Source organism: Metabacillus schmidteae (assembly GCF_903166545.1).
Classification (GTDB): domain Bacteria; phylum Bacillota; class Bacilli; order Bacillales; family Bacillaceae; genus Metabacillus; species Metabacillus schmidteae.
The window spans coordinates 1-230,686 of the sequence record NZ_CAESCH010000002.1; the positions used below are offsets into that span (position 1 = coordinate 1).

At 36.2% G+C, this 230,686-nt stretch carries 197 protein-coding genes, 3 pseudogenes and 4 riboswitches (1 of these 204 cut by a window edge); of the genes and pseudogenes, 151 read left to right on the forward strand and 49 right to left on the reverse strand.

The window, feature by feature from the left end:
* Positions 1 to 255 precede the first annotated feature (255 nt).
* The 9 genes from HWV59_RS20970 (at position 256) to mreB (ending at position 6,246) form a co-directional block, all read left to right on the forward strand.
* Positions 256 to 600: a YwqH-like family protein gene (locus tag HWV59_RS20970; RefSeq protein ID WP_102230369.1), complete on the forward strand. Its 345-nt coding sequence runs from the start codon at positions 256 to 258 to the stop codon at positions 598 to 600.
* A 98-nt stretch (positions 601 to 698) separates the two neighbouring features.
* Entirely contained in the window at positions 699 to 995 is a 297-nt protein-coding gene (locus HWV59_RS20975; protein ID WP_175640131.1) for a YwqI/YxiC family protein, read from the forward strand.
* Positions 992 to 2,413, forward strand: coding sequence for an LXG domain-containing protein (locus HWV59_RS20980; protein WP_175640132.1), 1,422 nt, complete (start codon positions 992 to 994; stop codon positions 2,411 to 2,413). Before HWV59_RS20975 ends, HWV59_RS20980 begins: the two co-directional genes overlap by 4 nt.
* Before the next feature lie 32 nt (positions 2,414 to 2,445).
* Complete coding sequence (locus tag HWV59_RS20985; protein WP_175640133.1) at positions 2,446 to 2,769, forward strand: DUF4176 domain-containing protein; 324 nt, start codon at positions 2,446 to 2,448, stop codon at positions 2,767 to 2,769.
* Complete coding sequence (locus HWV59_RS20990; protein WP_175640134.1) at positions 2,753 to 3,091, forward strand: hypothetical protein; 339 nt, start codon at positions 2,753 to 2,755, stop codon at positions 3,089 to 3,091. Before HWV59_RS20985 ends, HWV59_RS20990 begins: the two co-directional genes overlap by 17 nt.
* Positions 3,092 to 3,113: 22 nt before the next feature.
* Positions 3,114 to 3,662: a hypothetical protein gene (locus tag HWV59_RS20995; protein ID WP_175640135.1), complete on the forward strand. Its 549-nt coding sequence runs from the start codon at positions 3,114 to 3,116 to the stop codon at positions 3,660 to 3,662.
* Positions 3,663 to 3,750: 88 nt separating this feature from the next.
* Complete coding sequence (locus HWV59_RS21000) at positions 3,751 to 4,374, forward strand: LysE family translocator (protein ID WP_175640136.1); 624 nt, start codon at positions 3,751 to 3,753, stop codon at positions 4,372 to 4,374.
* A gap of 441 nt (positions 4,375 to 4,815) precedes the next feature.
* Complete coding sequence (gene spoIIID / locus HWV59_RS21005; protein WP_026563140.1) at positions 4,816 to 5,091, forward strand: sporulation transcriptional regulator SpoIIID; 276 nt, start codon at positions 4,816 to 4,818, stop codon at positions 5,089 to 5,091.
* Positions 5,092 to 5,244: 153 nt separating this feature from the next.
* Positions 5,245 to 6,246 (forward strand): rod shape-determining protein, encoded by a 1,002-nt coding sequence (mreB, locus tag HWV59_RS21010; protein ID WP_175640137.1) that lies wholly within the window; start codon positions 5,245 to 5,247, stop codon positions 6,244 to 6,246.
* 325 nt (positions 6,247 to 6,571) lie between these two features.
* Here the strand turns inward: mreB and HWV59_RS21015 are convergent, their stop codons facing one another.
* Positions 6,572 to 7,447 (reverse strand): amidase, encoded by an 876-nt coding sequence (locus HWV59_RS21015; protein WP_175640138.1) that lies wholly within the window; start codon positions 7,445 to 7,447, stop codon positions 6,572 to 6,574.
* Between the two features lie 40 nt (positions 7,448 to 7,487).
* Positions 7,488 to 7,577: riboswitch (cyclic di-GMP riboswitch) on the reverse strand.
* A gap of 166 nt (positions 7,578 to 7,743) precedes the next feature.
* Here HWV59_RS21015 and HWV59_RS21020 point away from each other — a divergent pair.
* The 5 genes from HWV59_RS21020 to HWV59_RS21040 all read left to right on the forward strand — a co-directional run bounded on the left by HWV59_RS21020 (position 7,744) and on the right by HWV59_RS21040 (position 11,363).
* The gene (locus HWV59_RS21020) at positions 7,744 to 8,586 is read left to right on the forward strand and encodes a flagellar hook-basal body protein (RefSeq protein ID WP_175640139.1); all 843 of its coding nucleotides are present in this window, start codon (positions 7,744 to 7,746) and stop codon (positions 8,584 to 8,586) included.
* Positions 8,587 to 8,602: 16 nt separating this feature from the next.
* Positions 8,603 to 9,442, forward strand: a complete 840-nt coding sequence (locus HWV59_RS21025; RefSeq protein ID WP_175640140.1) for a flagellar hook-basal body protein — start codon at positions 8,603 to 8,605, stop codon at positions 9,440 to 9,442.
* Between the two features lie 12 nt (positions 9,443 to 9,454).
* A complete protein-coding gene (locus tag HWV59_RS21030) occupies positions 9,455 to 9,739 on the forward strand; it encodes a DNA-directed RNA polymerase subunit beta (protein WP_235991854.1) in 285 nt (94 codons plus the stop codon).
* A 95-nt stretch (positions 9,740 to 9,834) separates the two neighbouring features.
* Positions 9,835 to 10,275, forward strand: coding sequence for a 3-hydroxyacyl-ACP dehydratase FabZ (gene fabZ / locus HWV59_RS21035; protein ID WP_175640141.1), 441 nt, complete (start codon positions 9,835 to 9,837; stop codon positions 10,273 to 10,275).
* Between the two features lie 761 nt (positions 10,276 to 11,036).
* Positions 11,037 to 11,363 carry a hypothetical protein gene (locus HWV59_RS21040; protein ID WP_175640142.1) on the forward strand — a complete coding sequence of 109 codons (327 nt, stop codon included), beginning with the start codon at positions 11,037 to 11,039 and terminating at the stop codon, positions 11,361 to 11,363.
* A gap of 83 nt (positions 11,364 to 11,446) precedes the next feature.
* Here HWV59_RS21040 and HWV59_RS21045 read toward each other — a convergent pair whose 3' ends face one another.
* The gene (locus HWV59_RS21045; RefSeq protein ID WP_235991855.1) at positions 11,447 to 11,878 is read right to left on the reverse strand and encodes a YwpF-like family protein; all 432 of its coding nucleotides are present in this window, start codon (positions 11,876 to 11,878) and stop codon (positions 11,447 to 11,449) included.
* Between the two features lie 76 nt (positions 11,879 to 11,954).
* Positions 11,955 to 12,365, reverse strand: coding sequence for a helix-turn-helix domain-containing protein (locus HWV59_RS21050; RefSeq protein WP_102230356.1), 411 nt, complete (start codon positions 12,363 to 12,365; stop codon positions 11,955 to 11,957).
* Positions 12,366 to 12,660: 295 nt separating this feature from the next.
* On the opposite strand from HWV59_RS21050, the gene HWV59_RS21055 reads away from it, so the two are divergent.
* From HWV59_RS21055 to HWV59_RS21075, 5 genes are all read left to right on the forward strand, one after another.
* Positions 12,661 to 13,077 carry a hypothetical protein gene (locus HWV59_RS21055; RefSeq protein WP_175640144.1) on the forward strand — a complete coding sequence of 139 codons (417 nt, stop codon included), beginning with the start codon at positions 12,661 to 12,663 and terminating at the stop codon, positions 13,075 to 13,077.
* Between the two features lie 412 nt (positions 13,078 to 13,489).
* On the forward strand, positions 13,490 to 14,959 hold the full coding sequence (locus HWV59_RS21060) for a response regulator transcription factor (RefSeq protein WP_175640145.1): 1,470 nt from the start codon (positions 13,490 to 13,492) through the stop codon (positions 14,957 to 14,959).
* A gap of 281 nt (positions 14,960 to 15,240) precedes the next feature.
* Positions 15,241 to 15,684 (forward strand): hut operon transcriptional regulator HutP, encoded by a 444-nt coding sequence (hutP, locus tag HWV59_RS21065; RefSeq protein ID WP_102230353.1) that lies wholly within the window; start codon positions 15,241 to 15,243, stop codon positions 15,682 to 15,684.
* Positions 15,685 to 15,812: 128 nt separating this feature from the next.
* Positions 15,813 to 17,336: a histidine ammonia-lyase gene (hutH, locus tag HWV59_RS21070; protein ID WP_175640146.1), complete on the forward strand. Its 1,524-nt coding sequence runs from the start codon at positions 15,813 to 15,815 to the stop codon at positions 17,334 to 17,336.
* 152 nt (positions 17,337 to 17,488) lie between these two features.
* Positions 17,489 to 18,808, forward strand: coding sequence for a Na+/H+ antiporter family protein (locus HWV59_RS21075; RefSeq protein ID WP_175640717.1), 1,320 nt, complete (start codon positions 17,489 to 17,491; stop codon positions 18,806 to 18,808).
* A 542-nt stretch (positions 18,809 to 19,350) separates the two neighbouring features.
* On the opposite strand, the gene HWV59_RS21080 is transcribed toward HWV59_RS21075, so the two are convergent.
* Positions 19,351 to 19,824 (reverse strand): DUF2975 domain-containing protein, encoded by a 474-nt coding sequence (locus HWV59_RS21080; RefSeq protein WP_175640147.1) that lies wholly within the window; start codon positions 19,822 to 19,824, stop codon positions 19,351 to 19,353.
* Between the two features lie 424 nt (positions 19,825 to 20,248).
* Here HWV59_RS21080 and hutU point away from each other — a divergent pair, with 424 nt between their 5' ends.
* From hutU to yidC, 7 genes and pseudogenes are all read left to right on the forward strand, one after another.
* Positions 20,249 to 21,925 (forward strand): urocanate hydratase, encoded by a 1,677-nt coding sequence (gene hutU / locus HWV59_RS21085; RefSeq protein WP_175640148.1) that lies wholly within the window; start codon positions 20,249 to 20,251, stop codon positions 21,923 to 21,925.
* Complete coding sequence (gene hutI / locus HWV59_RS21090; RefSeq protein ID WP_175640149.1) at positions 21,925 to 23,181, forward strand: imidazolonepropionase; 1,257 nt, start codon at positions 21,925 to 21,927, stop codon at positions 23,179 to 23,181. The genes hutU and hutI overlap by 1 nt, the downstream gene beginning before the upstream one ends.
* Before the next feature lie 4 nt (positions 23,182 to 23,185).
* On the forward strand, positions 23,186 to 24,163 hold the full coding sequence (locus HWV59_RS21095; protein WP_175640150.1) for an agmatinase family protein: 978 nt from the start codon (positions 23,186 to 23,188) through the stop codon (positions 24,161 to 24,163).
* A gap of 100 nt (positions 24,164 to 24,263) precedes the next feature.
* Positions 24,264 to 25,583, forward strand: coding sequence for a YjiH family protein (locus HWV59_RS21100; RefSeq protein ID WP_102230545.1), 1,320 nt, complete (start codon positions 24,264 to 24,266; stop codon positions 25,581 to 25,583).
* Between the two features lie 96 nt (positions 25,584 to 25,679).
* Positions 25,680 to 26,978, forward strand: coding sequence for a Glu/Leu/Phe/Val family dehydrogenase (locus HWV59_RS21105; protein WP_175640151.1), 1,299 nt, complete (start codon positions 25,680 to 25,682; stop codon positions 26,976 to 26,978).
* Positions 26,979 to 27,190: 212 nt separating this feature from the next.
* Complete coding sequence (locus tag HWV59_RS21110) at positions 27,191 to 27,478, forward strand: hypothetical protein (RefSeq protein ID WP_175640152.1); 288 nt, start codon at positions 27,191 to 27,193, stop codon at positions 27,476 to 27,478.
* Between the two features lie 34 nt (positions 27,479 to 27,512).
* A pseudogene (gene yidC / locus HWV59_RS21115) lies at positions 27,513 to 28,295 on the forward strand (membrane protein insertase YidC).
* Positions 28,296 to 28,606: 311 nt separating this feature from the next.
* Here yidC and HWV59_RS21120 read toward each other — a convergent pair.
* Both HWV59_RS21120 and HWV59_RS21125 read right to left on the reverse strand, forming a co-directional pair.
* Positions 28,607 to 29,077 (reverse strand): VOC family protein, encoded by a 471-nt coding sequence (locus HWV59_RS21120; RefSeq protein ID WP_102230343.1) that lies wholly within the window; start codon positions 29,075 to 29,077, stop codon positions 28,607 to 28,609.
* A gap of 319 nt (positions 29,078 to 29,396) precedes the next feature.
* On the reverse strand, positions 29,397 to 30,410 hold the full coding sequence (locus HWV59_RS21125) for a S66 family peptidase (protein WP_175640153.1): 1,014 nt from the start codon (positions 30,408 to 30,410) through the stop codon (positions 29,397 to 29,399).
* Positions 30,411 to 30,991: 581 nt separating this feature from the next.
* On the opposite strand from HWV59_RS21125, the gene HWV59_RS21130 reads away from it, so the two are divergent.
* On the forward strand, positions 30,992 to 31,909 hold the full coding sequence (locus tag HWV59_RS21130) for a patatin-like phospholipase family protein (RefSeq protein WP_175640154.1): 918 nt from the start codon (positions 30,992 to 30,994) through the stop codon (positions 31,907 to 31,909).
* A gap of 498 nt (positions 31,910 to 32,407) precedes the next feature.
* On the opposite strand, the gene sleB is transcribed toward HWV59_RS21130, so the two are convergent.
* Complete coding sequence (gene sleB / locus HWV59_RS21135) at positions 32,408 to 33,139, reverse strand: spore cortex-lytic enzyme (protein WP_175640155.1); 732 nt, start codon at positions 33,137 to 33,139, stop codon at positions 32,408 to 32,410.
* A 289-nt stretch (positions 33,140 to 33,428) separates the two neighbouring features.
* On the opposite strand from sleB, the gene HWV59_RS21140 reads away from it, so the two are divergent.
* Together HWV59_RS21140 and HWV59_RS21145 are read left to right on the forward strand one after the other, a co-directional pair.
* On the forward strand, positions 33,429 to 33,776 hold the full coding sequence (locus tag HWV59_RS21140) for a single-stranded DNA-binding protein (protein WP_102230340.1): 348 nt from the start codon (positions 33,429 to 33,431) through the stop codon (positions 33,774 to 33,776).
* Between the two features lie 137 nt (positions 33,777 to 33,913).
* On the forward strand, positions 33,914 to 34,351 hold the full coding sequence (locus tag HWV59_RS21145) for a hypothetical protein (protein WP_175640156.1): 438 nt from the start codon (positions 33,914 to 33,916) through the stop codon (positions 34,349 to 34,351).
* Between the two features lie 147 nt (positions 34,352 to 34,498).
* Here HWV59_RS21145 and HWV59_RS21150 read toward each other — a convergent pair whose 3' ends face one another.
* Both HWV59_RS21150 and HWV59_RS21155 read right to left on the reverse strand, forming a co-directional pair.
* Positions 34,499 to 37,264, reverse strand: a complete 2,766-nt coding sequence (locus tag HWV59_RS21150) for a DEAD/DEAH box helicase (protein WP_175640157.1) — start codon at positions 37,262 to 37,264, stop codon at positions 34,499 to 34,501.
* Positions 37,257 to 38,888 carry an SWIM zinc finger family protein gene (locus tag HWV59_RS21155; protein ID WP_175640158.1) on the reverse strand — a complete coding sequence of 544 codons (1,632 nt, stop codon included), beginning with the start codon at positions 38,886 to 38,888 and terminating at the stop codon, positions 37,257 to 37,259. Before HWV59_RS21155 ends, HWV59_RS21150 begins: the two co-directional genes overlap by 8 nt.
* Before the next feature lie 331 nt (positions 38,889 to 39,219).
* Here HWV59_RS21155 and HWV59_RS21160 point away from each other — a divergent pair, with 331 nt between their 5' ends.
* The 3 genes from HWV59_RS21160 (at position 39,220) to HWV59_RS21170 (ending at position 40,549) form a co-directional block, all read left to right on the forward strand.
* On the forward strand, positions 39,220 to 39,363 hold the full coding sequence (locus tag HWV59_RS21160) for a hypothetical protein (protein WP_175640159.1): 144 nt from the start codon (positions 39,220 to 39,222) through the stop codon (positions 39,361 to 39,363).
* Between the two features lie 92 nt (positions 39,364 to 39,455).
* Entirely contained in the window at positions 39,456 to 39,641 is a 186-nt protein-coding gene (locus HWV59_RS21165; RefSeq protein ID WP_102230336.1) for a LytR family transcriptional regulator, read from the forward strand.
* Between the two features lie 701 nt (positions 39,642 to 40,342).
* The gene (locus tag HWV59_RS21170; protein WP_175640160.1) at positions 40,343 to 40,549 is read left to right on the forward strand and encodes a hypothetical protein; all 207 of its coding nucleotides are present in this window, start codon (positions 40,343 to 40,345) and stop codon (positions 40,547 to 40,549) included.
* Positions 40,550 to 40,764: 215 nt separating this feature from the next.
* Positions 40,765 to 40,849, reverse strand: a riboswitch (cyclic di-GMP riboswitch).
* A gap of 159 nt (positions 40,850 to 41,008) precedes the next feature.
* Here HWV59_RS21170 and HWV59_RS21175 read toward each other — a convergent pair.
* Positions 41,009 to 41,473, reverse strand: a complete 465-nt coding sequence (locus HWV59_RS21175) for a VanZ family protein (RefSeq protein ID WP_175640161.1) — start codon at positions 41,471 to 41,473, stop codon at positions 41,009 to 41,011.
* 486 nt (positions 41,474 to 41,959) lie between these two features.
* Positions 41,960 to 42,088, reverse strand: a complete 129-nt coding sequence (locus tag HWV59_RS27340; protein ID WP_268921785.1) for a hypothetical protein — start codon at positions 42,086 to 42,088, stop codon at positions 41,960 to 41,962.
* A 21-nt stretch (positions 42,089 to 42,109) separates the two neighbouring features.
* Positions 42,110 to 42,193, reverse strand: a riboswitch (cyclic di-GMP riboswitch).
* 444 nt (positions 42,194 to 42,637) lie between these two features.
* Here HWV59_RS27340 and HWV59_RS21180 point away from each other — a divergent pair.
* The 31 genes from HWV59_RS21180 (at position 42,638) to galE (HWV59_RS21330) (ending at position 77,975) form a co-directional block, all read left to right on the forward strand.
* Positions 42,638 to 43,390, forward strand: a complete 753-nt coding sequence (locus HWV59_RS21180) for a YveK family protein (protein WP_102230333.1) — start codon at positions 42,638 to 42,640, stop codon at positions 43,388 to 43,390.
* Entirely contained in the window at positions 43,380 to 44,081 is a 702-nt protein-coding gene (locus HWV59_RS21185; protein WP_102230332.1) for a CpsD/CapB family tyrosine-protein kinase, read from the forward strand. Before HWV59_RS21180 ends, HWV59_RS21185 begins: the two co-directional genes overlap by 11 nt.
* A gap of 85 nt (positions 44,082 to 44,166) precedes the next feature.
* Positions 44,167 to 44,931: a tyrosine-protein phosphatase gene (locus HWV59_RS21190; protein WP_102230331.1), complete on the forward strand. Its 765-nt coding sequence runs from the start codon at positions 44,167 to 44,169 to the stop codon at positions 44,929 to 44,931.
* A 133-nt stretch (positions 44,932 to 45,064) separates the two neighbouring features.
* Complete coding sequence (gene galU / locus HWV59_RS21195; protein ID WP_102230330.1) at positions 45,065 to 45,946, forward strand: UTP--glucose-1-phosphate uridylyltransferase GalU; 882 nt, start codon at positions 45,065 to 45,067, stop codon at positions 45,944 to 45,946.
* The gene (locus HWV59_RS21200; RefSeq protein ID WP_407941660.1) at positions 45,946 to 46,641 is read left to right on the forward strand and encodes a sugar transferase; all 696 of its coding nucleotides are present in this window, start codon (positions 45,946 to 45,948) and stop codon (positions 46,639 to 46,641) included. The genes galU (HWV59_RS21195) and HWV59_RS21200 overlap by 1 nt, the downstream gene beginning before the upstream one ends.
* 211 nt (positions 46,642 to 46,852) lie before the next feature.
* A complete protein-coding gene (gene galE, locus HWV59_RS21205) occupies positions 46,853 to 47,827 on the forward strand; it encodes a UDP-glucose 4-epimerase GalE (protein ID WP_102230328.1) in 975 nt (324 codons plus the stop codon).
* A 176-nt stretch (positions 47,828 to 48,003) separates the two neighbouring features.
* Positions 48,004 to 49,440, forward strand: coding sequence for a hypothetical protein (locus HWV59_RS21210; protein WP_175640162.1), 1,437 nt, complete (start codon positions 48,004 to 48,006; stop codon positions 49,438 to 49,440).
* Positions 49,427 to 50,542 (forward strand): glycosyltransferase family 4 protein, encoded by a 1,116-nt coding sequence (locus HWV59_RS21215; RefSeq protein WP_175640163.1) that lies wholly within the window; start codon positions 49,427 to 49,429, stop codon positions 50,540 to 50,542. Before HWV59_RS21210 ends, HWV59_RS21215 begins: the two co-directional genes overlap by 14 nt.
* 21 nt (positions 50,543 to 50,563) lie before the next feature.
* Positions 50,564 to 51,751 carry a glycosyltransferase gene (locus tag HWV59_RS21220; RefSeq protein ID WP_175640164.1) on the forward strand — a complete coding sequence of 396 codons (1,188 nt, stop codon included), beginning with the start codon at positions 50,564 to 50,566 and terminating at the stop codon, positions 51,749 to 51,751.
* Positions 51,752 to 51,766: 15 nt separating this feature from the next.
* Complete coding sequence (locus HWV59_RS21225; RefSeq protein ID WP_175640165.1) at positions 51,767 to 52,861, forward strand: glycosyltransferase; 1,095 nt, start codon at positions 51,767 to 51,769, stop codon at positions 52,859 to 52,861.
* 21 nt (positions 52,862 to 52,882) lie between these two features.
* Positions 52,883 to 53,368 carry an acyltransferase gene (locus HWV59_RS27430; RefSeq protein WP_175640166.1) on the forward strand — a complete coding sequence of 162 codons (486 nt, stop codon included), beginning with the start codon at positions 52,883 to 52,885 and terminating at the stop codon, positions 53,366 to 53,368.
* A gap of 64 nt (positions 53,369 to 53,432) precedes the next feature.
* Positions 53,433 to 54,875 carry a flippase gene (locus HWV59_RS21235; RefSeq protein ID WP_175640167.1) on the forward strand — a complete coding sequence of 481 codons (1,443 nt, stop codon included), beginning with the start codon at positions 53,433 to 53,435 and terminating at the stop codon, positions 54,873 to 54,875.
* 23 nt (positions 54,876 to 54,898) lie between these two features.
* Positions 54,899 to 55,879, forward strand: coding sequence for a glycosyltransferase family 2 protein (locus HWV59_RS21240; RefSeq protein ID WP_175640168.1), 981 nt, complete (start codon positions 54,899 to 54,901; stop codon positions 55,877 to 55,879).
* A 60-nt stretch (positions 55,880 to 55,939) separates the two neighbouring features.
* Positions 55,940 to 57,208 carry a cellulase family glycosylhydrolase gene (locus tag HWV59_RS21245; RefSeq protein WP_175640169.1) on the forward strand — a complete coding sequence of 423 codons (1,269 nt, stop codon included), beginning with the start codon at positions 55,940 to 55,942 and terminating at the stop codon, positions 57,206 to 57,208.
* A gap of 432 nt (positions 57,209 to 57,640) precedes the next feature.
* On the forward strand, positions 57,641 to 58,369 hold the full coding sequence (locus HWV59_RS21250; protein WP_175640719.1) for a YveK family protein: 729 nt from the start codon (positions 57,641 to 57,643) through the stop codon (positions 58,367 to 58,369).
* The gene (locus HWV59_RS21255; RefSeq protein WP_328824353.1) at positions 58,359 to 59,057 is read left to right on the forward strand and encodes a CpsD/CapB family tyrosine-protein kinase; all 699 of its coding nucleotides are present in this window, start codon (positions 58,359 to 58,361) and stop codon (positions 59,055 to 59,057) included. Before HWV59_RS21250 ends, HWV59_RS21255 begins: the two co-directional genes overlap by 11 nt.
* A 332-nt stretch (positions 59,058 to 59,389) precedes the next feature.
* Positions 59,390 to 61,210 (forward strand): polysaccharide biosynthesis protein, encoded by a 1,821-nt coding sequence (locus tag HWV59_RS21260; RefSeq protein WP_175640170.1) that lies wholly within the window; start codon positions 59,390 to 59,392, stop codon positions 61,208 to 61,210.
* Positions 61,211 to 61,719: 509 nt separating this feature from the next.
* Entirely contained in the window at positions 61,720 to 62,091 is a 372-nt protein-coding gene (locus tag HWV59_RS27435; protein ID WP_102230319.1) for a type II secretion system protein, read from the forward strand.
* A gap of 714 nt (positions 62,092 to 62,805) precedes the next feature.
* Entirely contained in the window at positions 62,806 to 63,921 is a 1,116-nt protein-coding gene (locus HWV59_RS21270) for a DegT/DnrJ/EryC1/StrS family aminotransferase (RefSeq protein WP_175640720.1), read from the forward strand.
* Positions 63,921 to 64,565: a sugar transferase gene (locus HWV59_RS21275; RefSeq protein ID WP_328824354.1), complete on the forward strand. Its 645-nt coding sequence runs from the start codon at positions 63,921 to 63,923 to the stop codon at positions 64,563 to 64,565. Before HWV59_RS21270 ends, HWV59_RS21275 begins: the two co-directional genes overlap by 1 nt.
* Positions 64,562 to 65,182, forward strand: a complete 621-nt coding sequence (locus tag HWV59_RS21280; protein WP_175640171.1) for an acetyltransferase — start codon at positions 64,562 to 64,564, stop codon at positions 65,180 to 65,182. Before HWV59_RS21275 ends, HWV59_RS21280 begins: the two co-directional genes overlap by 4 nt.
* 43 nt (positions 65,183 to 65,225) lie before the next feature.
* The gene (locus HWV59_RS21285) at positions 65,226 to 66,533 is read left to right on the forward strand and encodes a glycosyltransferase family 4 protein (protein ID WP_235991857.1); all 1,308 of its coding nucleotides are present in this window, start codon (positions 65,226 to 65,228) and stop codon (positions 66,531 to 66,533) included.
* Positions 66,534 to 66,621: 88 nt separating this feature from the next.
* Positions 66,622 to 68,484 (forward strand): heparinase II/III domain-containing protein, encoded by a 1,863-nt coding sequence (locus HWV59_RS21290; RefSeq protein WP_175640172.1) that lies wholly within the window; start codon positions 66,622 to 66,624, stop codon positions 68,482 to 68,484.
* 25 nt (positions 68,485 to 68,509) lie between these two features.
* Positions 68,510 to 69,730: a nucleotide sugar dehydrogenase gene (locus HWV59_RS21295; protein ID WP_175640173.1), complete on the forward strand. Its 1,221-nt coding sequence runs from the start codon at positions 68,510 to 68,512 to the stop codon at positions 69,728 to 69,730.
* Positions 69,731 to 69,839: 109 nt separating this feature from the next.
* Complete coding sequence (locus tag HWV59_RS21300) at positions 69,840 to 70,874, forward strand: glycosyltransferase (protein ID WP_175640174.1); 1,035 nt, start codon at positions 69,840 to 69,842, stop codon at positions 70,872 to 70,874.
* 69 nt (positions 70,875 to 70,943) lie between these two features.
* Positions 70,944 to 71,948 carry a glycosyltransferase gene (locus tag HWV59_RS21305; RefSeq protein ID WP_175640175.1) on the forward strand — a complete coding sequence of 335 codons (1,005 nt, stop codon included), beginning with the start codon at positions 70,944 to 70,946 and terminating at the stop codon, positions 71,946 to 71,948.
* An 18-nt stretch (positions 71,949 to 71,966) separates the two neighbouring features.
* Positions 71,967 to 72,947: a glycosyltransferase family 2 protein gene (locus HWV59_RS21310; protein ID WP_175640176.1), complete on the forward strand. Its 981-nt coding sequence runs from the start codon at positions 71,967 to 71,969 to the stop codon at positions 72,945 to 72,947.
* A 167-nt stretch (positions 72,948 to 73,114) separates the two neighbouring features.
* The gene (locus HWV59_RS21315) at positions 73,115 to 74,425 is read left to right on the forward strand and encodes an O-antigen polymerase (protein ID WP_175640177.1); all 1,311 of its coding nucleotides are present in this window, start codon (positions 73,115 to 73,117) and stop codon (positions 74,423 to 74,425) included.
* Positions 74,426 to 74,455: 30 nt separating this feature from the next.
* Positions 74,456 to 75,715, forward strand: coding sequence for a lipopolysaccharide biosynthesis protein (locus HWV59_RS21320; protein ID WP_175640178.1), 1,260 nt, complete (start codon positions 74,456 to 74,458; stop codon positions 75,713 to 75,715).
* A 163-nt stretch (positions 75,716 to 75,878) separates the two neighbouring features.
* Complete coding sequence (gene wecB, locus HWV59_RS21325; protein WP_175640179.1) at positions 75,879 to 76,970, forward strand: non-hydrolyzing UDP-N-acetylglucosamine 2-epimerase; 1,092 nt, start codon at positions 75,879 to 75,881, stop codon at positions 76,968 to 76,970.
* Positions 76,971 to 76,985: 15 nt separating this feature from the next.
* Positions 76,986 to 77,975 (forward strand): UDP-glucose 4-epimerase GalE, encoded by a 990-nt coding sequence (gene galE / locus HWV59_RS21330; RefSeq protein WP_175640180.1) that lies wholly within the window; start codon positions 76,986 to 76,988, stop codon positions 77,973 to 77,975.
* A gap of 93 nt (positions 77,976 to 78,068) precedes the next feature.
* Here the strand turns inward: galE (HWV59_RS21330) and HWV59_RS21335 are convergent, their stop codons facing one another.
* Positions 78,069 to 78,788, reverse strand: coding sequence for a hypothetical protein (locus tag HWV59_RS21335; protein ID WP_175640181.1), 720 nt, complete (start codon positions 78,786 to 78,788; stop codon positions 78,069 to 78,071).
* A 276-nt stretch (positions 78,789 to 79,064) separates the two neighbouring features.
* Between HWV59_RS21335 and HWV59_RS21340 the strand changes: the two genes are divergently transcribed.
* The 7 genes from HWV59_RS21340 (at position 79,065) to HWV59_RS21370 (ending at position 82,699) form a co-directional block, all read left to right on the forward strand.
* A complete protein-coding gene (locus tag HWV59_RS21340; RefSeq protein WP_175640129.1) occupies positions 79,065 to 79,217 on the forward strand; it encodes a hypothetical protein in 153 nt (50 codons plus the stop codon).
* 142 nt (positions 79,218 to 79,359) lie between these two features.
* On the forward strand, positions 79,360 to 79,566 hold the full coding sequence (locus tag HWV59_RS21345) for a hypothetical protein (RefSeq protein WP_144925166.1): 207 nt from the start codon (positions 79,360 to 79,362) through the stop codon (positions 79,564 to 79,566).
* A gap of 352 nt (positions 79,567 to 79,918) precedes the next feature.
* A complete protein-coding gene (locus HWV59_RS21350) occupies positions 79,919 to 80,356 on the forward strand; it encodes a sigma-70 family RNA polymerase sigma factor (RefSeq protein WP_175640182.1) in 438 nt (145 codons plus the stop codon).
* 75 nt (positions 80,357 to 80,431) lie between these two features.
* Positions 80,432 to 80,608 (forward strand): hypothetical protein, encoded by a 177-nt coding sequence (locus HWV59_RS21355; RefSeq protein WP_175640183.1) that lies wholly within the window; start codon positions 80,432 to 80,434, stop codon positions 80,606 to 80,608.
* Complete coding sequence (locus HWV59_RS21360) at positions 80,583 to 80,735, forward strand: hypothetical protein (protein ID WP_175640184.1); 153 nt, start codon at positions 80,583 to 80,585, stop codon at positions 80,733 to 80,735. The genes HWV59_RS21355 and HWV59_RS21360 overlap by 26 nt, the downstream gene beginning before the upstream one ends.
* A gap of 407 nt (positions 80,736 to 81,142) precedes the next feature.
* Positions 81,143 to 82,030: a helix-turn-helix domain-containing protein gene (locus HWV59_RS21365; RefSeq protein ID WP_235991858.1), complete on the forward strand. Its 888-nt coding sequence runs from the start codon at positions 81,143 to 81,145 to the stop codon at positions 82,028 to 82,030.
* Positions 82,031 to 82,453: 423 nt separating this feature from the next.
* Positions 82,454 to 82,699, forward strand: coding sequence for a magnesium chelatase domain-containing protein (locus HWV59_RS21370; RefSeq protein ID WP_175640185.1), 246 nt, complete (start codon positions 82,454 to 82,456; stop codon positions 82,697 to 82,699).
* 403 nt (positions 82,700 to 83,102) lie between these two features.
* Here HWV59_RS21370 and HWV59_RS21375 read toward each other — a convergent pair whose 3' ends face one another.
* Positions 83,103 to 84,458: a transposase gene (locus HWV59_RS21375; protein WP_175640186.1), complete on the reverse strand. Its 1,356-nt coding sequence runs from the start codon at positions 84,456 to 84,458 to the stop codon at positions 83,103 to 83,105.
* A gap of 559 nt (positions 84,459 to 85,017) precedes the next feature.
* Between HWV59_RS21375 and HWV59_RS21380 the strand changes: the two genes are divergently transcribed.
* Both HWV59_RS21380 and HWV59_RS27150 read left to right on the forward strand, forming a co-directional pair.
* The gene (locus tag HWV59_RS21380; RefSeq protein ID WP_175640187.1) at positions 85,018 to 85,167 is read left to right on the forward strand and encodes a hypothetical protein; all 150 of its coding nucleotides are present in this window, start codon (positions 85,018 to 85,020) and stop codon (positions 85,165 to 85,167) included.
* A gap of 353 nt (positions 85,168 to 85,520) precedes the next feature.
* Complete coding sequence (locus HWV59_RS27150; RefSeq protein ID WP_235991859.1) at positions 85,521 to 85,799, forward strand: hypothetical protein; 279 nt, start codon at positions 85,521 to 85,523, stop codon at positions 85,797 to 85,799.
* Between the two features lie 518 nt (positions 85,800 to 86,317).
* Here the strand turns inward: HWV59_RS27150 and HWV59_RS21390 are convergent.
* The 4 genes and pseudogenes from HWV59_RS21390 to HWV59_RS21400 all read right to left on the reverse strand — a co-directional run bounded on the left by HWV59_RS21390 (position 86,318) and on the right by HWV59_RS21400 (position 89,978).
* Positions 86,318 to 87,457: an IS91 family transposase gene (locus HWV59_RS21390; protein ID WP_175640188.1), complete on the reverse strand. Its 1,140-nt coding sequence runs from the start codon at positions 87,455 to 87,457 to the stop codon at positions 86,318 to 86,320.
* A complete protein-coding gene (locus HWV59_RS21395) occupies positions 87,454 to 88,326 on the reverse strand; it encodes a tyrosine-type recombinase/integrase (protein WP_175640189.1) in 873 nt (290 codons plus the stop codon). Before HWV59_RS21395 ends, HWV59_RS21390 begins: the two co-directional genes overlap by 4 nt.
* 265 nt (positions 88,327 to 88,591) lie before the next feature.
* Positions 88,592 to 88,708, reverse strand: a pseudogene (locus HWV59_RS27575) (transposase); the annotation flags it as partial.
* A gap of 130 nt (positions 88,709 to 88,838) precedes the next feature.
* Entirely contained in the window at positions 88,839 to 89,978 is a 1,140-nt protein-coding gene (locus HWV59_RS21400) for a Fic family protein (RefSeq protein ID WP_175640190.1), read from the reverse strand.
* A gap of 623 nt (positions 89,979 to 90,601) precedes the next feature.
* On the opposite strand from HWV59_RS21400, the gene HWV59_RS21405 reads away from it, so the two are divergent.
* Together HWV59_RS21405 and HWV59_RS21410 are read left to right on the forward strand one after the other, a co-directional pair.
* Entirely contained in the window at positions 90,602 to 92,134 is a 1,533-nt protein-coding gene (locus tag HWV59_RS21405; protein ID WP_175640191.1) for a YifB family Mg chelatase-like AAA ATPase, read from the forward strand.
* A gap of 26 nt (positions 92,135 to 92,160) precedes the next feature.
* Positions 92,161 to 92,940: a transposase gene (locus HWV59_RS21410; protein WP_175640723.1), complete on the forward strand. Its 780-nt coding sequence runs from the start codon at positions 92,161 to 92,163 to the stop codon at positions 92,938 to 92,940.
* Between the two features lie 165 nt (positions 92,941 to 93,105).
* Here the strand turns inward: HWV59_RS21410 and HWV59_RS21415 are convergent, their stop codons facing one another.
* Together HWV59_RS21415 and HWV59_RS21420 are read right to left on the reverse strand one after the other, a co-directional pair.
* Positions 93,106 to 93,522 (reverse strand): hypothetical protein, encoded by a 417-nt coding sequence (locus tag HWV59_RS21415; RefSeq protein WP_175640192.1) that lies wholly within the window; start codon positions 93,520 to 93,522, stop codon positions 93,106 to 93,108.
* 219 nt (positions 93,523 to 93,741) lie between these two features.
* The gene (locus HWV59_RS21420) at positions 93,742 to 94,200 is read right to left on the reverse strand and encodes a hypothetical protein (protein ID WP_102230300.1); all 459 of its coding nucleotides are present in this window, start codon (positions 94,198 to 94,200) and stop codon (positions 93,742 to 93,744) included.
* Between the two features lie 534 nt (positions 94,201 to 94,734).
* On the opposite strand from HWV59_RS21420, the gene HWV59_RS21425 reads away from it, so the two are divergent.
* Entirely contained in the window at positions 94,735 to 95,592 is an 858-nt protein-coding gene (locus HWV59_RS21425; RefSeq protein ID WP_102230298.1) for a hypothetical protein, read from the forward strand.
* Between the two features lie 640 nt (positions 95,593 to 96,232).
* Here the strand turns inward: HWV59_RS21425 and HWV59_RS21430 are convergent.
* Positions 96,233 to 96,739 (reverse strand): sigma-70 family RNA polymerase sigma factor, encoded by a 507-nt coding sequence (locus HWV59_RS21430; protein WP_175640193.1) that lies wholly within the window; start codon positions 96,737 to 96,739, stop codon positions 96,233 to 96,235.
* A 381-nt stretch (positions 96,740 to 97,120) separates the two neighbouring features.
* On the opposite strand from HWV59_RS21430, the gene HWV59_RS21435 reads away from it, so the two are divergent.
* The 3 genes from HWV59_RS21435 (at position 97,121) to HWV59_RS21445 (ending at position 98,987) form a co-directional block, all read left to right on the forward strand.
* Positions 97,121 to 97,309, forward strand: a complete 189-nt coding sequence (locus HWV59_RS21435) for a hypothetical protein (RefSeq protein WP_142385609.1) — start codon at positions 97,121 to 97,123, stop codon at positions 97,307 to 97,309.
* A gap of 249 nt (positions 97,310 to 97,558) precedes the next feature.
* Positions 97,559 to 98,089, forward strand: a complete 531-nt coding sequence (locus HWV59_RS21440) for a competence protein ComK (protein ID WP_102230296.1) — start codon at positions 97,559 to 97,561, stop codon at positions 98,087 to 98,089.
* Between the two features lie 325 nt (positions 98,090 to 98,414).
* Positions 98,415 to 98,987: a hypothetical protein gene (locus tag HWV59_RS21445; protein ID WP_102230295.1), complete on the forward strand. Its 573-nt coding sequence runs from the start codon at positions 98,415 to 98,417 to the stop codon at positions 98,985 to 98,987.
* Between the two features lie 219 nt (positions 98,988 to 99,206).
* Here HWV59_RS21445 and HWV59_RS21450 read toward each other — a convergent pair whose 3' ends face one another.
* Positions 99,207 to 100,796 carry a PTS sugar transporter gene (locus HWV59_RS21450; protein ID WP_102230294.1) on the reverse strand — a complete coding sequence of 530 codons (1,590 nt, stop codon included), beginning with the start codon at positions 100,794 to 100,796 and terminating at the stop codon, positions 99,207 to 99,209.
* Positions 100,797 to 101,427: 631 nt separating this feature from the next.
* Here HWV59_RS21450 and HWV59_RS21455 point away from each other — a divergent pair.
* The 17 genes from HWV59_RS21455 to HWV59_RS21535 all read left to right on the forward strand — a co-directional run bounded on the left by HWV59_RS21455 (position 101,428) and on the right by HWV59_RS21535 (position 120,806).
* Positions 101,428 to 101,748 (forward strand): hypothetical protein, encoded by a 321-nt coding sequence (locus HWV59_RS21455; protein WP_102230293.1) that lies wholly within the window; start codon positions 101,428 to 101,430, stop codon positions 101,746 to 101,748.
* Between the two features lies 1 nt (position 101,749).
* Complete coding sequence (locus HWV59_RS21460) at positions 101,750 to 101,896, forward strand: restriction endonuclease (RefSeq protein WP_102230292.1); 147 nt, start codon at positions 101,750 to 101,752, stop codon at positions 101,894 to 101,896.
* A gap of 160 nt (positions 101,897 to 102,056) precedes the next feature.
* Positions 102,057 to 102,863, forward strand: a complete 807-nt coding sequence (locus tag HWV59_RS21465) for a hypothetical protein (protein ID WP_175640194.1) — start codon at positions 102,057 to 102,059, stop codon at positions 102,861 to 102,863.
* 56 nt (positions 102,864 to 102,919) lie between these two features.
* Positions 102,920 to 104,413 carry a zinc ribbon domain-containing protein gene (locus HWV59_RS21470; protein ID WP_175640195.1) on the forward strand — a complete coding sequence of 498 codons (1,494 nt, stop codon included), beginning with the start codon at positions 102,920 to 102,922 and terminating at the stop codon, positions 104,411 to 104,413.
* Positions 104,414 to 104,421: 8 nt separating this feature from the next.
* A complete protein-coding gene (nagZ, locus tag HWV59_RS21475) occupies positions 104,422 to 105,606 on the forward strand; it encodes a beta-N-acetylhexosaminidase (RefSeq protein WP_235991861.1) in 1,185 nt (394 codons plus the stop codon).
* A 132-nt stretch (positions 105,607 to 105,738) separates the two neighbouring features.
* Positions 105,739 to 107,553 (forward strand): zinc ribbon domain-containing protein, encoded by a 1,815-nt coding sequence (locus HWV59_RS21480; protein ID WP_175640196.1) that lies wholly within the window; start codon positions 105,739 to 105,741, stop codon positions 107,551 to 107,553.
* Positions 107,554 to 107,704: 151 nt separating this feature from the next.
* Complete coding sequence (locus tag HWV59_RS21485; protein WP_175640197.1) at positions 107,705 to 107,905, forward strand: hypothetical protein; 201 nt, start codon at positions 107,705 to 107,707, stop codon at positions 107,903 to 107,905.
* Between the two features lie 116 nt (positions 107,906 to 108,021).
* The gene (locus tag HWV59_RS21490) at positions 108,022 to 108,189 is read left to right on the forward strand and encodes a hypothetical protein (protein WP_175640198.1); all 168 of its coding nucleotides are present in this window, start codon (positions 108,022 to 108,024) and stop codon (positions 108,187 to 108,189) included.
* Between the two features lie 194 nt (positions 108,190 to 108,383).
* On the forward strand, positions 108,384 to 108,617 hold the full coding sequence (locus HWV59_RS21495; RefSeq protein ID WP_175640199.1) for a hypothetical protein: 234 nt from the start codon (positions 108,384 to 108,386) through the stop codon (positions 108,615 to 108,617).
* Between the two features lie 428 nt (positions 108,618 to 109,045).
* Positions 109,046 to 109,783, forward strand: coding sequence for a coiled-coil domain-containing protein (locus HWV59_RS21500; RefSeq protein ID WP_175640200.1), 738 nt, complete (start codon positions 109,046 to 109,048; stop codon positions 109,781 to 109,783).
* A gap of 13 nt (positions 109,784 to 109,796) precedes the next feature.
* Positions 109,797 to 110,759, forward strand: coding sequence for a hypothetical protein (locus HWV59_RS21505; protein ID WP_175640201.1), 963 nt, complete (start codon positions 109,797 to 109,799; stop codon positions 110,757 to 110,759).
* Between the two features lie 42 nt (positions 110,760 to 110,801).
* Positions 110,802 to 111,992: a GTPase family protein gene (locus HWV59_RS21510; RefSeq protein WP_175640202.1), complete on the forward strand. Its 1,191-nt coding sequence runs from the start codon at positions 110,802 to 110,804 to the stop codon at positions 111,990 to 111,992.
* Between the two features lie 16 nt (positions 111,993 to 112,008).
* Entirely contained in the window at positions 112,009 to 113,442 is a 1,434-nt protein-coding gene (locus HWV59_RS21515; RefSeq protein ID WP_175640203.1) for a GTPase, read from the forward strand.
* An 832-nt stretch (positions 113,443 to 114,274) separates the two neighbouring features.
* A complete protein-coding gene (locus HWV59_RS21520) occupies positions 114,275 to 117,724 on the forward strand; it encodes a family 43 glycosylhydrolase (protein WP_175640204.1) in 3,450 nt (1,149 codons plus the stop codon).
* Between the two features lie 291 nt (positions 117,725 to 118,015).
* The gene (locus tag HWV59_RS21525) at positions 118,016 to 119,566 is read left to right on the forward strand and encodes an IS1182 family transposase (protein WP_175640205.1); all 1,551 of its coding nucleotides are present in this window, start codon (positions 118,016 to 118,018) and stop codon (positions 119,564 to 119,566) included.
* 195 nt (positions 119,567 to 119,761) lie between these two features.
* Entirely contained in the window at positions 119,762 to 119,908 is a 147-nt protein-coding gene (locus HWV59_RS21530; RefSeq protein ID WP_175640206.1) for a hypothetical protein, read from the forward strand.
* Positions 119,909 to 120,101: 193 nt separating this feature from the next.
* On the forward strand, positions 120,102 to 120,806 hold the full coding sequence (locus tag HWV59_RS21535; RefSeq protein ID WP_175640207.1) for an HAD family hydrolase: 705 nt from the start codon (positions 120,102 to 120,104) through the stop codon (positions 120,804 to 120,806).
* Positions 120,807 to 121,456: 650 nt separating this feature from the next.
* Here the strand turns inward: HWV59_RS21535 and HWV59_RS21540 are convergent.
* Together HWV59_RS21540 and HWV59_RS21545 are read right to left on the reverse strand one after the other, a co-directional pair.
* The gene (locus HWV59_RS21540) at positions 121,457 to 121,699 is read right to left on the reverse strand and encodes a hypothetical protein (RefSeq protein ID WP_175640208.1); all 243 of its coding nucleotides are present in this window, start codon (positions 121,697 to 121,699) and stop codon (positions 121,457 to 121,459) included.
* Positions 121,689 to 121,829: a hypothetical protein gene (locus tag HWV59_RS21545; protein ID WP_175640209.1), complete on the reverse strand. Its 141-nt coding sequence runs from the start codon at positions 121,827 to 121,829 to the stop codon at positions 121,689 to 121,691. Before HWV59_RS21545 ends, HWV59_RS21540 begins: the two co-directional genes overlap by 11 nt.
* A 224-nt stretch (positions 121,830 to 122,053) precedes the next feature.
* On the opposite strand from HWV59_RS21545, the gene HWV59_RS21550 reads away from it, so the two are divergent.
* The 8 genes from HWV59_RS21550 to HWV59_RS21585 all read left to right on the forward strand — a co-directional run bounded on the left by HWV59_RS21550 (position 122,054) and on the right by HWV59_RS21585 (position 130,577).
* On the forward strand, positions 122,054 to 122,722 hold the full coding sequence (locus HWV59_RS21550) for a GntR family transcriptional regulator (RefSeq protein ID WP_235991862.1): 669 nt from the start codon (positions 122,054 to 122,056) through the stop codon (positions 122,720 to 122,722).
* Positions 122,723 to 122,957: 235 nt separating this feature from the next.
* Positions 122,958 to 124,133, forward strand: coding sequence for an ABC transporter substrate-binding protein (locus HWV59_RS21555; protein ID WP_175640211.1), 1,176 nt, complete (start codon positions 122,958 to 122,960; stop codon positions 124,131 to 124,133).
* Positions 124,134 to 124,199: 66 nt separating this feature from the next.
* On the forward strand, positions 124,200 to 125,306 hold the full coding sequence (locus tag HWV59_RS21560; protein WP_235991863.1) for an ABC transporter ATP-binding protein: 1,107 nt from the start codon (positions 124,200 to 124,202) through the stop codon (positions 125,304 to 125,306).
* A 4-nt stretch (positions 125,307 to 125,310) separates the two neighbouring features.
* Positions 125,311 to 126,177, forward strand: a complete 867-nt coding sequence (locus HWV59_RS21565) for an ABC transporter permease (RefSeq protein WP_175640212.1) — start codon at positions 125,311 to 125,313, stop codon at positions 126,175 to 126,177.
* Between the two features lie 12 nt (positions 126,178 to 126,189).
* Complete coding sequence (locus tag HWV59_RS21570; protein ID WP_175640213.1) at positions 126,190 to 127,059, forward strand: ABC transporter permease; 870 nt, start codon at positions 126,190 to 126,192, stop codon at positions 127,057 to 127,059.
* A gap of 49 nt (positions 127,060 to 127,108) precedes the next feature.
* Positions 127,109 to 128,209: a mannonate dehydratase gene (gene uxuA, locus HWV59_RS21575; RefSeq protein ID WP_175640726.1), complete on the forward strand. Its 1,101-nt coding sequence runs from the start codon at positions 127,109 to 127,111 to the stop codon at positions 128,207 to 128,209.
* 64 nt (positions 128,210 to 128,273) lie between these two features.
* The gene (locus HWV59_RS21580) at positions 128,274 to 129,428 is read left to right on the forward strand and encodes a Gfo/Idh/MocA family protein (RefSeq protein WP_175640214.1); all 1,155 of its coding nucleotides are present in this window, start codon (positions 128,274 to 128,276) and stop codon (positions 129,426 to 129,428) included.
* Positions 129,429 to 129,464: 36 nt separating this feature from the next.
* A complete protein-coding gene (locus HWV59_RS21585; protein ID WP_175640215.1) occupies positions 129,465 to 130,577 on the forward strand; it encodes a Gfo/Idh/MocA family protein in 1,113 nt (370 codons plus the stop codon).
* 239 nt (positions 130,578 to 130,816) lie between these two features.
* On the opposite strand, the gene HWV59_RS21590 is transcribed toward HWV59_RS21585, so the two are convergent.
* The gene (locus tag HWV59_RS21590; RefSeq protein ID WP_175640216.1) at positions 130,817 to 131,011 is read right to left on the reverse strand and encodes a hypothetical protein; all 195 of its coding nucleotides are present in this window, start codon (positions 131,009 to 131,011) and stop codon (positions 130,817 to 130,819) included.
* A gap of 82 nt (positions 131,012 to 131,093) precedes the next feature.
* Positions 131,094 to 131,176, reverse strand: a riboswitch (cyclic di-GMP riboswitch).
* Between the two features lie 263 nt (positions 131,177 to 131,439).
* Here HWV59_RS21590 and HWV59_RS21595 point away from each other — a divergent pair.
* The 8 genes from HWV59_RS21595 (at position 131,440) to pdxA (ending at position 140,418) form a co-directional block, all read left to right on the forward strand.
* Positions 131,440 to 132,273 (forward strand): helix-turn-helix domain-containing protein, encoded by an 834-nt coding sequence (locus HWV59_RS21595; RefSeq protein WP_175640217.1) that lies wholly within the window; start codon positions 131,440 to 131,442, stop codon positions 132,271 to 132,273.
* A 102-nt stretch (positions 132,274 to 132,375) separates the two neighbouring features.
* A complete protein-coding gene (locus HWV59_RS21600) occupies positions 132,376 to 132,528 on the forward strand; it encodes a hypothetical protein (protein ID WP_175640218.1) in 153 nt (50 codons plus the stop codon).
* A gap of 273 nt (positions 132,529 to 132,801) precedes the next feature.
* On the forward strand, positions 132,802 to 133,674 hold the full coding sequence (locus HWV59_RS21605; protein WP_175640219.1) for a DUF6843 domain-containing protein: 873 nt from the start codon (positions 132,802 to 132,804) through the stop codon (positions 133,672 to 133,674).
* A gap of 487 nt (positions 133,675 to 134,161) precedes the next feature.
* On the forward strand, positions 134,162 to 135,022 hold the full coding sequence (locus HWV59_RS21610; RefSeq protein WP_175640220.1) for an SGNH/GDSL hydrolase family protein: 861 nt from the start codon (positions 134,162 to 134,164) through the stop codon (positions 135,020 to 135,022).
* 171 nt (positions 135,023 to 135,193) lie between these two features.
* Positions 135,194 to 136,894, forward strand: a complete 1,701-nt coding sequence (locus HWV59_RS21615) for a sigma-54-dependent transcriptional regulator (RefSeq protein WP_175640221.1) — start codon at positions 135,194 to 135,196, stop codon at positions 136,892 to 136,894.
* 218 nt (positions 136,895 to 137,112) lie between these two features.
* Positions 137,113 to 138,108, forward strand: a complete 996-nt coding sequence (locus HWV59_RS21620; RefSeq protein WP_175640222.1) for a 2-keto-3-deoxygluconate permease — start codon at positions 137,113 to 137,115, stop codon at positions 138,106 to 138,108.
* Between the two features lie 13 nt (positions 138,109 to 138,121).
* Complete coding sequence (locus HWV59_RS21625; RefSeq protein ID WP_175640223.1) at positions 138,122 to 139,423, forward strand: four-carbon acid sugar kinase family protein; 1,302 nt, start codon at positions 138,122 to 138,124, stop codon at positions 139,421 to 139,423.
* A complete protein-coding gene (gene pdxA, locus HWV59_RS21630; protein WP_175640224.1) occupies positions 139,420 to 140,418 on the forward strand; it encodes a 4-hydroxythreonine-4-phosphate dehydrogenase PdxA in 999 nt (332 codons plus the stop codon). The genes HWV59_RS21625 and pdxA overlap by 4 nt, the downstream gene beginning before the upstream one ends.
* Before the next feature lie 82 nt (positions 140,419 to 140,500).
* On the opposite strand, the gene HWV59_RS21635 is transcribed toward pdxA, so the two are convergent.
* Positions 140,501 to 141,763 carry an efflux RND transporter periplasmic adaptor subunit gene (locus tag HWV59_RS21635; RefSeq protein WP_175640225.1) on the reverse strand — a complete coding sequence of 421 codons (1,263 nt, stop codon included), beginning with the start codon at positions 141,761 to 141,763 and terminating at the stop codon, positions 140,501 to 140,503.
* Positions 141,760 to 142,437 carry a hypothetical protein gene (locus HWV59_RS21640; RefSeq protein WP_102230260.1) on the reverse strand — a complete coding sequence of 226 codons (678 nt, stop codon included), beginning with the start codon at positions 142,435 to 142,437 and terminating at the stop codon, positions 141,760 to 141,762. The genes HWV59_RS21635 and HWV59_RS21640 overlap by 4 nt, the downstream gene beginning before the upstream one ends.
* Positions 142,438 to 142,872: 435 nt before the next feature.
* On the opposite strand from HWV59_RS21640, the gene HWV59_RS21645 reads away from it, so the two are divergent.
* On the forward strand, positions 142,873 to 144,108 hold the full coding sequence (locus tag HWV59_RS21645; RefSeq protein ID WP_175640226.1) for an O-antigen ligase family protein: 1,236 nt from the start codon (positions 142,873 to 142,875) through the stop codon (positions 144,106 to 144,108).
* 314 nt (positions 144,109 to 144,422) lie between these two features.
* Here the strand turns inward: HWV59_RS21645 and HWV59_RS21650 are convergent, their stop codons facing one another.
* A complete protein-coding gene (locus tag HWV59_RS21650) occupies positions 144,423 to 145,403 on the reverse strand; it encodes a LacI family DNA-binding transcriptional regulator (RefSeq protein ID WP_175640227.1) in 981 nt (326 codons plus the stop codon).
* Between the two features lie 241 nt (positions 145,404 to 145,644).
* On the opposite strand from HWV59_RS21650, the gene HWV59_RS21655 reads away from it, so the two are divergent.
* The 12 genes from HWV59_RS21655 to HWV59_RS21710 all read left to right on the forward strand — a co-directional run bounded on the left by HWV59_RS21655 (position 145,645) and on the right by HWV59_RS21710 (position 160,956).
* Positions 145,645 to 147,027: an ABC transporter substrate-binding protein gene (locus HWV59_RS21655; RefSeq protein WP_175640228.1), complete on the forward strand. Its 1,383-nt coding sequence runs from the start codon at positions 145,645 to 145,647 to the stop codon at positions 147,025 to 147,027.
* A 94-nt stretch (positions 147,028 to 147,121) separates the two neighbouring features.
* Entirely contained in the window at positions 147,122 to 148,060 is a 939-nt protein-coding gene (locus HWV59_RS21660) for a carbohydrate ABC transporter permease (protein WP_175640229.1), read from the forward strand.
* Positions 148,057 to 148,890, forward strand: a complete 834-nt coding sequence (locus HWV59_RS21665) for a carbohydrate ABC transporter permease (RefSeq protein WP_175640230.1) — start codon at positions 148,057 to 148,059, stop codon at positions 148,888 to 148,890. The genes HWV59_RS21660 and HWV59_RS21665 overlap by 4 nt, the downstream gene beginning before the upstream one ends.
* 12 nt (positions 148,891 to 148,902) lie before the next feature.
* A complete protein-coding gene (locus HWV59_RS21670; protein ID WP_175640231.1) occupies positions 148,903 to 150,399 on the forward strand; it encodes a glycoside hydrolase family 32 protein in 1,497 nt (498 codons plus the stop codon).
* 400 nt (positions 150,400 to 150,799) lie between these two features.
* A complete protein-coding gene (locus HWV59_RS21675) occupies positions 150,800 to 151,387 on the forward strand; it encodes a DUF5317 domain-containing protein (protein ID WP_175640232.1) in 588 nt (195 codons plus the stop codon).
* A gap of 330 nt (positions 151,388 to 151,717) precedes the next feature.
* Complete coding sequence (locus tag HWV59_RS21680; protein WP_175640233.1) at positions 151,718 to 153,514, forward strand: bifunctional diguanylate cyclase/phosphohydrolase; 1,797 nt, start codon at positions 151,718 to 151,720, stop codon at positions 153,512 to 153,514.
* A 156-nt stretch (positions 153,515 to 153,670) separates the two neighbouring features.
* Positions 153,671 to 154,444 carry a transposase gene (locus HWV59_RS21685; RefSeq protein ID WP_268921788.1) on the forward strand — a complete coding sequence of 258 codons (774 nt, stop codon included), beginning with the start codon at positions 153,671 to 153,673 and terminating at the stop codon, positions 154,442 to 154,444.
* 25 nt (positions 154,445 to 154,469) lie between these two features.
* Positions 154,470 to 155,969, forward strand: a complete 1,500-nt coding sequence (locus HWV59_RS21690; RefSeq protein WP_175640234.1) for a YifB family Mg chelatase-like AAA ATPase — start codon at positions 154,470 to 154,472, stop codon at positions 155,967 to 155,969.
* A 123-nt stretch (positions 155,970 to 156,092) separates the two neighbouring features.
* Positions 156,093 to 156,857, forward strand: coding sequence for a tyrosine-protein phosphatase (locus HWV59_RS21695; RefSeq protein ID WP_175640235.1), 765 nt, complete (start codon positions 156,093 to 156,095; stop codon positions 156,855 to 156,857).
* A 198-nt stretch (positions 156,858 to 157,055) separates the two neighbouring features.
* A complete protein-coding gene (locus HWV59_RS21700; protein WP_175640236.1) occupies positions 157,056 to 158,075 on the forward strand; it encodes an ABC transporter substrate-binding protein in 1,020 nt (339 codons plus the stop codon).
* 96 nt (positions 158,076 to 158,171) lie between these two features.
* Positions 158,172 to 159,890 (forward strand): ABC transporter permease, encoded by a 1,719-nt coding sequence (locus tag HWV59_RS21705; RefSeq protein WP_175640237.1) that lies wholly within the window; start codon positions 158,172 to 158,174, stop codon positions 159,888 to 159,890.
* On the forward strand, positions 159,874 to 160,956 hold the full coding sequence (locus HWV59_RS21710; protein WP_175640238.1) for an ABC transporter ATP-binding protein: 1,083 nt from the start codon (positions 159,874 to 159,876) through the stop codon (positions 160,954 to 160,956). The genes HWV59_RS21705 and HWV59_RS21710 overlap by 17 nt, the downstream gene beginning before the upstream one ends.
* A 54-nt stretch (positions 160,957 to 161,010) precedes the next feature.
* On the opposite strand, the gene HWV59_RS21715 is transcribed toward HWV59_RS21710, so the two are convergent.
* The 10 genes and pseudogenes from HWV59_RS21715 to HWV59_RS21760 form a co-directional block, all read right to left on the reverse strand.
* Positions 161,011 to 162,417 (reverse strand): alanine/glycine:cation symporter family protein, encoded by a 1,407-nt coding sequence (locus HWV59_RS21715; RefSeq protein ID WP_102233156.1) that lies wholly within the window; start codon positions 162,415 to 162,417, stop codon positions 161,011 to 161,013.
* Between the two features lie 165 nt (positions 162,418 to 162,582).
* Entirely contained in the window at positions 162,583 to 162,723 is a 141-nt protein-coding gene (locus tag HWV59_RS21720; RefSeq protein ID WP_102233155.1) for a YvrJ family protein, read from the reverse strand.
* An 84-nt stretch (positions 162,724 to 162,807) separates the two neighbouring features.
* Positions 162,808 to 163,026, reverse strand: a complete 219-nt coding sequence (locus HWV59_RS21725) for a DUF2922 domain-containing protein (protein ID WP_102233154.1) — start codon at positions 163,024 to 163,026, stop codon at positions 162,808 to 162,810.
* 42 nt (positions 163,027 to 163,068) lie between these two features.
* Positions 163,069 to 163,287 carry a DUF1659 domain-containing protein gene (locus HWV59_RS21730; protein ID WP_102233153.1) on the reverse strand — a complete coding sequence of 73 codons (219 nt, stop codon included), beginning with the start codon at positions 163,285 to 163,287 and terminating at the stop codon, positions 163,069 to 163,071.
* Between the two features lie 356 nt (positions 163,288 to 163,643).
* A pseudogene (locus HWV59_RS21735) lies at positions 163,644 to 165,140 on the reverse strand (IS1182 family transposase); the annotation flags it as partial.
* 171 nt (positions 165,141 to 165,311) lie between these two features.
* Entirely contained in the window at positions 165,312 to 166,100 is a 789-nt protein-coding gene (locus tag HWV59_RS21740) for an SH3 domain-containing protein (RefSeq protein ID WP_175640239.1), read from the reverse strand.
* 5 nt (positions 166,101 to 166,105) lie between these two features.
* Positions 166,106 to 167,044 carry a hypothetical protein gene (locus HWV59_RS21745; RefSeq protein WP_175640240.1) on the reverse strand — a complete coding sequence of 313 codons (939 nt, stop codon included), beginning with the start codon at positions 167,042 to 167,044 and terminating at the stop codon, positions 166,106 to 166,108.
* Positions 167,041 to 169,323, reverse strand: a complete 2,283-nt coding sequence (locus HWV59_RS21750; protein WP_175640241.1) for a toll/interleukin-1 receptor domain-containing protein — start codon at positions 169,321 to 169,323, stop codon at positions 167,041 to 167,043. Before HWV59_RS21750 ends, HWV59_RS21745 begins: the two co-directional genes overlap by 4 nt.
* Positions 169,324 to 169,338: 15 nt before the next feature.
* Positions 169,339 to 169,941, reverse strand: coding sequence for a hypothetical protein (locus HWV59_RS21755; RefSeq protein ID WP_175640242.1), 603 nt, complete (start codon positions 169,939 to 169,941; stop codon positions 169,339 to 169,341).
* Positions 169,942 to 170,097: 156 nt separating this feature from the next.
* The gene (locus HWV59_RS21760; protein ID WP_175640243.1) at positions 170,098 to 170,835 is read right to left on the reverse strand and encodes a CBS domain-containing protein; all 738 of its coding nucleotides are present in this window, start codon (positions 170,833 to 170,835) and stop codon (positions 170,098 to 170,100) included.
* A gap of 250 nt (positions 170,836 to 171,085) precedes the next feature.
* Between HWV59_RS21760 and HWV59_RS27155 the strand changes: the two genes are divergently transcribed.
* From HWV59_RS27155 to HWV59_RS21770, 3 genes are all read left to right on the forward strand, one after another.
* Positions 171,086 to 171,460, forward strand: coding sequence for a PAS domain-containing protein (locus tag HWV59_RS27155; protein ID WP_235991864.1), 375 nt, complete (start codon positions 171,086 to 171,088; stop codon positions 171,458 to 171,460).
* The gene (locus HWV59_RS21765; RefSeq protein ID WP_235991865.1) at positions 171,457 to 173,274 is read left to right on the forward strand and encodes a sensor domain-containing protein; all 1,818 of its coding nucleotides are present in this window, start codon (positions 171,457 to 171,459) and stop codon (positions 173,272 to 173,274) included. The genes HWV59_RS27155 and HWV59_RS21765 overlap by 4 nt, the downstream gene beginning before the upstream one ends.
* 214 nt (positions 173,275 to 173,488) lie before the next feature.
* Positions 173,489 to 175,435 carry a hypothetical protein gene (locus HWV59_RS21770; protein ID WP_175640244.1) on the forward strand — a complete coding sequence of 649 codons (1,947 nt, stop codon included), beginning with the start codon at positions 173,489 to 173,491 and terminating at the stop codon, positions 175,433 to 175,435.
* A 40-nt stretch (positions 175,436 to 175,475) separates the two neighbouring features.
* Here HWV59_RS21770 and HWV59_RS21775 read toward each other — a convergent pair whose 3' ends face one another.
* Positions 175,476 to 176,282 carry a TIM barrel protein gene (locus HWV59_RS21775; protein ID WP_175640245.1) on the reverse strand — a complete coding sequence of 269 codons (807 nt, stop codon included), beginning with the start codon at positions 176,280 to 176,282 and terminating at the stop codon, positions 175,476 to 175,478.
* 152 nt (positions 176,283 to 176,434) lie between these two features.
* Complete coding sequence (gene brnQ, locus HWV59_RS21780; protein ID WP_175640246.1) at positions 176,435 to 177,745, reverse strand: branched-chain amino acid transport system II carrier protein; 1,311 nt, start codon at positions 177,743 to 177,745, stop codon at positions 176,435 to 176,437.
* A 238-nt stretch (positions 177,746 to 177,983) separates the two neighbouring features.
* Here brnQ (HWV59_RS21780) and brnQ (HWV59_RS21785) point away from each other — a divergent pair, with 238 nt between their 5' ends.
* Complete coding sequence (brnQ, locus tag HWV59_RS21785; RefSeq protein WP_175640247.1) at positions 177,984 to 179,300, forward strand: branched-chain amino acid transport system II carrier protein; 1,317 nt, start codon at positions 177,984 to 177,986, stop codon at positions 179,298 to 179,300.
* A gap of 290 nt (positions 179,301 to 179,590) precedes the next feature.
* Here brnQ (HWV59_RS21785) and HWV59_RS21790 read toward each other — a convergent pair whose 3' ends face one another.
* Entirely contained in the window at positions 179,591 to 180,814 is a 1,224-nt protein-coding gene (locus tag HWV59_RS21790) for an IS110 family RNA-guided transposase (RefSeq protein WP_175640248.1), read from the reverse strand.
* 389 nt (positions 180,815 to 181,203) lie between these two features.
* On the opposite strand from HWV59_RS21790, the gene HWV59_RS21795 reads away from it, so the two are divergent.
* Positions 181,204 to 181,455 carry a hypothetical protein gene (locus HWV59_RS21795; protein WP_175640249.1) on the forward strand — a complete coding sequence of 84 codons (252 nt, stop codon included), beginning with the start codon at positions 181,204 to 181,206 and terminating at the stop codon, positions 181,453 to 181,455.
* A gap of 111 nt (positions 181,456 to 181,566) precedes the next feature.
* Here the strand turns inward: HWV59_RS21795 and HWV59_RS21800 are convergent, their stop codons facing one another.
* Positions 181,567 to 183,414, reverse strand: coding sequence for an SEC-C metal-binding domain-containing protein (locus tag HWV59_RS21800; protein WP_175640250.1), 1,848 nt, complete (start codon positions 183,412 to 183,414; stop codon positions 181,567 to 181,569).
* 187 nt (positions 183,415 to 183,601) lie between these two features.
* On the opposite strand from HWV59_RS21800, the gene HWV59_RS21805 reads away from it, so the two are divergent.
* Together HWV59_RS21805 and HWV59_RS21810 are read left to right on the forward strand one after the other, a co-directional pair.
* Complete coding sequence (locus HWV59_RS21805; RefSeq protein ID WP_175640251.1) at positions 183,602 to 184,228, forward strand: 5-bromo-4-chloroindolyl phosphate hydrolysis family protein; 627 nt, start codon at positions 183,602 to 183,604, stop codon at positions 184,226 to 184,228.
* 14 nt (positions 184,229 to 184,242) lie between these two features.
* A complete protein-coding gene (locus tag HWV59_RS21810; protein WP_102230848.1) occupies positions 184,243 to 185,373 on the forward strand; it encodes a toxic anion resistance protein in 1,131 nt (376 codons plus the stop codon).
* Between the two features lie 41 nt (positions 185,374 to 185,414).
* On the opposite strand, the gene HWV59_RS21815 is transcribed toward HWV59_RS21810, so the two are convergent.
* The 3 genes from HWV59_RS21815 to HWV59_RS21825 form a co-directional block, all read right to left on the reverse strand.
* On the reverse strand, positions 185,415 to 186,965 hold the full coding sequence (locus tag HWV59_RS21815) for an IS1182 family transposase (RefSeq protein ID WP_175640252.1): 1,551 nt from the start codon (positions 186,963 to 186,965) through the stop codon (positions 185,415 to 185,417).
* A 187-nt stretch (positions 186,966 to 187,152) separates the two neighbouring features.
* Positions 187,153 to 187,719 carry a hypothetical protein gene (locus HWV59_RS21820; protein ID WP_175640253.1) on the reverse strand — a complete coding sequence of 189 codons (567 nt, stop codon included), beginning with the start codon at positions 187,717 to 187,719 and terminating at the stop codon, positions 187,153 to 187,155.
* Positions 187,720 to 188,088: 369 nt separating this feature from the next.
* Positions 188,089 to 188,517 (reverse strand): hypothetical protein, encoded by a 429-nt coding sequence (locus HWV59_RS21825; RefSeq protein WP_102230850.1) that lies wholly within the window; start codon positions 188,515 to 188,517, stop codon positions 188,089 to 188,091.
* A gap of 127 nt (positions 188,518 to 188,644) precedes the next feature.
* Here HWV59_RS21825 and HWV59_RS21830 point away from each other — a divergent pair, with 127 nt between their 5' ends.
* On the forward strand, positions 188,645 to 189,106 hold the full coding sequence (locus HWV59_RS21830) for a hypothetical protein (protein ID WP_175640254.1): 462 nt from the start codon (positions 188,645 to 188,647) through the stop codon (positions 189,104 to 189,106).
* Between the two features lie 59 nt (positions 189,107 to 189,165).
* Here the strand turns inward: HWV59_RS21830 and HWV59_RS21835 are convergent, their stop codons facing one another.
* Together HWV59_RS21835 and tagU are read right to left on the reverse strand one after the other, a co-directional pair.
* On the reverse strand, positions 189,166 to 189,423 hold the full coding sequence (locus HWV59_RS21835) for a hypothetical protein (RefSeq protein ID WP_175640255.1): 258 nt from the start codon (positions 189,421 to 189,423) through the stop codon (positions 189,166 to 189,168).
* Positions 189,424 to 189,602: 179 nt separating this feature from the next.
* Complete coding sequence (gene tagU, locus HWV59_RS21840) at positions 189,603 to 190,547, reverse strand: polyisoprenyl-teichoic acid--peptidoglycan teichoic acid transferase TagU (RefSeq protein ID WP_175640256.1); 945 nt, start codon at positions 190,545 to 190,547, stop codon at positions 189,603 to 189,605.
* Between the two features lie 237 nt (positions 190,548 to 190,784).
* Here tagU and HWV59_RS21845 point away from each other — a divergent pair, with 237 nt between their 5' ends.
* The 15 genes from HWV59_RS21845 (at position 190,785) to HWV59_RS21915 (ending at position 221,088) form a co-directional block, all read left to right on the forward strand.
* Positions 190,785 to 194,975 (forward strand): leucine-rich repeat domain-containing protein, encoded by a 4,191-nt coding sequence (locus HWV59_RS21845; RefSeq protein ID WP_175640257.1) that lies wholly within the window; start codon positions 190,785 to 190,787, stop codon positions 194,973 to 194,975.
* 187 nt (positions 194,976 to 195,162) lie between these two features.
* A complete protein-coding gene (locus HWV59_RS21850; protein ID WP_175640258.1) occupies positions 195,163 to 195,741 on the forward strand; it encodes a hypothetical protein in 579 nt (192 codons plus the stop codon).
* A gap of 78 nt (positions 195,742 to 195,819) precedes the next feature.
* Complete coding sequence (locus tag HWV59_RS21855) at positions 195,820 to 196,590, forward strand: hypothetical protein (protein ID WP_102230856.1); 771 nt, start codon at positions 195,820 to 195,822, stop codon at positions 196,588 to 196,590.
* 356 nt (positions 196,591 to 196,946) lie between these two features.
* Complete coding sequence (locus HWV59_RS21860; RefSeq protein WP_102230857.1) at positions 196,947 to 198,278, forward strand: UDP-glucose dehydrogenase family protein; 1,332 nt, start codon at positions 196,947 to 196,949, stop codon at positions 198,276 to 198,278.
* Positions 198,279 to 198,449: 171 nt separating this feature from the next.
* The gene (gene galU, locus HWV59_RS21865) at positions 198,450 to 199,349 is read left to right on the forward strand and encodes a UTP--glucose-1-phosphate uridylyltransferase GalU (RefSeq protein ID WP_102230858.1); all 900 of its coding nucleotides are present in this window, start codon (positions 198,450 to 198,452) and stop codon (positions 199,347 to 199,349) included.
* A 270-nt stretch (positions 199,350 to 199,619) separates the two neighbouring features.
* The gene (locus tag HWV59_RS21870) at positions 199,620 to 200,399 is read left to right on the forward strand and encodes an ABC transporter permease (protein WP_102230859.1); all 780 of its coding nucleotides are present in this window, start codon (positions 199,620 to 199,622) and stop codon (positions 200,397 to 200,399) included.
* Positions 200,399 to 201,121, forward strand: coding sequence for an ABC transporter ATP-binding protein (locus HWV59_RS21875; protein ID WP_102230860.1), 723 nt, complete (start codon positions 200,399 to 200,401; stop codon positions 201,119 to 201,121). Before HWV59_RS21870 ends, HWV59_RS21875 begins: the two co-directional genes overlap by 1 nt.
* A 1-nt stretch (position 201,122) precedes the next feature.
* Positions 201,123 to 202,379, forward strand: a complete 1,257-nt coding sequence (locus tag HWV59_RS21880) for a glycosyltransferase (protein WP_102230861.1) — start codon at positions 201,123 to 201,125, stop codon at positions 202,377 to 202,379.
* Positions 202,379 to 203,653 carry a glycosyltransferase family 4 protein gene (locus HWV59_RS21885; protein ID WP_175640259.1) on the forward strand — a complete coding sequence of 425 codons (1,275 nt, stop codon included), beginning with the start codon at positions 202,379 to 202,381 and terminating at the stop codon, positions 203,651 to 203,653. Before HWV59_RS21880 ends, HWV59_RS21885 begins: the two co-directional genes overlap by 1 nt.
* Positions 203,654 to 203,670: 17 nt before the next feature.
* On the forward strand, positions 203,671 to 204,951 hold the full coding sequence (locus HWV59_RS21890) for a nucleotide sugar dehydrogenase (RefSeq protein WP_175640260.1): 1,281 nt from the start codon (positions 203,671 to 203,673) through the stop codon (positions 204,949 to 204,951).
* A complete protein-coding gene (locus tag HWV59_RS21895; RefSeq protein ID WP_175640261.1) occupies positions 204,941 to 207,790 on the forward strand; it encodes a glycosyltransferase family protein in 2,850 nt (949 codons plus the stop codon). The genes HWV59_RS21890 and HWV59_RS21895 overlap by 11 nt, the downstream gene beginning before the upstream one ends.
* A gap of 16 nt (positions 207,791 to 207,806) precedes the next feature.
* A complete protein-coding gene (locus tag HWV59_RS21900; protein ID WP_175640262.1) occupies positions 207,807 to 210,035 on the forward strand; it encodes a glycosyltransferase in 2,229 nt (742 codons plus the stop codon).
* Between the two features lie 169 nt (positions 210,036 to 210,204).
* Complete coding sequence (locus HWV59_RS21905; protein WP_175640263.1) at positions 210,205 to 214,674, forward strand: alginate lyase family protein; 4,470 nt, start codon at positions 210,205 to 210,207, stop codon at positions 214,672 to 214,674.
* Between the two features lie 205 nt (positions 214,675 to 214,879).
* Positions 214,880 to 217,816: a M14 family metallopeptidase gene (locus tag HWV59_RS21910; protein WP_102230867.1), complete on the forward strand. Its 2,937-nt coding sequence runs from the start codon at positions 214,880 to 214,882 to the stop codon at positions 217,814 to 217,816.
* Between the two features lie 278 nt (positions 217,817 to 218,094).
* Positions 218,095 to 221,088, forward strand: a complete 2,994-nt coding sequence (locus HWV59_RS21915) for an SH3 domain-containing protein (RefSeq protein ID WP_102230868.1) — start codon at positions 218,095 to 218,097, stop codon at positions 221,086 to 221,088.
* Between the two features lie 53 nt (positions 221,089 to 221,141).
* Here the strand turns inward: HWV59_RS21915 and HWV59_RS21920 are convergent, their stop codons facing one another.
* Complete coding sequence (locus HWV59_RS21920) at positions 221,142 to 221,876, reverse strand: hypothetical protein (protein WP_102230869.1); 735 nt, start codon at positions 221,874 to 221,876, stop codon at positions 221,142 to 221,144.
* 261 nt (positions 221,877 to 222,137) lie between these two features.
* On the reverse strand, positions 222,138 to 224,543 hold the full coding sequence (locus HWV59_RS21925) for a S8 family peptidase (RefSeq protein ID WP_175640264.1): 2,406 nt from the start codon (positions 224,541 to 224,543) through the stop codon (positions 222,138 to 222,140).
* A gap of 127 nt (positions 224,544 to 224,670) precedes the next feature.
* On the opposite strand from HWV59_RS21925, the gene HWV59_RS21930 reads away from it, so the two are divergent.
* Positions 224,671 to 226,191 (forward strand): L,D-transpeptidase family protein, encoded by a 1,521-nt coding sequence (locus HWV59_RS21930; RefSeq protein ID WP_142385622.1) that lies wholly within the window; start codon positions 224,671 to 224,673, stop codon positions 226,189 to 226,191.
* 72 nt (positions 226,192 to 226,263) lie between these two features.
* Entirely contained in the window at positions 226,264 to 227,409 is a 1,146-nt protein-coding gene (wecB, locus tag HWV59_RS21935; protein WP_102230871.1) for a non-hydrolyzing UDP-N-acetylglucosamine 2-epimerase, read from the forward strand.
* Between the two features lie 19 nt (positions 227,410 to 227,428).
* Here the strand turns inward: wecB (HWV59_RS21935) and HWV59_RS21940 are convergent, their stop codons facing one another.
* Positions 227,429 to 228,667, reverse strand: a complete 1,239-nt coding sequence (locus tag HWV59_RS21940) for a glycosyltransferase family 4 protein (RefSeq protein ID WP_102230872.1) — start codon at positions 228,665 to 228,667, stop codon at positions 227,429 to 227,431.
* Positions 228,668 to 228,723: 56 nt separating this feature from the next.
* On the opposite strand from HWV59_RS21940, the gene HWV59_RS21945 reads away from it, so the two are divergent.
* Together HWV59_RS21945 and HWV59_RS21950 are read left to right on the forward strand one after the other, a co-directional pair.
* Complete coding sequence (locus HWV59_RS21945; protein ID WP_175640265.1) at positions 228,724 to 229,890, forward strand: glycosyltransferase family 4 protein; 1,167 nt, start codon at positions 228,724 to 228,726, stop codon at positions 229,888 to 229,890.
* Positions 229,891 to 230,053: 163 nt separating this feature from the next.
* Positions 230,054 to 230,686: the 5' portion of a glycosyltransferase family 4 protein gene (locus HWV59_RS21950; RefSeq protein ID WP_102230874.1), read on the forward strand. Its footprint extends 447 nt past the window's final position; only the first 633 of its 1,080 coding nucleotides appear in the window; the start codon lies at positions 230,054 to 230,056; its stop codon lies off the right edge, out of view.

A 230,686-nucleotide genomic window follows, 5' to 3' on the forward strand; every position in this document is an offset into this window, starting at 1 on the left:
CCAACCAAGTCCCCGACCCGCCACCACTAGGAATAACAACCTACACCATCCCCACCAAAAATAAATCCTTCTCACCATTCTTGCATTTTTTAACTAATGTTATGATTGAAAAGATTGGAAAATTTTAAAGAATTAGGTTTGGGTCGTTTCAATAAAGGGTATATAAAAGTGGTTTAAAGATGATAAGGTTAAATGCCCCATTCTAATAACCGGCATTACATAGAAAGTCAGTGAAAAGTAAAGAGGGAGATTACGTTGTCTTTATTTTATTATTATGGACTTTTAAAGAAGAAGCAAGAACAGCTCCAGCGCCTGCAAAGCTGCCAAAGTCAATTGCAGGGCATTAAACAGGAGTATTTGAATTATAACCAATCGGTTATAACCCCTGAGTTAACATCTGCAAGTTGGCAAGGATCACTTGCCGACAAATTTGAGGTTATTCGAACAGAAGGAATCCTTGGTTCCTACCAGGATCTAGAATCTACTCAACTCTCCAATGTTTTTTCAACCCTTAGCAATAAAATGAGTAGTTTGAAAAGTGAAATTGCCTCTCTAAAGCAAACCATTCATTCTCTTGAGTTAGAGATGTTGGAAGAGTAAGGTCAGTGCAATCCTATATGGCCAATTCGTTTATGAAAAATCATTAGCCAACGTTTGTTATGAAAAGCCTAAAAATAAAAAGTAAGGTAGAGATCATAATGGGAGAAATCAAATTTCAATATCATGATATAGACCGTGTACTTAAGGAGATGACAAATGCTTCAACTACGCTTGCGCCATCATTGCCAAAAGATATTGTGAAAAATAATCAACTGGATGTTACGAAAAAAATAGAACAGATTAATAAATCGCTGGAAGAGATCATAACCAGCTACCAAGAGTTGTTAGCGCAAAATGAATCAATGGTTCAATCTTCTGTGGATGCGATGAAAGCAACAGACCAATCGTTAAAAACATCCATGTTGCTACAAGGTGTTGCGGAGGTAAAGAAATGAAAGTATTAGATGTATCTGATTTACATACCTCTCTTGATGAAACAATTCAGGCAGTAAATAAAAAAATGGAAGAGCTGGAAGCCATTGAAAAATCAATTATTGAGTTGATTAATTTGGATGGTTCATTTACAGGGAAAGGGGCAGCAGCGATTAAAAGCTACTACCAATCCTGTCATCAGCCCTTTTTATTCAAGCTTAAACAAATGCTTACTACATACAAAACAAAGCTAACAAGTTGTAAAAACCAACTGGATGGTTTTGAACATGATCATACAGGATATATCAACCAGGAATTTTTACAAGGTGAATTAACGAATAAGCTTACAGCTGTTCAAAACTATACAAATGATGTAACAGCAGATGCGAATCAATACATTTCAAATGTAACAGATATTGTTTCGATCGATCTACTTGATGATGAAGAAGTCAATCAGCAGGTTGAACAAGCGAAGAAATCAATAAACGACACCATCACCAATTTAGAAGATTTTGATGGAGAAAGCACATCTTCATTAGAGGAATTAAATGCGGATTTAAGTATACTAACAGCGTATTTGGAAGACATGAATACAACTGTAGCAGTAAACCCTAGAAGTCTCGAATACTTTCACCCATTACAGGCACTTATGAATCCGACACACGCTCTATTAATGGGCAGCATTCGCTCAACACCTATGCATCTCGTAACAAACGGATCACCGGTAGCCAATCGTTCTACACAATCGATCTATGCATTCCAATCTTACACAACACCTTATCAATGGTTGGGTCTGAACTTCTCTCCGACAACAAGTAGCACCTCTGAGAAAGAAGTGGAGAAGACATCTCCTTATCTAACAGGAGATTCGGTTCAAAGAGGAGATTTTACTTTTGAAGCTGGTGCAGGAAAAGTAGAAAATGATTGGTCAGGATATGGTGATGGAGACGGACAACTCGGTGGAAGCAGTAAATTAACTGGTATTCACTCTGGTGTAAAGCACGATACAGGAGTAATGGATTCCAGCTTTGACCTGCAAATTGGAGCAGCAGAAGCGCAAGCAAGCGTAGGGGGACAAAGTATTTTTCCTTTAGTGAAAGCTGGAGGGACAGTCTATGCAGCAGAAGTCAAAACACAGCTTGATGATGAGATAGACTATGTTGGTCGTACAGGTATACAAGCTAAGGGTGAGCTCCTAAAGGCAAATGCCTACGCTGGAGTTGACAATGCATCAGTCGGATTTGCGGCCAAGGCGTCACTAGCGGAAGGAGAGGTCTCAGGAATCCTGCCTATTCCTTTTACTGATTACAACTTTAAAGGTACAGTTGGTGGTTCGGCAGGTGGTATTGGAGGAGAAGCCAGCATCGGAAAAGAAACAACGCTTGACCTTAGATTTATACTCGGAATTAAACTGGGAATTAGTTTTGAAAAAGCAGAATAAACCTTCTTGATTTGAAAGGAGCCCGCGTGAATATGAGAAATGAAATTAATTCAATCGTCATTGACAAAGGAACAGACTTACTGCCGATTGGTACAGTTGTCTTGGTAGAGGGAATTGTACAAGCAGTTATGATATACGGAAGAATGCAGCAGAAGGCTGATCAAGAGGAAAAGGTGTGGGAATACGTAGCATGCCCTTACCCACAAGGTCATATTTCAGATGAAACAAATGTGTTTTTTAATCATGAGCAAATTAAACAAGTCATTTTCAAAGGGTTTGAATCTGAAGGTGAAACAATCATGAAGGAAAAACTACTTTCTTTAACACAAGGAATAAATCATGAAGGCGATCATTAATTGGTTTATTGCCCCATATAAAACGGTACGATCAGAATTTCAATTGTTTTTACACTTAAAGAATCAAGAAACAACATCTAAAGAAGAAAAGATGAGAATTACTCAGCTTCAACTAGTAAACATCATGTTACTAGTTATATACTCAGTATTTTTCGTTGCCTTTTTTGTGTACATCGGACTGCTATTTGTAGCAGGCTGGTATGCTCTTTCAGGTATCATTGTTGGTCTCATCATGATGAGTCTTATCAGAGTCATGCAAAAAAGGTATTTAAAGCGTCGTGATGCATTCATTAAAAATGACCCTACAATCATCGAATCTTAACGAATAGAAAGGATAGGTTCACTTGAAAAAATTAAGTTTCATCATCGCGATGATGCTAATGCTCGTCGCCTGTAGTAATGACACTTCTTCAGAAAAGCCATCTGATACAGAAGCAAGCACCTCCAAAGAAAATGAGCTATCCTATGAAGAAAAGCAAAAAGAAATCGTTGCTTTTATTAATGAAGATATGAACGAAATTGCAGGCTATGAAACAAAAGCGAATGAAGCCTTGGCAACCGTATCGGGGGAGAATTTCAAAAATGACCAAGAATTACTGAGTGTCTTAACAAGCGAGGTTATCCCTGAATACGAAAAAGCCATTGAAACAGCAGAGTCACTGGAAGTTACTGTTGAAGAACTGGAGCCAATCAAAGGCCAAATGGAAGAAGCATTAAGCATATATTATGACGCTCTTTTACTCGAAAAAGAAGCATTAGAAAAAACCGACCAGGAATTAATTGAGCAATCTAATGCAAAAGGAGAAGAGTACCTAACCGCCCTGAATGAATATCATGAAGAAATGGAAAAGTTAGCGAAAGAATATGATATTGATTACCAAAGAACACAATAAAACATGCAAAAAAGCTCAAAACTTTTGATTTTGAGCTTTTCTTTATGATGTTATGGTAAAATTCACATTAAAAAGTGGAGGTGTAACTGTGGACTTTCTATCAATCATTTCATTTTTAGGTGCCGCAATCGTTCTGACTCTTATGCCAGGACCAGATAACTTGTTCACCTTGGCACAGAGTATAGCAAAAGGTAAGAAAGCTGGAATTTTCACTACACTTGGGCTATGTACAGGATTATTAGTTCATATTGCTGCTGCGACCATTGGGATTTCTGCCGTGATTTATCAATCAGCTTTAGCTTTTACACTAGTTAAATATGCAGGAGCAGCCTATTTGTTATTCCTGGCTTATAAATCCTTTAGAGACAAAAGTTCAGGCTTTACTTTTACAAATGAGAACTCTTTAGACTACAAATCTTTATATAAAAAGGGAGTCATAATGAATCTCTTAAATCCAAAAGTTTCATTATTTTTCCTGGCTTTCTTCCCGCAATTTATTCAGTATGAGAATGGGAATGTGTCCCTTCAAATGCTCGGTTTTGGAATTCTATTTCTCATCCAAGCCTTAGTGATTTTTACATTAATAAGTATGTTTGCTGGAAAAGTCGGCAATTTCCTACGTAAAGATCCATCATTATCGAAAAAGATTAACATGATCCAAGGTTCTCTGTTTACACTGATAGGACTAAAAATTGCCTTTAGCCAGAAATAATCATAATCACGTGAAGAGTGGTTTTCTGACTACTCTTTTTTTATACAAAAAATGTTAAAAGTAAGTCATAATGTCCCTCACCAAAAATATAATAAAAAGGTATGTCTCCATCTTCACTCCACCCATCGACAAATTTCTCGGGAAATAAACTGTTTAAAATAGGTGAAAAACCACAATTTCTCTATTCAAATCTCATAAAAATGAAAAAAATTTAAAGAAAGCCTTGTCCCTTCTGACTTTATTAGCATATATCTTAATCCAAGCTAATAAAATGTTACAAACCTATCAAAGAGAGTGTTTGAGGTGAGGGATCGTGAGTGTAATTTTTAATCGCTGTAAAAGAGGCAACATACGATCATCTAAGAGAAATTCAGCCAAAGTGTCTTGGTATGCGAGTCTCATTTCACACTTCTCACATCCATATTAGGGAGGTCGAGTGGTGTGCACGATTACATCAAAGAACGCACAATCAAGATTGGGAAGTATATCGTGGAGACAAAGAAAACTGTTCGCGTCATTGCGAAGGAGTTTGGTGTTTCCAAAAGTACCGTCCACAAGGATTTAACGGAAAGGTTACCTGAAATTAACCCTGATCTTGCGAATGAGGTAAAGGAAATACTTGATTATCATAAATCAATCAGACATTTACGTGGTGGAGAAGCAACAAAGTTGAAGTACAAGAAGGACGAAATTTTAGAAGAAGAACCAGTGAAGTAAATGAATTCTATCTACTTTAAGTAAATCGACAATTCCCTACATACTCACCTGAAATTTTTTTACAAAATCATACTATTTTTGCGAAATTGTGATAAAATAGGTAATTAGGTCAGTATTTCGGATATGAAGATTTGCAAGGAGGATATAGATAGAATGTTTGCGAGGGATATTGGTATAGATCTTGGTACGGCTAACGTACTTATTCATGTGAAAGGGAAGGGAATTGTGTTAAACGAGCCTTCCGTTGTTGCCCTGGACAAAAATACTGGTAAGGTACTTGCCGTTGGTGAAGAAGCTAGACGTATGGTAGGACGTACTCCTGGGAATATTGTTGCTATTCGCCCATTAAAAGACGGTGTTATTGCAGACTTTGAAGTAACAGAGGCAATGCTAAAGCACTTTATTAATAAGCTGAATGTAAAAGGGTTACTTTCAAAGCCGCGCATGCTCATTTGCTGCCCAACGAATATTACATCTGTTGAACAAAAGGCAATTAAAGAAGCTGCTGAAAAAAGCGGCGGTAAAAATGTATTTCTTGAGGAAGAACCAAAGGTAGCAGCAATTGGTGCCGGTATGGACATCTTCCAACCTTATGGAAACATGGTTGTTGATATTGGCGGTGGAACTACTGATGTCGCTGTGTTGTCAATGGGCGATATTGTCACCGCCTCTTCCATTAAAATGGCTGGGGACAAGTTTGACGCGGAAATTTTAAATTACATTAAAAAAGAGTACAAGCTATTAATCGGTGAGCGTACTGCAGAAGATATTAAAGTCAATGTAGCAACTGTATTCCCAGGCGCACGTTATGAAGAAATCAGTATTCGTGGTCGTGACATGGTAACAGGATTACCTCGTACAATTACCGTGAACTCAACAGAAGTGGAAGCAGCACTTCGTGAACCAATTTCCGCCATTGTACAAGCTGCTAAGAGTGTCCTGGAACGTACTCCTCCAGAACTTTCAGCAGACATCATCGACCGCGGTGTTATTTTAACAGGTGGTGGAGCACTACTTAACGGCTTAGACCAACTTTTAGCTGAAGAACTAAAAGTACCAGTACTAGTAGCTGAAGCACCAATGGACTGCGTAGCAATCGGCACAGGAATCATGCTGGACAACATGGACAAACTTCCACGCAAAAAATTCGGATGATACTTTTAAGAACCTGACTTGTGCAGGTTCTTTTTTTGTGTGGGTCATGGTGTGGGTCATGGGGACAGGTTCCTTGTCCCGGCAGTGTGTGTAGAATCATGGCGGAATTTGTCTAATCGCAAATAAATTCGAAAAATAGTAAATAAATTTGTCTAATCGCAAATAAATTTTTGAAATCGCAAATATAAATGAAGAATCGCAAATAAGGTCCAAAGGAAGGTCCAATGGGACAGGTCCCTCGTCCCGCCAATAAGTTTGTACTCAAATAGGAATAAAAGCATAAAAAAGAATCGGCCACAAAAAGCCGATTCTCCATCCATTCTCCTTACCGTAACTCCATCCAGCTCCCCACGTGATGCACCGCAACACCTTTAAAGCTTGAATAATCCTTATAAGCATCTGAAACAAGCGCAAGCTCTTGGTCCATCGCACTTTGCCCTTCCTCATAAAACGTCAGGAATCCGTCACTGCTGCCCAGGTTCATCGTTTCAACAGCAATCGTGACATCTTTATTAAGTGACGCTGCAAGATTTATTTCGTATTTCGCTAGCTCAATAATCCCATTGGGACCAACAGCCTTATCACGGTATGCCATGATTGTAATCTCACTCGTATTCTTAATCACCCATTCAGCGAGATTTCCTTTTCCGTATTTATTTTTCACATTCATCTCGTCAAACCAAAAAGGAATATCAGCGGCGAATGGTATTCCAAGTGTCTTCGCAGTATTCGCTGCAGTTAAAATGACATTTTGATATTTCAGCACAGCTCCACTGTAATTTGTAGTCCATTGTGAAGTAAGATATGGCTCAACATCAAGATGAATGCCGGAAAATTTTTCACCCTCAGCTGCACTTGTTTGATAGGCGGAAACCCAGTTCAAAAAGTTAGTAAAAGCCTTAGATGATGGTCCCCATTCAGGAGCACCGTCAAGCGCATAAACCTTTATTTGACGTGCTGAAGCTTCTTTAATAAATTGTTTATATTGGTCAACATTAATCAATCGGTTAATTTGTAAATACACATGAGATACTTGTTTATTTTCAAGAAATTCTAATATAGCTTCACGATTCGTCACAATTTGATTCGTATCCCAAAGCCATGTAGAGTATTCCGTGTTCGCGCTGGCATTTGCTTTATTCACACCGGCAACCCCCAACACAAACATAGTTAAAATAAACATCAAGATTATTCTTTTCATCTTATTCTTCTCCCTATAAAGCCCATGGCTCAAAAAGGAGCCTGGCAGCTTGGCGACCGTGCAATGTAAAATATTGTATAGGCCCATAGCTTTGCGTCCCTGCCTTTCGACAAGTTTGCCCTTATCAGATTTTTCTTTATTATAAAGACAAGCTAGGAAAAAAGAAATAAAAATATTTTTTCCTAAAAACTAACAATGGAGAAAACAATCGTTCTCCTTTATAATCAATAATAGGGAATTCTGTCGAAAAAGAATTCAGTTGTTCGGACAAAAACACGGTTAAGGTGGGTTTACTCATGCTAAGAGGTTTATATACAGCAACTGCAGGGATGTTGGCACAGCAGCGCCGAACAGAAATGCTATCAAATAATATGGCAAATGCAAATACAGCGGGGTATAAAGCGGATCAATCGACAATCCGGGCTTTTCCGGAAATGCTCTTGCAGCGTATGGAAAATAAAACTGTTCCAACTGGTAATGGAATGAATGTAGCAGGCATGCAAACAATTGGTTCGATTAATTCTGGAGTTTATTTACAGGAAATTAAAAGTAGAGATATCCAAGGTGAGCTAAAGGAAACAGGCCTGGTAACTGATGTTGCCTTAGTTGAAGAAACTGTTCCTCTACATCCGGAAACAAATGTAAAAGGTTCATTATTCTTTGCTGTTCAAAACGGAGCTGGTGAGGAACGCTACACACGCAACGGACATTTTACATTAGACGAAAATGGTCTTTTACTTTCAGATGGAAATCCTGTGCTTTCAACAGCAGGACAACCAATCTCTATCCAAGCCAGTGAATTCAGCGTTACAACTGCCGGCGATGTTTTGGTAGATGGAGAACCAGAACCTATCGCACAAATTGATGTCCGTTTTGCTGAAGATGTACGTAATCTAGTCAAAGAAGGAAATGGAATATTCCGTACTTCAGACGGCCAAGCCCTTCCAACAGCAATCAACAATGGTGACATCCAATACAATTTAAAACAAAACTATCTGGAAACTTCCACTGTAGATGTAGGAAGAACATATACGGATATCATGACAGCCTACCGTTCATTTGAAGCAAATCAAAAGGTGCTGCAAGCATATGATAAAAGCATGGAAAAGGCCGCAAATGAAATTGGCCGCTTATCATAATAGGGGGAAATAATAAATGTTACGCTCAATGATTACAGCGACTAATACAATGGGCCAGATCCAAAAACAGCTTGATCAAATTGGCCACAACCTGGCAAATGTTGATACTCAAAGCTATAAAAGAACGGAAACAACATTCTCCGAATTAGTTCGTCAGCAATTTACTAATCAAGGCAATGCATTAGAAGAAAGAGAAGAAGAACGTTTTGGAACAGAACTTGGGATTCGACAAGGAACAGGCGCAAGACTAAATAAAAGCGTTGTGTTTACACAAGGCAGCATCAAGCAAACTGGCAGATCACTTGATATTGCTTTTACTTCACCAGATCAGTTTTTACAAATTGATGTAAATGGGCAAATTAATTATACTCGAGATGGTGCTCTATATTTATCGCCAGCAACGGACGGAAGTAACCAGCTCTTACTCTCAACAGCATCGGGTAACCTGGTCCTGGATGAAAATCAAAACCCAATTCGGTTCAATGATACATTTAAAGAGCTTATGATTTCAAAAGATGGAACAATTAGAGCCATACCGAGAAATGAAACAGAACAACCACAAGAGTTCCAACTAGGTGTTATTCAAGTAGATCGTCCGCAAATGCTGAGTCAGTTAGGGAATAATCTTTACGGATTAAAAGATCTGGGTGACATGCAAATCGAAGACGTATTAACCTACTTAGAAGGTGCAGACCGCGGGGCTGTCACAATGCAGCAGGGTGCACTTGAAATGTCCAATGTTGATTTAACAAAGGAAATGACCGATTTAATGATCTCACAGCGCTCATACCAAATGAACGCAAAGTCCATTACACTTGGCGACCAAATGCTGGGATTAATTAACGGCGTAAGATAGGAGTTTAGTCTATTGGTAGCAAAAGAAACGACAAAAGCGGTCAGTCGAGAAGAAGTTAAAAAGATAAACGCAAAGAAAAATCAAGAAGAAAAACAAGACCAACAAACCGAAAAAGTAAAATTACGCATTCGCCTCATTCCCATTTGGTTACGTGTCGTACTTGTTCTCTTAGCTATGGTCATCAGCTTAATCGTTGGACTTATGATCGGCTATGGAGTCATCGGCAATGGAAATCCAGAGGAGGCACTTGATAAATCAACATGGCAACATATCATCGACTTAGTTGAAAAAGAATAATGTTCCATATATACTTTGCTAAAGGAAGGTGAAAGCCTTCCTTTTGTCGTACATAATAAAGAAGCGAGAAAAAAGCATAAAGGAGATTCATACATATGTTAGATATTAACGAAATCAAAGATATTATCCCACACCGATACCCATTTTTACTCGTTGACCGCATTTTAGAAGTACAAGAAGGAGTCAAAGCGATTGGCATTAAAAATGTCTCAGCCAACGAAGAATTTTTTAATGGTCATTTCCCTGACTACCCGGTTATGCCAGGGGTATTAATCGTTGAAGCACTAGCACAAGTTGGAGCAGTTGCCATTCTGAAAAAAGAAGAAAACCGCGGAAGATTAGCATTCTTTGCCGGAATCGATAACTGCCGCTTCAAAAGACAAGTAAAACCAGGTGACCAATTACGCCTGGAAGTAGAAATCATCCGCCTAAGAGGCTCCCTTGGAAAAGGAAAAGCGATCGCAACAGTTGATGGAGAAGTAGCATGTGAAACAGAAATCATGTTTGCGTTAGGTGAGAAAAAAGAAGCTGAATAAGAAATTTTTAAGATTGCCCTTCATGTATCATGGAGGGTTTTTTTGGTTTTTGGGGGGATAATAAGTTAAGGAAATTAGTATCCTGTGAAAGGCAAACAAGTGCGATATGAAATGAAAGACAAAACTAATCGGGAGTCTTTCACCCCCGATATGAAGGACAAAACAAAGCAAGAACTCAGAAGAAAAGTCTTTCATCCCCGATATGAAGAACAAAACAAAGTGAGAACTCAGAAGAAAAGTCTTTCATCCCCGATATGAAGGACAAACCAAAGCGAGAAATCAGAAGAAAAGTCCTTCATCCCCGATATGAAGGACAAAACAAAGCAAGAAATGAGAAGAAAAGTCTTTCATCCCCGATATGAAGAACAAAACAAAATGGAAAATCAGAAGAAAAGTCCTTCATCCCCAATATGAAGAACAAAACAAAGTGAGAAATGAGAAGAAAAGTCTTTCATCCCCGATATGAAAGACAAACCAAAGCGGGAAACCAGAAGAAAAGTCTTTCATCCCCCAAAAATATTCTCCACAACACATATTTCCTATTAAAACACCTTCATTAACTTAAATAAACACAAATAACCCCCTAGGACATTCGTCTCGTTTTCCCTTAAAAAGGTTTCATCATTAATGATCTTGTCTATATAATGCATATCGGCCGAAACACTTTAAAATTAAGAATGAAATTATTTTGAGTCGGGAAACATAAAGAAAGACCGGGTTTTAAAATAAATAAAAGGTCAAGTTGAAAGGGGTAATAAATGATGAGAAAAAATTGGTTATTAACATTATCAGGTTCTCTTCTTGCAGCAATGCTTGTAACAGGATGTGCAGCAAACGATGATCAAGATCCGGCACCTCCAGAAGATACAAATGAAAATGATACAGTAGAAGAGAATGTGGAAGAAGGTCTTAATGAAGGTCAAGATGCAGTAGAAGAAGGCGTTAATGAGGGCGAAAACATGCTTGAGGAAGGCGCTGAAGAAGGCCAAAACATGTTAGAAGAGGGTACTGAAGAAGGCGAAAATATGCTTGAAGATGGTAACAATGAAGGCACGAATGAAGGCGAAAACAAAAACGAAAACAAATAATTTAACAAAAGTAGAGACTAACTCAAAGGGTTAGTCTTTTTATTATGAAAATACACTAAAAAAGGCTCCACAATCGTGCAGCCTTACAACTTTGTAGAATGTTCACGTTGTTGAATGGATTCCTTAAAAGCTTCCTTTAAGGCATTGCCGGACAATCCTTGATCTAATAATGACTCCAACAGTTCATCAGGACGATATTGTGATCTTGATGTTAGTAATCGACCATCAAAAAGAATGGAGATGGATTCGTCTAACACAGTGATCGTATTCACACTCGCAGAGATTCGTGCAGGTGCATTGCTCAATTTCGAAATGGTTACAAACATTTTTAATGTACGATTAGCTTCTTTTTGTTCCTCGAAGTAAGGCAAGAAGTCTTTTGAGATCAATGATTCTAGTAACCACGAATTTTCGCCATCTTCCTTGTTAATGACAAGACCGTCAAGTAAAGGAATGTTTTTGGCTTCAGCTGATTGTTCATCAATTTTTAAGCAGACAAGCTTGAACGTTTTCATCAATATCATCCCCGCTAGCTTATTTTGGACTATTTATAGTATACCACAAGGTCTCTTACAACCTAAAAACATGGAATTACTCGGAAATCTTTGATGAATTTTCAATGACGCGAATAATTGTATCTTCAATAAACTTACGGTGCTTTGTTTTTACATCTAAAAGCTGATGTAAGCCTTGTACCATTTTGGGATTTTTGATTAAATAATCAGCAACTTGAGAGACAGAGCCGTCAGCTTCATACTTTCCGTAAACCTCAAATAAATAGTCATTTGTTTGTTGATCACGTCCAATCAAGTGATCGATGCTTACGTGAAAAGCATTACTTAATGATAATAAATAGGACAGATCTGGAGTCTGCTCACCGGTTTCAAGTCTAGTGATAACAGGCCTGGAAACATTGATTTTTTCCGCTAATTGCTCCTGTGACCACCCATTTAGCTCTCGATAAAATTTCAGATTCATTTGGAATACATCTAACTCTCTCATTGAACAAACAATTCCCTTCTCCAAGCCTACTGTTATCGTAAAATAGAAAAGCAAGGTGTAATGTGCAAATCTATAACATTATACAAAATGTTCATATTGTGGACAAAAATGGATATTTAGACCTATTTTAAGCAAATTGGAAAAATATGAAGAAAGATGGAGACAAACAGCAGTTTTTCCGCGAATTTCGTCATTTTTTACAAAATATCGTAGTTACTAAAATTTATCAATAATCTAAGATGGAATATAATTACAGTGGACTTACAGATAAAAACAAGAGAAAAGAGGGTAAAAAATGAACAAGTATAAGCTGAAGTCAATCTATTTAAAGCAAAATGCAAATTATCCACTACAAGTAAAAGAAAGCTCAACACAAGATTTAGTCATCCTAAGGATAGGTGATCAACAACTAGGTATAAATAACTACCATCATTTTCGAGTACCAATTCATGCAACTGTCGATATACGGTATGAAGCCATTGACCAAAAAAGCATACTCAGATTAATCTTTCAGCTAGATCAGCGAAACCTTTCCATTCAGTATTTTACATGGAAGGAGGATGAACAGCTATACATAGACACACCTCTTGATGACAACATCACCCAATCCCAGGCCTTTCAACATATTCTTCAAAGTGTAAGCTTCACAGGAGAAAATCATATTTCATATCTTGTAAACTCCCTACAACGATTATCTGATCAGCTGTTTTAAAAAAAATCTGTAAAATCAACTGAAGTTTTAAAAGAACGGTCTTACTGCTTCAAAAAACCAATTCAACTCCCCTTTTAACTAAAAGAATTAATTATATCGTACGAAGAGGCTGCTTACTATTGCGAATAGAGTATTGAGGAAGAACTAGGTTCTGAACTTGTTTTAGAGTATTTTAAGGTACTAAACAAAAAGGTATTGTGATTAATATCCAATACCTTTTTGCATTTTTTTGCTTAATTTTATAAGGGGAATTATACGTATTTTGATAGGGTTTTTTCTTTATTGCGTCTCAAACGGAACACGTTCATAAGAGATACCCTATTTCAGTACTTGAAAATGTTGTAATATTAAGTTGTTAAAATGTTCATCAAAGGTAAGAGTTATTATAAATTTCTTAACAGGAGTTGCAGAAATGAAGATTCATATGGTGGCAAAAGATGCACTTGAAGCACAGGGGATTCGCTGGATCATTCAATCACATTTAACAGGTGTTCAATTAACGACATGGGATGATATAAGAGGACTAGCGAGTGCACTAAATCATAATAAGCCTGACTTAATCATATTGGATATGGATAAGTGGGAGTGGGACGATGAGATGCTAAAAGCTGCCTTACAGAATAATAAAATCCGTTGGCTTGGAATCTCATCGGAAAGAGTTTTTCAAGTTGCCTATCGTGGACTTCGTTTACATGCTGAGGAGATTTTGTTTAGGCCGTTTTCTCCTACAGACCTAATTAAACAAATTCAGCAGTTACGCTTTCAGATTAGGAATGAGCAGCAACAAGCTCCCAATAGCACTAAGGAATACAGAGAAATAGTGGATATAGATTACCCTGATTTTTTCTTGACCGAACAAATACATTCTCAACCCGTGATCATGTCGGCTTTTGTTACTCCACATCCGCATACGCTTCCCCTTGTCTATGAGATATTGCAAGGCTATCCTTTTACGGGAAAGTATCGATTTTTTGCATTATCTGAATTCATATTAGGTATACATGAAACACAGGAAACGACCCATTTAAAGGAGGAGTATCGAGCGTTTGTTGCGCATTGGAAAGAACAGATGGAGGAGCCGCTTGCACTTGTCATTAATACTTATTCGGAAGAAGGCCCTTTAAAAGATATTTATCAACAAACAAAGCAGTTAACTGAACAAGTGTTTTTTGAGGGATATGACATTATTTTGGCCGAAAATGAACGTTCAGGTTGGCGGGATATGGATCCCTTCCTAACACCAATTGAGCAACGCCACTGGATAGAAATGCTTGAGAAAAAGGATACCAAAGCAATTCGCGAGTGGGTAGAGCATGAATTTTTCACCTTTAAAAAACCATATCCAAGTCCGGACATGGTTCGAATTCGACTTACTAGTGTTCTCGCTCAAATTCGCCGCTATATGAAAGCTTACAAGACACAAGAAGCAGAATGGGAAAATGCCTACCACAATGTCTTTCAGCAAATTATCCAAAAGCCTGTGATCTACGAGATCGTATCAGAGTTACTTACGTTTATTTCCCAATTGCTAGTACCAGGTCAAGATAATTTACAGGAAGGCTCCGGGACGCTGGTGGAAAAGGTTAAGGCGATGATCGAATCAAACTACTGGGATGCCCAGTGGAATTTAGCTGCATGTGCTGATGTGCTCCGCATTAATAAAAGCACTCTAAGCCGCCGCTTTTCTGTAGAATCTGGACAATCCTTTCGAGATACACTGCATCAAGTACGAATCCGAGAAGCTAAACGTCTCCTGCAGGAAACGGATTTACCACTTGAAGAAATTTCACGATTAACTGGATATTCTCATCAAACGTATTTTAATGCGAAATTTAAACAGCTAGTAGGACGCACACCATTAGCTTATCGGTCAGGGATATGAAAAGATGGTAGAGTAAGAACTACCTTCTCTACAATTAAAAGATTATAAAAGTATTCTCATGTAAAAGATCCGCATCACTGTGTTTGTTTGCAAAAATGAGCAATATATTTGCCGAACTGTAACGGTTAAAAGCTGACACCAATGCTTATTCAATTTCATATCATAGAGTATGGTGAATGAGAGAATTCTAGAAATATAGTTGACACCAACAAATGAAGCGCTTACAATAAAGCTAGTTATTAGACATTAGAGTAATTAAGTTACAGAAAGAGTTGTTTTTAATGGCATTGAGTAAAGATCGTCGTATTGGTCGACACGCCATTCTTCTTTTGTTATCTGATGATTCAACTGAACAGCTGCAAAAACTCGAGCAGTTGAATTGGAAGGGATACATAGGAAAAGTTGGATCGATGGACGCGCATAAAGTAGTAGCTGCCATTGAAACAGCAGCGAAGAAAAATGAGATCATCCAGTCGGATGTTTATCGCGAATCACATGCATTATACCATGCGATTATTGAAGCATTGCATGGGGTAACAAGAGGTCAAGTGCAATTAGGATCTGTACTAAGAACTGTAGGCTTGTCTTTTGCTGTTTTACGTGGAAACCCATATGATCATGAGCAAGAAGGAGATTGGATTGCCGTTGCCTTATATGGCACAATCGGTGCGCCTGTTAAGGGATCTGAGCATGAAACGATCGGCTTAGGAATTAATCACATATAATTATGCCCATAGTATTTTAGTTAATAGGGGGCTATATCGTGAAATCATTTTTTGAGTGATTTCATTGATATAGTCCCCTTTTCTATTGAGTCTTTACTACACTAAAGGATTTGAGAGGAGAAGAAAAGATGGTTACATTAACTGGTCAAACACTTACTTTTGCTGAGGTGCAAAAAGTTCTATTTGATAAAGAGAAAGTTGTTTATTCCGAAGAGAGCATGAGAAAAGTTCAAGAAAGTCGAAAAGCGGTTGAAAAAATCGTTGCTGAAGGGCGAATCATATATGGGATCACAACAGGATTTGGAAAATTTAGTGATGTATTGATTGGCAAAGATGACGTGGAAGCACTGCAGCTGAATTTAATTCGTTCCCATGCTTGCGGGATTGGAGAACCTTTTCCGGAAGTTGTATCACGCGCGATGATCCTCCTCAGAGCAAATGCTTTATTGAAAGGTTTTTCAGGTGTACGTCCTGTTGTGATTGAAAGATTGCTAGACTTAATAAATTCAGAGATTCATCCGGTGATTCCACAACAAGGATCACTTGGTGCAAGCGGTGATTTAGCACCACTCTCACATTTGGCCCTCGTGTTAATTGGTGAAGGAGAAGTCTTTTATAAAGGGGAGAAAACATCGGCCATTCATGCGCTAACGAAAGAAGCAATTTTCCCTATTACATTAACGGCAAAGGAAGGGCTGGCCCTTATTAATGGAACACAGGCGATGACAGCAATGGGGGTTGTTGCCTATTTAGAGGCAGAGAAGTTAGCGTATCAAACAGAGCTAATTTCATCCGTTACGATTGAAGGGTTACGTGGAATTATTGATGCTTTTGACGAAGATATTCATCTTGCCCGCGGGTATAAAGAGCAAGTAGAAGTGGCTGAGCGAATTCGCTCCTACCTCTCTGATAGCCAATTAACAACGAAGCAAGGTGAAATACGTGTCCAAGATGCTTACTCGATCCGTTGTATTCCTCAAGTCCATGGAGCGACTTGGCAGACATTGAACTATGTGAAAGAAAAATTGGAAATTGAAATGAATGCAGCAACGGATAATCCATTAATTTTCGATAACGGTGAAAAAGTTTTATCAGGCGGCAATTTTCACGGACAGCCGATTGCATTTGCGATGGATTTCTTAGCGATCGCAGTGGCGGAACTAGCAAACATTTCAGAACGTCGAATTGAGCGTTTAGTAAACCCTCAACTAAATGACTTACCACCGTTTTTAAGTCCTGAACCAGGATTACAGTCAGGTGCAATGATCATGCAGTATGTTGCAGCATCACTAGTATCTGAAAACAAAACATTGGCACATCCGGCAAGTGTTGATTCCATCCCTTCATCAGCAAACCAGGAAGATCACGTCAGCATGGGGACGATTGGGGCAAGGCATGCCTATCAAGTGATAACAAATACACGTCGTGTAGTAGCGATTGAGGCGATTTGCGGGATGCAGGCAGCCGAAATTCGCGGGCAAGAGAAAATGGCTGCGGCAACAAAGGAATTTTTAGAGAATGGTAGAAAGATTGTGCCTTATATTAACGCAGATCGAGTATTCTCCAAAGATATTGAAGCAATGAATAATTGGTTAAAAGTAGGAACGTTTCACTTTGAAAAAAGAGGAGCAAAAAAACCATTCGTAAAATAAACGTTCTTTCACAATGATAATCATGGCAAAAAATTCAAGAACTAGTTATCGAGGATCAGTACCATTCGGTGGTTTTATTGGTTACGGAGGTACTGTTCCTTAGTCATTCACTGAAAATTGAGGAAGAAACTAAGTTTCGAAAGGATGATTCGATGTTAAATGCAGTGGTGGTTTCTGTGATCGTCATGTCGGTATTGAGCCTTCTCCGCGTTAATGTGATGTTTGCGATTTTAATGGCAGCCGGTGTTGCTGGATTAATGGAAGGATTGTCACTGTCCGATACGGCGAATATGCTTATCGGTGGAATGGGTGGTCAAGCAAATACGGCATTAAGTTATATATTGCTTGGAATATTTGCTGTTATGATTAGTTATTCTGAAATTACTGGATTTCTAGTAAAAAGACTTGTAAGCATATTAAAAGGAAAGCGCTCGATTTTATTATTGACGATTGCCGGAGTTGCATGTTTGTCTCAGAATGCTGTTCCGATACATATTGCGTTTATTCCTATCTTAATTCCGCCTTTGCTCCATTTGTTTGATAAAATGAAGATTGATCGCAGAGGCGTTGCTACGGCATTAACGTTTGGGTTGAAGGCGCCATATCTTATGATTCCAGCGGGTTTCGGGTTAATATTCCACGGGATCATTGCTGATGAAATGAAAGCAAGCGGAATGGACATCGCTGTTTCATCTGTTACATTTGCCATGTTAATACCTGGAATGGGTATGATTGTTGGGCTGTTGTTTGCGATTTTTATTACGTATCGGAAGGACCGTGAACTGCCTATTAGTGATGGAGGAGATCAAGGGGGTAACATCGAGGTAGCGGCAGCAAAAGAGGTGGAATTGTCCTTCACATTCCGTCATTTCCTAACGATCATGGCGATTATCTGTGCACTCATTGTACAACTTGTAGCCGATTCTCTAGTTTTAGGAGCGCTTACGGGAATTGTTCTTATGTTTTTGTTCACAGTCGTTCCGTTTAAAGAAGGGGAAAAGGTTGTCAATGAAGGTGTTGCTATGATGGGTATGATTGCTTTCGTGATGTTAATTGCCTCAGGGTATGCAACGATTTTGAAAGAGACTGGTGCTGTTGAGGAGCTTGTCCAATCTGCAACTGGAATCTTAGGTGATAATAAACTGATTATCGCACTTCTGATGCTACTTGTTGGTCTGTTAATTACAATGGGAATTGGCTCATCATTCGGCACGATCCCGATTATTGCTGCGTTGTTCGTTCCAATTTGTGCAGCAGTTGGTTTTTCTCCTTTGGCGACTGCTGCATTAATCGGTACGGCAGGTGCGCTTGGGGATGCGGGATCACCAGCATCAGACAGCACGCTCGGTCCGACAGCGGGGTTAAATGCAGATGGAAAACACCATCATATATGGGATACATGTGTGCCAACCTTTTTGCATTTTAATATTCCGTTGATTGTGTTCGGTGTACTTGCAGCGATTGTTTTATAAGGCTGTTTCCGCATACTTTGTTGTTGTTAATAAAGTGTTTAAAGTGAAAATTAGTTCGTTCCATTGCTCTGCAGATACTGGCATTCCTCATTTCCCGCAGGAGTCGAGTATCTTCCGCTCCATTCCACTATAGGGTTAGAATAATAGGCAAAAGCAACAATCATTGAGAAAGCAGCTTGTAAGGCCTGAACTCGGTATTGAACCGTGCTCAGGCCTTTTTTCTTCACTCGTTTATTTATATAGGCTCTTTTCTAAAGGCTGTTATCGTATAGATTGTTGCTCACTTGAAAATACAGATTATTGTTGAATATAATGCAGTAGTTTCAAGGAGGTATTCAAAATGTGGAGAGATGTTTATGAAGATTTCAGTAAATGAGATAAAAAAAATCAGTTGGCACTTTTTAAGGCGATGCAACAAGATTTATTTCCAAAGAGTTTATCTGGCATTTAACTAATGTGTATTTTGGCAGTATGATTATTAATATTATTGAATTATTTTTCAAAATCAAATCGGAAAGAGAAGAAATAAACACCTCACATTTTTATTTCTTTTTTCCTAGGATATTTTTTAATGGCTTTTGAAGTACATCCACAATGGCAGCGATGATAGCTGTTGCTAAAATCCCCAATAGACCTAGTGCTCTCGGACCTGCTGAGTCATCACCTGTGAAATAAGAATGCACCCTTAAGTAAACTATTCCTAACAAAATGAAGAAAATGATTGTAAAAGCACATTTTTTTATAACCTTCAAGGATTTAAGGGATAACTCGTAAAAAGCGTTATCTTTATCGATATAGCTCAATAGTTTAAATGCTTGATACAAAGCAACAGAAAACGTAATGCATATTCCATACGCACATACTAACAATGGATATATCGAGTAATCTCCTGGACGAACTTTCGCATCTCTTATAGCTGCTTGAGGTAACCAATATACACACACAGCAAGTACCGCAATTCCAATAAGAAAAACAACGACTCTTAAGAAAAAAGTTGAACCTAGTTTAACACGCATTTAAAGCACCTCACTGATTTATGATAATATGATTTTAGTATGTTTATTTCTGTTTATCAATAAATTAATTTTGTTTTTCGTTATATTGTTATTTAGATATTAATCTAATTATATGTGGGAATCATACTTTAGCAACAAACATTGAGAAAACAGCCTTTCTAAAAGACTGTTGTTTTTTAATAATAGTATTGGATGTAAACTGATTAGGTTGATTGGAGCTCCAACCAACTACTACCACACTTATTACAAAGCAACAAAGTTTGCGAAAAAAGCCTTTATATAGAATTGATAGTTGAAATAATTTATAAAAAATAAAGAAAAACAAAATAACACGAAATAAATTATAAAATAATCACTAAATTATAATAAATTTCTAATAATTTCCGTAATAGAATGAAAGTATCATAACTAGGAGGGGAATTAAATGAAAACGACAACAAACAACAAAATCACACGCTTACAAGGGACACAATTAAATACAAAAGGCTGGCAGCAAGAGGCAGTTCTTCGTATGTTGATGAATAATTTAGATCCAGATGTTGCAGAGAGACCTGAAGATCTTGTCGTATATGGAGGAATTGGAAAAGCGGCTCGTAACTGGGAATCGTTTGATGCTATTGTTACATCACTTAAAGAGTTAGAAAATGACGAGACTTTACTCGTACAATCAGGCAAACCAGTGGTTGTTTTTAAAACACATACGGATGCACCACGTGTTCTGATTGCAAATTCCAATCTTGTTCCAGCATTTGCAAATTGGGAAACATTCCATGAACTCGATAAAAAAGGGTTAATGATGTATGGTCAAATGACAGCAGGAAGTTGGATTTATATCGGTTCACAAGGAATTGTCCAGGGTACGTATGAAACATTTGCCGAGTTAGCGTGTCAGCATTTCAATAGTACACTAAAAGGCACAATCACTGTAACAGCAGGACTTGGTGGGATGGGTGGTGCACAGCCGCTTGCCGTAACAATGAATGGTGGTGTATGTATTGCGATTGAGGTTGATGAGACAAGAATCGACCGAAGAATTGAGACTCGTTACACAGATGTGAAAGCGCATACACTAGATGAAGCCATTCAATTGGCAGAAGAAGCGAAAAAGGCAGGGAAAGCATTATCAATCGGTTTATTAGGAAATGCAGCTGATCTTCTTCCTGAAATGATCAGAAGAAACTTTATCCCTGATGCATTAACAGATCAAACATCTGCTCACGATCCACTAAACGGATATGTGCCTTCAGGGATGTCACTTGAAGATGCAGCACTTTTAAGAAAATCTAATCCTGAAGAGTATGTAAAGCTCTCAAAAGCTTCAATGGCAAAGCATGTTTCAGCCATGCTTGAGATGATGGAAAAAGGAGCGATTACGTTTGATTACGGTAATAACATTCGCCAAGTTGCAAAAGACGAAGGTGTAGAAAACGCATTTGATTTCCCAGGATTCGTTCCAGCCTATATCCGTCCGCAATTTTGTGAAGGAAAAGGACCTTTCCGTTGGGTAGCATTGTCAGGAGATCCTGAAGATATTTATAAAACAGATCAAGCGATTTTACGTGAATTCAGTGATAATGAACATTTATGTAACTGGATTCGTATGGCACAAGACAAAATTCAGTTCCAAGGCCTGCCGTCACGAATTTGCTGGTTAGGATATGGAGAACGTGCTCGTTTCGGAAAAATCATTAATGACATGGTGGCCAGCGGTGAACTAAAAGCACCGGTTGTCATTGGACGTGACCACTTAGATTCAGGCTCTGTTGCTTCACCAAACCGTGAAACAGAAGCAATGAAAGACGGATCAGATGCTGTGGCAGACTGGCCGATATTAAATGCCATGGTAAACGCAGTTGGCGGGGCAACGTGGGTATCTGTGCATCATGGTGGTGGAGTAGGAATGGGCTATTCATTGCATGCTGGTGTGGTCATCGTTGCAGACGGTACGAAAGAAGCGGAAGCACGTATTGAGCGAGTATTAACGACTGATCCGGGTATGGGCGTTGTCCGTCATGCTGATGCAGGATATGAGCTTGCGAAGAAAACAGCACGTGAGAAAGGAATCAATATGCCGATGCTTGATAAGGGGGATGATCAGTAATGACAAAACCTATCTGGATTAAACATGCTGCCCAGCTGGCGACCTTAGCTTCAGATGTGAAAGGTCCGCGCTCTAAAGAAGCCATGTCTGAGCTCGGTTTAATCGAAGACGGCAGCTTGTGGATTGAGCAGGGTGTGATCGAAGCGGTTGGTACAACGAAAGAGCTTGAAAAACGCTATGCAGAAAGACTTCATGAAGCAGAAGTTGTTGATGCAACAAACCATCTCGTCACACCGGGACTAGTAGATCCACATACACATGTTGTGTACGGGGGAAGCCGTGAACGTGAATTTGAAATGCGTCTTGAAGGTGCAACATATATGGATATTATGAATGCGGGTGGCGGGATTCATGCGACTGCCCGCATGACAAGAGAAGCAACCGAAGCAGAGTTAATTGAACAAACAACGCGTCGTCTCGATGCATTTTTTACGCATGGTGTGACTACTGTGGAAGGAAAAAGCGGTTACGGGATGAACCTGGAAACAGAGCTAAAACAATTGCGTGTGATGAAAAAGCTTCAGGAACAACATATGATCGATCTTGTTCCCACATTTATGGGCGCCCATGCAGTACCGCCGGAATATAAGGGACGTGAAGATGAGTTTGTTGACCATTTGATTAACGATATGTTACCAGTCATAGCTGAAGAAAAACTGGCAGAATTTAATGATGTTTTTTGTGAAAAAGGCGTTTTCACACCTGAACAATCGGAACGAATATTGGAAGCAGGAAAACGCTTTGGGTTGATTCCGAAAATTCATGCGGATGAAATCGAATCGTATGGCGGAGCAGAATTAGCGGCAAAAATAGGTTCCATTTCAGCTGAGCACTTATTGAAAGCGTCAGAAGCAGGCATCAAGGAAATGGCGAAATCAGGAACAATCGCTTGTTTGCTTCCTGCAACAGCACTGTATTTACGTGAAGAAGCGGCTGCAGGCAGAAAAATGATTGATGAGGGTGTGGCTGTGGCGATTTCAACCGACTGCAATCCAGGGTCTTCGCCAACGACTTCCATGCCGCTTGTTATGAATTTAGCATGTATTTCCATGCGTCTTACACCAGCAGAAGCTTTAACAGCAGCAACATACAATGCAGCATGTGCGATTAACCGCCAGGAAAAAGTAGGGTCGCTTGAAGTCGGTAAGCAAGCGGATATTGTTTTATGGAATGTGAAAAATTATCAGGAATTGCAATATTTATTTGGGGTTAACCATGTGAAATCGGTTTGGAAAAAAGGTGTGAAGGTGGTGTGAAAAGATGAGTGAACAGTGGCTTCAAACACCAGATTGGTCTTGGAATACTCCGCCGAACAGTGAAGCAGATTATGTTCATCACTGGGTGAAGCAGCTTAACGAAATGAACCATACACCTGATTTGATTGTTTACGGTTCACCGATTTCGAGGTCTTCCATTAGTGTATCTGGCGCTTCATTATATCCGGAAGTATTTCGGAAGATGTGGAAGGGATTTGCGACTTACAACTTAGATGAAGATGTTGATTTGACGTCTTATCAAGTAGCAGATGCTGGAGATGTCGTCATGCATACGACAGATATTCTTTTATCACATCAGCGTATTCAAGCAGCAACGGCTCATTTAATCCAGCAATATCCACAGATAACAACTTGTATGATAGGCGGCGACCATTCGACAACGGCTTGTGCCGTTCGCGGGATTAAAGAAGCTCTTGCTGGTGAAACCATTGGAATTTTACAGCTCGATACACATCTTGATGTAAGGGATCCGAAAGAATTAGGACCAGCAAATGGAACGCCAATCCGCCAATTAATCGATGGCAAAACGGTCAAAGGGGAGAATGTCATCAATATTGGATTGCATGGCTATTATAATGCAAAGCCGCTTATTGACTATGCGAAAGAAAACAAGATTAATATGGTGACATTAAAGCAAGCTCGCAGGCAGGGTCTTATTTCTACGATTCAAGGAGCTCTTGAGCAATTGTCAGCAAAAGTGGACCGGATTTACGTCACAGTAGATATGGATGTGCTCGATATTTCCGTTGCACCAGGTGTACCGGCGTCCACCCCGGGCGGTATGACCGCGATTGAATTGTTTGATAGTTTATTTGAAATCGGCAAGCATCCGGCTGTACGGCATATTGATTTTGTTTGTTTGGATCCCAGCAAAGATTCGGCAGTTGCTGAAACGGTTAAGATCGGGGTGTATGCATGGCTGCAATTTATTACGGGGCGGGTCAGGGGGACAGGTTCCTAGTCCCAGTTTTCAGGTACAGGGCGTATTTTACAGCATAGATAGATTTTTAGCCTAATTCTGCAATGAAGGGGTTGAACTTGAGATGGAGATAAAACAAGACATGCAAGAGCAAACAACTTTACCAAAAAACTACGGACCTGCACCAATGTGGAAGTTCTTTGTCTATAGCTTTATCGGTGCGTTTATTTTCTTCGTCCCTATAACAATTGGTGAGAAAAATTCGATTATGCTTGATCATATTGTCTCGTTTATTCAGCTGCACACCGCACCAGTTTTACCGTATTATGCGTTGGTTGTTATTGCAGCAGGTGCTATCTATCCATTCGTATCAGGAACTTGGAAAAAATCAACAGTAAACCTTATTTTTTCTATTTTTAAGGTGCTTGGTTTATTTGTAGGAACGATGCTCGTGTTCAACTTTGGACCTGCTTGGTTATTTGCCCCTAGTATGGGACCATTTTTATTCGAGAAATTGGTTGTTCCTGTTGGATTACTTGTACCGATAGGAGCCGTTTTCCTATCGCTTTTAGTAGGTTATGGCTTACTCGAATTTATTGGTGTATTAACACAGGTCATCATGCGTCCGATTTGGAAGACCCCAGGTAGATCAGCGATTGATGCTGTCGCCTCATTTGTCGGAAGCTATTCGATCGGTCTTCTCATTACAAATCGAGTATACAAAGAAGGGAAATACAGTGCGAAGGAAGCGGCGATCATTGCCACAGGTTTCTCAACGGTTTCGGCTACGTTTATGGTCATTGTTGCCAAAACACTCGGTTTGATGGAAATGTGGAATATGTATTTTTGGCTGACACTTATTGTTACGTTTCTTGTAACCGCAATCACAGTTCGTATTTGGCCATTATCTAGCATGAAAGATGAGTACTATGAAGGGGCAGCTCCCCAGCCGGAAGCGAAAATCAGCGGTAATCTTTTTGCTAAGGCCTGGGATGAAGCGAAGGTAACGGTATCTAATTCACCGCGCTTACTTTACAACATTTGGATCAATATAAAAGACGGTTTTCTAATGGCTATGGCGATTCTTCCATCGATTTTATCGATAGGATTACTTGGCTTAGTATTAGCAGAATTTACACCGGTATTTGATTGGATCGGCTACATTTTTTATCCGTTTACAGCGTTACTTCAATTACCGGAACCAATGCTTGTTGCCAAAGCAAGTGCTCTTAGTATTGCAGAAATGTTTTTGCCTGCTCTATTAGTAACAGAATCTGTGATCGTCGTGAAATTTGTTATAGCAGTCGTTTCTGTATCAGCCATTATCTTTTTCTCAGCGCTTGTACCATGTATTGTTTCGACAGACATCCCAATTTCGATTTCAAAGCTGATCATTATTTGGATTGAACGCGTAATTCTTACACTCATTATCGTGACACCGCTAGCGTATTTATTACTTTAGTAAGAAAAAGGGGCTTTCTATCACGGAAACGCCCCTTTCCTATGGGACTTTATCTATTTTTTCATAAAACAACTTATAAAATAAGAGGTGTAGAGCATGAAAGTGTCAACCCCTGTAAAGCGTGATCAAGTTCAAAAGCCAGTACATAAACAAAGTGAATCAGTGGATCTATTAACCTCAACTCAATCGATTATAAAAGATGCGGTGCAAAAGTTAGGGTTTTCTAGGGAGATGTATGAGTTATTAAAAGAACCGCTCAGAATGATCACAGTACGAATCCCAGTGCGAATGGATGACGGTTCAATTAAGATTTTTACAGGTTACCGCTCTCAACATAATGATGCAGTAGGTCCAACGAAAGGCGGTGTTCGTTTCCATCCTGAAGTCAATGAGGAAGAGGTAAAAGCACTGTCGATTTGGATGAGTCTAAAGTGCGGGATTACAAATATACCTTATGGAGGCGGCAAGGGTGGGATTATTTGTGACCCAAGGAATATGTCGTTTGGCGAGCTTGAGCGGTTAAGTCGCGGATATGTCCGTGCTATTAGCCAAATCGTAGGCTCGACCAAGGATATCCCTGCACCTGATGTCTATACAAACTCGCAAATTATGGCATGGATGATGGACGAGTACAGCCGCCTGAGGGAATTCGATTCACCCGGCTTTATAACAGGGAAACCACTTGTTTTAGGTGGCTCACAAGGCCGTGAAACAGCAACCGCGCGCGGGGTAACCATTTGCATTGAAGAAGCTGTCAAGAAAAAAGGCATTGATTTAGAAGGTGCGCGTATCATCGTACAAGGCTTTGGGAATGCGGGGAGTTTTCTGGCCAAGTTCATGCACAATGCCGGCGCAAAAGTAATCGGAATCTCAGATGCACATGGGGCACTCTATGATCAAAAAGGGCTTGATATCGATTATTTGCTGGACCGACGTGATAGCTTTGGTACCGTCACAACCTTATTTAAAGATGTCATGACAAACAAAGAATTACTCGAAAAAGAGTGTGACATCCTTGTACCAGCTGCCATCTCAAACCAAATTACCGCACAAAATGCGCCACATATTAAAGCTTCGATTGTGGTAGAAGCAGCGAACGGACCAACAACGATTGAAGCTACGAAAATATTAAATGATAGAGGCGTGCTCCTTGTGCCTGATATTTTAGCTAGTGCAGGTGGGGTCACCGTTTCTTACTTTGAATGGGTGCAAAATAATCAAGGCTATTATTGGTCAGAGGAAGAAGTTGCCGATAAATTGCGGAAAGTCATGGTCGATTCTTTTGAAAATATCTATCAAATGTCACAAAGGCATCAAGTTGACATGCGTTTAGCTGCATATATGGTTGGTATAAGAAAACACGCCGAAGCGTCGCATTTCCGAGGCTGGGTGTAGGGAGTCCGATGTTATCAAGACCTAAATTGTAAAAATTCATAAAAACTAAAGGGTGATACATATTAGACATGTTTAATATGTATCACCCTTTAACTTCTTGTTTGACTAAAGTTTGTTTATATTCAGCAGCCCCTCTTTAGATATTCATTCCATTGTCTTGCACGTAATCTTTTATTATACTTCTCTTAGCAGCTCATTTTAGGGGTGAAAAATTGTACGAAATTATTTCGGATTTATTGAATATTTCCACTATATATACATTGTATGCTAGCTTTCTTTTAAGCTTAACGATTAAATATATTTGGACTTGGCATGTAGAATATGATTTTATCGAAACAGCATGTGCCTCGTCTTCAAAGGTAAATATCACTTTATCAACACCTTCTATTCTGCAAATTTATGAGTGGATGTCTAACTCATTATTAGGTTGGATTGCAAGATATATTCGCAGAAAAGAAAGTTCGGGTGACGATTCTGAAGGTTTTCATTCTTTCTCTTAAAACTCATTTTTAAAAAATGACTGGAGGAAGAAAGATGAAACGTACTAAAAACCTTTTTGTAATTATTGTAGTTATGATATCTGCCTTTGCACTTTCTGCATGTTCCGCACAGAATTCAAGTGGAGATAGTTTTTTTCAACATGTATTCGTTCATCCATTTGGATCAGCCATTCATAGTATCGCGAATTTATTTAATGGCAGCTTCGGATTGTCAATCATACTGATTACACTGATTATTCGACTAATTTTGTTGCCATTGATGTTAAAACAGTATAAAAATCAACAGCATATGAAGGAAAAGATGGACTTGTTAAAGCCTGAAATGGATGATATCCAGAAAAAGATTAAGGCTGCCAAGGACCAGAAACAACAACAAGAGCTACAGCAGGAAATGTTTGGATTATATAAAAAGCACGGAGTTAATCCACTTTCTATCGGCTGTCTTCCAATGCTTATTCAAATGCCGATCTTAATGGGGTTTTATTATGCAATCAGGGGCTCAGAAGAAATTGCAACACACTCGTTCCTATAGTTCAGCCTAGGACAGCCGGATATTTGGATTACGGCAATTGCCGGGATTGTTTACTATGTACAATTTAAAGTATCAATGTCAAATATGCCTACTCAAAATCAATCGCAAATGCGATTTATGGGGCTCATATCTCCGCTTATGATCTTGATATTCTCTCTAAATGCTCCGGCGGCACTCCCTCTTTATTGGGCAGTCGGTGGGACTTTCTTAATCTTTCAGTCCATGTTAGGGAAGAAGTTATACCAGCCAAAACCAAACAAAGCAGTTAAAGCAGAAAACATATAGCAAAAAATAGGCCTGTTAGTCATCAACGCTAACAGGCTTATTTTTTATTTATATGTTGATGAAATATAGAGACGTCTGGCTTACCAATCGGGCATGCATGCACTGATTTAGAGGGTAGTCTACTTGACCTTTATGTTTTGTCCAGTTAAGTGTAGCCCATTCAGACCTAAATCATTAATAAGAGAGCTTTTTTACTCAAGAAATGCGGCCGATTGCTGAAGATTAATAAAGCTTCTATTAGCTGGCTTTAGTTGTAGACTAAAAAAGGAGCCTATGATTGGGAAAGGTTCCTTTTTTTCCATTTAATGTTTTTAAGGCTGCCATATTTCTAACATATTCCCATCTGGATCGTAAAATTTAAAGTTAGATCCAAAAGGCTTATTTTCTGGAATTCCAGATACGATGTTTACTCCGTTTTCCTTGAAACGATTGTACATTTTTTGGATACAGGGAGTAATGAAACAAGCTATAGGGTGTCGATCAACGCAGTCAATTGTAAAACCTAAACTCCCATCCCGTCTCTTTGCTTTCACAAGGAATATAGCTGGTACCGTTTGCCTTAGATCTGGTCCAGGAAAATCCCCATTATGATCAGGAAATCTTAGGATCGATAGTTCCATCCCCGGCTTTACAGGATTATGGCTTGTAGGTTCACAACCAAAATTTTTTTGATACCATTTAATAGACTTGTAAACATCTTTAACTGGAATGTAAATACAAGTTACTCCTGTTATGTCTTCTTCCAGTATTCCCCCAAAATTGATATCTTCATTAATCTGCATTTTCTTATTTCTCCCTTCTTATTTCACTCTAGCACAAGAATCATCTATGACTATATTCTCTTCCAACCCAAAATTACCTGGTTTTGTATACGTTATTCAGGAACATCTTTATACATATAAAAAACTGTCTGCTTACAAACAAATAGCCAATTATGCCCGGTTCTCATGGTGGTTGAGAGTCTTACTCCATTAAATGGCCCTAAAACGGAAAATGAGCGCCAATTCCTCTGGAATCGCGCCCTATGTTGAAGATGTTTATAAAAGATTCTTACCTATAATCAGGATGTGCTAACAGTTTGTTTAATTTAAATTTTACTTCTTATCTAAAATGTTGTAAGACTGTGCCTTGTCCACTTTCTGTCTCAATTTCAGCATATACACCGTTTATTAAAGTAATTTGAGGTGGAAGGTGTCCACAATCAATATCGTATATTATTGGAATTTGAAGTTCTTCAGAGAGTTCCTTATATACATCTACATCTGTATATTCTTTGACAGGAGTATTAGCTGAACTTCTTCCGAACATTATACCTGTAGAATTATCAAACCACCCAGCCAATTTCATTTGAATAAGAGACCGACGCAAATCTGTAGTTGATAGATTGCAATTTTCAAAAAACCAAATAATTGGTTCATTTTGAATATACTTTTCCCTAAAGGTAGAAACATCTCCATATGGCGTTCCGATTATATGTCTGATAATATCAATACACCCTCCGAGTAAACGTCCCTGTATCTTGACATGATTGTTTGTAATGGTTTTCCATTTAGTTTGTTCTGTTAAATTGAAAATACATGGAGTAGGTTTATCGAACTGCCATTCTTTTTGGTATTTTTCTGATGAATGTTGTTGGATTGTCCCGCCTGTTTTAGTGGATAAAACAGACTGCCACATTGCTGTCGTTTTATCTGAATATTCTCCTCTTAAATCAACAAAATTTGTTCCGTGAGCAGTAGCGATACCAGTTTTTAGAGTAATAGCTAATAGTAATAGACTCGTATCAGAATAGCCTAATATCCATTTATTCTTTATGTTTTCGAAGTCGATGTATTCAAGCACCTCAATTAGTAATTCTCCACCCCATGGAGGAATGATAAGATGAATATCTTCATCCTGCATCATTTTATTAAACTCTTCAGCCCGAAATTTAGCTGGCGAAGACCTTACCTTATTTTGAGTCCAAACTGTATCGCCACAAATAACATCAAACCCTTTTGATTTTACACGGTTACTGGCAGTTTCTATAAGGCCATGTAATTCTTTTGGGACACCTGATGATGGTGCTGTAACCCCTATTGTTGCCTTTTCTAGTAAAAAAGGATATTTTATCATAAACGATCCCTCCTAAACTTTTTTATTATTTTACCATTTTATGGTTGGGTTTCGTGCCGGAATTACGGTTTATTTTAGTTCTATTTTTGAAAAAATATGTTCAACAATCTGGACCGTTTACTGAATAAAAGGACACACAGGAAGGGCATCTTTCTCCAATCAATACTACCTATTTTATATACATATATATCAAAAAAGAGGATATTAGCTCTTATATTGAACTAAATATCCTCTGTTAATTATAGTACAGTTAATTCCTTGTCCGGTTTTTGGGTCGGGATTGAGTGACTTCTTCAAAGAAAAAAGGAGTGGAAATGGTATGAGAAATTCCGTCTCCTTTTTACTCTTATCGTTGCATACTAATTGAAAACTGGGTCAAGGAACCTGTCCCCCTGGCCCAGCACAACTTTTTGTATGACGCTATATATTGAAAAAGGGAAGGAATTTAGATTAGGCATCTTGAAGTTTTAAGTATACTGTAGCATGTAGAATAGGAGATTGAAAATTTAACTTTATTCCAAATCATTGTCAATGAACGATCCTAACAGAATCATTTACTTTTATAGTGAGGTGGTGGAAATTTGAAGGCGGATGCTGTTTTTGAAGGTGGCGGGGCTAGGGGAATGGCTTTTGTTGGAGCGATTCAAGCAATGGAAGAGGAAAATGTGGAATGGGAAAGGTTGGCTGGAACATCAGCGGGAGCATTAATTGCTTCTCTTTTGGCAAGCGGTTACACAAGCTGTGAAATAAGAGATCGTCTGAGTGTACTTGATTTTTCAAGGCTGCGAGGTAAGACAACTTTGCATCGAATTCCCGTTTTCGGCATTCTTTTAGAATTTATGATTCATCTTGGACTTTATAAAAACGATTATTTGGAATCGTGGGTGGATTCACTTCTTCTAGAAAAAGGCATTAAGACATTTGCGGATCTGCCAGATGGGAAGTTGAAGATTATTGCTTCTGATATTTCGAATGGGCAAATGCTTATTTTGCCAGATGATTTGGGCCGCTACAGGATGACTCCTGCTGATTTAAATATTTCAACTGCGGTTATGATGAGTGCATCTTTGCCATTTTTCTACCGTCCGGTTATATGGAAAACAAAAGATCGTAAAAAATCCTACATTTTAGATGGCGGTTTACTAAGTAACTTTCCAATATGGTTATTTGATACTGAAAATCCTCGGTTTCCAACGTTCGGCTTCCGTTTTGTGAAAGATGAAATTAATATAGATCCAGTTATACCTACGCCAATCCACCTTATTAAAAATATTTATAAAACGATGCTTCAAGCCCATGATTTACGACATTTGAGCGAAGATACGATTGAACGCACAATTCAAATTCCAACTGGAGACATCAACACAACTGATTATGAACTGAATGAGGAGGAAATCGAGTTTCTCTATAAGTCAGGCTATACTTCTACAAAAGAATTTTTATCTAAGTGGGATTTTGAACAATATAAGGTTAAAAGAATGCATAGAAAAAATAGATAAAGAAAAACGCAATTCTATATAAGTAACGAGTTCTGTATTAAAGTACAAAATAAGAATTAACATTGCTTTTCGGATAGTAATTCGTACTAAGATGAAAAAGCAATTGGCAAGTAAATCAGCAAAGAACATATACTTCGAACATTTTTTATACCAAGATAAGCACCCGATTAAGCGATTTCTAAATCTTCACGAATCGCCTAGAAATAAGCTACTAAAATAAGCGGAGAAATTACTCCTATTGAGGAAATAGCACGAAAAATTGATTAAATAGACGGAAAGATTCCGCCTATTTAATCGAAAAAGATGAAAATGAACCATTTTACTTTGCTTAACCGGAACAACTCCGTTTATATCCCCAAAACCGAGTTCCATTCTTCAGTATAACCGGAACAACTCCGCTTATTTAAACGATCAGTTACTCAATTAAGGATAAGCAAGAGGGTCTGCTTTATTTATCCGCCTCTCAGACATCATCATCCACCCCTGGTATCCAGGATTCTATTTACAAAAAATATGTTTCCCAATTTTTTTTATTTGTGGTCTGCCCCATATCCAGCTACTTGTGGCTGTATCAGGATTAAAATAATAACTCGCATTTTCTGTCGGATCCCAGCCATTAATAGCATCAAGGACAGCTTTTTTTGATGTTTCATTAGGAGTAAGCCAAATTTGTCCGTCAGCTACCGCAGTAAAAGCCAATGGTTCAAAGATAACACCTGATACTGTGTTAGGAAATGTTGGGCTCTCCACTCGGTTTAAAATAACAGCTGCGACTGCAACTTGTCCAATATAAGGTTCACCACGCGATTCTCCATGAACAGCATTAGCCATGAGTTGAATATCATTTTGAGAAAAACCAGCTGGAACATTAATAGCTGTTTGTTTTTGAGCTTGATCAGCTCCCTTTTTGTAATCATATTTTGTTACACTAACAAGCTTTTGCCTCGTTTTTAAACCAGCTAACCCATCGACAGGGAGTCCGAATTCAGATTGAAAATTCCGAAGCGCCCAATATGTTCCCCAGCCAAAAACACCATCAATTTCCCCTTTGTAAAAGCCAATATACTTTAGACGAGATTGCAACTCAATTACATCATCCCCAGCTGATCCTCGTTGAATAACTTGGTTTGAAAAGGCTTCAGTGTTGTTTTCCTGGAGTGTTAAAATCGTTCCACTTAAAAGAATGACTAAAAGAATAAATATATATTTCTTCTTCTTCATAATTCTCATCATTTTCCTCCTGCTCATTAACATACTGTTATTTTTTGTTACGAGTAAATTTTTATTCAATTAAAGGATCAAGTAGCTACAATAAAATGAAATTCCCTGCAATGAACATCTACAATTGTTTTTAAAAAATGTGCAAACATCTGAAGTTTTAAAAGGAAACGCTATTTTTGCTTCTATGAAAAATGAGTTTCATGAGCTATCAGTTAAACAAAACAGTGTTTTACTCATTTTTCCAATTGTGATTCATCGTTTACAATACGGGTGTACATGAAAGGAAAGGAGGTTTGAAGTGATTAATCAAATCATTTTGGTCGGTCGTCTAACGAAGGATCCTGAAATTCGGTACACAGCGGATGGGTCCCCAGTCGCCAATATTACTCTTGCTGTTAGCCGAAATTTTAGAAATGCCGCCGGGGAAATTGAAACAGATTTCGTCAATTGCACAGTTTGGCGCCGTACAGCTGAGAACACGGCAAACTATTGCCGAAAAGGATCAGTTGTTGGTGTCACAGGCCGTATCCAAACACGCAGTTATGAAAATGCGGAACGAAATCGAGTGTATGTCACAGAAGTTGTGGCTGATTCAGTCCGCTTCATGAGCAGTAAGCCGCGTGAATTAGTTGAGCAGGAAAATTAAATTGTCTCCGACTTTTCTTCATTAGAGAAAATCAATGGTATCCCCTTTAGACCTCAAAGTGGAAGGCTGATCACGAGGTGATCAGCCGATTTTTTTAGACAGAGGTGGTATAATAGGTGAAAAGGGAGGTGAAAGGAATGGAAGAGATATTAAAGCAATTTATGACTAGTATTGATAGCAAAATAGACCAATATATGCTGAATACCGAAAAGAAGCTGGATCAAATCTCTAAGGATGTTCAAGATGTTAAGGGTGGTCTCGTTCGGTTAGAAGGAGGAATGGGACATCTAGAAACTAGAGTTGATAAATTGGAAACAAAAGTGAATAACGTAGAAACCAAGTTGGATAATTTAGAAACAAAAGTGAATAACGTAGAAACAAAAGTCGACAACATGGCTACAGAATTCAGAAGTCACTTTGTAAAAATCGAGACAGAACTAGAACAACATCGTGGCGCCATTAAAGTGCATGAAATGAACATCAATGATTTAAAAACAGGCATAACCCATTTAAGCTCAAAAATGGGAATTCATGATACAAGAATTAAGGTAATGGAAGAAAGACTCAAAATTTAACCCACAAAAAAACGACAGCCGAAACTGTCGCTTTACTTAGATGCTTTCTTCTCTATTAACTTTACAAGCTTCTCCCACTGCGGGGCTTTTTTTTCTGTTGTTTTCTTTTTACTCTTTTGTTTTGTTGCCACAACCTAAAACCCCTTCCTAACTCATCGATAAGGTAAAGAGCTCTTCAAGTTCATCTGATGAAAGCTCTGTGATCCAGTTTTCACTTTGAATAATTTCGTCGTTTAATGATTGTTTTTTCTCAAGCATATCATCGATTTTTTCTTCAATTGTTCCGGTTGTAACGAGCTTATGCACATGGACGAACCGTTCCTGTCCGATCCGGTAGGCTCTGTCTGTTGCTTGATTTTCAACAGCGGGATTCCACCAGCGATCATAATGGATAACATGATTTGCTGCGGTTAAGTTCAACCCTGTTCCACCGGCCTTTAACGATAGAATTAAGAAAGGAAACTCCTTGCGCTGAAAGTCATCAACCATCCGATCACGCTCTGCCTTCATCACGCTTCCGTTTAAGAACAGAACCTTTTCGCCAAATTCCTTTTCAAGCAGCTTCTTCATCATCTCACCCATCCCGATATATTGCGTGAAAATCAAACAGCTTTCCTGCTGCTCACGAATGGACGTTGTTAATTCTAATAGCTTCTCAATTTTATGAGACCTCTTTACAAGATCCTTCGGCTGCTGCTCCTTCAAATAAAGAGCAGGATGATTACAGATTTGCTTCAGCTTTCCGAGCATCTTCAAAATCAATGCCTTACGCTGCATTCCTGCCAAAGAATTAACTTGTTCAAATGTATCCTTCACAAGCTGCTCATATAATGATGCTTGCTCAATTGAAAGTGGAATATATTCTTTCTGCTCCTGTTTTTCGGGAAGATTAAGGGCTACCTGTTCATCCCGTTTTGTTCTTCTTAATAAAAACGGCTTAATATAGCGTTGGAGCTGTTCAATCTGTTCCACATTTCGATCTTTTTCAATCGGTAATACATAGCGCTTATGAAAGCTATGCAAACTTCCTAAATACCCGTGGTTGAGAAAATCGTAGATCGACCAAAGCTCTGTTAAGCGGTTTTCCATCGGTGTCCCTGTTAAGGCAATATGGTGCTGTCCGCGCAGCTTACGAATCGCTTTTGACTGCTTTGTATGGGCATTTTTAATATTTTGCGCTTCATCAAGGCAAATCGTGCTCCACGGAATCGCTGAGATTTCCTCAAAATCAGCATGTGACAAGCCGTAAGAGGTGATGACAACATCATAATCTTTAATGGATCCCGCAAATCTCTCTTCCTTCGGTCGATTCGGACCATAATGAAGCTTCACACGAAGATGTGGAGCGAACTTTTCAAATTCCTTCTGCCAGTTTCCAAGCACCGATGTCGGGGCAATAATGAGTGCCGGCTGCTCAGGTTTTTCCGTTTCTAATACATAAGAAAAATAAGCAATCATTTGAATCGTTTTTCCTAACCCCATATCATCGGCTAAGCAGGCACCAAACGATACACTTCGTAAAAACAACAGCCAATCCACACCGTTCTGCTGATAAGGACGTAGCGAGCCTTGAAAATCAGCTGGAACCTCGTGTGTTGGAAGCTCATTTGTATCCGTAAGCTTACGCAGCATTCCTTTCATTTGCTGACTCAATTCAATTTGAATATTTGCAAATGCACGGGTATCCATGATTTCATCCCCGTCTTCATCAATATCCTTTGCATTCAGCTCCTGATGAAGAATGTCTGAAAAATGCAAGCCCTCTTTATCCGCTCGTTTTAAAATGGCCTGCACTTGCTTAATAAACGCAGGATCAAGCTTAATCCATTGTCCTTTAAAATTCACTAAGCGACGCTGCTCAGAAACAAGCTTTAGAAATTCCTCTTCACTCATTTCTACTCCATTGGTCGCAAAGCGCCAGTTAAAATCAATCAAAGAATTCATGCCGACAAAAGATTGACCGCGTGGAGTAGAGGAAACCTTTGCTTTCAACATAAGCTGTGATTCCTTGACAACCTGCCACCATGATGGAAGGAGAATCTCCACACCCATATTAATCAATGTTTCACTTGCATCTGTTAAAAACAACCATGCTTCATCCTCAGTGACATACGTTGTTCCTGTTTCAAAGCTTAACCATGGAACAATCTCGGAAAAACGCTCCTGCTCACGTTCAATTTTCTCCATATAAGGATGCCACTTCTTAGGCAGATCACTCTTACCCTGATAATGAACCAGCTCATCAAGATTGCTCTTGCTTCGTAAAATAATTTCAAGCTGCCATTCATCTGTATCTGTTTCCGGCTCATTAAGACGCAGCCCAACCGTGAAGGGAGTCTCATCCTTATGCCAGCCAATCTTTTCAAGAAAATCAGCTTCATCGATAAAATGACCTTGAAACGTTGTGAGCACCGGGTATGACTGCAAAATCTCTTCCCATGCTGCATGAAGAATTTGATCGTGGGCAATCATATCTGTGATCGCGGCTGAAAACCAATCAAGAGCAAATCCCTCCAACTCATTGTGGGCATCCTTGAACTTCATCACACCATTTTTCCAGCCTTCAAAATCAGGCACATATTCTCCGTTTGAAATCAACTCATAAATATCATGGGCAATATCGGCTAACCTTTGCGCATCATCTGAAAGCTCAATGCTTGCAAGCGAATTATACGTTTCTTTTCCAAGAAGCTCGACCATCATCCAAGGTGACAGTTGAACAGCAGGAAGGCCGATGTAACTAATATCCTCCAACTTTGTGCCAAAGAAGGACGACTCATGCCAGGTAAAAAGATAACGGGCAAATTCATCAATCTCCAATTGATGATCATCATGCGCAGATGTGCAATGCACATAAAAATGGTTATTTTCAATTTGCTCTGCATGCAACACAATTTCAATGGTATTAATCATGAATGAGCTTTCCTTTCTTTAACTCTTCTTTAAATGCACGTAATCGCTTATGCTCCTCAGCCAGCTGCAAAATATAATTATCCCAAACCTCTTCACGCTTCAGCTTCTTGTACTGAGCTTTAATTCTCTTCAAATAGCGCACAGCCATTTTGTAATTCTCCCGTGTTTTTAAACTAATTTCTTTCTGAACAGAATGCACATAAAGAGGTAACAGCACACCAGGTTCTCGTTTTTCAATTTCCTTTAAAACATATGTATCCATCTCATCCAGAGAGAAACCTAATAGTGTCTGCAGCTCAATCCATGTTTTGTACTGCTCTTTATCTAAAAGCAAATCATGATATTCGGCATAGCTTAACGGCAGCATCATTCGGCATGCCCTCTCATACAGCACATCATCATTTGTTGCGCGTGCGTACTGTGAAATCATCCTCAATAAATGACGGATCGTTTGCCGCTTTTCCTCAAATGGTAAAGAACTGTTAATATATTCGATAGAGCCGCTCATTAAATAAGAAATCCAATTCGACAGCCGCTTCCAATTTTTCTTTTTGAAAATATCCTCAACCCAGTGAAACGTAAATGGCAAAGCAGACGGGGTAAAACGTGTGCGCATCACTTCAAAAATATCTTCATCACGTGATTGAAGAAAATTCATATGCATAAGTGCCATTTCAAACTCAATCGCAAAGGATGGCTCTTGATTCTTTTCTTCCTCAATATGCTCCTCAAGCCATTCGCGCTCAATCGAAATAAACTTATCCCGTCGCAGCAGCTCAATCCAAAGCAATTGATACAAATTGGTGCGCTCATACTGATATTCCTTGCTCATATATAGAAGCTCCCTGAATCGTTCAACACTATCCACCAAATAAGGATCAAGAGCAAACGGCAAAGCATAGCGCTTCATTTCAGAAATGGCCACCTCAACATTATCGCTAAGCTGATCAATATAAGGATAAATAATATGCTGTAACATATAGTCGGTTGGCTTCGTCTCATTAATGAGCTGCAAAATTTTTAAAAACACAGTGACTGATGCCTGAACGATAAAAAATTGCTTCATCTCAGGAGACTTAGGCGCCTTCTTTTTTAAAGCAGAATAATAATGATGAAAAAGACTTTGAAATAGCTGATTAGGACTTGATACCTGCTCATACCAGCGAACAAATTCCCGATCAAAAAAAGCAATCCAGCTATCAAGTGTATCTTCATAGTCCCTTTCAGGCTTTAAAAGAGAGCTTGCCTTTTTAACATGCTTTAACACATCATCAATCGGCTTTTCTTCCTTCCAAAGGTCAACAAATGTACCGACTCTGTCTACACTTGCATATACATAGAGAAACGTTGCAAGCTGATGTCGACAAATCGAATCTGAAGGACAAGTGCATGTACTCAATGAAAAATAATCTAAATCAAGCTCAACCTGAACACTCGTGACATCCTGCACTTTTGCAGACACAGAATGGCTTGTTGTGCTCACATTATAAATACTGCCTTGACGATACAAAATGAGTCCCTTTTTCACGACATTCCGATTCTCTTCTTCCTGAGGTGAAAGCAACTGTTTAATCTGTTCAGCGGCACCAAGTACAAGTTCTTTACTAAGTTCCCGACCAAGCATAATGAATGGACTCCTTTCAATAAAAAGCAAAGCACCTTTTGCTTCGGCACTATACTATATATGTAAAGTTTGAATAATTTGAAATAAACCCTAATTCTTCTATTATACCTCATTCTAAGTTGTACAAAAAGGTTTAGAACGAGTTTCTACAGGGGACATAAAAAGGGAGATGGTTTCGAAGGATCTAATGTGACTAAAAAGTGACTATTATATAAACTGGCAATTATTTGTCACTTCTTTGTATAAAAAGACTTGTCTAGATACAAGCTTCCAAGTATAATAGTCCCATATTGTCTGAAATTGTAAAAACCAGAAAGGAAGCTTTTGACACATGAAGGAAAATCAGCTAAAACAAGAAGAGCTGTTACAAATTCTCTTAAGTGCCTTAGATAAAGGCGAAGCGAGAACAGACATCACGACAAACGAAATGATCGAAGATATAATTTCTCAAATAAAAAAAGTATATGCATCATAAAAAAGCGAGCACCTCGAGTGCTCGTTTTTAAATCCCAATATCGAAAAAATTTGAACACAATATCTTTATCACTGCTTAGAGGAGATTCAAAAATGAAACAATTTAATAATCATAATGCATTTGATACGATGCCTAAATCAGTGAAAAAGACACTAAGATACATCATTCAGGATGTCGATTCGATCGAAAAGCTGACACAAATTGAAACGTTAATGAATGGGTTTATTCAGGAAAGAAAAGTAGTTCTTGAAAAGCAGCATACAGATCAAAACTCCTAACCATCATTCCTCAAATATCCTAATAGCTAATTCTCTCCATATCACCTAGAGAGCCTATATGGTTTAGGTATCTTAAATCTGCCTTTTTAGCAGGAAAGGCATTCCTCAACGTAAGTCATTATCACGTTAGTCATGAAACACCACATTAATAGCGCCGTTTGAAAGGCTATTTTGTGAATGAAGTCGTTAGTTTGGTGAATAGGTTGTTGACTATTGTTGAGAAGGCAAAAAACATTGAGGATATAGGAAAAGAAAAAACCGATATCCAAAGTAAAACCCCCTCTTAGATTAGAGGGGGGTCTTTATACGTTAAGAAAACAATTCACTTTTAGTGACAATTTTAAAGTTTAAAGTATAAGTTTAACTAGGTCATTGTCGATCATTTTACTAGCTCGTCAATCGGCAAGCCTGTTTATATTAAAATAAAACCTTAAGCAGTAGAAATAACCCGGCCCATAATGGAATACTTAACAACGTGCCCCACATAACTCCATTTAACACATTTCCTTGATTCTCCATTATTAACCACTCCTTATGTAAAGGTAATTTTAATCTTATCTAAATTATAACTGAAAACGCTTACAATGTCCAGTTTTTTAACAGAACAGGGGAAAAGTCATGGAAAATCTTTTATAAGGTGAAAAACTGGTTAGAAACAACTACTTCTGTAAAACATAAAAGAAAACGGATGGAGGATTAACATGGTCTCAAATTCACCAGGTAGAATTAATGTAACGTTCCAAACGGACGAGAAAAAAATAAGTCAATTAGTTGATCTCACCCAATTAACAGCATTACTTGGCTCCGATCTTATACATATCGATGAAATGCTAGAACCAAAAAAAGTAGACAAAAAACTGTGGGTGCGTAATGTGAATGGGGTAACTCTCCATATACAGCTAAAATAACAGAGCAGCCAAAACAAAAACCCTGCAAATGAACTCTGGAGATAGAAATCTCTCAAGTACTTTTGCAGGGTTTCATATGTGTATGATCTAGGCAGCTCTTCTCTTTTTCTTCCCACAACGAACACAGCGATCAGAATAGTAACTGTACTTGTGTTTTCGACTAATCAAACAAAACAGGCTTTTTATCATCTTCACTTAGATCGTCTCCCTAATCATCAGGCAACGTAGCCATCATAGTATTTAAATATTAGATCTGAAGTTTTGTGTTCCATTCTTTCGAAAGGTTTGCCTTTTGTCGTGTAAAATATAGTCATATTATACCAAAGAAGGAATTTGAAAATGAACAAATATCATTAGACATAATCTTACAAGATTAGCATGAAGTTAATTTTTTTATAGTAATAAAAACCTAAAGGGCAAGGTAAGGGGGAATATACGATTAAGAAATTAAAAACATTTTTAACTCTTAACACTGTCATCCGTCCTTAAAGAACTTACACGTGCATTATTATTACGTTGAAGCAGTTTCACTAAACAATATAAGTAGAATAGTCCAACAAAAAGGAGCATTCCTGCTAAATCATAGCCTACATCTATCAATCGGCCACTTCGTGAAAAATATAATTGTGCTACTTCAGAGGATAAAGCGGCCGCAAGTGATATTAAAAAAACCAATCGAATGCTTTTCCAAGCATGAAAAATTAGAACAGCTAATAAGAAAAAATAAAACGTATGACCAAATTTTTGACTTATATAAGCAGGTTCACTTACGTATATCAAATCATTATTGAAAAAGGTCCAGGCATTAGGGGAAGGATTAAAACGGAAGTTAAGACTGTAATCTGTCAAAAGTAAATGTAAGTTCTCTGTACAAGTGAATAAAAATAGGCAAAAAAGAAACATTAGTACTGGAAAAGTTCTCATATTCATCACCTCTATATTTAGAGGGTAGACAAATTTTAGGACGATCATTCAGTAACCGTGATCTTTCTCTATGAACAAGGTGCAAGAAAGCGAAAATAATCTCAGTTATTAAAGGATAGACCTGATATGAGAGAACCGGATGGGGAAATGAAAAGAAGAGTAGTAAATAATTCATGGAGTTTCTCGAAGGACTTAGAGTTGTTACATTCATTAAACATTTACCCGAGAAATTTTTAAGGCACTTGATCCTAAATCCTTCTAGTCCATGTTAAAAAAAGCATTCCTTGATTAAGTTACAATGGTTTATTCTTATTTTATTCCATGAAGCAATACAGCATCTCTTATAGCTAAAACGGATGAAAGTGAATTAAGAATACATATACTTTTAAAAACTTTTGGAAGGGCTGCAAGAGTGCCAAAGTTGCGTAATAAAATCTCTGAATGCTTGTTCTAGTATCGTTAAAGAGTAAATGTTATTAATAAAAACTAACCAATTAATAACGTAATCAACGCAGTTAGAACAAATGTTATGATAGGAATACAAGTGTATAATATAGTCTTATTTCTTTTTTTTATTTTTGCAAGTTCCTCAGGTGTAACCCAATAATTTGACATTAATAATTCTCCTTTGTATTTGATGGTAACTGGCTGGCTTTAGCATAGAAGCCCTATAGCTTTGCTTTGCGTCACCACTTTTCAGTGAGTTTGCCATTACTTGTTATATCGGGTAGAATCTTGTCACTATAATAGGTATTTAGAACTATTTGTTTTTGTGTAGGGCTGATTATATGAAGTGTTTGATTAGAAGGAACAGACACACCTATAAAATAAGATAGAAATAAAACAGCCACCTATAGAAAAAAATAAAATAAATCCTGAAATTCTATTTTTAACCTTCAAGTTCAGAGTACTTATAGAATCGAAGTATTACAAACAACAGTAATATAAAGGAAGAAAACCCTTTCTTAATTCCTTGGTACAAATTACCCAAAAAAAACTGTAAATATATTTACAGAAACATGTTAAAATGTTCGAGTAAGCAAAGATGGATAGTTGAAAAGCTACCAGATATGTAAGAAAATGTAGTTTAGTTGTAGATATCTAGCACGTTATTTATTATAATGGTTTAGTTGTTTTATTAGATTATAATATTTGGAGGTCATTATGGTAGAAGAAAAAATCAGTTTGAAAGAGTTGTATCTTACCTTAAAGAAACGACTATCATTCATAATAATTATAACAGCAATAGCGACTGCACTGACTGGAATTGTTAGTTATTTTTTACTAACACCAATTTACCAGTCTTCAACGCAGATTCTTGTAAATCAATCTAAAAATGATCAACAGTTCTATAACCAAGGGGAATTACAAACCAATCTTCAATTGATTAACACATATAATGTTATTATTAAAAGCCCCGCAATACTAGATAAAGTAATAGAACAAGAAAAACTAGATATGACTTTCAATGAGTTAAATGAGATGATAACTGTTTCTAATGAACAAGATTCACAAGTTGTTAATATAGATGTACAAAATGAAGATCCGCAGAAAGCGGCAGATATTGCCAATACTATTGCAAAAACCTTTCAATCTGAAATATCCAAGATAATGAAAATAGATAATGTAAATATATTGACACCAGCTGAAATAGGAGAGGATCCTTCTCCCGTTAAACCTAAACCTTTAATAAATATGGCTTTTGGACTGATCTTTGGGTTTGCTCTAGGGGCAGGGATAGCATGGTTACAAAATTATTTAGATAACACAATCAAAACAGAGCAAGATATTGAAAAACATCTTGGGTTAGCTGTGTTAGGAACTATTACTACCATTAATCTGGATGAAGAAAATATAGGTCAAGAGACAGGAAAGGTTTCAATGACAAGAACGAGAGGTGAGTCGGTTGGCTCGTAAAGATCGTAAAAAAATATTTAATTTACAAAATAGGAGTTTAATATCATTAACATCTCCTAAATCTCCAATTGCGGAACAATTTAGAACGATTAGAACAAATATACAATTTTCTAGTGCGGATAAAGAAATTCGGACTATTATCGTTACATCAGCTGGACCTGGGGAAGGAAAATCAACAAATACGGCGAATATCGCAGTTGTTTTCGCACAACAAGGAAAACGTGTCTTATTGATAGATGCTGATTTAAGAAAACCAACAGTCCACTATACTTTTAGAACCGAGAATCACATCGGAGTATCTAATGTATTAACAAAACAAGCTTCACTTGAAGAATCCTATACGGCAACTGCTCAAGAAAAATTATTTGTCCTTTCAAGTGGCCCAATACCACCGAATCCTTCGGAGTTATTAGCTTCAAGAGGTATGCAGGTTCTAATTGAAAATGCAAAAGAAGAATTTGATATTATTATTATTGATTCTCCGCCAGTACTTGCAGTTACTGATGCTCAGATTTTATCAAACTTGGCAGATGGTGTTGTTTTGGTAGTAGGAAGTGGTAAAACAGAAATTGATGCTGCGAAAAAGGCGAAGGAACTCCTAGTTAGTGCTAATGCAAAAATTCTAGGTGCCGTTCTTAACAATAAAAAACAAGAAGAAAGTCAGTATTATTATTATTACGGTGGAAAGTAGATGATTCTTAAGGATCTTCTCTTTTTGTTTGCTTTCTATGTTAATTTTTTGTAAATAGTAGATTACTATTACGGAGGTAAGTATAATGATTGATATCCATAGCCATATCCTTCCAGGGGTAGACGATGGAGCACAAACAATAGAAGATGCAATAAAGTTGGCAAAAGAAGCTGTTTCCGAAGGAATCACTAAAATAATTGCAACACCTCATCACCACAATGGAAAGTACACCAATAAAAAAGAAGTCATTTTATCTAAAGTGGTAGAACTAAATGATATACTTCATCAAGAAAATATACCACTTGAAGTCTTGCCGGGACAGGAAACTCGTATCTATGGAGAATTGCTGGAAGATTTAAGGAAAGGTGATATTCTTCCTCTTAATAAATTCAACTATTTATTTATTGAATTACCCTCTGGTCATGTGCCCAGGTATACAGAGAAACTTTTATTTGAGGTTCAGTTGAAGGGATTAACCCCAGTAATAGTTCACCCTGAAAGGAATACTGAGATTATTGAAAACTCTGATATTCTATACAACCTTGTAAGTAAAGGAGTGCTAACCCAAATTACATCTGGTAGTGTAGTTGGAAAATTCGGTAAAAAAATACAAAAATTCACTATGCAGTTAATTGACTCTAACTTAACACATTTCATAGCTTCTGATGCTCATAACACATCAACAAGAAGCTTTCATTTCAGTGAATCACTATCTGTAATTGAAAAAGAATTCGGATCGAATGCATCATTATTCTTCTGTGAGAATGCTGAATATTTAATAAAAGGTCAAGCTATTTATAAAGAGGCTCCGAGCATGATCAAACGAAAAAAATTGTTTGGAATTTTTTAAGCTAGTTTATATAAAACAAAGTAAAGTATGATAGTTTTCATTCCCAACATATGGCAGAAATTAGAGAAGTGTGTAAAAATCAAAAAGTACAATTATTAATAAAACCAATAATTTATGAAAGAGGTAATTACTAATGAAAAAAGTAAGAAAAGCCATCATACCAGCAGCAGGATTAGGAACTCGTTTTTTACCAGCTACAAAAGCAATGCCAAAAGAAATGTTGCCAATTGTTGATAAACCTACTATTCAATATATCATCGAAGAGGCAATCGAATCAGGTATTGAAGATATTATTATTGTTACAGGTAAAGGAAAAAGAGCAATAGAAGATCACTTTGATCATAATTTTGAGCTAGAGCAAAACTTAATTGAAAAAGGTAAATTAGAGTTATTTGAAAAAGTGAAGCAATCTTCTGAAATAAATCTTCACTATATTCGTCAAAAAGAACCAAAAGGGTTAGGACATGCTGTATGGTGTGCACGTAATTTCATTGGTAACGAGCCATTTGCAGTTTTACTTGGTGATGATATTGTACAAGCTAATGTTCCATCTTTAGGACAGTTAATGAATGAATATGAAAAAACTCAATCATCTGTAATTGGTGTACAAACTGTTGGTGATAATGAAACTCATCGTTATGGTATTGTAGATCCAGGCAATAATGAAGGTCGTCTTTATCAAGTTAATAACTTTGTAGAAAAACCGGCACCAGGCACCGCACCTTCAAATCTAGCAATTATGGGTCGTTATGTATTTACACCAGAAATATTCAAGTTTTTAGAAGAACAAGAGATTGGTGCTGGAGGAGAAATTCAATTAACAGATGCCATTCAGAAACTAAATACGATTCAACGTGTATTCGCTTATGACTTTGAAGGAAAACGTTATGATGTGGGTGAAAAATTCGGCTTTATCCAAACAACAATTGAATTTGCTTTACAGCACGAAGATTTAAAAGATTCTCTTATGGACTTCCTAAAAGAAGTAGTAAAAAAAGAATCAGTTAAGGCGTAATAGTAATGAGAGAAGCTATTTCAAAAAAATCATCGTCAAACGTAACGGTAGCCGGGGAAGGTAAAACTCAAAGTCATACGAAATTTTATTATCTAACAAAAAGAATTGTTGACATCTTAGGAGCTTTAATAGGATTAGTTTTGGTATCGCCGATATTTATGTTAATTAGTGTATTATATTTATTTGGAGAAAATAAAGGTCCTGTCTTTTTTGCTCAACAACGTGTGGGGAAAAATGGACGCATTTTTAAGATGTATAAATTTCGCTCGATGATTGTTGATGCAGAGAATGTTTTAAAAAGTGATAAAAAACTTTATCAAAAGTATTTAGAGAACAATTATAAATTAGAACCATCTGAAGATCCAAGAATTACAAAAATTGGACAATTTTTGCGTGAAACTAGTTTAGATGAACTCCCTCAATTATTAAATGTACTGAAGGGGGATATGAGTTTAGTAGGACCAAGACCTGTTGTCCAAGTTGAACTTAAAGAATATAACCATCGATTAACTGAGTTTCTTAGCGTAAAGCCTGGTGTAACTGGTTATTGGCAAATATGCGGAAGAAGTGATGTTGGTTATCCTGAGCGAGCAGATTTAGAGTTTTATTATGTGGATAATCAAGGATTTAAGTTAGACCTTAAAATAATTGTTAACACAATTTTACTTGTAATATCCAGAAAAGGTGCTTATTAAACTGGTTTTGCAATTATTAAATCTAATAGTTTTAATTGTTACCTAAGAGAAATCATTCTTAAATAAATTATTAAGGCCTTGTTTCCTTTGAAAGAAAACAAGGCCTTATCAACATGATAAATTGAACCTAAACCGATAGATATAGATTTAAGGAATGTTCATTAGGTATGGTGTCAAAAAACATTTGTTATTTTGGTAAGGAGATGTAAAAATGATTCTGGTTGTTGGTGGAGCAGGCTATGTTGGTAGCCATCTTGTAAAAGAGCTAGTGGAAAAAGAAAAAGTAGTGGTATTAGATAATTTATCAACAGGATTTAAGCAGTTAGTTGACAGCAACGCTATCTTTGTACAGGGAGATTTAGGAGATCGTCGTGTACTTGATGACATATTTAATACGTATCCAATAAAAGCTGTTATGCATTTTGCTGCCAATAGCTTAGTTGGAGAGTCTGTCACAGATCCATATAAGTACTATCAGAATAATGTTGCTGCAACATTAACCTTACTTAAGGCAATGGTAGATCATAATGTGAAAAACTTTATCTTTTCATCTACAGCAGCAACATATGGAGTCCCAAATGTTGACTTAATAGATGAAAAACAACCGAATAATCCAATTAACCCCTATGGAAAAACGAAGCTTATGGTTGAACAGATCCTTGAAGACTTTGCAACAGCTTACGATCTCCATTATATCGTGCTGCGATACTTCAATGTAGCGGGTGCACATGAATCATCAACAATTGGTGAAAGTCATGATCCTGAGACACATTTAATTCCAATTATTCTTCAACACTTATTGGGAGAAAGAGAGAAAATCTCTGTCTTCGGTACTGATTATGATACACCTGATGGTACATGTATTCGAGACTATATTCATGCAACAGACCTAGCAAATGCTCATATTCTCGCATTAGATGCATTATTAGAAGAGGAAAAAGAAACAGAAGTATATAATTTAGGAAACGGAAATGGTTTTTCTGTAAAAGAAGTAATTGAAACTTGCGAAAGTGTAACAGGGATTAAGGCAAATATCGAATATGGTGATAGACGTCAAGGAGATCCTGCAAAACTTGTAGCTTCCTCAGAGAAGATAAAAAGAGAATTAGGCTGGGAGCCAAAATTTAATTTAAATCAAATTATAGAAAGTGCATGGAAGTGGCACAGTAGTCAAAATATAAGTTAAATTACTCCAACTACTAAAGGAATATTGTTACAGTCTTTAATTTTAAAGGTTGAAAATGTATTATGAAAAAGATACTTTGTCGTAACCCTGTTGTATAGGGTAAATAACGTAGGGAAAGAAGAAATAATTGTATGTTTTTTTGTACATATTATTTCTTCTTATTAAGAGGGATGTCAATGAAATATTTAATCTGGCCCATTTCTTTATTTATTTTTGAGTATATTAATATTCAATTTCCAATCTATTATGGAAATCGAATTCAGCTTTATCTATATATATTCTTTATTCTATTGGCTTTAATACAATTAAGAGGGGAATTCCCGAAATCTTTTATAAATAAAAGGGTAGTTGTATTTATTTCTATAATTTTAGTTGTGCAATTTATAGCAATGGTTTTAAGTTACTACAGGATTGATGTATCTGGATTTAACAAGCATCCGATTAAAACGTATATATCATTTCTTGGGTTTGTATGTTCAATCCTTGTTCATTACTTTGTAGTAAGGTTAAATATAAATGATTTAAATGATGTTAATAAATTTTTAAAAGGCGGATGGATTGCATTAATCCTTTCACTCATTGTTTGTCTTATTCAATTATGTTATTTATTCTTACCGTCATTGTTTGAGCCGTTAGTAAGGTTAATCGGTGATACTGTAGAAGCAAGATGGGGTGGACAGCAAGCGAATGACAATCCTAGTAGTTTCTATATGTTAGGAAGTTATGTTCAAACGACTTTTAGAATTAATGGGTTAACAGAAGAGGCCTCAAACCTAGCAACGCAATTTTTTGTTATATTTATTCCCTTTATTCTTGCTTCTATAAAAAATAAGTTTAATATCTTTAATGAACAGCGTGAAAAGATCTTTCCTTTATACATCATACTGGTAATTATTTTATTCTTATTTGTAATGGCAAAGACAACGGCTGGATTTTTATTTGGAGCGGTTATTTTACTCTTTGTTATGAGAGATATGAATAAAATTCAGCGGGTTTTAGTAATTCTTTGCGCTATAGTGGTTTGCTCTTTTATTTTTCAATATAACTTTAGAAGTGAATACCTATCGGAAACTATAAATAACTTCTTATTAAACAAAAATGAAACATCTGTTTCAAATAGGTCAGGCACTACACTTGCCTTATTAATCATCACAGTAAAAAACTTTTTAACAGGTATTGGATGGGAATATCACTCCTATTATATTTTTGAATATCTACCGGATTGGTCAAGATACAATCAAGAATACTATGATTTCATTGAACGAAAAGAGTTTCCAATTATGTCAGTTTTACTAGGTTGGACAGCTGAATTTGGAATCGTAATTGTTGGTTTAATTGCCCTATATTTAATTAATACTCAAAAGAAATTTCGTAAACTAAGTAATCAAGCAATTGATTTAAATCACAAGGAAGCACAGTTTATTAAAGTCTTGTGCGACTCCTCGCAATATTATTTAATTTTCACTTTGATTAGCTCGGCATTTTTATATGTTTGGTATGCCAGCATATATTTGATCGTTTACTTCTTCTTTGTGAGTATTATATATGTTATTAGTAATAAGCTAACAAATAATGCTTCTGAAAGATTTGAGGGATTACATGAAAAAAATTAAAGTAGCTTATATTTGTGAAGCATTAGGTGGGGGAGTAAGAAAACATTTGGTAGACTTACTTGACCATATTGATAAAAACAAATATGAGGTTCATGTTATACATGGTGTTAATCGAATGGATACTGTCTTTATTGATGCTAAAAATAGACTGGATAATGTCAAATTCTATCCTGTTGCTGAAATGGAAAGAGAAATAAGTGTTAAAAAAGATTTCGCAGCTTTAATGAAGGTAGTAGGTATATTGAAAAATATAAAACCTGATGTAGTACACTGCCATAGTTCTAAAGCAGGTGTTCTGGGGAGAGTAGCAGCAAAATATTTGCGGATAAAAAAGATATATTACACACCGCATGGGTATATCTTCCAAAACCCAACGATATCTAATAAAAAAATGAAATTATTCACATTTATCGAAAAAGCATTGGCTAATAATTTTTCAACAAAAGTAATACATGTATCTAAAGGTGAAGAAGCAGAAGCTATCAAACATAATATTTTACCTGTAGAAAAGTCAACTGTTGTTTACAATGGGATGGATATTCCCGAAGTTAAAGATGAAGGCATCAAGGACATTTTTCATATCGTAACCATAGCAAGAATGGATGATCAAAAAAATCCATGGGAAGCAATAAAAATAATTGAGGGTCTGCTAAATCAGTACCCTAATATTATGTACACCTACGTTGGTGATGGGAAGTACTATAATGAAATAGCTGAGTATGTTAATAGTAATAAATTGGACAACCACATTAAACTTCCCGGTTTCTTGGATAATCCGTATGAAGTGTTAAAAGGAGCAGATTTATTTTTACTATCATCTTTATATGAAGGATTACCATATGCATTGATTGAAGCTATGGCTTTTAAGGTACCTTTATTAGCATCTGATGTAACAGGTAATAATGAATTAGTTACTAATGATGACAACGGTTTTCTATATAAGCTAAATAATATAGAAGAAGGTAGAGCAAAGTTAAAAGTATTGATCAACAATAAGGATTTGCTAGGCAAGATGAGTAACAATGCATATAAGCACTTTATAAATAACTTTACGATTGAAAAGATGGTAAATGCCTACGATAAATTATATTCAGGAGATTGAGTACATTTAGGAGTCGTTAAAATGAAAAAAATTGCCTTTTTATTACCGGATTTTCAAGAAGGTGGCATGCCTAAGGTAGCATCAAACATCATGTCAGGTCTAAATAGTGACTATTCACAGTATCTAATCTTATTGGATAGTGAAAGTGAAATTCGCTATGAGCATAACTCAAAAGTTCTTGGAGTGTGCCCAAAAGGCCAAACAAAACTTCAAAAAATGAAAGTTTTTTTAAAGAGAATTAAAATAGTTAAAGAATTAAAGAAAAAATATCATTTTGATGTAGTTGTTAGTTTCGGTGTTGCAGCAAATATTATTAATATTGTGTCAAATCAAAATGAAAAAACAGTCTGTACGGAACATAATGTTAAATCCATTGAAAATAAAACATGGGGTTTCTTTGGTAAAATTTACGATGTCTTAATTAAATTGTTTTATTCTAAACCGGATCATTTAGTTGCTATATCCAATGTAATGAAAGAAGATTTTATCGAAAATTATAACTTAAAAAAGGATATTGATGTTATTTATAATCCTCATAAGATAAATGACATTATTGAAAGATCAAATGAACCATTAAATTCTAGTGAAAAAGAGCTTTTTAAAAATAAAAAAACGTTAATAAATGTAGGAAGATTAACATATGCAAAAGGGCATTGGCACTTAATAAGAGTTCTTGCTGAGCTAAAGAAAAGTGAGCCCAATATCCAGTTATTGATTCTAGGACAAGGCGAAATGGAAGAAGATTTAAAGAAACTTTCTGAAAAACTAAACATACAAGACTCTATACAATTTTTAGGCTTTCAACAAAACCCTTATAAATTTATTAAGCACTCAGATGCTTTTGTGATGAGTTCTTTGTTCGAAGGGTTTCCTAATGTTTTAATTGAATCTTTAGCTTGTAATACGCCGATCATTTCGACTGATTGTAAATCTGGACCTAGAGAAATAATAGATAAGGATAAAAATATTCATAAAAAAATTAAAGAGTTTGAAGTACATGAATACGGACTGATTACACCACAATTTGATGGTAATGTAATATTGAATGATAGCAAGCTTTCTGATTCAGAACAACAATTAAAACTAGCTATTCTAGAACTAATTCAGAATAAAGAATTATACGATAAGCTGAAAGCCAATTGTCTTAATAAGGCACTAGAATACGATGTGTCAAACATGGTAAAAAAATACGAAGAAATCTTTAGGTAAAGGTAGCTGAATATTGTGAGGGTATTGCATGTTATTAACTCATTAGATATTGGTGGTGCGCAAACTTTATTGAACGATGCACTTCCGGAATTTGAGAAAAAAGGTGTTCAATCGGAAGTATTTGTTTTGAAAAGGAGTACGGAAGGCAATTTTGAACAACAATTAAAAAACAAAGGGATAAAAATTATTTATAGTAATATAAGTAACATTTATAATCCGTTGCAAATATTGGAATTGAAGAAAGTTATTAAAAAACGAAAATATGATATTATTCATTCTCACACATTTCCATCTCAATATTGGGTTAGCCTTTTAAGAAATACTTTCAAAAAGACTCCAAAATTCATCACAACTGAACATAATACTTCCAATAGACGAAGAGAGTTAAAGGTTTTTAAGTATATTGATACTATTATTTATAAAAACTACAGTAAAATCATTTGCATTAGCAATGGAACATTTGATGAGCTAATTACTTGGACTAAGAATGTAAAACATAAAAGTGTTGTAGTGGAAAATGGAATTGCATTAAGTAAATTTACTAATGCAAAACCTTTAGAGAAAGCTAAACTTGTTCCAAATTTTAAGGTTGGGGATTTTATTGTTTTAATGGTCGCAAGACTCACGAATCAAAAAGACCATGAAACGGTAATTAGATCCGCAATGAATCTCCCAAACCATATACATGTTGTTTTCGTTGGTGATGGAGAAAAGCATAACGAATATGAGGAAATGATTAAAAATCATAAGCTAAATAATAGAGTACATTTGCTCGGGGCTAGGGCAGATGTGCCTAATATTATGAAAACAGCTGATCTTTTTGTTCTATCTTCTCACTTTGAAGGATTCGGTCTAGTAGCAGTTGAGGCTATGGCAAGTGGCTTACCTGTAATAGCCAGTGATGTAGCGGGTTTAACAGAAGTAGTCTCTGGTGCTGGATGCTTATTTAAAAAGGGAGATGCAGAAAAGCTATCAACAATAATTACAGATTTAGAAGAAAATAAAAACAATCGCCTATCAATGATAGACGCAGGTAAAAAGAGAAGTTCATTGTTTTCTATTGAGAAGTTTGTAGATGAACACATTCAGGTATATAAATCGATACTATAACGAGAGGGGGAATTTTTAACTATGGATATTGTCATCAGAGTTTTTAAAAATATATTTGTTGCAATGGCATATTTTCTATTGAACTCCCTTAGGTTAGCAAAAATAAAAAAGGGAACTAATACAAGAATCTATTATAATGTCTTTGTAAAAGAGCCGCAAAATATTAGTATTGGTGATAATACTTTTATAAATAATGGCTGCTTTCTTTGGGGGGCACCTGAAGGGAAAATAGTAATCGGTAATGATGTGTTGTTTGGTCCTTCAGTAAAATTGATAGCATCCAACCATGGAACTTCGCGTGATGATTTGATAAGAAAAAATCCTTGGTACGACGGAGATATAATTATTGAGGACGATGTTTGGATCGGAGCGAATACTGTAATTTTAAAAGGTGTTAAAATTGGAAAAGGCTCTGTAATAGCAGCAGGTGCTATCGTTAATAAAGATGTTGCCCCTTACACAATTGTCGGCGGAATTCCTGCTAGGAAACTTAAAGATAGAGTCTAATGTGATAAATATTGAATAGTTCATAGAAACATTTCGATAGAATTCAGCTTGAAAGGTGAAAGAAATGAGTTCAACAACAAAAAATATTTTTTATGTAATATTGCAGCAATTTATCATGTTGTTTTTACCGTTACTAACCATCCCTTATGTTTCTAGGGTACTTGAACCTTCAGGAGTTGGGATAGTTGGATACAGTACTTCAATTGTCATGTTATTTATCAACCTTGCTTTATTAGGGTCAGAACTTTATGGTGTAAAAGAAGTTGCAAAAGTAAGAAATGATAAAGGAAAACTAAGTCAAGTCTTTAGCGAAATATTTATTCTTAGATTATCATTACTTGTTTTAGCGACAATTATTTATATTTCTATGACTCATTTCTATTTTTCTAATAAGATACTCTTTTATTTTCAAGCTATTAATCTTATTGCATATATGATTGATATAAATTGGTTCTACCAGGGAATGGAACAGTTTAAGAAAATACTATATAGGAATTTATTAATTAAATCGATTGGATTTATTAGTATTTTTATTTTTGTAAAAGATAAAAATGATGTTTATCTATATGCAATCATTCTTGCACTTTCTATTTTAATTGGAAATAGCTTTATGTGGTTTAAATTAATGACTTTTGTCGGATCGTTTAAGAGAATAGCTGTTAGAAATATTAAAAAACATTTTACAAAAATGCTCGCATTATTTGTTGCAGGCTTCTCTATTATGATCTATATCCTGACCGATAAAATTATGCTGGGGATCTTATCGACAACCACTGAGGTTGGCCTATATGAACAGGGCCAAAAGATCATAAATGTTTTGGTTACAATAGCAACAGCGTTTAGTGCAGTCATGCTTCCAAAAGCAGCTCAAATTATAAAAGAAGGTAACCTAAAAGATATTAGTAAACTAATCAATCAAAGTATTTCAATTATCTCATTTATAGTACTGCCAATTTGTATAATTTTCCTACTATTATCTAGTGAGTTTATTCCTTGGTTTCTAGGTGAAGAATTCCAAAAAAGTACTGCGGTCGGTCAAATATTAGCACCCTTAATTTTTATTAAAGCAATAGGTGTAATGCTTGGCTCAACTTATTTTATTCCTATGGAAAAGAATAAAGAATATACTATCCCATTAGTTGCAGGAGCAATAGTAAATATTGTATTGAATTTTATCCTCATCCCTCAATATGGGGCGATGGGATCATCAATTTCAACTTTACTAACTGAGTTGATGATATTAATCATTCAATTGATTTTCCTAAGAAACATAATTAGTCTTACAACGTTGATAAAAAAAGGCCTTTTAAAGTATATAATCGCTAATATAATAATGGTTGTTATAGTCCTTGTTTGTAAAACATTTATCCATATTCAATCAGATTTGTTAAATATTCTGTGTTATGGACTTCTATCTGTTTTCATCTATTTAATTTTGATGGTGATCTTTAAAGACCAGTATACAAAGTCTGTTTACAACATGGTTCTAAGTAAAGTTAGAAAATAAGTAAAAAGGTGAGGAGAAAATAGTTGAGAGTAGCTGTAAGTGTCATAATTCCAGTTTATAATGTGGAAAAATATCTTGAAAAATGTTTAGATAGCGTACTATCCCAGACCTTCACTAATATAGAGATTATTGTCCTTAACGATGGTTCAACTGACAATAGTAGTGAAATTCTAAAAAGGTACCAAGAAATAGAGAATATCAAATTAATCAATAAAGAAAATGAAGGTTTAAGTGAAACGAGAAATAAAGGTTTGTTGCAGGCTCAGGGTGAGTATGTTTTATTTATAGATAGCGATGATTCTATAACAAACAATATGGTTGAAGTAATGTATAAACAAGCCCAAACAACAGATGCTGATATTGTGGTATCCAAAGCAATGAATGAGTATGAAGATGGCAGTAAGGAAGATATGTTTTCAAATGATTTCAATGAACAAGAAATAATAGGGAATATGGAAGCTCTTAGAAGATTTTGGTCTGGAGAAATCAATGGACATATTTGGAATAAGTTAATTAGAAGAAGATTAATGATTGATAATAAAATTACTTTTCCTAAAGGGAAATTATATGAAGATGCCCCTACACTTATTCATCTTATCAAACATTCCCAGAAACTATCGTTTGTAAATCAAAGTCTATATTTTTATTTACAAAGACAAGGTTCTATAACAAAGAAACCAACATATAAAGCATTGGTAGACCATATCGCAATCCTCTCAGAAATTGAGGCAAATATTGAAGAGGACGTCTATAAAAGATTATATAACGAAGAATTTCAATTTTTTCTACTAAATACTTTATATTTTAATATATATCTTTTAAACCAGCTTTATCCTGATGATAAAGAAGCATATAAAACATATAAAAGATCACTAAGTAAATATATAAACGCCTTAAATATAAATAATCTTTTCAGAAACAAGTATCTAAATTCTTCAAATAAAGTAAGGTTAATGTTAATCAAAACTGGTTTAGTATATATGCTAAGGTATAGATATAGATAATATCATTTATATCAGCATCTCTAGGTGCAAATGAATATATCCTACTAATGAGTGTGGTCTATGAAAAATAAAAAAATAATAATATTCATGATACTTGTTTTGCTACTAATCGTTCTTTTTATTGATAATATACTTACCGGTCGAAATATAAAGGAACTATCTGAAACTGTACCAAATAACTTAGGTATACAAACTCATATTGCAAGTTCAGATGTCGATGTTACGGCTATACAAAATAATGGGTTCAAGATAGTCCGTGATGATATACTATGGCATAGAGTAGAGCAAACACCTAACAAGTATGATTTTGATACTACAGGTTATGATGCTTATAATAATGCGTTAATGGATCATAATATTCGTCCCTATTATATTCTTAGTTATAGTAATTCTTTATATGAAAAGGGCAATTCTGTCGTTACAAAAAGAGGCAGGAAGGCATATACTAATTTTGTCAGGCAGGCTGCCTCAAGATATAAAAATCAACATGCAATATGGGAAATCTGGAATGAGCCTAATTCTGAGAGATTTTGGAGTCCGACAGATTCAAGTGCTGAGAAGTATACTCATCTTGTTAAATCTGCCTCAAAAACAATTAAAAGAAGTGACCCTACTGGAATTGTAGTAGCACCTGCATTATCAACCATTGATAACAATTCATTTGATTGGCTTGAAGAAACATTTAAACAAGGCATATTAAAGGACATTGATGCACTCTCTGTTCATCTATATCGTGGAACTGAACCAGAAACAGTGATTGAAGATTACAAAGCTATAAAAAAGTTAATAGCAAAGTATAGTGATAAAGACATCCCTGTTTTATCCGGTGAATGGGGATATTCAACTGGTGAAGCTTTTTATGGTGTGGAACTTGATCAAAGACAACAGGCACAATATCTAGTTAGAATGTACCTAATTAATATGTATTTGGGTATTCCAATTAATATTTGGTACGATTGGCAAGGTCATAGTTCAAATGTAGATGATGGAGAACATAATTTTGGTATCAGAGAATTTGGTACCCAACAACCCAAAGAGGCTTCCCTAGGTGCCTCTACTTTAGCAAATACTCTTAATGGCTATAAATTTTTAAAAAGAATTGAGCTTAATGATAATAAGGATTATATATTTGAATTTATAAATAACAAAGGTGAAGTCATATATGTTTGTTGGACTCGAGGAACAGAGCATGCTATTACTTGGCCTGGGACAGAACAAATTAAAGGGCAAGTTATATCTATGCTAGGGGAACAATTAGGGGTAGTTGATACTGGAAACAGCTCTATTAACTTATCTAAAAGTCCTATTTATATTAAAGTATTAAACTAAGATACATCTTTTAATACCTAATTATTAATTTAACTAACAATAACTAACTTTTACTCTCTCTAGCAATGTATTAGGTTAATCAAAGTCTAGAGGAACATTTTAACTGAGGAATCATAGCGTATCTTTAGCTTTGATTCCTTTTTTGTTTGTTATATAAGATTAAAAAAGGTTAATAGTGAAATCATAGAGAGTAAAACTTGTTAAATATTTATCTTTAAAACATTAAGTTTAAATATCAAAATAGTGTAAACGCATACTATTTGTCGAAACTTGTCGTGGTAAAAATAACTATAAATTATTTGCAAAAACTTGTAGAAATGTGATACAAATTACAGTTATAATAACAACTGTTGATAAAGTCCTATGCGTTAAGACTAAAGAACTAAATAATAAATTCCTTATTAATACATGGAGGTAAACATGAACGAAACAATGGAAGATGGAATTAGCCTATTAGAATTGGTTGACATAATAAAAAAGCGTCTATGGCTCATTATTATGATTACAATTGTTGCAACGACTGCTAGTGGTCTTGTAAGCTACTTTTTACTAACACCGGTCTATCAAACTTCAACAGAGCTTCTCGTGAAACCAAAAACGGAACAGAATGTTCTTGTTCCAAATGATATCTCTCTTAATTCTCAGATTATTAATACGTATACTGAAATTATTAAAAGTCCTGCTGTTCTAGAGGAAGTATCGAACGAATTAAATCTTAATCGAGATTTATCCTCACAAATTACCGTCACAACGAAAAATGAATCTCAAATTTTACTAGTAACTGTAAATGATACAGATCCAGTTTTAGCGAAGGATATTGCAAACACTGTTGCATCTGTTTTTCAACGTGAATTGGTGAACATTATGAATATTGATAATGTGAATATTCTTTCGAAGGCTGAAGATGGCAAGCATGTTGAACCGAACCCAGTAATGAATATGGCAATTGCCTTTGTCATTGGATTAATGATTGGAGTAGGCCTTGCGTTTTTATTAGATTACTTTGATAAAACAATTAAAAACGAACAGGATGTTGAGAGATATTTAGAGTCACCTGTGTTAGGGTCAATAACATTGATTGAAAATGATGATGTCGCTGATAAAAAGGGTTCTACGAAAATGGAAAATCGTATGGTGAGAGGTGATTCACGTGGCGCGTAAGCAGTTAGCACAATTAAAGAGTCTTGCTCGGAATTTAGTGACAATGAAGGATCCTAAGTCCCCTGTTTCTGAGCAGTATCGTACAATTCGTACGAACATTCAATATTCTTCAGTAGATAAGAAAATTAAATTATTAATGGTCACATCCTCAAAGCCGATGGAAGGGAAATCTACTACTGTTGCGAATCTAGCGGTCGTATTTGCCCAGCAGGGGAAGCGGGTACTTGTAATTGATGCAGATATGCGTAAGCCAACGGTTCATTATACATTTCGTGCCGATAATATGGTAGGACTCATTAATGTTCTATCAAAGGAAGCATCCATTGAGAAGGCAGTTCAAGCTACTGAGCATGAGAATTTATTTGTATTAACAAGTGGTCCGGTTCCTCCCAATCCTGCGGAATTACTAGAATCCAATGCGATGAATGATTTGATTGAGATTGTGAAAGAGCAATTTGATTTTATTATTTTTGACACACCGCCTTTATTAGCTGTTACAGATGCCCAAATTATTGCGAATAAATGTGATGGTACTGTACTGGTTATTCAAAGTGGAAAAACAGAAATTGATTCTGCAATAAAAGCAAAAGATATACTTGTCAATGCTAGTGGGAAATACCTTGGAGTTGTTATTAACGGGAAAAAGCAAAAAGATAATCAATATTATTATTACTATGGAGGAAAATAGTCGCATTCCGACAAATTTCCTCCCTTTTCTTCCCTTTTTTTACAGGATATAATGAAATAGGTATATATTTTTGGGGATTTTGAATTAGCGAAAACCAGTTATCACCATTTTTGATAGTTATATAGATATAGTGATAACTAGTTTTTGTTAAGGATATAGACCTGATTTTTCAGGAGTTAAATGTATAAAGGATCATATAATTCTTTATTAAGAACTTTTGGGTTAAAGTTAGTAAATGTTTTATTAAAATATCTAATTAAAGTGCATAAGAGATTATGAATTTTCATTAGGTATTTTTATATGACAAAATTTATGTAAAGAAGGGGTCAAAATTGAGTTATTCAAAGCGGTTGTCCTTGTTACTTGGTCTGGATTCATTGATTGTTTTATTTTCTATTTATGTTGGCTACTTCATTTTAAATCCTTATTTTGATTTCTTCACTCTGAAAATGGTCATGATCAGCTCTGTTACCCTGCTTATAAGCCATCATGTTTTTGCCTTTATGTATCGTTTATATCATAAGGCTTGGGAGTATGCGAGTGTTGGAGAGCTAGTAGCGATTGTAAAGGCCATTACATATTCACTTGCAGCTGCTGCACTTGTTCAGTATGCGATAAATGGCCATGTGTATGTAAGAGTTCTATTTATTACATGGCTATTACATATGTGTCTTATCGGTGGATCGCGATTTTCTTGGAGAATTGTTCGCGACCGTTACATTATGTCGAAGGTTGAAAAGAAAAATGCTCTTATTATAGGAGCTGGCTCAGCCGGAACGATGCTAGTTCGACAATTGCTGAAAAATAATGATAGTGAGCTACATCCAGTTGCATTTGTTGATGATGATAGTACGAAGCAAAAGCTTCAAATCTATGGTGTAACAGTTTTAGGAAAAACAGAGGATATCCCTGAAATTGTAGAAGCTAAAAACATTGACCATATTATCATTGCGATCCCGTCACTTAGTAAACATGAAATACAAAAAATCTATCAAGAATGCAGTAAAACGAAAGCCCAAACAAAAATCATGCCAATGATTGAGGATATTGTAACAGGAAAAGTATCGGTGAATCAATTCCGCGATGTACAGGTAGAAGACTTGTTGGGACGTGATCCGGTAAACCTAGATATTCAAAGTATATCTAAGAAAATCACAGGCAAAACGATTCTCGTTACAGGTGCAGGTGGTTCAATAGGTTCTGAGATTTGCAGACAAGTAAGTAAATTCCAGCCGAAGAAACTCCTACTTCTAGGCCATGGAGAGAATTCGATTTATACGATTGATATGGAACTGAGAAATCAATACCAACATCAATTTGAGATCATTCCAATTATTGCTGATGTCCAAGATCGTCATCGAATATTTGATGTCATGGAAACACATAAGCCGGATGTGATTTATCATGCAGCTGCACATAAGCATGTACCTTTAATGGAATATAATCCAAAAGAAGCTGTGAAAAATAATGTACTTGGAACGAGAAATGTAGCGGAGGCTGCAGATACATTTGGTGTTCAGACATTTGTATTGGTATCGACAGATAAGGCTGTAAATCCGACAAATGTAATGGGTTCGACAAAACGTATTGCTGAAATGGTAATTCAAGAGCTTAATAAACAAAGCCAGACAAACTTTGTTGCTGTTCGTTTTGGGAATGTACTTGGTAGCCGTGGTAGTGTAATTCCGCTATTTAAGAGGCAGATTCAAGCAGGTGGGCCTATAACGGTTACACATCCTGATATGACGAGATACTTTATGACGATTCCGGAAGCTTCAAGGCTTGTGATGCAGGCTGGAGCACTTGCTCGTGGTGGAGAGATTTTTGTTCTTGATATGGGTGAACCTGTTAAGATTGTTGATTTGGCGAAAAATTTAATTAGGTTATCCGGATATACAGAAGAGGAAATTGGGATTAAGTTTGCCGGGATTCGTCCTGGTGAGAAGATGTATGAAGAGTTACTTGGTGAGAATGAAGTTCATAGTGAAGCGGTGTTTCCGAAGATTTTTATTGGGAAAACAGTGGAGTTTGATTTTACGAGAGTTACGACTTTAATAGAGAATTATGATAGGTATGATTTGGAATATATAAGGAGCTATGTTTTAGAACTAGCTAATAAAAAAGAAGAATTTGTTATGGAAGTTGTTAAGTAAAAGTTTTGTTGGACCAAAAAACTGAAGTATTTGAAGGTATTCTGAAAAGTAGTGAATAGTCAATATATGTCTAGACTTACGATTGGTAAGTGAATCTCTTGGGTAATGCCGTTTACGGTGTTTACTTGTAGACGAGCTTGCTTTTGGAGTGAAGATCTGAAGAGTGAAGTAGAAATTACGACATTTATTATAGAAAGAGTCTGTTAAAGGTAAGTCTCTTTCATCTACATATTAAAATTAGGTGATGTCTCCTTACCTATATCAATGGAGGCACTCGGCTATGCTGTGGGTTCTGTGGGAACCTTAGACACTTGTTGTTGGTGGTGTGGTGTGAGGGTGGGTTGGATGCCTGATATTTTGTTTTATGTTTTATTGAGTAATATAATTATTATTTTTGATTTCTTTAAAGTGAGAAGGAAATAGATTGTACTATTATTCTTTTTGCACACATACTTTGTATACAACTTTAGAGTGCATGAACATTCATGATAAAGTTGGGGAGGATTAATATGTGGGTAAAAGATCGATTGTTGAATGGTAGAGGCTTAACGTTAATTGAAGTGATGACTGTAGTTGTTATTTTGGGGATTGTAGCAGCAATTGCAGTTCCTGGAGTTTTAGGATATATAAATAGTACAAAGGCTGATGTTTGTGATGTTAATAGGAATCAGCTGGAAAGGGATTATGAGGTACATTTGATGATTGAGAGTAAAGAGCATTCGGATGTTGCTTTTAGTGGTTATTTTCTTAGGTATGAAGCTAAGGTTTGTCCTGAGTTTGGTGTGATTAATTATGTAGATGGTGAAGTTCATTGTAGTGTGCATGACCATATTGAGAGTGATGAGGAAGAAGATAAAGGAGTGGGAGTACCTTTTTTGTAGTTGAGTTTTTTCATAGATATGGTTGGGGATGAGAGGTATGGTTAAATGGTGCTGGGGAAGTCAGAATGGTCAATAGATAACCACAACATATTGTGTTAAAATCATTGCAAAGTCACAAAAATATACAATATACGGGATTTACCTATATAACATAGTACCATTTTGTTAGTATATAAAGATAAAATGGCTAAAATCAGGTATTTTGAATTTGCAAAACGTTGATTTGACGGGGTTTCTAACAACCTGAAATATGGAAATAGATTGAATGGAGTTAAGGAACTGACTATCATGGTTAGATTGAGTGCTAGAAACCTTGCGGGATAAGGGTTTGAGGCACTTTTAGTGAGATTTATAGATTGATTGAATGGTCTATATAATAGGAAGAAACTCGGTTTAGGGTGATAAATGAAAGAATATCTAATTCGTATTTGCAAGGTAGATTGAATAGATATTACGAGGTGAGTATCGGAAATCGATAACAAAACACAATATGTAGTATTAAAATTCGGTTTTTAACAGTGAAACATACTATATGTTGATATTTTTATCTATTTCTCATATTGAATATTATTTACGAGGTGGCTATCTGATATAGATAACAAATTTAGTGGTTTAGTAGTTGATTAGAAAGGAAAAAAGATTCTAATTAAGTCCTAATCTACTAAAATATTAACTTAACTAGGGAAGGAAGTCTAGAAGATGGAGTCGACAAAAGTGAAAGAAAGAATATTCCTCTCTTCACCCCATATGAGTGATGAAGGTTATGAAATGCAATATATAAAGGAAGCTTTTGATACAAACTGGATTGCTCCCCTTGGTGAAAACGTAAATGGATTCGAAAGAGAACTGGCTGAAAAAGTTGGCTCTAAAGCGGCTGCGGCATTGTCTTCAGGAACAGCTGCTATTCATTTGGCTCTCAAAGCAGCAGGAGTTGGAGAAGGGGATATTGTATTCTGTCCGACACTGACTTTCTCTGCTACTGCAAATCCAATCATCTATCAAAATGCCATTCCTGTTTTTATAGATAGTGATTATGAAACGTGGAATATGAGTCCGAAGGCATTGGAAGAAGCATTTGAAAAATATCCAGAAGTAAAGGCAGTAATTGTTGTTCATTTATATGGCTTACCCGCTGATATGGACAAGATAATGGAGATTTGTAAGAAACATAATGTAGCGGTTATAGAAGATGCTGCTGAGTCATTAGGTACTTACTATAAAGGTAAGCATACAGGGACTTTTGGGGATTATGGCATCTTCTCTTTTAATGGAAATAAGATTATCACAACTTCTGGTGGCGGGATGCTTGTTTCTGATAACGAAGAACGTATTGCAAAAGCTAGATTCTGGGCCACTCAATCTAGAGACCAAGCAAGACATTATCAACATAGCGAATTAGGATTTAATTATCGTATGAGTAATGTTGTTGCTGGGATTGGTAGAGGGCAGCTTAAAGTGTTGGATCAGAGAGTTGCTAAGAAGAATTATATCTTAGAGTTTTATAAGAGAGAACTTGGTGGGCTTGAAGGTGTTGAATTCATGCCTAGTAATGAATGGGATGAACCGAATTACTGGCTAAGTTCGATTACGTTGACTGGTAAAGTACGACCAATTGATATATTTAATGCATTGGAAACAGAGAATATTGAGTCAAGGCCGGTTTGGAAACCGATGCATCTGCAACCGTTCTTTGAAAAGTATGATTTTGTGGGTGAAGGTATATCGGAAAAGTTGTTTGAGAATGGGGTTTGTTTGCCGTCTGATACGAAGATGACAGATGAGGACTTAGAAAGAGTAGTGGAGACTATTAAGGGGTTGTGGTTTAAATAATGAAGAATTCCAAAGGTGGTATTTATAGAAGGTTTATAAAAAGACCGATGGATATCATGCTATCGTTAATCGCCATTGTTGTTCTTAGTCCGATACTTCTAGTAGTTGCAATTCTTGTGAGAACGAAATTAGGTAGTCCTGTTCTATTCAAGCAAAAGAGACCTGGGCTTAATGAAGAGATTTTTCTGATGTATAAGTTCAGGACTATGACGGATGAAAGAGATGATAGAGGGGAGTTACTACCTGACAGTGTTAGGTTGACGAAGTTTGGTAGGTTACTACGTTCTACATCTCTTGATGAACTACCCGAACTTTTTAATATTTTGAAGGGTGATATGTCCATTATCGGCCCTAGGCCACTTTTGGTGCAATATTTACCATTGTATAACAATCATCAAAAACGACGTCATGAAGTAAGACCAGGGCTATCTGGTTTAGCGCAGGTTAGTGGTAGAAATGCGATTAGTTGGGAAGATAAATTTAATCTCGATGTTGAGTATGTGGACAATGTAAGTTTCATTGAGGATTGGAAGATAATATTTTTGACCATAAAAAAGGTTTTCGTTAGAGAGGGTATTAATTCAGAAACTGCTGCAACAATTGAGCCTTTTAAGGGAACCAAAAAGGAAAGAATGGAAATATGAAAAACAAACTTTTAATAATTGGTGCTAGCGGCCACGGAAAAGTTGTTGCGGATATTGCAATAAAAATGAATAAATGGCAGAGTATTGCTTTTTTAGATGACGACAAAATCATTAAATCATCAATGGGTTTAGAAGTCATTGGAACTTCAGATGATGTTTTTACACATATAGATGAGTACGATATATTTGTTGGTATTGGGAATAATGCTACGAGACAAAGGGTTCATGAAATGCTTGAAACATTTGGGGCTAGTATTCCGGTATTAATTCACCCGGATGCAGTTATAGGGTCATATGTAGATATAGGAATTGGGACAGCTATTATGGCGGGAGTAATTGTTAACTGTTGTACCAAAATTGGTAAAAGCTGCATTATTAATACAGGTTCCACAATTGACCATGACAATGATATTGAAGATTTTGTTCATATTTCACCAGGTGCTCATTTAGCAGGCACGGTCAAGGTTGGACAAGGATCTTGGTTAGGTATTGCCAGTGTAGTTAGTAATAATATAAACATCACCAACGGATGTAAAGTTGGTGCTGGTTCTGTAGTGGTTAAGGACATATCTAAACCAGGAGTTTATGTTGGCACTCCTGCGAGAAAACTAGATTAATATCTTACAAATATTTAAGTGAAGTATTAGAGGTGAGTACAATTTGAAGAAAAAAAAGATATGGTTATGGAATCATTATGCGACTGATATGTATAAAAACCGTGGAGGACGGCATTATTGGTTTGCGGACAATCTCATTAAGCAAGGATATGAAGTAACGGTCTTTTGTGCAAATACCTATCATAACAAATCAGAATATATCAATACAAAAAATAAGAAGTATGCCACCGATACTGTGGATGATATTCCTTTTGTTTTTGTAAAGACCACAACGGCCTTAGGGAATGGGATTGATAGAGTAAAAAACATGGGGTTATTTTATATTAATCTATTCTCTGTCGCAAAGGAATATGCAAAGTTACATGGTAGACCTGATATTATTCTTGCTTCAAGTGTGCACCCATTAACTATGGTTGCGGGAATCCAGATAGCTAAGAAACTTAATGTTCCCTGTATATGTGAAATACGAGATTTATGGCCGGAAGCTATATTTTCGTTTGATAAAGCCAAAGAGAAAAGCCTATTAGGACGTATTTTAACAGCAGGAGAGCACTGGATTTATAAAAAGGCAGATGCTCTTATTTTCACTAAAGAGGGAGATACTGACTATATAATTGAAAAGAAATGGGACACTGAACAAGGTGGAGATATCAATCTTGATAAATGTTATTACATCAACAATGGCGTCGATGTAGAAGGGTTTCAAATATCATCTACTGAAAATAAGGTTGAAGACGATGATTTAAATGCTGATAAGTTTAACGTGATTTATGTAGGAGCGATACGACCGGTTAATAATGTGGGTAATGTCCTAGATGCAGCATCAATATTAAAGGATGAGGAAGATATTCAGTTTTTGATTTATGGTGATGGTAATCAAAAGGATATGCTAGATCAGAGAGTTGCTGAAGAAAAGCTAACTAATGTTAAAATGAAAGGTTTTGTAAGTAAACGCTCGATACCCTATATACTAAGTAAATCATCAGTAAATATTCTTAACTATTCTCAGACGCAATACAATTGGGCTAGAGGGAATAGTTCTAACAAATTATTTGAATATATGGCTTCAAGTAAACCGATTATTTCAACGGTGAAAATGGGTTATTCAATAATAAATAAGTATAAATGTGGAATTGAGTTAGAAAAAAGTACGCCAGAAGAATTGGCTGATGCAATTTTGAAAATAAAGAACATGTCTGAAGATCAGTATTACATGATGGGACAAAATGCTAGAAATGGAGCAAAGGATTTTGATTTTAAGAAACTAACTATGAAATTGGTTGATGTGATAGATAGTGTTGATAGAAACAAAGAAAAAGAGGTTTCTACGAAATATAAGGAAGTAATATAAAAAACTATATTTCAAATATTAACTGTACGTTGTTATATTTATAAGTTTTAATGCACTTAATAAAAATGTGGGAAAATGAGGTATTGTAATGATTGGTTCATTAATAACTGAATATGGATTGCCTTGGGTTTTTAATAGAACACTTTATTCAGCTAAGTTGAAAATGATGAGAGCAATACCAAGCAGTGAAAATCTATTTGAAAAAGATGTTCAAGTAAAGAGAATAGAGATATTGGATATAATAGTTGAACCTATTGAAGAATTTCTAAAAAGATTATCAAATGAAAAACAAGTCGAAATAGTTTCGATAGCAAATAAAGCAATAGAAGGAAAAATATTAGGTTTCTCATCGATAGAACTAGATTATGGCAATCCCATTAACTGGCATTATAGCCCAATTACAAAAAAAATTGTTGAAAAATCGTTAAAGTGGTATCAAATTCCGGACTTTGACCCTGAGAGAGGCGATATTAAAGCTGTTTGGGAAGCATCTCGATTTACACACTTTTTCTACTTTTCTAGGGCTTATATGATAACCAAAGATAGAAGGTATTACGAAGCTTTTTCGAATCAAATGAATGATTGGATTCGAGAAAATCCATATCCATTTGGGTCACATTACAAGTGCGGCCAAGAAGCAACATTAAGGATGATTAATACATTAATTACGTATTCGGTGTTTAAGCATTTTAGGCTGATAACTAGTAAAGATGAAGAAAATGTGAAAATGATTGTTGAAGGCAGTTATAAAAAAGTCTTATCAAATTTTTTCTATGCTCATAAATGTATTAAAAATAATCATACTTTATCTGAAATAACAGGTCTTATTATTGGAGCATGGGCTTGTGGCGATAACAAAAATATGAAAAAGGCCTATACCTTACTAGATAAGGAAATCCACAAACAATTTCTCCCTGACGGAGGATATAGACAATATTCCTTTAACTACCAGAGATTTGCACTTCAACTAATGGAGCTAAATATTAAATTAAGTGAACAAACAATGCAACACTTATCAAATCAGAGTAAGGAACTAATAAAAGGTAGTGCAAATTTACTTTATCAAATGCAAGATGAAACTGGTGACGTTCCAAACTATGGTTCAAACGATGGAGCACTTATTTTTCCGGTTACATCTTGTGGATATAGAGATTTTAGACCTGTAGTAAATACTTTGTTTGCTTTTATAGATGGAAATAGGGTGTTTGAACATGGGGATTACGATGAAGAAATATTATGGTTTAGTGATAAAAATGTTAATGATATTCCAATGAAAAAAACTCCAAGGGTCTCTTCATCTTTTCATAAATCAGGTTTTTACTCCTTAAGAAATGAGTACGGGTTTTTAATGACTGTATTACAAGATTATGACACCCGTCCTGCACAGATGGATCAACTGCATATTGACTTATGGCATAGAGGAATCAATGTATTTTGTGATAGTGGCACATACTCTTATGCAACTGATATAGGTAAAAAGATGGCTCTAACATCAGCTCATAACACTGCAGTAATACAAGGCAAGGAGCAAATGAAAAAACATGGACCTTTTCTAATCTATGATTGGACCATGCGTGGAAAAGTAGAGCATAATGATGATAGTTTTATAGGGACAATGAATTCTAAAAATGATTATTCACATACAAGAAGAATTAAAAAGAATGACCTTGGTTACTCGATAACCGATTCTGTTGTAGGAGATGGAGAAGTCTGCGAATTTTATTTTCACACTCCTTGTGATGTAATAAAAGTAAAAGATGGTTTTGAGCTTTATAAAAATAATAAGCCTATATGCAGTGTAAGAACGGTAGGGGATATAGAAGTTAAAAAGGCTTATAGAAGTCTATACTATTTAAAAAAAGAAGAAATAAACTGTGTAGTTGTTAGGACTAATATGATTGAAAAAAATTGCAGTATGGAGCTCTTGATAGAGTTAAAAGATACAAACTAAATAAGCCCGAAGGGAAGTTAAAAAAATGATTAATGTAATTGGATTAGGATATATAGGATTACCCACAGCACTTATGTTTGCAAAATCTGGAATTAAGGTAGTTGGAACTGATTTCAATGAAAAATTAGTTAATTCTTTATGTCAAGGTGAGCTTACATTTGAAGAGGAAGGACTGGAAGAACTTTTCCAAGCAGCTAATGGAAATGGGATTAAATTTACAACCGAATATCAGAAGACTCATACTTATATTGTTGCAGTTCCAACACCATTCCTTAAAGATAGTAAGAAACTTGATCCGAAGTATGTTATTTCTGCTGTCAATAGTGTTCTTGATGTTTGTGAAAGAGGGGCGGTACTAATTATTGAGTCAACAGTATCACCGGGAACAATCGATAAATATGTACGCCCTGAAATTGAAAAAAGAGGTTATGTTATCGGTGAAGATGTTCATTTGTTACATGCTCCTGAAAGAATTATTCCTGGAAATATGATTTACGAGCTTGAACATAACTCAAGAACAATTGGTGCTGATAATGAAGAGATAGGCGAGAAGGTTAAGGGACTTTATGCAAATTTCTGTAAAGCTGAAATTGTTGTAACTGATATAAGATCAGCGGAAATGTCAAAGGTAGTTGAAAATACTTATCGTGATATCAATATTGCCTTTGCAAATGAGTTAGCTAAGATTTGTCATACAGACAATATGGATGTTTATGAGATTATTAGAATAGCAAATATGCACCCACGAGTTAATATTATGCAACCAGGACCCGGAGTTGGAGGTCATTGCATCTCTGTGGATCCATGGTTCTTAGTTGGAGATTACCCAGATCTAACTAACCTCATTTTGACAGCTCGAAAAATTAATGATTCTATGCCAAGACATGTATTAGGACGAATAAGAGATATCATGAGAGAGCATGACATTAAAGATATATCAAAAGTTGGTCTATACGGTTTAGCTTATAAAGAAAATGTAGATGATACAAGAGAAAGTCCAACGCTTCAATTATTAGAAAGAATGGATGAGCACTTGGCATTTGGAGTAAAGGTATATGATCCGTTCGTAAAAGAAAGAATTGTAGACCACCAATTTATGAATTTTGAAGACTTTTTAAATGAAATAGAAATTCTTGTAGTTATGGTGGGACATGATCACATTAAAAACAATATGGATCTCATTAAGAACAAACTTGTTCTTGATACTAAAAATATTTGTTCATTTGAAGGTTCATATAAATTATAGTGAATTAACCTAAAAGTATCATGATGGCCCTAAAAATAAATATTGACTATTTTTAAACTAGTAAAATTGAAAAATCCCTATCAATTAAATTTATATAGGAAGTGTCACTATGAAATATATTTATCTAGGAGCATTCCCCCCTCCATATGGAGGGGTAACAATTAAAAATCAACTTTTATATAAAATGTTATCTAAATATATTAATATTGATCATTTTAATTTAAAGGATAAAAATATAAACTTCTTTTTAAAGTTTATTAATTTATTCAAAATAGTATTTAGTAATAATATCGGTTTGGTAATTGGAATTAGTAAGGATTCTTTGAATTTTTTAACTTATTTGCTTTATATACTTAATAGGAAGTTGATGAATAGATCTATTGTAATGATAATGGGTGGGACTTTTTCCCAGATAGTGTCCGAAAAAAGTTTTTTACAAAAATGTATACAAGAGTATAAACATATTTATGTTGAAACTTCAGGGATGAAAGAAAAGTTAAATTCGCTAAACATATTCAATGTTTCTGTTTATCCAAATTGTAGAGAGGAACCCAATGTAAAATTAAATTTCCCTCAAAATAAGAGTACTTTAAAGTGCTTGTTTTTTTCGTTAATTTCAGAAGATAAAGGTGTAGATAATATTCTTGATGCAGCGAAGATTTTGGAAAAAAAAGGTATCGACTTTAGTATAGACTTTTATGGGCATATTGACCAAATGTATGAGGAAAATTTCCATAAGGAAATCGCATCTTCTAAAAATAATAATTATTATGGAGTTTTAAAGTCCACAGATAGAAATGAAGTTTATGAAAAACTAAATAGTTACGATGTACTTTTATTTCCTACAAAGTGGAAAAATGAAGGTGTTCCAGGTGTCTTAATCGAGGCAAAAATTGCAGGCTTACCCGCAATCGTTAGTGATATAAATTTCAACTCGGAAATAGTAGAAGATGGGAAAACTGGAATAGTTTTGAAGGATAATACACCTTATGATTTGGTGGAAGCTATTGAGAACATATACTGGAATAAAGATCGGTTATTAGAACTAAGGTCTAATGTTAAAGCCTCTAGTAAAGATTATTTAGTAGAGAATTATATTCAAGACATTGTTGCCATGATAAAAAAGGGAAATAATCAAAACTGAATTATAATCTTAACTTAGTCTAAGTAAGATGAGATCCCCTTTTTTAAAAGCCATTCTATGGAGGAGAATATGTTATATATATTTTATAAAGATAAGCTTAATTTAAGACAAAATAAACCATTTATTGATTTTTTTAGCAAGTCTCAGGATGGGATTCGTATCGTATCTAAATTAGATCAAATTAAGGTGAACTATTCAGAAGTGAATTATATCTTTGTTGGGACTATGGAATTTTTTGAGGTTTTTTTAAAATACTTTTTCAGAAGAAATGTTAAGATTATATATCGATCAAGAGGAGTAGCTCCTGAAGAAAGCTTTTATCGAAATAAATCATGGTTTAGATATATCATATTAAGTTTAATAGAATTATTTGTTATTACTTTGTCAAAACATATAATAGTTGTTTCGAATAATCATAAAAATCATTATTTAAAAAAATACAAGATTAAAGAGCAAAAAGTTAGTGTAATTCATAATTATTTAACTAAAGACAGTTATAATTTGAAAACAAGCAATTCAGATAAGATGGAAATTGTATATGTTGGTGGTTTATCAAAATGGCAAAGAATTGATGATATTAAAGAGTTATTTAAAAAACTTAACCAAATAAATAAAGATATATCATTTTTAATATGTACAAACAAGAGTAATATTGAAGCAGCCAAAGACGTCTTCAATGAGGTAGGTAATATTAACTTTGAAAGCTATGAAGACTATGATGAACTAATCAAGAGAATTTCAAAATGTACTGCTGGAGTTATTCTAAGGGATTCAAATACAGTAAATGAATGCTCTTCTCCATTTAAGGTAATTGATTATGTAAGTGCACAGTTACCAATTATAATGACTGATAATATTGGGGATTACACAAAAACATTGAACAATAAAAATTTTACGTTTTATTTGGGAGATACATTCTTAGATGAAAAAAAGTTAGTTAAACTGGAAGATTTTATAAAAAAATGCTATGAAAATAAGAATGAAATAAAACAAGAAATGAGTAAATACTCCTGTAAGGAATTGAATGCTGAACAAGAAATAGGACAGGTTATGAGTATTTTAAGAAGATTATAAAGGGCAGGTTACAAAAAAATGGAATTAGTAAGTATAATTGTACCTATTTATAATAGTGAGCGATTTATAGATAAAACTATTACTAGTATAGTGAATCAGACTTATAAAAATATTGAAATAATATTATTAGATGACGGATCTACTGATAATTCATTAAATATAATGAAAAAATATGAAAAACAAGATGGTAGAATAAAGGTTTTCTCACATAAAAATCAAGGACAAAGTTTCACTAGAAATAAAGGTATTGAAATAAGCTCGGGTGAATTTTTAGTATTTGTTGATTCTGATGATTGGTTAGATAAGCATTTCGTTGAAAAGATGTATACAGAGATTTCGAAAACTAATTCAGAAATTATAGTTTGTGACTACTATATCCATTATTCAAATAAACTGAAGGAGATGGCTTATAACTATTCCAAAGACATTGTTGGTGAAGAAGCTTTTGAGTTGATGTTAAATGGGAATATCTCACATACTTGCTGGGGAAAAATATTCAAATCTACTCTAATTAAGAACAGTAATGTTTTATTTCCTGTAGGAAAAACAAATGAAGACTTATACACCGTTTCTGTTTGGTTTTTAAGGGCAAGTAAGGTAGGTTTTTTAAATGAATTTTTGATTACACAAAGACATAGGGAAGGATCCATTACAAATTCATTCACTAATAGTTTTATCGACTTGCTTTATATATTGAATTTATTAAGAGATTATTTGGTTGAAAATAACTTATTTAATAGGTTTGAAAAACAGTATAAACGTAAATACCAAAAAATGGTGGTTTATTTATTAAATTACGGTGTAAGAATGAAAAGATTTGACTTTACAAAGAAAGTATTAAAGGAGTCTAAAATACCTATAAAAGACTTCGATTTAAATTTATTGAATAGAAGAGAAAAAATTGCAGTTACGCTAACCAAAATAAATATAAAATTATATTTTATATTTACAAGATTTTATTATATGTATTATGCAAAGAATATATTCATTAAAAAATAAAAATTTCTTTGAAAAACCTTGGAGATTATAGAAAATCAAATCAATAAATAGATCGATATTTTACAATTAAATTGTACTAATATCCCTTTATCTTAGAATCAAAATATTTAACTAGTTTTTTTAATCTAAATTTCCATTAAGATTTTTTTAGAAGTTGGTGTACAAAAATGACTCATATAGCCATTCATATTTTAATTATTATAATAGGTATTCAATTAGTATTATATGATACAAAACGTAATAAACAAAAAAAAATTAGATTCTTTACAGCGGTAAATTTAGTGTTTATTTTTGTTTATGGAATAATTCCTTTGGTATTATACTATAATAAATTTTTTGTGGGCAAAACTGATGCCTACATTGTTTATACAGTGGACTATTTTAACGAGCCCTATTTATATGCTAGCTTTTTAATATTAATTGGGTATATATCTTTTGTAATTGGGTATTTTCATTCAAAACCTTATTTAAAGTCACGTCATACTTTTAATATCTCTCATGGAAATTTAAGATATATTGGAATATTTTTATTGATAATTTCTTGTGCCAGTGTATTTCTAGTTGCTTCTGGTTTAGGTGGAGTTTTTAACTCGTTGAGCTATATTCAAGCTATAAGATCTGGTGGCGGGGAAGTTAGTATTTCTAGTATTGGATTTATGTTATTACCAATAGGAGTTCCACCGTTTTTAATATTTCTATCGTTTGTGCTGAAGGAAAAGAAAATATATTCTCTAAATTTCCTTTTTATGCTTTTAAGTTTGTTTAATTCAATATACTATGTGTTGATATTTGGAGGTAGATTGCCGCTAGCTCTTTTCCTGCTTATATTAGTATTTTATTATCTAGATAAAAAGAATTCCTTTAAATTAAAAATTTTAGTACCTATTGCACTAATAGGAATCGTAATGCTAGAACAGTTAGAACAGTTTTTTGAATACCTTTCTACTGGGGAATATATTCAGGGGAAAGGGGTCATTGATAGTATACCGAGAATAGCTGCTCAGTTTAGCTTCCCATATATAAATACTCTAAAGGTTCATAGCTTCACTTATACGGATGGAGAGTTTAGATATTTTATCGACTTTATAAGTTGGTTATATAACCTTATACCAAATATCATTATGGATTTGCTGGGGGGAGAAATAATCACCCCATCGTATATAAATAACTCTAATAATTATTTAACTACAGGGATACCAACTGACATAATAGCTTTTGGGTACTATCAGTTTGCAATACCCGGTGTGATTATAATTTCAATTCTATTTGGGAAAGTAATTGGTTGGTTTGATAGATATTTTAATAGGACTAATGATAATATATTCCTCACTTTAGTTAAGGTAAGGCTGTTTGAAATACTAATCTTTTATCCAATGTATGCAGATATTGAAGCTTTTATGAGGAGAAGGGTAGATGCGGTAATTTTAATTATAATTCTGATATTATTTTCACGTGTAAATAAAAAAAAATCAGGTTGAAATTCCTGAAAGTAAGTTAGGACTGGAAAAATGAAAAAAATCTTAAATAATACATTTTTTAAGTCAATTATAACGTTAACAACTGGATCTGTGTTAGCCCAATTAATATCATTTGTTGCCGCACCAATTATGACTAGGCTATATAGTACAGATGAAATTGGTTTATATACTCTTATATTGACATCAGTAACTATGTTTGGAGGTGTGCTGTGCGGGAGATATGATATTTCTATCGTAACTTCTAAAAAAGAAGACGATGTATTTTCTTTAATAAAGCTATCGTTTTTTATAAGCGTTATATCAAGTATAGTTATTAGCTTGGGTTTTTTTATTTATTATTACAATGTGGATAATTCTGATGTACCATACTTTTTGGTCGTTGGATTTATATTTGTACTATTATTTACAACAGGAATTAATAATATATTAATATCATTTAATAACAGAAACAAAGAGTATAAATTAATGACTTCAGTTCAGGTAGTTAGAACATTTGGTAAAGAATTTTCAATGACATCATTAGGATTATTAAATACGGGCAGTATAGGGCTATTAATCTCTCAAATTATTGGCCAAATACTCGGTCTAAACAGGCAATCAAAGTCTTTAAAAAAGTATATCACTAAGATCTTGAGTGTGAGTAAGACTAATATGCTCAAAGTAGCAAAATTGTATATTAAACAACCCCTATACTCAGTACCTGCTATTTTTGCTAATAACTTTTCATACTCGTCTATTAACCTATTTGTAGGATACTTATTTGGATTAACGACATTAGGTTATTATGCTATTTCATTTAAAATTTTAGGCTTACCGCTTGGCGTTATTAGTAATAATGTATCAAAAGTTTTTTTAGAAAAAGCATCAAGAGAATATGATGCAACAAACCAATATAAAAGTACATTTTTAAAAACTAGCTTCTTTTTATTATTAATTGCAATACCAATGGTAATATGTATGATTATTTTGGCTCCACCTGTATTCAGATGGTTATTTGGAGAAGGTTGGGAAGTTTCGGGACAATATGTAAAAATTTTAGCCCCGATGTTTGGGATAAGATTTATAGTTTCTCCTTTAACAATAGGAATGATTATATCAAATAAACAAAAGTTCGAACTGTTAATTCAAATTTTATTTATGCTGATTTCTGTAATAGGATTTGTAATCACCTTATTTGCAAATTTCACAATAGAACAATACTTATTATTTATTAGTATAAGTTTTTCAATAGTATATATATTATACTATTTGTTACTATTAAAGTTTTCAAGAAATACTCTTAATATATAAATTAGAGGAAACTAACTCTAAAAGATGTGTAGTGTTAATTGACTTCAAACTTAGTTCTGGCATACATTAAAAGTTAAAATTTTATTAGGAGCCACTGTAATTTAGAAAAACCTCCTAATATTCTATAAAGAAATACATTAACAGATAGGTTGGTAGATAAAATATGAAAAAAATAATGGTAGTCTTCGGTACACGGCCAGAAGCTATTAAAATGTGTCCCTTAGTGAAGGAATTAAAAACACGTGATAAATTGGATACGGTTGTTTGTGTTACAGGTCAGCATAGAGAAATGCTAGATCAAGTATTGGACGCGTTTAATGTTATTCCAGATTTTGATTTATCTATTATGAAGACAAAACAGACATTATTCGATGTGACAATAAATATTCTAGAAAAAATGAAAGCTATTTTGGAACAAGTAAGGCCAGATGTAGTCTTAGTTCATGGTGATACCTCAACGACATTTGTAACGTCTTTAGCATGTTTTTATTTGCAAATTCCAGTTGGTCATGTGGAAGCCGGACTTAGAACATATAATATTTATTCTCCATATCCAGAGGAATTCAATCGGCAAGCTGTAGGAATTGTTGCCAAGTATAACTTTGCTCCAACAGATATGTCTAAAGAAAATCTACTTAAAGAGGGTAAAGATTCTGCTACTATACATGTAACTGGTAATACGGCAATAGATGCACTTAAAACAACTGTTAGAGATGATTATGCCCATGAGCAGTTAGAGTGGGCATCAGATAGCAGACTTATTATGATAACGGCTCATCGAAGAGAAAATCTTGGTGTACCAATGAGAAATATGTTTAAAGCCATTAAAAGGATTGTTGATGAACATCCGGATATTAAGGCAATTTATCCAATTCATATGAATCCGGTAGTGAGGGAAGCTGCTAATGAAATACTAGGAAATAACGATAGGGTAAGAATCATTGAACCATTAGAAGTTTTGGATTTTCATAATTTCCTATCAAGATCATATTTAATATTAACTGATAGTGGTGGCATTCAAGAGGAGGCTCCAAGTTTAGGGAAGCCAGTGTTAGTTATGCGTGATACAACTGAACGCCCAGAGGGTATAGCTGCTGGAACATTAAAGCTGGTTGGTACAGATGAAGAGAACATATATAAGACCTTTAAATTACTTCTAGAAGATAAAACAGAGTATGAAAATATGAGTCAAGCAAGCAATCCATATGGTGATGGATTCGCAAGTAAGAGAATTGCTGATGTTTTAGAAGTTTAGGAGGCAAATTAGGTAATGTCTATATTAGTAACCGGAGGAGCAGGATATATTGGCTCCCACACAGTAAGATATTTTTTAGAACATAATGAAGAGGTTGTTGTTGTTGATAATTTACAAAGTGGTCATAGAAAAGCAATTGAAGTAGGCCATTACTATCAAATTGACCTCAGAGATAAAAAGGCTTTAGATAATGTCTTTAAGACTCATAATATCGAAGCCGTAATTCACTTTGCTGCTAATTCCTTAGTTGGAGAAAGTATGGAAAAGCCATTTGAATATTACCATAACAATGTTTATGGAATGATGTGTCTTTTAGATGTTATGAAAGAAAATAATGTTACAAAGATTGTATTTTCTTCAACTGCAGCTACTTATGGTGAACCTAAGAACATACCAATCCTTGAAGAAAATGAAACCAATCCTACGAACACTTATGGTGAGACAAAATTAGCAATGGAAAAGATGATGAAGTGGTTTGATCAAGGTTACGGAATTAAATATGTATCTTTAAGATATTTTAACGCTGCAGGAGCACATGAAAGCGGAAATATTGGAGAAGATCATGATCCAGAAACACATCTTATTCCTTTGATTTTACAAGTACCACTTGGTCAGAGGGATAGGATTTATATGTTCGGAGATGATTATCCTACAAAGGATGGTACATGTATTAGGGATTATATTCATGTAATGGACTTGGCTTCTGCTCACTATTTAGCTTTAGAATACTTAAGAAAAGATAGCCCAAGTGAAATTTTTAATCTTGGTAATGGTAGTGGATACTCAGTTAAAGAAGTAGTTAAAGTAGCAAGAAAGGTGACTAACCATTCGATTCCTGCAGAAGTGAAGGAGAGAAGAGCAGGCGATCCAGCTGTTCTAATTGCTTCATCGGAAAAAGCAAAAAAGATTTTAGGGTGGAAACCAAAATTTGACTCATTAGAAAAAATTATTAGTGATGCATGGAATTGGCATAAAGGTCATCCAAACGGTTATTTAATCAAATAAATATTTAAGAGGATAAAACTTACCCGCTGAGCCTATTGGCTTGGCGGGCTTATTTGTGTTTGATTTTTATTATCTCTCTGAAGTTTTTCATCGCTATTCTACTTTATATTTACTCAACATTTCTTCTTTTGAAATTTTACCCCAATCTAAATCTATCAACATAATATATATATTAGCACGAAGTGATATAGGTGCTCTTTTTAAAAACATCTCGTATGCTTTTTTATCATTGACTACGATGGTAAATTTATCTGTTTCTTCTAATTCAAAAGTCGCAATCCGCCCATACAGGTGAATTATGCTCATAATTGGAAAATGACCACGTTCGGGATTTACAGGCATAAATGTCAAATACCATCTTTGATAACCTTCATTATCTATATTAAGTTTCATGTCAGGAAATCTTAATCTTTCCTCTGTTTTTTCTACACTCCATTTAAAAGAGCTTTCATATAAATCAGCTAAGATAACTTGTTTGAATTTCCTTGCTAGTTCTTCACGCTCCATTCTTAAATTCCTAGGCGACTCTCTATCCACAAAAGTATCTTTTCTATTATTATAATTCTCTTTTTTTGCAATATGCCCTGCTGCAACCATCAAATCTTGATAAGTCACTTCGTTGTGTGCTTTTGCCGAAAATTTTGATATCGTTTCCGGAGTAGGAGGTGAAGCAATCATTTGTCTAAGAAACCTAGAAATGTGAGCGGCACTTACACCTGTTTCATTAGCGAAATTATTTATGGATCTATCACCTTTCGCCCGATCAAGTAGCACGGCAAACTCCTCTTTATTGAATTGTTCCTCATTATTCATTATAATCCACCTCATCCTATCTTATAGTCTTATTATATTTTAAGTGTTGATTGTAGTCAATGGTACACTAAAAACAAATCAATATATTTGTTGTGTTAATTATACTGCCGTGCTATAATAATTTCAAAATTGGTTGTTGGAATAATCATTTGGTGCATTGTTTATTTTGCTCGCATATTTTTTTGTCACGTTTGTTGACTGCAAACAATACATAAAATGAAGTTTTAACAATACAAAATTTAATTCATTACATGATGTTTAAAGGGGATGGAATCAATGACCAAAGTAGTAAAATGTCCAGTGTGCACAAAAAGATTAATGGATATGCTTTCAGCAAAGGAAGCTGAAGTGCAAATAAAATGTCCAAAGTGCAAAAAGGTGATTAATGTATCATTTTTAAATAATCAGGCTCATGGAGAAGCAGTGTAATCATCTACTCAGTATCTGCGAATTTGTTACTATTTGACAAATGTTTATTATTCTCACTGTACAGAACATACGTTCCTGTGTAAAATATAATTAAGGAATACTTTTCATTAAAATGGCTTCAGCATAGTTGGGAGGAAAACAAATGATAAAAGAAGCTAACATTACGCGAGTAAAATGTCCTGCCTGTGGTTACAGGTTGTTTGATAAGGGGGATCAAGCATGTGGTCCCGTGCAAACGAAATGTGGAAGATGTAAGCAGGTTTGGGAAGTTGAACTTGCGACAGATAAATTCAAACAGGTAAGTGGAAAACCTAAAGCGAGACGAAAAGGAGATAGTGCCTCACCATGAGTTGCAAATCAAATCTACCTTAAGGTCCGGATAAATCAGTAGATGCATAACTGAGAAATCTGGGCCTTTTTTATTTATATAAAAAGTTCATATCACGATGATACCGAGCGAGGAATCGACTGCATTACCCAGGCCGGATGATCGATATTTTGAGAAAAAATGATCATCTAGCGAGTGAATGCACATTGAATCAAAAATAATCGGTACCGAGCAATGGAGTCGTGGTGTGAACTACCTATAAGCCGGACATGGATCGCCCTGCAAATAAAGCAGTTGGGTGTTCTGTGTCCGGCTTATTTTTTTGTCTCTTTTTTCCCTACGGCTCCTTGCCGGGCCATAGGAGGAAAAGAGAATGAGTGAGTTTGTTATCAAAATCGGCAAGGAGAAAGTCAGTGTTAGCAAAGAGATTTACAAAGAGTATTACAAAATGAAAAGAAGAGAGCGGTACCTGGAACAGGATATCAAGGTTGGACGGATAGCTGTTGATTTTGAAACAGAAACGGTTGATTTTGTCCCGAGCAAAGAGGATTCAATCAATCGTTTGATTGAACTAGGTGCTGATTTTGAAGATGACCAAGTGATAGAAGATATTCTTTGCGATAAAGCCACTCTATTAATCTTGCAGGAAGCGATGGCTGAACTGAATGAAAAGGAACAAGAGCTCATACAGGCTCTTTATTATAAAGATCTAACAGTAAGAGAGGTAGCAAAGGTAGAAAACATCTCTCATGTAGCTGTTGTTAAACGACACAAAAAGGTGTTGGACAAGCTTAAAAAATATTTTTTGTAATTTTGGTTACCAAACCATCCTTCCCATTGGCTAATAAGTGAAGGGCCATATCTAAAGAAAAGGAGGTGACCTGTGATGACAACACAAGTAAAGCAAAAGGGTGTCAATAAAGATATGCAGGAAGAGATGGTTGGTGTTCTTACGGCTATCAGTATTGTTTCTAAAAGACTAGCTAATCGGCTGAGCCAACTTGATGAACAAAATGAAAAGAAAGGAGAAATGGCAAATGAGCAAAACAAAACTCGCTCTTGATGTAGTGACCGACTTACGAAATTTAGCAGGAAGTATTGAAACCTTGGTGTTTGCATTAAAACATGGGGACGGTTCTCGTGTTTCCGAAAACAGGGGAAGAGCGAAATCGCTCTGCGGTGGCTGTTAAAGAGCCTAATATATAAAAATAGTAGAAAAACAAAAAAGTATGCCTTTTTTTGGTATTGTTTAATCGCTAAACCAAACAAACCAAGAAAGGACATACTTTTCTTATGCCAATTATAACGCAACTTAATACTGTTTTTTAAAATATTAATTTGAGCCATAATGATCACTTCAAAAGTGAGCCACTGAAGAAAAACATGGGGACGGTTCCCATGTTTCCGAAAACAGGGGAAGAGCAAAATCGCTCTGCGGTAGCTGTTAAAGAGCCCAATTGTGACTGCTAAACTAAAGTAGACAGTTTTTGCTAGATAAGATGAAACACTTATTTACCCTAATATACCAGTAAAATATATAGCTCCTCCATTGTATGATGATGGTTTGATTCTTAAATCATTGGAGGGCTAAGAAAAGGTGGATAAGTGGGAAATGTATATGGAAATTCAGCAGTTACTCAAGAAAGGTTTTAGTAAATCCAAAGTAGCTGATAAACTGGGGGTATCCAGGGCAACTGTATATCGGCATCTTAAGAGATCTACTTCGGAGATGGCAGAATGGGTTGAATCTTTACAAACAAGAAAGAAAAAGTTGGATCCTTATAAAGAGTTAATCTTGAATTGGTTAAGGGAACATCCTGATCTTTCAGCAGCACAAGTACAAGATTGGTTGATGGAAAGGTATAAGGAACAACTTGAAGTGGGTGAAAGCACAGTCCGTGCTTACGTAAGGGAGCTAAGAGTTGAATATAAAATAGCTAAGGAATCTTCACCAAGGGATTATGAAGCAATACCTGATTCACCATTGGGGGAACAGGTCCAAGTTGACTTTGGGCACACCAAGCAGAAAACGTCTGATAATAAAGAAGTAAAGCTGAACTTTATTGCCTTTGTGCTATCTAACTCGAGATACAAATATAAAGAGTGGTTAGATCGCCCCTTTACAACTCAAGATGTCATTCAAGCTCATGAAAATGCTTTTCAATGGTTTTGTGGGATCCCAGGAGAACTCGTGTATGATCAGGATAGCTTAATTGTGGTGAGCGAGAATGGCGGAGATCTCATTTTAACGAAAGAGTTTCAGCACTATAAGCAAACTCGAAATTTAAACCTTCGGGTTTGTAGGAAAGCCTATCCAGAAAGCAAAGGGAAAATAGAGAACGTTGTAGGATTTATTAAGTACAATTTCGCCAAGTATAGAGTATTCAATAATATTGATTCTTGGAATGAGCAAGGAAGAAACATGGGGACGGTTCGCCCGTTCCCCTCCCTAAATTTAACAATTTTTTTAAAAATACAGCATTAATAAAAATAGTGGGACAGGGGATGAATCTCCTGTCCTGTAATCGTCAACCCGAAAGTTGAATACTTAGAGATCAAAAAAGTTTTGCCCAATCGACGTATGATATAAGTTTTAGTAGAACTTCAAAGAAAAGAATTGCAATCGAATAAAGTGAGCGTGTTGGTTAATCAAAACTTAATCAAAACTTCCTTCAATAAAAATTAGGAGATCATCAAAAGCAAAATCCTCTTGCAAGAAAAATTTTTTCTGAAATAATTAAAGGAATTTAAAACTAGATGTGGAATATAGTTAAAGCATTAAAAATGACAATACTCCAAACGACCCCATCTCTCACCACTCCGTTTTCTCAGATATACTCCAAAATCGTTTCTTTCACAATTTCATGTTTCATATCCATCCTATTCTTAAAAAGGAGGCATTTTAAATATGACGGTCAAAATTTCAAGCATCGGTTTAAGAGGGCTTGAGGGCTATCGTGTTCAAGTCCAAGTACATATATCACAGGGAAAGGAGTCTATGGTGATTGTTGGTCTTCCAGACACTTCTGTAAAAGAATCGAAGGAGAGAGTGCTTTCGGCAGTGCATACTCTAGACTGTGATGTGTCGGAACAAAAGATTGTAGTGAACTTATCTCCATCAGAGCAAAAGAAAAATTGGTTACAGTGCCCATGATATTGAAACAATGGGGACGGTTCCTATGTTTCCTAAATCTCCTAAAATTGATAAAGAGAACAGTTCTCTATTTAGTTATTTCTAAAAAAATTTAATATTTCAGAATTCAACTTTTTTTGGTTTATGCGACTTGCTGGTAACTGTATTTGATAATTTAATATTGAGCCACTTTCCAGTAGTTCGATCACATAAAAAATGAGCCACATGATTTCCAATTTGGAAACATGGGGACGGATCCTGTGTTTTCTAAATCACCTTAATGTTTGGTTACAGTGCCCATGATATTGAAACAATGGGGACGGTTCCTATGTTTCCTAAATCTCCTAAAATTGATAAAGAGAACAGTTCTCTATTTAGCTATTTCTAAAAAAATTTAATATTTCAGAATTCAACTTTTTTTGGTTTATGCGACTTGCTGGTAACTTAATAAAGCATTAATGCGATCGGCAGCTAATTTCGCTGCATTATAGACTAGCGTTATAAGATCAAAATGAACTTTTGCACGCTTTCCAGTGCGATAACGGACATTGTTTAGCTGATAAAATTCTTTCAAGTATGCATTTACGCGTTCTACTGCTGTACGGCGTTTAAAAATGTTCTTCCAGGTCTTCGACCCACGTGCTGGCGCCGTATACTTTCTAAGGTCTGTGGTTATTTTTACTTTATACACTCTTTGGCAAAGTTCCTCATTAGCGAGAGGACAGTTTATACATTCTTTTGGCCTCGTATATTTGAGTGTTTCATATTTCGGATCAAAGCTATCATAACGATAGGAATGCTCCCTAACGCAAGTGGGTGCAAAATGTTTATCAAAGCCAATAAGTTCAGGTTCATTGCGTTTATTATAAGCAATAACGGCTTGGTGTCCCATCTGATGAATCTGTTTATATATTGGTTCAAAATCATATCCCGCATCCATAGTGTGATAACGAATAGTAGGAATAGCTAATCGGTCTTGAATCCCTTTCAATAATGGAATGGCTGCTTTGCCATCATTAAGGTTTCCAGAAGAAAGGATGGATTGAAGAATATATTGGCTCTTAGCGCCAACAGCTAAATGAGCTTTATATCCATACCAAAAGACGTTTTTCCCTTCACTATTCTTTTTCACGCCCCAACGGGGCTCTTGTGGAATTTCAGCTCGCAATTGTTCCAAAGTAACATTAAGTTGTGCTTCAATTTTCTTTTCGAATAATGGTAGATTTGCTTCACGTTCCGCTTGTTCAATGAGCCACTGTTCTCGTGCTTCTTTTGTTTTACGACCTCGTTTTTTAGGTTCAGCTTCAGGCTTCTCTTCCTTAGGAGGTGCTTGGTCGCGTGATTCAAAATGGCAAGCATCAGTAGCTACTGTGTCATCTTTGATGAATCCTTCGCTAATGGCTTGTTTAAGAAGCGTTTCTTGTACTCCTTCTAAAACGTTGGATTCGCTAATGATAGCAATCATTCTCGAAAAAGCAGCTTCAGATGGTACCGAATCGGACACTAAAAAACCACAATCAAGCCGGAAGATCATGTCATATTTCAACCTTTTAACCAAATCCTTAATGAAGGGTATCCGTTCAGTGATTCTCGCAACCAAGGAATAGACCATCGCAGCATAGTTCAATTCAACTGGTCTACCAAAACGGGACTTCTTCGTTACCACAGCGAAGATTGGGTCCATATCAATGGTAGAAAATATAGCTTCAAATCTTTGGGTAGGTTCTAAATCATATAATTCTTGTAGTCCAAACAGGCTTCCTTGTCGTATAATAGTCATAGGGAGTCTTCCTCCAGTCTCATAAGTTTGTGTGGTGCTTACTTATTTCGACATTTGGGGAGGTACTCCTTTTTTTGTTGTCCAAAACCCTTGAGCCAGTAAGGCTCTTATTTATGAAATTCATTCAATTAGATATAGAATGTGAATAAAGAATCGCAAAATCTAACATATTTTTCTTTCTCCTTTTTTGAACTGTATCAAGTTCGGGTATCTAATGTAAAATTCTCTTTTTAAAAATTGTTGATACAATTCCGTTGAAGAAACATCAGCTGAAAATGATATTAAGATTATCCAAAATATATATGGATAGAGGCACTACCTCCAGAATGGAGAAATAAAAGTATATACATGGTGAAATGTTTGTTAGTGAGGGACTAGCGTTAATTTATCACTATTGACCGTGGTCAACTTGAAGGATGGTCACAGTGACCACTCGAAATTTGTCGAGGATTGGTAGGGTAATAGTTTAGTAGGACATGATAGAATGGAAATGCAGCTGAATATTGTGAGGGTGGTTGGTTGTCAGTCTTCTTTCCTAAATGGAAAGGAGGTGATAATCATGGAAACATTTCTTGAATTTCTACGAGAAGTTCTGAAGGGGATTGTGCGTGAAGTAAGTGCATACTTCTTTCGGAAAAACTTATTAGAAAACAAGAAAACCACCCTACGCCGTCGCAAGCAAAAGGGTGGTTCTCAAAAATCTAAATAAATTTTGACAACCACCACCCTGACGGTAGAGGTTGCAGGGAGAAGTGTTAGCGCACTTCTCTTTTTCATTATATTCCCATTATACATAATAATATTCTAAAAGGAAAGAAGATCAAAAAGGGATGGTCATAGTGACATTCAAGTGGTCCATGTGAAGGATGGTCACAGTGACACCCCGATATTTGTCGAGGGATGATTGATGAAGAGAGTGGGAGGGTGTGATAGACTAGTGTAGTGGTTGAGTTTATGCTTCTGTATTTTTATCTTCGTTTTATTCTTCTTGATGTTCTATGAAATCTACTCAAATATTTCTTAAATCTCTATGAAAGTAAAAACAATAGCTGGAGGTTTTTTATGACAGTTAAAGTGACAAGCATTGGCTTAAAAGGCTTGGAAGGTTACCGTGTTCAGGTAGAGGTAAGGATTTCTACTAATACTGAAACGTGTATCGTTGTACAGCATATTGAAGAGGTTGTTAAGCATTTAGAAGGTCAAGAGCATCTGTCGTTTCAGCCTCCATCATCCCCTCCAATTATAAATCTATCAAACTCCTCGGATTCACATCATAAAGATTTTTCACATGGAAAACATGGGGACGGTTCTTGCGTTCCACCTAATTATTACCAAGTGTGAAAGAATGACCTATTAGAAATTGTCAGTTTGTACGTGGGACTGTAGTCGCTAATGATATTGCTATTATACTTGAATGGAAGATGGAAAAGAACTAATTACTTGTACTAATAATATAGTAGATACTCAACAAATCTTGCTCATCACATATGTGGTGGGCTTATTGTTTTTGGGAGGTATCAATGCAGCTTTCTATAACTTTGAAAACATGGGGACGGTTCTAACAGGGGTCAATCGGAAGTTTTGCGTGGAAAAAGGGCACATCTAGTGATTAATACTAGTTGTGCCATAGCTTGTTTTAATGCCAAACAACTAAATGCAAAATTTTTGATTGCCCAAGAAGAATGAAGTCGCGGTCCCCGGCTATGGGGATTCAATCTTCCGATTTCCTCTGTTTTTTATGTTTCTTTTATTATCTATCCAAAGCCAGTAGTGTTAGGTACCTATAATATTCTTAATTGGACAGATTTCCCCCCTCCCCAATTAAGAGGCTTTTATGAACGGAATTCAATTTAACGACATCAAGGTAATGCCTCTGATGCCATTGTTAATTTCGTTTTATTACACGAAGGACATAGAGTAACGTCTTTTTTCAGGAGAATAGACACGATTTCAAGCGTACCGAGCCCTTCAAATAATGGCTTGTATTCAGGGCTTTTTGTTAATTTTCTACATAGAGTAAGCTTCGTCTTCTTATTTCGGTTCGCAAGTAAGCCATAATGTCTGATTTTTACAAAACCTCTTGGAAGAATATGCATCATGAATCGTCGTAGAAACTCGACTCCCGACATTGTAACAGTCTTTTTTTCATTGTTGTTTTTATAATCTTTAACGCTAATCTTAACGGTATTTTCTTCCACTGCTAGTATTCTATTATTGGATATGGCGATTCGGTGAGTATAACGACCAAGGTATTCTACAACGGCTAAAGGCCCGGAAAACGTCTTTTTCGTATAACTGTACCAATTTAGAGAGTAGCACTCGTCAAGTAAACCTTGAAAACACTTTGGATCCTTATATTTTTCCGTATCAGTATAAAAGTGAAGTTTACCTTGTTGATAGTATTGTTTTAAATAATAGAGATATTTTCCTCGAAACTTTTTAGATAACACTTTGACTGGGATAAAGAATCTTTTACTCGTGTTACGCCACTTGTTTTGCCTAGAAAGGCCTCCGGCCAATACGACAGTATGGATGTGAGGGTGATAATGTAAATTTTGCCCCCATGTATGCAAGACTGAGAAAAAGCCAATCTGTGCCCCTAAGTATTTATCATCCTGGGAAAGCTCGGTTAGTGTTTCAGCCACAGCTCTATACATTAAATCATATAGTAATCTTTGATTATGATAGATAACCATGTGTAGCTGTTTGGGCATGGTAAATACGACATGAAAATAAGGTGCGTTGAGAATATCCTTTTTTCTCTTGTCTACCCAAACAGCTTTGTTAACTCCTTGGCACAACGTACAATGTCGATTTCGACAAGAATTATAACTTACTTGAGTATGACCAAAGCCTTCACAGCCATAAGTATTCCCACCTAGAGCTGCCGTTCTACAGTCCATCATTGCTTTGGCAGATTTAGCTTGTTCAAACGATAGATTATATTGTTTCTTATACTTTGGGAAAAATGTTCGAAATACATTCTGTACTGTATTCATCCTTTCTGATACCCTTGGGTATCTAAGGGACTTTTAACACCCATTAGACTTTTAGAGGTCATATGTAAATATGTCATTGTTGTTTGGAGATTTTTATGACCTAACATTTGTTGGATAAATACAGGGTCTACATCATCTTCTAATGCATTTGTTGAGAAGCAATGGCGGAGTGTATGGGCAGAGATTTTTGGATCAAGTTCTAATTTGTTTCTGATTTTAATCAAGGTATTCTTAATTGTTTTTACATTAATGTGGTCTTGTTTGTTTTGCCCTGGAAAGAGCCAATCATTGGGTGTATATGATATGTTAGAAAAGTAGCTTTTAAAATACGTTCTAAGAATATCAAGGGCAGTTTTCGATAAAATCGTATATCGGTTTGTATTGTGTTTAGCTTTATCCACTCGGATTCTCATGGTTTTACTACAGATGTCACCAATCTTTAACTTGGCTACCTCACTTACTCGTAAACCACTTCCATATATTAAAACGAATATCGCTTTATGTTTTAAGTTTGACGTTTCCTCTATCAGTGAGAGGATATCTTCTCTAGGTGGAATAACTGGTAGTTGTTTAATTCTTCTCATTCTTGGAACTTTAATAGAATTCCATTCTTTCTCTAAAACAAAAGTATAGAAGAATTTAATGGCAGAAATATAATTATTAATCGTACCTGGAGAAAGGTTTTTATCTTTCCTTAAGTAGATAATATATTGTTGAATGTCTTCTTCATTGATACTTTCAACTGGTTTACCCAGCTTATGCATATACGATAAAAATGCCTTCATCCTTCTTCCGTATGAATCCCGAGAAGAAAGAGGCACATTTTTTAGCTCAAAGTATAGTTCTATTTTTTGATCATAGTGCTCCATGGAAATGTCCTCCTGATGATTAATTAATTGAAGGGTTTAATCATTTTCCATCAAAAGGGGGAGCACGACATTTAGTATGAAGTTGTGTTATAATTGGCATAAGAAAAAAGTATGTCCTTTCTTGGTTTGTTTGGTTTGGCGATTAAACAATACCACAAAAAGGCATACTTTTTTTGTTTTTTAATGAAATATTCTTATATTGGGCTCTTAAAAAGCCATCGCATAGCGATTTCGTTCTTCTTTAAGAGGACAATCGGAAGTTTTGCATTCCCTCTTTGTCTTCAATGATCTTATCAAAAAAGCGCTTCTCATACACAAGGCCAGTTAAACGATATTTTGTGTTATAGTAATTGGCATATCATTTATTTAATAGTGCCATAATCTATGATATTGGTACTACCCTCATGAATGTTATTTGTACACTCCCTAGTAACTGATAAATCATTTCCAATATTATCCATAAAAACAATGCCTGCCATTAATTATGGCGAGGCATTGTTTTTGTTAAGACATTAGTCTAAAATAGTTACGATGTATTCACCCCTGGCTTCACCTGGAGTAATGACTCCGAGGTCTTTCAGTTTAGCGAGATTTTTGGCAATACTTGATGAAGAAGCCTCGATTGTATTATCGAAGAAGCTCCTATTTATTACCTCTCCATCTTCCATCCTTGCAATGAATTCAAACATCGTTTTGGCGTGCCCTCTCGACAGTATTTCTCTAATATGCTTTATTTTGTCATGTCTTTGCAACTCGTTTAACACCTTCATTAGTGAATCATTTACGCATTGCAAGTAGAATATCAAGAAAGGTTTTAAATCTCCTTGAGAGGCCATCATTAATGTATCATAATAGTCTTCAATTCGTTTATCCATAAATTCTTCAACACTGAATGCATCTTTGATTTTAGATAAGTCTTTATGAATCAGCCCTGCTAATGTTGAAAATGCCCGGGCAGTTCTCCCATTACCATCCGGGAAGGGATGGATATAGCCAATAACATGATGGGCGATGCCTGATATGAGTAAAGGGTGTATCTTTCTCTCAGGCTTTTCTTTATCAGAATAAGGGGTTTCATAGCCGGTAACACTAGTGAATAGCCAAGAGAAGAAAGCGCTCATAAGGTGTGGAACGTCGTTGTAATTAGGAGGCTGATAACTTACATTTCCATCCTGATCCGTTAAAGCTACTGGAATTTTCCTGTATCCATCAGGGTGCCCTGTCAGATCTTTCATTAGTAAATAATGAATATTTTTCAGGACTTGTTCATTCATGTCTGAGAAATCTTTTTCTGGTTGTAGGGAGTATATGAATTCATAAGCTTCAAATACATTTTTCACTTCTAATTTTGCCTTCTCTTTAATTGTTAATGTACTTTTCTTATAGTCCTTAAAAAGCTCTTCTACCTCTTTGTATTCTAACTTATTCTGTTCGATTTTAGTTGTGAAGTGAGCAGTTCTTACCATTGAATTCCTTAAGATAGTTGGTTTTAATGGATGATTCTTTAATCCAAGTCTTGCGAGAGCTCCGATATTTCTTTCCGCTTCAAGAATGAGTTGCTGTATCTCGTAATCGAAGGGATTAAAATTTGGAGTATAAACAATTGCCTCATTTTCAAATTTATAATGTTCATTCGAAAACAAATAGGTCAATTTTACATCACCTTTTTACACTAAATTTCCCTTTAATAGAAGGGATATTATTAATTTTTATTATATGCCATTACACTAATTATGTACATAAAAAAGTACGTTTAAACATGAGGGATGGAAACATAGGGACGGTCTTTATGTTCGCCTAATTATTACCAAAGTGAATGGTCACAGTCATGATATGGTCACTGGGGCGTCACGAGATTTTTCGAAGGTTAATAGATATTTTTAAAAAAATTAAAGGGATCTTGAATAAGATGTAGAATGTGTATAAAGTACCACAAAATCTATATCTATTTTTCTTCATCCTTCAATCATCCTTCTCCCCTTTTTTCTCTAATTATAGAAAGCAAGGGAACGGTTCTTGCGTTTCACCTGATAATTGACCTTTTAGAAATTGTCAGTGTGCACGGAGTCCTCAATTTTTCTCTACTTTCTAAAAAAGGTAAAGGAGTCTTGAATAAGATGTAGAATGTATATAAAGAACCACTAAATCTAAACCTACTTTTCTCCAACCTACGATCATCTTACCACCTTTTTATTTCTATAATTAAATCCTTAAACATTTCCATTACACTATTTCACTTCAAACAAATCTATAGTAGCTAGGAGGTTTATTAAATTTGACTGTTAAAATTTCCAGCATTGGGTTAAAAGGGCTTGAGGGCTATTGTGTTCAGGTTCAGGTACATATTTCAGAGGGGAAAGAATCAATGGTGATTGTTGGTCTGCCGGATACTTCTGTAAAGGAATCTAAGGAAAGAGTGCTTTCGGCAGTACATACCCTAGGCTGTGATGTGTCTGAACAGAAGATTGTGGTGAACCTATCTCCATCAGAGCAAAAGAAAAACGGACCTTTTTTTGATTTGGCAATGGCAATTGGAATCCTAAAAGAGAAGGGTGAGGTGAAGGAAAAGATTCCTGATGACTCAGTGTTTATTGGAGCTTTGTCGTTGGATGGAACAGTAGAAAAGGTAGAAGGTATGCTTCCTGCTCTAATTGCGGCAAGATCTTTAGGGTTCAAGAGAATTTATTTACCGTCTGATCCTTTACTTCCCTTAGACATGTTTGAAGGCTTGGAATGTATTGTAATCGGGCATATCAATGACGTGTTACAACATTTGTCAGGTCAAGGCTTACTTCCTCTTCATAAACCTTTACAACCAATCAATATTTTGTCACAAACGTTTGTACATCCTAAAGATTTTCAAGATATCATTGGTCATGCTCATGCAAAACAAGCATTTGAAATTGCTGCAGCCGGTGAACATAATGTCTTGATGAGCGGACCTCCAGGCTGTGGAAAAAGTCTCTTGGCCGAAACGTTTCCTTCTATTTTGCCTCCTTTGACACGAGACGCACAGCTTGAAGTGATGAGCTTGTACCAGCTAGCGAAGGAAAAACTCGCTTCTCCACAAGTCGCTCCTTATCGAAGTCCACATCATTCAGCCTCATCAGTTGCCATTATTGGTGGAAGCTCTAATCCCAAACCTGGTGAAATTTCACTAGCCCATTGTGGTGTTTTATTTCTTGATGAAATGGCAGAGTTTCCGAAGAAAACATTAGATATGTTAAGGCAACCGTTAGAAGCAGGTATGGTCACCATTAGCAGGGCGCAATCCACAGTTACGTATCCCTCTTCCTTTATTCTCATCGCAGCAATGAACCCTTGCCCATGTGGATTTCTTGGTTCTGATACCCGCTACTGTACATGTACACCCAAACAGATTCAATCCTACAAAAATAGAATCTCCGGTCCAATCTATGATCGGATTGATATTCTTCTATTTTTACATTCAGTAAACTTAGATCAGCCAACGAAAAATCAAGTAGGTTCTATAGATATTAGACAGAGAGTAGAAAAGGCTCGGGAAAGGCAATATGAACGTTATCAAGAACGAGTATCTAACGCAAAGGTCAGTTTTGAAAGATTGTCGAAAACAAGTCCATTGAAGGAACATCAGTTGAATATGATTAGACAAGTCTCAACCAAGCAACAATGGAGCAACCGTGTGCAACTCAAAATCATTCGCTTGGCAAGAACAATTTCTGATCTAGAGGGAAGCCTGGAAATCACAGATGAATCGATTTGGAAGGCGATCACATTACGCCGTGGAAACCCACGCAAAGAGCAGAAAGCAGGGAAGGGATTTTAATAATTTGATGGATCGTGTTGATAGAGATGCCTCGTGAAGCTAGAGTGAAAAGTAAAACTGGAATCTATCATATTATATGGAGAGGAGCAAATAGACAGGAAATATTTCATGATGAAGAAGATTGGAAAAAGTTCCTTGATATTCTCAAAAAGTATAAAACTAATTGTGAGTTAATTGTCTATGCATGGTGCTTGATGAATAACCATGTGCATGTACTTATAAAAGAGGGTAATGAAGATATTTCCATTACCATGAAAAGGATAGGTGTGAGCTATGTTGGGTATTACAACTGGAAGTACAGAACGACGGGACATCTATTTCAGGATCGATTCAAAAGTGAAAATGTTGAAACGAATAAATATTTAGTAACGGTTGTAAGGTATATCCACCAAAATCCAGTAAAAGCGGGAATGGTAAAGCAAACTGAAGACTGGGAGTGGAGCAGCTGTCGTGGATATTACGGTATAGATCTATATCCCAAAAATTTGTTAGATAGTCATTTCATTTTAAAAATGTTTTCTGTTGATAGAACAATGGCAAAAGACAGATTTAAAGAATTCAATGAAAGGAAAAATAGTGATAAATGTCTGGATGATACGGTGAATGAAAAGAGAAGATTGTCAGATGAAGAAGCAAGACTGGAGATCAAGAAACTTCTTAGTTCAATGGAGATCGCACATGTAAAGAGTTTGCCAAAAGTAAAAAGAAATGAAGTGCTTCGTAAAGTAAAAGCAATTGAAGGAGTATCGCTACGCCAGGCTGGGAGGATTTTGGGTGTTTCTGTGAATCTTATTTTTAGAGCATAGTGCGAACGCTGGAACCGTCACTTTGTTCTTATAAAGATCGTTGGGAATGTACCTTAAATTGATTAATAAAAACCCCTTTACAGCGGAAGGGGTTTACTATTATTTAATATTGGATCTCGAATTCGAAAGGTTTAAATTCTAGTTCATAATTATTTGAACTACCCTCTAAGAATATTTTGCAGCACCTGTCTCACTGTCAAGCGCAGCGAACAATAAAATACCTTCTGAGGATACACCTGCAAGTATTTCGGACTGTACTTCAGGATAACCAGCTTCATTGTTATCAGTTGTTTCTAATTGAGATCCACCTAAAGTCATTTTAGAATTGAAGCTGTAGAATGAGATTGTGTCTTTTGAATTATTAGTTACGTTAACAAATACACATGTTTCTGTTTCTGCAAGTTCAATTTTATTAACTTTAATAACAAAACCGTGTTGATCTATTTCTTTTTTTAACTCAACTGTTTTTATTGCAGGAGCAAATGCTGTTGCATAATCTGTTTTTTCAATTGAATCTGCAAGAATCATAGGAGCTGATATAGTTCCACCAACCATATTTTCTCCTTCAAATACATCCTCCACACTTCCGAAAATCTCTTTCTATTGAATAGTATATTTGTACTGCACAGCAAATGACTTGTTTTATTATTTATTGACCTAAAATATAATTACCTTGTAGAAAAAAAGTAATAGTAAGGGTTAATCCTTTACATCCTCCTTACCATACTTCCCTAACTAGCTGCCATAACGCGTTGTTTTCTTAACTTTTCGATCCAAGCCTATCACAAAAATATTTACTTCTTAGAAGTTGGCATGAGATTTCCTCGGGGTTATTTTAAAAATATTTTCATGTGAGTAATAGAAATCATAATCACCCATTGTATTTTTACGAATGGCTTGAATCATCTTCATGTCAGTATTATATCTGTCTACTTCATTACTAAGAGAATATTCAGTGTTATCGAGTATTCCTCTTTCCATTATAGGTAGTGTAATTATTTTACTTATGGAATTCCCGTCGATAACATGTTTGTCAATTATATTTAACGTTGCATTTCTACCATTATTTGTAGTCTCTTCTGCCATAAACCAATGTATTTTTTTATTAAATGGCATCCCAAGTAAATAAAGATTCTTCCCAATATGTTTAATGTCTGGAGCGGGAAAGCAGGCATACTTTCCTTTTTTAAGAATGTTATCAAACTCGTTCATAACATCTTTATGTCTCAAAGAGCTGATATGGATTGAAGTGCTATTCATTTTGAAATCATTCCTTATCTAAAAGAATATTTTTTTACAACAATAAGAACTCTCTTTTAATTGGTGTCTTCTCCATCCAACCAAAATTCTTTTCTGGTTCCACCTGGATAATAAACTGTTCTGCAATATGCACCACATTTATTACACTTGTCAATTTTTTCTCGAGTCATAGTATCGCTATAACTTTCTATAGGAAAATGCTCTTCCATATTACCTTCTTTACATCTTTTACAAATCATCAAGATTATCACTCTCTCTATAATTCAATATTTAAACTTAGTTCAATTGTAAATAATTAAAAATATTTGGTAAAGAATTTAAATAGTACCACATACTTCAATCATGACTAACTAATGCATTACTTTAAATACAATTTTTTGAAACATGGGGACCGTTCTCACGTTTCCAAATTTAGATTAGAAACATTCGAATAAGAACCGTTCCTATACTTTACTATCAAAATTTTCCCTATATAATTTACCATATATCTTTACAAAAAGTGATTACTTCAGTAGAAAAGCGGAGGATAAGAGGATGAAGATGGCTCTAATTTTATCAGTTGCACTAGCAGTTGTGGCTGGATTAGTTGGATGTGGGAACTCAACAGCTGAAAAGGCAATTGAAAATGGAAAATTAGCTTTGGCGGACAATGATATCGAAAAGGCAGAAAGCAGTTTTAATCTGGCTATAACAGAAGACAAAGATAATGAAGAGGCAAAAGACTGGTTAGAATTAATAGAAAAATATAATCAATTAGTCTCTCAAATTGAAAATAAAGAGATAGATAAAGCCAATAAAAGCTTAAAAGAACTAAAAGAGAATGAAAAATTCACAAGTATAAAAGTCATGACTAAAGAGCAGGAGAATACTCTTAATAAGTTAGAGGAAACAATCCAGGACTTGGATAAACAAATTACGGAGTTAGTCCAATCCTATAACCCGGAAGATGAAAATTCGATGCCTGACGAAACCTATCTTGGGAAATCAGATGAACTTTTGGCTAATCCATCTCTAACAGAAGAGCAAAAAACCAAAGTTGAAACGTTTAAAAAAGACGCGACCGATAGAGTAAATGCCATTCTAGCAAGAGAAGAGGAAAAGCAAAGAATAGCTGAGCAAGAACAACAGAAAGCTGCTCAAGAAAAAGCTGCCCAAGAAAAAGACAAAGAGATTATTGATAAACAAAGAGCCGAAGAAATATTAGTAGAAACAGTAGACGTAGATAGAAGCATAGCTGGAGTGAGAAGTGATGAAGCGATGGACGAAGTTAGAGAGGGAGTAACATATTACTTCTTTGACATATACGCATTAACTGAAGGCTTTGCTGCAGATGCTTATTATGTTAATTCTCAAGATGGGACAGTCATACACAGTTCTGAGTTTTTTAATTAATTACATAAAAAAGTCTTATTGGGGACGGCTCCCATGTGAAGCTACATTTAGTCGTTTCACTGAAGGTATGATGACCACAGTGACTACTCATATTTATCCAGTGAGTATTAAAAGTAGCAGAATCATAGATTGAGAGGATCGGTTCTCATTCTGGAATACCAGAAGAATACATGAGATGTGGGCTCATTACCTCAAATGGTGGTGAGCTTTTTTTATATCCTTCTGAATAAAAAGAAGAAGATAGACTTAAACCATTTAATAGTTAATTTGCATAATCAAAACATTTTTTTTTACAAAAAGGAGTAAAAACAGTATGTCAGTAACATATGATATGAAATATTGATTATCAACTAAATTATGAACAATATTCCTAATAATTGTAAATATATTGTAAACATTGTCTAAAAATCTTCTGTAAAATGACATTTTATCTTATAATAAAGTTGCACCACTTAATTAACGGTAATATAACCCAGTTGACCTTTAGGACAAGTACCTAAAGGTTTTCTTTCTGTTTATGTGGGAACCAAGGGGACAGGTCTACTGTCCCACTAGGTCATATACTTGTAATAGAGAATATTAGTTTTACATAAAGAAGTTTAAAAGTAAAATCGAAATCGGCCTCTTCCTTTTTTTATCTTTACCTTGAATCTTCCCTACCAAAATACTTCCTCAGCTTAACAATCGCGTCCCTACGCCACCCTTTCACAGTAGCAACAGAAACTCCCTCATCTTCAGCAATTTCACTTGGAGTACTTCCATATAGGCAGTAAGCTTTTACCCATTTACATTGATTTTCAGACAATAAGGTGGAGGCTTTTTCAAACAGTAATTCCCATAGAACAGTAGAAAAATCACCATAAGTTGTTTCATCTTCTCCCCATAAATCCTCACTCTGACTTTCTCTTTCTCCCTTCTTTCTATCTTCTGTAAGAGCGCTTTTCATTCGTCCAATAATATAAGAATAAGCAAACGATTTAAATTCACCTTTTTCAGAATTAAAACGAAGGGAAGCTTCCCATAAAGCAATACATCCAATCTGGTAAAACTCCGTTTTGTTTTTGTAAATAGACAATGTATTCATAGCATGGTAAATCATTGGTTCAAACTGCTGATGTAACTCCTCAAATCTAGCATCCTCATACATGAAAGAATCCTTCTAAGAATGCATTCTTGTATATTCCGCGGTAATTTGAGGATAACAAGGGATCGTCATCGGGGACATTTTCAATATGAATGGAATGGAAGGTGGGGTTGGGCTAATATGGAGCGTTTTCCTTAGGAATATGGTCCATATTGAGGGCGAATAAGGTGGAAAATGATCGAAATGATGCTTTTTGAAGAATAGAGGATGTCAATAGAAGTGAGAAAGAGACTCTAAACAGTAAGCAAAAGATTAAACTTATAAACAAGATGACATGCTTGATATGAAGTAGAATATACAAATCCTTTACATAATCTTAAAGAAATTTACTCTAAAAATAGGTAAAAATTACCGTATAATGTAAAAGGGTAGTGAGTGAAATGTATGAATGAGGAATTAAGAACCAGGCTAAAAGGTCACTATCGCTCAGCAACTTTCATCTCATTACTCAGACACCTCCATCTAGAAGAAACATCTTCAATCAACAACCACGATTACTACATTGTACAAGCAACTCATAACAAGAAAGAATCCTATTACTATGAACAACAAGAGGAAAGGAGTTATTTATAGGATGATCATTGCATCAGCAGTTTAATGAAGTGTAAGCATAGATAAGGTTACGTTTTATTAGCAAAGGATATAGAGAATTGGAGGAGGTGATGTTTATGTGAAAACGCACAAAAAAAATCCCTAAGCACACCACTTTGGACGTAAAGTGCTTAAGGACTCTCCTAGTTGGATAGATATCAACTATATTGGTATTATATCTAACTCCTTTTAAAATAAAAAGCATTTAAATTGAAAAGGAGGAAAACAATCATGAATTATACTCTTCATGTTTATAATCAGGAAATCATTAAAGAATCAACAATGGCCTTAATCCCTCATTATACGAATACAGGTCATCTTCAGTGTACAATACTGGAAACATTCGGTGAAATTCGTGTAGAGGAAAGCCCTTCCTCTGTTTTAAATGAAAGCTGTGTCTATTATGGAGGCAGCTTTGACGGTAGTCTAAAGTCAGCAAGGCGAATACTAAAGCGACAAAAGAACCTCCCTATTATGGTGAGCTTACCACTGGAATACTGCATGATCCCACTGGGCTCACCCATGAAAAAAGATACAGCATGGGTTGCAGCCCATCATATTGAAGATGTTGAACCAAACGGAGCTAACTCTATCATTATCTTTTATAACAAAGTAAAACTGGAAGTAAACATAAGCAGTGCTGTCCTTGAACATCGAATAGCCAAAGCAGCACACATGATCAATACATACCGCCTCCGCCAAAAAATGTCCAAAAACAGAAAAAACAGCAACATAATCGCAGAAGATCGGGAAGAGTATTAACTGGTCCATGGGGACAGGTTCATTGTCCCAAAGGTCGCTACATTTATTAATATAGAGAAATTAGGGATGGTCACAGGGACCACCCCTAATTTAGGTAGATAGATTTAGAATGTAGATAAGAATAAGAAATTAATTGATTAAGTTTTCATTACTTTATCGGGGAGAGAGATTTTGGCTAATTCCTTTGAGAAAAATGTGTGAGATGCTAGGTTATAATAATCATTTTATATGTAGAATATACATGAAAAAAGGCACTGAATTTTTATAAAGCACGGATGAGTAAAATGTTATAATAGTTAAAAAATGGAACTGAGGTGAACCCTTCATGCCTGATTATACAAAGAAAACAGATGAAGATCTTATTCTTCTTAATGAAATTTATGGCGATTGGGAAGCTGGTGACGAACTGGAAAATCGGGGGTATGTACAAACTCGTAAAGGAGAATGGATCGAGGTTTATGAACCTTTCGTTACTGGTAGGACCTTATTATTCTTTGCTGGGATCATCGCCCTACTAGCAGGGTTATTTTGTACACATTTCATACTTGGTTATTCCACTAATTACACCATTCAAATTTGGGTAGGGTTTGTTGTATCACTTGTACTAATGATACTAACCAGAGGAAGATCGAAATTCTTTAATTTTATTTTTTATTTAGGCTGTTTTGCACTTCTGACAAGGTTATTCGTCAATATCATTGAATATAATGAGGGCCAATCATATATGAGCTTTCTTTTTGAAGATGAGACGACTGATATGATTGTCCTAATAAAGTATGGTTTATTCTACGCCATTTATATTTTCTTTGCTCCATACTTACTAATGAAATATGGAACCAGTTATGTGAGATTGCTTAGAAGCGCTAAGCCTATTAAGAATAAGTCATTAAATACTTAAGCTTAAAGTATTTAAGAACTGCTGGATACATGGGTGTTATGTATTGCTTATAAAAAGACTACTTAATGTAAGTAGTCTTTATAATTAAGTAAAAACATTCAATAGCCTCTAAGAATATCCTGTTCCTGGTATATAAAATGATAGCTAAACTCTCACAAATCCTATCCCAATGAAAATTCCAATACCATCGTTCCATCAAAACTTTAATCTCACAAAACATCAAGCTGACAACAATTCATCCTTATCCTTAACCTTCTTCTTAGCAACCAAATTAACAAACAACGTAATCAAAAACGCACATACCATACTCCCTACCATCGCTATAATAAAACCACTCATATTATCAGAAAGGAAAGGGGCCATGACAGATGGAACATAAGCAGTTCCGCGTACATCAAAGAGACCAACAAGCAAGCCTCCTATACCGGATGAGACAATGGCTCCGGCAAAAATAAGTTTGTTGGAGAACATGAATGGATACGCGGCTTCCACAAACGTACCAAACCCAATGTTAATCAAAAACCCTGGTGTTGCTACTGCAGCTTCTCCTTTATCACGAGGTGCAACAATATTAGCTAACGTAATGCCGGCTGATACCATGACTAAGCCGACCATATCGACCGCACCTAAGAAACTGTTCCCTGTACGTTCCATTTCCAATAAGACAATTGGAAGAATAGCAGCATGATAGATTCCACCAATGATAGCCGGCCAAATAAGTAAACCTGCGATCAATCCTGCAAGAATCGGATTCATTGCGACTAATGTATCTAATAATGATCGAATTCCTTCACCAAGCTGAAGAGCGATCGGAGCGAAAAGAAAATAGACGATTAATCCTGAGATTAAGCCGGCAATCCCACCAGCAGCAATATTGACAGTCGTAGCTGGAAATTTCCATTCCACACATTTTCTGAAAATATATTGAACTAAAAGCCCTGCACCAATCCCGCCGATCATTCCACCAATAATTCCGCCGCCCGTAGACAATACGCCCGCCACAATCCCGGCAACGATAGAAACCTCGTCAAGATCAGCCACTTGCTTCGCGGCAATAACCGCAAGAATAACTGGAAGGGCATTAATCATCACATCAAAAACATCTCCAAGCATTGATAAAGCAGGGATCTTACTTAATGCGAGAACCAAAGCCATCGCAATAAATCCAGGTAGAGAAGCAAGCATCATCCCGCGGATATTGATTCTTCTCCAAGATGACGTTTCTTCGGTATTACTGGAAGCAGTTACTTTCCCGATAATCGGACGGTAAGAAATCCCCCAATGCTTACTTAATGATGTAACAAAGGTCACGGCACGAGTTCGATTGGTTGTTCCAGTCGTTCCTGATGTGGAAATGACATTCACTCCTTTTGAACTGATTGTAGCCATGGAAGTACCGCCAGTCCCAGTTGCCGGCAACTTCTTTTTTGCTGCTGCTTCAACAGCATTCTTATTAGCACCGTTAGGATCAGCACTCATGAAGATGAGCCCATCAATCTCTCCATTTTCAATCTTTTCTGAAATTTCAAGATCTGTTTTTACAGCTTCCTCATTGACCTCTTTTAATGTTCCTTCAAGCTTTATATATGGCTTACTTGAATGTCTATCCCAGCCGTAAAGTGAGGCTTCAGTTGACTCTTTCACCGAATCCATCGACCCTTTAGCTGCAATAAACTGGATAGAGTGGCACTCCATCCCTGCTGCCTCAAGTTGCAACAGAAGCTCACCAAGAAGCTTCTCCGGCTCTTTCCCACCAAGAGAATAAAGATTCCCCCCACTGCTACCAAGAATAGCAACTTTCCTTTTCATTATAAATACCCCCAAAATTATTTAGTATATCTCCATATTATAATTTAATAGTTTAATTAATTAAAGTGGTAATGAAGAAAAGGGTCGGAGGGACAGGTCCGTCGTCCCGTTCGCTCACAGGTCCTGGTTGTAAAGATCTTAAGCTATAAAACAGATAATCAATTAAAAGATTGTTAGAAGGGGTGATTGATCCAATTTAGCTCTATTGCCATAAATAAGATATTAAAATTCCTGGAAAAAGTTTGCTCCCCTAAGGTAGACAGATTATTATTTTTTAATCAATCTACCTCTAGGGGAGCATATCAAAGGATATCCGGTGGTTTTCCTGCTATTTATTTTTTCTTTCCACAATCTATACACTTTTCAGTGAAATAATCATATTTATGGTATCTACGTAAAAAACAAAGGATCGATTTTAATTTTTTCATATGCAATTGCTCCTAAGATGTTTAAATGATATGTACTATCATACAAAATGAATGTTATTCACCTATTACAAACAAATTAAAATGTATGACAAAGCTATTAAATTAGAGTAATAGATGGGTCAAGGGGACAGGTCAACTGTCCCAAATAGTTATCATAAGATCTCCCATAATAGAACGAATTTAGATGTAAAGAGGGAATCAACATGAGCTTCGAGACATACTACTACTCTGCTATTCTTGCAGCCATAATATTTATTCGAATACGTGTGATTGTGCATTCAGTTAGTGTTCAAAGGCTAAAAGTTTCTACGCCTGTACAAAAATGGATGAATCTCTTAGACAGCTATTCAATTACCGATGTGAGAGAATCGGAATTACTTCGTATACAAGAAGAGTTAAAAGAAAACGATGGTTTTAAAGACATAAGAAAATCAGGATGTCAGGAAGGTACTAGTAAAAGCAATAAAGGATCGATAGGAGATAAGACCTGTAAAACAAGTTGTTTCCATTGGAGAAATAGATAAGATGACAGGCAATCAATTCGAAGTATTTATTAAAGAGTTTTTTGAGAGCCAAGGATACAGAGCAAAACTAACTAAACAGTCCGGTGATCAAGGAGTGGATATCATTCTTTTTATTGATGATAGAAAGATTCAATACCGTAGCTTTTAGAGGACTTGTTCTACAGTAAATTATAGAACAGGTCTTTTTATGTAGGTTTTTCGTACTATCCTAAAAAAAGGAAAAATAAGACATAATCCCTATACTTGCTGAGTATAATCCTTCCTTGAGAGCTTTGTTAGGACTACTACATAGAATGGGGGCTACAACATTGCAATGTGTAAAATGTCAGCATGAACAACAAGGTGGAAAGTTTTGTGTGAAATGTGGATCGAGGTTTGAGATGGAAATAGGGGGAGAGCCAGGTGCAGCGGCGGTACCAGCTGAGACTGTTCCTTATACCTCTCAGTCCCAGCAGGCATCCTATCAACCAGTTCAGCCACAGCCTTCTTCACAGCACGTCGAAACAGCTAAAAATGTTTCAAAGATGTATGTGAACTTCTTCCTTAAAGGATTAAAAAACCCAACAAACAGCTCTCAGGCTGTTTTTGGAGATCAGTTTGTAAATGGACTTATTACGATGGTTCTTTATGCCATTAGTATTCCACTCATGATTTACTTTGCGTTAAAAGGGCTGCCGATGTTAGGGGGAATGGTGGAATTTAGTTTTTCAGATGTTGTGGTGAAACCTGCTTTTTATTATTTACTTTTCATTGCGGTTATTGCGATTACTTGTTTTGCCGCGATTCGATTAGGGAAGTCCGTTGTCACGTTTAAGGATGTATTTGCCCGATTTGGCTCTTTTCTCGTTGTACCAACCGGCTTTTTGATTGTCGCCTTAATTTTATCATTACTTGGAGTTGAGCTCTCCTTCCTTTTTCTTGCTTTTGGATTTTTAGGTCTTTTTTTAGTTGTTCCTTTTACGATTTACAGCTTTAAAAAGGATGTTCCATCTGGTCTGGATGGTGTTTATGGGACCTTTTTAACGTATTTAGTGATCATTCTTTTAATCGTCTTGATTGGTGATGTTTTGCTTGGCCAATTAGAAGAGGCTATGAGTAGTTTCATTCCTTTTTAATAAGTCTTTTTAACAAACCTTCCATAATGGTGATGGTTGGAAGGTTTGTTCTTATCTTGAATGACGGAGGAGTTGAAGGAATGAGGTTTTGTGGAAATTGCGGAAATCAGCTCACAGAAGAAGAGGTGTTTTGTAGAAATTGTGGTCAACGACAGGAGGAAGTTACCGGGAAAACATCTCAAGTACGACCTGTTGAACAACCTTTACATACAAATAGCGAGCAAAAAACGAGATCAGTTAGCCAGCCTTCATCCTTTTTCAAAAGTAAACGATCAAAAGTTATCACGGTTATCTTTATTTGTTTTGCTGTTCTTTTATTTGGCGGGTATTATGCAGTGTCCAAATTAACAGCACCGAGTGCAGTAGTTCAACGCTTTATTGAAGCGATTAAACAGGAGGACGTTGCTGCCGTAAAAGAATTTATCAATGAGGGGCAGCTGGAGATGACGGCATCAACAGAACAAGTAAAGGTGTATCTAAACTACTTACATGATCATCCTCAATTGATAACGTCAATGGTCCAAGACCTTAAGCAACAGAGTGAATTGATAGAAACAGGGGAACAGCATGCGATCGGTGATGGCACTTCGTTTTATATGAATCTTGTCCTGGACGGTAAGAAGTGGGGGATCTTTGATCGATATGTTATTCAATTCACTCCATATTATCCTGTTGTCACAACGACTATTAAGGAAGCTGACATTTATTTTAATGATGAAAAGGCAGGTACATTAAATCAGGAAGAAGATATTTTCGGACCCTTTTTGCCGGGAGAATACAATGTGAAAGCGGTCATTGAGGGTGACTATGGAGAAGTGACTGCTGTTCAGCCATTACACATTTCACCTGAAGAACAGGATCTCTTTGTTCATCTTGACTGGGAAGAGAATTTTGTGCAGCTTTCCGGAAATTATGATGATGCTGACCTTTATATAAATAATAAGAAAACAAGTGATTCAGTAGGAGAACTAAATGCTCTAGGGCCGCTCATGAAGGACGGGTCAATCGAGGTATATGCTCAAAAGGAATTTTCGTCCGGCTTGAAAAAAAGCGAGGTGACAACCATTAAAGAAGATGTTGATCTTGTCGACCTAACGATTGATTTTGAAGAAGTAGAAGAACCTATGGAAAAAGAGATTGTGATCATAAAGGAGCAGGACGAAGCGACAGATTCGGATGAAGCGTTTGACCGTGCTGCAGAAAGTCAAGCAGTAAAGGATCGTGTCCGCCTGCACTACACAAGCATTAGTCAAGACAGTTTATCAACAGCATACAATGTTTTCTCCTCAGCACGTAAACGTAAGGTACCATTGGACGGCTGGGCAGCAGGCTTTAAGGAAAACATCCGCGATGATGTAACGACCCTTGAAGTTCAAGCCATTACGGAGGATAAAGCAACAGTATATCTTGAAATGACTTCCTACGATTCGCAGGAGGATGGTTCGGTCCTTGTACAGGAGTGGGGTGGCTATTGGCAGCTTGTTAAGGAGGATGGGCTTTGGATGTTGGATACACCTGAATTAAAGAAATTGAGTGCTAATAAACAGTGATGAAAGCGATGAAAAGAGCATCTTACATTCTACTTTTTGGTCTGCTTATCCTCACAGGTGCCTTCTTGTTTCCAGAAGCTGAAAAAAAGGAGACGAACTTACACGAAATGAAACATCATCCTTCTCTTACAGAGAAAGACCCTGTGAAAAGTGTACCTGTTGCTCAAGAGCACACTCAGGAGACACTTGAGGAAAAGGTTACAAGAATTGTTGAAAACATGACACTTCAGGAGAAGATTGGGCAGTTACTAATTGTGGGGTTTGATAGTACTCAAGTGAATGAACATATACAAACGATGATAGAGAAGTATCATGTTGGTGGTGTCATTTTATATGACCGGAATATGGAAACGTCAAAGCAGGTGACGTCTTTAACAAGTGAACTACAGACATTATCATCACTTCCTCTCTATATAAGTATTGATCAAGAGGGAGGGTCAATTGTAAGGATGAAGGATCATGTGTCACCTATCCCATCACAGCAGGATCTAGGTAAAAGAGGAAGTGAAGCAGACATTTATTCAATTGCGAGTCGGACAGGTAAAGAACTGTTAGCAATGGGCATTCAGCTTAATTTTGCCCCGGTATTGGATTTGTCTGAAACAGACTCGCGTTCGTTTGGAGAAGACCCCAAAAAGGCTGCAGCCTATGGAAAAGCGGCCGTGATGGGTCTATCAGATGCTGGAGTTATACCAACATTAAAGCATTTTCCAGGCAATGGGAGAAGTGGGGTTGATCCACACATTGAAGGATCCTCCGTTCATGCTGATAAAACAGACTTGGAGAACAGTGATTTATTCCCTTTTAAAAGTATGATTGATCATGTAAACCACGATGAGTTTTTTGTGATGGTCACTCATCTCACATACCCTGCCTATGACAAACAGAACCCTGCTAGTATCTCCCAAGCTATCATGCAGGATCTATTAAGAACTGAATTAGGCTTTGAAGGAATGATTGTAACAGATGATATGGAAATGGGTGCCGTAAGTAAACATTATTCTTATGAAGAACTTGGATACAAATCAATAAAGGCAGGAGCAGACCTCTTACTAGTCTGTCACACACTAGAAAATCAAGTAAAAGTAATAAATGGAATCGAAAAAGCAATAAAAGAAAACCGCCTACCACTCGAACGATTAGAAGAATCAGTAAAAAGAATCATAACACATAAATTGCAGTATGAATCGTAGGTGGGTCGGAGGGACAGGTTCCTTGTCCCTGGGTCGGGGGGACTCCCTTGTCCCCATATGAAAAACTCAAACAATATCAACTGGACAAATCAAGGGGCAGCTGTTTCTCTGTCCCTTACATGGAGGTGTGTCATGCGTTACTGCCAAGAATGTGGAACAAGCTTGGAAGTAGATATGAGGTTTTGCGAAGAATGCGGGAGGCCAATCGAACTTGTTACACGTGCTTCCCATGTTCATTCACAAGCTAGAAAGCCACTGTCTAAGAAAACAAAGCGTTGGATGATCATAAGTAGTATCGTGATTGTTCTTTTTATAGGGGCCTATAAATTAGGAAACTATTTAACATCAAAAGAAAGACTGGTCGATCGGTTTGAAACAGCTCTACTCTCCGAGGATACCAAGGAGCTGGCAAGTCTTCTATCTACAAATGATGCGGAATTAACTATAAATGAAGACTCCTTAAAGGGATTTGTCACATACCTTAATCAGTATCCTGATGAAAGGCAACAAATTCTCGACTCAATTAAAGCGCAACTACAGGAGGACGTTTCTGAATCAGGAAGCGGACATATTGTCACCTTGGATAAAGAAGATCGATTTCTATATGATCAATATCGTCTAACAATTAACCCAGTGTACGTAACCATTCAAACAAACTATGAAAATACGATTTTATATATAAACGACAAGGAGGTTGCCAAATCAGATAAACCTGACGATGAAAAAACGGTCGGCCCCTTCCTACCTGGTATCTACACACTACGTGCCCAGCTTGAAACGGATTCTATCACATTAGAGAAGGAAGAAGAAATCACACTGGAGCCTTATGAAGAAAAGAGCTCGCACTCCATTCATCTAGAGGCCGAAGATGTTACTGTAGTTGTTTCCGGAATTACAGATGGAAAAGCAAATCTCATTTTAAATGGCAAGGACGCAGGAGTAAATATTCTGAAGCAGAATACATTTGGACCTGTATTAATGGATGGTTCAATGCTAGTGGCGGTTGAGTTGGAAACACCGTGGGGAACGATGAAAACAGCGGAACAGCCTATTGAGCAATCTCAAATGGAGTTAAAGTTATCAGGAAATGAACAGGTTCAAAAGGAAATCATGGAAACGATTATATTACATACAAAGCAAGTGCTTGAAGCAACAGCCTCAGGAAGTACAAAAGGATACACAGTTGCGACAGATGAACTAAAGCAGGCCTTGCAAAATGAAATAAATGATGCAAAAGAAACTGGAAAGAACTCTATTTATTCCTTACAAAAAACGATCTTTGATCTGGATTCCTTATTTTTATATCAAGAAAACAATGGGTGGAAAGCAAATATATTAGTAGCAGAACATTATCAAGGAGACGAATACAGGTCATGGGAGGAGCCTAATGTAAGAGATGTTGAAAACATCAACAGTTATCAATTGCTCTGGCAGGAGAATCAAAAGAAATGGATTGTAGAGGATATAAACACAGTTAGTCGATTATCATCAGAAAAGGTAAAGGAGTTCGTGGAGAAAGATCCTAAAGTATACACGTCAAATTGGAGTGAGCCAGAACAAGAAAGCAAACCAGCAACAACCAATTCTATAACTGTTCCGGATGATATACAGGAATTAATGGATAACTATATCTATAGTTTAATAGATGCGATTAACACCAATGACTTCACAAAAGTAGCACCCTATCTTATTGAAAACAGCGAACTATATACCATGCAAAAAGACCTTGTAGATAACTTGGCAAAGGAAAACATAAAAGAAGAAATGCTTGATTACAAGATCACGGACCTGTTCATAGAAGGGGGAGTGGCCACGATATGGACATGGGAAAAAGCCAAAATCATCAATGCTGATGGCTCCACGGAAATAAAAGAATATAACTGGATATATGATGCAGCAAATGACCAGAATGGGAACTTTGGATTGATGAGTATTAGAAAACAGTGATGAAGGACTGACTTGAGAAACATGGGGACGGTTATTTCGTTCGCCTAATAATTACTAAAAAAAGTTCTTTTCCGGTTGATCATTTCAAAAGATAGTAAGTATTAAAGATCCTTCTAAAGAATAAAGATTTAACATTAGGAGGATCCCTCATATGGACATTTTGGTACGGGTATTCTTAGATATTGTTGGAGATTTTTTAATCCTTTTGACTATTGTTTTTGTGTGTGAATGGTTTGCCGCAAAGAAAGGGTATAATTTGTTTCTAAGAGCGTGGATTATTACAGTGATGATTCTTATGTTTCTTTTATCAATTGGGTGGTACACCTTTGGTAAACGTCTTATTTGGATTTAGTCAGAAATCTATCTAATTATTTCGTCAAAGTCACAGAAGAATGAGCATTCTGCCCTATTCTGTATGCGTTTAGACGTACGTATAACAGGGCATAATCACGATAGGAGGCGATTACTATGTCTTTGCTAAATAAAATGATATATGTGTGGCATCTTGTCAGAAGGAATTATTATAAAGAATTAGTTGAAAGTTGTATTGATTGTACATTAAAAGCTAAATTACGAAATAAATTTGAATATCATGCCGAAAAACTCGCCGAACTAAGTTTATTGAAAGCATCCTAATGGGTGCTTTTTTATTTGGGTGGTGTAACCAGTACTTGATTATTAAAATAAAGCCATTTTGCTGCCTACTTTAATGGTCGGGACACTGAATGATTTCTAGATCTAATTTATCCTTCCAAGGTTTATAACATTTTAAGGTAATTAACCTGATATAATTATCTAATAATTTAATAGAATATATGCAGGAACTTGGTTTGCAGAATGGCATTCTGATTTCGCAAACTATCTGGTTCATAATGTTAGTTAACAGGCAAGGAGCAAGAAAAGGAAGCAAAAGTGGCATCAGAGGGGTCTCTTGGGACGAAACCAATCAGGATTGGATTGTAAGTGTAAAAGGTACATATTATGGAAGGTTCAAAAGTATTGAAAAAGCTAAGAAATTAGCAGAGGAAAAAATTAAAGAGCAGATGCCTTATATCAATAAATAAACCCTACTATCTTTTATTCGTATATACAAAAAAACACTCAAGCTCACCTCCATTTAGAGAGGTGAGCTATTTTTACGAAAGAAACAAAATCCAAATGTATAAAATACTTAGGAAATAATGAAGGTATTTTCCTAAACATGGATTCTGGTATAGTCCAATCTATCTTTTTTCTACTTGCAAAATATTCTCTGTCTGTACTATCTCCTTTTATAATTACGAACTGCAAAGATGATTTGTTTTAATTAAATGAAGTATAGACCAACTTTTTCATCTCACTTGGCTGAGATAGTAAATTTGGAAGTTCTGTGATAGATCTATCTACTTTAAAATGAAAATGGTGGTCCACTTTATTAGTACTCTATTTATCCACTAGGTCCCTGTTCCTAGATATGGTATAATATTGGAAAAACACAACTAGGAGATTAGTAATGGGAGTTTGGGATCAATTAACAGGTAAAGAAACAAATAATATTATAGAGGAATATAGTGAAGTGTATGGTGAAGTTCTATACGGAATTCACAGAGAAGTAAAGAAGCTGGAATTTGAAGTTGAGAAATATAAAAATTTTAATCAGGAAGTAGATAAGTTAGGGGACCTGGTACAAATCATTGACAGTAAATACCCGGAGATTGAAGACTGTATTGACAAAGTTGCTCAATTATCTCGAAAAATACTTATACATAAGAAACATATTAACGAAATAAAAACAAACATACAAGAAGAGCAACAGTCAAAGATAGACCTACTAAATCAATTCCATAAACAAGAAAAAATCAACAGTGAAGTTGAAAATAATTTAGTCATTATATCAAAGAAAATGAATGAGATTGAAATAACTCTAGAACAATATTCTTCAACTATTATATCTAAACAAGTTCAACTGTCTGAGAGTCTTGAAAAGTTAGAAACAACCTATGAAGCTAATTATAAACTTCAACAAAACCAAATAAAGAGTGTTTTACATAAATTGATGCTTTTAAAGGATCAGGCTTCTAAAGAACTAGAAAATGAAAAGTATACACGGAAAAAGCAAATTGAAGACTTGGCACGCCAAATGGAAGAAAGGGAAAAGAGACATACTAATAAGCTAAGGAAAATTAGTTATAGCTTTTTCGCAATGGCCATCATACTTATAGCCTGGAATGTGTGTTTAACAATCTATTAAGGGAGGGGTAGGTGTGAATAACCATCTGAAAAAAATAGCAGATCAATATAGTCATGAACGAAGTGGTGTAGGAAGTATTAAAGAGAAAGTTTCTCAGCTCTATAACAATTATATAAAGGGCAAAGAAAAGCTTATTACCGATATCGTAACATCTAGTATTGCGTTAGAATCAATCATTAATCTGAATTGTATCAATCATAATGAAATTAATCCTCAAATGGAAGAAGCATTTAACTTATCATACCCTAATTTGGAATTAGCTGACTTGGATCAATATAGTAATTTGGAGCTGGAAGGAATTATGAATGCTTGGAAGGGTAAATACTTTGAGGTTCAGGTACGGGATGAATTAAATCAAGGAGAATGGATTGGCGATGTTCACCTTGAAGTTGGGCAAGAAGCCGTCTTAGCGGAAAGTCCTGTACAACCTGGGTGGGATTTACAAATCTTGAATGCTGATGGAACAGTTGATGAAGTACTCCAACTTAAAGCAACCGAATCATTAAGTTATATAAAATCAGCTATTTCTGAATATCCAGATATTCAAATTATGGCTACAAACGAAGTTCTCGAAAACGCAGATGCAATTACAGAGCAAATTTTACCAAGTGGAATTAATAATAGTGACCTGGAAGCTGATTTATTAGAGCCTTTTTCAACTTCACTTATTGATACATTATTACCAGGACTCCCCTTTGCGATCATTGCGCTGGGGGAAGGACATAAAGTTCTTGTTGGAAAAAAGGATCTGAATCTAGCACTTAACGATACTCTTGAACGTTCAATAAAGTCTGGAATCGCAATCGGAGCTGGTTCAGTTGTGTATGCATTAGATGGAGGGTTATTAAGTATACCTACGACAATATTAACTAGAGCGGGTATTGATCGTTTTCAATTGATGAAAGGGATTTCTAATCGGGTTATCGGGAAGAAGGAAAAAATAATAGAGCTAAAAGACTATTATATTTATCCCTAATAAACAAGAGCATAGAGAAATTTATACATATGGAGGATTATGATGCTGAATCAACTAAATTCTAAGGTGTTTAATTATGGTTTATTTGAAGTATTAAAGAAGAGAGGGGTACATTTCACCCCTGAAATGAGAAAAAAAATTGAAGAAAGAATCGATGCTGTACTTAGCTACGAGCCTAGAATTGGAGTTTTTGGCAAAACGGGTGTAGGAAAATCTAGTTTGTGCAATGCATTATTTGGTCAAGACATTTGTCCAGTCAGTGATGTAGAAGCTTGTACTAGAGATACAAAGGAAGTTCTTCTTAATATTGGTACTAAGGGGTTAAAGTTAGTTGATGTACCTGGAGTTGGAGAGAGTGCAAGTCGTGATCAAGAATATGAAGAATTATATAATAACCTTCTTCCTGAATTAGACGTTGTATTTTGGGTGTTAAAGGGAGATGATCGTGCTTTTTCGTCTGATGCAAAGTTTTATAATGAGGTTGTCAAACCACATTTGGAACAAGGGAAGCCTTTTTTTATTGTCTTGAATCAAATTGATAAAATCGAGCCATTTAGAGAATGGGACTTAGAAAATTGTCTACCAGGACCGAAGCAACAGAAGAATATTAACGCAAAGATAGAGATGGTATCAAAGTATTTTGAAGTTCCTACAAGTAAAATTATTCCAGTTTCTGCTGATGAAAAATATGGCCTTATTAGACTAATTGATGAAATTGTTTTTGGACTACCTAAAGATAAAAAAATCACATTTGCCAAAGGTGTATCTAAAGGGAATGTTTCTAAGCAGGCAGAGGGTCATGCCAAAAAAGGATTTATTCAGACCGTTGATGAATTCTGTCAAGATGTACTCCCGGGTTATGGAGTAATGAAGCATGTCATCCATAATGTATGGGAGTCAGTTACAAGCAAGTGCTACATAACATCTTCTGCTTGCTTAGCTTTAGGTAAAGGTGATCATTGTGAGGAATTAAATCTTTTTAGAAGATTCCGTGATAAGTGGCTTGTTCATCAAAATGGAGGAAAAGCAGATATTGAAGAATATTATCGGGTTGCACCCAAAATAGTTGATCAGATTAATAGTCAACCGGATTCAGACGCAATTTATAAAAAGATATGGGAAGATCATCTAAATGAATGTCTACAATTGATTCAAAAAAAGTCATATGTTGAAACGAGAATGGTATATTCAAACATGGTCAATACACTAAAGAAGCATTACGCAAAGGATTAAGTAAGAAAAGAATTTTATGAGAATTATATATTCAGATATTATTTTTGAGTTGTTTAGACACTTTTCATATCAGCCATATTCAATACATATTGATCATTTAAGTAATACTGAAATACATGAACTTAACTATATAGAGGAAGATGCAAAGATTCTTTTTATAGGTAAAACCGGTTATGGGAAGTCCTCTACTCTTAATAGTCTTATAGGAAAAGAATGTTTCAAAACCAGTAATGTAGAGAGTTGTACTAGAGTCTGTGAAGGAGCTAGATATCAGTTTCCTAATCAGCAAGGTTCATTAACACTAATTGATTTACCTGGAGTGGGAGAATCTAAGCAATTAGATACAGAATACACAAGCTTATATGAGAGTTTATTAAGTGAAGCAACAGTAATCGTATATTTGCTTCGTGCGGATCAAAGAGATTTTGCCATTGATGAGCAAGTCTTTGGCTCATTATTTTCAGCAAATGAAATAAGAAAAAAACTAATTATAGGAGTAAATGGTGTAGATAAAATTGAACCATTAAATAGAAGACATCCCTTTGTTCCTACTTATGAACAGCATCTAAACCTGGATAAAAAAATAAATGAAATATCATCTTTTTTCTCAATAGAAAGGGAGGCTATAATAGCCTATAGTGCAATGGAAAGTTGGAAGACAAGAGACCTTTTATCTCTTATTACGCAAAAGGTTGTAGCATTACTTTCACCAAAGTATAATCCTGAAAAAAGGTTTGAAAAAAGAGCGAAGTCCGGTGACAGAACAGCACAATATTCCTTAGGATTATTATATTATTTTGGCGATGGAGTCATTCAAGATTATAAGAATGCATTTTATTGGTTTGAATGTGCTGCCCAAAAAGGCCATATGGAGGCACAAAATTACCTGGGTGATATGTTCGCAAACGGTCAAGGTATATCTAAGGATATATATCATGCTATCTACTGGTACAAAAATTCTGCGAACCAGGGAAACCCAATTTCTCAGTTTAACCTTGGCTTAATTTATATGGAAGGAAAGCAGGTTTCACAGAACAATTTAGAAGCCTTCCAATGGTTCTTAAAAGCCGCAATCCAAGGTGAGGTAGCAGCACAACATAATATCGGATATTTTTATCAATACGGAACTTGTGGTAAAGATATAGACTATGATCAATCCATAAATTGGTATAAAAAGGCCGCAAAAGAAAATTATTCGAGTTCACAAAACAACCTGGGATACATTTATGAGAACGAAAAAAAAGACTATCTTCAAGCCTTTTATTGGTACAAAAAAGCCGCAGACCAAGATCACAAAAATGCCCAGTTTAATTTAGGCAGGTTATTTGAAGAAGGAAAAGGGGTTCTTCAAAGTACATTTGCAGCAAAAACATGGTATAAGAAAGCTGCTAGACTAGGTAATAAGTTGGCTAAAGAAAAGCTTAAAGAATATCAAGACGAGAGGATGTAGGACCAGGGGGACAGGTCCCTCGTCCCATTCGTTTACACAGATTGTGGTTACTAATACTATAAGAATTAAATAGAGAAAGATTATGATAAGAACCATATTATAGAGATAGTTGATTAACCTTCTTTCAGGGTCAGGGGGACAGGTCCCTCGTCCCATTCGTTCACACAGATTATGGTTACTAATACCATAAGATTTAAATAGCGAAAGATTATGATAAGGGGCATATTGTAGAGATAGTTGATTAACCTTCTTTTAGAGCCGAAAGTGAAATTTCCCCCTTACGATAGTGAGTGTGCGAAAAGTGTCCATGCACTTCTTTTTCTCCCAAAGGATAGATCTATTGATAAGAATGAACATCCGATTTACACCCTACTTTGAAACCGGTCGCAAAAGTTCTGTAAATTCACTTATAAGATCATGTGAAATTGGTACTTAATCCACCAATTTTCTAGAGTTTTTCTTACCAAAGTTACTGAATAAATTAAGATGTATTCATTATTAAATCTCTATACATCCACCATTTATCCTACGATTATTTTTAATGAAACATGGAACACAGGAGAAACGTAGGATATTCACATACATCCAAATAAATAGTATTGACAAAGACCCTATTTAGACATTATATTGAAAGCGGTTGCATTATTACAGAAAATGAATGTACTCTTTCCCCTCTTATAAATACTTTTTCGCAACCATCCTACTTACCTCCAGATCAACATCCTAGGAAATCCTTTTTAACAAAGGATTTAGTGCATTTCCCATTCAAAATCTGCTCTACTGTTTTATGTTTCAAACTAAGGTTGTAAAAAAATTTCAAGGAGGAATCAATTTGTCCAAATCAAGAAAACTATTTTTTCTACTTCTCACACTCACATTTATCCTATCAACCCATTTCTCTATGACACCAGCCTTCGCAGCAGAAGGCGAAGACGATTTTACAGACGAAGAACTAAAAAATAATGACTACATCCTTTATTTCGTAAACGCAGGGGATAAAACACCTGACACTGTCGAAGGCGCAGACAAAATGGGTCTTTATTCAAGTAAAACAGAACAACCCTACGGTGTGGATGCAACCACAGGAAAGAAGTGGGGACTAGTGACAGAAACAACCTCTACTACAGTGATTGATGGAAACGAAACAGATAAAAAGACAACATTACGCTATTATAATGGCCCTCAAGCACGTGATAAAGCCATTGAATACAAGTTCCAATTACCAGATGGTGAGTATGATATTTTAGTAGGATTTAAAAATCCATGGAGTGGAAGAAGCGTCAATATCATCAGTGAGGGGCAAAATCTGTCTCAGGGTGATTATGACATTGGCAGCTACAACGCTGAAAAAGAATTCACCTACCATCAGCTCTCCGTAACAGATGGAGAATTAGACCTTAAAATCCAAGGTCCGGCTTCAGCTACATTAACGAATTATAATGATCCATTAGTAAACTATATTCTTATCAAAAAGTATGTGACGATTCCAGTGTCTGACTTAGAAGCTAAAATTGTAGAGGCAAAAATAGAAGCGGATAAGACGGATGTCTATTATCCGAAAGGAATTGAAGACTTAAATACTGCGATTAAGGAAGCGGAGGCTTTGCTTAACGATATAAATGAAGATGGATTAGATGTATCGTCTAAGGCTGTACAAGAAAAGATTCGATCTTCAATAAAACAATTAAATGATAGGATAGATGGACTTATGGTGAATATACCAAATGAATCATTTAAACCAGGGCAGCCATGGTTAGATACGAACGGTAATATCATTCAGGCTCATGGCGGCGGCATCATGTACGATGAGCAAACCGAAACATACTACTGGTATGGAGAAGATAAAACAAATGGCTACCTGCCTGCAACAGGTGTTCATGCCTATTCATCAAAGGATTTATATAATTGGAAAGATGAAGGTGTAGTCATGAAGGCGGTTGAAAACCGTGAAGATTTAGATACAGATCCGTACTTTAAAGAGTTATATAAAAATAGATCCTCTTCAGAAAAAGACGTTATTTTCAGTGATATAAATACAGCACGCGGTGTTTTAGAACGACCGAAAGTGATTTATAACGAGAAAACAGATAAGTATGTGTTATGGCTGCATGTTGATGGACCATATGAGGGTTCTGACTCTAACTATGCAAAGGCAAAAGCTGGTGTTGCGATCAGTGATTCACCAACAGGACCTTTTGAGTATTTAGAGAGCAATCGCTTAAACAAAGTGCCGGAAGGATTCCCATATAAGGTCCAAAATACCGGAATGTCCCGAGATATGACCTTATTTAAAGACGATGATGGAACAGCCTATATCATCTATTCAAGTGAAGAAAATTACTCATTGTATATTTCAAAGCTAAATGAAGATTACACAGCAATTGCTGGAGAAGAATATGGAAAAGACTTTATCCGTGCCATTTACGACGGCCATCGCGAAGCCCCTGCGATGTTCAAGTATGAAGGGAAATACTACTTGATTACATCGGGTGCAACTGGATGGGACCCGAACCCGGCCAGATACCATGTGGCAGACTCTGTTTTAGGAGAATGGAAGCCGATGGGAGATCCGTCAGTTGGAGATAATGCATCAACAACGTTTGGATCGCAAAGTACGTACGTCATCCCGGTCGACCCAGAGAACGGTAAATTCATATATATGGGAGATCGCTGGAACAAAAATGATCTAACCAACTCAAGATATGTTTGGCTTCCAATTGAATTTGGAGATGAAGATGAAATCATCCTCCAATGGTATGATGAGTGGAATTTGGATACGTTAAACAGAATGGGTAGAGTCACAATCAACACCGAATTACCTGAAAAAGTATCACTTAATGAAGTTCCAAGTCTTCCAAATAAGATTAATGTTACGTATTCCGGTAAGCAAATGGATACAACAGTTACATGGGACATCAACGCGGACACTTTCACTAAACCTGGTACGGTAGTGGTTGAAGGAACACTTCCTGAAGTCGCAAACAAAGTGATTCGAGCAGAAATTGTGGTGATTCCTGACAATGTAAAATACTTTGTCCATGCTGGAGGAGCAAAAACACAGGATTACACAAAATGGTCTTCCTATATGCAGGACACACTTGTTAATAAAGATACGATTGACCAAATGTACGAACCAGACAAAGGTCAAACATGGGGCTATGTAGGAGATATCTCAAAGCCTGCCGGTGGTGAAGGTGATGATCTCTTCTCAGCACTACGATACCTTGTTGGTGGCAACGGTACAGATCTTACTTATAAGTTCCAGCTTGAAAACGGGAAATACACTGTATATACAGGTCTTTATGATCGTTGGTACTCATCAACAAAAGGCTCAAGGAAAGCAAATATCCTTATAAATAATGAAGTAAGAACGGAAAACTATACATTCACAGATGCATATGATGTGCTGGGATATGACGTCGACATTACCGATGGTCTACTGGATGTAACCGTTCGAAATACAAATGCTCCAGACCCGCAAATTAGTTGGATTATGATTGTTGAAGAGGAAGAAAAAGATACGACGGCTCCAACTGGAGATTTCTCAATAAATGAAGGAGCAGCATATACAAACAATCAAAAAATCAATCTTAGCCTCAATGCTGAAGATGACGCAAGTGGAGTAAACCAATTCAGAATTTCAACAAATTCAGAGAATTGGAATGAGTGGGAGGACTACAAAACATCCAAAGACATTGAACTACCTAGTGGCGACGGAGAGAAAACAGTATATGTCCAATACAAAGACGGTTCAGGAAATATAAGTGAAACCTATCAACAAAAGATTACACTAGATACAAATGCTCCAGTGATTGAGTTTTCAGGTGGAAAAGAATACACAGTTGATGCCGATATCTCAATCTCATGCGTTGCTACTGACGAACTATCAGGTATTGAACAGGAAAACTGCTCAACTGTTGAAGGACCTGCTTACAATTTCAAAATCGGTGAAAACAAAATTTCCGCTTCAGCTACAGACAAAGCCGGAAACAAAGCTGAAGTAGAAGAAACATTCACAGTAACAGTAGACTTTGACAGTCTAAGCAGATTAACAGAAACCTTTGTTACAAAAGAAGGGATTGCCCAAGCCCTAACAACAAAACTATCATCTGCAAAACAAGCCGCAGAAAAAGGAAACAAACAAGCCATGGAAGAAAAACTAAACGCATACACAAACCAACTATCTGCCCAAAGCGGCAAATCAATAACAAAAGAAAACGCTGAATTACTAACTTCGTTGGCGGGACAGGGGGACAGGTTCCTTGTACCAGTCGTTCACTGATCCTAGTTACAGAGACTAGGCTGTTGGAGGAATATAAAAAGGCAGCGGTTCTAAGAAGAAAGGTTAAAAGGAAGTGTTTGCGCACTTCCTTTTTTTATTCAGGGAGAGTGTTCATCATCCCAAAAGGATGACGAAGGTGGTTCAGGGGGACAGGGAGAGGCCACTGAAAAACACCTCCTAAATAATGGGGATATATAATAAAACAGTATAATAAAAAAGAAAACCCTCCTATTTTTGGTATAATTGAATCGACCAAGAAACAATTAATCAAAAGAAGGAAGGTTTTCTTTTATGCTTAAAGACAAAGATATGCAATTAAGCATCTATTCAGTATTATACAATAAAATTCCTGAAAATCATCAACTTAAAATTCTTAGAGACGAATTAGATTTTAGTTTCATTAACATAGAACTCGAAAAAACCTACAGTAAGTATTATGGTAGACCGGCAAAAGAGCCTGAGCTTATGGTAAAACTTTTAGTCTTACAATATCTTTATAATTTATCAGACGAACGTGTTATTGAAGAGGCTTCATTGAACCTTGCTTACATGTATTTTCTAGGCATTAACCCCGAAGATGATCTACCTCATCCAAGCCTTTTGACTAAGTTTCGTAAAAATAAATTAGAAGGAAATTTAACGATTGATGACATCATCTCTAAAATCGTAAAACAATGTGTAGATAAAGGGATTATACAGGGAACGGGAATAAGCATTGATACAACTCACACAGCATCTAACACATTTAAATGTACCGCAGAAAGAGTAATGAAGCGTCTAGCTAAAAAGATTTTTAAAACTGTGGAGAACGAAAACGGTGAAGTACCGAAGGAAATAAATCAGGAGATTCCAGATTATAAAGAAATAAAAGATCATAAAGAAGCTAAGGCAACCATGAAGTCTTATCTCGAAGAGATAATTTCAAGTGTAGAAGAACATACAGAAATACAAAACAACTCCAAGGTGAAGGAATTACTAGAGGTTACGAAAGAAATTCTGGAGGACCCTAAATTTCTGGAACAAAAAGGAGTTCGTTCCATTGTAGATCTAGACGCTAGAGTTGGACATAAAAGTAAAACTTCCCATTTCTTTGGTTATAAAACAGAATTTATGATGATACCGAAAGAGCGAATTATAACAGCAGTTCATGTTGATAATGGGGCCTATGTGGATGGTAAAATGTTTGACGAGTTATTAGAACAAACAAAAAAAGGCGGTATTTTCATAGAAGAAATATTTGCCGATAAGGCTTATTTTCGTAAGATAATACTAGATAGAATAAAAGAAATTGGAGCTAAAGCATACATACCAGTAAGTGAAATGGCCTATAGAGTAAATGAAGCACTTTACAGCTACAATAAAGATTCTGATGAATGGTTCTGTATTCAGGGGAATATTTCCGTAAGGAAATACCACAAAAAGACTAAAAACCGACAATCCTATCGTTATTACTTTGGAAAGGAAACTTGCAGAAGTTGCCCGTTTAGAGATGTTTGTATTTCTGGTAAAACTGTAGCAAAAGTTTTAGAGGTTGGGATCAATACTCCAGAATTCTATGAATACAGCCAACAACAAAAGTCAGATGAATTCAAAGAAAAATATCGGGAAAGAGCTTCTCACGAATGGAAAAATGGTGAGATGAAGAATTTCCACGGGTTAGATCGTGCCAGGGGGTACGATCTAAAAAGCGTGGCCTTACAAGCAAAATTAACTGCATTAGCAGTAAATTTAAAGAGGATAGCAGCGATACTATCCTCTAAAAAGTCAGCTATAGTCATTTTTTATTCCATTTTCTTGAAATATATAGTTGGAATCCGTAAATTTCATAAAATGAGTATTTAAAAAGGGCACTTTTTCAGTGGTCTCGGACAGGGAACCTGTCCCCCTGAACCACCAGGACAATCAATCGAAATTTGTCGAAGGTTGATTAATAGTTTGATAGGAAGTTTATGATAAGATGGGGTTGCAACTGAATATTGTGAGGGTGGTTGGTTGTCGCTCTTCTTTCTGTTTTTTGGAGGAAAGGAGGTGATAATCATGGAAACATTTCTTGAATTTCTACGAGAAGTTCTGAAGGGAGTTGTACGGGAAATTAGTGCATATTTCTTTCGGAAAAACGTATTAGAAAACAAGAAAACCACCCCGCGCCGTAGGAAGCAAAAGGGTGGTTCTCAAAGGAAATAACTTTTTGACAACCACCACCCTGACGGTAGAGGTTGCAGGGAGAAGTGTTAGCGCACTTCTCTTTTTTATTATATTCTTATTATACATGGGATAAACCTTCAAATAAAGTGAAAGGTCCCTGGTTACGGAGAGTAACGAGTGATCGGTTCTCACTTTTTTCATGATTAGAGGAAGGTTAAGGAGGCTATGAAATATGGATACTATTATTTTCGACGTAGATGACACACTTTATGACCAAGCACGATCTTTTCATACGACATTCAGAAACATGTTTGAAGGTCCGTTTACAGATGAAGAGATTGATCAAATTTACCGAGTTAGCCGAAAGTATAGTGAAATTCTATTTGATCAAAGTGAAGCAGGTGAAATCACCCAATTTGAATGGCAGACTGGGCGTATTATCAAGGCTTGTAAAGACTTTAATATACCGATTGATACAGAAAAAGCTGTTGAATTTCACCACCTTTATGTGGAAGAACAACAGAAAATCTTCTTATTTGATGAAGTCGAACAATTATTAGAAGCTCTTTCCAAGGAAGGAAAACAGCTTGCCATCCTGACAAATGGAGAAGAAAAGCACCAGGCGAAGAAGATTGAGCAACTAGAGCTTACCAGGTGGGTTCCCACAGAAAACATCTTTATTTCTGGCACACACGGACATGCCAAACCGAAACGGGAAATCTTTGAAATAATCGAGGAAAAACTAGGGCTTGATAAAACAAAAACGGTTTATATCGGAGACTCTTTTGAAAAAGATGTTATCGGAGCAAAGCAAGTCGGGTGGCAGGCAATCTGGATGAATCATCGGAAAAGAGCATTACCTCAAAACGCTGCCTATAAGCCGGATCATGAAGTATATAGTGCAAAAGAGCTTTTGGATGTGTTTGTTGGGAAATAGAAATGGACCAGTGGGACAGGTTAACTGTCCCACCTTCTTGCTAATATTAATTAAAGGTATGGTCATAGTCTACGATATAACGAGTAAAATTGGTTTTAAAATTCTACCTATTTATTTGAATCATATAGCCCAAAGAAGAATAAACATTACGCCCTATTTTGTATGCGTTTACAACCTTGTATAATTAGCATCAACAAAGATAGGAGGCGATCAAATTGTCTTTAATATCTAAATTAATGTACACATGGCACCATATCAGAAGAAACTACCATGAAGAACTAATTGAAAGCTGTATTGACAGCAACCTAAAAGCCAAACTACATAATAAACTCAATTACCATACCGAAAAACTTTCCGAACTAAATGGGTGGGTCGAGGTTGGGTCAGGGGGACAGGTCCCTCGTCCCACTAGTTCATGTACTGGTCACAACGATTATTAATTTTTACTTATAAAGCAATAACCAAATAAGGAGAAGCGAAAGCCCTTCCTTCCGCCTTTCCTTATTTTCATATCTACCATCTACCTTAAACCTTCAGCCAAAAAATACTTCCTCAACTTACCAATCTCATCTTGACGCCATCCTTTCACAGCAGTAACAGAAACTCCCTCATCCTCAGCAATTTCACTTGGTGTACTCCCTCCCGTATAGCTAGTAAGCTTTAACCCATTTACGCTGATTTTCAGACAATAGAGTGGAGACTTTTTCAAGCATAGATTCCCATAGGACCGCAGAAAAATCATCATGAGTCATCTCAGCCTGAACCCAAAAATCCTCAACTGGACTCTCCCTTTCTTCTTGGATTGTTTCCTCGGTAAGTGCAGACTTCATCCGTTCAATAATATACGAATAAGCATAAGACTTAAATTTCCCTTTTTCCTCATTAAATCGCAATGAAGCCTCCCATAAAGCAATGCATCCAATCTGGTAAAACCGTTTTGTAAAGTCCTAGTTTTTTCATTGCATGATAAATCATTGGCTCAAATTGTTGCTGTAATTCTTCAAATCTCGCATCCTCGTACATGTAAGAATCCTTCTAAGAATGCATTCTTATGTATCCTGACCAATGCGATTATTTTTTCTAGGATTAGGAAGATTAGGGGATTTTTAAAAAAAATATTAATTGAATAGTTGAAATATTGAAAGCGTTGCCATATAATAGGCATATAACTACCATACTAGTAATACTAATTTATTAATATACATGAGATAAATAATGATGGGGTGGATACGAGGTGGTTATCTATATTGAAGACACGCATTAACGGTTCAACAAGGGATTATGTATATCAAACAATAAAAAAACGAATCATTTATTTAGAGTTAAAACCTGGTACAAAAATTTCTGAAAAGGAAATAGCTGAAAACCTTGAGGTAAGTCGAACTCCTGTGAGGGAGGCATTCATTAAATTGGCTCAGGAAGAGCTGGTAGGAATCTATCCTCAAAGCGGGACAATCGTTTCAAAAATCGATTTGGGTCATGTTGAAGAAGCAAGGTTCGCAAGGGAGAATATCGAAAGAGCAATTGTGAGGATGGCGTGCACCGATTTTGATGATGAGCAATTATTTGGTCTTGAAACAAATATTGCCCTGCAGGAGCTTTGCCTAGGGAAAGAAGGAACTCATCATCGTTTATTTGATCTTGATGAGGAATTTCACAAAAGGCTGTATGAAGGATGTAACAAGTTAAGAATTTATAAGATGATCCAGCAAATGAATAGCCATTTTGATAGGTTAAGGGTTTTAAGACTTGCAACCAATACCGATTGGAATGTGGTTGTGTCACAGCATAAGGAAATCTACCAGGCTATTGTTGAGAGAAACATGGATAAGGCAGAAAAACTGATGGTTAATCATTTGAAATTAGTTAATTTTGAGAAAGATGAGTTGAAATTTCGTTACCCGGATTATTTCTAGTAGTTACTACATATTTATCGCAACTGGGACTATAAGGTTGAAAAAACATGGAGAGTTCACTAAAGAAGAACTTTCTTTACATCATTTTGAAAACGTTGTTATTTTTTAAATGGATTTCATTCTTCAACTTTTGGGGAGGTGAGGAGAATCTGCGATTAACTTTCCGAAGAAATGTAAGCGTTGCCTAACGAGGATTAACTCTCAATATTAAACGAGATACAAGGGGGATAAAATGATGAAAAAGTCTTTAAAGATTGTATTTAGTTTGCTGTTAGTATTGTCAATGATATTAGCCGGCTGTGGTGGTGGGGAAACTTCATCAGGCGGTTCATCGGATGGAGAAGCAACAAAGATTACTATTTATACGGTAGCTGGTGGAGATGAATACTATAATGACCTTCTCATCCCGATGTTTGAAAAGGAAACTGGCGGAAAGTACGAAATTGAATATGGACGTGGAACACCTCAGGAAATTATTAATAAGATCAAAGCTCAAGGTAAAAATGGAAATATTGATTTAGTTATTACTGGTTTGGATGGTCTTCCTCTAGGGATTGAAGCAGGACTATGGGAACAGGTTGTTCCAACATATGAAGAAGAACTACATGTTGCCCAGTGGAATGATATCGCAAAGGAATATATCGAAAAGTTTGACGGATATGGCGTTCCGACTGTAACGGGTCCTGGTGGTCCAATTCTTGTTTACAATGAAGATAAAGTAAAAAATCCTCCTACAACATATGCGGAGCTTAAAACATGGATCGAAGAAAATCCAGGGAAGTTTACATACCCGGCTGTTCCTTCCAGCGGGCCTGCACGTGGTTTCTTCCTAGGTTTAGCACAAGCAATGGGTGAAGATATCAATGATCCGAAGTCTTTAGATAAAACATGGACGTATTTAGAAGAAATTGGTGAAACAATCGACAATTATCCAGCGAAAACATCTGATAGCTTTAACGCTTTATATGATGGAGCAGTTGATATTATCCCACACTTCCCACTATGGTTTGGTAACTTACAAGTTCAAGGGACAGTACCTCCAAACATTAAAGCAGTTAAGCTAACGGATACGACACAAATCGTTGATTCTCAGTTCTTAGTCATGTTAAAGGATCTACCTGAAGATCGTAAAAAGGCTGCATTAGAATTTATGGAGTTTGCAACATCAAAAGAAGCGCAGGCACAAGGATTATCGGTTGGATTCTCTCCTGCAAATACAGAAGCAACGGCAGATTTACTGTCACCTGAAAACAAGGAAAACTATGACAAATTAGCAGAGGTTGTTTTACCTGAATTCAAGAATGGAGAAACGATTGGATTAAAAGAAGGAGATTGGTCGTTATTCCCGTCTCTTGAAGCAACAACAGAGCATTACAAAAATTGGGAAGAAAAAATTCAAGCGAAAAAGTAATGGTGATACAGGGGCAGCTCCCTCAAGGCTGACGGAGGGAGCTCACCTATAAAAGGAGGAGACATAATGGCGAAAGCTTTAGCGGAGATGAACGTTCATTCAGCTAGTACGAGTGTCCAGATTAAGGATTTAGTAAAAAACTTTGGTCAAACGACGGCTGTACATAGTGCGAACATCGATATTCTTAGTGGGGAATTTATGACACTTCTTGGACCCAGCGGTTGTGGGAAAACAACAATCCTTTCAATGGTATTAGGAATTATTGATGCTTCAAGCGGATCGATTTCTTTTAATGGGGAGCCTGTGACCCATATTCCAATGAATAAAAGGGATGTAGGGATGGTTTTCCAGAACTATGCTCTATTTCCGCATATGACAGTTGCACAAAATGTTGCCTTTGGTCTGGATATGAGAAAAGTAAAAAAAGATGAAAAGAAACGAAGAGTTCAAGAAGCATTGGAAATGGTTCAACTCGATGGATATGGCGACCGTTTCCCGAAAGAGCTAAGTGGAGGTCAACAACAGAGGGTTGCGTTGGCGCGGGCACTGGTTATTCGACCAAAAGTATTGTTGTTGGATGAGCCGTTGAGTAATTTGGATGCCAAATTACGTAAGGATATGCGGATTCAATTAAAGCGATTACACGATGAATTAGGAATTACGATTATATACGTAACACATGACCAGGAAGAAGCTTTGTCTTTATCAACAAAAGTAGCGGTCATGTCAAAAGGTGTCATTCAACAGATTGGTAGTCCGCAGGATATTTTCGTTAATCCTAAAAATCATTTTGTCGCGAACTTTGTTGGATATGCGAATTTTATCCATGGGAAATTAATAGGTGAGCAGGATGATCAGTTTCTATTTGAATCACCTACATCTGGTAGATTGCTAGTTAAGAAGAGCGGACGTCATCAAGTAGGGGATGAAGTCATTCTTACGATTAAACCTGAAAACCTGCGAATGGGTTCTGAAGATGAATCTGGCATGAATGTCATAAAAGGGAAAGTTCTTGTAAGCGATTACGTAGGAAGTACGACCGGATACGAAATTGAAACAGATAAAGGTGAAGTGTTTAAAGTGAATGTATTAGGATTGGAGCCTTATTCACTCGGTCGAGAGGTTACCCTGCATTTTAATCCGGAATCTTTACTAATTTTAGATAAGGAGTGAGAGAATGAATCAGCAAGCTAATAAAGCAAATAAGACCGATTTTCTTCTACTTCTTCCTGCATTACTTCCTATCTTAATCATTTTTGTTTATCCATTATTAAAAGGAGTTTTACTTACTTTTCAGGAAACTGGTGAAACCGGGTTCACACTTAGCAACTATATTCGCTTTTTTACAGAACCTGATTACTACGAAACGATTTTTCGCACCTTATACCTTGTTGTTCCTGCTGCCTTCTTAGAACTGGTTGTGGCCTTTGCAATTACCTATTTTATTCGAGGGAAAATGAAAGGAAAAGGCATTATTGGAGGACTCATTATTTTTCCTCTAACATTGGGATCTCTGTTAGTAGATATGGGTATTATCGCTTTCTTTAGTCCTACCGGCTGGTTTAATCAATTTATTATGGGAATCGGGCTAACGGATGAACCTGTTAAGCTGCTTTATAATTACTGGGGTGCTTTTATTGCTCTGTTTATCTTGGGAGTTGCGTTTCTTGCTTCAAATTTAATCGGAATGATGGATTCCATTGATCCTAATTTAGAGCAGGCGGCACGTTCTCTTGGCGCAAGTGAATGGGTCACGTTCAGACGTGTATTTTATCCATTGATTCGTTCCAACCTTCTTACGATCTTTGGCCTGAATTTAATTATGCAAATCGGTGTGTATACATCGGCCATCATCGTCGGGAATCCGGCCTCGGACACGCGAACTTTTGCCGTCGTGGCGTTTGAAGAAGCGATGCGTAATTTTAACTATAATATGTCAAATACGGTTGCTGTTGTGATGGCACTTACTCAATTATTAGTGTTAGGTATTGTCTTTGGATTAAAAAAACGAGGATATACAGGTTCTGCTACAACATTTAAATAAAGGGGTGAAACGATGAAAGCGGAGACTACAATGAATAATCCGATTGAAGTGAATGAACCCAAAAGGAAAAAACGGTTCGGAAGGATAGCTTACTCTACAACCAACTGGGTTCTAATTATCGCTTTTTTAACAGCTGTTCTCGGAATGACCTTAGCTGTTTTGTTTAGTGCATTTGGTAAGGAATGGTACGGAACTGTTTTTCCACAAGGCTATACGTTCGACTGGTTTATACAAGCTTGGAATGCATATGAAATTGGCGCTTATTATAAAGTGACGATGCAGATTGTTGTCACAGCTACGATTATTTCTCTTGTGTTAAGTATTCCGACTGCCTATATATTGGCGAGAAGAGAGTTTCCGTACAAGAACGTGCTCATTGGATTTTTTCAAATGCCGTTTACGTTACCTGAACTTGTCTATGCAATCCCGGTAGCTTCTATTTTTTACTCAATCGGTCTTGCAGAAACAATTCCAGGGCTCATCATCGTAAATTTAATTATAGGTATACCTTTTTCAGTGTTTATTTTAATTCCGTTTATGGAATCACTTGACCCGCGTTTGGAGTGGGCTGCTCAATCGTTAGGTGCAAATAAGTTCAACATGTTTACGAGAATTATAGTTCCACAGCTTGTACCTGGACTTACGGCATCGGCGATCAATATTTTTATTCGGATGTTTAGTACGTTTACGATTATTCTCTTAATCTCTGGTCCGAAAACTCAGACCTTGCCGGTTATGGTATTTAGTGTTTTACAAGGTTCAGGAAGTCAACCGCCAGCCATGCTAAATTCATTGGCGTTAACATTAATGATTCCGTTGCTGCTTTTCGCCTTTGTTAGTCTTTGGATTTCAGCGTATACACAACGCCGTTTAGGGAAATAAACGTTATTTTTGGGGGAAATGTTTGTCAATCGATTGGGGGATGAAGAAAGTGAGAATGGTTTTTCGGTGGTTTGGGGATGAAAATGACACCGTTCCGTTAAAATATATTAAACAAATACCCGGTGTCGAAGGAATTGTTTGGTCTCTCCATGATATTCCCGCTGGTGAAGAATGGCCAATGGATAAAATTCTTCGTGTGAAACAACAGGCGGAGGAACATGGCTTTCATATTGATGTTGTTGAAAGTGTGAATATTCATGAAGATATTAAACTAGGATATCCTACGAGAAATCAATATATTGAAAATTACAAGAGAACGATAGAGAAATTGGGAAAAGTCGGAGTAAAGGTGATTTGTTATAATTTTATGCCTGTATTTGACTGGACCCGGACAGATCTATTTAAAGAATTGGAAGACGGTTCAACAGCCCTTTTTTATGAAAAAGAAAAAGTGGATAATATGGATCCGCTTGAGCTTGTCGACAAAATCTCTCATTCCTATGATTTTACAATGCCCGGCTGGGAACCGGAAAGACTTACACAGCTTTCAAATCTATTTAAAGCATACAAGAACGTCTCGACTGAGGACTTATGGGATAATTTGAAGTATTTTTTGGAAGAGATTATTCCTGTAGCTGAAGCGAACAACATTAAGATGGCGATACATCCGGATGATCCGCCATGGCCAATATTCGGGCTTCCGAGAATTATGACATCAAGGGAAAACATTAAAAGGTTTTTGAAGCTTGTTGACCATCCGAATAATTGTATTACACTCTGCAGCGGTTCTCTTGGTGTAAATCCGGATCATAACGTAGCAGACATGGTAAGGGAGTTCGCGGATCGAATCCCGTTCGCTCATATTAGAAACGTTAGAACATACAGCAACGGTGATTTCATTGAGACTTCTCACAGATCTCAGGATGGAACAGTAGATGTACTGGAGATTGTAAGCGCATTCCATGAGAGCGAATATAACGGGTATGTAAGACCAGATCATGGAAGACATATCTTTGATGAGGAATGCAGACCTGGTTATGGCTTATATGATAGAGGATTTGGAATTATGTATTTATGGGGAATTTGGGATTCCCTTCAAAGAGCGAAAGCTAGGGAGAAGGTAGAGTACGAAACAACTGGCAGTTTTTGAGAAATGCAGAATGGAAGTTACATAGTCTTACCCCAAACTAAATCAAACTAAAGGAGAGATTTGGATGAAACGTATTGCTATCATTGGTGCGGGAGCCATTGCACCAGCTCATATTAAAGGGTATTTGGAATTTCCTGAAGAGTGCAAGATTGTTGCATTATGTGATATTTATCCGGAAAAAGCAGAAAAATTAGCAAAACAATTTGATCTCAATGTAGATATTTATGATGATTATCAAAAAATAGTAGACCGTACGGATATTGATTTAGTGTCAGTATGCACGCCTCCATATACACATGCAGAAACAGCCATTGATTTGTTAAATGCCAAAAAACATGTGCTTGTTGAAAAACCTATGGCTTCATCACTGGAAGAATGTGATGCCATGAATGCTGCAGCTCAAAAAAATGGAATGATTTTATCTGTTGTTGCTCAGAACCGTTTTTTAACACCAATGATGAAATTAAAGCATGTACTTGATTCAAAATTGATGGGTCCTATTGTTCATACTCAAGTCGATTCCTACTGGTGGAGAGGCCACTGTTATTATGATTTATGGTGGAGAGGTACATGGGAAAAAGAAGGTGGCGGCTGTACATTAAACCACGCAGTACACCATATTGATATTTTCCAATGGATGAACGGTATGCCTTCTGAGATTACAGCGGTCATGAGTAATGCATCACATGATAATGCTGAGGTTGAAGATATATCAATTGCCATTGGGAGATATGATAATGGAAGCTTGGTACAAATTACTAGCTCTGTTATCCACCATGGGGAAGAGCAGCAATTGATCTTCCAAGGAAAAAATGCACGTGTTTCCGTACCTTGGAAATTAAAAGCTTCAAAATCAAAGCAAAATGGTTTCCCGGAAGAAGACCTGGATTTAGAGGAGAAGCTGCAACAGGTCTATGAAGAGCAGCCAGAACTGCAATTTGAAGGACATGCAGGACAAATCCATGATGTCTTACAAGCTGTCCAAGGTAAAAAGACAGTTTTAGTTGACGGAATACAAGGAAGACAAACGCTGGAATTCATTACAGCAATCTATCAAGCTGCAAGCTTAGGAAAAACGGTAAAACTTCCATTAAATGAAGACAGTCCTTTTTATACGAGAGATGGTGTCTTGAAGTACGCTACACATTTTTATGAAAAGAAAAATGTCATTGAAAACTTTAAGGATGAAGCGATTACAACTGGCGGGAAGTATGAGTAAATCGGATCTTTTATAAAATAAAAAGGGGTAGATGATATGAATAGAAATGATGGAATGAATTATGCACCTAGAGGACATGTAAATAAAGTTGTGAGTGAAGATGAGTTTCAATTTGCGGCAATTGGTCTCGATCATGGACATATTTATGGAATGAGTAATGGATTAATTGAAGCTGGTGGAAAATTAGTTGCAGTATACGATCCTGATCCTGAAAAGGTGAAAAAGTTCTGTGAAACCTACCCTGGAGTGAAAGCTGCGAGTTCTGAGGATGAAATTTTAAACGACACAACCATTAAGTTGGTAGCCTCAGCAAATATCCCTTCCGAAAGAGGTGCACTTGGTCTTAAAGTGTTAGATCACGGCAAACACTATTTTGTTGATAAACCGGCTTTCACGAAAATCGAACAGGTGGAAAAAGCAAGAAGAAAAACAGCTGAAACAGGACTTAAATGGGGGATATATTATAGCGAACGCCTACACGTAGAAAGTGCTATGTTTGCTGGTCAGTTAATCGAAGAAGGTGCAATCGGACGTGTCGTACAAGTGATTGGAACGGGTCCTCACCGTGCAAACCCTGAAAGCAGACCTGACTGGTTCTTTGACCCTGAGTCATACGGTGGAATCTTGTGTGATATTGGCAGTCACCAAATTGAACAATTTTTACACTATGCAGGTGCTAAAGATGCCGAAGTATTGCACAGTAAAGTAGCGAATTACAGCTTCAAGCAATATCCGGAGTTCGAAGATTTTGGGGATGCCACACTTGTTGCAGATAACGGCGCAACCTTTTACTTCCGCGTTGATTGGCTCACTCCGGATGGTCTTGGCACTTGGGGAGACGGACGTGTCACAATCTTAGGAACAGAAGGATATATAGAGGTCCGAAAGTATATTGACATTGCACGTGACGCTTCTCAAGATCATCTGTATTTAGTTAATCAACACGGAGAACAACACTACGAACTATCCGGCAAAGTCGGTTTCCCATTCTTCGGGGAATTCATTCTAGACTGCCTAAACGGAACAGAAAATGCCATGACCCAAGAACACGCATTCAAAGCAGCAGAACTATGCATCGACGCCCAACAAAAAGCCATCCGAATTGAAGGCCCTGGAGTACCTCATCCCGCTCAGTCCGGTACGCGTTGACGGTCCGGGAGTGGTCCGCGGGGACAGGTTCCTTGTCCCACAACAAGGTATGAATTGTAGCCAAAGAATAAAGATAAAATGGAATGTGCAAGTGACCTCGTTGTTCGTATGAACATGTACGAGGTCGCTTTTTTGTTATAAATCTATTTAATTTACTACTCAAATTGGCAAAAGATAAAAGTTTTTTTCTCTCAACAACCTCCTTCTAAAAACCTATATGACCATTGATCTTCTGTTTTTTAGTCTCTGACATATGGAAGGCTAACGCCAGCAGTTTTAAGTGAGTAATATGCATTCTTATATTCCATGAGATCTTGGTTTTCTTCCTTTAGTTTTAAGATGAGATCGTTTGCATTTTTGAGTTCGACCTTTTGGTGATTGATGATTATCATAGCGCGTTGATATTTTTGCTTAAGTTTTTGTAAATCTTCCAATGAAAATACCCTCTTTCTGTACAAAAAAAGTGATAAAAACCTTTTATGTCAATAGATTGGAAAGATTCTAAAGTATTTTAAGTTAGGCGGCCCAGCCATCATAGTATAAACTTTAGATCTGTAACTTTGCGTCCCAGTCTTTCGAAAGGTTTGCCTTTTCTAACAACACTAGCTTTATGGTTAAATAGTACTATATATTTTCCATTTTTTAAACATAAAGAAATAGACAATATACAACAAGAAATTTAGAAATTGAGAATCAGTAGGATAGGGGGAACAGGGACGAGGAACCTGTCCCCCTGTTCCATGTAAGGTGCTTTTAAAACTAAAAATTTTTTTATTTTCTACGCTACTCTAACCCTAAAAATCCCTATATAAAGGGTGGAAGACAAATCCAGCCATACATAAATGATAGGGAGAGAGATAACATGGAAAAGCTCAATTACGACACAATCCAAAAATATCAATCATTTGCAACTATTGAAGATATGGACAAATCTGTTCGCGGATTTTTATATAAGCATAAGGCTGAACTATCTGAAGGAACTCTAGCTGTTCTTCATCTCATCTGGAAGCATTCTGTAAAAGTTGTCGGAGTGTCCTTTGCCAAATATGATTACATTGCTGGGCAAGCAGGCTTGAGTAAACGAACGGTCATTCGTGCTGTAAAAATGTTGGAAGAGCGGGGGATTATTAAGAAGGTTCCGACTGCAAGGATGAATGGCAAACAGGGAGTGAATCTTTTAATCATTCAAGCTTTTGAGTCAATCGATTCTATAAAAACATCTATGTCACCCCAGGATGTCACTGCACCTGTCACTCCTAATAAAACAGAAAATAAACAAAGCTCACTCTGTGAGAAAAAAACAAAAGAACGAACTAACGTAAGAAACGCAAGTGAACCAACACTCCATGAATTAGACGCCAGCTATCTACCAGATTACATACCAGAAGAATTCAAACAAACTGCACAACCATTTTTCAAAGCCGCAGATATATATAACCTGTGGAAGCGGGTCATGATCGTCTATAACAAATTCGACCACGGCAAAACAATTGATGACTTTATGGAATGTATCATCAGCGCATTCAAACAAGCCATCTTTGCCAAAAAAATGCGCAAAATCCACACCACATTCGAAGGATACTTCTACCGCATTATCCACGAAAACGTCACAGTACAACTACGCAGAGAACGCAAAGGAAACCTGTTCTGGGAATTGCACGACTGGGTCAGGGGGACAGGTTCATCGTCCCACTAGTTGCATGCTTGTTTGTTGAACATTTCTTCCAGTATTTTTATATTCATCAGATTCTTTAATATAGAAAACGAAAGGTGCAAATACCTATTGGGAGTTACATATATGGTTACTAATTTAACAGCAGATGCATTAACACATCTAGAAAAGCAGCTTGAAGAATCTATCACTGAACTGAAGGAAGAGATTAAGAAAAATGCCCAAAAATATAGGCTAAATAGTACAAGAACAATTGGGAAAAGTAAACAACTAGATTAGTATATTTATGAGATGCAAATATGAAAGCAATTGAAAAGGACTTTATGACTGGAGGAAGGTTTTATGAACAATGGGACAGTATGTGTTATTTCACATAGCTGAGTACATTTAGACTATCGAAATTCATACATAGAAGAAATTTCTAAAACTATTTTATCCATTAGAGAAGTTTTCAAAGTTGAATAGAGGTATAATAAATATGTGAAGCATTTCACATATTTATTATACAAAGGACCAGTTTATTTTTCACATTTAAAGGGAGGAGGAACATTTATGACTAAATTAAGGCCAGCATTATATGTTAGCCTATTGATTTCAGGATTATTTTTTATAGCTGGTTTGTTTGGTGGGGGATTTCTTTTTTCTTTTTTAGTTTTTATGTATGCAGTGGCTGGAAATTTCATTTATGGAATCCCTGTTTCTCTACTTTCAGATTTTTTAACAAGAAATCTGTCAAATGGAAGAATATTTGTTGCTGGAATCATACATATTTTCTTTGGATTTATCATTTTTATCATTATTGATGAGTATGCATATTTTGCCATTATTAATGCTATCTTGTTTTTTCTCATAGATGAATGGCTGAGGAATAGGAGAGTTGGTAGGGGTAGTGGGAGAAAACGGATACTAGTTTTGGAGATTTTTAGTGTCATTCCTTTTGTTGCTTTAGCGTTATGGGGAATATCAATCCTTACAATAGAAGAGAAAACGAACATGGTCTATCTCATTCCTGAAGATTATGAGGGATCTGTTGTTTCATTTTACAATATAACAGGTGAAGACCTACTTGAAAAAGAAGGTGATTTCAATATCGTTCCAATAAATATTGAGAGCCTTCCCACTTTACAGAATACAAATATTGAAAGATATGGTATTCATCAAACTTCTGAAGAAATGAGTAATGGAATTGTCAATAATCAATATTTTTACGTAGATAAAGAGGGAAATAGAACAGTTATTAACGATTATTGTATATATGAAGGTGTATATGGTAGCTATACTGGGACAAGTGAACATGAAATTGGATATAACACTTTTCAAGTGACAAATAGTGAATGTGGAGAAGATTTCTTTCTACATGGTAATGAGCATTATACGGCACAAAGTAGTGAAATCCTAAAGTATTGGACAAGTTTATATGATTAAGGAACAGATGGCTGGCTTAACTTAGTGACTTGATGGAACGTGGGTTACATTCTGTTAAAAAAATTGACATCGTTTTAAATTGTTGATGATGAGATTGGCAACATGAAATTGACGAAATGAAGAGAAAAAATGCTGAAAGAACTTCGAAATAAAAACTTGTACGTTCCTGAGGATCGAGAGGGTTATGGGGATACATAATTGATGAGCAGCCTATCATTTAGGATGATAGGCTTATTTTATGACGAGAATTCAAATGAAAAATAAGACATATCCTGATACCCATCGTCACAAATAGATATCGAATAAAAACTAAAGACGTCAAACCCTAGTTAAACCGCCTGAATGACCCGAGTTTTGTCAATCGATTATAATAGGCAGTGCTAGATGTATCCCATATAATGGTAGTGTTGCTAAGTAATCTAGTATATTTTGATACAAGACAGGTATCGATTTCATAGAACATTATTGAATAATCGGGAGGGCTATGATGAAGAATCTACTATGTGGTGCGATCGTAACAGTTAGTGCAGGAGTGATCATTGCTGGAAATATTCATTGGAATCAAAAAATATCAGCTCATGCCGGGCAAATTGTCAAACGAGATACTTCTGTGATAGTCCAGGAAGTAGTTGAAGTAGAACCAGAACCAGAGCCAATAAAAGAAAAAACACCTCAACAAACTGAACAGGAGAAAAAAGAACAAGAGCTTGCGGAATACACCAGGAACCTGCCTCCAGAACTCCAAAACAAAATCATCAACGCTTCTCAAAATGGTAAAACATTAACTATAGCGATCTATGGATCAGAAAGCTCTTCAAATGAAAAAGGAGCCTGGCCGAATCTACTCAAACAGCAGTTAGCGAAAACCTACGGAGAAAAGCTCTTCAATATAAAGGTATTGTCAGAAGGAGACAAAACAACTGTCGATGTTATCAGATCAAATTCGTATGAAAAAGTAAATGAGTTAAAACCAGACGTTATTATATTTGAACCCTTTATGATCAGTGATAACAGTGGGAAAATTTCCATGAAAAACCGCATCGGATATCTTCAAAAAATCTTATCTTCATGGAAAAAAGAGAATGAACAGGTAACGGTTCTTCTCCAACCCTCAAACCCGATCTATAGCGCAACCTATTTTCCAACACAGGTAGAGGAAATCAAAAACTTCGCTAAGAAAAACAACATCACCTACATAGACCACTGGGAAAACTGGCCAGACGAAAAAAACAACAAACTAAAACAATACCTAACCCCATCAAACCAACCAAACCCATCCGGCCACAAACTATGGGCCGAACACCTGGGTGAATACTTTGGAGCTGGGACAGAGGGACAGGTTCCTTGACCCACTTTCAGTAAGAGAGAACCAAACCTTTTCGGGGGCAGGGACGAGGGACCTGTCCCCCCGGTCCAAGAAACACCGCCCCGTCCCCCCTTGGTTATTCCACCCAAAACAGTTAAAATAACCTTATACATACTAGTGTTCAATGCTAAATAATCAAACAGGTGTGATCGAATGAGAATCAAAACGTTAGTTATTGCCCCTTATCCAGCGATGACTCACTTAATAGAAGACTGTCGGCAGGAGGAGCAGCAGCTTGATCTATATATGAGGGTAGCAAATCTTCAGGAGGCCGTTCCGGTTGCAAAGGAAGCGGAGGATCAAGGCTTTGATGTGATCATCAGCCGTGGTGGAACATCTAAATTAATTGAAGATGAGGTAAATATTCCGGTCATCGATATCCATGTGTCAGGATATGACATGCTTAGAGTGCTGACACTTGCGAATGATTTTCCAGGCAAAAAAGCGATTGTCGGCTTCTCGAATATTACATTAGGTGCAAAGGCGATTACGGACTTGCTTGAGATCGGGATTGATGTGTTCACTGTTGAAAGCGCGAGTGAGGTCGATGGACTTGTCGAAAAACTCAAGCAAGAGGGCTATGAACTTATCATGGGTGATGTTATTACAATGGATGCCGCAACAAAGCATAATTTGGAAGGAATTCTCATACAGTCTGGGCGGGAAGCAATTTTTGAGGCTTTTCAAAAGGCAAAGTCCATCTATCGCCTTCATCAAAGACAGCAGCAGGAGATTTCCTTACTGCGCTCCCTTTTAGAGGAAGCTTCATTAAACATGATTGTCCTATCAGGGGATGGGAGCGTGATCTATCAGCATTGGACGGATTTTAATGAGTGCCCGCTTCCGATAAACAAACTCAAGGAATACATCAAGGAAAAAAACAATATACGTACTGATGTTAATATCCTTAACATAAATGAGCAACAGATTGTAAAGCAATCTGTAAAAAAGAAAGTAATAGAAGCTCAGGAATATTATTTATTCCAATTCTCTGAGACCATCAATCCTGATGCCAATCTACAGGGTATTTCTGTTGAAACTATTTCACAACAGCCTATGATTATTTCAAACAGTCAGGTGATGAAAAGATGTGTTCAGTTAATTGATCACAACTTAAACAATGAACAATGGCTCCTGCTTGGTGCTGAAGGAGCGGGGAAGAAGCTTATTTCTCAGTATATTCATTATCGGAAAAATAATGGACAAGGTCTCTATGCAAGTGTAGCAGCAGAAAATTTGTTATCACTTCAACATAAATTGGATCCTGATGTGAGAACTCTTTATATAAACGAGGTAGAAGCTTTAACAGCAAAAGAGATGAAAAAGCTGACGACTACTATAAAGCATTTGAGAACAGAAACTCTTACGATTATTTTGGCTCTTACAAAGGAAGAAGAAATTCCTCATTCACTGATCTATGACAATGATCTAGTTCGAGTTCAAATTCCTTCATTAAAAGACCGAAAAGATGATATTAGACCGTTAACCACCTATTTTATCGCGGCTTTTCACGGTCAAATTGGTACATCTGTTATTAAAATGAAAGAAGATGCGCTTCAGCTGTTAGAGGATTATTCATGGCCGGGAAATGTTGCACAACTTCGATCGATTCTTCACTCAGCTGTTTTAGAGGAAAAAGGATATGTTCTTGGCAAAAAACTGCTTCAGCAGCATATTGAAGAGCAAAAAGAAGAACAGGTGACAGTGGGTAAGGAGTTTCTTACCGGAACACTTGCTGACATAGAAAAAAGAATTATTGAGCATATTATGGAAGAAGAGAATCATAATCAAACGAAAGTTGCAGAGCGGTTAGGAATGAATCGCTCGACTTTATGGCGCAAGCTGAAACAATAATTGTTCAGCTTGCGTTTTTATTTTGACGAACAGAAAGCATAAGGGTAAGGATTCGGCTTTTTGAAAAAAACCAGGCTATTCTTATGTTGCAAAATACAACTATTTTAATTATAAGTGTTGCAAAATATTGTGTAAGCAATTACAATAATCCTTGTAACCGATTACTAAATATATTTAGTGTTTAATATTGAAACAATCATAAAAGGAGTGTTACAATTATGAAGATAAAAGCAACTTTAGATCGAATTCCTGGTGGTATGATGGTTGTACCGTTGCTAATTGCAGCATTAATAAATACATTTTTCCCGGACTTATTACGAATTGGTAACTTTACTCAAGCGCTGTTTGTAGACGGTGCCAGCACATTGATAGCGCTTTTCCTATTATGTACAGGTGCACAAATTAACGTGAAATCTTTTGGTGTGTCAGTTGGTAAAGGGGCAACTCTTTTAGCGACTAAATGGGCAGTAGGTGCTGTGTTTGGATTAATCGCTTACTTGCTTGCTGGTGACAATGGCTTATGGTTAGGTTTAGCACCGATCGCGGTTATCGCAGCCATGACAAATAGTAATGGCGGATTATTCGTCGCGTTAGTTGGTCAATACGGAAGCAAAGAAGATCGTGCAGCGTATTCACTTTTAGCACTTAATGATGGTCCTTTCTTAACAATGATTGCGCTATCTATTTTCGGAGCAATGGGCTTTGTTGATGGAATGTTCTCAATAACTTCATTTATTTCTGTATTATTACCAATTGCTGTTGGTATGGTTTTAGGTAACCTTGATGAAAACATGCGTACGTTCTTAGATAAAGGAAGCTCAATGTTAATTCCATTCTTTGCATTCGCATTAGGTATGGGAATTGATTTTGGAGCGATTCTTGAAGGTGGATTAGCAGGAATTATCCTTGGATTATTAACGGTATTTGTAACAGGTTCTGCGGGTTATTTCGTATTTAAAGCATTAAAATGGAATCCGATCGTCGGAGCTGCGGAAGGTTCAACGGCAGGAAACGCTGTAGCAACACCGGCTGCGATTGCAGCAGCGAATGCAAGCTTTGCATCAGTTGTAGATATTGCCACTGTACAGGTAGCGGCATCAACAGTAACAACAGCAATCCTTCTCCCAATCTATGTTGGGTTCTTAGTGAAACGATTAGAGAAAAAAGGCTATAAATTTGAACAAGAAGACGTACAAGAAGAAGCAAACGTCTAAGGGTGTGATAAGAGTGGAGAAAAGAATTGGCATAATATCTGATGACTTAACAGGTGCAAACGATTCAGGAGTACAATTAGCGAAAAAACACTTGTCTTCAACGGTTGTGTTTGATTATGAAACATCTACATTAGCGACAAAGCCTGATGTGTTAATCGTTGATACAGATAGCCGGGCAAAGAAGGAAGAAGAGGCGTATAAAGCAGCCTATCAAGCTGCTTTATTCCTTCAAAAGGAAGGCTATCAACATGTATATAAAAAGGTTGACTCAACATTAAGAGGAAATATTGCAGCTGAATTATCAGCTGTTGAACAGGTGTATCAGCCGGAAGTTGTGGTTATTGCACCGGCATTTCCAAAAATGAATCGTCGAACAATTGAAGGCAATCATTATGTAAATGGTGTATTAATCACCGATACGGAGTTTTCAAAGGATCCGAAAACACCGGTTACAGAAGCGTTTATTCCGGAATTATTAAAGCAATACCAAGAGCGGGGAATTGCTTTAGTTGATAAACGTCTGCTGGGACAATCTGTAGAAGGAATAAACCAAATCATTACAACTATCATCAATCAAGGGGTAAAATGGTTTGTATGTGATAGTGAAACAGAAGAAGATTTACAAAAAATTTGCAGCATTTTTTCAAGCCTGAACAAGAAAACAGTCTGGGCCGGTTCAGCCGGGTTAATTGAATACTTGCCAGAAGCACTACAATTAACACATTCTAATGAAGAAAATCAGGAAGAAATTAAAATTGAAAAGACATTAATTGTGTCAGGTAGCTTATCTCAAGTAACGAGAGAACAGCTTTGCAAGATAGAATCTCTGCAAAATTCGTTCTTTATCGAAGTAGATCCTACGACTTTAGTAAAAAATACGTTTAAGTTAGACGATTATATTGGTCAACTAAGCCAAAATTCAAAATATGAACATTATGTTTTATACGTAGAGGCTTCTGAGGAAAACCGTGTTTCTGCGAAAGAGGCAGGAGAAGAACTGGGTTTAACCTTAACAGAGGTAAGTGAAGTTATATCAAGAGGACTGGGACAGATTTCGAAAGGTCTCTTAGAAAATTGCACCTCTATTCAAGGTTTAGTCCTTACGGGTGGAGATACAGCAAAGGCAGTTTGTTCGGAATTAACGATTTCGGAAATGGAGCTTTACTCTGAGGTGGAACCGGGACTTCCATTCGGTCGATTACGTAGTGAAGACCGCAGCTATTGGGCTGTGACAAAAGCTGGTGGATTTGGACATGAACAATCATTAGTCAATGTAGTTGAATACATGGCAAACAAAAGAAGGGTGAGAGCATGAGTCAAGTAAAACCAATCGTTGGAATCACAATGGGTGACGCAGCAGGCGTTGGCCCGGAAATTATTTTAAAAAGCTTAGCAAAAGAAGAAATGTATAAAATTAGCCGTCCGTTAGTTATCGGTGACAGCAAAATACTAGAAAGAGCAAAGAGTTTTGTGAACAGTGAGTTAATCATTGAATCTGTAACAGCTGATCTTATTGAAGACTTACCGTATAACTTCGGTACAGTTTATTGCTTGGATTTAAATCTATTAGATGCAAATCTGCCGGTTGGTCAAGTGTCACCAGAAGCAGGTCATGCTGCATTTGAATATTTAGCAAAAGCAATCGAATTAGCGAAAGAAAATAAAATCAATGCTATTTGTACAGCGCCATTAAACAAGGAAGCCTTACACAAAGGCGGTCATAAATACCCTGGTCATACTGAGATTCTTGCAGATTTAACAGGTACGGAAGACTTCTCTATGATGCTGTCAGCACCGAATTTAAAGGTTATTCACGTAACAACACATGTTGGAATCATCGATGCAGTGAAAATGATTAATCCAGAGCGTGTATACCATGTCATCAAGCTTGCGCACGATACGCTGAAAAAATCAGGTATTGAGTCTCCGAAAATCGCAGTATGCGGAATCAACCCGCACGCTGGGGAAAATGGTTTATTCGGTTATGGTGAAGAAGATGAAAAAGTTGTTCCGGGTGTAGAAAAGGCACAAGGTGAAGGAATCAATGTAGTAGGTCCGTTACCTGCAGACACATTATTCTTCCGTACCGTTCGTGGAGACTTCGACGTCGTTGTCGCCATGTACCACGACCAAGGACACGGACCAGTTAAAGTACTAGGCTTAGACGCAGGTGTCAACATCACAGTCGGCCTGCCAATCATCCGCACAAGCGTCGACCACGGCACAGCCTTCGACATCGCTGGTACAGGAATTGCAGACGAAAAAAGCCTAATGGAAGCCCTCCGCCAAGCTGTCGAATTTGCTGGATAGGGACATGGGGACAGGTTTGGTGTCCCTCTCATTTTAAAGAGGAAGGGGGACAGGGACAATGAACCTGTCCCCCTGTTCCATTTTATCTTTCCGCAAGACCAATTAAAAATGATTCCCATTTTTCTTTGGTTGAGAGGTTTTTGAATGCTGATTTTTTTAGGTATGTAGGCTTCATTGTTGTGACAAACATGCTGTTATCATGAGAGTGGTTTGAAGTCATAACAACCTGTCCGATTTCTGTTCCTTCATTAATTTCCTGTAGATCGCCGGAGCTTAGTCCGGTTTTTACTGCCTTCCTAGCAACCATCCCGTCCTTATCTAAGAAATAAAGAAATGATGTTTCATCCTTCTTTACTATGGCCTTCCTCGGAACTGTTGGAACCTTTAATGCTTGATCCAGTGTTACCTTTACGTCAGCTGTAGCCCCGATAGGGAGTGTTTCTACTTGTTCTGCTAGAATTCCTTCATACGGATAGACATTCTTTTTTTCTATCTCCGGTTCATTTTCGGGATAAGAATGAATGTCAAATATGGTTCCTTTTAGCTTTGCTTTTTCTCCTGAAACTGTTGCGTGAAACGGCATATCCACCTGCACCTTTTTTAATTGCTCTTCTGTTAATGTTCCTTTGATCGATAACGTAGTTGAGGCAACCGTTACAACGGGGTTTCCTAGCTGATCATTTACTTCTTTGACAATGCCGTCGCCTTCACTAATGATCATAGCTGAATCACTTTTCTCATTTATGAGACTGATTTGAGTTTCATAGTTGAATATTTTATCTTCAAGCTTACTTTTTTCAAGTTCCTGCTTATAGATTTCCTGTTCAATTTGACTGATAATCATGTCATTTGAAGTGTCTTCTGTATTATTTTCAGTAAAACTCAAGTCCTCTTCAAAGGTAAACATGGAATCAAAAGCATAACTAGAGTCCGAAGAAGAAATGGAAGCCTGATAGTCCAGTAGTTTAGAGATATATTCATCAATACTGCTTAACTCTCCTTCTGCCTGGCTGATTTCCGTCTCCAAGGTTGCTCTTAACTGATCAAGCTCAGGTGTCGCATACTCAAGAAGTGGAGTACCGGCTGTCACGATATCACCTTCGTTAACCAAAAAACGCAGAAACTCTTTATCTTTATCATCAAAATAAACCTTATATTCCTCCTGCGGCATTAAAATTCCCTTTGTATCAAGAGTTTTTATGACATTTCGCTCCTGAACCCTTGTCCAATCGTCAACATACACGGTGTGCTCTGCTTTACTATCTTTTTTCCATATTAAATAGCTGTTTAGTGTAATAAAACTAATACAAAAGAAGATGAGCGAGAAAATAAACCATTTTTTCAACGTAACCACATCCTAACTAATACAGGTACCTCAATATAGGCCATGAAGGCGTGTAAGAGCCAGCTTAATAGGTAAAAGAGGAGAATTGTGAAAAAGGTTAAATACCTATTCTTTTCAGTAAGTCGTGATAAATAAAAATGAAGAAAAGTAATGGTTACTAGTTGAAACAGAGTAATAGAACTGAAAAAATGAACCCAATATTCGTGGTTAATCAATTGCTGAGCAATGACTCCTAATGAGAAGGGATTGCTCGCCTGGTTTAAATTGAAAATGACAAGTACAGGATATGTGATTGCCTTTTCGACTAAATGAATAGAGAAAACAACCATTTGAACGATTAAAGCTTTTTTATAGGAAACATCAAGTACGATCCAATAAACGGAGGCTGGAAACCAAAGAAGCAGGGTTGTATATAGTAAGCTTGAGACCAGCTTTCCCAGTAATAAAAACAACTTCCCAACCTCAAATTCCTCTCTGGAAAAGTCCGTAATCGCTCCTGAGTACGTTTCTGTACCAATGCCAAAATAAGCGCCTGCTGCAAATATAAATAAACTGAATAAATAGAGAACGACAATTCTCCAGCCAATTCCTCCTGTTGTTTCAGCGTTTAGTAGTTGATAGAGGTTTACCTGTGGACGGAAAATCCCCTTTATGATCGACGTTTCATATATCATATAAAGTCTCCTTCATTAAAGTTACTTATCTAGTTTATCGGATTATGCTCAAAAATAACATTGGAATTTGTCGAATTTAATAATTATTGTGAGGATTTTGTTGATTTGGACCAAAGACCTAAAAGTCTCGAATACCTAATCACTATTCTGTTTTCCTAGTAATAGGAGGATTCTCCTAAAATATGATGGCTTGTAATAAATAAAAAGAGAAGTAAGTAGTATTTCTCGAGTTAGGGCAAAGGGGTGTGTCTTTGCTGAAGGATGAATCCGCAAAAATGTAAATATTATAATGAAATGTAAATAAGGTGTTAATTTATTGTGTGATTTTCTATTCTTTCGTATAAAAGCTTTTGTCTATCTAATATATTTAACACTAGTATTCTGAAAATCTTTTTCATTCCAAATTATATAAAATGGTAAGGAAAAGGGAGCGCTATGACAAAATTGAAAATAGTGTTAAAAAAAGAATTTCTAAAAAAACATCTACTTGAAATAGGGGTTATATTATGTTTTGTATTGCCGCCGGTAGGAATCTTGTGGTTAATGTTGATTGGCTGGAATCAATTAAAAAATGCGGTTGATTTAAAGGCTGCATTTTATCTTAATGCAACCACCTTCTTTTTTGTTTGCTTAGCTATAGCGACGTTGGGAGCAACTTTTACTGAGGATAAAGAAGCATACATGCTCATTTTTGCGATGATCTTAGGTTATTTAGGGCTTTATTTGTATATAAAGGAACGCGTCACAATGTCTCTTATTCGCCGATTTAAGTGGATCATGATTATTGGTGGAGTGTATTTAGTGATTTTCGGTAGTGTTATGAGACATTTTCAAGTAACGGATATGCTTATTGGAGGGATAACAGGTACCCTATACATTGGCCCGTTACCTGATTCTGTAGCTGATGGCAGATTGTTTGGAACTGCATATAATCCAAATTTTGCAAGTTTTCTTTTATTACTTATTCTTTCATTTTTATTAGCAGATCAATTAAAAAGACAGCATCATAAACAGATGATTTGGAATTATGTTCTTATTACCATCATGATGTTTGGTATTTTTCAGACAGGCTCACGTTCAGGTATTGGTGTCATGTTCCTTGTCCTGATCATTTTTATGTTGAGGCTTTCAGCAAGAATTGGAATGGCAGCAGCTGCTATACCATTCATATTTCATAAACAGATTGCTGATATACTTCCGAGATTTAAATTATTTAATGAGGCATTTCTTGAAAGGAAAGAGATATGGGAGACGAGTCTTAAGATATGGGAGAAGTATCCTTTTTTTGGAACAACACCATTAGGTTATCGCCGAGCCTATGATCAATTTACACAACCTGAGCCACATGCACACAATATCATATTAGGGTTTTTTACTGAATATGGAACAATAGGTGGATTGGCATTTATCTTCCTTGTGATGACCTTTATGCTGAAGCTTTGTTGCTTATTCTTTATCAATGCCAAAAATAAGACTTTGCTCAATTTCTTCCTTTTATCACTGCCTGTTATCTTTTTCTCAGGAATCTTTGACCATCCGCTTGTCTCACCTCAGACAGCATTACTGGCAATTATCATTTTAGCATGCTTCGATCGATACACAGGAAACGTACCCTTATTGCAAAAAGCAGTCCTATATGTAAACTATAAGGTTGCAAAAGTGATATATTGATGGGTCGGAGGGCTGGGTCGGAGGGACAGGTTCCTTGTCCCTCCTTGCCCTGTTTTGCTTAGTCATGATAGATAAAAACGAGCATATTTTCATTGGGGTTTTTTAGAGTTAAATAACATCTAAGCTATTTCAAGTAAAAGAGGTTTTGATAAACCTGAGTCATGAGGTTAACTAACACATAGCCTAAAGGGTTTAGGAGAGAAGTGTCCACACGCATCTCTCCTACTAATACATAAACATAATACTAAAAGATAAAATTATGTAATGGGAACTTCATTGTACTCCAGGGACACTGAACCTGTCCCCCTGTCCCTTCAAGAACTTCCCCGCTCGATTAATGTTGGGTTGAGTTTGATTTGTACTGTTTCTGCTGAGACTTCATTTTCCATGCGGTTTAGTAAGATTTCGATGGTTGTTTTTACCATTTCTTCTATGGGTTGATGAATACTTGAGATTCCCATGATTTTTGCTAGGTATGTGTCGTCAAATCCGACTACACTGATTTCCTCGGGGATTCGAATGTTTCTTTCTTTTGCTGCCTTCATAAATTCAAGGGCCATAATATCGTTGGTTGTGAAAAGACAGGTGAAGTCAAGTGATTCATAAGAGTTTAAATAGTTTTCAATATCACGTCTCATTAAAAAGTTGTTTGTTGAGGTTTCTTGAAGCTGAATATAGTTTTTCTGTTTGAACTCGAAACCGTTTTCGTATAAGGCGCTTTTAAAGCCAAGAAATTTATCGTCAGGAACCGTACCGATAAATCCAAAGGTTTTGTGGCCGGCATGAATGAATTTCTCCCCGACAATTTTTCCTGCTTTCACATGGTCCAGGCCCACGCTATCAAGTGGCTTGCGGTTTTGGGTCATCACAACAGAAGGGATGGCCAGTTTACTGATCCGTTGAATATTGTAATCACCAGTAGGGACAAGGATCATGCCATCTACCTGACGGGCAATAAAGTTTTGAATACTTTCCCATTCAGTTATTGGATTATGCTTGGAGTTGTGTAGTAGAATACTGTAGCCGTTCTTTCTGGCTTCAGATTCAAGTGCATCGATTAACTCTACAAAATAGGGGTTATACGTTTCTGTTAAGCATAACCCGATGATTTTTGATTCGCTCTTTTTAAGGGTTTGTGCAGCTTTGTTTGGTACATAGCCAACTTCTTCAATCACCTGAAGAACTCGTTTCATGGCATCCTCATTTACGCCGGTATTTCCGTTTATCACTCGTGATACAGTCGATTGGGAAACGTTTGCAAGTTTGGCGATTTCTTTCATCGTAAGCTTACTCATAAGTGCTCCTCCGTTTGAATACGTATTCTCATATTTGAATATAATGATTCACTTAAGATTATTTGTATTGGTGCTATATAAATAGTATATCACACTATTTTTTGTTATCTTTGTTTGATGAATAAACTATGAAAACGCTTAAAATATTGTGTTGACATTTATTTACCCCTATCGTAACATAAAAACCAGAAGACGTGAATACGTTTTCACCAATTATTCAGACTAGGGGGTCTATGAAAGTATGAAAAAATTAATGTTGTTTGTTTCAATCTTAGTTTTATCTCTTTCGTTAGTTGCGTGCAGCTCAAATGGTGCTAGTAGCAGTGATGACAAAATTGTGATTTGGACACAAGCTGCTGCTGATCATCCGGAAGGAAAAATGTTTGCTGACCGAGTAAAAAGTTATAACGAAGAACATCCTGACAAGCCTCAAGTTGAAATTCAAAATATAACACGTGCCGGTGCGGGATCAGGCTATATAGATAAATTAAACGCAGCCATCACAGCTAATGATATGCCGGACATTTTCACACTAGATGGACCAGATATTGCAGCATATGTAGATTCCGGTCTACTTGGAGAGCTTGATGGATATATGAGTGAAGGTTTCAAAGAAGGATTTACAAAGGCAATTATTGATCAAGGTACCGTTGATGGGAAGTTTTATGGAATGGGTTATTCTGATTCAGGTGTTGCCATTATGTATAACGAAGATATGATCAATGCCCTTCCTGAAGATGTAAAAGCATTAGTTCCAGCATCAGATCAAGATTGGACCTGGGACCAATTTATAGAGCTGTCAAGAAAAATTGATGAGTTTGCAAAAACAACAAATGATCCGGCATTTAAAGGATACGAAAGTGCAGTAAGCTTACTATTACCTGATATTACAGCAGGTGCTTATGAAACAGGAACGTACTATTTCACACCTCTTCTTTGGGGAAATGATGCAAATATAGTTGGTGAAGATGGAGTCACAGTTGACGGTGTGTTAAACAGTGATAAAAGTGTTGAAGCATTAACGAAATATGCACAATTATTCGCAGAGCCGCAGCTTGCAAGTGCAAACGAGTCTGAAAAAGCCTTTCATTCAGGTAAGGCAGCATTATCTGTAAGTGGTTTCTGGTATGTGAGTGAATTAACAAGTAACTATCCAAACCTCAAATTCAAAACAGTACGTTATCCGAAAATGAGTGAAGACTATGATGGCTTATACACTCCATCAGGAAGCTGGGCGTTTGTGCGCAATGGACAAGAGGAAGATGAAGAGCGCATTAAGCAGGTAGTGGAAGTGATGGAATGGCTAAACAATGACGAAGCATCTGAAGAATATTATCATGCGAACGGATCGATCCCAACACGTGTAAATTCTATAGATGTCATCGATACGAATACGGACAATCCATATCATAACGAAGCATGGTCTGTCTTAAAATATCAGGTTGAAAACACGAATAAATCCCGACCTGTTTCTCCGGGGTACCCGTACTTATCTGAAACGTTTGCAAAAGATGTTATCTTGAAAATCGGTCAAAATAAAGCAACAGATGAAGCGACAATTAAGCAATATTTGGATGATGCTGTGAAAAAGATTGATTTGGAATTTGAAAAGTATCAGAAGTGATTGGTTAAGAGGGAGGTGGGGAACAAACTGACCTCACCTCTTTCTATATAACTGGGCTAGTCAATAGTGAGCCAAGTAAAAAGGGTGTGAAGTGATGAAAACGGTTAAAAACTTTGTGAAAGTAAGAAATACCACCGAACATTACCGAAACAGTGAGCATTATAAAAAAGGCGAAGTCGTCTCAGCCTATGGATTTTTAACACCAGCAATGGTGCTTGCCATTTTATTTATCGTCCTACCTATTATTCTAGCTTTTACGTATGGTTTTACAGATTATTATTTATTAAAGCCGAATGATAAACAGTTTATCGGCTTGGAAAATTTTAAGCGAATGCTGATAGATGAGGTGCTGATTCAAAGCTTTTTGAACACGATCAAGTTCGTCGTGTTTGTTGTTCCTCTTCAGCTTGCGATGGCACTTGGTTTAGCGTTAATTGTGAATAAAAAAATCAAAGGTGTTGGCTTTTTTAGAACTGCGTATTTTTCACCTGCAGTGTTGTCTCTAGTTGTTATATCTATTCTTTGGACGGTTATGTTAAACCCGACTTCAGGGTTAATTAATGAAATGTTAGCGAATATTGGACTGCCGAAGCAGCCATTTCTCTCAAGTGCTGATCAAGCGATGTACACCATTGTCGCCATTTCCGCATGGTCAGGTTGCGGCTATCAAATGATGATTTTTTTAGCAGGTTTAAAAAATATCGATGGAAGCTTATATGAAGCAGCAGATATTGATGGTGCGAATGCTTTCCAAAAGTTTTTATTCATTACGATTCCTTCATTAAAACCAATATTAATGTTTTTAGTGATAACCACAACGATCCAGGCATTTAAGTTAATTGTTCAGCCGATGGTTATGACAGGCGGTGGACCTGATTACTCTACCATGACAATCTTGCAATACATCTATGAATATGGATTTAGACACAGAAACATCGGATATGCAAGTGCGATTACGTTGGCTTTCACTGTATTTTTAGTTGTTGTGTCCATTGTGATTAAAAAGCTGTTTAGAGAGGAGCGGGCTGCATGAAGATCTTAAAAAAATCCTTGTTTTATTTACTGGCATCTGTGGTGGCGTTACAGTTTTTAGTTCCTCTTCTTTGGATGGTTTTATCTTCTTTTAAAATTGATGAAGTCATCTACCGGGATATTGGCTCGATCTATGCAGTCATCCCGAGATTTTCAGATCTCTCATTGAAATCTTATACTGAGCTGTTAGGTTTTTATAATATCTTTCAGAATGTGGGTAATAGCCTGATTTATGCTTCAATCACAGTTGTGTTTGGCTTAACTATTAATTCTCTGGCAGGCTATGCTCTAGCACGATTTCAATTTCCGTTTAAAGACTGGATTCTCATTTTTATTATTGCGTTGATGATCGTACCAATTGAGGCAACCATTCTTCCGTTATTTTTAGTTGTAAATGAAATGGGGTTAATTAATACAGTGCCGGGGTACTTAATGCCATTTATCATTAATGTAATGAATATTTTTCTGTTCAGACAGCATTTTCTATCATTTCCGGGTGAGTTGATTGAATCTGGAAAAATCGATGGACTTAGTGAAATGGGCTGCTTTTTCCGAATCGTTATTCCATCCAGCTTAAATATGTATATCACAGTCGGAATTTTAACATTCCTTGCTTCCTGGAATGATTTCTTATGGCCGGTTATGGCGTTATCAAATGCTGACCTCATGCCAATTCAGGTTGCATTAAATGCTATTTTCAGTGATACGTATAATATCTACACTAGTCATATTATGGCAGCTTTAACAATTGTCACCATTCCGATTGTTGTGCTGTATATCATTTTCCAAAAATACATTGTTGAAGGCTCAATGCAGAGTGGAATTAAATAAACGAGGTGCAAAATGAATCGACTACAAAAAGCAAACGATTATATCAGAGAAAATAAACATAAAGTACAAAGCCGGCCACACTATCATTTTTCACCTGAAATCGGGTGGATGAATGATCCGAATGGGTTTGTCTATTATCAAGGGAAATATCATTTGTTTTATCAATATTATCCTTATGACATTACATGGAATGACATGCACTGGGGCCATGCAACAACTGAGAATTTCATCGATTGGGAGCATCACCCTGTTGCGTTGGCAAATGACAAAGCATATGACGCGAATGGTTGCTTTTCAGGAAGTGCCATTGAAAAGGATGGGAAGCTGTACTTAATGTACACAGGTCATATTGATCCGAATATGGGATTTGACCGAGATGAACAGGAGATTGCGGAACGGCAATGTGTTGCGATATCTGAAGATGGTGTTCATTTTGAAAAATATCAGTTGAATCCTGTGATTGGTGAAAAAGAATTACCTGAGGGGTACATGATTTGTGACTTTAGAGATCCGAAGGTCATAGAAGTGGATGGAGTTTATTATTGTGTGTTATCGGTAAGGAACAGTAAGAGACGTGGCGAAATTATTATGTTTAAATCAGATGATCTATTAGAGTGGACCTTTCATTCCTCGATTTATCAATCAGCCTTTGATGATAATACTCTTTTAGAGTGTCCGGATTTGTTCAGAATTGATGAGAAAGATATTCTATTATTTTCAGAAATGCCTTGTGACCCTGAATTTGCAGGAGAAATACAAAATAAAACAGCCTATGTCATTGGTAAGATGGATTTTGAAAAAGGGATTTTTAAGGAGGAAACTAAAGGATTGCTAGACTATGGCCAAACCTTTTATGCACCACAATCCACAAAGGGCAAAGATGGGGAACGATTACTCATCGGCTGGATGCACCGCTGGCATGAAACAGCACCGCCAAAGGAATACGGCTTTAACGGAATGATGTCATTGCCGCGTGTGCTTGATATAAAGAACGGTCAGCTCATACAGCAGCCATTTATTGATACTGAAAGTTACTTCCTTTCCAAGGTTACCTATGGGCATGTTCAACTAGGTGATGGGGAAGAGTTGGAAATTGAAGGGAAATCAACAGGCTATCTGCAAGTAAAGATACCTAAACACAGCGGCAAATTCGCGATCAACCTTAACAAAAGCGAAACAAAATCAACCACTGTTGAAATAAACGTAGAAAATAATACACTATCTCTAACATCTGATTACGGAAATCAAGAATTAATCAAAGTGGAGGATCTATCAGCAACCTCTCAACAAGAAATCATGCTCGAATTCTACCTCGACCTCCACTCAATCGAACTATACATCAACTCAGGACAAAAAGTCCTCAGCTTCACAGCCTACGACGCAGACAAAGGAACGGATATCGTATTTGGTGGGCCAGCGGTCGGTCCTGGTGGTCCGGGGGTCGGCCCTGGTGGTCCAGGGGGACAGGTTCCTCGTCCCGCTTCGTTTCATTTAGTGTACCGGGATTGAGAGTGAAGCACCTTTATCCTATGCTCAGGAATACTTGTTTTAGAAGAAGAACGTTCTGGAATTCAACGAACCGTCGAGAGCTTTCGTTCGAGTTATATTATCTGAATAATTTATACTAGCAATCGCCTGCCCAGGGACGTTCAGAGAGAGGAGTGTTTTCACACTTCTCTTTTTTTTTTACATAAATACCCTAAAGTAAATCCTCTAAATTCCTACCATTTATTATAATAGGTACATTTAATAGTGCGAGAGGGACACCGAACCCTATGTCCCTGATAGGTATAAAGGCTCAAAAAACAATTAGATACTAGTGTATTGTAAATGAGATAGATTATAATAATTGTAGATTATTAGAAGATTCTGTCAAAAGTTTTCATATTTTGAAAGTCGGTGAAGATACATGGTGTATGATGGCTTGCTTCTTGCCATTTTAATAGGGTTTATTCGTGGTGGCAGTTTAAAAAGGTTTGGGGAGATTACATTTAAAATGGGGTGGGTGTTCCCGGCGCTGCTTCTGTTTCAATTTTTTATCTTCTATTTTCAAAATAAAATTGAATGGATTGGGGAAATCAGCCATTTTTCATTTATGGGTGTCTATGTAATTGGGCTTATCTTTTTATGGATTAATCGTTTTCATGCCCATTTCAAATTCATTTTTGTTGGTGTACTGCTTAACTTCATTGTGATGGCAGTGAATGGGGGAAGAATGCCTGTTTCGGAAGAGGCTGCTCTTTTATTGGATCCATACTATTTAGATACGTTAAAAAACAGCTTGTATGCAAAACACACGCTTGCAACTGATTCAACCATTTTTGCCTTTTTAGGAGACATTATTCCTCTAAGACCGCCATATCCGAGGGAACAGGTTATTAGTATAGGTGATGTGGTGATGAATATCGGCGGATTCCTTGCAATTCAAGCGATTATGCTAGACAACAAAGAAAATGAAAGTCCATTAAATGGAACTTCGAAGGAGGTGAAAATATAATGAAAAATAAAAAGAAAAATGCTATTCTAAACATACTTATTATTGCTTCTGCTATTATTGCTTTAACATCAGGGTGGAAGTTAGGATAATCAGAAGAAAGAGGGACTATTTTCCCTCTCAGTTTGTAGACAAAGTAAAAATCGCTAGCCCTTCAGACTGATTGCTAACGCTTGCTTTCGAGGCACGAAGCCTTGTGAGGAGCGGAGTTACCAGGGTTGGTAATGAGCACCGCAGCAAGGTGAGTAACGAAGAAAGCGAGCGTTTGTCAACAGTCTGAGAGGGAATGTATTTCCCTCTTTCTTAATTTGTAAGTTGTGAGAGTGATAAAAAATGGTACGTAATCGTCAAAATATATATATGGTCTTCATCTGTGTATTGAGCTTGTTTCTCCTGTTTTTGCATTTTCCTTTTCAAGTTGGGGAATTATCAAATTGGGTCTTAATCTATACATTCATTGGAGCTATTCTTCTCTTAAATCATTTCAGTGTTATTCTCCCGTCAGGAAATTTTCTGTCAATGGATTCTGCGCTTTATTTGGCTTGTATCTTCTTATATGGAATAAATGTTCCACTTCTTGCGTTAATCTTAAGTAGTTTTGTCTTTTTCTTTATTCGCTTTAAAATGGAATGGTGGAAACATCTGTTTAATTTTTCAAACTACTCCATTATGATTGTTTCAACATATTACATGTTCATCGCAAGTGGTGGAAAGGTAGGAAACATAGACGTTACAAATCTCTGGCCTTATACGATTTCGTTAACTGTTTATTTTCTCTTAAACCTTGTCCTAATGTGGCTTTACTTATTTCTTGCAAGCAAGCTGTCTATCCGAAATGTTTTTCAAAAACTCACTAAAAAAGATGATGTAAAAGAAGCATTCTTAAGTTATTTATGCACATTGGTCCTCTCACTAGTTATGACAATTGTGATACATGAGCAACCAATATTCGGTATCTTCTTATTCATCTCATTATCGATCACATTATCGCTAGCCTTTTCCAAAGTGTTTTCCTTATATAAACACGAAGAAACAAGGGCACAAAAAGACTTTTTAACGGGTCTTAATAACCATGGCTATTTTAAACAAACGCTTGATGAATTCATTAAAAGAAGTGAATATGAGGATCCCTTCTCTATTGTCCTACTAGACTTAGATGATTTTAAAAAATATAACGATTTTAATGGACATGTTCAAGGGGACGAGCTGTTAACATTTTTTGGGGGCTTTATATCTGAGAAAATAAAGGACCACACCTTTATTGCTGCTCGTTACGGTGGGGAAGAATTCGCCATTATCATGCCTGAAACAACACAGGAACAAGCGAAAATGTTTATGGACAAAATCCGTAAAGAATATAATGAAACACCGTTTAAGGGAGTTGAGATTCTTCCATTAGGTTGTCTATCCTTCTCTGCTGGAATAACAGAGTATGAAAAAGGAACATACGGTGCTTCGGAGTTATTGGCTAGAGCAGATAAGGCTCTTTATTATGCAAAGGCTGAAGGGAAGAATAACTGTCAAATTTATAAAGAAGGTCGTTTTCATCATAAAGGACATCAAATTAAAGAAGAAATTGACGGTCTTGAGCAGCAGCTGCAGATCTTTTTATCAAAGGATATTTACACATATCAGCACAGCAAAAGAGTATTTAGATACGCTGTCGACATTAGTGATCAACTTGATCTAAGTGAAGAGGAGAAAAGAAGGTTAATTCTTGGAGCGCTTATCCATGATATCGGCAAAATTGAAATTCCGCGTGATATCATTAACAAAAAAGGAAAACTGCAAGTGCACGAATGGGAAATGATGAAAAAGCACGTCACGTACGGAAAGGAAATTCTCAGCTCTGTGAAAAAATACGATGACCTTCTTCCGCTAGTTGAGCTTCATCACGAACGCTACGACGGAAAAGGCTATCCATACGGACTCAAAGGAGAAAACATTCCTAAACTCGCTCGCATTCTCTGCATCATCGACTCCTTCGATGCCATGACAACCGAGCGACCATACCAAAAAACCAAAACCTTCACAGAAGCCATCGAAGAACTACGCAAATGCTCTGGTCAACAATTTGACCCGGTGTTTGTTGAGCCGTTTATTAAGATGGTGGAACATGGGGACAGGTAACCTGTCCCTATTTCATTTTTATTCAAATTTCTTGAAGGACTTTAATTAATAAAGTAGAATTATGTTGTTGAATGCTTCACCCTCATTTAACCTCTCACTATCCCGAATACTACCAACCTCTGTTTTCATTCACTTTTACCCGGAAATTTAAAAAGCGTGGTGATCCCTATCCCAAGAGCGGCAAGAAAAAAGAGTCCCAACGGCATATACCATATTATGCTTAGAGGTATCAATCGACAAACAATTTTTGAAGATGACCAGGACAGGACGAAGTTTTTAGAAGTACTAAAAAAGTATAAGGAAATGAGCTATTTTCAGCTCTACAGTTATTGTTTAATGGACAACCATATTCATTTATTAATGAAGGAATCTGAGAATATTTCAAATGTAGTAAAGCGAATCAGCTCAAGCTATGTTTACTGGTACAATTTGAAATATGAACGCTGTGGTCATTTGTTTCAGGAACGCTTTAAAAGCGAAAATATTGATAGTATACGATATTTTTTAACAGTTCTCCGTTATATCCACCAAAACCCCTTAAAAGCTGGTATATCTACTAGTATCTATGATTGTGAATGGACGAGTGTCCATGAGTACCTGGGAAAGGCCACACTTGTTGATGCAGATTACCCACTTCGATTTTTCTCTTCAGATCAAAAGCAAGCCCTTATTCTATTTAAAGATTTTATGGAAAAACCAAATGATGATCAATGCTTGGAAGATATCGTAAAGGTACGATTAACAGATGATGAGGTGAAAAAGTACCTTTTAGAATTAGGTGTATCAAATGTAAGTGGTTTACAACACGTGGAAAAACAGGTGAGAGACAACATCCTTTTCGAGCTGAAAGAAACATATGGGGTTAGTTTAAGACAAATTGCAAGAGTTACAGGCATTTCCAAGAGTGTGATACAGCGTGCTGGGAAATGAGATTTCAGGAGGTGACCTTGGTTCTATGATCACAAAGATAATGAGTATAGGATTAAAGGGATTGGAGGGATATTGTGTACAAGTTGAAGTTCAAGCTGTTGATATGGGAGAGGGCTTTACTATCGTAGGCTTACCCGATGCTTCTATTAAAGAGTCCAAAGAACGTGTAAAAGCTACACTTTACTCCCAAGGGTGTCCGTTAATTGGGAAAAGAATTGTTGTAAACCTATCGCCATCTGAGCAAAAAAAGAATGGTCCCTTATTTGATTTGCCGATTGCAATAGGTATTCTGAAAAGCTTGAGGATGATTGGAGAAAGCATTCCAAATTCAACTGGGTTTATAGGGGCATTATCTTTAGATGGTTCAATTCTCCCTTTTGAGGGGATGCTTGCTGCTGCATTAGCTGCAAAAAAAATTGGCTTTAACCGGTTATACATGCCGTTTAATCCTGATTTACCGGAAATCATCATTAATGAAGTTGAAATTATATTTGTTTCGTCCTTACGGGATGTTCTTCAACATTTGTCAGGAAAGACTGTACCTGAACTTTATTTGGCAAAAAAATTAACAGAGGAAATTTATTATGAAAAGGATTTTCAACAAATTATTGGCCATTCAGTTGCTAAGCGTGCTTTAGAAATTGCAGCAGCTGGTGAGCATCATGTGTTTATGATCGGTCCACCAGGTTGTGGAAAAAGTATGCTGGCAGAGGCATTCCCTTCTATCCTACCACCATTATCCTATGAAGAAAAGCTTGAAAAAATCAGCTTGTACCAACTTGCAGGAATGGACTACGAAGTTATCCATCAACCCCCTTTTAGAGCTCCTCATCATTCAGCTTCAACTATTTCCATTATTGGAGGTGGACAACATCCAAAGCCTGGAGAAATTTCATTAGCTCACAGGGGTGTTCTGTTTTTAGATGAAATGGCGGAGTTCTCTAAAAAGACCCTTGATATGTTAAGACAGCCAATTGAGACGGGAAAGATTACGATCAGTCGGGTTCGTTCAATCGTCACTTATCCGTCTTCATTTTTATTAATTGGTGCGATGAACCCTTGTCCCTGCGGTTACTTAGGATCTGAATCTTATTACTGTACATGCACTAGGAGGCAAATTCAATCCTACAAAAATCGTATTTCAGGTCCAATCCGTGATCGATTTGATATCTCGCTTATATTGCAAAGAGTAAACTTAGTGAACAGTGATGAATTGCAAAAAGAATCTTCTGCTGAGATCAGACAAAGGGTTGATAAAGCCCGCGATTTTCAATATAAGCGATATGGATATGAAATGTGTAACGGAAAAGCAACTTATGAATTGTTGCTTAATAAGGGAGGATTCCAGGATAATGTTATATCTCTTCTCCAAAAAACAGCAATGCAACAGAACTGGAGCAACCGTGTACAATTGAAGATTCTCCGTTTAGCTAGAACGATTTCAGACTTGGATGGTGAAGTTTATGTGACAGATGACGCATTAAGGGAAGCGATGTTGTTATGTGGGGAGCAGAAAAGTGTTTAGTAGTAGGTTTGAGGAAGGAAAGTAAGTCAGAGGGACAAGGAACCTGTCCCTCTGACCCTGTTTTTGGATATAGACTTCTAGGTTTGGTTGTATGATAATAGGGATAGAAAGGTAGGGAATGACATGATAGATATCCATTGCCATGTTCTCGACGGAATTGATGATGGTGCACAGGATCTTGATGCTTCAATGAATATGATTAAGCATGCTGTGAATGAGGGAATCACGAAGATCATCGCAACACCGCATCATAAAAATGGAAAATATGATAATATCGCTTCGTCTATTAAAGATAAAGTCATAGAGTTAAACCAGAAGATTAAGGAACAAAATCTTCCTATAGAGATATTACCTGGCCAGGAGCCGCGGATTTACGGAGATCTTTTAGAGGATTATGAAAAAGGCGAGATTCTAACTCTTAATCACTCAAAATATGTTTTTATCGAATTTCCGTCTAATCACGTTCCTAGATATACAAAGAAGCTATTATTCGATATTCAGCTAGCAGGACTTTCTCCGATTATCGTTCACCCTGAACGGAATTCAGAGATTATCGAGAATCCTTCCATTTTATATAAGCTGGTTGAACAAGGTGCGGCAACACAAGTAACTGCTTCCAGTGTCACAGGACATTTCGGGAAAAAAATTAAAAAGTTTTCTCTCCAATTAATTGAATCAAGTCAGGCACATTTTATCGCATCAGATGCACATAATCTATCAGGAAGGTCCTTCAGATTGCGTGAAGCTTATGATGAGATCGGAAAAGAATTTGGACGTGACTTCGTCTATATGTTTCAGGAAAATGCCGAGCTTGTTGTTGAAGGAAATACAATTTATCGACAACCACCTCAAGAAATTCGACGTAAGAAGTTTTTGGGGATCTTTTAAAGAACATGGGTGGAAATATACCATGTTCTTTTTTTGTGCAATCTTTCCCTCGTAGTAAACCTCTAAAATAAAATCTTCACGTAACATCTTCACCAATTCTTTACATAAAATTTTCAGAAAATTAATCTTGCGTATATTGTCGCTTAATATCGAACTATTAAACTTAAAATAATAGCTTAAGCGAGGGGGAATTTTAACATGAAAATAGTAAAAGGCGGATTTCTATTAAGTCTAGTATCTCTAGCACTAGTTGGTTGCGGAAGTGATGAAAGCAGTACAAATAATGGCAGTGCAGCTGGAATCCAAGGAGATTTATCATTCTACACATCACAGCCTGATGAGGATGCTCAAAAATTAGTAGATGCATTTAAGGAAAAGTATCCTGACGTAAATGTGCAAACGTATCGATCAGGGACAGAAGAGGTTATTAGTAAAATTAAAGCGGAACAGAAAGCGGGAGATGTTCAAGCAGATGTTTTACTCGTTGCTGACTCTGTTACATTTGAAGATTTGAAGGAAGAGGATTTATTACTTGAATATAAATCAGAGGAGCTCAGTGAAATACCATCTAATTTAGTTGATCCTGATGGCATGTATGCCGGAACAAAAGTGATGGCAACAGCCTTAGTAGCAAACACAGCGAATGTAGAAGAAATGCCTGACTCATGGAATGTGCTGACAGATGAAAATGCGAAAGGGCAAGCAATCATGCCAAGCCCATTTTATTCAGGTGCTGCAGCCTATAATTTAGGTGTATTTACACGAACTGATGCGTTTGGCTGGGATTATTTTAAGAGTTTAAAAGAAAATGAAATGACTGTGACAAAAGGTAATGGAGCTGTTCTTCAAGCTGTTGCTGATGGGGAAAAATCATATGGAATGGTTGTCGACTTCATCGTAGCTCGTGCAAAAGCAGAAGGGTCTCCGGTTGAACTCATATATCCGAAAGAAGGGGTACCGGTGATCACTGAACCAATCGGTATTATGAAGGATCCTGAAAATGAAGCAGCTGCAAAAGCGTTTGTTGATTTTGTTTTATCTGAAGAAGGTCAGGAATTAGCGGCAGAAATAGGCTACACACCAATTCGTAAAGGTGTTGAAGCTCCTGAAGGCTTACAAACGATTGACGAAATGAACGTGATCGATGCAGATATTAGTGAGCTTTATCAAGCAAAAGAAGATGATAAAAAGGAATTCGAGACGATTTTTGGACAATAAAAAAGTTTAAAATCTATGAGGCTACTCAACTGCTTACGCTTGAGCTAGCCTTGTTCCTTTACAAAGGTCATTTTCATCTAAGGGGAGAAATCACTAATGTTGCAAGGTGTTGCAAGTCGTATTCAAAACCAAAATAAATGGTGGTTTTTGATTGGTGTCTTATTCGTCGTCATCTTTTTTGTTGTGCCTATATGCAGGCTGGTCTATTTAAGTTTTACATCTGAAAGTGGTGTAACCTTAAGTAACTATACATCTGTTCTTCAAGATCGTTCAACCTGGAAAACGATTGAAAATACGTTATATGTTGTTGTCGGTTCGTCGATTATCGCAATCGTCTTGGGGATTGTTGCAGCCTGGGTTGTGGCGTACTCGAATATCAGGCAAAAAAAACTGATTCAATTATTTATTTTTTTACCCTTTATTATTCCGTCCTACATCACGACATTAGCGTGGACTCAGTTCATGAGCAAAAATGGATTTTTCGCTAATCTATTAAGTTTGCTGCCGGGGTCAGTGGAGCCAATGGATATGTATAGCTTACAAGGAATCATTATTGTTATGGGATTATCACATTATCCACTTGTTTATTTATTAACGGTAGGTGTTCTGAGGAAAATTCCCCGTGATCTTGAATATGCGGCAAGGATTTCAGGATCAAGCAAGTGGCAGTCTTTCAGAAAAATCACCCTTCCCCTTGCATTACCCGGTATTGCAAGTGGAGGGTTTCTGGCCTTTATTGCAAGCTTAGATAATTTTGGCATTCCTGCGTTTCTTGGAATACCAGGTAATATAAGAGTGCTTAGCACATATATCTATGAGCAAATCGTAGGGCTGGGGCCAAATGCATTTGAAAGAGCAGCAACTTTATCTGTCATTTTAGGAATCATGGCATTAACAGGTACATTTATTCAGTGGCTGCTGTTGAAGAAGTCAAAAAATATTGAAACCGACGTTGAGGATAAAGAACCGAGATTTCACTTTTCTAAAGGAAAGCGCCTTACGATTGAACTGCTTTTATGGAGCTTTTTGTTGCTAACAACAATGGTACCGCTTATTTCAATGCTTTCTGCATCATTGATTAAAGCGTATGGTTTGCCGTTTGCACCGGAAAATATTAGTTTGAAAAACTATCAATTTGTGTTGCTTGAAAATCAAAAAGCGATCACTTCCTTGAAGAACAGTGCTAATTTAGCCTTCATTACTACTGTCTTTTGCTTGGTCATAGGGACGGGGATTGCTTATGTTCGAACAAAAAAACCTTCTTTTATAACAAGAGGGTTAGAGATGATCATTGGAATTCCTTATGCATTACCTGGTACTGTTTTAGCTTTAGCGATGATTTTTGCGTGGATGGAACCGATTCCTGGCTGGAATCCCGGGATATACGGAACAATTACGATTCTATTAATCGCCTATGTGACCCGTTTTTTAATTTTACAGGTCAGGGGAAGCATTACAGCGTTTATGCAGGTGGATCCTTCGATTGAGGAAGCGGCCAGGGTGAGCGGTTCTAATGGATTTTATAAGTGGAAGCAAATTCTGCTGCCATTGATTATCCCAGGTGTCATCAGCGGTGCGTTACTCGTCTTTTTAACGGCGCTAACAGAGCTAACCGTTTCCTCACTCCTATGGTCTAGTGGAACGGAAACGATTGGACTTGTTATTTTCAATTTTGAACAAGCAGGCTATTCAACTTATTCGACAGCCTTCTCAAGTATCGTTGTTTTATTCATTTTGCTAGCCTTTATAGTGTTAGCGATTTTGCAAAAGCTATGGGATAGGAGGGTGTTGCATCATCATGAGCACTCAAATTAAAAATGTAGAAAAAAGCTTCGGTTCGTTTAAAGCCTTGCATCAAATCAACCTTGAAATAAAAAACGGAGAATTTGTGGCGATTCTTGGTCCATCAGGCTGTGGGAAAACAACTTTACTTCGATTACTAGCTGGTTTTGATTCTCCAACAGCAGGGGAAGTTTTAATGAAAAATGAAGTCATTGCTGATGCAACATTTTTCCTGCCTCCTGAAAAGCGTAATATTGGAATGGTGTTTCAATCTTTTGCCTTATGGCCGCATATGAATGTAAGGGATCATATTCGTTTTCCTTTAAAGCATCATCAATTCTTAAGTGAAGATCTAAAAAAGAGCATGGATCATAGAGTGGACGAAGTGTTAAAAATGGTCGATATGCATCATCTTGGAGAAAGAATGCCAAGCGAGCTTTCAGGAGGGCAAAAACAAAGGGTTGCTCTGGCACGTGCGATTGCTCCTAAACCTGCTTTATTGTTAATGGACGAGCCGCTCAGCAGCTTAGATGCTGAGTTGCGCATGTCAATGCGGAGGGAAATTCAGCAACTGCACCATGTAACAAAGGCTTCGATTGTTTATGTTACTCATGATCAAGGTGAAGCCCTGGCAATGGCGGATAAAATTGTGGTGATGAATAAAGGACATATAGAACAAGTGGGCACTCCTAAGGAAATTTACAGCTCGCCAACATCACCATTTGTTGCTTCCTTTGTGGGAAAAGCCAATATAATCCAAGGTAAATGGGAAGGTACAGCATTTTATCCCCTTCATCAGCAGTCAATAAAATGGGATGGAACTTCGGTCACACCAGAATTAAGAGGAAGAAACATATTTCCGGCTCGTCCTGAACAACTATCAATCTCATTTAGTGATGATGGTGTAAGAGGGATCATCAAAAATATACAATATCAAGGTAAAGAGATTCACTACACGGTTGCGATAGAAAATGAGCAGTGGGTGATCCATCAGGATATTTTTGCGACGTTTTCCATCGGTGATGAAGTATCCGTTACATTAAAGGACCTGCAATATAGAGAAAATAAAGAGGAGAGAAAAAAACTTAATTATGTATAAAAAAACACGACTGACTCAAAAAACTGATGAGTCAGCCGTGCACTATTTTTACCCTTAACGATCTTCTGAAGCTTTACCCCACGCCTCAACATTTTTTAATCCTTCAATTGAATCCTGAGTAAAGGTAGGATTCTTACCAGCTGCACGTTGCTTCGTATAGTCTGATAGAGCAGAGAAGGCAATTTTACCGAGTAGTGTAATAGCGATCAGGTTGATAACGGCCATTAGTCCCATGAACAAGTCGGCTAAGCTCCAAACAAAGCTTAAAGAAGCTAATGAACCGAATGCAACCATTGCTACGACGGCAATACGATAAATAGTAAGGAAGAGCTTATTGTTGTTGATAAATTCAATATTCGATTCACCGTAATAATAGTTCCCTACAATCGAACTGAAAGCAAACATGAGAACGATGATCGCCAGGAAAATGCCTGCCCATGATCCCATTGATGTTTCAAGAGCTTGTTGGGTTAACACAATACCGTCAGATTCAGGTGAAGTGTATAGACCGCTTAACAAAATGATAAACGCAGTTGAGCTGCAAATGATAAGTGTATCAACGAATACACCAAGAGATTGGATTAGACCTTGTTTAACAGGGTGACTAACATCAGCTGTAGCAGCAGCGTTTGGTGCACTACCCATACCAGCTTCATTTGAGAACAACCCACGTTTAATTCCATTCATCATCGCGGCACCTAATGCGCCACCAGCAGCTTCCTTCAGTCCAAAGGCACTTTCGAAGATTAAGGCGAACACACTAGGGATTTCTGTAATATTCATAATCATGATAAAAAGAGCAATTAAAATATAAGCTCCTGCCATGATCGGCACAATAACTTCTGATACTCTTGCAATTCTTTTGATTCCACCGAAAATAATAATGGCAGTAATGACGGATAAAACAACCGCAATTAACCCTTTACTAATACCAAATGATGAGTGAAAAGCACTCGTGATCGTATTGGCTTGAACAGAGTTAAAGGCTAATCCGAAGGTAATAGTGATTAACACAGCAAATGTAATACCCATCCAACGGGCATTTAATGCTTTTTCCATATAGTAAGCTGGACCACCACGGAACGTGTCACCATCTTTTACTTTGTAAATTTGTGCTAATGTACTTTCAACAAACGCAGAGGCTGAACCAATAAGTGCGATAAGCCACATCCAAAATACCGCTCCAGGTCCACCGGTTGTAATTGCAATAGCAACCCCGGCTAAGTTCCCTGTACCAACACGGGAAGCTGTACTAATACAAAACGCCTGGAAGGACGACACACCCTTTTTATCAGCCTTTGCCCCTTCCCCTAATAAACGAACCATTTCACCAAACAAGCGAAATTGAACAAACTTTGTTCTAAACGTAAAATATAGCCCTAACCCTATTAACATAATAATTAATACATAAGACCACAATAACGTATTCATCCCGCCAACAACACTCTCTATCAGGTTCATTCAAACACCCCTCATCAATTTATTCCTCATTCATTACTATTCTAAAATATACACCTATATTATATTAGCATATTGTGGGACGGGGGGACAGGCACCTTGACCCTATTTTTAACTAGCTAAAAAAAGGAGAACCGCTGCGCTGCGATTCTCCCTTGCACCTTATTTTTAGTTTTTCCCTAACTGTGTTGGTAGCATTTGAATGGATTGATTTAATGTATCAAGCTTGCTTTCAATCCTATTAAGTAAATAAAGTGTCACCACAATAGGGAAGCCAACCTCACTGATGACAGATAACCATTGATCCATCTTTTCCACCTCTTTTCCTTTAGGATATAAGCAATAACCAATAAAGGGCTGACAAGAATGAAACCTCGTCAGCCCTCAATTGTTTTAAACAAGTTCAATATCGGTTACATTACGCTCAACGATTCGCGCTCCTTTTTTAGATACAAAATCGCCTCCTGTAGTGAAGAAGATGTTGCCCGCTAAAATGTCATCCATTGCCGCATTGATTGCAGCTGGATCAACAGGATCGATAGGAGAATCAACGTTAAGTTTGACTGTTTTTCCTTCAGTGTTTAAAAATTGAAGTTCTAAAGTTTGTGCCATCATGTCACCTCCTTTCTTTCATGTACCTAATCGCGTTCACGATTAAAGAGTGATTTGATTTGAGTCGTTTCGCTCGATAACTGAAAGTGTTTCAGTTTGTAAGCTTGCAAGGGCTTGAGCAACCTGAAGCAATTCATCAGGTGTTGCTGTTGTTTTCACATTGTTGTAATTTTTGCGCTTTAAAATGTCCTTGCCATTCTCGTCCGTGCCCATATCGAACACTAGACTTAATTGGGAATCAATAATGACTTGGCTTGCCATGCTGATCACCTCCTTTCGCCCTTTATATATAAAAAAGGGGAAGGAGAGTAGCGTAAAATTTCAAAAAAATTTTTGGACCGGGGGGACAGGTCCGCTGTCCCAATTTCATTGGGACAATGAACCTGTCCCTCCGACCCGCCCTCAATCCATCTCAAGCCATAGAAAAACCCGAATCATGTACCTTTAAAGGTTCCATAATTCGGGTTAAAATCGGAGCATATGGGCAAGGCCCTATCTGAAAAGTATAATTTGAATGTAAGTGGACCAACGGACCTGTCCGAGACCACTGAAAAAGTGCCCTTTTTAAAAACACAGTAAATGAAATCTACGATTTCATCTATAGATTTCAATAAAATGGAATAAAAAATGATTATAGCTGACTTTTTAGGGGATAGTATCGATGCTATCCTCTTTAAATTCACTGCTAATGCAGTCAATTTTGCTTGTAAGGCCATGCTTTTTTGACCGTACCCCCTGGCACGATCTAACCCATGGAAATTCTTCATCTCACCATTTTTCCATTCTTGGCAAGCTCTTTCCCGATATTTTTCTTTGAATTCATCTGACTTTTGTTGTTGACTGTATTCATAGAATTCTGGAGTATTAATCCCAACTTCTAAAACTTTCCCAACAGTTTTACCAGAAATACAGTTGTCTCTTAACGGACAATTTCTGCACGTTTCCTTTTCAAAGTAATAACGATAGGATTGTCGGTTTTTACTCTTTTTGTGGTATTTCCTTACGGAATTATTCCCTTGAATGCAGAACCATTCATCAGAATCTTTATTGTAGCTGTATAATGCTTCATTTACTCTGTAGGCCATTTCACTAACTGGTATGTAAGCCGTGGCTCCAATTTCTTTTATTCTATCTAATACTTTCTTACGGAAATATGCCTTATCTCCTAATACTTCGTTTACCGTAATACCGCCTTTTTTTGTTTGTTCTAATAATTCGTCAAACATCTTACCATCGACATAGGCTCCATTATCAGCATATACTGCTGTGATAATTCGCTCTTTCGGTATCATCATAAATTCAGTTTTGTAACCAAAGAAATGGGAGGTTTTACTTTTGTGTCCTACTCTAGCATCCAGATCTACAATCGAACGAACTCCTTTTTGTTCCAAAAATTTAGGATCCTCCAGAATTTCTTTCGCAACCTCTAGTAGTTCCTTAACCTTGGAGTTTTTTGGTGCTTCTATATGTTCTTCTACACTTTTAATTGTCTCTTCGAGATAAGACTTCATGGTTACTTTGGCTTCTTTATTATCTTGTATTTCTTTATAAGCTGGAATTCCTTGATCTATTTCCTTTGGTACTTCACCGTTTTCGTTCTCTATTGTTTTAAAGATCTTTTTAGCTAGACGCTTCATGACTCTTTCTGGGGTACATTTAAATGTGTTAGCTTCTGTATGAGTTGTATCAATGCTTATTCCAGTTCCCTGTATAATCCCTTTATCTACACATTGTTTTACAATTTTAGAGATAATGTCATCAATAGTTAAATTTCCTTCTAATTTATTTTTACGAAATTTAGCCAAAAGACTGGGATGAGGTAGATCATCTTCGGGGTTAATGCCTAGAAAATACATATACGCAAGATTCAATGAAGCCTCTTCGATGACACGTTCATCTGATAGGTTATAAAGATATTGTAAGACTAAAAGTTTTACCATAAGTTCAGGCTCTTTTGCCGGTCTACCATAATACTTACAGTAGGTTTTTTCGAGTTCTATATTAATAAAACTAAAATCTAACTCGTCTCTAAGAATTTTAAGTTGATGATTTTCAGGAATTTTATTGTATAATACTGAATAGATGCTTAATTGCATATCTTTGTCTTTAAGCATAAGAAAATCCTCCTTTTTTTGTTTGGTTAATTGTTTTGTGGTGATTCAATTATACCAAAATAAGGAGGATTTTCTTTTTTTATTGTGTTTTTTTAAAAATTCCCAGTATTTAGGATTCGTTTTTCAGTGGTCTCGGACCTGTCCCCCTGTCCCACCCAAGGGACACTGAACCTATTTCTCTTCGACGATTTTGGATGAGATCCAGCCGGTTTTGCCGGATTGGGTTTCGATTTTGAGCCATGTGATGCCGCGGTTGTCGATTTTTTGTTCGTCCATGTATGTGACGGTTTCGTCTTGGAAGATGTCTTCCACGATTTGGCCATCAAGTGATGGGTTTGCACGAACGTTACCGCCGACGCTTTTGTATTGGTCGGTTAAGATGTATTCCTTAGTATTCACCTTTGAACTTACTTCTTCCACTTTTGCCAGAAGTGTTCCTTGATAGTCTTTAATGTCAAAGCCTAGGTCTTTTTGGACTTTTTCTTCTGTCATCCATCTGTCAAATTGATCCCAGGTTTGGGAGTAGGAGCTTGTTGGGTTATTGACGATAGCAAGTGGCAATAGAATGGCAAGGGCGATTCCCACGAGACGAAATGTTCTTTTCCATTTGGCTTTGTTTCGTGTGCGTTTTTTTGAGAGCATTTCTGTTTTGCTGAATGTTTTAAGGAGCAAGGCAAAAAGCTCTTCTATTCCTTCAAGCCAGGAAGGGATGATGTAGTTCCCCTGGTTTCTTCTTTTGCTTAAAAATTTATGAAACAGAACCATGACCGGATAGGAAAGGTAATGAACGGCTTTATGCAAAAGAATGCTCATCCATTCAATTAGCCTTGGTGCTATATGAAAGAGAACCGGCCGCATGAGAATGATGACGATAAACGTAAAAATGGCAATTCTGAGCCAGATGGGTAGCAGGGCAAGTGGTACCCATAGCCAGTATATTTGCTCTAGTAAGGTTTCCACTCGCGTTACTCTCCTTTAGCTGATTGATAAAGATCATTTAAATCATCAAGTGGATCTTCTTCTCTCATTCTCGTGGAGCGACTGGTCTGGTTTTGGTTGCTACCGCCGCTAAATTCATATGGAAAATAAGCTTTAATTTTTTCAATTTGCTGATCAACTTCCACCTTATCGACAGAAGTATCCATCATAAGCTTTTTCACCTGGTGCTGTACTTCAAGTCGGAACGATTCTTCGTTTTGAATGCGATTTTGCACCACTTCTAATGCCGCTTTATTATCTTCTGCAATGAAGAGGGCATTAAGAAGATTTCCTTTTTCAATTTCCTTCTGAATTTCTCCTGCAACAAAGCGGGCTTCACGCATTTTAATTTCTTTTTCATGAATTCTAAGCTCACTATCTTGATCCTGCTTCCAAAATCGTTTGTCATGTTCTTGATCTCGTTGGCTTTGCTTAACGAGAACATTGATATCTGAAATCACAATCCCAACCTGTTTTAAACCGGCAACCATGGAAGAGTGCTCATGAAGGTCCTCAATATGCTTTTTCACTCGTTTGGAATCAGAGATCGAGTAATCAACAGTGATTTCCTCTAGCCAATAAGGAAGCTTCTTTTTAATATATGTGACAATTTCCCCTGCACCTTGTTGAACAAGGGAGATCGGATCTACCACTTTGTAGTCAATTGACAAATCAATTAAAAAGTCACGACCTCTGTCAAGTGAAGGGTACTCATCTTCGTTTTGGAAGCTTTGCGTAGCCATGTTTACAAGATAAACCTTTGTGTATTTTCCGGCGCGAAGATCACTGCGACTTAAGCGATCACCATTTTTGACCACTTGATAATTGTTTTGGTCATTCGTATAAACAAACGCTTGATTCATTGATGATGCTGGTGGTTTTTCAAAAAAGCTAAATTTAACTGGTTGTACGTCGATGAGATTCATTTTGTCATCCTCCCTTTATATTCCATCATGTTTTCATATAGTTCGGCATAACGCTGCTTGTTTGTGCTTGTCATTCCGTTTTTTAACCATAATTTTGCTCTTTCACTGACCGCGTATTGATCGTGATAAAGCAGTGTGAGCATAAGTGGTACTAGTTTTTTCGGGTACCGATTTACAGTTGATGTTAACCATTCCTCTGCTAATCTTTTACTCTTACTGTCTAGCAGCGCTTCGACAATAAATGGAGCAAGATATTGCTGCACTTGGTCGGCTGATAGAGCGGATAGCAGTTCATATCTTGCAGATCGCAGCACTGAGTAAATGAAATGAAGATACTTTCTCTGATCACTTTCCTGTTGCCAGCTATGAAAATGCTGCAAAAATGATTCTGTATAATCACGCTGCTCTATGCCTGCCTGAAAAAGCTTTGTATAGCTTTGTCTTGTCATATTGCGGAGAGCAGAAGGATTTGATAAAAATGATTTTTGTAAAAGCTTTAGTGACTTTGGATACAAAAGAACACCGATCTCAGACCCGATGGCAGCTGAAGCAGTCCATTGCAGAGCATGATTGTTTCGCTGTGAGCTCCAGCTTGTCACAAGATTCATAATTTGCTGGACATACAGATCTTTTTTTATTAGTTCCGATAAGATCTTCACGGTTGTTAGACGGTATATCGTCTGATCATGCTTTGCCCAGTCCTGCAGAAGCTCCTGGCGAACAGCCGGCAGGTCATGTGAGGCCAGTGACGTTAAAGCATGTTCTATAGTTGACATAACTGTCTTTTTCGCTTGTGCAAGATACGTATGAAACCATGACAAAAACTGAACTCGTTCAAAACGAAATTGTTCCCAAAACTGTATTAATATGTGTTCAGCTTCTTCATCGTTTTTCATTCGAATACAATCAATCTTAATATATCCCATATCAGAGTTTACCTTTTTTGATATACGCTCTGCATTTAAAAGGGAGAGTCTTGCTTCATCTGTTAAGAATGACACATTTTCTTGTCCTTGTGGCCATGAAGGTTTCAAACATTCCTCCATTAGCTTTGAGGCGTCCATCAATGTTTTTTCCGGTACATCCTGTAAAATCGCTAATGTGACATATTGAGCAACAAGTGGTAGTGATTGACCGTTCTTCTCGAACCAGTTTTTCACTCTTACATCTATTTGACTTTGAAGTTGATCAATTATTTCCTCTACATGTAATGTGCCGTCAACGACTTTTGCCAGCTTTTCTGGAATACTAGCAATCTCGTGTGGCACGAGCTTTTCAATATAAGGCTCAAGCTCCTCAAGTAAGGATTCTGATAGAGTGTAAAGACCTGATTCCTTTGCATGGTTAACCAACATTAATTTCGTATCTTTAGGACGTTCAATTTTTTTTGTTACAAGCCATTCTGGCAGGTCACTATCATCTGTTGTAATGACAAAATAACTACCAGCCCGCTGAATCGTGTCCTGTAGCGCTTCCCACATTGTAAGGGTAGATTTTTCAAAAAAATCAAGATTCGCATGATCCATGATGTACCCGGTTTTTGGTTTGAAAGGCATGTTTAATAAATCCAGCATAGACAGGGTGGGCAGAAACTCAATCATTTGCTCGACTTCCTGTTGAAGCAGCAAATTGATACCTGTTGAAAACTTCCCAACCCGTTCAGTGTGCTGTAAAACAGTCAAATGCTCCTTGTGCAACTGTTCTTCAACTTCTTGAAAATGGCTAACAGGCACATACACACGTCTTAGTGTTTCTAACCGGGAATCTTTGATGAGAAAAGCCGTAGCTGTATGACCTGTTGAACTTTTTTGCAAGATCGGTTTTCCGATTGATTGGAGCCAATCCTTTGAAACGTCTCCCTGTTCTGCTTCAAGCTTATAAGTCAGCATCCGCTCATAAAGCACATCTATTGCTTGAGGGATGGATGGAAATTCATGTAAAAACGTCATCTGCATACTGCGAACAATAAGGATAAGTTCTTTTGCAATTGGTGCATCATCGATCAAAATAGGCAAAATCAGCTTATTCATTTGATCAGCATACTCAATCTCCCGGTATACAAATTTGGAGTGGTGAACCTCTTTTGAATGAAGGAGAATCACGACATCAACTTGATCGATTGCATCCACAATATCGACTAAATAATTGTTTCCTTTGTCAATATTTCGTGGTGCATACCAGCATATAAGCCCGAGGCTTTCAAGATAATCCGCCATTTCCTTCATCTTCTCAAAATTAGCACTCGCATGACTTAAAAATACTTTGATTGGTGTGTCCATTTTATCCCTCCATTCTTATGGTGTTGTATTGTAATGTGATAACTCTCTTCCGCTTGGAGTAAAATACGTATCTGTTGTCCGTGGAGTATGAATCCAGAAAGTCTCACGGTGTGAGATGGGTTCATCCGAAATTACACTCATTGGAAATCCTTCAAACTGACATCGAATAATATGATTTGTACCACCTGTTTTTTCGGGGGATGTTTGTCCATTCCACACACCGACTAACAAATGGCTCTGTTGGGCTACATAGGCACCGACAGCAAAGTAACAATCCTTCCTGGATGTTTGCTTATAAACAGTAGCGGGTATGAAAGCCTTATTAGCTTTTTTATAAAGCCTAAGAAATTGTGCTTGATCTTGACCCTTGAAATCTTTTTTATATATTTCAACCGGAAAGGGAAGAGGCACATGCAGGGATATCCCCTTTTGAATGGCAAGCTCTGCTATCAGTTGATCAGCACCTGCAGCTAATGGCGATAACAAGGTGATGTTTTCCGGTGATTTGTGCGAAAGAATCTCATCAAACCATAACAAAGCCAGCTTTTTTACTTGAGTGTATGCTTTTGGATGGATATCGCGATGGCCAGTTACGCCAATGATATATGAGTGTGTCAAAAATATTCTTCAACCTTCCGTGTAGAACGTGTTTGCTTTTGGTTAAAATCACCTGACTAGTTATATTTAACTGTTAAATGCACCCAGCCTTGTTCAATAAAGGCACGTTTACATTATAATCATGGACGAGGGGAAAAATGACTGCTTTTACTGTTTCTATTCATTATGAAGTAAATCAATTTCAATTAAGTCCCATGATGTAATAATACCTAGAGGTTTTTCATATGGTGAGCCGTTTTCAGTTACAATGACAGCTTCAAGTTTTAGCTGTTTTTGAAAATATTCTTCGAAAAGGTCTTCCAGTTCTAGAATATTTTTGTGTTTGCTAATGAAGGAAACGTTGTGATCATCCTCAAATCTCTTTAAATCCCTGGCAGTTGACTGATTTAGGTCAATTCGTCCGTCTTTGATATGTGAGGCAAGCCAGCTTGTTAATCCTCCTTCTGTTAAAAGAAACGAAAACTTTTCGTTTTCATAAATTGGAAATTGATTATATGAGGAAGAATTCATCATTTTAATCACATATTCAAGCGAGTCATTTGAATGCAGGTAAACAACTGTTTTCGTCGCGATCTTCAGTACCTTTGGTGGAGCTGACAGATAGCTCGAAATTTGTTCAATCTGCTTCACGACCTTTTCATGCGGTGTGGCAATATATGTATTTGTTTGTCTTCTTTCATGAACAAGTGCATTTCGGAGCTTGGCAAATTGCTTCAAATCTCCATAAAATGATTGAATATACGTATGTTTTCGACTAGCGTCTGAAAGCAGCTTCATAAATGCATCATTATGTTCATAAGGATTTAGCTGCTTTAATACATGATGAATTTGATTAAAAGCAACCTCAAAGCGTTCAGCAAGATCTGAACTAGCCTGCTGTGTGTTGATACTCATTATACCTCACGACCTTTTTCAATCTTTTCTACTAAAATAGTATACAAAAAAAGGGACTGATTTCCTAGAGTAGTCCTATATTTTGACATATATTCATGTATAATGGGGAATCATATGATATTATCATATTTTATTCTAAGAGAAGTATGGTTGTTGAGGAAGCTAAGGTTATTTACCATTAGAACTTGGTGATCATTCAAGTTTTTTCAATAAAGATAGATGCTTCATTTTGGATGGTAGGTGGATTTACATGTTTTTGTTAAAATCAAAATGGTTGTTGATTAGCTTATTTGTCGCAGTTGAGATACTGACTCTAATAGCAGATTTTTTCTTTCTTATTAATCATGTAGCTTTATCTGTATTACATATTACCATCTCCCTAATTACAGTTGTTTTTATTTTAGTTCTTGTTTATGGTATGAACAAAACGACGAAGGAACTAACACATAGTAATAACCGGTTAAAGTATATTTTTGATTCAATAGATGTTGCGATATGGTCACATGATTTAAAAAAAGATAATTTATTAATTACGCCCGGTATTGAAAAGTTATATGGGTACTCCTTGGATGAATTTTATCGTGATCAGCTTTTAAAGTTGTTCTACCGGAGGATCAGAAGGTGATTGAACAACGGTTGGAGCAATTAAATAAAAAGAAACCTGTCACAAGTTTATATCGAATCCTTAGGCCGGGTGGGGAAGTCCGCTGGATTCGTGATAGAGGGATTCCAACTTATGATGAAAAAGGGAATTATGTGGATTTTACAAGTGTTTTATTTGATGTAACAGAGCAAAAGGAGCGGGAGGAGCGTTATCGCGGGTTAGTAGAGATGTCCCCGGATATTATTGCGGTGATTAGGGATTGGAAGCTTGTATTCATAAATAAAGCCGGAAGTGATCTTCTTGGCTCCACGGATATTATTGGTCGGCATGTTTTAGATCTTTTCTCTACTGACAATCTGAGTAGGATAAAAGAGATTATCCAAAAGATGGATAACAGTGACAAAATGGAAAAAGATTATTTTGAATGTCAGCTAACTCTGCCAAATGGTGCTGTTATTGATGCGGAAGTCTCACTCATGAAGATTTTATATGAGGGAAGAGTAGCTAAGCTTCTAGTCGGCCGGGATATTACGGAGCGCAAAAAGGCAGAACAAATGATTCACAATATGGCTTACTATGATACTGTTACGAATCTTCCAAATCGAAACATGTTTAAAGAATATTTAAATAAAAGTTTATCAGCGAATGGAAAAAACCAAGAGCTTGCTGTGTTATTCCTGGATTTGGATCGATTTAAGGTTATTAATGATACAAAAGGGCATTCAACAGGGGACCTTTTATTAAAGGATGTAGCGGATCGTTTAACGAATGCGGTGAAAAGTGACGGCTTTGTTTCCCGGCAAGGTGGAGATGAGTTTTTAATTCTCCTGGAAGGAAAGAAAAAGGAAGAGATTGAAAAAATTGCTCAGACAATTATTGACGAGTTTTCCCGTCCATTTTTCGTCCATTGTGAAGAGATCTTTATTACAACAAGCATTGGCATTAGTCTTTACCCATATGATGGTGAAGATCAGGAAACATTGATTAAAAATGCCGATACTGCTATGTATCTAGCCAAAGAGAGCGGGAAAAATAACTTTCAATACTATAATGCACGTCTTAACACTCAATCAACAAGAAAAATGCAGCTGGAGGTTGGGTTAAGAAAAGCACTTGAAACTGGGGAGTTTAAGATGGTGTACCAGCCGCAATATGAACTTGAAACTGGTAACATCATTGGCGTAGAGGCCTTAATTCGTTGGGAACATCCAAAGCTAGGATTTATTTCGCCTGTTGAATTTATTCCCCTTGCAGAAGAAACAGGGCTTATTGTTCCGATAGGAAAATGGATTTTACGACAAGTGTGTGAAGATCATACTCAATGGAAGGAGGATGGTCTTGGTACAATCAGGACGGCTGTCAATATTTCCGTTCGTCAAATGCAGGATCAGGGATTTGTTAGAAGTGTGAAGCAAGTAATGGATGAATATCATGTGAATTCGGACATGATCGAGCTTGAAATTACAGAAAGCATTATGCAAAATTTCAATCATTCGATTGTCATTTTAAAAGAGCTAAAGGAGCTTGGCGTCAAAATTGCCATTGATGATTTTGGTAAAGGCTACTCCTCATTAAGCTATTTAAAGCATCTGCCGATTGATAAAATTAAAGTGGATAAATCGTTCATCGATGATATTCTGGATCCTAATCACAATGGCTCAATTGCGAAAGCGATTATTGATATGGGGCATATTATGAAATTCACTGTCATTGCTGAGGGGATCGAAGAAGAAAAACAAGTCGCCTTTTTATTGGAAAATAACTGTAAGCAGGGACAGGGTTATTACTTTAGTAAGCCGGTGTCTGAAGGAGATATACGTAAATTGTTAAGTTGAACCCTTGTGGAGAGATCTGCAAGGGTTTTTCTTTGCAATATATTTGAAAACGAAGCGAAGGAGTGAGATTGAACCGAGTAGAGCACAAAGATGCAACCAGTAACCAATCCACGTAACCAGACCTAAAATGATGCAACACCACAACCAAATTATTGTTAATTAATAGTATAATAGGAATACATTTGAAGAATCATACAAGAAAGCGAGAGTTAAGATGAATGAAAGACAAAAGCTTATAACCTATTCAATCCTTGAAGGGCTTGTCATTGGACTGCTAATTATCCTGCATGTTCTGCTTGGCTGGATGGATCCTGTGTTGCTTTGGATCGTTATCATCAATCTAGCAATTGGTATTATTGCTCTTTGGATCATCCCTTCCTATGCCTTTCAGTTGCTGCTGTTAGTAATCGCCTTATCGACAGGTACTTACGGATTTAAAGTATATGCCACCGTTGAAATGAGTGTATTAGACGCATTTTATACAACCCTGCGTTTATTCTCTTTTAACACAGACACAGTCGTGGCACAAACAGATGGAGTTATTTCCACGTTTCCTCTCTCCATCGAAATTGCACGCTGGGCAGCTGCTTTATATACAGTTTCAGCCATTTTCGCTGTCGCAACAAAATTATTTGGTCAATCAATGAAACTTTTTTGGTACCAATTATTTGGGAAGCATTATGTGATTTATGGATTTCATAAGCAAACGAAAATTCTTGCTAAAAATTTAAGGCAGAGAAAGAAAAAAGTCGTGATAGTTGCAGATACAATAACGGAGCTTGAAAAAAGAGATCTTGAGGAACTAGGTGTTGTGGTGCTGACAAACGATCGAAAAAAATATCAAAAAAGTCGATTGAAAAAAGCCGGGTATTATTTACTGTTTCATGAAGATGATACAAAGAATTTAGCAGAGTTAATTGAGTTAAAGGATCAATTTTTCAAAAGTAAATCAATGCAGGAATTTTTAAACTTAAAAATATACCTTCACTTGCAACATCAACATTCCTACGATATTTTTGAAAAATATGTTGCTAAGCTTAAGGCTGAAAACAAGGAAGATGAGGACATACCGAAGTTTCTGCAAGATTATGTCCCTGTTCGGGTTGTGAATACGTATCGTTTGTTGGCAGAGAAGCTATGGGAAGATTACCCGCTCTATAAAGGGTATGAAGAGCGGGTACGGGACCAGCAAGGAGAGGAGCTTCAGTTAGCCATCATTGGATTTGGAGATACAGGAAATGCTGTGTTGCTAGAGGCGTTGGAGCGTGCGCATTTTTTAAATAAACGTATGCTTAAGGCGGTTATTTTTGATCAAGATGCAGAAAAACTCAAGAAACGTTGGCAGAAAACGCATAGTAAGGTTCGATACATTGCTGATGTGCAGTTTGAGGAGTTTGATGCTGAATCTGAGCAAGTAAGTGAATATCAAGAAAAGCTCCATTCCGCTTCACACATTATTGTAAGCTTACCGGATGATTCAATAAACATGACAATCGGAATGGAACTGTCAAAGGCATTCCCGGCAAAACCGATCATGATAAAAATGGCAAACGAAGCATTTATGAGTCAATGGATACATGATGATGTAGATGAGTTTGGGAACATCATTTGTTTTGGCGATTGGGATGATGTGTTAAATGAGGATTATTTCATCAATGAAAAAATGGACACGGCCGCGAAACAGGTACACGGAAACTATATTAGAGATAAAGGAAAAGGTGTACCATCGAAGTGGGAAAGGTTGGATGACTTTAAAAAAGAATCTAACCGAAAGCAAGCTGCACATGCGTTAACAAAGGTTGTAATGGCAGGTTTTACTCCAGTTAAAAAAGCAACAGACAGTGATGTCATTGTAAAGGAAAAAGAATTTAATCAACACATCCAACCAATCCGTGATCGACTGGCAGAAGTTGAGCATGAACGCTGGAACGCATTTCATTATATTAGAGGCTGGGATACAAAACATCATATAGAAAAGGGAAGCTGGAAGGATGAGCAGAATAAACTTCACGGCTGTCTTGTATCATTTGAACAATTGCCTGAGGTTAGTAGAAAAGTCGGTATAGAAAAGTCCTTTGAATATTGGGATTACCAGGTTGTGGACCGGTTGTATAAGACAGTTGTAAATGAACTGGGTTACCAGATTGTTCGGCGGAAATAAATAAAAAACAGCAGCGGGAAAGGAATCTGCTACTGTTTTCTTAAATTCTACTAAAATACTCAGCGCTTTCAATCATCAATCGACAGTCCAAATAGTTACTCTCACTCAAATCAATCTCAAAAATAAAATCCTTATCTCCAATGAAAGGCTTCACCATTTCCCAATTTATTTGACCTTTTCCAAGTGGTAATGAATCATGCTCTACACCAAGTGAATCAACAAGGTGAAAATAGTTAGCATAGTGAGCATATGTTTTTAGATGATTCTGTAATGCTCGATTGTTTCCATTTAATGCGATAAAAGAATGGCTAATGTCGATATTTAAAGGCAGATGAAGTGGACGAACAATTTCTTCTAGCAGATGAGGGTTTTGGGCTGAAAAAATACCTTGTGTTGTATCTTCCCATAAAAAGGTTGTATCACACATATGGAGAATTTCCTCAATCCGCTTTCTTGTTTCGTATCGAGCTGCTATGTCCGTGAACGCCGAGCTTTCAGACTGAGAATAATGACAATGGACAATACATTTGATCTGTTCCTGTCTACAAATAGCGGCCAACAGCTCTGATGACCAGTTATAGAACTGCCGCATTTCCTGATTAGAGCTAATTATATCTAAATAGCGCCCATTATGCTTCATTGGGTGATGAAGATAGACACGAATTCCCCTTGCTTTTAAAAATTGAATAGTGTTTACTATTTCATCCGGGTGATGAAGGTTTTTCTCTGTTAAATGAAGCTCGATAATCTCTGGATCATAGAGGATACGATCTTGTATCTGCTCTTGGTTAATGGCGGCTTTTAAACGGATATATTTGATAATTCTCAGCCCCTTTATATTAATCACTAATAATATGTATTCATAATTACCTTCTATTATAAAGGGTGGTATGATGTTTCATAAATTCTTTACAATAATTTTCAACTTTACATTATCAAAACAACAAAGCATACGAAAACAGCCGAAAAAAAACCCTAGAAGAAACAATTCTCCCAGGGTTAATCTTTTTTAACAATACTAACGATATATCCAACTACTGTACCTGCAATCGCCGGTACTAACCAACCAATCCCGATATTAAACAGCGGAATAACATCTAAATGTAATCCGTCCACATTCACACCGGCTGCTTTTAATCCATCAATAATACTAAAAACAGCTGTGATACTTAAACTAATGATATAAACAATTGATTTTGTAGGTACAACATAATCCAAAAAGGATAAAAGGATTAAGACAATTGCTAAAGGATAAAGAGCTGTTAACAACGGTACTGACACTGAAATCAGCTGTGTTAGGCCGAAGTTGGCTACACATGTGCTGAAAACAGATAAGATAAGAACGATTTGTTTATAGCTTAGTTTAGGAAATACTTTTGAAAGGTAATTTCCACAGGCAGATAATAAGCCGACATTTGTCGTTAAACAAGCAAACGTAATGGCCAGCCCTAATACGACTTTTCCAAGTGAGCCAAAAAGGATACTTGCTGCTGAAGATAAAATGGCTCCGCCGTTATCTAAATATCCTGTTGTTGATACGCTCGTGGCACCGATAAATGCAAGTGAAACATAAACAAACACAAGTCCTGCGCTTGCAATGAGCCCTGCCTTTATACAAATCTTTGTAATGGCCATGCGGTCTTTTATTCCCTGCTCTTTAATTGTAGAGATAACCACAATGCCGAATACAAGAGCACTTAGGGTATCCATCGTTAAATATCCTTCTAAAAATCCATTGAAAAATGCACCATCTTTATAGTCACCTTGTGGCGTTTGAAAATCTCCCATTGGTGTTAGTAGTGCTTTTCCGGTTAAGATAACAAGAATAATTAATAAAGCGGGTGTTAGTATTTTTCCAATTCGATCAACGAGCTTGCTCGGATTTAATGATAACCAGTAGGAAAGCCCAAAGAAAATGATCGTATAAATCAGTAAAGGTGTATTTTTGTCTGCTAATTGGTCTGGAAGAAACGGTATGACACTAATTTCATATGAAACAGTCCCGGTTCTTGGGATTCCGAAAAAGGGTCCGATCGTTAAATACAAAATAATCGGAAAAATCAGACCAAATATAGGATGAACTTTGTTTCCGATTGTTTGAATGTCATTACCAGAAAGTGCGATCGCAACAATTCCTAAAAAGGGTAAGCCAACACCAGTAATTAAAAACCCTAAAATAGCCGGCCACATATGTTCTCCAGCCTGTTGCCCTAATGCTGGTGGGAAGATCATATTTCCAGCTCCGAAAAAGAGTGCAAATAGCATTAAACCGATAACAAGTGTTTGCTTACCGGATGTATGTTGATTCATAATTTCCTCCTGAAAAACTATATTAATAAAATTCCCTAAAATTCGACACAAAGGATAGTTTAGCATAAGTTATAAGAATTTTATAGAAAAAAATAAATTTTATAATAACTTCCAGTGTTGAATCCTTATTTTAGAATAATCATAATTGTTTTAATACTCTATCTATTCGGGATAGACTAGATTTTAAAGTGGCTCCTTGTTATAATTCAGCCTATTATAATGAAGGAGCTTGGTAACCATGCTAAAGAAAAATGAACTTATTTTTATTAGTTTTATGCTTTTTTCGATGTTTTTCGGTGCGGGAAACCTTATATTTCCAGCATTTTTAGGTAGATCTGCAGGAGAAGATGTTTGGCTTTCTCTCGCGGGCTTTATTACAACTGCAGTAGGGTTGCCAATTCTTGGTGTTCTAGCTGTTGCCAAAGCAGGAAGTTTTCATACGCTTGCAAACAGAGTTCATCCATTTTTTGCCTTTTTATTTCCATTATTAATCTATGTTTCCATTGGACCTGGTTTAGCGATTCCAAGAGCTGGTTCGATTGCTTATGAAATGGGGATGAAGCCATTTTTACCAGAATCATTAATGAATCAGCCAGCCATGTTAGCTGTGTACACAGTTGTCTTTTTCGCTGTAACACTATGGTTAAGCTTACAACCCTCTAAACTAGTTGATCGGTTTGGAAAACTATTAACGCCAACCTTGTTAATCATGATAGCATTAATTTTTGTAAAAAGTCTTGTCACACCGATGGGTGCTTTTTCAGAAGCAACAGGTGCGTATCAAGATAATTCATTTTTCCAAGGATTTATGGATGGCTATTTAACAATGGATGCACTAGCTGCGTTAGTGTTTGGAATTGTTGTTGCGAATACCATTCGAGCAAAAGGTGTATCAGATACAAAGCTTGTCTCTAAATATATGGGCTTTGCGGGACTTGGTGCGGGAATATTACTTGCGTCCATTTATACGATACTAGGATTTTTAGGTGCCTCAAGTGCAGGTCTTGGTGAAGCTGAAAATGGTGCAGGTGTATTAACTATTGTAATGAATGAATTATTTGGCAGCATAGGCATTATCCTGCTTGGGTTACTGTTTACTCTTGCATGCTTATGCGTGTGTATCGGGCTTATCATTTCTTGTAGCCAATACTTTTCGTCTCTATTTCCTAAGCTGTCGTACAAAAAATGGGCAGTGATTCTTGCTGTACTAAGTTTATTGGTAGCAAACCTAGGTTTAAATCAGATTTTATCTATTTCTGTTCCAATTTTAGGAGCGATTTATCCAATCGCTGTTGTGTTGATTTTGCTGGGGCTTGCTGGAAACCTGGTGAGTCATTCTGTTTATTTGGTGTCAACGATTTTTACAGCTGTATTTAGTGTGATTGAAACGATTAATACGACGTTTTTAAATGGTATGTTAAATGATGTATTAGGGGTTATTCCTCTTTATGAACAGGGTGTAGGCTGGATTTTACCGGCTTTTGTGGGAGTTGTGATTGGTTTTTTTATGAGGAAAAAATCTGGTCAAGCTGACTTTGAAGAGGTTGCTGCTTAGGGAGAGTGCGAGTTTTCGCGCTCTTCTTTTTTATAGGCTGTTTTTGCATACTTTGTTGTTTTTGATGTAGATAAAAGTTGAAAATTGGTTCGTTTCATTGCGCTGCAGACACTCTCTTTCCTCACTTTCCACAGGAGTCGAGTGTCTTCCGCTCCATTCAACTACCATGAAAATAAACTTCTGTAATTTATAAAAAAAGGCAATACTTAATAAAACGCAGCTCATTCATTTTTTAAATAAGGAGAGTGCGTCTAATCCGTTGATCTACTGTAGAAAATGGACTGGATTGATTAAGATGCTTCAGATTCTTGTAATGTAACTGTGTAGCCTAGACTTTCGAGTCTCCGCAGGGAATGTCGTACAATGGATTGCTCTCTCTGCTTATCAAAGTAGTCTTCGCCTAAGTCTACATACATTTCTTTACGAGTTAAGAGGTAATAAGCTATTCTCAATATGGCATGAGCCACAACTATTCCTGCTCGTTTCCTGCCTTTTCGTGAAGCTGTACGTCTATACAGTTCACCGAGATAGTTTTTAGATCTTCTTACTGAATGAGCTGCTTCTGTTAATGCTGACCTTAAATACTTATTTCCTTTTTTAGTTTTGGCTGATTTCCTTTTTCCAGCACTTTCATTTTGTCCAGGAACTAAGCCTGCCCAGGAACACATATGAGCTGCACTTGGAAATTGTTTCTTAACATCAGTCCCTATTTCTGATAATATTTGTTCAGCCATTCTTGTAGCTATACCAGGAATAGAGTCTAGTCGTTCGACATCTTCCTGATGTGAACTTACTCTTACAGCTACTTCTTTATCTAACATATCGATTTGCTCAGTCAAAAAATCAATATGCTTTAAAATGGTTTTCAACATAAGACGTTGGTGCGAATTGATATATCCTCTAAGTGCGAGCTCCAATTCATCTTTCTTCTTTTTCATTGTACGTCGAGCGAAGTTTGCTAGTTTTTCAGGATCGTCTTCACCATCGGCAATAGCGTTAAGCATATCCCGAGCTGAAACACCCATAACATCTGAAACCACAGAGCCTAGCTTAATGTTTGCACCCTCTAACACCTTTTGTATGCGATTATGTTGTCTAGCACGTTCTTCAATGATACTCCGACGATACCGAACCAGTTCACGGAGTTCCCGTTGGTTCCGATCTGGAATGTAACTGGCTTTTAAAAGTCCATGACGAAGAAGTTTTGCAATCCATTCTGCATCTTTGACATCTGTTTTACGTCCTGGAACTGCCTTAATATGTTGGGCATTGACAACCAAAAACTCAATATCTTCAGCCTCTAGTAAATTCACAATTGGTTTCCAGTAAACACTCGTGCTCTCCATAGCAACATGGGTACAATTATGCTGTTTAATCCAGTCAACCAACTGTAATAGAAATACAGTTTTAGTAGAAAACGTTTGAATCTCCTTTCCTTCTGGTGTCATAATACATGCAGTAATATTGTCCTTGTGAACATCCATACCACATGCTTTTTCAATGACTACATCCATAAAAAACATCCTTTCTACGGCACAAATAATTATTGGAGGCTGGTGCAGCAACCAGAATGGGATTAATCTACCATGTGTGCTTCCCGTAAGGGAGCGACAGTCAGTGGTGCACCGTGGTCGTTGGAGTCAGACTATAGAATGGGCTCTCACGCACCATAGTTTATCGACCTTCCTCTCCCAGCCGTAGAAACAGTATTGACGGTTTATAATCATTTTCATTCTCTGTGGTGAAGCGCTGATTTTTGCGCTTCATGGATGGCTATAGAGTTAAAATAGTGTTTTAAAAGCCACAACCTTTGTGAAAACAGCCTTTTTATAAAAACTTTATAATTGTAAAGTATGAATGAGATTGACTAGATTGTATAATAAAGAAAAGGAGGTGAAATAGAATGGAAAAGCTATTGAATCAAATTCTTACTGAAATGAGAGAGAAGTTTGACAGGGTTGATAAAAAATTTGACAGGATGGATGAAAGATTCAACAGGATGGATAAAAGATTTGAAAAGGTAGAAGTGCAAATGAAAAAAGGCTTTAGCGAAGTGAATCAGCACTTGGATCGCATAGAAGTTGCTCAGAATCAGGATGTGATTGCGATCTTGAAAAAAATCGATAGAAATACAAGAACAGGTGCCTCACACTAGCTTCTTAACCATCATTTCTAAATGCCCCGTAGCCACTTCTACTTCGTGATTCATTTTTCAAAAACAAAGGGACTTGTCCCTGATACCCTGGGACAGTCCCTTAATAAAAACTTACTTTACTTTTTGTCCTTCTACATACTCTACTAATTGCTCCTCAGCATCTTTAGCAACATTACTTACTGCTTTTGAAATAGTAGCAGCTTTTCCTTCTTTCACAAGCCATTTCGCTAGAGCCTTAATTGTACTCATAAAATCTTTCACAACGGTCTTGCTCATCGGATCATAAAGGGAAGGGAGGTCTTTTAAGCATACGTGCTTCCAAACATTCTCGTCACATGCATCCCAGCTTTCAACAGCATGTCCTTCTAAAATTTCTCTTAAATCAAATAAGCAATTTCGATATTTTCTTAGAGTAAGATCTGATTTTCCGTCTGTTTTTTCTTTGAAGAAGGTTACTAGGTCTTCTGAATAAAAGGTATTCACTGTTGCAGGAGTAAATCCTAATAATTCATAGACAGGTATGTCTTCTTCTTTTACAAGTGATTTTTCCTCAGTTGCAGAGTTAAATTCATTGATCGTTGTTATACGCTCAGCTCCACCCGTAACAAATGGTGAAAGTGGAAGGCCGAGTTCTTTACGAACACTGTTGAAATCAGCTGTGATCTCGATTTGTCCGAATTCGCGTTGTGCTTGTGTATATAAATTATTTTCTCTCTGCTGCAAATAGGCTTCAACTCTATCTATTTGCCCTTCATTGATAAGGTCATGCACTGATTTGTCATTTAAATGAGGAATTTTAATATCCAAATCCAGACGAACATCATGGTTGGCGTAAAGCAGCATGTATTGTGGTGCGCCCTCTGGTAAGGAAGCTACCGTGTTTTTCATCTCAACGGTCTTTGGAACCTCGATTGTTTTCTGTTGCTGATCTGACAATGTGATGATATCAGCATTCAATATATGATGAAGTTCATTTATAGACTCTTCTTCAAGTGTGATATATGTTAAAGCATTATCTTCTATTGTGAGTGTTCCAATTACATTTCCTATTTGAATAGGTTCTGTAAGGGCATTGTCAGTATATTGATACCATGAGTTCACCCAATTGCTTACCTTCATTTGATTTTCCCATTTATCAATTAAAAATTGCTGCTGGGATTGAAGCACATCAAACAGTGCCTGCTGATTAACAATTTCATATTTATTAATATATTGCGTGATGTTTCTTGTTTCAGTACTTTCTCGATTTTTATCCGTATTAAAGGCTGCAAGTACCTCAGGATAATACTCCATCAAAATCTGTTCTGGAGTGAGTTGTTTCTCGTTTTGGAGCTTGGTTACAATTTGAATAGCATTTTCGAGCTTATCTGGAGCATGGATGCCTCTGACTCCATTAAAATAGTAGAAAGAGTCAAATGGTTCAATGAGCCCGAATGTGCCGCTCCACGGTGCAACAGAGCCAGAGAGATTTTCTTCTATTTTTGCTAAAGGAAATGTTTCATTTGTAAGCATATCCTTAAACATTACGCTCTTTTCATCCTGGTCAACTGCTTGTAACAGTTTTGGAGTTAAAGACTTCCAGTTTTGGGCCATTTCGTATTCATCTTGTGAAAGACGTTTTCCCTGGTCTGACAAAAACCATTCAATACCGCGCAATCCATTTTCATAGCGATAGAAAAAAACAAGCCAAAAATCAAAAAATTGGTTTTCAATTTTATTAGATAAAGAGTGCTCTGTTCTTCTTTTAAATTCACTATGTAATTTGTATTGCTGACCTACTGGGATTTTTTTATATACGAAGTCCTTTATTTTCAACGTAAGCATATGCTTTTGTTGATAAAAACGTTCTTCTTTTACTTCATGCAGCTGAATCACGCTTGATTTCTTCATACAGCATTTTTTATATTTTTTCCCGCTTCCGCATATACACGGGTCATTACGTCTTGCTTCCACTTTCATCACCTATCATTCTTTTCTAATCCATACTATATATTAAACTAAGTTTTTATAATGAGCAAAGTATACAAAATTAGATTTTAGTCAAAAGCTGAAGTATATTCAAGTCATAAGAAATAAATGAAACTTTTTCCGCGAATCATTCGTACTAATTAGTAAGAAGTGAAGTTATCAATAGGAGACGATGATGATGAAGCAAGTTGTCCATTTTTTTATACAATCAACAGCTGCAACCATGTCAACGGGAACGATATGGCTGGTAAGCTTTTTTCCATTAGATCAGACGTTTTTATTGTCAAGTGCATATGCCATTGGCGGGGGGACTGCTGTATTTTTTTCAACAAAAGCGCTCACTCATCAGCAATTTTTAAAACAGAATCAGCTATCGAGAAAAGAATTTGCCTATATTAAGCGGCATTTGAAAGAAGCGGATCAAAAAATAAAACGTCTGCGTAAGGCACTTTTTAGCATACGAACGATTTCAACGATTAAGCAAAATATCGAGATGTACCGCGTAGTGAATAGAATTTATACAATTACGAAAAAAGAACCGAAGCGTTTTTACTTAGCTGAATCATTTTATTATTCACATTTAGATTCGCTCGTTGAATTAAGTGAAAAATACGCATATTTAGCCAGTCAGCCGGCGAAAACTAGTGAACTATCACAATCATTAACCGAAACACGTCGTACTATTTCACAGCTTTCTGAATCACTCGAACAGGATTTGCATGATGTGTTATCGAAGGATATATCTCAGTTGAATTTTGAATTAGATGTCGCAAAGCTAACAATTGATAAATCAGTGAAAAAATAAGAGGAGGCACTTTTATGAGTAACAATCCACTTGATGAACTGCTCTCAAACCCGTTTGGAGAAGAGGAGCTTGTTGTAAAAAATGAACCAGATTCAGCAAAGCCGGCAAAACTGCTTGATGTTTTACCGGAGGAAAACCGTAAAAAGGCCATTCAGCTTGCAGAGCAAATTGATCCGAAAAACCAGCAGGCTATCGCCCTATATGGAACACAAGCACAGTCTAAGCTATTGAATTTTTCACACTCCATGCTTGATCATGTCCAAAAAAAGGATACGGGTGAAATTGGCCAAATTATCGGAGACTTAATGAAAAAGCTCGAACAAGTGAGTCCTGATGCATTAAAGCCTGAAAAACGCGGACTTATCTCAAAAATGTTCGGGAAAATCTCTAACTCCGTTCAAGAGGTATTAACAAAATACCAAAAAACCGGTGTTCAAATCGATCGAATCAGCGTGAAGCTCGATCATTCGAAAACAGGCTTACTTCAAGATATCCAAGTACTTGAACAGCTTTACGAGCAAAACAAGGAATACTTCCATGCGCTAAATGTTTATATTGCAGCTGGTGAACTCAAGCTTGAAGAATTACAAACGAAAACAATACCTGAGCTAAAGAAAAAAGCTGAGCTCACACAGGACCAAATGGCCTTCCAGGAGGTCAATGATCTTATGCAATTTGCCGATCGTTTGGAAAAGCGGACACATGATCTTGTCTTAAGCAGACAAATCACAATGCAAAGTGCTCCACAAATTCGCTTAATTCAAAGCGCCAACCAGGCATTAGTGGAAAAAATTCAATCATCGATCACAACGGCGATTCCACTATGGAAAAACCAAGTAGCTATTGCACTCACACTACTTCGCCAAAAGGATGCGGTTGAAGCTCAAAAGCTAGTGTCTAAAACGACGAATGATTTACTATTGAAAAATGCAGAAATGTTAAAGGTCAACACAGTGGAAACAGCGAAGGAAAATGAACGCGGACTTGTAGACGTGGACACATTAAAAAAGGTCCAAGACCATTTAGTTTCAACATTAGAAGAAACATTGCGCATTCAAGCCGAAGGCCGTGCCAAGCGCCTTCAAGCAGAACAGGACCTAGCAATGATGGAAACAGACTTGAAAAAGAAATTGGCGGGAATGTAGGTCCAGGGGGACAGGTTGAGACCACTGAAAAAGTGCCCTTTTTAAATACTCATTTTATGAAATTTACGGATTCCAACTATATATTTCAAGAAAATGGAATAAAAAATGACTATAGCTGACTTTTTAGAGGATAGTATCGCTGCTATCCTCTTTAAATTTACTGCTAATGCAGTTAATTTTGCTTGTAAGGCCACGCTTTTTAGATCGTACCCCCTGGCACGATCTAACCCGTGGAAATTCTTCATCTCACCATTTTTCCATTCGTGAGAAGCTCTTTCCCGATATTTTTCTTTGAATTCAGCTGACTTTTGTTGTTGGCTGTATTCATAGAATTCTGGAGTATTGATCCCAACCTCTAAAACTTTTGCTACAGTTTTACCAGAAATACAAACATCTCTAAACGGGCAACTTCTGCAAGTTTCCTTTCCAAAGTAATAACGATAGGATTGTCGGTTTTTAGTCTTTTTGTGGTATTTCCTTACGGAAATATTCCCCTGAATACAGAACCATTCATCAGAATCTTTATTGTAGCTGTAAAGTGCTTCATTTACTCTATAGGCCATTTCACTTACTGGTATGTATGCTTTAGCTCCAATTTCTTTTATTCTATCTAGTATTATCTTACGAAAATAAGCCTTATCGGCAAATATTTCTTCTATGAAAATACCGCCTTTTTTTGTTTGTTCTAATAACTCGTCAAACATTTTACCATCCACATAGGCCCCATTATCAACATGAACTGCTGTTATAATTCGCTCTTTCGGTATCATCATAAATTCTGTTTTATAACCAAAGAAATGGGAAGTTTTACTTTTATGTCCAACTCTAGCGTCTAGATCTACAATGGACCGAACTCCTTTTTGTTCCAGAAATTTAGGGTCCTCCAGAATTTCTTTCGTAACCTCTAGTAATTCCTTCACCTTGGAGTTGTTTTGTATATCTGTATGTTCTTCTACACTTGAAATTATCTCTTCGAGATAAGACTTCATGGTTGCCTTAGCTTCTTTATGATCTTTTATTTCTTTATAATCTGGAATCTCCTGATTTATTTCCTTCGGTACTTCACCGTTTTCGTTCTCCACAGTTTTAAAAATCTTTTTAGCTAGACGCTTCATTACTCTTTCTGCGGTACATTTAAATGTGTTAGATGCTGTGTGAGTTGTATCAATGCTTATTCCCGTTCCCTGTATAATCCCTTTATCTACACATTGTTTTACGATTTTAGAGATGATGTCATCAATCGTTAAATTTCCTTCTAATTTATTTTTACGAAACTTAGTCAAAAGGCTTGGATGAGGTAGATCATCTTCGGGGTTAATGCCTAGAAAATACATGTAAGCAAGATTCAATGAAGCCTCTTCGATGACACGTTCATCTGATAGGTTATAAAGATATTGTAAGACTAAAAGTTTTACCATAAGTTCAGGCTCTTTTGCTGGTCTACCATAATACTTACAGTAGGTTTTTTCGAGTTCTATATTAATAAAACTAAAATCTAATTCGTCTCTAAGAATTTTAAGTTGATGATTTTCAGGAATTTTATTGTATAATACTGAATAGATGCTTAATTGCATATCTTTGTCTTTAAGCATAAAAAGAAAACCTTCCTTCTTTTGATTAATTGTTTCTTGGTCGATTCAATTATACCAAAAATAGGAGGGTTTTCTTTTTTATTATACTGTTTTTTTACATATTCCCATTATTTAGGGGGTGTTTTTCAGTGGTCTCGGACAGGTTCCTTGTCCCTTATTGGGACAAGGAACCTGTCCCCTCGGTCCATTATTCTTGAATAATGGAAAATGCTTGTTTGAGTATTTCTGATTTTCGTTCTTCTTTTTGTTGCTCGTATATTTGTTTGAATTCTTTGGCGGCATCTTTTGGATAGCCGTTTTGTGTGAGCTCATTGACTAGATTTTTATATATAGTCTGAAAGTCTTTTTCTGTTTGTTGCTCAATCTTTTGCCCTTGGGCAGAATAGCTTTGATAGAGTGCTTTTAGCGAATCATCATCGGAATGATCCCCGTTTATGTAGGCTTTGAAATCATGTAGTGCGTGTTCAACCAAGGTGTCAAGTTGATCATTTGTCTTTGATTGAAGCTCCTCGAATTTACCTTTATAGTTTTCTTTTATTTCCTCAAGAGAATAGCCTGAATTGGTTACAGCAACATGGTCAACATGTGTTTGATAAAAAACGGTTTTATTCGGCTGGGATAATTCTTTTGAAATTTCCCTTTGCGGACTATGAATCGTGACAGGCTTTTCAGCACCAGTAAAGGTGTATTTACTCCCTAAGAATAAAATAAACAACGAGATAAAGGCAAAAATAGTGATTCTTCTAAAATCCATTTTGTATTCCTCCTCTCTTGTTTAGTTTGGTCCATTTTTACAGGTTATAATCAAGAGGAGGGGCTTTTACATTCGGATTGGCAAAAAAGAAGCCTTGGGTAGCGACCTGTCCGCTAGTTTGCATGAGTAGGGACGTGGAACCTGTCCCCCTGGACCGGGCCTATCTTCGATTATTGGGTGTTTAGCTTCGATTTTATCGGATTTAGCTTCGATTTTAGGGTGTTTAGCTTCGATTTTTCACATTTTATCTTCGATTCGACAATTTCCTTCATAGTTCTACAATCTCAGACAGCTTGGTATGTCAGAGATGGGACGTGGAACCTGTCCCCCCGGACCACCACAAAAAAAGAGCAACGGCTCCGCTGCTCCTTACATATCCAATTCGTCTTTTTTATTTTTTCCTTTTTTAAACAACGCCTTAACCAGGATAATGAACACCATGATGGCAGCATACACAAAGAATAGAGCAAAATATCCCCATAAACCAACAATGGCGTCGGCAAATTCCATATTTCCTCTGTTTGTAATAGCTTGTTGAATTTCAATAGCGAATACGAGGACGAACATAAATGTTAAGGTATATAAAAAAGCAATTAAATGAATACCGAACGGAAATTGTGATAGCCATTTTGAGATCATGTAGACAGCAGCAAATGTGACCATTCCGATTACACCCATAATCCAAAAATGCATGTCTTTGTCTGTCATCTGTAAGCCTAACATGTCATTGATGATCACGATTAGAATATCATGCAAACTGTTCATGACCTCAACTAGAAATAAAATGCCATCTTTCATTTCATCACTCATTTCTAATAGTTAATATTCAAACATCAATTATACCAGTTTTTTTACAATAGGTAAGAAGAATATCTGTCCAATTCGTTACATACCTTGTATTACTCAGACAGCGAGGTGTAGCAAATTGCGAAGACGTCGAAGAAATCCCATTCCATTGGTTATTGTAATTATCTTGATCATGACCGTGCTAGTCGTCTCTGTTCGATTATTTACGGGTTTTTCCAACAGTGATCCTGAGGATGTTGTCTCAAGATTTTATCATTATGAACAGGAAGGTGACTTTGGAAGTGCGTGGGAACTATTTCATCCTGTTATGCAGGAGCGTTTTTCAAAAAATGCCTATGTAACAGAGCGTTCACACATCTACATGGGTCATTACGGTGTATCAACATTTGAGTATGAAATCGTAGAGGAAGAAGAGATTCAAAATTGGAAAATGGCCGAGGATCAAGAGGCATTTTCAACTGCATACCGATTGAGCGCAGAACAACAATTTAAAAGCAAATTTGGCACATTTATAATCCTGCAGGAGGTCTATGCCGTCCAGCATGAGGGTGAGTGGAAAATTGTGTGGGATTATAATTAGGACCAGGGGGACAGGTTCCTTGTCCCCTTGGGACGAGGAACCTGTCCCTGCGGTCCACATTACATACCATTAAAAATAAGGTAAGCAGCGAATGAGAATAACACAATAGAAAGAATAATAAGTAAAATGCAAATAACTAAGATGATCCAGCCTGCCACTTTTCTGCCAGTGACAATGAAGTATATACCTAACACAATCGGTCCAAATATCAAGCCTAAGATCCCCCATAGCCATGGGTTTCGGTTATGTTTTGGAGCATCAATTGCCAGATATACGGTGATGATTATAGGAATAATAAGTCCAATAAATTCCACCATGATCCCTCCCTACAGATGATTTCTTTAAAGAATATGGATTCCACAACAAATTATGACTAGTAGATTTCGAGAACACCAGCCAACATTATTTTATGAATAAATTCCCCATTCTACTAAATTATAACAAAAAATGACATAAAAAAAGTTAGTCCTTGTAAAATAGGACTAACTTCCTAAAATCAGTTTGTGCTTGCTGTATTTTTGCTGATTTCGAGATGTTCTTTTAGCTGATTTGATAATGCTAAACGTTCTTCTTCAGGAACGATATAATAGTAGATACCATTAATTTTATCGCCTGTGCCTTTTACCTGAAATTGCTCTAGGTTTTGGGAAGCTGCTTTATAATTTGCTTGAATATCCCACATTTCATCGAATGTTAGGTTCGTTTTTACGTTATCACGGACAACACCGAACATATCGCCGAATTTTGTAATAGATGAAACATTAGCGCCTTTTTTAATAACGGCTTCGATCACTTGACGTTGGCGTTCTTGTCTACCGAAGTCACCGCGTGGGTCGTCGTAACGCATTCTAGTATATGCTAATGCTTTTTTTCCATCTAGTGTAGTCAATCCTTCAGTGAAGTCATAACCTTCGTAAGAGAAATTTAGTGTATTATTTACCTCAACACCACCAACGGCATCAACTGTATCTTTAAAGCTTTCCATGTTGATTTTTACGAAATAGTCGACCGGTACATCTAAGAAGTGCTCTACAGTGTTAATCGCCATTTCTGTTCCACCAAAGGCATAAGCATGGTTGATCTTATCTTGTTTACCTTTTCCAACAATTTCAGTTCGCGTATCACGAGGTATGCTCACCATTTGAGTCGTGTTTGTATGTGGATTCACTGTCATTAAAATTAACGAGTCAGAGCGACCGCGGTCACCTTTCCGTTCATCTACACCCATTAACAGGATCGAAATTGGATCCTTTTCTTCGAATACAACTTTTTCTGTACGTTTCTCAGACTTATCTCTATCAAGGTCTTCTTGAATGCTTGCCACAGTATCAGCAGCTGATTTATATAAATAATAAGCATAGCCGCCTGTACCTAAAACAAGAAGTCCAATTACACTTAAAGTGATCCATAGCCACTTCTTCTTCTTTTTGCGTTCTCTCATATTCTATATCATCCTTTTAAATTTATTTTCATAATAGCCTATAAAGATTATATTGCTCTGTGACTATTATCACAATCATTTTTTGTAAAAAAATGTTTCCAATTATAAGACGCAAGCGGAAATCAAAAGGTTACAGCCTTTGTAGAAATTTGTCTAAATAATAAGATTGGCAGATTTAAAATAAAAAATTATAATTTATTTGTTAAAATATAGATTTTTATAGGAGGAAAGACGAATTTGAAAAATCGGTTTGTTACATTATTACTAGTTTTCACCTTGCTTTTTTCTATCTTTGTACCTTTTGTACAAAGTGTAGATGCCGAGGAAAGTAATAGCATCACCATTTTACCTGCTGTGAGCACAGAAGAAGGCATTCAACTTCAATGGAAAACAGTCACTACAGCATCTGATGAAGAAAGCTTTAGTGTTGCGAAAAATAACGAAGAGCTTTCTGTAGAATCAATTAAACAACTGTCTACAGTTTTAAATGAACAAAAAGAAATGGAGAGAACTTACCAGCTTCTTGATACAGATGTTGTAGAGGATGGGGAATACATCTACACAGTAGAAAAAACTGGTGAAACTCCTATTCAAACCGAGCCTCTCACTGTAACATATCAAAACAATGCTCAGGAAATAATCGTACATATAAAGGATATAACCGAAACGTCGATGAATGTTTCATGGTCAGAAGTGCAACAAGCTGAATCATATCAATTGATCGTTAATGGTAAGAGTATTGATTCATTTGATAAAGCAACTTCACATGAATTACAAGGACTAACAAGCGGGACCAGTTATTCAGTAAATCTGCGTGCCATTCAAAAAGAAAAAGTAGTAACAGAAGCCTCACAAACAGTTAGAACAAAAGAGGCTGTAGTAAAGGCAGAAGTAAAGGAAGAAGTAAAGGAAGAAGTAAAGGAAGAGCCAAAAAGTACTTCTAATGAAATTCAAACTCAAGGAAAATTGAGTTCAAAGCAAATCAACATTGCAGCCACAGAGACTGTCTCCATTCCTGACTCAGCGTTAAAGCGTGTCATCAAGCGCCAATTAGGAATTCAGAGTGAGGAAATAACTGTGCAAGACATGGAGCAGCTAACAGAGCTTGATGCTTCCTATGAAAATATCAAAAATCTTACAGGATTAGAAAAGGCAGTTAACCTCACAAAACTCGAATTAGCTGGAAACGAAATTAAAAATGCCGATCCATTAAAAGATTTAACAAAGCTTGAGTATTTAGATATTTCCTACTACTTAGGAAGTAAGGTTGAATTTTTAACAAAGCTACTAAACCTAAAAACATTAATTTTGGCTGATACACTAGTTAAGGATCTTAATCCGATTTCAGGACTTTTCAAATTAGAAACTCTAGATATCAGCTTTACTGGGGTAACAGATCTTTCTCCTTTGGCTGGCTTAACAAGCTTAAAGGATATAAATATTAGTTACCTTGAGTTAGATACAATTATGCCACTTAAGGATCTATCTCTTGCTACCATTACGATGTATGGTGATCGTTATTTTCTTTTAAAAGAGGAAGTAGCCGCTTTTGAGAAAGCAAATGTAGACATTTTACATGACGATTATTTTAATGTTTATATTTCATCAATCAAAGCAAATGAAAACAAAGCAGTGGTTAAATGGGAATATGAAGGAGAAGAAGAGGTAGACGAGTATCAAATTAAGGTTGATGGTAAGGTTGCAACAGTTTCTGCAGATGAACATACTTATACGGTTAACGACCTTACAGCAAACACGAATTATCAAGTAGAAATCCTTGCTTTAAACAGCGAAGGTGCGCAAATTGGACAAGCAACAGAGTCCTTCCAAACACTCTCAACTGCAATTGGAGAAAAAGTGGTTTTTAATGACCCACTTTTAGAAAAAGCTATCAAAAACGAGTTTGGTTTAGATCGTGACATTGTTGAAAGTGATATGAAGCATTTGAAAGAGTTAAGTCTTGAACGCAAACGAATTACAGATTTAACAGGACTTGAAAAGGCAACAAACCTGGAATATCTATACCTATCAGCAAACAAAATTACAAACATCGAGCAATTAGCTTCACTGAAAAATCTGGAATATTTATATCTTGACAGAAATCCTATTTCAGATTTCAGTCCATTACGTGAGTTAACAAACATAATCAGTTTAGGGTTAGGCGACACCGGTGTAAAAGATTTATCTTTCTTAGCTAACTTACAAAGGTTAGAAGATTTATCATTAGAAAATAATCAGTTGAAAAGCCTGGCTACACTGCCTTCTTTAAACGGATTAACCTATCTTTCTCTAAACCTTAATAAATTATCGAGCTTAGAAGGGATAGAGAAGTTAAATCATTTAACAACACTATATGTTGATGAAAATCCAATAACTTCAATAGAAGGTCTGGAGCAGTTACAAAGTCTAACAGATCTAAGTTTAAGCTTTACATCGCTTGAAAGCATTGATCGTTTAGTAGATATGGAAAATATAGATTATCTTTCTCTTTATGGTATTGACTTAACAGGGATTTCGGGCGCTATGAAAGTGATTGAGACTCTTCAAAATCGTGGAGTAACTGTTGAGTATGAAGGCAATGAGGAAGAAGAATGGTTTGATGTCTACGTAGGAGGAGTGACAGAGGATTTCATAAAGCTTTACATTGACTATTATGGTGAAAAGGAAATTGCAACATATGAAGTGTATGTGAATGGCAAGCTTAAGGAAACTTTACCTGGCGATGAGTCATATTTAAAGCTACAGAAACTTAAGCCAAACACTGAATATGAAATCGAAGTACATGCATATGATGCTCAAAAAGAGCTGCTTTTCAGCCGTACAGTAACAGAAACAACCTGGGATGCACCAATAGGAGAAGTCATTCCTTTTAAAGATCAAAATTTACATGAGCTTATTAAAGCAGAGCTTGGCTTAGAGCGGGATGTACAGGAAAGCGATATGGAATACCTTCATTCATTATATTTATATGAAGAGGATATTCAAGATCTAACCGGCTTGGAATATGCGACAAATTTATCAGAGTTTTATGTGTATGGAAATTCTACAGCTTTAGATTTAAAACCATTAGTACAGTTACCATCTCTATATTATTTAAGTATCGATGACACGCCAATTAAAGATTATTCTGTTTTGAAAAGCATCAAAAAACTGCAATCACTTAGCATTGATAATAATCAGTTGAAAGATCTATCCTTCTTACAAGGAATGAAAAACTTAACGGATATCACCTTACAGAACAACGGTATTAAAGATATCTCAGCCTTATCGTCATTAACAAAACTAGCTATTGTTAATCTGGCAAACAATCAAATAAAAGATCTATCACCATTGCTTGCGTCAAAAAGCAACCTTTTTATGCTTGATTTAACAGGAAATCCAGTTGAGGATCTTTCACTTTTAGCTCAGTTTGAAAACCTGTCAGATCTCATTTTAGATGAAACAAATGTAACGGATTTATCTCCATTACTAGAATTATATAATCTGATGTTTTTATCTCTATATGGAGTACCATTAGATGAAGAGGCTCAGAATGTAATTGATGAATTAAAGCAATATGATGTTCAGGTCAATCTTGATGTCGATAACACTCCGGAGCTTTATCTTGATGAGGTTACTGAAACAACCATTTCCGTTTCATGGGATCCAATGATGCCACATGATTTACCAGCGGAAAACGGAGTATACAAGCTAAACCTTTATACAAACGAAGGTGAGAATTTAGAACAAGAAATCGAGTTGTCAGGCGCCGAAACAAATTACCAATTTACTGACCTTAAACCAAATACCACTTATTATGTGGAAGTTATGGTTGAATCAGCTGAGTATTATGGCTACTTGTTCGGAGATGTCAAAACATTGCCTGTCGAAGGATCTGTGAAAGATGTTAGTTTATATGTGTATGACACAGAAGAAGAGCCTGCAGTTGACGTCATGTTCGATTTATACGGAATTGATCCTGACACAGAAGAACAATACTTCTACGGATGGTCTGATGAAGACGGTATGCTGTGGGATCATACAGGAGAAGACGCTGTTGATTTATTCACTCTTCCAGTTGGAATGTATGAAATTGTCTTTACTACAGCAGATGAAGAGGAAATCGTCTTTCAGTTTGAAATTGAGACGGATGAAGAGTATATCGAAAAACCGATTTTCTTTTTTTTACATGCAGAAGATGATGAACAAACACCACCGGTAGTTGTGCCTGATGGAGATAAACAGCAAACAGGATCGAAGCCAAATAAAGTAAACAAACCAAGTCAACCAGACACAGTGAACATTGAAAAAACGAAGAAAAATACAGAAAGTAAAAAGAATCAATTACCGGAAACAGCAACAATGATCTATAATCTTCTCTTAATAGGGTTGATTGTAGTGGCATTCGGTAGTGCCATTTTGTTTATACAAAAAAGAAAGAGTGCATAATGTGAAAAAGGGAGCTTAGGCTCCCTTTTTTCTATGCTTTTGCTTTCGGCCTCGTGCTTACTAGGTATCAAAATTACTAATATAGAAGAATTTCTACTAAAGAAATTTACATTTTAGCCGAAATAAAAAATGGACGAAAAATTATTTGTGGAAGCTTAGAAAGAAATCATTAAAAGGAGAAATACTTATGATAGGTCAGGAGTTAACATCTCATTTACAACATGTACAAAAACTACTTGCAACCTTGATGAGTGGCTATGAAGACTATCAGTCAAGAAAGAGCCATGTAATAGAACCTTCAATTCCTTTGAAACAACACCTATTGTATATAACAGGTATAATTACCGCTATATTGATCGTAACCCTATCTCTAAGTGCTTTTCTTAATGCTGCAAAGCTAATTGTTTTTTCTATTGCAGTTGGTCAAATGGTTCTGGCGATTGGTGTATATATTCTTGTCATGAGGAAGATTATAAAGGATCATCACAAACGGCAAGGAAAGTCTCAGGTAAAATTCAAATCGCCTATGTCGATTTATGAGCTTGATCAGCTCCGATTTAAAATACTACAGGATTTGGCCAAATCACCAATTCCGCCTGCGCATATTACACCTACATCAGTCAAAAAAATGCTCATGCTAGTTGAGAGTGGAATGTGTATTTCGTTGGATGAATGTCTTGCCAATATTGAAAAAAGCACAAGTGAACCTAAACACATTGAAGAGCTTGAAATAATAGAGCATCTACAAATGATTTCCTACCATTAACTTGGAAATAACTTATAGATTTTTATAGTTTGTGTGTGTATAATTTACTTGGAAATGTCGAAAATTGGGGGATGTATCGTGAAAAAGGTATGGGTTTTAGTTACACTTATTGTGTGCGGAGCTGCAATTATATTTGGCAATATTCATTGGAATCAAAAAATATCTGCACAGGGTGAGCAAACTGCTGTAAAAGTGGAGTCTGTAGAAAAGGCAGAAGAAACGCAAACACCATCAAAGGTATTAGCATATACGGCAAATCTACCTGAAAATGTACAAGCTAAAATAAAAAAAGCTATAGACTCTAAAGAGCCGGTAAAGCTTGTCATATATGGAACATCAGAAGTTGAAGGTACATGGATTGATTCATTTAAAAAAGAACTAACTGCTGCTTATGGTGAGGATGTTTTCGAGGTCATGGCTATATCAACAGGTAACAATTCCACACGTGAGCTAGTAAATGAAAAAATGTACGAAGAAATCAATAAGCTAAGTCCGGATATCTTATTATTTGAAGCACCGATGTTAAAAGATAATGGAAACGTTGGAATTACGAATACACTAACAAATCTTGAAGAAATGTTTGAGTCTTGGCAAGAGGCCAACGAGGGGCTTGTTTTAATGATCCAGCCATCACAGCCATTGTATAATGCTACTTATTATCCTAGTGAAGTGAGTCAATTAGAAGATTTTGCTGTGAAAAATAAATTCATTTATTTAAATCATTGGGAGAATTGGCCTGAGCTTGATAATGCTGAGATGAAAAACTACTTAAATAAAGATAGTGAAGTAAACGAAAAGGGATTTGGTGTTTGGGCAGATTATTTAATTGGATATTTTGTTGCGGAATAGACACAGGAGAGGATCCTGTGTTTTTTTTTATTGAAAAAAGGGCATAGCTTCAGGGTAATGAGAGGTTGTTCAACTGCAATAGCAATTTTTTGTGATCTGTAGATATTCATAAAAGGAAAATTTACATAACTTTAACAAAACCATAAGGACACCTAAACATCATATATATTATGATGTTTGCATAAATAAAAATATAGGTAGTTTTGTAAATGTTAGTTAAATGAGGGACAAGATTCAAATGGGACTGCTTATACCTAATTTTATTATTAATACAATGAAACTAGGTAGAGTTTGTTACACCTTTAAATGTAGATAAAGCAAAGAACAATGATAAATCTAGGTAGGGAGGGGTTTTTATGAAAATTACTGTTGCGGGTACAGGGTATGTAGGGTTGGTTACTGGAATTTGTTTAGCTGAAGTAGGTCATGATGTTATATGTATTGATATTGATCATGCCAAAATAAATACTTTGAAAAGTGGAAAATCACCTATATATGAGCCAGGCCTAGAAGAGCTCCTTCAAAAGAATTTAACTATTGGTAAACTTACATTCACAACAGATCCAAAGCAAGCCTATCTAAATACGAACATTATTATTGTAGCAGTAGGTACACCTGAGAATAATGATGGATCTGCTAATTTAACATATATAGAGAATGTTTGTCGAAAAATTGCAGTGAATATTGATCAAGATATTATTATCATTACGAAGAGTACAGTACCTGTAGGTACGAATGATCGACTTTATGAAATTATTAATAATACAAAACCTGATTGTCTTAAAATAAACGTGGTATCTAACCCCGAGTTTTTAAGAGAGGGGTCAGCAATTAAGGATATGTTTCACGGTGATCGTATCGTAATAGGTGCATCTGATCCTAATGTTGCTAGAATTGTTGAAGAAATGTATCGTCCTTTTAACATACCTGTCCTTCACACTGATATTAAAAGTGCGGAGATGATTAAATATGCATCAAATGCTTTTTTAGCTACTAAAATTAGTTTTATTAATGAGATTGCTAGCATCTGTGAAAAGGTAGGAGCAAATATAGAAGATGTCGCAAACGGTATAGGGAAAGACAAGAGAATAGGCGATAAATTTTTACAAGCTGGAATAGGGTATGGCGGCTCTTGCTTTCCGAAAGATACAAAAGCTCTAGTTCAAATTGCAGGAAATGTTAAGCATAAATTTGAGTTACTAGAGTCTGTGATTAGAGTAAATAATCAGCAACAGACTAAATTATTTGCTAAGGCAAAAAGTGATATCGGGAACTTTACTGGAAAGAAAGTAGCAATACTTGGAGCTTCATTTAAACCTAATACAGATGACATAAGGGAATCTGCTTCACTTATTATGATTGATGAATTAGTAAAAAATGATGCGGACGTTCATGTTTATGACCCTATAGCTCTCGAGAATCTGTCAAAGGTATTTGGTGATAAAATTACATATTGCCTTACATATCAAGATGCTTTAAAGGCTGCAAATATTGCATTTCTCCTTACAGAGTGGGAACAAATAAAAATGATTCCTTTATCAGTTTATGTGGATTTAATGGAAGAGGCAATTCTATATGATGGGAGAAACTGCTATTCTATAAACGCTGCAGAGAAGTTTCCTTTAAATTATATTTCAATTGGTAGGAAGTCGATCTATCATTTGAAGTTATTAGATATATCTGATTGATTATAATGGCTAGAAATTGCTTCGTGTTGAATTATCGGGGCTTTTGTTATATAAAGTAGCCCCCTGATTGAAAAAATTAATAAAAGGGAAAGACTGGTATATGGAAAGTTGTTGAAGGGTTGAATTTCATGTAATATAAATAGTGAATCTTAACTTTTTGGAGGTGGGGATTTGAAAGTAAGAAAAGCCATCATTCCTGCTGCAGGACTTGGTACACGATTTTTACCAGCAACGAAAGCTCAACCGAAAGAGATGCTTCCTATTGTAGATAAGCCAACTATCCAATATATAGTGGAGGAAGCTGTAAAATCCGGTATAGAGGATATTATTATTATAAGTGGACGAGGCAAAAGGGCGATTGAAGACCATTTTGATAAGTCATATGAATTAGAAGAGACATTAGTGAAAAAAGAGAAGTATGATATGCTTGAAGAGGTACAAAGTATTTCCAATTTGGCTAATATTCATTATATTCGTCAGAAAGAACCAAAGGGACTTGGTCATGCAATATCATGTGCTAGCCAATTTATCGGAGATGAACCATTTGCCGTATTATTGGGTGACGATATTATGAATGATAATGGAGACACTCCTGCATTAAAACAGCTGATTGATATTTATGAGAGATCTCAATTACCAGTTGTAGGAGTCAAGCAGGTCCCAACAGAAGACGTTTCAAAGTACGGGATTGTAGCAATTAAGAAGGATAGAGAAGACCGGAACATTCTTGAAGTGGAAACATTAGTCGAAAAGCCAAAAGCAGAAAACGCTCCTTCAAACTTGGCTATTATGGGTAGATATGTATTAACTCCTGGTATATTTGAATTGTTACGAAATCAAAAGCCTGGTTCAGGTGGGGAAATTCAACTAACAGACGCGATTTGTGAGCTTAATAAACATCAACAGGTACTAGCAACCGAGTTAATAGGTGATCGTTATGATGTTGGAGATAAATTTGGATTTATTAAAGCAACGATTGATTTTGCCCTCCAGCGAAGTGACCTGAAGGAAAATGTATTTGCCTATCTTCAGGAAGTAATAGAAAAAAGTGCAGAAGTGAAAAAAGTATAATAGAGAAGGCTTATTTGTTACTCTGTATATGGAGTAATTGAATGAGTCTTCTTTTCCTATTTATACATTCATTTATTTTTTATGGTTACAATAGTATAAAACCGAGTAAGATAAACTGATCTTTAAAGAGGTATTGAGAATTAAAGTTTTGTTACAAAATGTCTAAACTTGTATGAAAAGCTTGAAAGGTTATTTTAAAATCGTTAATATTAGATATTGGAATCAGAATTGAATTAACGCGTTCTAGAAATATCTTAAGGAGTAAAACGAATGTTTAAACAGGTTTTTAAAGATATCCATTCACATAAGGACCTAATTCTGCATTTAACGATGACAGATTTTAAAAATAATTCTGCAAGAACTTATTTAGGTTTCTTATGGTGGATCCTTGATCCCATTTTATATATGGGGATTTTCTATTTGCTTGTGCAAGTTATTCTTCAAAGAGGTGGACCTGATTACTCAGTTTATCTGTTTACAGGTTTAATTCCTTTAAAGTGGGCAACTGCCTGTATTGTTGATTCTACTAATTCTATCGCATCAAATGCACGAATCATACAGCAAGTATATGTTCCGAAAGTTGTGTTTATATCGGTTAGACTGCTTGTTAATACCTTTAAATTTTTAATAAGTGCGGTAGTATTGTTTTTATTTTTATGGCTATACGGAATTGATCTTAATCTTAATGCGTTACAATTTATTCCAATTATGATAGTGAATGCACTATTTTTATTCTCTATCATGACATTTTTAGCTCACATCGGTGTGTTCATTAGAGATGTGAAGAATGCAATGCAATATATAGCTCGTATATTACTATATCTGTCACCTGTGATGTTTTCACTTGACCAGGTTCCGGAAAAATATGTTCCAATTTTGCTTTTAAACCCACTATCAACTTTATTGACTTCATATAGAGATGTATTATTATATGGGAGAAGTCCGGATTGGTCACATCTTCTCTTATTATTACTCATTTCGTTCGTATTGTTGTTCTTAGGGTTAAGAGTCATCATGAAAAATGAAAAAGAATATGCCAAGGTGATATAATGAGCGAATCTATTATAGAATTAAATGACATCTGGATTTCATATCCAGAAGAGACAAAACAGCCGATTAAAAAATTATTTCATAGACATCGTGATCGTTTTTGGGCAATAAAGGGAGTCAACTTTGAAGTGAAAAAGGGTGAAGTACTTGGTATTATTGGGCGGAACGGCTCAGGGAAAAGTACACTTCTAAAGCTTTTGAGTGGTCTGATTTCTCCAGATAAAGGAGATTTCCACCTTAATAATAATGAGCGACCAGTTTTGCTTTCTTTAGGAGCAGGTTTTCAGCCCGAGCTTTCAGGTATCGAAAATATTTATCTGAATGCCTTACTATTAGGGCACAAGAAGAAGGATGTTGACAAAAGTTTAGATGAGATCATTGAGTTTTCTGAACTAGGGGATTTCATTTATAAACCTGTTCGTACATATTCATCTGGTATGCGCTCTAGACTGGCATTTTCAACAGCAATATCTCTTGATCCTGAAATTCTATTAATTGATGAGGTGTTAGGGGTAGGAGATGCTGCCTTTCAGAAGAAATGTAGAGAAGCTATTACGCAGAAAATAAATGAAAATAGAACGGTTATTTTAGTAACTCACTCATCTTCTCTAGTAAAAAGCATTTGTGACCGAGTTGTGTGGATTCACCTTGGGGAACAAAAGGCTGTAGGAGAAGCAAGTGAAATCGTGCCTCAATATGATGCCTTTATGAAGGGTAACTAAAATGAAAATCTTAATGCTCTTGTACAAAGATATTCATTACGATGCAAGGGTGCAACGTGAGGCACTTGCTCTTGCAGAGGCAGGATACAAAGTAACAATTGCATGTGTAAAGGAATATAATGAAGAGCCCCCAACTATTCATTCAAATATTAATTACCTTCGCATTCCAATTTCTGTGAAAAGCGCAAAACAGAAATTCGCCATTCAGGATAGTGGTACTGGAAAAGGTAATTCAAATTTGCTGAAAGGTGTTCTTCTAAAGGTAGTCCGGCATCCATTCATAAAGCTGCTAAAAGATTATCTTGCTTATTATGAATTTTATAAAAAGATAAAGGCAAGTATTAAAGTCTCTAGCTTTAATGCTATTCATTGCCATGATTTAAATACACTTTGGCAAGGAACATTACTGTCAAGGAAAATAGGGTATCAGCGTTTGGTATATGATTCACATGAGCTTTTCAATGAAATGGCTGGCAGAAATAAAGTTGATCGCTCTGTTGGATATATTGTTGAAAGAAGGTTGTTTTCTCAAATCGACCATTTCATAACTGTAAATTCATTTATGTTGCAACAGTTTCAGATTAACTATGAAAATAAGCCTTCTACCATTATTCAAAATATTCCTATCTCACCTGATAAAAGGATAAAAAGTCCTTCAAAGAATTATTGGAGAACCAAATATTCTATACTAGACACAGATGTTGTGTTACTTTATCAGGGGGGTCTTAATCCCCATCGTGGAATTGAAGATTGTATTATGGCACTTGAGGAACTTCCGATAAGATTCAAGCTGGTATTAATGGGACAAGGTAGACTTGTAGGAGAGTTGAGAGATATTGTGAAAAACCTTAATCTTCAAGATAGGGTATTTTTCCATGAACAAGTACCTGCCAACGATGTCCTTTCGTATACAAAGCAAGCGGATATTGGATTAGTTATGTATAGAAATACATCAAAGAATAACTATTTTTCAACACCGAATAAAATCTTTGAATACTTACAGGCTGAGATTCCAACAGTGGCATCTAACCATCCGGGAAAATCGTATATTGTTGAAAAGTATGGAACTGGTATATGTGTTGAGGAAACCCCAGAGGCTATTGCAGAGGGAGTATTACAAATTGAAGAAAATAGAAAGCAGTATATTATGAATTGCATGAACCATAAGGATGACCTCACTTGGGATAATGAAAAAGTAAAGTTGGTTTCCCTGTACAATAGTCTATTGAGCAACCAACAATTGGGGGACTTAACATAATGAGTTGGTTTAAACGAGTTTTTTTACGGGACCCAACATTAATTAGAGAGCGTACACAAGTGAATAATAAGGTTTGTATGGTAGTGTGGAATACGTTTGAAACCGATGCGAGAGTGACAAAAGAAGCTACAACACTTATTACAAAAGGTAATAAGGATGTTACAGTTATTGCTGTACATCAACCAGGCAGAACAAAACACAAGGAACAAGTAAAAGGGATTAATGTGATCAGGGTGGATCGGACATTTAAAAAGACCTCTGATTCAATTAAGTCCAGTTCCACTAATGAGCGGCCGGTTCAACCATTAACGTCTATATCAAAAAAGCAGAGGCTTAAAAAAAGAATCTTCAAGCTCTTTATTTTGGCTCCCAAGCTGATAATAAATAGTAGGTTCTTTTTAGAAGCATATAGACAAAATGCTGGAATTTACCATGCTCATGATTTAAATACGTTTATACCTGTCTTTATCGCTTCCCGCTTACGAGGGGCAAAATTGGTATATGATGCTCATGAAGTTTCAACAGATAGAGCGGGTTGGGGGAATAAATGGTTTTGGGAAAAAGTAGAAAATATCCTTATTAGAAGGGCTGATCGTGTTATTACGACAAACCTTACCAGAGGTGAATTTTTCCGCGACCACTATAAAATATCTTTACCTTATATCATAAGAAATGTACCTAAACATGTAGAGATTGAACCTACTAATTTAATAAGAGAGTCCCTTCACATTCCTAACCATACACCAGTTGTTTTATATCAAGGTGGTATGCAAAGGGATAGAGGACTTGAAAATATTATTAAAACAATCAAATATGTACCTGATGCAGCCTTTGTTTTTTTAGGTAATGGACAATTAAAGCCAAAACTTATAGAATTAGCGAATAATGAAGGGGTTACAGACAGAGTCTATTTCTTAGAAGCAGTTTCTAATGACCAATTACTTTATTATACATCTTCTGCAACAATAGGCTTGCAATTGTTAATTAATACTTGTTTTAATCACTATTCTGCATGTTCAAACAAGCTGCATGAGTATTTAATGGCAGGTATTCCGGTTGTGGCTAGTGATTTACCTGAGATTCGAAGAGTGGTTAACGACACTAAAACTGGCATATTGGTAAATCCTGAAAATATACAGGAAATAGCAGAAGCCATTAATAAATTGCTAAGAGAAGAAGATACGTATCAAACATATAAATTAAACACCAAATCAGGTGCTTTTCAGTATAAATGGGAAGATGACGAAAAAATTCTTTTAGAATTATATCAGTAAAAAAAGGAGATAGGACAATGAGATTAACAGTATTGGGATTAGGATATATTGGGTTACCAACAGCAGTAATGTTTGCAAAACACGGTGTTCAAGTTCATGGTGTAGATGTAAATGCAAAAGTTGTAGCAATGTTAAACAATAAAGAGCTACATATTGAAGAGCCGGGCCTACCTGAAATGCTTGCTGAAGTAATTGATAATGGGACATTAACAGTAGGTACAGAGCCTAAAGCTGCTGACGCATATATTATTGCAGTTCCAACACCAATTAATGCAGATAAATCGGCAAATCTTGATTATGTTAGAAGTGCAACAGAGATGATTGTACCTTATGTTGAAAAAGGTAACCTCGTTATTCTTGAGTCAACAGTTCCACCAAAAACAATTGAAAATATCATGATGCCGGTACTGGAAAAAACAGGCTTAGTATTTGGAGAAGAATTGTATATTTCTCACTCTCCAGAGCGCGTTTTACCTGGTAAGCTTTTTGAAGAACTTGTTTCAAATGATCGTATTGTTGGTGGTATTAACGAAAAATCAAGTCAATTAACTGTAGACCTTTATAAAGCATTTGTAAAAGGAACAATTCATGTAACTGATTCTACAACAGCAGAAATGGTGAAGTTAATGGAAAACACGTATCGTGACATTAATATCGCTTATGCTAATGAATTAGCCCGTATTGCTGAGAATATTGGTTTTAATGTATGGGAAGCAATTGATCTGGCTAACTGTCATCCTCGTGTTAATATTCATAAGCCAGGTCCTGGGGTTGGAGGACACTGTATTGCAGTAGATCCATACTTCATTATTGAACAGGCTCCACAAGAGGCTCGTTTAATTACACTTGCACGTGAAATTAACACTTCTACACCTGTTACAGTCGTAAGCCTGGTTGATAAAGTTCTAAAAGGAATTAACCATGCAACAGTGAGTGTGTTCGGGCTTGCATTTAAAGGAAATATTGATGATATGCGTGAAAGTCCGGCATTAGAAATTGTTGAAGAATTAAAAGCAAAAGGGTTTGATTTGAAAATCTATGACCCATATGTTAAAGATTCTTATGAAAATAAAGCAAACAGCGTTGAGGAAGCAGTTGAAAATAGTGATTTAATTCTTGTTTTAACTGATCATGCTGTATTCAAGGATATTAACTTTGACGAAGTGAAAAACAAAATGAGAACTCCAAAAATCCTTGATACTCGTAACTTGTTAGAAAACCTGCAACTAACAGAAAAAGGTATTGATTATTTACAAATTGGTTCAGATCTATTAAGAGGTGTTTCTTGTGAAAACTAACAGCCGTAATAGCATTGAAAAATACGGAGAAGCTGTGACAGCAGAAAACGAAAAACTACTAAGAGATCGAATTCATTGGGTTTGTAAAGCAGTTCGAGGATCTTCGGTATTAGATATTGGCAGTGGGAAAGGCGATACATCTATTCTGTTAGCACGTGAGGGATTCGCGGTAACGGGTATCGAATCTGATCAAAATGAATGGGATTTTGCTAACCGTGAATTAGGAAAAGAAAATGAAGACGTTAAACAACGTCTTCATTTTCTGCATGGAAATGCAATTACATATGAATTTGAAAATAAAAGCTTTGACACATTAATTGTTGGACATATCATTGATCAACTAACCCATCCGGAGAAATTAATTAAGAAATCCTGGGAGCTGTTGAAAGATAACGGTACAGTTATTATCACAACACCATTTGGTCTTCAGAATTCAGTGGAGCAGAAATCAACCTACTATCTAACTAGTTTGGTACAAGAATTACACCCTTACTATGAAATTGAAGAATTAACGATTGTCGGTAAATCCTTGTGTGTAATTGGTAATAGGCGTGAAGAGGTTATCTTAGAACAGCTGCAAACTATACCTAGAAATTGGACGGAAATTATTGAAGATGCGTTCTTTCAGTTAGAAAAAGCCTTTTTAGATGAGTTGGGTGAACAAGCATCTGACGTCTCATTAATAAAAAAAGAGCTGGAGTCTTTGAAAGAGGAGATTACAAAAACAAATGAAAAATTAAAGGATCCTTTTATTGGTGGGAATGGTCTATTCATGCAACAACAAATGATGGGCCAGTTGGAGCAGGATAAGAAGATTAAAGCTGAACTTCATCAATATAAAGCACGTGAGGAACAATTACGACGTGAATTTGTTAATTATGAAAACGTCCTAATGAAGGCGATTCAACAACGTGAAAAGAATTTGCGTTTTTTACGTAACCGTTTGACAATTGTCGAACAATCAACAAAATATAGAATCGGATCAATGATTCATTCATCGTTAAGAAACCCTTTAAGGTTTCCAAAAGAGCTTTATAAAATTGCCCGGACAACTGCAGGAAGCTTTAAACGTAAATTAAAAGGACAAAAGAAGCGTTATAAGTTAGTTGACTTACCTTACTCACTTGGACCTGTCCCTAGATCACCATTTTCAAGAGGGGGAGGTAGCACAGTATCATATACGACAAACAATGAGGATCTAAATGATTTGTTAATCATGGGGAGATATGATACACCATCTAAAGTGAAGGACCTTAGGGTAGCATCAATTCTAGATGATTTCTCTTATCAATCATTTAAAAATGATTGTCATCTTATTACGTTCCGACCTGATAATTGGTTAGAAATTTTAACAAAAGAACTTCCACAGATTCTTTTTGTTGAGTCAGCTTGGAGAGGTAACAGTGGTTCTTGGCAATATAAAATTGCCAAATATAATACTCCGCAAGGGGAAGAACTGGATAATCTTTTAGAATGGTGTAAACAAAATAATATTCCGACTGTATTTTGGAACAAGGAAGATCCGATACACTTCGAAAAGTTCATTGATACAGCGAAAAAGTTTGACTACATTTATACAACAGATGAAAACTGTATTCCTGACTACCAAAGAGAAGCAGGACATGATAGAGTGTTTGCATTGCCGTTTGCAGCTCAACCAGCTATCCATAATCCTATCAAAGTGAAGGATTATAAAGAAAAAAACGTGTGCTTTGCAGGTTCCTATTATGCAAACCGTCATGAAGAGCGACGAAAAGATCAGGAAGAATTATTAGATGCAACAAAAGAATACGGATTAGAAATCTACGACCGAAACTATAATCAAATAGGTAAAGAAGATCTTCAATTTCCTGAGAGATTTCACAATAATATTAACGGATCCTTACCTTATTCAGAATTGGTTAGAGCCTATAAGCAATATAAAGTTTTCTTAAATGTAAACTCCGTCCAAAACTCAGGGACTATGTTCTCCAGACGTGTGTTTGAATTAATGGGTTGTGGGACAACCGTATTAAGTACATATGCTAAAGGGATAAAGGAAATGTTTAGTGACCTAGTCCCAATGGCGCATGATGATACATCTGTTGATGAATTAATCAATAAGATCATGACAGATGAAAGCTGGAGAGAAGAAAATGAGCTTAAAGGAATGCGTGTTATTTTTAATGAGCACACATATGCCCACCGTCTATATGAAATCGGAAAGAATGCTGGTTTTGAACTGGAAAAACCGTATGAAGGAAAGGTTCAGGTACTTGCTGTTTCATATAGCAATGATGAGCTGGAACTACTTATTAAACAGTTCCAACAACAATCATATGGAAACAAAAAACTAACGATTGTCTCTCTTGCAGAATCTACACCGTTCTTGGCTAATCAAGACATAGAAATCATTTCCTTGGATAATCTTGAGGAAATTGACAAAGCTTTCGAGGAAATAACAGTGGAAGCATCTTATATAACAGTGTTTGGTAAGGATCATTTGTATGGCGAACACTATTTAAGCGATTTAATGCAAGGATTTATTTTTGCAAACTCAGATGTTGTGGGAAAATCAGCATTTTATAATAATAAGGAAAACCAGCTTGAATTAATCAATGGGGAAAATGAATATACGTACACATCAACCCTAGCTAATGATGCTTTTATCCTTCGAAAAGATGTGTTATCACATTATGGGATCAAACCATCAGAACTGTTTGAAAATAACTTCACTCTTAAAGAATATTCAAGCTTTGGACTTAGAATGTTTGCTAGTAACCGTTATAACTTCATTTACAATGGGGCGTCGATTAAGGATAACGAAAAGGAAGATTTATTAACAGGAGCAATTAAATGAAAAGGGGGGAGTATTTATGACAGCTAATATATTGAAACCCTTTATTTATGCAGATATTGATCTGAATATCATTGACGGCTCGGCCATTTGGGTAACATCAATACTTGAAACAATGGCACAGGATCATGAAATTGAGCCGACAATTTTACTCAAACGACCTGTTATCAGAGACTTGCTTGTTAAAAGCTTTCAGAAGTATCCTAATGTTACGATATTAAACCCATGGTCTAAAGAATTTAAAGAACTAGGGTTAAATCTGGAAGATGATAGCTTTCTAAAAACAAAAAGATTAACACCAGAACAAGCTACAAATATCATGGATGAGCTTGACCAAATGAACAGATACCATATGTTTTTAGTTAGAGGCTATCAGCTTGCGAAGGAAATTGCCTATAATTATGTCTTTTCGAAAAGAACATGGTTTTATCTAACAGACTTTCCTCAAAAAAAGGAAAAGGTAACAGAAGAGGATTATCGAAATATTACAACCATTTATGAAAATGGTGCACGACTTGCATTGCAGACACCTGTTCTAATTGAATATTTTAAAGATCTACTCAATGTGAAGGATGAAGGAAAGTTCATATATCTTCCTCCAATGGTTCCAAACTACGAACCTGAAACAAGGCAGTTTACAAATAAACATAATCAAATTATTTATGCTGGTAAGTTTGCTCCATTTTGGAAAGCACCAGAAATGTTTGAAGCTTTTGGGAAAGTAAAAGATCCAAACATAAAATTTGTGGTTATAGGTGATAAATTCCACAATTATCCACCTACTGAAAATTACTCTGATCGAGTATCTCAAGTTCTGGAAAGCACCAAAAACATTATTTGGAAAAAAGGCTTAAGTCGTGCAGAGGTGCAAGAATATATTCAAAATAGTGATTTAGGTGTTTCTTGGCGTCATGAAGTTCTTGATGAAAGTAAGGAGCTTTCCACAAAGGTTTTAGAATATGGACTATATGGAAAACCGGTTATTATTAACCGTAACCCTCTTCATGAAGAGCTTTTTGGTGCAGATTATCCGCTTTTTGCAAACTCTGAGGAAGAGTTTATCGAGAAAATTAGAGTAGCTTTTTCAGATGAGGAAAAATATCTTTTAGCAGCACAACGTGTATTCTCAGTTAGTGAAAAACACATGTTTGCTAATATTATTAAATATTTAAAACCGATGCTTATGGAAATGATAGAAATCTCGCCAGAAACGGAAAATATGACTGAGCGTCGGTATAATAAGATAAAAGTATTATTCGCGGGTCATGACTTGAAATTTGCTAAGATGCTGATAAATCATTTCGGTACATCTATGGATTTCCAAGTAAAAGAAGATGTATGGAAAGGTCATAACACTCATGATGAAAAGCAAAGTAAAAAGCTTCTTGAGTGGGCGGATGTCATTATTGCCGAATGGGGACTTGGTAATGCTGTTTGGTACTCCAAGCATAAGAAAAAGCATCAGGTATTAATTGTTCGTATGCATCTTCAGGAAAAGAATACAGCCCACCCGCCTAAAATTACATGGTCAAATGTCGATCAATTAATTTTTATTGCTCCTGGGCTACGTAAAGAAATGGAAGAGGTATTTGATTTTCTTCCTCAAGAAAAGATTAGAATTATTTACAATCTTGTCGATACAAAGGCTCTTAATAAACCGAAACTGGAAGATAATCAGTTTAATATTGGTTTAATGGGGATATCCCCTGCTCGTAAACGTCTCGATATAGCTGTTGATATATTCGAAAAGCTTTGGAAGATGGATAATCGCTATACCTTGTATGTGAAGGGACATCTTCCTAATAAATATGCATGGTTATGGAATCGGGAAGATGAGCGTCAATATTATGAGCAAGTCTTTAGAAAGATAAACAGCCGTCCATATCGTGATTCTGTCATTTTTGAAGGCTGGGGAGAAGTATCTGAATGGTATCGAAAGATTAGATTCGTCCTATCACCAAGTGACTTTGAAAGCTTCCACCTTGCTGTAGCAGAAGGTATGGCAAGTGGTTGTTTTCCTGTTATTCGTGATTGGCATGGAGCTAGTGAGCTTTACCCAAATGAATATATTTTCCATGAGGTAGATGAAGCTGTGAACATTATTCATCAAACAAATAATAAGCCTCATTATGAAGTTGAAGAAGTTTCAGAGTCACTAAGAACATTTATTCAAAATCGATATGATAAAAACCTTATTTGTTCTCAGTGGGAAGAAATGGTTATTGAACTCAGAAGTAATCTAAAATAACTTTTATCGCCTTAAATAGTAAACCACGATATGTAGTCTTACATAATCGGTTTTCTATTTAAGGCTTTTTTGGTAACAAAAGGTTTTTCCTTTTTCTTCTATTAAACTATAAATAGTTATACTATAATGGTTATTGTGTTCATTTTTATATAAATTGCGGGGGAGATTGATGAATAAATATTTTTCAAAAGTTTCACTATTGATGATCATTCTGACTTTATTAATTAGTCCTTTATCATCAATAGTCAAGGCACAAGAACCAATTGATGATGTAGTAAAAGAAATATATATTGGTCAATTCAATGATGATACTGAGCTCTACTATAAACAAGAGTATGCTCCAATAGTTGCTAAAAAGGGTTCAATAGCATTTTTTGAGAAGGTTAAAGAAGAGCTTTTTATTAAAATCAATAACGATTCTATTAAAATAGACGAATCAAGTGTTACTTTGGAACCAGAGGCGATAATAAAAGAAGAGGATAAAGATTTCCTGGAATATACGGAAGACTTATCTCAAGTTTTAACAAAACAAGAGATTACTTTAACGAATATTGATTCTGAAGAGGAAAATATTGAAAGAGGTTTTTCATATACAATCCCAGAAAACTCATCTCTTATGGTAATAGATGAAAGTGAGGGATTTTATGGGATTTTAATTGGAAATATGAAAGCTGCAATCGCAAAAGACCTTGTTGTTTCTCCAGGTAATAAAGAGGCAGAGAAGAATGAAACCATAATAGCAGAGGAATCAAAAGATATTATCGAAGAGGTTTCAGAAGAAAAGGAAAAACAGGGGTCTAATGAAAGTGAAGAGTCGACAACAGAAGGTAAATCAAATCAAGAAAGTGAAAAGAAGGCTGTTACTATCTCATCAACAAATGGGAACTATTTCATTAGTACAATAGAGAACCAATCAATCTATATTAAAGAAAATGGTAACTTAAAGGAAGTAGGAAAGCTAGTACAAAACCAAATCTACACGAAGAAAGCAGACTATGGGAATTGGATTATCATTCAATTCGGTAAAAAGGACGGTTTTGTCTACAAATCAACTCTAAATTTTGTATCAGCTGATAAAAAGGCATCATTAGAAACTATTAATGTCCAAAATTTAAAGAAAACCATTGACATACCGTCTAATACAACTGTATATGACAACAAAACGGGAGAGTTGGTTCCATTTCTTATCTTCTCCAATAAACAAACCTTTCCTGTAGTAAGTGATTATGGTAAGTGGAATAAAATTAATGTGCTTGGAAGAACAGGTTATGTAAGAAAAACATCAAATGCGACCTCAAATCAAGGTAACTATTTCACAGTAAATAAAAATGGCATACCTCTTTATGTAAATAATAAAGGCTCACTTGAAAAAGTCGGTGAACTAACCAATGGCCAAGTCTATGAAAATGCAGGCGATTATGGGAATTGGATAAAGGTTAACTATGCAAATGGATTAGGTTTTGTCTACAAAGACCATATAAAAGATGCATCTTATGATCACAACGCATCATTCGAAAAAACTACTCCAACATCTAAAAAGTTTACTACTTTGACTGATGTGACTGTATACGACAATAAAACTGGACAATTAGTTCCCTTTTTTACACTTGATAAAAACGTGTCATATCCGATTATTAGTGATTATGGAAATTGGTATAAAATTAGTGTACTAGGAAGAACGGGTTATGTGCATAAAGAGAATGTCATATCAAGTACAGGCAATTCACAAAATTACTTTAAAGTAACTGAAGATAATCTTGCTATATATATTAAAAGCAATGGAAAGTTAGTTAAAGCTGGATCACTAAAAAAAGGAGAAATCTTTAATAGGGTGAAGGATTACGGAAACTGGCATCAAATCAAATTCTCCGAACAAGATGCTTTTGTATATAAGAAAGGAACTGTTGCTTCATATGGCAATTTACCTAATGTTCCAACATCCACGAGTGAAAAAACAGCTAAAATGAAGATTGAGACAGCTGTCTATAAACAAGGCAAAGATGGCCTAATTCAAGTGGGGACTATTGAAAAAGGTATAACCTATAAAATTAATAGGCCATATGGAAACTGGTTAGAAATAAACTATTTAGGAGTTAAAGGGTATATTTATAAAAATAATTCCGAAATAGAATTTGAATCAACTGACAAATATTACAAAGTTTTGGAAGAAGGTTTAACTGTCTATGAAAACAAAGAAGGTAATCTGAATAAAATTGGTACTCTTTCAAAGGGGCAAGTATTCAAAAGAGAGCAGGATTATGGAAACTGGCATAAAATTAACCTTGGAAGAACGATGGCTTTTGTTTATAAAACATCAACAGAGCCAGCTTCTGTAAATGAATTTAAAAATGGTGTTAGTGATAATGTTTCCTATACCAAACAGGTTACGACTAACAAATCTTTAGTTGTGAGAGAAAAGGAGACAAACTCATCTACTCAAATAGCAGAAATAGCAAGTAATCAGGTTGTCCATGTTATAAAGGAAACAAAAAGCTGGTATCAAGTAAATATTTCCGAAAAAATTGGGTATGTTTCAAAATCAAGTGTGGAGAAATTTTCGTATATAAGGATTACAAAGGATAATGCCTATGCTTATCAACCTTATGGAGATGTATCTGTTGTAAAGGGTGCTTTGGTTAAAGGGCAGGTTTTTCCACTGATCGAGGAGTTAGAGGATTCCTACCTTATTCAATTTGGTGAAGGGCAAGCAAACGTAAAGAAAAATGTCTCATATCCTTATACAGACAACATAAATTTACCATTGTACGATGGAAGAGAAAAACCAAGCCTTGAATTTATTAGTTCTAAAGATATCACCGTTTATGATAATTCCGGTAAGGAATTAGAACCATTTGCTGTGGTTAAAGGAAAGGTTAATTATCCCATTTTAAGTGATTATGGAAACTGGTATCGCTTGGCAATTGGCGGACGAATTGGATTTATCCGGAAAAACAATGATGTAAATGTTAGTCAAAGGACTAATGAAGAATTAGATTTATCCTTCTACCGAAATGCGAATAAGAATAGTAACATGCAAAGAGTGAGTAGTTTTATCAATACGAACCCTAACATGCCAGAGAATGAACTAATGAAGCTAGTTGAAAACAATCAATATCGCATTCATCCTTATGGAACATATACATTTAAAGAGGAAATCGATTGGGTTGGAAATCCAACAACAACTAGATCATATTATCGTTCACTTCATTCTCTTAATTTCTTATCTGACTATGTTGAAGCTTATAAGCTTTCTGGTAACATAGAATATATTAGTAGGAGCTATTCTATCATTAATCAGTGGTATAAAAAAAATCCTGTGGACAAGCCTGCTCACCTAATGGCTTGGCATGATGAAACAACCGGATTGAGGTTAGAGCTATTAGTCTATTATTTTGATGAAACCAGACATGTTTTAACAGATGAACAATTGAGTTTTTTATATAATTTAATAGTAGAGCACGCAGAACTGCTTGTTAATGATGATTTTCATACTGAGAAAACTAATCATGGTATGTTTCAGGATGAAGCCTTACTTATATTCAGTGATTACTTCAATGAATATAAGCTAAGTACTTTTTATAGTAGTACTGCGAAAGAAAGATTAAAAGAGTATTTCGATTATATTATTTCAAAAGATGGTGTTCATAAAGAGCATTCCCCTAGTTATAACCAACTAATTGCTTCTTCAATTAACGCTTACGCTAACTATTTTGAAAAACATGGGGACATAAGCTTTGAAAACTATTTAAGAGGCTTGTATTCACTAATGAGTGACTACGCTACTTACGTCATTAAGCCGGATGGTACATTGCCAAAGGTTGGTGATACCTTTGAAAAGGACCATCCAAACACATCCTTATGGACAGATAATGAGCAATATCAATATGCTGCATCAGGTGGAGCAAACGGAATAGCACCTGTTAAGAACAATGTTGTATACCCTGAGGGTGGGTATGCCATCTTTAGAGATGGATGGTCATCCAAAGCCAACACTTATGTTCATTTTACTGCAGCTTATCATACTGATTATCATAAGCATAGTGATGATTTAAGTGTATATATTTACCATGATGGAGATGTTGTAACAGAGGCTGGGCCAAATGGTTATGACTATAGTTCACCATATACAGAATATGCTTATTCATCATTTGCTCATAATACCCTTATTGTAGATGACAATGGATTACCACGAGTTGATGGTAAATATAGCAAAACGGGGATTATTGATTATAAATTATCGGAAAACGCTCCAAGTGTAACAGGGAAAAATGATAGATATGATGGAGTATCCCATACAAGAAATCTCACATATGAAAAGGATCTTAATGAGATCATTGTTTCAGATACCATTACTTCAGGTCGAAGCCACAATTATAAGCTTTTATGGCATTTGGCAGAGGATGTTAAGCCTATTATTCAAGATCATATAGTGAAATTGTATAGAAATAATAAACTGATTATGGAAATTGAATTATTTTCTCATCAATCTCTCTTAATTTCAGCTGTATACGGACAAGAGGATCCTCTTTTAGGCTGGCACTTTAAAGATGTCAATAGTTATAATCCATCATATGTAATAACTGTAGGTACAAATTCGGTAAATGCAAAAATTACAACTAAGTTTACAATAGTGAAATAATAGCGATAAAACCTGGGCTTTTATGGAGGGCTCAGGTTTTTTTGATACTTTTATACTAAAATAATATATTTACAATAATGGATAAAATAGTATAATAGTTCCGAAAGAAAATATTATATAATCCTTACTAAACTTGTAATCTTATTTAATTTACTTCAATAGGACTATATAATGTAAAAAAAACTGGGGGGCGAAGGAAATCAAGGTGTTAAGAAACAAAATTTTTCATAGCTTTATAACTGTTATCCTGTTACTAAGTTGTTTTCCATTTTCTGCATTTGCTGAAATGAATGAGGAGAAACCACAAGAAGAATGGATAACATTAACTGCATTGAAGGATACAGTAATTGTTGATGACGGTGAAAATGAATTATTTACGATAAAAGAGGATGCCATCTTTTATGGTTATATAATAGAAGATAAAACTCTTATTAATTGGAATGATACTGCATTTGAAGTACCTACTGAAACGGTTCAAGAAATAGATAATGTAGGTGTCCTCGGCGAGGACATTCCAACACTTTCAGTGGATGAGCAAGTAAAAGAAAACGTCCGAACACTAGAAAATACAGCTATTGCATACTCAGAAGGAAACCGGGAATCTGAGATCGTTGCTGAAATAAATAAAGGAACTTCTATAAATATAGTAGAAGAAAATGATGAGTATGTATCAGTTTTAATCGGTAACAGAATTGGATACATATTTGTTTCCGATCTTGAAGTTTTACCTGAAGATAATAATCCCAGCCAAGTGAAAGAAGAAAAAACGGATAGCACAGAAGAACCTGTAGCAGAGGAAGAACCTGTAGCAGAGGAAGAACAAGCTGCAGAGGAAGAATCTAATGCAGAAGATGAAGAAGCTAAAGGGGAAGAACCGAAAGAAGCACCCTCAATGACTTCTAACCAGACAACAGAGAAGATAAAGGTTAGTAGTTTCAATCCAGAAACAAAGTATTTTGAGATAACCTCTGATACAACAGTATATGTAAAGTCAGGAAAAGATTTAGTTAAAGCAGGTGAACTCTTAAAAGGTCAGACTTTCCAAAGAATTAGAGATTATGGAAATTGGCATGAGATTAAGTATGGAGACCAGTTTGCTTATGTTTGGAAAGAGACCACAGCTCCAGCCAAAAAAGGAACGCTGATTTTTAATACTTCTAAGGCAGAAAAAGAGACGTTTAAAGTAATAAAAACAGCAACAGTTTATGACAACCAATCAGGAAAATTGATACCAATTACAAATATAGAAAAAGAAATCAAGTATCCTGTATTAAGTGATTATGGTAACTGGTTTAAAATTGATGTTGCTGGAAGAGTAGCCTATATTCATAAAGATAATGTAGAGTTAATTATTACATCATCTGAATATTTCCAAACAACTGAAGATGACCTTGCGTTGTATCGTAAATCAGGTAGTAAATTAGTAAGAGTAGCTACGCTTGAAGGCGGTACAATCTTTACAAGAAAGCGTGACTATGGAAATTGGCATGAAGTGCAAATCGGAAATCAAGTAGGCTATGTCTGGAAGAAGTCTACAAAGTACGTACTAAATAAGCCTGAAAATACCAACACCTCTTACAACTCAAATGGTGGACAAATCAAGGTTATCCAAGCCTCAACTGTATATGATAACAGTGGAGGTACGTTAAGAGAAATTGGCCAGCTTGATAAGGGTGTAACATATGATATCCTTTCGAGATATGGAAACTGGTATCGTATTGAACTCTCAGGTGTGGTAGGTTATGTATACCATAGTAATGTTGAAGAAGTGTTTACTTCAAAAACTCAATATTTTGAAGCAAAAGAGGATGTAGCAGTTTATGACAACCGTAATGGTAATTTAGTCCAAGTGGGTAATTTAATTCAAGGACAACACTATAAGCGGATAGCTGATTATGGAAACTGGCATAAAATTCAATTTTCCGATCATTTTGGATATGTTTATAAAAGCTCAACAAAACCATCCTCCGCATCAAAAATAAAAAATAAAGCAACATCGGATAGTGTTTATGGATATGCAACTCCAAAGAATGATGTCATTGTGTATGACAACACTTCAAAAACATTAGTTCCGTTTGGGGTACTGAAAAAAGGAGTTAAATATAAAGTTGAAAGTCCATATGGGAAATGGCTAAAAGTAAATTATGCCGGACGCTATGGATATATTCAAAAAGATCAAGTAGATTTAAAGGTAGAAAATGTCTTAAAACCGAAGAATATTGTTGATCCAATGCAAACATATACGTATGAAACAATGGTTAAGGATTTAAAAGAAATTGAGAAATCTTATCCAGGGCTTGCTAAATTATCAAGCATTGGTAAATCTGTTGACGGAAGAGAATTATATGCTTTAAAGCTTGGAAAAGGGAAAACTGAAATCCTTATTCACGGCTCCCACCATGCAAGAGAATGGATAACAACAAATCTTGTTATGGAAAAAATAGATCAATATGCCTATTTGTATGCTACAAATGGCAAAATGGATGGATATAATGTGAAGGAAGTTCTGAACAATACAACTATTTGGTTTGTGCCAATGGTAAATCCAGATGGTGTTACACTTGTTCAAAAAGGACATACTTCCGCAAAAAATCCAAGTAATGTTCTTAAGATTAATGGCGGTAGTAAGGATTTCTCAGCTTGGAAAGCAAATATCCGTGGAGTAGATCTAAACAGGCAATACCCGGCAAATTGGAATTATATTGTTGGGAATACTGGAAAACCATCACCAGATAATTACAAAGGACCTAAGCCATTAAGTGAACCTGAATCAAGAGCAATGGTTGATTTTGCAAATCAGCATGATTTTAAGACAGCTGTTTCATACCATTCATCAGGTCAAATCATTTACTGGCAATTTAATCAAACAGGAGAACGCTTAAAGAGGGACCAGAAACTTGCTAATAAGGTAAGTGATAAAACTGGCTATTCTTTAGTACCAATTAAGAAAAATCCAAGTGGTGGAGGCTTTAATGACTGGTTTCTTACTTATAAGAAAAACCCTGGTTTTACCCCAGAACTTTCACCGTATGTAGGACCAAGGCCAGTTCCGTTACGAAACTTCAATAAAATTTGGAGAGAAAATAATTCTTTAGGATTAATTCTTGCAAAAGAAGCATACGAAAATCGAAATAAAAGATAAAGAGATATGACTTATGGGACATTTCCTTAGAACCAACATAATTATCAGATTATGTTGGTTGGGAAATGTTTTTTTGTCTCATATTGTCGGCTTAATATCAAATTAATTACGAGTTACTGAAATAATTGTAATAATTTAGTCGACATTAGGTAAAATTGTAGTCTTTTGTAAAAAAAGAAAACATAGTATAATATTTAAGGTGTTTAATAGAAAAGGAGGAGGTACAAATTAGTATTAGATCGAAAAAAAGAATACTTGTTACTTTAGTCGCAGTTCTTATGCTAGTCCCGATCTTACCATCGAAAACTAGTTTTGCAGAGTCCTCTGATTTACCTAGTACCTATCAAACAAATAAAGATGTTGAGGTAGTGAATGAATCAGGACAAAAAATAGCACTTCTTGAAAAAGGATTTCTATTCTATTCAAATCTTGAAAGTGATGTAGGGGAGCAAATTCCATTCATTTTTCAAAATGAAGAAATATATTTGGATACAGAAGATACAGATTCCTATCAAGAAGAAAATGCACCTGAGTATGTAGAGTTTGGACCAACATCAGTATTAAAAACTGTAACATCAGATAGTGATATTCCAGTTTTTGATACGGAAGAACTGCAAACAGTTGTCGCTTCAATATCTAAGGGAACAGCTATTAATATTATTCATGAGAAAGAAGATTTTTATTCCATTCAATTGGGTAATCGTCTCGCATTTATCTCGAAAAAAAGTTTTGAAAAAGCAAGTGTAGATGAAAATGAATCAGTCGAACAAGACATTAAAAACTCCGAAAATGTTGAGGGGACTCCTACTGGTGAACAGACTGCTGCTGAAGAAGGAACAGATGCTGCCCAGGAAGATGTAGTTGTCACAGAAGAAACGACTGAGGAAAATGTAGAAGCTACAACTGAAAAAATTAATGACGAAGTAATACCTGTTGAGACAGAGGAATCGAAAAAAGAAGAAACTGCAACAGATGAAGCCGTTGAAAACAAAGAAGAAACAGCTTCAGTAATGAATGCAAAAGTTTCGAATAAAAGCTTCTCAACTAAAGATAAGTATTTTAAAGTTTCAGATAGTGATGTAGCAATATATGATAACCGTTCCGGTGATCTTGAACTAATAGGCTATTTAGAAGCTGGTCAAGTATATCCAAGAGTAAGTGATTATGGTAACTGGCATCGTATTAAGTTTGGGAATTACTATGGCTATGTAAGTAAAACGGGGACAGACCCTTCCGGGAATAATTTAAAGAATTTGAATACTTCTTATGAAAATTCTGGTAAATTTGTGACAGTTGGAACTGATTTGCCTGTTTATGATAATAGCTCGGGTAAGCTTGTGCAGTTTGCGACAATTAAGAAGGGACAAAGATATCCAATCATAAGTGATTATGGAAATTGGTACCGCATCGATGTTTCTGGGCGTGTAGGCTATATCCATAAAGACAACTTGTCTAATGATACTGCAACGAAAAATAAATTTTATGAAGTTCTGGAAAATAACTTGCCTATTTATGATAATCGGAGCGGTAGCTTAAAGGCTGTTGGATCATTAAAAAAAGGACAAGTGATTGAAAAAAAAGGTGATTATGGAAATTGGCATAAAGTCCAGTTTAATGACATTGAAGGTTTTGTTTGGAAAGGCTCTACACGAGCAGTAGAAAATGTTAGTTTTGGCATCTTGAATAATGGAGGAGTGCCAAATGGCCTCCAGGTGAAAACTTTCCAAGATGTACCTGTATATGACAACTCATCAAGTAAATTAGTTCAACTTGCCACTATCGAAAGTGGGCAAACCTTCCGTATTCTATATGATTATGGAAACTGGTGGCGTGTAGATGTTGCTGGTCGAGTAGGTTATGTTCATAAAACTAGAGTGGATGCTGTATTCAGTAAGAATGCAACCTTATTTAAAGTAGATCAACCAACAACTCCTGTTTATGATAATAGTTCAGGTAAGTTAGTGAAGGTTGGAGAGCTGATGAAAGGTCAAATTTACCAAAGATCACGTAGCTACGGAAGATGGCATGAAATAAACTTTGGTGATGGTGTGGCATATGTGAAAGTAAACACTACTCAGCCTGCTAGCAGCGCATCTGGTGGAATCTTTAATAACGGAAGCTATAAAAATTCATCTAAGAGCTTTGTCACTGAACAAACGGTTAAAGTTTATGACAATTCAGGAAAAGAACTGAAACAATTTGCTCAGCTTGATAAAGGAATTAGATATCCGATCGTAAGTGACTATGGTAAATGGTGGCGCATTGACGTATCTGGTCGAATTGGCTATGTAAGCAAAAATGATGTGTTGTCTGGAAAAGTATCATATGAATCATCAACGATTTATGATTATTCTCTACAAGAAATTGTTGATATTCAAATGAATGCTGACCCTCAGACCGATACGTATTCTGGGGAAAAAGCTTATATTTCTGCAGCTTATGTTTCAGCTAATGCGGAAGGGCCTTTTCCACAAAGTGGAACTATAATTGCATCTTCCTTGAATGTGAGGGAATCTGCAAATGTAGGGGCACATATATATGGTAAGCTTAAAAACGGTGAAAAAGTTAACTTGCTTGGATACAAAGATGGCTGGTACGAAATTGAGCTGAAGTATGGATGGTACAATGCTAAAAGTGATGACGTTAAACATTACGTTGATCCTGGTAGTTTTAATTTAAACACTTCAGCAGTCTATCAATTTTTACTTCTATCTAAAAGTACTGGTATTCATGAAAGTGAGTTAAATATGATTTTAAATGGAAAAGGTATTCTTGAAGGGAAGGGTAAAACCTTCTCAGAGGCGAGTGCAAAGTATCAAATTAATGAAATTTACTTAATTTCACATGCATTATTGGAAACAGGTAATGGTGGAGCTAATAATCCTGGACAAGAAAGCTTAGGAACTGGTATTACAGTTACTGAAGTTAATGGTCAGGCAGTAACACCTAAGAAAGTTTACAATATGTACGGTATCGGTGCGTATGATAAATGTGCTACAAAATGTGGTTCTGAATTTGCCTACGAGCAAGACTGGACAACTCCTGAAAAAGCAATTATCGGTGGTGCAAAATTTGTTGCTGACAGTTATATTCACAATGGATCCCATCAACAAGATACTTTATATAAGATGAGATGGAACCCTGGAACACCTGGTACACATCAATATGCAACCGATATTGGCTGGGCAGCTAAGCAAGTAAATAATATGAATAAGCTATATGGTATGCTTCAAAATTACACAGTTTATTTTGATATACCTGTGTATAAATAATTAATAAAAAAATGTTAGCATTATGCTAACATTTTTTTATTATATTTAATGTATTATTTACTCGATAAAAACTCTACTGGTATAGTGTCAAAGTTTTCTTTCCATACTTCTATAAATGCAGGAAGTTTGTTTTGATACTCCGGGTCATTAGAATGATAAAAAATAGAATTACCTTTTATATATGCTGCATATTGTAGTCCTCTTAAGTCATAGATGATAATGGATTCCCATTTATCGCCTCCAGAATTACTCTTCCCTCTTATTGTCACGATTGCATCCCCTGCTTCTTCATCGTTGTAATGCTCCTTCTCAAATATTTTCATCGTAGATACATAATTGGAATAATGAGAACCGACCATTTTTAAAAATGTATCATTTATAGATTTTTCAGGGAATATGTTCATATCATAAAGGGAAAACAATGATTGGTGCTCTTCACGATCTTCATCAGAACCAGGTGAATTTTCAACTACTTGTGTAACATTGGGTTCATGTTTCTCATCTTCTACTTCAAAGTCAAAAGAACTATCAACTTCTTTTTCGTCACCAGGTTTAGTTTCAATAATTTTATTTGATTCTCTCTCATCTTCTATCTGATTACTATCTAAATTAATGTCAGCTTTAATTGTTGAGGGCTGCTTGGCTGAAGATGGTTTGACGGTTTGACTGTCAACTTCATTATTAGGAGTTATCATTGGTGAAAAAATTACAAAGGAGATAATCCCGGCTAGGCATAAAGAAGAAATAAATACTAATTTATTAACCATTTTTTTAGGTTCGTTTTTCATCTTTGTAATATCCTCCTATTCTTGTAATTAAAACTTGAGAGTGACGTGATTGGATTCCTATCAACTGGTTATTAAAGGAAGAACTTCCTTCGAGATTCTGTTTTTACTGATTAAACAGGATATATGTAATTTTACTAACTAATTTATGAGTTAATTACTGAAATTAATAAAAACTAGAGTTTTTTTAAAAAAAATGGCACCTGATTTTAAATGGTTACTCCTTTAAAGGAAAGATCATTTTAAATCAGGTGCTTCTAAAATTTATTGAAGTTTTATATTGTTTTTGTGAATAAAGCCGATTCTTCCAGCGATGTCAATTTTTAACCAATCACCATACCATGATATGGATGAAAAGGCTTGGTTTGGATTTAAATTAGCAATTAAAGTTAATTCATTAGATGAATTATCATATACATTTCCTTGCTGAACTGTTTTAAATCTCAAAGTTGATTTAGAGACAGACATAGGCTTTTGGATAGTTCGTATGGGCATTGTCTTTTCCTTATAAACAAAACCAATGTCATCTCCAATTTGAATCTTATGCCAATTTCCGTAATCACTAATTCTAGTAAATGTTTCACCCTTTTTAATAGTACCTATTTCAACTAAATTTCCTGGTTTATTTTGATAAATAGGTAAATGATCAATAGTCGGGGAGAAAGTAGTGTCCGTTTTATTAAACGTGAAGGTTACATTTTCCTTGTAAATATAGCCCTTGCTCCCGGCAACGGAAACAATAACCCAATTACCATAATCAGAGACCATTGGGTAAGATACACCTTTTTCTAAATCAACAAGTGGAACTAATTTTCCGTTTTCTTTTCTGTATACTGTTTGATTTCTATCTGTTTTAAAAGAGGTAGAAGTACTCGTTAAGTTATCCAGCGATTTGTTGTAGACTGCAGTTGTCTGTGACTTATATACATATCCTTTAGTATGTCCGAAGGATACTTCATGCCAATTGCCATAATCTCTTTCTTGTTTAAAGGTTTGATTTTTTAAGATTGTCGCTTTTTTAATTAACTTGCCATTCGCTTTAACATAAAGTGAAAGGTTATCGTTTGCTCGATATATATTAGTCTGTTTTTGAATATTAATATTATTTTTGTTGATATAAGCCTTTCTGCCAGAAAAGTTAATAATGACCCAGTTACCATAGTCTGCTTCAATTGTATATTTCATGCCTTTTTCAATCTCACCAATTTTTGAAAGCTTACCATTTGAGCTATTATAAACAGTTGTAGATGTTAATGTTGTGAGATTTTCTGTCCCTTCATTAGTACCTTGAGCTATACTATAGCCACTAGTATCTGATATAGGTTCGGTATGGTCTTTATGAATATAAGCAAATTGTTGTCCGAATTTTATTTCGTGCCAATTACCGTAATCACGAACTCTTGGGTATACAGTATTTTTTTCAAGTGTACCAGCCTTGATTAATTGACCATTAGCATCCCTGATATAGAGAGGTGGTGAAGACTTTATGGCTTTAAAATAAGTTGAATATTTTTCTTGTTGTTCATCATTATTAGGAGCTGTGACCTCATCTTCCTCTTCTACAACTTTTTCTCCTTTAGGAAGAAAGTTTTCTACAAGACCATAACCATAGGAAGTGTCTTTTCCAGGCTTACCAAGGTCTTTTGTATTAGAATGTAATAAATTTCTAAGTTCGGTTGCTGATGCAGTAGGGTGCGCTTCTTTTAAGACTGCTAGATAACCAGAAATAAATGCTGTTGCCATAGATGTTCCTGACATACTATTATACTTGTTGTTCTTCCAAGTACTATTGATGTCTACTCCAGGAGCAACAACCTCTAATGCACTACCAGTTGATGAGAAGCTTGCCTTTTTAAGGTTATTCTCAATTGCACCAACAGCTATAACCGAAGAATGTACAGCTGGATAAGAAATAGCAGAGCCACTATTACCCGCTGCACCTACTATTAAAATATTTTGTTTGTATGCCTCGTTTAGTAATGCCTCAACTATAGGGTCATAGGTATTGTATTCAAAACTTAAATTAATTACATCTGAATTTATTTCCATTGCATAATCAATTGCTTCTGCCAGGTCAATTGTTGTTCCTTCACCGTTTTGGTTAAATGCTTTTAGTGAATAAACATTCGCATTAGGTGCTATTCCTGTTATCCCCACATTATTTTGTAGTGCTGCAATAATTCCAGCAATATGACTTCCGTGTCCATTGTCGTCATTATAGGAATCTGTATAACTCACGAAAGATTTACCTCCAGCAACTCTTAAGTCTTCATGCTGGGTATCTATACCAGTATCTATAACAGCAATTTTAGTGTTTTTACCAGTAAGATTATTATCTGCGAATCGATTTGCTTCTAATAAATCAAAACCCCAATTATTCGATTGAGACATAATCTCAACTTTTTTTTCAGGTACAATAACTTTTAGTTTATGATCTTCCTCTAATTCTGAAAGACTTACTGTAATAGGAAATGATGCAGATACTGCAGGAATATTCTCGAAGGTATGCAAAATAGTTCCATTATTTTCGGCTATTATTTTATCGTCAACTTTTTCATTAAATAATAGGATGACATTTTTACCTTCAGTTAACTCACTACTAGCACTTACATTTAAACTGTATGAGAAAAATGTGAAGAATACTAGAATGGTGAGGAATAGTTTTTTCATTATTTATCCTCCTCAAATTAATCTACCTATTCATTTTAATAAACAATTTCAAAATAGAAAACCATAGTTTATGTTATCTGTAGTAAAATAATGATAAAAAAGTAATAGGAAGGAAAGAGTGATATTGTTGAAATTTAAAAGTATGCTATTTTTTGTTTTACTTGTTGGGGTACTGCTTGGTATTACACCTAAAGATACTTTCGCAGCTAGTGAAAACTTAGAGGTTGTTAGAGATAATGCTCCTTTATATGTTTTAGCTAATAGTAAGTTAAAAAAGATTATTGAATTGACTGAGGGAGCAACGATTAAACATGAAGGAGATTATGGAAAATGGTATAAAGTAAGGGTTGGAAGAGAAATTGGTTTTATTAATAAGCAACAAGTGAAACTAACTACATCAAAATTAAAAGGTTCGTTCCAATCAGTGCCTTCATATCTTGGCTCGATTAAAACCACTAGTGATGTTGCAGTATATGATAACAGTACTGGGAAATTAGTAGTGTTTGGTGAATTGAAGGGAAATAGGACTTATCCGGTTGTTAAGGATTATGGTAATTGGCTGCAGATTGCTGTTGGGGAACGAATTGTTTATGTTTACAAAAGTAATGTAATTAATCAGTTCACTAAAGAAACAAAGATGTTTAAAGTAGATTCCTCATCAGCTCCTGTTTATATTAACAGAAATGGAAAATTGATTGAAATTGCAACGTTACAATCAGGAACTGTTTTTCAACGAACAAGTGATTATGGGAATTGGCATAAAATAGATTATGCCGGACAAACAGCATTTATATATCACTCAAATGTAACACCAATTTATAAACAAGGTAATACTTTGAAGAAGAGTTCGAATAAACAATATAATGTAAAAAGAGAAAGCCCAGTCTATGTTAAGAAAAATAATAAGTTAGTGCAAGTGTCCAGTGTCAAAGAAGGAACAACTGTTTCGATTACTAGACCATACGGAAATTGGTATGAGGTATCAGTAGCAAACCAAACTGGATATATGTATAAAAGCAACCTAACTGAAAAAAATGCACTAACTGAGAAGCTATCAAAACAAACAAAATATAGTCAAATACTAGTCGTTACTGCAAGTTCAAATAATTCTTATAAAGCAGAAGCTGTACTCTATGAAAAGAATGGTGATGAGTGGGAGAAAACATTGTCCTCTCCTGCAGTACTTGGGAAATTAGGTGTTACTTCCTCTAAAAAGGAAGGGGATAAAAAATCACCTGTTGGTTTATATGCAATAGGACATGGTTTTGGAGTGAACAGACCAGCTAATACAAAAGTTCCTTTTAAAGTGACTTCTAATCAGGATTACTGGATTGATGATACAACTTCATCAGATTATAACAAGTGGGTAAAGTATAGCGGAGATCCAAATGAAAAATGGAATTCCTTTGAAAGAATGACGAATTCGTTATATAAATACGGGCTCGTTGTCGAATACAATATGAATCCAATCGTAAAAGGGAAGGGAAGTGCGATATTTATCCATGTTTGGAGGAATCAGGACAGTCCTACATTAGGCTGTATTGCACTACCTGAATCAAATGTTCTTACTTTATTAAAGGAAATTGACCCGAAAAGAAATCCTGCAGTGATTATTGGAACTGAAGCCGATATCATGAAAACTCTATAAGGAATAATTTGTTGGAATTAATATCATATGGTAATCTAGGATTGTATTTCAACTTCTAAAAGGAGAATAACAATGGACCATAAAATAAAAATAATGACAATCTTTGGAACAAGACCAGAAGCCATTAAAATGGCACCACTTGTTCTAGAGCTAGAAAAATACCCAGAGGAAATTGACTCAATCGTAACTGTTACAGCTCAGCATAGACAAATGCTTGATCAGGTTCTTGAGCTATTTAAAGTAACACCGGATCACGACTTAAATATTATGAAGGACCGTCAAACGTTAACAGGTGTGACAACACGTGCACTTGAAGGTTTAGATGAGGTGATGAAAGAGGTTAAACCAGATCTAGTTCTTGTACATGGTGATACAACTACTACATTTGTAGCAAGTTTAGCTGCTTTCTACAATCAAATTGCAGTTGGTCACGTAGAGGCTGGTTTAAGAACATGGAATAAGTACTCACCGTTCCCTGAGGAAGTAAATCGCCAAATTACAGGTGTAATTGCTGATTTGCATTTCTCACCAACTGATAAGTCAGAGCAAAATTTACTTCAAGAAAACAAAAAGGCTGAATCCATTTATGTAACTGGTAATACAGCTATTGATGCTCTGAAAACAACTGTTAATGATTCTTACAGACATGAAGTACTAGATAAAGTAGGTTCTGATCGTTTTATTTTGTTAACGGCTCATCGCAGGGAAAACCTTGGAGAGCCTATGAGAAATATGTTCCGTGCAATTAAACGCCTTGTTACAGAGCATGATGATGTTCAAGTTGTTTATCCTGTACATTTAAACCCTGCAGTTCGTGAGGTAGCGGATGAGATTCTGGGTGATGACACTCGAATCCACTTAATTGAACCACTTGGTGTTTATGATTTCCATAACTTTGCATCACGTGCTCATATTATTTTAACTGATTCTGGCGGTGTCCAAGAGGAAGCACCTTCTCTAGGGGTACCTGTTCTTGTATTGCGAGATACAACCGAACGTCCTGAAGGAATTGAAGCTGGTACGTTAAAACTAGCAGGTACTGATGAAGAAACAATTTATCAAATGGCTTATGAGCTTTTAAACGATAAGAATGCTTATGAAAAAATGTCACAAGCATCTAATCCTTATGGTGATGGAAATGCATCAAGCCGTATCGTAAGAGCGATTTTACACCATTTTGGAAAACGTGAAGAAAAACCTGAATCTTTTAGACCGTAAACGAAAAGACGACTTGTTTTTAAAAACTAGTCGTCTTTTTTTGCAACTTTTTTTGAGGCGAATTCGTCATATTAGTTAGTGTATCTGAAAGTTTTTCAGCTTGCTTTTCCCGATTAAATGATTGTAAAAGCTTATCTTTTACGTGACTTCTTATATCATTTAGTTTTTCTGGTTGGCTCTGAGCAAACTTCAACACCCGAACAAAATCATCGGCATTTTCAGGTTCAAAGAAAAAACCGGCATTATGTTTTTCAACAATATCTTTTGCTTCCCCTTCAACACCGATTAGAATGGGTGTAGACATTGACATATAGTCAAAAACCTTTGAAGGAATCGTGATTTCAAACAATGGATGTTTTTTTAACGAAACGATGCCGATATCAGCTGCTTCATAATAGTCCAGAAGCTCTTCCTTTCTTTTGCTATCTAGAAACAAAATATTGGAAAGGTTGAGGGATGTCGCCTGTTCCATAAGTTTTTGTTTTTCAACACCTTCACCAATGAACATAAATACAACAGATGGATCATTTTTTAATTTCTGAGCTGCTGTAATGATCGTTCCTAATCCTTGTGCCGCCCCGATATTACCGGCATATAACACAAGAAATTTATTCTCTAAATCATACTGATGCCTAATAGAGGATGTACCTGTAAAGGTAGGTAATGAGTTAGGGTTAACACCATTTGGAATGACAGTAATTTTATCTTCTTGTACTCCAAGATCAATGAGTCGTTGTTTATAACCGTGTGTTACAACAACTATGTGATCTGCTTTCTTATAAAGAAAGCTTTCAAGCTTTCGTGCAAGCTGCAGGAGTTTTTTATTTTTAAATTGGCCTAATAGTTCTGCAAAATCAACCCAAAGATCGCGAATTTCAAAGACAAATTTGGCTCTGTGAACTTTACTTAAAAAATACCCTGTTACTCCTTGAAATAGTTGTGGAGAGGTCGCATAAATGACATCCGGTTTTTTGACTAATAAGCCGGAAGTACAACTTGAGAACATAAACGAAAGGTAGTTAGCAAGTCTTCGAATTGAACTTGTTTTTGTATCTCGTATACGGAAGGAGCGGTACACTGTCAAATTATTGACATATTCCTTCTTAAAGATTTTCTTTATCGGCTTTGAATTAGGAAAGGTCGTAAGTACATGCAGTTCATGACCTAAATTTGAAAGGTTTGAGCTCATGTCATATGCTCGTCCTTGTGCAGCACCTATTTCAGGTGGGAAATGCTGAGTAATATAAACAATTTTCATAGAGATCCCTTTCCATAAAAAATTAGGAATTATCAATATAATAGTGTAAAGTATTAATGGAAAAGTTACAACTTGGATATGTAAAAGGAAATGATATTATGACAAAAATTTGTGTAATGACGACAGTTCATCATGCATATGATGGGCGAATCTACCATAAACAATGTAAATCTTTAAGAAAGGCGGGGTATGAGGTTACTCTTCTTGCTCCAAAGCCTGATAAACAAATTGAGGATGACGGGATTAACTTAATACCGATTGAAAAAGCCCAAAAAGAATGGAAGAGGTTTTTACATACTTTTTCTGTATTTAAACAAGCAAAGGAAACAAAAGCAGATCTGTATCATTTTCATGATCCTGAACTGCTTCCTGTCGGGGTCTTACTACGTTTGTTTACAAGAAAACCGGTTGTTTTTGATGTTCATGAGCATTATCCCAATGCAATCATGAGTAAAAAGTATCTGAAAAAGTGGTTGAAGAATCCAGTCCGTATAGCCTATGAAATAATAGAGAAAATCTCACTACCAACTTTATCTGGTGTCATTTACACGACTGAAGAGGTAGGGGAACGGTATAAAAAATATACTTCATGTAAAATTGAAAACTACCCTTTACCCGAGATGTTTCCATCAACTAGTAGGGAAAACAAAAAAGATGAATACCTTCTATATTTAGGGGGTATAACGGCTATTAGGGGAATAGAGGAGCTAGTAGAGGGGTTTTCACATGTTTTGAAGCTTAAACCCGATGCTAAGCTTTTATTTGTTGGTAGTTTTGAGTCTAAATCATTTGAAGAAAAAATCCACGAAAAAGTTAATAAACTAGGCTTAAAAGATAACATTGCGTTTAAAGGAAAAGTACCCTATCAGGAAATTGAACGATATTTATCAGAAGCAACGATTGGTATTATTCCCTATTTACCTGTTCCTAATCATCTAGTATGCTTACCGAATAAACTATTTGAATATATGGCTGCAGGAGTAGCTGTAATTGCATCAGATTTTCCGCATTACCGCAAAGTTGTTGAATCTTCTAATAGCGGGTTACTTGTTAACCCAGAAAGACCTCAGTCGATTTCAAAGGCCATGATTACATTATTAGAAAACTCAAACTTAGCTAAAGAAATGGGTGGAAATGGGGAAGTTGCTTTTTCAAATAAGTATAATTGGAAATCAGAGGAAAAGAAGCTATTTTCTTTCTATCAAAAGCTTTTAAAGAAGTAGGTAAATATTTCATTGATCTTAACAGGCTATATGTTTTCTAGCATATGTCCATGCTAAGAGAGAGGTATTTGTCATATAACTTTAAGAAAAAAACAATTGAAACTTTATATATTTTTGCTATGATGTAAGAAGTGAAAATTTCTCACATAAGTGGGGGTAAACGATGCATTCTTATATTGACTATATTGTAGCTTTTATTCTTTCTTTTGCAGTTGCCGTGCTTATCACACCACTGGTTAAAAAGCTTGCAATTAAAATTGGAGCTACAGATCAACCAAATAAAAGAAAAATCCATAAGGATATTATGCCCCGACTTGGTGGTTTAGCGATCTTTATTGGAGTTATTGCAGGGTTTCTATATTTAAAACCTCACTCAATGTATATGACTGAGGTGGTTATCGGAGCGGTTATCATCATCATTGTCGGGATTCTGGATGATCGGTTTACATTACCAGCTAAATATAAATTTCTAGGTCAACTTGTTGCAGCTATTGTCGTTGCTTCTTCTGGTTTACTTATTTCAAAGATAACAGTTCCCTTCTTTGGATCTGTTCAATTAGATTACTTTAGTTATCCTGTTACAGTCATATGGATTGTAGCTATTACGAATGCAATTAACTTAATTGACGGTCTTGATGGATTAGCAGCAGGAGTGTCCTCCATTGCTATGACAAGCATTCTTATCATGGCAATTGCAGATTCTCAAATCGTGGTAATTGCTTTATGTACCATTCTGATCGGTAGTTCATTAGGTTTTCTTGTTCACAACTTTTATCCGGCTAAAATCTTTATGGGT

Excerpts from the sequence above, each read along its gene's own strand:
- HWV59_RS21390 (WP_175640188.1), bottom strand. The coding sequence starts at position 87,457 with ATGAATACAGTACAGAATGTATTTCGAACATTTTTCCCAAAGTATAAG.
- HWV59_RS21585 (WP_175640215.1), top strand. The coding sequence starts at position 129,465 with ATGAATAGAAATGATGGAATGAATTATGCACCTAGAGGACATGTAAAT.
- HWV59_RS21545 (WP_175640209.1), bottom strand. The coding sequence starts at position 121,829 with ATGTACGAGGATGCGAGATTTGAAGAATTACAGCAACAATTTGAGCCA.
- HWV59_RS21350 (WP_175640182.1), top strand. The coding sequence starts at position 79,919 with ATGAGTGAGTTTGTTATCAAAATCGGCAAGGAGAAAGTCAGTGTTAGC.
- HWV59_RS21730 (WP_102233153.1), bottom strand. The coding sequence starts at position 163,287 with ATGGCAAGCCAAGTCATTATTGATTCCCAATTAAGTCTAGTGTTCGAT.
- HWV59_RS21300 (WP_175640174.1), top strand. The coding sequence starts at position 69,840 with ATGAAATATATTTATCTAGGAGCATTCCCCCCTCCATATGGAGGGGTA.
- HWV59_RS21430 (WP_175640193.1), bottom strand. The coding sequence starts at position 96,739 with ATGTATGAGGATGCTAGATTTGAGGAGTTACATCAGCAGTTTGAACCA.
- HWV59_RS21025 (WP_175640140.1), top strand. The coding sequence starts at position 8,603 with ATGTTACGCTCAATGATTACAGCGACTAATACAATGGGCCAGATCCAA.
- HWV59_RS27430 (WP_175640166.1), top strand. The coding sequence starts at position 52,883 with ATGGATATTGTCATCAGAGTTTTTAAAAATATATTTGTTGCAATGGCA.
- HWV59_RS21820 (WP_175640253.1), bottom strand. The coding sequence starts at position 187,719 with ATGGATTTTAGAAGAATCACTATTTTTGCCTTTATCTCGTTGTTTATT.
- HWV59_RS21795 (WP_175640249.1), top strand. The coding sequence starts at position 181,204 with ATGGAAAAGCTATTGAATCAAATTCTTACTGAAATGAGAGAGAAGTTT.
- HWV59_RS21880 (WP_102230861.1), top strand. The coding sequence starts at position 201,123 with ATGAAAATCTTAATGCTCTTGTACAAAGATATTCATTACGATGCAAGG.
- HWV59_RS21675 (WP_175640232.1), top strand. The coding sequence starts at position 150,800 with ATGGTGTATGATGGCTTGCTTCTTGCCATTTTAATAGGGTTTATTCGT.
- HWV59_RS21420 (WP_102230300.1), bottom strand. The coding sequence starts at position 94,200 with ATGAATAGCACTTCAATCCATATCAGCTCTTTGAGACATAAAGATGTT.
- HWV59_RS21095 (WP_175640150.1), top strand. The coding sequence starts at position 23,186 with ATGAGTGAACAGTGGCTTCAAACACCAGATTGGTCTTGGAATACTCCG.
- HWV59_RS21790 (WP_175640248.1), bottom strand. The coding sequence starts at position 180,814 with ATGGATGTAGTCATTGAAAAAGCATGTGGTATGGATGTTCACAAGGAC.
- HWV59_RS21370 (WP_175640185.1), top strand. The coding sequence starts at position 82,454 with ATGACGGTCAAAATTTCAAGCATCGGTTTAAGAGGGCTTGAGGGCTAT.
- HWV59_RS21145 (WP_175640156.1), top strand. The coding sequence starts at position 33,914 with ATGGAAGAGATATTAAAGCAATTTATGACTAGTATTGATAGCAAAATA.
- HWV59_RS21175 (WP_175640161.1), bottom strand. The coding sequence starts at position 41,473 with ATGAGAACTTTTCCAGTACTAATGTTTCTTTTTTGCCTATTTTTATTC.
- HWV59_RS21235 (WP_175640167.1), top strand. The coding sequence starts at position 53,433 with ATGAGTTCAACAACAAAAAATATTTTTTATGTAATATTGCAGCAATTT.
- HWV59_RS21055 (WP_175640144.1), top strand. The coding sequence starts at position 12,661 with ATGAACAAGTATAAGCTGAAGTCAATCTATTTAAAGCAAAATGCAAAT.
- HWV59_RS20975 (WP_175640131.1), top strand. The coding sequence starts at position 699 with ATGGGAGAAATCAAATTTCAATATCATGATATAGACCGTGTACTTAAG.
- HWV59_RS21450 (WP_102230294.1), bottom strand. The coding sequence starts at position 100,796 with ATGAAAAGGAAAGTTGCTATTCTTGGTAGCAGTGGGGGGAATCTTTAT.
- HWV59_RS21715 (WP_102233156.1), bottom strand. The coding sequence starts at position 162,417 with ATGAACCTGATAGAGAGTGTTGTTGGCGGGATGAATACGTTATTGTGG.
- HWV59_RS21375 (WP_175640186.1), bottom strand. The coding sequence starts at position 84,458 with ATGACTATTATACGACAAGGAAGCCTGTTTGGACTACAAGAATTATAT.
- HWV59_RS21860 (WP_102230857.1), top strand. The coding sequence starts at position 196,947 with ATGAAAATTACTGTTGCGGGTACAGGGTATGTAGGGTTGGTTACTGGA.
- HWV59_RS21700 (WP_175640236.1), top strand. The coding sequence starts at position 157,056 with ATGAAAATAGTAAAAGGCGGATTTCTATTAAGTCTAGTATCTCTAGCA.
- HWV59_RS21870 (WP_102230859.1), top strand. The coding sequence starts at position 199,620 with ATGTTTAAACAGGTTTTTAAAGATATCCATTCACATAAGGACCTAATT.
- HWV59_RS21345 (WP_144925166.1), top strand. The coding sequence starts at position 79,360 with ATGATAAAAGAAGCTAACATTACGCGAGTAAAATGTCCTGCCTGTGGT.
- HWV59_RS21125 (WP_175640153.1), bottom strand. The coding sequence starts at position 30,410 with ATGATAAAATATCCTTTTTTACTAGAAAAGGCAACAATAGGGGTTACA.
- HWV59_RS21045 (WP_235991855.1), bottom strand. The coding sequence starts at position 11,878 with ATGAAAACGTTCAAGCTTGTCTGCTTAAAAATTGATGAACAATCAGCT.
- HWV59_RS21920 (WP_102230869.1), bottom strand. The coding sequence starts at position 221,876 with ATGAAAAACGAACCTAAAAAAATGGTTAATAAATTAGTATTTATTTCT.
- galE (WP_175640180.1), top strand. The coding sequence starts at position 76,986 with ATGTCTATATTAGTAACCGGAGGAGCAGGATATATTGGCTCCCACACA.
- mreB (WP_175640137.1), top strand. The coding sequence starts at position 5,245 with ATGTTTGCGAGGGATATTGGTATAGATCTTGGTACGGCTAACGTACTT.
- HWV59_RS21100 (WP_102230545.1), top strand. The coding sequence starts at position 24,264 with ATGCAAGAGCAAACAACTTTACCAAAAAACTACGGACCTGCACCAATG.
- HWV59_RS21595 (WP_175640217.1), top strand. The coding sequence starts at position 131,440 with ATGGAAAAGCTCAATTACGACACAATCCAAAAATATCAATCATTTGCA.
- HWV59_RS21605 (WP_175640219.1), top strand. The coding sequence starts at position 132,802 with ATGACTAAATTAAGGCCAGCATTATATGTTAGCCTATTGATTTCAGGA.
- hutU (WP_175640148.1), top strand. The coding sequence starts at position 20,249 with ATGAAAACGACAACAAACAACAAAATCACACGCTTACAAGGGACACAA.
- HWV59_RS21480 (WP_175640196.1), top strand. The coding sequence starts at position 105,739 with ATGCGTTACTGCCAAGAATGTGGAACAAGCTTGGAAGTAGATATGAGG.
- HWV59_RS21305 (WP_175640175.1), top strand. The coding sequence starts at position 70,944 with ATGTTATATATATTTTATAAAGATAAGCTTAATTTAAGACAAAATAAA.
- HWV59_RS21455 (WP_102230293.1), top strand. The coding sequence starts at position 101,428 with ATGAGCTTCGAGACATACTACTACTCTGCTATTCTTGCAGCCATAATA.
- HWV59_RS21245 (WP_175640169.1), top strand. The coding sequence starts at position 55,940 with ATGAAAAATAAAAAAATAATAATATTCATGATACTTGTTTTGCTACTA.
- HWV59_RS21340 (WP_175640129.1), top strand. The coding sequence starts at position 79,065 with ATGACCAAAGTAGTAAAATGTCCAGTGTGCACAAAAAGATTAATGGAT.
- HWV59_RS21640 (WP_102230260.1), bottom strand. The coding sequence starts at position 142,437 with ATGATATATGAAACGTCGATCATAAAGGGGATTTTCCGTCCACAGGTA.
- HWV59_RS21290 (WP_175640172.1), top strand. The coding sequence starts at position 66,622 with ATGATTGGTTCATTAATAACTGAATATGGATTGCCTTGGGTTTTTAAT.
- HWV59_RS21760 (WP_175640243.1), bottom strand. The coding sequence starts at position 170,835 with ATGAGTATCAACACACAGCAGGCTAGTTCAGATCTTGCTGAACGCTTT.
- HWV59_RS21360 (WP_175640184.1), top strand. The coding sequence starts at position 80,583 with ATGAGCAAAACAAAACTCGCTCTTGATGTAGTGACCGACTTACGAAAT.
- HWV59_RS21150 (WP_175640157.1), bottom strand. The coding sequence starts at position 37,264 with ATGATTAATACCATTGAAATTGTGTTGCATGCAGAGCAAATTGAAAAT.
- HWV59_RS21020 (WP_175640139.1), top strand. The coding sequence starts at position 7,744 with ATGCTAAGAGGTTTATATACAGCAACTGCAGGGATGTTGGCACAGCAG.
- HWV59_RS21770 (WP_175640244.1), top strand. The coding sequence starts at position 173,489 with ATGAATGAAAGACAAAAGCTTATAACCTATTCAATCCTTGAAGGGCTT.
- HWV59_RS21250 (WP_175640719.1), top strand. The coding sequence starts at position 57,641 with ATGGAAGATGGAATTAGCCTATTAGAATTGGTTGACATAATAAAAAAG.
- HWV59_RS21680 (WP_175640233.1), top strand. The coding sequence starts at position 151,718 with ATGGTACGTAATCGTCAAAATATATATATGGTCTTCATCTGTGTATTG.
- hutP (WP_102230353.1), top strand. The coding sequence starts at position 15,241 with ATGGCATTGAGTAAAGATCGTCGTATTGGTCGACACGCCATTCTTCTT.
- HWV59_RS21105 (WP_175640151.1), top strand. The coding sequence starts at position 25,680 with ATGAAAGTGTCAACCCCTGTAAAGCGTGATCAAGTTCAAAAGCCAGTA.
- nagZ (WP_235991861.1), top strand. The coding sequence starts at position 104,422 with ATGAAAAGAGCATCTTACATTCTACTTTTTGGTCTGCTTATCCTCACA.
- HWV59_RS21215 (WP_175640163.1), top strand. The coding sequence starts at position 49,427 with ATGAAAAAAATTAAAGTAGCTTATATTTGTGAAGCATTAGGTGGGGGA.
- HWV59_RS21445 (WP_102230295.1), top strand. The coding sequence starts at position 98,415 with ATGCCTGATTATACAAAGAAAACAGATGAAGATCTTATTCTTCTTAAT.
- HWV59_RS27435 (WP_102230319.1), top strand. The coding sequence starts at position 61,720 with ATGTGGGTAAAAGATCGATTGTTGAATGGTAGAGGCTTAACGTTAATT.
- HWV59_RS21940 (WP_102230872.1), bottom strand. The coding sequence starts at position 228,667 with ATGAAAATTGTTTATATTACTCAGCATTTCCCACCTGAAATAGGTGCT.
- wecB (WP_102230871.1), top strand. The coding sequence starts at position 226,264 with ATGGACCATAAAATAAAAATAATGACAATCTTTGGAACAAGACCAGAA.
- tagU (WP_175640256.1), bottom strand. The coding sequence starts at position 190,547 with ATGAGAGAACGCAAAAAGAAGAAGAAGTGGCTATGGATCACTTTAAGT.
- HWV59_RS21155 (WP_175640158.1), bottom strand. The coding sequence starts at position 38,888 with ATGCTTGGTCGGGAACTTAGTAAAGAACTTGTACTTGGTGCCGCTGAA.
- HWV59_RS21180 (WP_102230333.1), top strand. The coding sequence starts at position 42,638 with ATGGTAGAAGAAAAAATCAGTTTGAAAGAGTTGTATCTTACCTTAAAG.
- HWV59_RS21875 (WP_102230860.1), top strand. The coding sequence starts at position 200,399 with ATGAGCGAATCTATTATAGAATTAAATGACATCTGGATTTCATATCCA.
- HWV59_RS21565 (WP_175640212.1), top strand. The coding sequence starts at position 125,311 with ATGAATCAGCAAGCTAATAAAGCAAATAAGACCGATTTTCTTCTACTT.
- HWV59_RS21945 (WP_175640265.1), top strand. The coding sequence starts at position 228,724 with ATGGAAAAGTTACAACTTGGATATGTAAAAGGAAATGATATTATGACA.
- HWV59_RS21075 (WP_175640717.1), top strand. The coding sequence starts at position 17,489 with ATGTTAAATGCAGTGGTGGTTTCTGTGATCGTCATGTCGGTATTGAGC.
- HWV59_RS21645 (WP_175640226.1), top strand. The coding sequence starts at position 142,873 with ATGACAAAATTGAAAATAGTGTTAAAAAAAGAATTTCTAAAAAAACAT.
- HWV59_RS20980 (WP_175640132.1), top strand. The coding sequence starts at position 992 with ATGAAAGTATTAGATGTATCTGATTTACATACCTCTCTTGATGAAACA.
- HWV59_RS21190 (WP_102230331.1), top strand. The coding sequence starts at position 44,167 with ATGATTGATATCCATAGCCATATCCTTCCAGGGGTAGACGATGGAGCA.
- HWV59_RS21335 (WP_175640181.1), bottom strand. The coding sequence starts at position 78,788 with ATGAATAATGAGGAACAATTCAATAAAGAGGAGTTTGCCGTGCTACTT.
- HWV59_RS21890 (WP_175640260.1), top strand. The coding sequence starts at position 203,671 with ATGAGATTAACAGTATTGGGATTAGGATATATTGGGTTACCAACAGCA.
- brnQ (WP_175640246.1), bottom strand. The coding sequence starts at position 177,745 with ATGAATCAACATACATCCGGTAAGCAAACACTTGTTATCGGTTTAATG.
- hutH (WP_175640146.1), top strand. The coding sequence starts at position 15,813 with ATGGTTACATTAACTGGTCAAACACTTACTTTTGCTGAGGTGCAAAAA.
- HWV59_RS21280 (WP_175640171.1), top strand. The coding sequence starts at position 64,562 with ATGAAAAACAAACTTTTAATAATTGGTGCTAGCGGCCACGGAAAAGTT.
- HWV59_RS21710 (WP_175640238.1), top strand. The coding sequence starts at position 159,874 with ATGAGCACTCAAATTAAAAATGTAGAAAAAAGCTTCGGTTCGTTTAAA.
- HWV59_RS21690 (WP_175640234.1), top strand. The coding sequence starts at position 154,470 with ATGATCACAAAGATAATGAGTATAGGATTAAAGGGATTGGAGGGATAT.
- HWV59_RS27155 (WP_235991864.1), top strand. The coding sequence starts at position 171,086 with ATGTTTTTGTTAAAATCAAAATGGTTGTTGATTAGCTTATTTGTCGCA.
- HWV59_RS21410 (WP_175640723.1), top strand. The coding sequence starts at position 92,161 with ATGCCTCGTGAAGCTAGAGTGAAAAGTAAAACTGGAATCTATCATATT.
- wecB (WP_175640179.1), top strand. The coding sequence starts at position 75,879 with ATGAAAAAAATAATGGTAGTCTTCGGTACACGGCCAGAAGCTATTAAA.
- HWV59_RS21925 (WP_175640264.1), bottom strand. The coding sequence starts at position 224,543 with ATGAAAAAACTATTCCTCACCATTCTAGTATTCTTCACATTTTTCTCA.
- HWV59_RS21900 (WP_175640262.1), top strand. The coding sequence starts at position 207,807 with ATGACAGCTAATATATTGAAACCCTTTATTTATGCAGATATTGATCTG.
- HWV59_RS21850 (WP_175640258.1), top strand. The coding sequence starts at position 195,163 with ATGATAGGTCAGGAGTTAACATCTCATTTACAACATGTACAAAAACTA.
- HWV59_RS21490 (WP_175640198.1), top strand. The coding sequence starts at position 108,022 with ATGTCTTTGCTAAATAAAATGATATATGTGTGGCATCTTGTCAGAAGG.
- HWV59_RS21610 (WP_175640220.1), top strand. The coding sequence starts at position 134,162 with ATGAAGAATCTACTATGTGGTGCGATCGTAACAGTTAGTGCAGGAGTG.
- HWV59_RS21315 (WP_175640177.1), top strand. The coding sequence starts at position 73,115 with ATGACTCATATAGCCATTCATATTTTAATTATTATAATAGGTATTCAA.
- HWV59_RS21745 (WP_175640240.1), bottom strand. The coding sequence starts at position 167,044 with ATGAATCTCATCGACGTACAACCAGTTAAATTTAGCTTTTTTGAAAAA.
- HWV59_RS21515 (WP_175640203.1), top strand. The coding sequence starts at position 112,009 with ATGAGAATTATATATTCAGATATTATTTTTGAGTTGTTTAGACACTTT.
- HWV59_RS21600 (WP_175640218.1), top strand. The coding sequence starts at position 132,376 with ATGGTTACTAATTTAACAGCAGATGCATTAACACATCTAGAAAAGCAG.
- HWV59_RS21500 (WP_175640200.1), top strand. The coding sequence starts at position 109,046 with ATGGGAGTTTGGGATCAATTAACAGGTAAAGAAACAAATAATATTATA.
- galE (WP_102230328.1), top strand. The coding sequence starts at position 46,853 with ATGATTCTGGTTGTTGGTGGAGCAGGCTATGTTGGTAGCCATCTTGTA.
- HWV59_RS21380 (WP_175640187.1), top strand. The coding sequence starts at position 85,018 with ATGGAAACATTTCTTGAATTTCTACGAGAAGTTCTGAAGGGGATTGTG.
- HWV59_RS21275 (WP_328824354.1), top strand. The coding sequence starts at position 63,921 with ATGAAGAATTCCAAAGGTGGTATTTATAGAAGGTTTATAAAAAGACCG.
- HWV59_RS21885 (WP_175640259.1), top strand. The coding sequence starts at position 202,379 with ATGAGTTGGTTTAAACGAGTTTTTTTACGGGACCCAACATTAATTAGA.
- HWV59_RS21050 (WP_102230356.1), bottom strand. The coding sequence starts at position 12,365 with ATGAGAGAGTTAGATGTATTCCAAATGAATCTGAAATTTTATCGAGAG.
- HWV59_RS21670 (WP_175640231.1), top strand. The coding sequence starts at position 148,903 with ATGAATCGACTACAAAAAGCAAACGATTATATCAGAGAAAATAAACAT.
- HWV59_RS21510 (WP_175640202.1), top strand. The coding sequence starts at position 110,802 with ATGCTGAATCAACTAAATTCTAAGGTGTTTAATTATGGTTTATTTGAA.
- galU (WP_102230330.1), top strand. The coding sequence starts at position 45,065 with ATGAAAAAAGTAAGAAAAGCCATCATACCAGCAGCAGGATTAGGAACT.
- HWV59_RS27340 (WP_268921785.1), bottom strand. The coding sequence starts at position 42,088 with ATGTCAAATTATTGGGTTACACCTGAGGAACTTGCAAAAATAAAAAAA.
- HWV59_RS21825 (WP_102230850.1), bottom strand. The coding sequence starts at position 188,517 with ATGAAAGATGGCATTTTATTTCTAGTTGAGGTCATGAACAGTTTGCAT.
- HWV59_RS21655 (WP_175640228.1), top strand. The coding sequence starts at position 145,645 with ATGAAAAAATTAATGTTGTTTGTTTCAATCTTAGTTTTATCTCTTTCG.
- HWV59_RS20990 (WP_175640134.1), top strand. The coding sequence starts at position 2,753 with ATGAAGGCGATCATTAATTGGTTTATTGCCCCATATAAAACGGTACGA.
- HWV59_RS20985 (WP_175640133.1), top strand. The coding sequence starts at position 2,446 with ATGAGAAATGAAATTAATTCAATCGTCATTGACAAAGGAACAGACTTA.
- HWV59_RS21440 (WP_102230296.1), top strand. The coding sequence starts at position 97,559 with ATGAATTATACTCTTCATGTTTATAATCAGGAAATCATTAAAGAATCA.
- hutI (WP_175640149.1), top strand. The coding sequence starts at position 21,925 with ATGACAAAACCTATCTGGATTAAACATGCTGCCCAGCTGGCGACCTTA.
- HWV59_RS21210 (WP_175640162.1), top strand. The coding sequence starts at position 48,004 with ATGAAATATTTAATCTGGCCCATTTCTTTATTTATTTTTGAGTATATT.
- HWV59_RS21695 (WP_175640235.1), top strand. The coding sequence starts at position 156,093 with ATGATAGATATCCATTGCCATGTTCTCGACGGAATTGATGATGGTGCA.
- fabZ (WP_175640141.1), top strand. The coding sequence starts at position 9,835 with ATGTTAGATATTAACGAAATCAAAGATATTATCCCACACCGATACCCA.
- HWV59_RS21485 (WP_175640197.1), top strand. The coding sequence starts at position 107,705 with ATGGACATTTTGGTACGGGTATTCTTAGATATTGTTGGAGATTTTTTA.
- HWV59_RS21435 (WP_142385609.1), top strand. The coding sequence starts at position 97,121 with ATGAATGAGGAATTAAGAACCAGGCTAAAAGGTCACTATCGCTCAGCA.
- HWV59_RS21460 (WP_102230292.1), top strand. The coding sequence starts at position 101,750 with ATGACAGGCAATCAATTCGAAGTATTTATTAAAGAGTTTTTTGAGAGC.
- HWV59_RS21580 (WP_175640214.1), top strand. The coding sequence starts at position 128,274 with ATGAAACGTATTGCTATCATTGGTGCGGGAGCCATTGCACCAGCTCAT.
- HWV59_RS21425 (WP_102230298.1), top strand. The coding sequence starts at position 94,735 with ATGAAGATGGCTCTAATTTTATCAGTTGCACTAGCAGTTGTGGCTGGA.
- HWV59_RS21310 (WP_175640176.1), top strand. The coding sequence starts at position 71,967 with ATGGAATTAGTAAGTATAATTGTACCTATTTATAATAGTGAGCGATTT.
- HWV59_RS21705 (WP_175640237.1), top strand. The coding sequence starts at position 158,172 with ATGTTGCAAGGTGTTGCAAGTCGTATTCAAAACCAAAATAAATGGTGG.
- sleB (WP_175640155.1), bottom strand. The coding sequence starts at position 33,139 with ATGAGAATTATGAAGAAGAAGAAATATATATTTATTCTTTTAGTCATT.
- HWV59_RS21295 (WP_175640173.1), top strand. The coding sequence starts at position 68,510 with ATGATTAATGTAATTGGATTAGGATATATAGGATTACCCACAGCACTT.
- HWV59_RS21555 (WP_175640211.1), top strand. The coding sequence starts at position 122,958 with ATGAAAAAGTCTTTAAAGATTGTATTTAGTTTGCTGTTAGTATTGTCA.
- HWV59_RS21800 (WP_175640250.1), bottom strand. The coding sequence starts at position 183,414 with ATGAAAGTGGAAGCAAGACGTAATGACCCGTGTATATGCGGAAGCGGG.
- pdxA (WP_175640224.1), top strand. The coding sequence starts at position 139,420 with ATGAGTCAAGTAAAACCAATCGTTGGAATCACAATGGGTGACGCAGCA.
- HWV59_RS21160 (WP_175640159.1), top strand. The coding sequence starts at position 39,220 with ATGAAGGAAAATCAGCTAAAACAAGAAGAGCTGTTACAAATTCTCTTA.
- HWV59_RS21060 (WP_175640145.1), top strand. The coding sequence starts at position 13,490 with ATGAAGATTCATATGGTGGCAAAAGATGCACTTGAAGCACAGGGGATT.
- HWV59_RS21120 (WP_102230343.1), bottom strand. The coding sequence starts at position 29,077 with ATGCAGATTAATGAAGATATCAATTTTGGGGGAATACTGGAAGAAGAC.
- HWV59_RS21570 (WP_175640213.1), top strand. The coding sequence starts at position 126,190 with ATGAAAGCGGAGACTACAATGAATAATCCGATTGAAGTGAATGAACCC.
- HWV59_RS21165 (WP_102230336.1), top strand. The coding sequence starts at position 39,456 with ATGAAACAATTTAATAATCATAATGCATTTGATACGATGCCTAAATCA.
- HWV59_RS21395 (WP_175640189.1), bottom strand. The coding sequence starts at position 88,326 with ATGGAGCACTATGATCAAAAAATAGAACTATACTTTGAGCTAAAAAAT.
- HWV59_RS21815 (WP_175640252.1), bottom strand. The coding sequence starts at position 186,965 with ATGCTTAAAGACAAAGATATGCAATTAAGCATCTATTCAGTATTATAC.
- HWV59_RS21560 (WP_235991863.1), top strand. The coding sequence starts at position 124,200 with ATGGCGAAAGCTTTAGCGGAGATGAACGTTCATTCAGCTAGTACGAGT.
- HWV59_RS21660 (WP_175640229.1), top strand. The coding sequence starts at position 147,122 with ATGAAAACGGTTAAAAACTTTGTGAAAGTAAGAAATACCACCGAACAT.
- HWV59_RS21530 (WP_175640206.1), top strand. The coding sequence starts at position 119,762 with ATGGAAACATTTCTTGAATTTCTACGAGAAGTTCTGAAGGGAGTTGTA.
- HWV59_RS21525 (WP_175640205.1), top strand. The coding sequence starts at position 118,016 with ATGCTTAAAGACAAAGATATGCAATTAAGCATCTATTCAGTATTATAC.
- HWV59_RS27150 (WP_235991859.1), top strand. The coding sequence starts at position 85,521 with ATGACAGTTAAAGTGACAAGCATTGGCTTAAAAGGCTTGGAAGGTTAC.
- HWV59_RS21805 (WP_175640251.1), top strand. The coding sequence starts at position 183,602 with ATGAAGCAAGTTGTCCATTTTTTTATACAATCAACAGCTGCAACCATG.
- HWV59_RS21355 (WP_175640183.1), top strand. The coding sequence starts at position 80,432 with ATGACAACACAAGTAAAGCAAAAGGGTGTCAATAAAGATATGCAGGAA.
- HWV59_RS21015 (WP_175640138.1), bottom strand. The coding sequence starts at position 7,447 with ATGAAAAGAATAATCTTGATGTTTATTTTAACTATGTTTGTGTTGGGG.
- HWV59_RS21220 (WP_175640164.1), top strand. The coding sequence starts at position 50,564 with ATGAAAAAAATTGCCTTTTTATTACCGGATTTTCAAGAAGGTGGCATG.
- HWV59_RS21535 (WP_175640207.1), top strand. The coding sequence starts at position 120,102 with ATGGATACTATTATTTTCGACGTAGATGACACACTTTATGACCAAGCA.
- HWV59_RS21650 (WP_175640227.1), bottom strand. The coding sequence starts at position 145,403 with ATGAGTAAGCTTACGATGAAAGAAATCGCCAAACTTGCAAACGTTTCC.
- HWV59_RS21040 (WP_175640142.1), top strand. The coding sequence starts at position 11,037 with ATGAGAAAAAATTGGTTATTAACATTATCAGGTTCTCTTCTTGCAGCA.
- HWV59_RS21080 (WP_175640147.1), bottom strand. The coding sequence starts at position 19,824 with ATGCGTGTTAAACTAGGTTCAACTTTTTTCTTAAGAGTCGTTGTTTTT.
- brnQ (WP_175640247.1), top strand. The coding sequence starts at position 177,984 with ATGCTAAAGAAAAATGAACTTATTTTTATTAGTTTTATGCTTTTTTCG.
- HWV59_RS21915 (WP_102230868.1), top strand. The coding sequence starts at position 218,095 with ATGCTAGTCCCGATCTTACCATCGAAAACTAGTTTTGCAGAGTCCTCT.
- HWV59_RS21905 (WP_175640263.1), top strand. The coding sequence starts at position 210,205 with ATGAATAAATATTTTTCAAAAGTTTCACTATTGATGATCATTCTGACT.
- HWV59_RS21665 (WP_175640230.1), top strand. The coding sequence starts at position 148,057 with ATGAAGATCTTAAAAAAATCCTTGTTTTATTTACTGGCATCTGTGGTG.
- HWV59_RS21725 (WP_102233154.1), bottom strand. The coding sequence starts at position 163,026 with ATGGCACAAACTTTAGAACTTCAATTTTTAAACACTGAAGGAAAAACA.
- HWV59_RS21320 (WP_175640178.1), top strand. The coding sequence starts at position 74,456 with ATGAAAAAAATCTTAAATAATACATTTTTTAAGTCAATTATAACGTTA.
- HWV59_RS21750 (WP_175640241.1), bottom strand. The coding sequence starts at position 169,323 with ATGGACACACCAATCAAAGTATTTTTAAGTCATGCGAGTGCTAATTTT.
- HWV59_RS21810 (WP_102230848.1), top strand. The coding sequence starts at position 184,243 with ATGAGTAACAATCCACTTGATGAACTGCTCTCAAACCCGTTTGGAGAA.
- HWV59_RS21620 (WP_175640222.1), top strand. The coding sequence starts at position 137,113 with ATGAAGATAAAAGCAACTTTAGATCGAATTCCTGGTGGTATGATGGTT.
- HWV59_RS21835 (WP_175640255.1), bottom strand. The coding sequence starts at position 189,423 with ATGGTGGAATTTATTGGACTTATTATTCCTATAATCATCACCGTATAT.
- HWV59_RS21170 (WP_175640160.1), top strand. The coding sequence starts at position 40,343 with ATGGTCTCAAATTCACCAGGTAGAATTAATGTAACGTTCCAAACGGAC.
- HWV59_RS21615 (WP_175640221.1), top strand. The coding sequence starts at position 135,194 with ATGAGAATCAAAACGTTAGTTATTGCCCCTTATCCAGCGATGACTCAC.
- HWV59_RS21720 (WP_102233155.1), bottom strand. The coding sequence starts at position 162,723 with ATGGATCAATGGTTATCTGTCATCAGTGAGGTTGGCTTCCCTATTGTG.